The sequence below is a fragment of the Frigoribacterium sp. AC512 genome (genome assembly GCF_979258295.1).
Genome location: NZ_OZ409850.1, coordinates 1,599,275 through 1,829,960, shown reverse-complemented (window position 1 = coordinate 1,829,960; position 230,686 = coordinate 1,599,275). Strand labels below are relative to the sequence as shown.

At 71.4% G+C, this 230,686-nt stretch carries 191 protein-coding genes, 1 tRNA gene, 3 rRNA genes and 2 pseudogenes (2 of these 197 cut by a window edge); 129 read left to right on the top strand and 68 right to left on the bottom strand.

Annotated elements, in window-relative coordinates; translation table 11 throughout:
* The 25 genes and pseudogenes from tyrS to ACZZ97_RS08130 form a co-directional block, all read left to right on the top strand.
* Positions 1–54: the 3' portion of a tyrosine--tRNA ligase gene (gene tyrS, locus ACZZ97_RS08250; protein ID WP_463472844.1), read on the top strand. 1,257 nt of this gene lie to the left of the window's left edge; only the last 54 of its 1,311 coding nucleotides appear in the window; its start codon lies off the left edge, out of view; it ends in the stop codon at positions 52–54.
* A 716-nt stretch (positions 55–770) separates the two neighbouring features.
* Positions 771–2,292 (top strand): 16S ribosomal RNA (locus ACZZ97_RS08245).
* A gap of 473 nt (positions 2,293–2,765) precedes the next feature.
* Positions 2,766–5,889, top strand: a 23S ribosomal RNA gene (locus ACZZ97_RS08240).
* A gap of 224 nt (positions 5,890–6,113) precedes the next feature.
* Positions 6,114–6,230 (top strand): 5S ribosomal RNA (gene rrf / locus ACZZ97_RS08235).
* The 16S, 23S and 5S rRNA genes sit together here, the layout of an rRNA operon.
* 713 nt (positions 6,231–6,943) lie before the next feature.
* Positions 6,944–7,798, top strand: coding sequence for a hypothetical protein (locus ACZZ97_RS08230; protein ID WP_463472843.1), 855 nt, complete (start codon positions 6,944–6,946; stop codon positions 7,796–7,798).
* The gene (locus ACZZ97_RS08225; protein WP_463472842.1) at positions 7,791–8,795 is read left to right on the top strand and encodes an HAD-IIA family hydrolase; all 1,005 of its coding nucleotides are present in this window, start codon (positions 7,791–7,793) and stop codon (positions 8,793–8,795) included. The genes ACZZ97_RS08230 and ACZZ97_RS08225 overlap by 8 nt, the downstream gene beginning before the upstream one ends.
* A 1-nt stretch (position 8,796) precedes the next feature.
* Entirely contained in the window at positions 8,797–9,012 is a 216-nt protein-coding gene (locus ACZZ97_RS08220) for a hypothetical protein (protein ID WP_463472841.1), read from the top strand.
* Entirely contained in the window at positions 9,009–9,866 is an 858-nt protein-coding gene (locus tag ACZZ97_RS08215; protein WP_463472840.1) for a TlyA family RNA methyltransferase, read from the top strand. Before ACZZ97_RS08220 ends, ACZZ97_RS08215 begins: the two co-directional genes overlap by 4 nt.
* A gap of 5 nt (positions 9,867–9,871) precedes the next feature.
* Entirely contained in the window at positions 9,872–10,795 is a 924-nt protein-coding gene (locus ACZZ97_RS08210; RefSeq protein WP_463473781.1) for an NAD kinase, read from the top strand.
* Entirely contained in the window at positions 10,792–12,501 is a 1,710-nt protein-coding gene (gene recN, locus ACZZ97_RS08205) for a DNA repair protein RecN (protein WP_463472839.1), read from the top strand. The genes ACZZ97_RS08210 and recN overlap by 4 nt, the downstream gene beginning before the upstream one ends.
* A 140-nt stretch (positions 12,502–12,641) precedes the next feature.
* Positions 12,642–14,393, top strand: coding sequence for a CTP synthase (locus tag ACZZ97_RS08200; protein ID WP_463472838.1), 1,752 nt, complete (start codon positions 12,642–12,644; stop codon positions 14,391–14,393).
* 3 nt (positions 14,394–14,396) lie between these two features.
* Entirely contained in the window at positions 14,397–14,969 is a 573-nt protein-coding gene (locus tag ACZZ97_RS08195; protein WP_463472837.1) for an NUDIX domain-containing protein, read from the top strand.
* A gap of 30 nt (positions 14,970–14,999) precedes the next feature.
* Complete coding sequence (locus tag ACZZ97_RS08190) at positions 15,000–15,923, top strand: site-specific tyrosine recombinase XerD (RefSeq protein WP_192041474.1); 924 nt, start codon at positions 15,000–15,002, stop codon at positions 15,921–15,923.
* 94 nt (positions 15,924–16,017) lie between these two features.
* On the top strand, positions 16,018–16,917 hold the full coding sequence (locus tag ACZZ97_RS08185) for a ParA family protein (RefSeq protein WP_123545324.1): 900 nt from the start codon (positions 16,018–16,020) through the stop codon (positions 16,915–16,917).
* A complete protein-coding gene (locus tag ACZZ97_RS08180) occupies positions 16,901–17,758 on the top strand; it encodes a segregation and condensation protein A (RefSeq protein WP_463472836.1) in 858 nt (285 codons plus the stop codon). The genes ACZZ97_RS08185 and ACZZ97_RS08180 overlap by 17 nt, the downstream gene beginning before the upstream one ends.
* Positions 17,748–18,374, top strand: a complete 627-nt coding sequence (scpB, locus tag ACZZ97_RS08175; protein ID WP_463472835.1) for an SMC-Scp complex subunit ScpB — start codon at positions 17,748–17,750, stop codon at positions 18,372–18,374. Before ACZZ97_RS08180 ends, scpB begins: the two co-directional genes overlap by 11 nt.
* A pseudogene (locus tag ACZZ97_RS08170) lies at positions 18,364–19,146 on the top strand (pseudouridine synthase); the annotation flags it as partial. The gene scpB and the pseudogene ACZZ97_RS08170, both read left to right, overlap by 11 nt.
* Positions 19,147–20,618: 1,472 nt before the next feature.
* Positions 20,619–21,731 (top strand): prephenate dehydrogenase, encoded by a 1,113-nt coding sequence (locus ACZZ97_RS08165; RefSeq protein ID WP_314102985.1) that lies wholly within the window; start codon positions 20,619–20,621, stop codon positions 21,729–21,731.
* Positions 21,728–22,573: a (d)CMP kinase gene (gene cmk, locus ACZZ97_RS08160; RefSeq protein ID WP_463472834.1), complete on the top strand. Its 846-nt coding sequence runs from the start codon at positions 21,728–21,730 to the stop codon at positions 22,571–22,573. The genes ACZZ97_RS08165 and cmk overlap by 4 nt, the downstream gene beginning before the upstream one ends.
* Before the next feature lie 8 nt (positions 22,574–22,581).
* Complete coding sequence (der, locus tag ACZZ97_RS08155) at positions 22,582–24,090, top strand: ribosome biogenesis GTPase Der (RefSeq protein WP_314102977.1); 1,509 nt, start codon at positions 22,582–22,584, stop codon at positions 24,088–24,090.
* 145 nt (positions 24,091–24,235) lie between these two features.
* Positions 24,236–24,544, top strand: coding sequence for a hypothetical protein (locus ACZZ97_RS08150; protein WP_463472833.1), 309 nt, complete (start codon positions 24,236–24,238; stop codon positions 24,542–24,544).
* Positions 24,541–26,355, top strand: coding sequence for a hypothetical protein (locus tag ACZZ97_RS08145; protein ID WP_463472832.1), 1,815 nt, complete (start codon positions 24,541–24,543; stop codon positions 26,353–26,355). Before ACZZ97_RS08150 ends, ACZZ97_RS08145 begins: the two co-directional genes overlap by 4 nt.
* Before the next feature lie 38 nt (positions 26,356–26,393).
* A complete protein-coding gene (locus ACZZ97_RS08140; protein ID WP_463472831.1) occupies positions 26,394–26,885 on the top strand; it encodes a hypothetical protein in 492 nt (163 codons plus the stop codon).
* Between the two features lie 83 nt (positions 26,886–26,968).
* Positions 26,969–27,535, top strand: a complete 567-nt coding sequence (locus ACZZ97_RS08135; protein ID WP_463472830.1) for a hypothetical protein — start codon at positions 26,969–26,971, stop codon at positions 27,533–27,535.
* Positions 27,536–27,660: 125 nt separating this feature from the next.
* Complete coding sequence (locus tag ACZZ97_RS08130; RefSeq protein ID WP_463472829.1) at positions 27,661–28,863, top strand: MFS transporter; 1,203 nt, start codon at positions 27,661–27,663, stop codon at positions 28,861–28,863.
* 261 nt (positions 28,864–29,124) lie between these two features.
* Here ACZZ97_RS08130 and ACZZ97_RS08125 read toward each other — a convergent pair whose 3' ends face one another.
* From ACZZ97_RS08125 to ACZZ97_RS08110, 4 genes are all read right to left on the bottom strand, one after another.
* The gene (locus ACZZ97_RS08125; RefSeq protein WP_463473780.1) at positions 29,125–29,970 is read right to left on the bottom strand and encodes an ABC transporter permease; all 846 of its coding nucleotides are present in this window, start codon (positions 29,968–29,970) and stop codon (positions 29,125–29,127) included.
* Between the two features lie 53 nt (positions 29,971–30,023).
* Entirely contained in the window at positions 30,024–31,154 is a 1,131-nt protein-coding gene (locus ACZZ97_RS08120; protein WP_463472828.1) for an aliphatic sulfonate ABC transporter substrate-binding protein, read from the bottom strand.
* A 187-nt stretch (positions 31,155–31,341) separates the two neighbouring features.
* Positions 31,342–32,259 (bottom strand): ABC transporter ATP-binding protein, encoded by a 918-nt coding sequence (locus ACZZ97_RS08115; RefSeq protein WP_463472827.1) that lies wholly within the window; start codon positions 32,257–32,259, stop codon positions 31,342–31,344.
* A 67-nt stretch (positions 32,260–32,326) separates the two neighbouring features.
* Entirely contained in the window at positions 32,327–33,256 is a 930-nt protein-coding gene (locus ACZZ97_RS08110; protein ID WP_463472826.1) for an HNH endonuclease, read from the bottom strand.
* Between the two features lie 150 nt (positions 33,257–33,406).
* Between ACZZ97_RS08110 and ACZZ97_RS08105 the strand changes: the two genes are divergently transcribed.
* The 5 genes from ACZZ97_RS08105 to ACZZ97_RS08085 all read left to right on the top strand — a co-directional run bounded on the left by ACZZ97_RS08105 (position 33,407) and on the right by ACZZ97_RS08085 (position 39,152).
* A tRNA-Pro gene (locus tag ACZZ97_RS08105) sits at positions 33,407–33,483 on the top strand.
* A gap of 330 nt (positions 33,484–33,813) precedes the next feature.
* Positions 33,814–34,476, top strand: coding sequence for an N-6 DNA methylase (locus ACZZ97_RS08100; protein WP_463472825.1), 663 nt, complete (start codon positions 33,814–33,816; stop codon positions 34,474–34,476).
* The gene (locus tag ACZZ97_RS08095; RefSeq protein ID WP_463472824.1) at positions 34,469–36,067 is read left to right on the top strand and encodes an Eco57I restriction-modification methylase domain-containing protein; all 1,599 of its coding nucleotides are present in this window, start codon (positions 34,469–34,471) and stop codon (positions 36,065–36,067) included. The genes ACZZ97_RS08100 and ACZZ97_RS08095 overlap by 8 nt, the downstream gene beginning before the upstream one ends.
* Positions 36,057–38,630 carry a GIY-YIG nuclease family protein gene (locus ACZZ97_RS08090; RefSeq protein WP_463472823.1) on the top strand — a complete coding sequence of 858 codons (2,574 nt, stop codon included), beginning with the start codon at positions 36,057–36,059 and terminating at the stop codon, positions 38,628–38,630. Before ACZZ97_RS08095 ends, ACZZ97_RS08090 begins: the two co-directional genes overlap by 11 nt.
* A gap of 162 nt (positions 38,631–38,792) precedes the next feature.
* Positions 38,793–39,152 carry a hypothetical protein gene (locus tag ACZZ97_RS08085; RefSeq protein ID WP_463472822.1) on the top strand — a complete coding sequence of 120 codons (360 nt, stop codon included), beginning with the start codon at positions 38,793–38,795 and terminating at the stop codon, positions 39,150–39,152.
* Between the two features lie 268 nt (positions 39,153–39,420).
* On the opposite strand, the gene ACZZ97_RS08080 is transcribed toward ACZZ97_RS08085, so the two are convergent.
* The 3 genes from ACZZ97_RS08080 to ACZZ97_RS08070 all read right to left on the bottom strand — a co-directional run bounded on the left by ACZZ97_RS08080 (position 39,421) and on the right by ACZZ97_RS08070 (position 43,232).
* A complete protein-coding gene (locus ACZZ97_RS08080) occupies positions 39,421–39,597 on the bottom strand; it encodes a hypothetical protein (protein WP_463472821.1) in 177 nt (58 codons plus the stop codon).
* A 104-nt stretch (positions 39,598–39,701) separates the two neighbouring features.
* Positions 39,702–41,840 (bottom strand): nuclease-related domain-containing DEAD/DEAH box helicase, encoded by a 2,139-nt coding sequence (locus tag ACZZ97_RS08075; RefSeq protein WP_463472820.1) that lies wholly within the window; start codon positions 41,838–41,840, stop codon positions 39,702–39,704.
* 6 nt (positions 41,841–41,846) lie between these two features.
* A complete protein-coding gene (locus ACZZ97_RS08070; protein WP_463472819.1) occupies positions 41,847–43,232 on the bottom strand; it encodes an exonuclease domain-containing protein in 1,386 nt (461 codons plus the stop codon).
* Between the two features lie 191 nt (positions 43,233–43,423).
* Here ACZZ97_RS08070 and ACZZ97_RS08065 point away from each other — a divergent pair, with 191 nt between their 5' ends.
* The gene (locus ACZZ97_RS08065) at positions 43,424–44,299 is read left to right on the top strand and encodes a phospholipid scramblase-related protein (protein WP_463472818.1); all 876 of its coding nucleotides are present in this window, start codon (positions 43,424–43,426) and stop codon (positions 44,297–44,299) included.
* Positions 44,300–44,374: 75 nt separating this feature from the next.
* On the opposite strand, the gene ACZZ97_RS08060 is transcribed toward ACZZ97_RS08065, so the two are convergent.
* From ACZZ97_RS08060 to ACZZ97_RS08045, 4 genes are all read right to left on the bottom strand, one after another.
* Positions 44,375–45,835, bottom strand: coding sequence for a hypothetical protein (locus ACZZ97_RS08060; protein ID WP_463472817.1), 1,461 nt, complete (start codon positions 45,833–45,835; stop codon positions 44,375–44,377).
* Positions 45,828–46,832, bottom strand: coding sequence for a hypothetical protein (locus ACZZ97_RS08055; RefSeq protein ID WP_463472816.1), 1,005 nt, complete (start codon positions 46,830–46,832; stop codon positions 45,828–45,830). Before ACZZ97_RS08055 ends, ACZZ97_RS08060 begins: the two co-directional genes overlap by 8 nt.
* 113 nt (positions 46,833–46,945) lie before the next feature.
* Positions 46,946–48,115, bottom strand: a complete 1,170-nt coding sequence (locus tag ACZZ97_RS08050) for an McrC family protein (protein ID WP_463472815.1) — start codon at positions 48,113–48,115, stop codon at positions 46,946–46,948.
* The gene (locus tag ACZZ97_RS08045) at positions 48,112–50,769 is read right to left on the bottom strand and encodes an McrB family protein (RefSeq protein ID WP_463472814.1); all 2,658 of its coding nucleotides are present in this window, start codon (positions 50,767–50,769) and stop codon (positions 48,112–48,114) included. Before ACZZ97_RS08045 ends, ACZZ97_RS08050 begins: the two co-directional genes overlap by 4 nt.
* Before the next feature lie 108 nt (positions 50,770–50,877).
* Between ACZZ97_RS08045 and ACZZ97_RS08040 the strand changes: the two genes are divergently transcribed.
* From ACZZ97_RS08040 to ACZZ97_RS08025, 4 genes are all read left to right on the top strand, one after another.
* Positions 50,878–51,096, top strand: a complete 219-nt coding sequence (locus tag ACZZ97_RS08040; RefSeq protein WP_463473779.1) for an ABC transporter substrate-binding protein — start codon at positions 50,878–50,880, stop codon at positions 51,094–51,096.
* A complete protein-coding gene (locus ACZZ97_RS08035) occupies positions 51,093–51,275 on the top strand; it encodes a hypothetical protein (RefSeq protein WP_463472813.1) in 183 nt (60 codons plus the stop codon). Before ACZZ97_RS08040 ends, ACZZ97_RS08035 begins: the two co-directional genes overlap by 4 nt.
* Positions 51,272–51,538 (top strand): TetR/AcrR family transcriptional regulator, encoded by a 267-nt coding sequence (locus ACZZ97_RS08030; protein ID WP_463472812.1) that lies wholly within the window; start codon positions 51,272–51,274, stop codon positions 51,536–51,538. The genes ACZZ97_RS08035 and ACZZ97_RS08030 overlap by 4 nt, the downstream gene beginning before the upstream one ends.
* Before the next feature lie 164 nt (positions 51,539–51,702).
* The gene (locus ACZZ97_RS08025; RefSeq protein WP_463472811.1) at positions 51,703–51,840 is read left to right on the top strand and encodes a hypothetical protein; all 138 of its coding nucleotides are present in this window, start codon (positions 51,703–51,705) and stop codon (positions 51,838–51,840) included.
* Positions 51,841–51,890: 50 nt separating this feature from the next.
* Here ACZZ97_RS08025 and ACZZ97_RS08020 read toward each other — a convergent pair whose 3' ends face one another.
* Both ACZZ97_RS08020 and ACZZ97_RS08015 read right to left on the bottom strand, forming a co-directional pair.
* Positions 51,891–53,081, bottom strand: coding sequence for a hypothetical protein (locus ACZZ97_RS08020; protein ID WP_463472810.1), 1,191 nt, complete (start codon positions 53,079–53,081; stop codon positions 51,891–51,893).
* 417 nt (positions 53,082–53,498) lie between these two features.
* Entirely contained in the window at positions 53,499–56,003 is a 2,505-nt protein-coding gene (locus ACZZ97_RS08015) for a purple acid phosphatase family protein (protein WP_463472809.1), read from the bottom strand.
* Between the two features lie 302 nt (positions 56,004–56,305).
* On the opposite strand from ACZZ97_RS08015, the gene ACZZ97_RS08010 reads away from it, so the two are divergent.
* The 3 genes from ACZZ97_RS08010 to ACZZ97_RS08000 all read left to right on the top strand — a co-directional run bounded on the left by ACZZ97_RS08010 (position 56,306) and on the right by ACZZ97_RS08000 (position 58,743).
* Positions 56,306–57,190 (top strand): helix-turn-helix domain-containing protein, encoded by an 885-nt coding sequence (locus ACZZ97_RS08010; protein WP_463472808.1) that lies wholly within the window; start codon positions 56,306–56,308, stop codon positions 57,188–57,190.
* Positions 57,187–57,918 (top strand): GOLPH3/VPS74 family protein, encoded by a 732-nt coding sequence (locus ACZZ97_RS08005; RefSeq protein WP_463472807.1) that lies wholly within the window; start codon positions 57,187–57,189, stop codon positions 57,916–57,918. The genes ACZZ97_RS08010 and ACZZ97_RS08005 overlap by 4 nt, the downstream gene beginning before the upstream one ends.
* Before the next feature lie 90 nt (positions 57,919–58,008).
* A complete protein-coding gene (locus ACZZ97_RS08000; RefSeq protein WP_463472806.1) occupies positions 58,009–58,743 on the top strand; it encodes a small multidrug efflux protein in 735 nt (244 codons plus the stop codon).
* Between the two features lie 352 nt (positions 58,744–59,095).
* On the opposite strand, the gene ACZZ97_RS07995 is transcribed toward ACZZ97_RS08000, so the two are convergent.
* Genes ACZZ97_RS07995 through ACZZ97_RS07985 form a run of 3 tightly spaced genes read right to left on the bottom strand, consistent with a single transcriptional unit; the run spans position 59,096 to position 61,600 of the window.
* The gene (locus tag ACZZ97_RS07995; protein WP_463472805.1) at positions 59,096–60,064 is read right to left on the bottom strand and encodes a hydroxyacid dehydrogenase; all 969 of its coding nucleotides are present in this window, start codon (positions 60,062–60,064) and stop codon (positions 59,096–59,098) included.
* 13 nt (positions 60,065–60,077) lie between these two features.
* Positions 60,078–60,716 (bottom strand): RraA family protein, encoded by a 639-nt coding sequence (locus ACZZ97_RS07990; protein WP_463472804.1) that lies wholly within the window; start codon positions 60,714–60,716, stop codon positions 60,078–60,080.
* Positions 60,717–60,775: 59 nt separating this feature from the next.
* Positions 60,776–61,600, bottom strand: a complete 825-nt coding sequence (locus tag ACZZ97_RS07985) for an IclR family transcriptional regulator (protein ID WP_463472803.1) — start codon at positions 61,598–61,600, stop codon at positions 60,776–60,778.
* Between the two features lie 140 nt (positions 61,601–61,740).
* Here ACZZ97_RS07985 and ACZZ97_RS07980 point away from each other — a divergent pair, with 140 nt between their 5' ends.
* The 5 genes from ACZZ97_RS07980 to ACZZ97_RS07960 all read left to right on the top strand — a co-directional run bounded on the left by ACZZ97_RS07980 (position 61,741) and on the right by ACZZ97_RS07960 (position 67,160).
* Positions 61,741–62,742 (top strand): Bug family tripartite tricarboxylate transporter substrate binding protein, encoded by a 1,002-nt coding sequence (locus ACZZ97_RS07980; RefSeq protein ID WP_463472802.1) that lies wholly within the window; start codon positions 61,741–61,743, stop codon positions 62,740–62,742.
* Entirely contained in the window at positions 62,739–63,338 is a 600-nt protein-coding gene (locus ACZZ97_RS07975; protein ID WP_314102508.1) for a tripartite tricarboxylate transporter TctB family protein, read from the top strand. The genes ACZZ97_RS07980 and ACZZ97_RS07975 overlap by 4 nt, the downstream gene beginning before the upstream one ends.
* The gene (locus ACZZ97_RS07970; RefSeq protein ID WP_463472801.1) at positions 63,338–64,888 is read left to right on the top strand and encodes a tripartite tricarboxylate transporter permease; all 1,551 of its coding nucleotides are present in this window, start codon (positions 63,338–63,340) and stop codon (positions 64,886–64,888) included. The genes ACZZ97_RS07975 and ACZZ97_RS07970 overlap by 1 nt, the downstream gene beginning before the upstream one ends.
* A gap of 80 nt (positions 64,889–64,968) precedes the next feature.
* Entirely contained in the window at positions 64,969–66,183 is a 1,215-nt protein-coding gene (locus tag ACZZ97_RS07965) for a CaiB/BaiF CoA transferase family protein (protein WP_463473778.1), read from the top strand.
* Positions 66,180–67,160, top strand: a complete 981-nt coding sequence (locus ACZZ97_RS07960; protein WP_463472800.1) for a citryl-CoA lyase — start codon at positions 66,180–66,182, stop codon at positions 67,158–67,160. The genes ACZZ97_RS07965 and ACZZ97_RS07960 overlap by 4 nt, the downstream gene beginning before the upstream one ends.
* Before the next feature lie 45 nt (positions 67,161–67,205).
* On the opposite strand, the gene ACZZ97_RS07955 is transcribed toward ACZZ97_RS07960, so the two are convergent.
* The 11 genes from ACZZ97_RS07955 to ACZZ97_RS07905 all read right to left on the bottom strand — a co-directional run bounded on the left by ACZZ97_RS07955 (position 67,206) and on the right by ACZZ97_RS07905 (position 85,861).
* Entirely contained in the window at positions 67,206–69,089 is a 1,884-nt protein-coding gene (locus tag ACZZ97_RS07955) for a DUF6798 domain-containing protein (RefSeq protein ID WP_314102512.1), read from the bottom strand.
* Positions 69,086–69,850, bottom strand: a complete 765-nt coding sequence (locus ACZZ97_RS07950; RefSeq protein ID WP_314102514.1) for a glycosyltransferase family 2 protein — start codon at positions 69,848–69,850, stop codon at positions 69,086–69,088. The genes ACZZ97_RS07955 and ACZZ97_RS07950 overlap by 4 nt, the downstream gene beginning before the upstream one ends.
* Before the next feature lie 153 nt (positions 69,851–70,003).
* On the bottom strand, positions 70,004–73,648 hold the full coding sequence (locus tag ACZZ97_RS07945; RefSeq protein ID WP_463472799.1) for an ATP-binding protein: 3,645 nt from the start codon (positions 73,646–73,648) through the stop codon (positions 70,004–70,006).
* Positions 73,645–74,520, bottom strand: a complete 876-nt coding sequence (locus tag ACZZ97_RS07940; RefSeq protein ID WP_314104591.1) for a DUF4194 domain-containing protein — start codon at positions 74,518–74,520, stop codon at positions 73,645–73,647. Before ACZZ97_RS07940 ends, ACZZ97_RS07945 begins: the two co-directional genes overlap by 4 nt.
* Positions 74,517–76,151 (bottom strand): DUF3375 family protein, encoded by a 1,635-nt coding sequence (locus ACZZ97_RS07935; protein ID WP_463472798.1) that lies wholly within the window; start codon positions 76,149–76,151, stop codon positions 74,517–74,519. Before ACZZ97_RS07935 ends, ACZZ97_RS07940 begins: the two co-directional genes overlap by 4 nt.
* Positions 76,152–76,538: 387 nt before the next feature.
* Positions 76,539–77,501 carry an aldose epimerase family protein gene (locus ACZZ97_RS07930; protein WP_463472797.1) on the bottom strand — a complete coding sequence of 321 codons (963 nt, stop codon included), beginning with the start codon at positions 77,499–77,501 and terminating at the stop codon, positions 76,539–76,541.
* Positions 77,498–78,703: a zinc-dependent alcohol dehydrogenase family protein gene (locus tag ACZZ97_RS07925; RefSeq protein WP_463472796.1), complete on the bottom strand. Its 1,206-nt coding sequence runs from the start codon at positions 78,701–78,703 to the stop codon at positions 77,498–77,500. Before ACZZ97_RS07925 ends, ACZZ97_RS07930 begins: the two co-directional genes overlap by 4 nt.
* Positions 78,704–78,706: 3 nt before the next feature.
* Entirely contained in the window at positions 78,707–79,756 is a 1,050-nt protein-coding gene (locus ACZZ97_RS07920; protein ID WP_463472795.1) for an ABC transporter permease, read from the bottom strand.
* A gap of 14 nt (positions 79,757–79,770) precedes the next feature.
* Positions 79,771–81,315, bottom strand: coding sequence for a sugar ABC transporter ATP-binding protein (locus ACZZ97_RS07915; protein ID WP_463472794.1), 1,545 nt, complete (start codon positions 81,313–81,315; stop codon positions 79,771–79,773).
* Between the two features lie 82 nt (positions 81,316–81,397).
* On the bottom strand, positions 81,398–82,411 hold the full coding sequence (locus ACZZ97_RS07910; RefSeq protein ID WP_463472793.1) for a substrate-binding domain-containing protein: 1,014 nt from the start codon (positions 82,409–82,411) through the stop codon (positions 81,398–81,400).
* Positions 82,412–82,420: 9 nt separating this feature from the next.
* The gene (locus tag ACZZ97_RS07905) at positions 82,421–85,861 is read right to left on the bottom strand and encodes a DUF5107 domain-containing protein (RefSeq protein ID WP_463472792.1); all 3,441 of its coding nucleotides are present in this window, start codon (positions 85,859–85,861) and stop codon (positions 82,421–82,423) included.
* Positions 85,862–85,987: 126 nt separating this feature from the next.
* Here ACZZ97_RS07905 and ACZZ97_RS07900 point away from each other — a divergent pair, with 126 nt between their 5' ends.
* From ACZZ97_RS07900 to ACZZ97_RS07890, 3 genes are all read left to right on the top strand, one after another.
* Positions 85,988–86,854, top strand: a complete 867-nt coding sequence (locus ACZZ97_RS07900; protein ID WP_463472791.1) for a helix-turn-helix domain-containing protein — start codon at positions 85,988–85,990, stop codon at positions 86,852–86,854.
* 141 nt (positions 86,855–86,995) lie between these two features.
* Positions 86,996–90,439, top strand: a complete 3,444-nt coding sequence (locus tag ACZZ97_RS07895) for a TM0106 family RecB-like putative nuclease (RefSeq protein WP_463472790.1) — start codon at positions 86,996–86,998, stop codon at positions 90,437–90,439.
* A 114-nt stretch (positions 90,440–90,553) separates the two neighbouring features.
* Positions 90,554–91,408 carry a nuclease-related domain-containing protein gene (locus tag ACZZ97_RS07890; RefSeq protein WP_463472789.1) on the top strand — a complete coding sequence of 285 codons (855 nt, stop codon included), beginning with the start codon at positions 90,554–90,556 and terminating at the stop codon, positions 91,406–91,408.
* Positions 91,409–91,504: 96 nt separating this feature from the next.
* On the opposite strand, the gene ACZZ97_RS07885 is transcribed toward ACZZ97_RS07890, so the two are convergent.
* On the bottom strand, positions 91,505–91,981 hold the full coding sequence (locus ACZZ97_RS07885; protein ID WP_463472788.1) for a very short patch repair endonuclease: 477 nt from the start codon (positions 91,979–91,981) through the stop codon (positions 91,505–91,507).
* A gap of 171 nt (positions 91,982–92,152) precedes the next feature.
* On the opposite strand from ACZZ97_RS07885, the gene ACZZ97_RS07880 reads away from it, so the two are divergent.
* From ACZZ97_RS07880 to ACZZ97_RS07865, 4 genes are all read left to right on the top strand, one after another.
* Positions 92,153–92,719 carry a hypothetical protein gene (locus ACZZ97_RS07880; protein ID WP_463472787.1) on the top strand — a complete coding sequence of 189 codons (567 nt, stop codon included), beginning with the start codon at positions 92,153–92,155 and terminating at the stop codon, positions 92,717–92,719.
* A 124-nt stretch (positions 92,720–92,843) separates the two neighbouring features.
* Entirely contained in the window at positions 92,844–93,215 is a 372-nt protein-coding gene (locus ACZZ97_RS07875; RefSeq protein ID WP_463472786.1) for a hypothetical protein, read from the top strand.
* Positions 93,212–95,086 carry an AAA family ATPase gene (locus ACZZ97_RS07870; protein ID WP_463472785.1) on the top strand — a complete coding sequence of 625 codons (1,875 nt, stop codon included), beginning with the start codon at positions 93,212–93,214 and terminating at the stop codon, positions 95,084–95,086. The genes ACZZ97_RS07875 and ACZZ97_RS07870 overlap by 4 nt, the downstream gene beginning before the upstream one ends.
* Positions 95,087–95,199: 113 nt before the next feature.
* Positions 95,200–95,613, top strand: coding sequence for a hypothetical protein (locus ACZZ97_RS07865; RefSeq protein WP_463472784.1), 414 nt, complete (start codon positions 95,200–95,202; stop codon positions 95,611–95,613).
* A gap of 194 nt (positions 95,614–95,807) precedes the next feature.
* Here ACZZ97_RS07865 and ACZZ97_RS07860 read toward each other — a convergent pair whose 3' ends face one another.
* Positions 95,808–96,164 (bottom strand): hypothetical protein, encoded by a 357-nt coding sequence (locus ACZZ97_RS07860; protein ID WP_463472783.1) that lies wholly within the window; start codon positions 96,162–96,164, stop codon positions 95,808–95,810.
* A gap of 142 nt (positions 96,165–96,306) precedes the next feature.
* Positions 96,307–96,663: a hypothetical protein gene (locus ACZZ97_RS07855; RefSeq protein ID WP_314101579.1), complete on the bottom strand. Its 357-nt coding sequence runs from the start codon at positions 96,661–96,663 to the stop codon at positions 96,307–96,309.
* 193 nt (positions 96,664–96,856) lie between these two features.
* Here ACZZ97_RS07855 and ACZZ97_RS07850 point away from each other — a divergent pair, with 193 nt between their 5' ends.
* Positions 96,857–97,210 (top strand): hypothetical protein, encoded by a 354-nt coding sequence (locus ACZZ97_RS07850; RefSeq protein ID WP_463472782.1) that lies wholly within the window; start codon positions 96,857–96,859, stop codon positions 97,208–97,210.
* Between the two features lie 163 nt (positions 97,211–97,373).
* On the opposite strand, the gene ACZZ97_RS07845 is transcribed toward ACZZ97_RS07850, so the two are convergent.
* The 3 genes from ACZZ97_RS07845 to ACZZ97_RS07835 form a co-directional block, all read right to left on the bottom strand.
* Positions 97,374–99,170, bottom strand: coding sequence for a DEAD/DEAH box helicase (locus tag ACZZ97_RS07845; RefSeq protein WP_463472781.1), 1,797 nt, complete (start codon positions 99,168–99,170; stop codon positions 97,374–97,376).
* Between the two features lie 80 nt (positions 99,171–99,250).
* Positions 99,251–101,077, bottom strand: coding sequence for a threonine/serine exporter family protein (locus tag ACZZ97_RS07840; RefSeq protein ID WP_463472780.1), 1,827 nt, complete (start codon positions 101,075–101,077; stop codon positions 99,251–99,253).
* 10 nt (positions 101,078–101,087) lie between these two features.
* Entirely contained in the window at positions 101,088–101,795 is a 708-nt protein-coding gene (locus ACZZ97_RS07835; RefSeq protein WP_463472779.1) for a T6SS immunity protein Tdi1 domain-containing protein, read from the bottom strand.
* A 141-nt stretch (positions 101,796–101,936) separates the two neighbouring features.
* Between ACZZ97_RS07835 and ACZZ97_RS07830 the strand changes: the two genes are divergently transcribed.
* Positions 101,937–103,082, top strand: a complete 1,146-nt coding sequence (locus ACZZ97_RS07830) for an SDR family oxidoreductase (protein ID WP_463472778.1) — start codon at positions 101,937–101,939, stop codon at positions 103,080–103,082.
* 222 nt (positions 103,083–103,304) lie between these two features.
* On the opposite strand, the gene ACZZ97_RS07825 is transcribed toward ACZZ97_RS07830, so the two are convergent.
* The 3 genes from ACZZ97_RS07825 to ACZZ97_RS07815 all read right to left on the bottom strand — a co-directional run bounded on the left by ACZZ97_RS07825 (position 103,305) and on the right by ACZZ97_RS07815 (position 108,407).
* Positions 103,305–103,700: a hypothetical protein gene (locus ACZZ97_RS07825; RefSeq protein WP_463472777.1), complete on the bottom strand. Its 396-nt coding sequence runs from the start codon at positions 103,698–103,700 to the stop codon at positions 103,305–103,307.
* 297 nt (positions 103,701–103,997) lie between these two features.
* Positions 103,998–104,759, bottom strand: a complete 762-nt coding sequence (locus ACZZ97_RS07820; protein ID WP_463472776.1) for an MBL fold metallo-hydrolase — start codon at positions 104,757–104,759, stop codon at positions 103,998–104,000.
* A gap of 135 nt (positions 104,760–104,894) precedes the next feature.
* Complete coding sequence (locus ACZZ97_RS07815) at positions 104,895–108,407, bottom strand: DEAD/DEAH box helicase (RefSeq protein ID WP_463472775.1); 3,513 nt, start codon at positions 108,405–108,407, stop codon at positions 104,895–104,897.
* A 199-nt stretch (positions 108,408–108,606) separates the two neighbouring features.
* Here ACZZ97_RS07815 and ACZZ97_RS07810 point away from each other — a divergent pair, with 199 nt between their 5' ends.
* From ACZZ97_RS07810 to ACZZ97_RS07795, 4 genes are all read left to right on the top strand, one after another.
* Positions 108,607–109,752, top strand: a complete 1,146-nt coding sequence (locus tag ACZZ97_RS07810; protein ID WP_463472774.1) for a zinc-dependent alcohol dehydrogenase — start codon at positions 108,607–108,609, stop codon at positions 109,750–109,752.
* Positions 109,753–109,814: 62 nt separating this feature from the next.
* On the top strand, positions 109,815–110,411 hold the full coding sequence (locus tag ACZZ97_RS07805) for a hypothetical protein (RefSeq protein WP_314103361.1): 597 nt from the start codon (positions 109,815–109,817) through the stop codon (positions 110,409–110,411).
* A 154-nt stretch (positions 110,412–110,565) separates the two neighbouring features.
* Positions 110,566–111,414: an HAD family hydrolase gene (locus ACZZ97_RS07800; protein WP_463472773.1), complete on the top strand. Its 849-nt coding sequence runs from the start codon at positions 110,566–110,568 to the stop codon at positions 111,412–111,414.
* Positions 111,411–113,918 carry a glycoside hydrolase family 65 protein gene (locus ACZZ97_RS07795; RefSeq protein ID WP_314103357.1) on the top strand — a complete coding sequence of 836 codons (2,508 nt, stop codon included), beginning with the start codon at positions 111,411–111,413 and terminating at the stop codon, positions 113,916–113,918. Before ACZZ97_RS07800 ends, ACZZ97_RS07795 begins: the two co-directional genes overlap by 4 nt.
* Positions 113,919–114,002: 84 nt before the next feature.
* On the opposite strand, the gene ACZZ97_RS07790 is transcribed toward ACZZ97_RS07795, so the two are convergent.
* Positions 114,003–114,359: a hypothetical protein gene (locus ACZZ97_RS07790; RefSeq protein ID WP_314103355.1), complete on the bottom strand. Its 357-nt coding sequence runs from the start codon at positions 114,357–114,359 to the stop codon at positions 114,003–114,005.
* Between the two features lie 48 nt (positions 114,360–114,407).
* Here ACZZ97_RS07790 and ACZZ97_RS07785 point away from each other — a divergent pair, with 48 nt between their 5' ends.
* Both ACZZ97_RS07785 and ACZZ97_RS07780 read left to right on the top strand, forming a co-directional pair.
* On the top strand, positions 114,408–114,692 hold the full coding sequence (locus ACZZ97_RS07785; protein WP_463472772.1) for a hypothetical protein: 285 nt from the start codon (positions 114,408–114,410) through the stop codon (positions 114,690–114,692).
* 156 nt (positions 114,693–114,848) lie between these two features.
* Positions 114,849–116,468 carry a molybdopterin-dependent oxidoreductase gene (locus ACZZ97_RS07780; RefSeq protein ID WP_463472771.1) on the top strand — a complete coding sequence of 540 codons (1,620 nt, stop codon included), beginning with the start codon at positions 114,849–114,851 and terminating at the stop codon, positions 116,466–116,468.
* Between the two features lie 83 nt (positions 116,469–116,551).
* Here the strand turns inward: ACZZ97_RS07780 and ACZZ97_RS07775 are convergent, their stop codons facing one another.
* Both ACZZ97_RS07775 and ACZZ97_RS07770 read right to left on the bottom strand, forming a co-directional pair.
* Positions 116,552–118,729: a RecQ family ATP-dependent DNA helicase gene (locus ACZZ97_RS07775; RefSeq protein ID WP_463472770.1), complete on the bottom strand. Its 2,178-nt coding sequence runs from the start codon at positions 118,727–118,729 to the stop codon at positions 116,552–116,554.
* A 25-nt stretch (positions 118,730–118,754) separates the two neighbouring features.
* Positions 118,755–120,263 (bottom strand): helix-turn-helix domain-containing protein, encoded by a 1,509-nt coding sequence (locus ACZZ97_RS07770; RefSeq protein WP_463472769.1) that lies wholly within the window; start codon positions 120,261–120,263, stop codon positions 118,755–118,757.
* A gap of 121 nt (positions 120,264–120,384) precedes the next feature.
* Between ACZZ97_RS07770 and gabT the strand changes: the two genes are divergently transcribed.
* The 6 genes from gabT (at position 120,385) to ACZZ97_RS07740 (ending at position 128,820) form a co-directional block, all read left to right on the top strand.
* Positions 120,385–121,740, top strand: a complete 1,356-nt coding sequence (gene gabT, locus ACZZ97_RS07765; RefSeq protein ID WP_463472768.1) for a 4-aminobutyrate--2-oxoglutarate transaminase — start codon at positions 120,385–120,387, stop codon at positions 121,738–121,740.
* Complete coding sequence (locus ACZZ97_RS07760) at positions 121,740–123,266, top strand: NAD-dependent succinate-semialdehyde dehydrogenase (RefSeq protein ID WP_463472767.1); 1,527 nt, start codon at positions 121,740–121,742, stop codon at positions 123,264–123,266. Before gabT ends, ACZZ97_RS07760 begins: the two co-directional genes overlap by 1 nt.
* 92 nt (positions 123,267–123,358) lie before the next feature.
* Positions 123,359–124,801 (top strand): aminobutyraldehyde dehydrogenase, encoded by a 1,443-nt coding sequence (locus ACZZ97_RS07755; protein WP_463472766.1) that lies wholly within the window; start codon positions 123,359–123,361, stop codon positions 124,799–124,801.
* Between the two features lie 94 nt (positions 124,802–124,895).
* A complete protein-coding gene (locus ACZZ97_RS07750) occupies positions 124,896–126,329 on the top strand; it encodes a flavin monoamine oxidase family protein (RefSeq protein ID WP_463472765.1) in 1,434 nt (477 codons plus the stop codon).
* A 5-nt stretch (positions 126,330–126,334) separates the two neighbouring features.
* Entirely contained in the window at positions 126,335–127,270 is a 936-nt protein-coding gene (locus ACZZ97_RS07745) for a universal stress protein (RefSeq protein ID WP_463472764.1), read from the top strand.
* Positions 127,267–128,820 (top strand): APC family permease, encoded by a 1,554-nt coding sequence (locus ACZZ97_RS07740; protein WP_463472763.1) that lies wholly within the window; start codon positions 127,267–127,269, stop codon positions 128,818–128,820. The genes ACZZ97_RS07745 and ACZZ97_RS07740 overlap by 4 nt, the downstream gene beginning before the upstream one ends.
* Before the next feature lie 28 nt (positions 128,821–128,848).
* On the opposite strand, the gene ACZZ97_RS07735 is transcribed toward ACZZ97_RS07740, so the two are convergent.
* Positions 128,849–129,517, bottom strand: a complete 669-nt coding sequence (locus tag ACZZ97_RS07735; protein ID WP_463472762.1) for a TetR/AcrR family transcriptional regulator — start codon at positions 129,515–129,517, stop codon at positions 128,849–128,851.
* A 120-nt stretch (positions 129,518–129,637) separates the two neighbouring features.
* Here ACZZ97_RS07735 and ACZZ97_RS07730 point away from each other — a divergent pair, with 120 nt between their 5' ends.
* From ACZZ97_RS07730 to ACZZ97_RS07710, 5 genes are all read left to right on the top strand, one after another.
* On the top strand, positions 129,638–130,975 hold the full coding sequence (locus ACZZ97_RS07730; protein WP_463472761.1) for an ABC transporter substrate-binding protein: 1,338 nt from the start codon (positions 129,638–129,640) through the stop codon (positions 130,973–130,975).
* Complete coding sequence (locus tag ACZZ97_RS07725; protein ID WP_314102494.1) at positions 130,972–131,964, top strand: carbohydrate ABC transporter permease; 993 nt, start codon at positions 130,972–130,974, stop codon at positions 131,962–131,964. The genes ACZZ97_RS07730 and ACZZ97_RS07725 overlap by 4 nt, the downstream gene beginning before the upstream one ends.
* Positions 131,961–132,956, top strand: a complete 996-nt coding sequence (locus tag ACZZ97_RS07720) for a carbohydrate ABC transporter permease (RefSeq protein WP_463472760.1) — start codon at positions 131,961–131,963, stop codon at positions 132,954–132,956. The genes ACZZ97_RS07725 and ACZZ97_RS07720 overlap by 4 nt, the downstream gene beginning before the upstream one ends.
* 143 nt (positions 132,957–133,099) lie before the next feature.
* A complete protein-coding gene (locus ACZZ97_RS07715; RefSeq protein WP_463473777.1) occupies positions 133,100–136,219 on the top strand; it encodes a glycoside hydrolase family 2 TIM barrel-domain containing protein in 3,120 nt (1,039 codons plus the stop codon).
* A 127-nt stretch (positions 136,220–136,346) separates the two neighbouring features.
* Positions 136,347–136,796, top strand: a complete 450-nt coding sequence (locus ACZZ97_RS07710; RefSeq protein ID WP_463472759.1) for a DoxX family protein — start codon at positions 136,347–136,349, stop codon at positions 136,794–136,796.
* 24 nt (positions 136,797–136,820) lie between these two features.
* Here the strand turns inward: ACZZ97_RS07710 and ACZZ97_RS07705 are convergent, their stop codons facing one another.
* Entirely contained in the window at positions 136,821–137,513 is a 693-nt protein-coding gene (locus ACZZ97_RS07705) for a class I SAM-dependent methyltransferase (RefSeq protein ID WP_463472758.1), read from the bottom strand.
* The gene (locus tag ACZZ97_RS07700) at positions 137,510–138,733 is read right to left on the bottom strand and encodes an NAD(P)/FAD-dependent oxidoreductase (RefSeq protein ID WP_463472757.1); all 1,224 of its coding nucleotides are present in this window, start codon (positions 138,731–138,733) and stop codon (positions 137,510–137,512) included. Before ACZZ97_RS07700 ends, ACZZ97_RS07705 begins: the two co-directional genes overlap by 4 nt.
* A gap of 81 nt (positions 138,734–138,814) precedes the next feature.
* Here ACZZ97_RS07700 and ACZZ97_RS07695 point away from each other — a divergent pair, with 81 nt between their 5' ends.
* The 3 genes from ACZZ97_RS07695 (at position 138,815) to ACZZ97_RS07685 (ending at position 142,441) form a co-directional block, all read left to right on the top strand.
* Positions 138,815–139,486, top strand: a complete 672-nt coding sequence (locus ACZZ97_RS07695; protein ID WP_463472756.1) for a helix-turn-helix domain-containing protein — start codon at positions 138,815–138,817, stop codon at positions 139,484–139,486.
* A gap of 196 nt (positions 139,487–139,682) precedes the next feature.
* On the top strand, positions 139,683–140,885 hold the full coding sequence (locus ACZZ97_RS07690; protein ID WP_463472755.1) for an OmpA family protein: 1,203 nt from the start codon (positions 139,683–139,685) through the stop codon (positions 140,883–140,885).
* A complete protein-coding gene (locus ACZZ97_RS07685; protein WP_463472754.1) occupies positions 140,882–142,441 on the top strand; it encodes a hypothetical protein in 1,560 nt (519 codons plus the stop codon). Before ACZZ97_RS07690 ends, ACZZ97_RS07685 begins: the two co-directional genes overlap by 4 nt.
* A 470-nt stretch (positions 142,442–142,911) precedes the next feature.
* Here ACZZ97_RS07685 and ACZZ97_RS07680 read toward each other — a convergent pair whose 3' ends face one another.
* Positions 142,912–143,379, bottom strand: a complete 468-nt coding sequence (locus tag ACZZ97_RS07680) for a DIP1984 family protein (protein WP_314103652.1) — start codon at positions 143,377–143,379, stop codon at positions 142,912–142,914.
* A gap of 154 nt (positions 143,380–143,533) precedes the next feature.
* On the opposite strand from ACZZ97_RS07680, the gene ACZZ97_RS07675 reads away from it, so the two are divergent.
* The gene (locus ACZZ97_RS07675) at positions 143,534–144,028 is read left to right on the top strand and encodes a DUF427 domain-containing protein (RefSeq protein ID WP_314103651.1); all 495 of its coding nucleotides are present in this window, start codon (positions 143,534–143,536) and stop codon (positions 144,026–144,028) included.
* Between the two features lie 20 nt (positions 144,029–144,048).
* Here ACZZ97_RS07675 and ACZZ97_RS07670 read toward each other — a convergent pair whose 3' ends face one another.
* The 5 genes from ACZZ97_RS07670 to ACZZ97_RS07650 all read right to left on the bottom strand — a co-directional run bounded on the left by ACZZ97_RS07670 (position 144,049) and on the right by ACZZ97_RS07650 (position 148,803).
* Positions 144,049–144,645: a hypothetical protein gene (locus ACZZ97_RS07670; RefSeq protein WP_314103649.1), complete on the bottom strand. Its 597-nt coding sequence runs from the start codon at positions 144,643–144,645 to the stop codon at positions 144,049–144,051.
* A 103-nt stretch (positions 144,646–144,748) separates the two neighbouring features.
* Positions 144,749–146,281, bottom strand: coding sequence for an APC family permease (locus ACZZ97_RS07665; protein ID WP_463472753.1), 1,533 nt, complete (start codon positions 146,279–146,281; stop codon positions 144,749–144,751).
* A gap of 128 nt (positions 146,282–146,409) precedes the next feature.
* Positions 146,410–146,916 carry a hypothetical protein gene (locus ACZZ97_RS07660; protein WP_463472752.1) on the bottom strand — a complete coding sequence of 169 codons (507 nt, stop codon included), beginning with the start codon at positions 146,914–146,916 and terminating at the stop codon, positions 146,410–146,412.
* Between the two features lie 37 nt (positions 146,917–146,953).
* Entirely contained in the window at positions 146,954–147,433 is a 480-nt protein-coding gene (locus ACZZ97_RS07655) for a heme-degrading domain-containing protein (RefSeq protein WP_314103644.1), read from the bottom strand.
* Positions 147,434–147,531: 98 nt separating this feature from the next.
* A complete protein-coding gene (locus tag ACZZ97_RS07650; RefSeq protein WP_463472751.1) occupies positions 147,532–148,803 on the bottom strand; it encodes a glycosyltransferase in 1,272 nt (423 codons plus the stop codon).
* 172 nt (positions 148,804–148,975) lie between these two features.
* Between ACZZ97_RS07650 and ligD the strand changes: the two genes are divergently transcribed.
* Positions 148,976–149,986 (top strand): non-homologous end-joining DNA ligase, encoded by a 1,011-nt coding sequence (gene ligD, locus ACZZ97_RS07645; RefSeq protein WP_463472750.1) that lies wholly within the window; start codon positions 148,976–148,978, stop codon positions 149,984–149,986.
* Between the two features lie 14 nt (positions 149,987–150,000).
* Here ligD and ACZZ97_RS07640 read toward each other — a convergent pair whose 3' ends face one another.
* From ACZZ97_RS07640 to ACZZ97_RS07630, 3 genes are all read right to left on the bottom strand, one after another.
* Positions 150,001–151,113 carry an ATP-dependent DNA ligase gene (locus tag ACZZ97_RS07640; protein WP_463472749.1) on the bottom strand — a complete coding sequence of 371 codons (1,113 nt, stop codon included), beginning with the start codon at positions 151,111–151,113 and terminating at the stop codon, positions 150,001–150,003.
* Between the two features lie 161 nt (positions 151,114–151,274).
* Positions 151,275–152,345, bottom strand: coding sequence for an MBL fold metallo-hydrolase (locus ACZZ97_RS07635; protein WP_463472748.1), 1,071 nt, complete (start codon positions 152,343–152,345; stop codon positions 151,275–151,277).
* 180 nt (positions 152,346–152,525) lie between these two features.
* Positions 152,526–153,554 (bottom strand): NADPH:quinone reductase, encoded by a 1,029-nt coding sequence (locus ACZZ97_RS07630; RefSeq protein ID WP_463472747.1) that lies wholly within the window; start codon positions 153,552–153,554, stop codon positions 152,526–152,528.
* Between the two features lie 66 nt (positions 153,555–153,620).
* Between ACZZ97_RS07630 and ACZZ97_RS07625 the strand changes: the two genes are divergently transcribed.
* The 4 genes and pseudogenes from ACZZ97_RS07625 (at position 153,621) to ACZZ97_RS07610 (ending at position 156,692) form a co-directional block, all read left to right on the top strand.
* Positions 153,621–155,066 (top strand): sensor histidine kinase, encoded by a 1,446-nt coding sequence (locus ACZZ97_RS07625; protein ID WP_463472746.1) that lies wholly within the window; start codon positions 153,621–153,623, stop codon positions 155,064–155,066.
* Positions 154,994–155,341, top strand: a pseudogene (locus ACZZ97_RS07620) (response regulator); the annotation flags it as partial. The gene ACZZ97_RS07625 and the pseudogene ACZZ97_RS07620, both read left to right, overlap by 73 nt.
* Positions 155,342–155,535: 194 nt before the next feature.
* Positions 155,536–155,727, top strand: coding sequence for a response regulator transcription factor (locus tag ACZZ97_RS07615; protein WP_463472745.1), 192 nt, complete (start codon positions 155,536–155,538; stop codon positions 155,725–155,727).
* Between the two features lie 92 nt (positions 155,728–155,819).
* Positions 155,820–156,692 carry a hypothetical protein gene (locus ACZZ97_RS07610; RefSeq protein ID WP_463472744.1) on the top strand — a complete coding sequence of 291 codons (873 nt, stop codon included), beginning with the start codon at positions 155,820–155,822 and terminating at the stop codon, positions 156,690–156,692.
* Between the two features lie 186 nt (positions 156,693–156,878).
* Here ACZZ97_RS07610 and ACZZ97_RS07605 read toward each other — a convergent pair whose 3' ends face one another.
* Both ACZZ97_RS07605 and ACZZ97_RS07600 read right to left on the bottom strand, forming a co-directional pair.
* A complete protein-coding gene (locus ACZZ97_RS07605; protein ID WP_463472743.1) occupies positions 156,879–157,853 on the bottom strand; it encodes an acetylxylan esterase in 975 nt (324 codons plus the stop codon).
* 90 nt (positions 157,854–157,943) lie between these two features.
* Positions 157,944–158,996, bottom strand: a complete 1,053-nt coding sequence (locus tag ACZZ97_RS07600; protein ID WP_463472742.1) for an LLM class flavin-dependent oxidoreductase — start codon at positions 158,994–158,996, stop codon at positions 157,944–157,946.
* Between the two features lie 96 nt (positions 158,997–159,092).
* On the opposite strand from ACZZ97_RS07600, the gene ACZZ97_RS07595 reads away from it, so the two are divergent.
* The gene (locus tag ACZZ97_RS07595; RefSeq protein ID WP_463472741.1) at positions 159,093–159,494 is read left to right on the top strand and encodes a hypothetical protein; all 402 of its coding nucleotides are present in this window, start codon (positions 159,093–159,095) and stop codon (positions 159,492–159,494) included.
* 13 nt (positions 159,495–159,507) lie between these two features.
* On the opposite strand, the gene ACZZ97_RS07590 is transcribed toward ACZZ97_RS07595, so the two are convergent.
* Positions 159,508–160,866 (bottom strand): MFS transporter, encoded by a 1,359-nt coding sequence (locus ACZZ97_RS07590; protein ID WP_314103542.1) that lies wholly within the window; start codon positions 160,864–160,866, stop codon positions 159,508–159,510.
* A 188-nt stretch (positions 160,867–161,054) separates the two neighbouring features.
* Between ACZZ97_RS07590 and ACZZ97_RS07585 the strand changes: the two genes are divergently transcribed.
* From ACZZ97_RS07585 to ACZZ97_RS07555, 7 genes are all read left to right on the top strand, one after another.
* Complete coding sequence (locus ACZZ97_RS07585) at positions 161,055–161,912, top strand: LysR substrate-binding domain-containing protein (RefSeq protein ID WP_314103544.1); 858 nt, start codon at positions 161,055–161,057, stop codon at positions 161,910–161,912.
* Between the two features lie 57 nt (positions 161,913–161,969).
* Positions 161,970–162,377: a DoxX family protein gene (locus tag ACZZ97_RS07580; protein WP_314103546.1), complete on the top strand. Its 408-nt coding sequence runs from the start codon at positions 161,970–161,972 to the stop codon at positions 162,375–162,377.
* Positions 162,378–162,531: 154 nt separating this feature from the next.
* Positions 162,532–163,362 carry a LamB/YcsF family protein gene (locus ACZZ97_RS07575; protein ID WP_463472740.1) on the top strand — a complete coding sequence of 277 codons (831 nt, stop codon included), beginning with the start codon at positions 162,532–162,534 and terminating at the stop codon, positions 163,360–163,362.
* The gene (gene pxpB, locus ACZZ97_RS07570) at positions 163,359–165,134 is read left to right on the top strand and encodes a 5-oxoprolinase subunit PxpB (protein WP_463472739.1); all 1,776 of its coding nucleotides are present in this window, start codon (positions 163,359–163,361) and stop codon (positions 165,132–165,134) included. The genes ACZZ97_RS07575 and pxpB overlap by 4 nt, the downstream gene beginning before the upstream one ends.
* Complete coding sequence (locus tag ACZZ97_RS07565) at positions 165,131–166,747, top strand: ATP-binding protein (RefSeq protein ID WP_463472738.1); 1,617 nt, start codon at positions 165,131–165,133, stop codon at positions 166,745–166,747. The genes pxpB and ACZZ97_RS07565 overlap by 4 nt, the downstream gene beginning before the upstream one ends.
* A 59-nt stretch (positions 166,748–166,806) precedes the next feature.
* The gene (locus ACZZ97_RS07560) at positions 166,807–168,273 is read left to right on the top strand and encodes an NCS2 family permease (RefSeq protein ID WP_463472737.1); all 1,467 of its coding nucleotides are present in this window, start codon (positions 166,807–166,809) and stop codon (positions 168,271–168,273) included.
* An 85-nt stretch (positions 168,274–168,358) separates the two neighbouring features.
* Positions 168,359–168,841 (top strand): VOC family protein, encoded by a 483-nt coding sequence (locus ACZZ97_RS07555; RefSeq protein WP_463472736.1) that lies wholly within the window; start codon positions 168,359–168,361, stop codon positions 168,839–168,841.
* 128 nt (positions 168,842–168,969) lie between these two features.
* Here the strand turns inward: ACZZ97_RS07555 and manD are convergent, their stop codons facing one another.
* The 3 genes from manD to ACZZ97_RS07540 are packed head-to-tail and all read right to left on the bottom strand — an operon-like array spanning position 168,970 to position 171,890.
* On the bottom strand, positions 168,970–170,208 hold the full coding sequence (manD, locus tag ACZZ97_RS07550; RefSeq protein ID WP_463472735.1) for a D-mannonate dehydratase ManD: 1,239 nt from the start codon (positions 170,206–170,208) through the stop codon (positions 168,970–168,972).
* Positions 170,168–171,034, bottom strand: a complete 867-nt coding sequence (locus tag ACZZ97_RS07545) for an EI24 domain-containing protein (protein WP_463472734.1) — start codon at positions 171,032–171,034, stop codon at positions 170,168–170,170. The genes manD and ACZZ97_RS07545 overlap by 41 nt, the downstream gene beginning before the upstream one ends.
* Before the next feature lies 1 nt (position 171,035).
* Positions 171,036–171,890 (bottom strand): aldo/keto reductase, encoded by an 855-nt coding sequence (locus ACZZ97_RS07540; RefSeq protein ID WP_463472733.1) that lies wholly within the window; start codon positions 171,888–171,890, stop codon positions 171,036–171,038.
* Positions 171,891–172,042: 152 nt separating this feature from the next.
* Here ACZZ97_RS07540 and ACZZ97_RS07535 point away from each other — a divergent pair, with 152 nt between their 5' ends.
* A complete protein-coding gene (locus ACZZ97_RS07535) occupies positions 172,043–172,549 on the top strand; it encodes a hypothetical protein (protein ID WP_314102944.1) in 507 nt (168 codons plus the stop codon).
* Positions 172,550–172,600: 51 nt separating this feature from the next.
* Here ACZZ97_RS07535 and ACZZ97_RS07530 read toward each other — a convergent pair whose 3' ends face one another.
* Positions 172,601–173,476: an aldo/keto reductase gene (locus ACZZ97_RS07530; protein ID WP_463472732.1), complete on the bottom strand. Its 876-nt coding sequence runs from the start codon at positions 173,474–173,476 to the stop codon at positions 172,601–172,603.
* Positions 173,477–173,652: 176 nt separating this feature from the next.
* Here ACZZ97_RS07530 and ACZZ97_RS07525 point away from each other — a divergent pair, with 176 nt between their 5' ends.
* The gene (locus ACZZ97_RS07525; protein ID WP_463472731.1) at positions 173,653–174,060 is read left to right on the top strand and encodes a PGPGW domain-containing protein; all 408 of its coding nucleotides are present in this window, start codon (positions 173,653–173,655) and stop codon (positions 174,058–174,060) included.
* Between the two features lie 71 nt (positions 174,061–174,131).
* On the opposite strand, the gene ACZZ97_RS07520 is transcribed toward ACZZ97_RS07525, so the two are convergent.
* Entirely contained in the window at positions 174,132–175,277 is a 1,146-nt protein-coding gene (locus tag ACZZ97_RS07520) for a glycerol dehydrogenase (protein WP_133737427.1), read from the bottom strand.
* A 120-nt stretch (positions 175,278–175,397) separates the two neighbouring features.
* Here ACZZ97_RS07520 and ACZZ97_RS07515 point away from each other — a divergent pair, with 120 nt between their 5' ends.
* From ACZZ97_RS07515 to ACZZ97_RS07500, 4 genes are all read left to right on the top strand, one after another.
* Entirely contained in the window at positions 175,398–176,354 is a 957-nt protein-coding gene (locus ACZZ97_RS07515; protein WP_463472730.1) for a J domain-containing protein, read from the top strand.
* Positions 176,355–176,446: 92 nt separating this feature from the next.
* Positions 176,447–176,833: a VOC family protein gene (locus tag ACZZ97_RS07510; protein WP_463472729.1), complete on the top strand. Its 387-nt coding sequence runs from the start codon at positions 176,447–176,449 to the stop codon at positions 176,831–176,833.
* 171 nt (positions 176,834–177,004) lie between these two features.
* Complete coding sequence (locus ACZZ97_RS07505) at positions 177,005–177,292, top strand: hypothetical protein (RefSeq protein ID WP_463472728.1); 288 nt, start codon at positions 177,005–177,007, stop codon at positions 177,290–177,292.
* Entirely contained in the window at positions 177,289–178,185 is an 897-nt protein-coding gene (locus tag ACZZ97_RS07500) for an NUDIX domain-containing protein (protein WP_463472727.1), read from the top strand. The genes ACZZ97_RS07505 and ACZZ97_RS07500 overlap by 4 nt, the downstream gene beginning before the upstream one ends.
* A gap of 55 nt (positions 178,186–178,240) precedes the next feature.
* On the opposite strand, the gene ACZZ97_RS07495 is transcribed toward ACZZ97_RS07500, so the two are convergent.
* On the bottom strand, positions 178,241–179,698 hold the full coding sequence (locus ACZZ97_RS07495) for a S1C family serine protease (RefSeq protein WP_463472726.1): 1,458 nt from the start codon (positions 179,696–179,698) through the stop codon (positions 178,241–178,243).
* Between the two features lie 235 nt (positions 179,699–179,933).
* Here ACZZ97_RS07495 and ACZZ97_RS07490 point away from each other — a divergent pair, with 235 nt between their 5' ends.
* The 3 genes from ACZZ97_RS07490 (at position 179,934) to ACZZ97_RS07480 (ending at position 181,871) form a co-directional block, all read left to right on the top strand.
* Positions 179,934–180,470 (top strand): FHA domain-containing protein, encoded by a 537-nt coding sequence (locus tag ACZZ97_RS07490; RefSeq protein ID WP_314101254.1) that lies wholly within the window; start codon positions 179,934–179,936, stop codon positions 180,468–180,470.
* Positions 180,470–181,168: a transcriptional regulator FtsR gene (gene ftsR / locus ACZZ97_RS07485; RefSeq protein WP_133737429.1), complete on the top strand. Its 699-nt coding sequence runs from the start codon at positions 180,470–180,472 to the stop codon at positions 181,166–181,168. The genes ACZZ97_RS07490 and ftsR overlap by 1 nt, the downstream gene beginning before the upstream one ends.
* A gap of 154 nt (positions 181,169–181,322) precedes the next feature.
* The gene (locus ACZZ97_RS07480) at positions 181,323–181,871 is read left to right on the top strand and encodes a MerR family transcriptional regulator (RefSeq protein WP_123545541.1); all 549 of its coding nucleotides are present in this window, start codon (positions 181,323–181,325) and stop codon (positions 181,869–181,871) included.
* 234 nt (positions 181,872–182,105) lie between these two features.
* On the opposite strand, the gene ACZZ97_RS07475 is transcribed toward ACZZ97_RS07480, so the two are convergent.
* Complete coding sequence (locus ACZZ97_RS07475) at positions 182,106–182,918, bottom strand: ParA family protein (protein WP_123545543.1); 813 nt, start codon at positions 182,916–182,918, stop codon at positions 182,106–182,108.
* 131 nt (positions 182,919–183,049) lie between these two features.
* Here ACZZ97_RS07475 and def point away from each other — a divergent pair, with 131 nt between their 5' ends.
* Positions 183,050–183,547 carry a peptide deformylase gene (def, locus tag ACZZ97_RS07470; protein WP_133737430.1) on the top strand — a complete coding sequence of 166 codons (498 nt, stop codon included), beginning with the start codon at positions 183,050–183,052 and terminating at the stop codon, positions 183,545–183,547.
* A gap of 54 nt (positions 183,548–183,601) precedes the next feature.
* Here def and ACZZ97_RS07465 read toward each other — a convergent pair whose 3' ends face one another.
* Positions 183,602–185,455, bottom strand: a complete 1,854-nt coding sequence (locus ACZZ97_RS07465; protein WP_314101251.1) for an AMP-dependent synthetase/ligase — start codon at positions 185,453–185,455, stop codon at positions 183,602–183,604.
* Between the two features lie 121 nt (positions 185,456–185,576).
* Here ACZZ97_RS07465 and ACZZ97_RS07460 point away from each other — a divergent pair, with 121 nt between their 5' ends.
* From ACZZ97_RS07460 to ACZZ97_RS07450, 3 genes are all read left to right on the top strand, one after another.
* Positions 185,577–186,527: an ROK family glucokinase gene (locus tag ACZZ97_RS07460; protein ID WP_123545547.1), complete on the top strand. Its 951-nt coding sequence runs from the start codon at positions 185,577–185,579 to the stop codon at positions 186,525–186,527.
* A 30-nt stretch (positions 186,528–186,557) separates the two neighbouring features.
* A complete protein-coding gene (locus tag ACZZ97_RS07455; RefSeq protein ID WP_314101248.1) occupies positions 186,558–187,247 on the top strand; it encodes a lysophospholipid acyltransferase family protein in 690 nt (229 codons plus the stop codon).
* Between the two features lie 111 nt (positions 187,248–187,358).
* The gene (locus ACZZ97_RS07450) at positions 187,359–188,687 is read left to right on the top strand and encodes a class II 3-deoxy-7-phosphoheptulonate synthase (protein ID WP_192169469.1); all 1,329 of its coding nucleotides are present in this window, start codon (positions 187,359–187,361) and stop codon (positions 188,685–188,687) included.
* 103 nt (positions 188,688–188,790) lie between these two features.
* Here the strand turns inward: ACZZ97_RS07450 and pknB are convergent, their stop codons facing one another.
* Together pknB and ACZZ97_RS07440 are read right to left on the bottom strand one after the other, a co-directional pair.
* Complete coding sequence (pknB, locus tag ACZZ97_RS07445) at positions 188,791–190,749, bottom strand: Stk1 family PASTA domain-containing Ser/Thr kinase (protein WP_463472725.1); 1,959 nt, start codon at positions 190,747–190,749, stop codon at positions 188,791–188,793.
* Between the two features lie 102 nt (positions 190,750–190,851).
* Positions 190,852–192,249: a LysM peptidoglycan-binding domain-containing protein gene (locus tag ACZZ97_RS07440; protein ID WP_463472724.1), complete on the bottom strand. Its 1,398-nt coding sequence runs from the start codon at positions 192,247–192,249 to the stop codon at positions 190,852–190,854.
* Between the two features lie 226 nt (positions 192,250–192,475).
* Between ACZZ97_RS07440 and ACZZ97_RS07435 the strand changes: the two genes are divergently transcribed.
* Positions 192,476–192,832, top strand: coding sequence for an Rv2175c family DNA-binding protein (locus ACZZ97_RS07435; protein ID WP_463472723.1), 357 nt, complete (start codon positions 192,476–192,478; stop codon positions 192,830–192,832).
* 48 nt (positions 192,833–192,880) lie between these two features.
* Here the strand turns inward: ACZZ97_RS07435 and ACZZ97_RS07430 are convergent, their stop codons facing one another.
* Positions 192,881–194,002 (bottom strand): polyprenyl synthetase family protein, encoded by a 1,122-nt coding sequence (locus ACZZ97_RS07430; protein WP_133737433.1) that lies wholly within the window; start codon positions 194,000–194,002, stop codon positions 192,881–192,883.
* A 98-nt stretch (positions 194,003–194,100) separates the two neighbouring features.
* Here ACZZ97_RS07430 and ACZZ97_RS07425 point away from each other — a divergent pair, with 98 nt between their 5' ends.
* The 21 genes from ACZZ97_RS07425 (at position 194,101) to dnaE (ending at position 218,660) form a co-directional block, all read left to right on the top strand.
* Positions 194,101–194,514: a DUF3040 domain-containing protein gene (locus ACZZ97_RS07425; protein WP_314101242.1), complete on the top strand. Its 414-nt coding sequence runs from the start codon at positions 194,101–194,103 to the stop codon at positions 194,512–194,514.
* A 305-nt stretch (positions 194,515–194,819) separates the two neighbouring features.
* Positions 194,820–195,251: a division/cell wall cluster transcriptional repressor MraZ gene (gene mraZ / locus ACZZ97_RS07420; RefSeq protein ID WP_314101240.1), complete on the top strand. Its 432-nt coding sequence runs from the start codon at positions 194,820–194,822 to the stop codon at positions 195,249–195,251.
* Between the two features lie 102 nt (positions 195,252–195,353).
* Positions 195,354–196,304 carry a 16S rRNA (cytosine(1402)-N(4))-methyltransferase RsmH gene (gene rsmH, locus ACZZ97_RS07415; RefSeq protein ID WP_192169009.1) on the top strand — a complete coding sequence of 317 codons (951 nt, stop codon included), beginning with the start codon at positions 195,354–195,356 and terminating at the stop codon, positions 196,302–196,304.
* On the top strand, positions 196,301–196,936 hold the full coding sequence (ftsL, locus tag ACZZ97_RS07410) for a cell division protein FtsL (protein WP_463472722.1): 636 nt from the start codon (positions 196,301–196,303) through the stop codon (positions 196,934–196,936). Before rsmH ends, ftsL begins: the two co-directional genes overlap by 4 nt.
* Positions 196,937–197,011: 75 nt before the next feature.
* Positions 197,012–198,802, top strand: coding sequence for a peptidoglycan D,D-transpeptidase FtsI family protein (locus ACZZ97_RS07405; RefSeq protein WP_314101236.1), 1,791 nt, complete (start codon positions 197,012–197,014; stop codon positions 198,800–198,802).
* A gap of 13 nt (positions 198,803–198,815) precedes the next feature.
* Complete coding sequence (locus ACZZ97_RS07400) at positions 198,816–200,366, top strand: Mur ligase family protein (protein WP_463473776.1); 1,551 nt, start codon at positions 198,816–198,818, stop codon at positions 200,364–200,366.
* The gene (locus ACZZ97_RS07395) at positions 200,363–201,772 is read left to right on the top strand and encodes a UDP-N-acetylmuramoyl-tripeptide--D-alanyl-D-alanine ligase (RefSeq protein ID WP_463473775.1); all 1,410 of its coding nucleotides are present in this window, start codon (positions 200,363–200,365) and stop codon (positions 201,770–201,772) included. The genes ACZZ97_RS07400 and ACZZ97_RS07395 overlap by 4 nt, the downstream gene beginning before the upstream one ends.
* Positions 201,769–202,872, top strand: coding sequence for a phospho-N-acetylmuramoyl-pentapeptide-transferase (gene mraY, locus ACZZ97_RS07390; RefSeq protein ID WP_314101233.1), 1,104 nt, complete (start codon positions 201,769–201,771; stop codon positions 202,870–202,872). The genes ACZZ97_RS07395 and mraY overlap by 4 nt, the downstream gene beginning before the upstream one ends.
* Positions 202,869–204,437, top strand: coding sequence for a UDP-N-acetylmuramoyl-L-alanine--D-glutamate ligase (murD, locus tag ACZZ97_RS07385; protein ID WP_463472721.1), 1,569 nt, complete (start codon positions 202,869–202,871; stop codon positions 204,435–204,437). The genes mraY and murD overlap by 4 nt, the downstream gene beginning before the upstream one ends.
* Entirely contained in the window at positions 204,394–205,683 is a 1,290-nt protein-coding gene (gene ftsW, locus ACZZ97_RS07380) for a putative lipid II flippase FtsW (protein WP_463472720.1), read from the top strand. The genes murD and ftsW overlap by 44 nt, the downstream gene beginning before the upstream one ends.
* A complete protein-coding gene (locus ACZZ97_RS07375; RefSeq protein WP_463472719.1) occupies positions 205,680–206,888 on the top strand; it encodes a UDP-N-acetylglucosamine--N-acetylmuramyl-(pentapeptide) pyrophosphoryl-undecaprenol N-acetylglucosamine transferase in 1,209 nt (402 codons plus the stop codon). The genes ftsW and ACZZ97_RS07375 overlap by 4 nt, the downstream gene beginning before the upstream one ends.
* The gene (gene murC / locus ACZZ97_RS07370; RefSeq protein WP_314101225.1) at positions 206,885–208,315 is read left to right on the top strand and encodes a UDP-N-acetylmuramate--L-alanine ligase; all 1,431 of its coding nucleotides are present in this window, start codon (positions 206,885–206,887) and stop codon (positions 208,313–208,315) included. Before ACZZ97_RS07375 ends, murC begins: the two co-directional genes overlap by 4 nt.
* 361 nt (positions 208,316–208,676) lie before the next feature.
* Positions 208,677–209,510, top strand: coding sequence for a cell division protein FtsQ/DivIB (locus ACZZ97_RS07365; protein WP_463472718.1), 834 nt, complete (start codon positions 208,677–208,679; stop codon positions 209,508–209,510).
* A gap of 140 nt (positions 209,511–209,650) precedes the next feature.
* Positions 209,651–210,817, top strand: coding sequence for a cell division protein FtsZ (ftsZ, locus tag ACZZ97_RS07360; RefSeq protein WP_463472717.1), 1,167 nt, complete (start codon positions 209,651–209,653; stop codon positions 210,815–210,817).
* A 3-nt stretch (positions 210,818–210,820) separates the two neighbouring features.
* Positions 210,821–211,519, top strand: coding sequence for a YggS family pyridoxal phosphate-dependent enzyme (locus ACZZ97_RS07355; protein ID WP_314104215.1), 699 nt, complete (start codon positions 210,821–210,823; stop codon positions 211,517–211,519).
* 37 nt (positions 211,520–211,556) lie between these two features.
* Positions 211,557–212,111, top strand: coding sequence for a cell division protein SepF (locus ACZZ97_RS07350; protein WP_192041592.1), 555 nt, complete (start codon positions 211,557–211,559; stop codon positions 212,109–212,111).
* A 74-nt stretch (positions 212,112–212,185) separates the two neighbouring features.
* Positions 212,186–212,482 (top strand): YggT family protein, encoded by a 297-nt coding sequence (locus ACZZ97_RS07345; RefSeq protein ID WP_463472716.1) that lies wholly within the window; start codon positions 212,186–212,188, stop codon positions 212,480–212,482.
* A 159-nt stretch (positions 212,483–212,641) separates the two neighbouring features.
* Positions 212,642–213,475 carry a DivIVA domain-containing protein gene (locus tag ACZZ97_RS07340; protein WP_463472715.1) on the top strand — a complete coding sequence of 278 codons (834 nt, stop codon included), beginning with the start codon at positions 212,642–212,644 and terminating at the stop codon, positions 213,473–213,475.
* Positions 213,476–213,479: 4 nt separating this feature from the next.
* On the top strand, positions 213,480–214,121 hold the full coding sequence (gene lspA / locus ACZZ97_RS07335) for a signal peptidase II (protein WP_463472714.1): 642 nt from the start codon (positions 213,480–213,482) through the stop codon (positions 214,119–214,121).
* Positions 214,118–215,041 (top strand): RluA family pseudouridine synthase, encoded by a 924-nt coding sequence (locus ACZZ97_RS07330; RefSeq protein ID WP_463472713.1) that lies wholly within the window; start codon positions 214,118–214,120, stop codon positions 215,039–215,041. Before lspA ends, ACZZ97_RS07330 begins: the two co-directional genes overlap by 4 nt.
* Positions 215,042–215,144: 103 nt before the next feature.
* Positions 215,145–218,660, top strand: coding sequence for a DNA polymerase III subunit alpha (dnaE, locus tag ACZZ97_RS07325; protein ID WP_463472712.1), 3,516 nt, complete (start codon positions 215,145–215,147; stop codon positions 218,658–218,660).
* A 78-nt stretch (positions 218,661–218,738) separates the two neighbouring features.
* Here dnaE and ACZZ97_RS07320 read toward each other — a convergent pair whose 3' ends face one another.
* Complete coding sequence (locus ACZZ97_RS07320; protein WP_314102130.1) at positions 218,739–219,269, bottom strand: flavin reductase family protein; 531 nt, start codon at positions 219,267–219,269, stop codon at positions 218,739–218,741.
* 80 nt (positions 219,270–219,349) lie between these two features.
* On the opposite strand from ACZZ97_RS07320, the gene hisD reads away from it, so the two are divergent.
* The 3 genes from hisD (at position 219,350) to ACZZ97_RS07305 (ending at position 222,282) form a co-directional block, all read left to right on the top strand.
* Complete coding sequence (gene hisD, locus ACZZ97_RS07315; RefSeq protein WP_463472711.1) at positions 219,350–220,660, top strand: histidinol dehydrogenase; 1,311 nt, start codon at positions 219,350–219,352, stop codon at positions 220,658–220,660.
* A 99-nt stretch (positions 220,661–220,759) separates the two neighbouring features.
* Positions 220,760–221,242 carry a transcriptional regulator NrdR gene (gene nrdR / locus ACZZ97_RS07310; protein WP_314102128.1) on the top strand — a complete coding sequence of 161 codons (483 nt, stop codon included), beginning with the start codon at positions 220,760–220,762 and terminating at the stop codon, positions 221,240–221,242.
* Positions 221,239–222,282 (top strand): quinone-dependent dihydroorotate dehydrogenase, encoded by a 1,044-nt coding sequence (locus tag ACZZ97_RS07305; protein ID WP_463472710.1) that lies wholly within the window; start codon positions 221,239–221,241, stop codon positions 222,280–222,282. The genes nrdR and ACZZ97_RS07305 overlap by 4 nt, the downstream gene beginning before the upstream one ends.
* Before the next feature lie 81 nt (positions 222,283–222,363).
* On the opposite strand, the gene ACZZ97_RS07300 is transcribed toward ACZZ97_RS07305, so the two are convergent.
* A complete protein-coding gene (locus ACZZ97_RS07300; RefSeq protein WP_223269395.1) occupies positions 222,364–222,939 on the bottom strand; it encodes a DUF3043 domain-containing protein in 576 nt (191 codons plus the stop codon).
* Between the two features lie 42 nt (positions 222,940–222,981).
* Here ACZZ97_RS07300 and ACZZ97_RS07295 point away from each other — a divergent pair, with 42 nt between their 5' ends.
* The 5 genes from ACZZ97_RS07295 to ACZZ97_RS07275 all read left to right on the top strand — a co-directional run bounded on the left by ACZZ97_RS07295 (position 222,982) and on the right by ACZZ97_RS07275 (position 228,181).
* Positions 222,982–224,397, top strand: a complete 1,416-nt coding sequence (locus ACZZ97_RS07295) for a dipeptidase (RefSeq protein ID WP_133737447.1) — start codon at positions 222,982–222,984, stop codon at positions 224,395–224,397.
* A 131-nt stretch (positions 224,398–224,528) separates the two neighbouring features.
* Complete coding sequence (erpA, locus tag ACZZ97_RS07290; RefSeq protein ID WP_123545598.1) at positions 224,529–224,909, top strand: iron-sulfur cluster insertion protein ErpA; 381 nt, start codon at positions 224,529–224,531, stop codon at positions 224,907–224,909.
* A gap of 207 nt (positions 224,910–225,116) precedes the next feature.
* Positions 225,117–226,004, top strand: a complete 888-nt coding sequence (gene ctaC / locus ACZZ97_RS07285) for an aa3-type cytochrome oxidase subunit II (RefSeq protein ID WP_314102125.1) — start codon at positions 225,117–225,119, stop codon at positions 226,002–226,004.
* A gap of 13 nt (positions 226,005–226,017) precedes the next feature.
* Entirely contained in the window at positions 226,018–227,760 is a 1,743-nt protein-coding gene (gene ctaD, locus ACZZ97_RS07280) for an aa3-type cytochrome oxidase subunit I (RefSeq protein ID WP_146901127.1), read from the top strand.
* 4 nt (positions 227,761–227,764) lie between these two features.
* Entirely contained in the window at positions 227,765–228,181 is a 417-nt protein-coding gene (locus ACZZ97_RS07275; protein WP_192041597.1) for a cytochrome c oxidase subunit 4, read from the top strand.
* A gap of 1,172 nt (positions 228,182–229,353) precedes the next feature.
* On the opposite strand, the gene qcrB is transcribed toward ACZZ97_RS07275, so the two are convergent.
* A protein-coding gene (qcrB, locus tag ACZZ97_RS07270; protein ID WP_399540325.1) for a cytochrome bc1 complex cytochrome b subunit crosses the window boundary here: on the bottom strand, positions 229,354–230,686 show its 3' portion. The gene runs 335 nt beyond the window's last position; the window shows 1,333 of its 1,668 coding nt (coding positions 336–1,668); its start codon lies off the right edge, out of view — the gene reads right to left on this strand; the stop codon is at positions 229,354–229,356.

Here is a 230,686-nt window from a genome sequence, read left to right as displayed (position 1 = left end):
ACCGTGGTGCTCCGTCGGGGGAAGAAGACCCTGGCCGGCGTGACGGTCCGCTGACCTTCCCTGTTCCGTGACGACGAAGGCCCGCCCCTCTCAGGGGGCGGGCCTTCGTGCATGCGGTGATCGAGAGGCGCGTTTCGCGAGTCCAGTCGCGTCGCTGATCGTGCCCCTGGAGGCCGTGTGCGGCCCTCTGGCGGCCGAACGCGGTCTCGACCCTTGATTTTCCGGGGTTCGACGTTGCGACACGCCCGGGATGCGGCAGGGTTTGGACGATGTGGCTGGTGTGCCTGTAGTGTTTCCTCTTGTCACCACGGAGGTGCGGCGGAGCGAAGCTTCACCGGCCACCTGATGACATCGACCTCCAAGTCCTCGAGTTGCTGCTGGTTCTGCTAGCTGGCCTCGGACCAAGTGGGTTGCGAACACTGATCCAGATGGTGTAGCGTCATGGCTCGTCGTGAGAACGACACCGGCTCTCAGGAGTCGAAGAGCGATGGTCTTGCATCAGGAAGATCGGTGCTAAGGTTTCACAGCCGCTCCGGGCGATGGTCTCATATGAGATCGGGTCTCTGATGCGTTTGGTCCTTGAGAACTCAACAGCGTGCACATTGTCAAATGCCAAATTATACCCTGGCATTGTCGGTGGCTTCGGTCGCCGGTGGTGTTTAGGTTTCTTTGAGATTGACGGACAATCAACAATCGTCAGATTGTTTTGTTCTTTCAGTCAGCATCAAATTCAGCAGTTATCACCTTTTTCCGGTGGTTCTGTTTTTTCTTTTACGGAGAGTTTGATCCTGGCTCAGGACGAACGCTGGCGGCGTGCTTAACACATGCAAGTCGAACGATGAACTCCAGCTTGCTGGGGGGATTAGTGGCGAACGGGTGAGTAACACGTGAGTAACCTGCCCTTGACTCTGGGATAAGCGCTGGAAACGGCGTCTAATACCGGATACGAGCTTCAGCCGCATGGCTAGGAGTTGGAAAGAATTTTGGTCAAGGATGGACTCGCGGCCTATCAGCTAGTTGGTGAGGTAATGGCTCACCAAGGCGACGACGGGTAGCCGGCCTGAGAGGGTGACCGGCCACACTGGGACTGAGACACGGCCCAGACTCCTACGGGAGGCAGCAGTGGGGAATATTGCACAATGGGCGAAAGCCTGATGCAGCAACGCCGCGTGAGGGACGACGGCCTTCGGGTTGTAAACCTCTTTTAGTAGGGAAGAAGCGAAAGTGACGGTACCTGCAGAAAAAGCACCGGCTAACTACGTGCCAGCAGCCGCGGTAATACGTAGGGTGCAAGCGTTGTCCGGAATTATTGGGCGTAAAGAGCTCGTAGGCGGTTTGTCGCGTCTGCTGTGAAATCTGGGGGCTCAACCCCCAGCCTGCAGTGGGTACGGGCAGACTAGAGTGCGGTAGGGGAGATTGGAATTCCTGGTGTAGCGGTGGAATGCGCAGATATCAGGAGGAACACCGATGGCGAAGGCAGATCTCTGGGCCGTAACTGACGCTGAGGAGCGAAAGCATGGGGAGCGAACAGGATTAGATACCCTGGTAGTCCATGCCGTAAACGTTGGGAACTAGATGTGGGGACCATTCCACGGTCTCCGTGTCGCAGCTAACGCATTAAGTTCCCCGCCTGGGGAGTACGGCCGCAAGGCTAAAACTCAAAGGAATTGACGGGGGCCCGCACAAGCGGCGGAGCATGCGGATTAATTCGATGCAACGCGAAGAACCTTACCAAGGCTTGACATATACCGGAAACGGCCAGAGATGGTCGCCCCGCAAGGTCGGTATACAGGTGGTGCATGGTTGTCGTCAGCTCGTGTCGTGAGATGTTGGGTTAAGTCCCGCAACGAGCGCAACCCTCGTTCTATGTTGCCAGCACGTTATGGTGGGAACTCATAGGAGACTGCCGGGGTCAACTCGGAGGAAGGTGGGGATGACGTCAAATCATCATGCCCCTTATGTCTTGGGCTTCACGCATGCTACAATGGCCGGTACAAAGGGCTGCGATACCGTAAGGTGGAGCGAATCCCAAAAAGCCGGTCTCAGTTCGGATTGAGGTCTGCAACTCGACCTCATGAAGTCGGAGTCGCTAGTAATCGCAGATCAGCAACGCTGCGGTGAATACGTTCCCGGGCCTTGTACACACCGCCCGTCAAGTCATGAAAGTCGGTAACACCCGAAGCCAGTGGCCTAACCCCTTGTGGGATGGAGCTGTCGAAGGTGGGATCGGTGATTAGGACTAAGTCGTAACAAGGTAGCCGTGCCGGAAGGTGCGGCTGGATCACCTCCTTTCTAAGGAGCATGTACCAGCCCTGCGGTATACACAGGGATTCATCTGGTCAAGTCAGTTCCGAAGCGAATGTCTTCGGCTGGCGCTCATGGGTGGAACATTGACAATGACTTTCCGGTGAGCCGGTCAGCTTTAGTACGTCACCTTTTAGGTGTCTGGAACGGGAGGGCTGGGGAGCTGGGGGGTGTGCACGCTGTTGGGTCCTGAGGGACCAAACCGGTTGATCGAAAGGTCAACGGGTTGAGCTCCTCTGGGCCAGGAAAGTCCTGCATCAATCGCAGGGTGATTCTGGTGCCGCCCGTATTTTGAGAACTACACAGTGGACGCGAGCATCTTAGTCGCAAGCAGTTGCCGGCCTTCGGGTTGGTGAGTGGTTGTGATACTAAGTGCAATTTCTTAGACCAACCCGCCTTTTGGTGTGGTTGGCGAATGAGATAACACTGAGCTGCCAGTCTTTGGCTGGCGGCAACTTTGTGGTCAAGTTTCTAAGAGCAAACGGTGGATGCCTTGGCATCTGGAGCCGAAGAAGGACGTAGAAATCTGCGATAAGCCTCGGGGAGCTGATAATCGAGCCCTGATCCGAGGATGTCCGAATGGGGAAACCCCGCCAGGCGTTTTGACCTGGTGACTCCCGCCTGAATATATAGGGCGGGTAGAGGGAACGTGGGGAAGTGAAACATCTCAGTACCCACAGGAAGAGAAAACAACAGTGATTCCGTCAGTAGTGGCGAGCGAAATCGGAAGAGGCTAAACCGGTCATGTGTGATAGACGGCGGTCGTTGCATGGTCGGGGTTGTGGGACCCGTTGTCCTGTTCTGCCGGACAGGAGCAGTTACAGCGCAGTATAGGCGAACAGCTTTGAATGGCTGGTCATAGAGGGTGCGAACCCCGTAGCCGAAATGCTGGCGCTGGCTGAATGGGGATCCCAAGTAGCTCGGGGCCCGAGAAATCCCGTGTGAATCTGTCAGGACCACCTGATAAGCCTAAATACTCCCAGATGACCGATAGCGGACAAGTACCGTGAGGGAAAGGTGAAAAGTACCCCGGGAGGGGAGTGAAATAGTACCTGAAACCGTTTGCTTACAAACCGTTGGAGCCTCCTTGTAGGGGTGACAGCGTGCCTTTTGAAGAATGAGCCTGCGAGTTAGCGATATGTGGCGAGGTTAACCCGTGTGGGGTAGCCGTAGCGAAAGCGAGTCTTAAGAGGGCGATACAGTCGCATGTCCTAGACCCGAAGCGAAGTGATCTATCCATGGCCAGGTTGAAGCGACGGTAAGACGTCGTGGAGGACCGAACCCACTTCAGTTGAAAATGGAGGGGATGAGCTGTGGATAGGGGTGAAAGGCCAATCAAACTTCGTGATAGCTGGTTCTCTCCGAAATGCATTTAGGTGCAGCGTTGCGTGTTTCTTGCCGGAGGTAGAGCTACTGGATGGCCGATGGGGCCCAAAAGCTTACTGACGTCAGCCAAACTCCGAATGCCGGTAAGTGAGAGCGCAGCAGTGAGACAGTGGGGGATAAGCTTCATTGTCGAGAGGGAAACAACCCAGACTACCAGCTAAGGTCCCTAAGCGTGTGCTAAGTGGGAAAGGATGTGGAGTTGCAGAGACAACCAGGAGGTTGGCTTAGAAGCAGCCACCCTTGAAAGAGTGCGTAATAGCTCACTGGTCAAGTGATTCCGCGCCGACAATGTAACGGGGCTCAAGCACACCACCGAAGCTGTAGATTTCGTATTATAGACAAGCCTTCGTGGTTCAGTCGTACGGAGTGGTAGGAGAGCGTCGTGTGGCCAGTGAAGCGGCGGTGTAAACCAGCCGTGGAGGCCACACGAGTGAGAATGCAGGCATGAGTAGCGAAAGACGGGTGAGAAACCCGTCCTCCGAAAGACCAAGGGTTCCAGGGCCAGGTTAATCCGCCCTGGGTAAGTCGGGACCTAAGGCGAGGCCGACAGGCGTAGTCGATGGACAACGGGTTGATATTCCCGTACCGGCGAAGAACCGCCCAAGATAATCCAGTGGTGCTAAGAGTCCTAACCCGGCTGAGTGGATCCCTTCGGGGTGATGCCGGCCGGTCTAACGCTCGACCCCATGCTGGTGCGTTTAGCGTATTAACAGGTGTGACGCAGGAAGGTAGCTGAGCCAGGCGATGGTATCCGTAAGGTGAACCTGGTGTAAGGATGTAGGGCTGACGATAGGCAAATCCGTCGTCAATGCGCCTGAGATCCGATGCGTACCCCGATTGGGGGAAATCAGTGATCCTATGCTGCCGAGAAAAGCATCGACGCGAGGTTCAAGCCGCCCGTACCCCAAACCGACTCAGGTGGTCAGGTAGAGAATACCAAGGAGATCGAGAGAATCGTGGTTAAGGAACTCGGCAAAATGCCCCCGTAACTTCGGGAGAAGGGGGGCCGGAACCGTGATGGGATTTACTCCCGGAGCGGGAAAGGCCGCAGAGACCAGTGGGAAGCGACTGTTTACTAAAAACACAGGTCCGTGCCAAGTCGCAAGACGATGTATACGGACTGACGCCTGCCCGGTGCTGGAAGGTTAAGAGGAACGGTTAGCGCAAGCGAAGCTGAGAATTTAAGCCCCAGTAAACGGCGGTGGTAACTATAACCATCCTAAGGTAGCGAAATTCCTTGTCGGGTAAGTTCCGACCTGCACGAATGGCGTAACGACTTCCCAGCTGTCTCAACCGCGAACTCGGCGAAATTGCACTACGAGTAAAGATGCTCGTTACGCGCAGCAGGACGGAAAGACCCCGTGACCTTTACTACAGCTTGGTATTGGTGTTCGGAGTGGCTTGTGTAGGATAGGTGGGAGACTGTGAAGCTTGGACGCTAGTTCAGGTGGAGTCATTGTTGAAATACCACTCTGGTCACTTTGGATATCTAACTACGAACCGTGATCCGGTTCTGGGACAGTGCCTGGTGGGTAGTTTAACTGGGGCGGTTGCCTCCTAAAGAGTAACGGAGGCGCCCAAAGGTTCCCTCAACCTGGTTGGCAATCAGGTGTCGAGTGTAAGTGCACAAGGGAGCTTGACTGTAAGACTGACAAGTCGAGCAGGGACGAAAGTCGGGACTAGTGATCCGGCAGTGGCTTGTGGAAGCGCTGTCGCTCAACGGATAAAAGGTACCTCGGGGATAACAGGCTGATCTTGCCCAAGAGTCCATATCGACGGCATGGTTTGGCACCTCGATGTCGGCTCGTCGCATCCTGGGGCTGGAGTAGGTCCCAAGGGTTGGGCTGTTCGCCCATTAAAGCGGTACGCGAGCTGGGTTTAGAACGTCGTGAGACAGTTCGGTCCCTATCCGCTGCGCGCGTAGGAAATTTGAGAAGATCTATCCCTAGTACGAGAGGACCGGGATGGACGAACCTCTGGTGTGTCAGTTGTTCTGCCAAGAGCACCGCTGATTAGCTACGTTCGGAACGGATAACCGCTGAAAGCATCTAAGCGGGAAGCCGGCTTCGAGATGAGATTTCCATACCCTTCGGGGTGAGAGGCTCCCAGCTAGACTACTGGGTTGATAGGCCGGATGTGGAAGTGGGGACTAACGACCCATGGAGCTGACCGGTACTAATAAGCCGATAACTTGACAACACTCTTCCCCTGTAGAGGAGGAAGAAAGATTGCTTCGCGTCCACTATGTGGTTCCCGAAAGACGGTCGGCAACGACTGCTTTACGGAACACCCTGACACCACACGTCCTGTGGTGCGGGGACAACAGAACAGACAAGTCCCACCGACTGTAGTTGGTGGGCATGGTCTGAAACAGACTTCACCCTCACCCGGGGCTCATGCTTCGGGGGTTGTGTGGTAAATGTTTCGGCGGCCATAGCGAGAGGGAAACGCCCGGTCCCATTCCGAACCCGGAAGCTAAGACTCTCAGCGCCGATGGTACTGCAAGGGGGACCTTGTGGGAGAGTAGGACACCGCCGGACTCCTTTTACAGAAGAGCCCCTCCACTGGAGGGGCTCTTCTTGTTAACCCGACCGTCGGCACGGATAGGTGGCTCGCCGTGAGCCCATCCGTTGGTAGTCTCGTACCTCGGCCGCGGCGGGCACCTCTCGTCTTGGCCGATCGACTTCCGGGGCATGAGCCCCCACAACACAACAGCTGCCTGCACGACAGAACGAGGAGCATCTCCGTGAGCGACCGCGACGACGACCGACCCGACCGACCCCGACGAGATGCGTCCTCCGGACGTGACGGCGGTGCACGGGGGGAGCGGCCGTCGGGTCGTCCGTCGAACGGGGATCGCGGGGCCCGGAGCGATGGGCCCCAGCGCGGTGAGCGTCCTGCGTACGGGGACCGCGCCTCCTCGGGTCGGCCTCAGGACGGAGGAGACCGTCGAGGCGGTCCCACGTCTGGCGGTCGTGCTGGCTCGACCGGCGGTCGTCCCTCGACCGGTTCCGGTCGTCCCTCGAGTGGTGGGCGTCCGTCCAACGGTGGGGGCGGTCGATCGTCGGCGGGTGGTGGACGTCCCTCCACCGGTGGACGTCCTTCGAGCGGTTACCAGGGGAACCGTGAGACGCCTGAGGACCGCGATCCCTACGGCCTGAAGTCGGTCCGGCCGGCCCAGGAGGTCGCTCACGTCCCCGACGACGTCGAGCCCCGTGACCTGGACAAGGTCGCCCGCGGCGAGCTGAAGACGTTGAGCAAGGAGAACGCGGACTGGGTGGCCAAGCACCTCGTCATGGCGGGCCGCCTGATCGAGGAGGAGCCGGAGGAGGCGCACAAGCACGCGCTCTCGGCCGGTCGCCGTGCGGGTCGCATCGGCGTCGTCCGCGAGACGATCGCGATCACGGCGTACACGGTCGGGGACTACGCGCTGACGCTCCGCGAGCTGCGGACGTACCGGCGCATCACCGGTCGTGACGACCAGTTGCCGTTGATGGTGGACAGCGAGCGCGGGCTGGGCCGTCCCGAGCGCGCGCTCGAGCTGGGGCGCTCGGTCGACGTCTCCACCCTCGCGCCGGCCGTGCGGGTCTCGCTGGCCATCGCGATGAGCGGTGCTCGCCTCGACCTCGGGCAGCCCGACGCGGCGCTCGGCGAGCTCGAGATCCCGCAGCTCGACCGCCGGCGTGCGTTCGAGTACAGCCCGGCGTTGTTCGACGCCTACGCCACCGTCCTCGAGGACCTCGGTCGCGAACGCGACGCCGAGGAGTGGCGCACGCTGGCCGAGCGGGCCGACGCGGCGCTCGAGGCTCACCACGGCGACGACGACCGCGAGACCGTCGAGGTCGTCGAGGAGGAGCTCGAGCTCGACGAGTCGTGGGACGCCGAGGACGAGTCCGTGCCGCTCGAGGAGCCTGCGGCCGACGACGAGCCCGAGACAGGCGAGGCATCTGCTGCGGAGGAGGAGCCCGCGTCCGAGGAGGAGCCCGCGTCCGAGGAGGAGCCCGCGTCCGAGGAGGAGCCCGCTTCCGATGAGGAGCTTGCTCCCGGTGAGGAGCCCGCTTCCGACGACGCGCTCGACACGGACGCGGAGACCGAGCACCGTGGCTGACGGCCCCGCGCCCCTCGACGGCGTCGACACCGTCCTCGCTGACCTCGACGGGGTCGTGTACCGAGGGTCCGTCGCGATCGACCACGCCGTCGAGAGCCTCACCGCGGCCGCGGAGACGCACCGGGTCGGCTACATCACGAACAACGCCTCGCGCACCGCGGCCACGGTGGCCGCGCAGCTGAGCGGCTACGGGCTGCAGGTGACCGCGGACGACGTCGTGACCTCCCCGCAGGCGGCCGTGCGCCTCCTCGTCGACGCGGTGCCGGCCGGCTCGACCGTCCTCGTCGTCGGCGGCGACGGCCTCACCTCAGTGCTCGAGGGCGAGGGGTTCCGGGTCACGCGGTCGGCGGACGACCAGCCCGCTGCGGTCGTCCAGGGCTTCAGCCCCGAGGTGGGCTGGGCCGACCTGGCTGAGGCTTCGTTCGCCCTCGCGGCGGACATCCCGTGGATCGCCACGAACACCGACTGGACCATCCCGCAGGAGCGAGGCACGGCGCCCGGCAACGGCACGCTCGTGAGCGCCGTGCACACCGCGGTCGGGCGACTGCCCGTGACCGCGGGCAAGCCCGAGACGCCGATCTTCACCGCGGCCGTCGAGCGCTTCGGCGCCACGACCGCGATGTTCATCGGCGACCGGCTCGACACCGACATCCTCGGGGCGCGCCGGGCCGGGCTCGTCTCCGTCCTCGTGCTGACCGGCATCGACGGTGCGAAGCAGGTGCTCGCGGCCGAGAGGGGATCCCGGCCCGACTTCATCGTGGGCGACCTGCGCGAGCTGAGCCAGCCGTACCCGGAGATCGTCGAGCACGACGAGGACGACGTGCACGTGGTCACCGTGCGCGGCGCCCGCGTCGCCGTGCGGGCCGGAGTCGTCCGGGTCCTCTCGGCCGGTGACGACCCCGTCGACCTGCTGCGCGCGGGGGCGCACGCCGTCTGGGGCACCGGACGGGCGATCTACGGCCTCGACATCGACCCTGCCCTGCACCCCGGTGAGTAGGGTGGACGACACCATGCAGCAGGAGCCGGGAACCGTCGACACGACGTCCGACGAGGAGGCGACGGCCGATCTGGCAGGACGCCTCCGGACGATCGAGGCCCTCCCTCTCGACCAGCGTGCCGTCGCGTTCGCCGCCGTGCACGACGATCTGCGGGTCGCGCTCGAGGGCACGGACCAGGGCACCGGCGACGCCGACGACAGCCCGGGTGGTCGATGACCGTCCGCATCGAGGAGCCGGAGGAGAGCGGTTCGTCTGCCGAGCAGGCGGAGCGGTCCGGTCAGCGTCTCGACGCGGCGCTCGCGTCGCGGGGGCTGGCTCGCTCCCGCACGCACGCCGCCCGCCTCCTCGCCGACGGCCTCGTCACGGTGAACGGATCGGGCGTCGTCAAGGCGTCGACCCGCGTGGTCGAGTCGGACACCGTCGAGGTCGCCGGCCTCGACCACTACGTGAGCCGGGCTGCGCACAAGCTCCTCGCGGCGCTCGACGCCTTCGACGTCGACCCCCGCGGTCGCACCGCCCTCGACGTGGGCGCGTCCACCGGCGGCTTCACGCAGGTGCTGCTGGAGCGGGGCGCGGAGCACGTGATCGCGCTCGACGTCGGTCACGGCCAGCTGTCGCCGTCGGTCCGCAGCGACCAGCGCGTCACGGTGGTCGAGGGCGTGAACGCGCGCTACCTCGAGGCCGACCAGCTGGGGGGCCTCAGCGACCGCGCCTCCTCGATCGACCTCGTCGTCGCCGACCTGTCGTTCATCTCGCTCACGATGGTGCTGCCCGCGCTGGTCGCCAGCGTGCCTGTGGAGAGCGACTTCGTCCTGCTCGTGAAGCCGCAGTTCGAGGTGGGGCGGCAGGGCATCCGAGAGGGCGTCGTGCACGACGCCCGCCTGCGGAACGAGGCCGTCACCGGAGTCCTCTGGGCGGCCCACGACCTGGGCCTCGGCACGGCGGGGATCATCCCCTCACCGATCGTCGGGACGGCGGGCAACAAGGAGTACGTCGTGCGGTTCTCGGCTCGTCACGGGTCGAATCCGACAGAATGGCTCGGCAGGTCCGAGAGCACGACGGGAGCGTGAGACAGATCGACACGACGGCACGGCACATCCTCGTCGTCTCCCACACCGGGCGACGCGACTCGCTCGACGCGGCCCTCGAGGTCTGCGGCCTCCTCGTCGCCGCCGGGGTCGTGCCCGTCCTCTCGCGCGACGAGTGGGACGACATCAAGACGGCGGCCCCCGACATCGAGCCGGTCGACATCCTCGGTGAGGACGTCGCGCTCGACACGCTCGAGTGCGTCATCGTCCTGGGCGGCGACGGCACCATCCTCCGGGCCGCCGAGCTCGTCCGCGGCACGCGGGCGCCGATCGTCGGGGTGAACCTCGGCCACGTCGGGTTCCTGGCCGAGAGCGAGCGTGACGAGATGGCCTACGCCGTGTCGCGCGTCGTCGCGCGCGACTACGACGTCGAGGAGCGCTTCGCCCTCGACGTGCGTGTCGTCGAGGGCTCCGAGGTCGTCTGGCGCACCTGGGCGATGAACGAGGCGACCGTCGAGAAGGCGTCGCGCGAGCGGATGCTCGAGGTCGTCATCGAGGTGGACGGGCGCCCCCTCTCGTCGTTCGGCTGCGACGGGGTCGTCATGTCGACGCCCACCGGGTCGACCGCCTACTCGTTCTCCGCCGGCGGGCCCGTCGTCTGGCCCGAGGTGCAGGCGCTGCTCCTCGTGCCGCTGAGCGCGCACGCCCTCTTCGCCCGTCCGCTGGTCGTCGGCCCCGACTCGACGCTCGCCGTCGAGGTGATGAGCCGCACCGACGGCCGCGGCATCCTCTGGTGCGACGGACGTCGTGAGCACGACCTGCCGCCCGGCGCACGCGTCGAGTGCACCCGCTCGGACCAGCCCGTGCTGCTGGCGCGCCTGCGACAGGGGCCGTTCACCGACCGCCTCGTCGCCAAGTTCAAGCTCCCCGTGACCGGCTGGCGCGGCCCCGACCAGGGAGACGCGTCGTGATCGAGGAGATCGCGATCCGCGACCTCGGCGTCATCGGCCGCGCGACCCTGCCCCTCGGGCCGGGCTTCACCGCGGTCACCGGCGAGACCGGCGCCGGCAAGACCATGGTCGTCACCGCGCTCGGCCTGCTGCTCGGCCAGCGCGCCGAGAGCGGCATCGTCCGCTCGGGCAGCGCCCAGGCGGTCGTCGACGGCCGGTGGGTCGTCCCGGCCGACGGTGCCGTCGTCGAGCGCGCCCGCGACGCCGGGGGAGACGTCGACGACGGCGAGCTCTTCCTCAGCCGTGTCGTCTCGGCCGAGGGCCGCAGCCGGGCCGTCGTGGGCGGTCGATCCGCCCCGATAGGCGTGCTGGGCGACCTCGCCGACCACCTCGTGGTCGTGCACGGGCAGTCCGAGCAGATCCGCCTCAAGTCGGCGCAGGCGCAGCGGGCGGCGGTGGACGCCCACGGAGGTGCGCCCCTGGCCGCGGCCGCCGCCTCCTACCGGGCCGCCTTCGAGGCCTGGACGGCCGCCCGTGACGAGCTCGCCGAGATCACCCGCGACCGCGACGAGCGGCGTGCCGAGGCCGACGCGCTGCGCGCCGCCATCGACGAGATCGAGGCGGCGGCTCCCGTGGCCGGCGAGCTCGACGAGCTGGACGCGACGGCCGACCGGCTCAGCAACTCCGAAGACCTCCGGCTCGCCGCCGGCCTCGCCCACGAGATCCTCTCCACCGACGCCGTCGACGGCACCCGCGACGTCATCTCGCTCGTCGAGGAGGCGCGTCGGCAGGTCGAGCGCGTCGCACCGCACGACCCCGCGCTCGCGCCGATCGCCGACCTGCTGGCCGAGGTCAGCGTGCAGGTGTCCGAGTCCTCGTCACGGCTGTCGAGCTACCTCGGCGGCCTCGACGCGGACGCGGCGGGCGACCTCGAGGCGGTCCAGACCCGTCGCGCCGAGCTGTCGTCGCTGCTGCGCAAGCACGGTCCGGGCCTCGACGACGTGCTGCGGCTGCTCGACGAGGGCAGCAGGCGCCTGGTCGAGCTCGACGGCGACGACGACCGGCTCGCCTCTCTCGACGACGAGGTGGCGCAGTTCCGGGCCGAGGCCGAGACCAGGGCCGGGGCCCTCAGCGACCTGCGCCGCGCCTCCGGCGCCGACCTGTCCGAGCGCGTCAGCGCCGAGCTGTCCGCGCTCGCCATGGCCGGTGCCGAGATCGTCGTCGAGGTCACGCCGCGCGACGAGCTCGGCAGCACCGGTGCCGACGTCGTGTCGCTGCTGCTGCGCCCGCACCCGGGCAGCGAGCCCCGGCCTCTCGGCAAGGGCGCCTCGGGAGGCGAGCTCTCGCGCGTCATGCTCGCCCTCGAGGTCGTCATGGCCGGGTCGAGCGACGTGCCGACCTTCGTCTTCGACGAGGTCGACGCCGGCGTCGGCGGGTCGGCCGCGATCGAGATCGGTCGCCGGCTCGCCGCGCTGTCCGAGCGAGCCCAGGTCATCGTCGTGACCCACCTCGCCCAGGTCGCCGCGTTCGCGACGAACCACCTCCGCGTCGTGAAGGACGCGTCGGGTGAGGTCACCGCGAGCAGCGTGCAGCAGCTCGACGGCGACGAGCGGGTCGCCGAGATGGCCCGGCTGCTCTCGGGGCTGCCCGACAGCGCGAGCGGACTCGATCACGCCCGCGAGCTGCTCGAGCTCGCGGCGACCGGCCGCGCCGTCACACACTCGTAACAGGCAGCGGTGGCTGACCGGCCCCGCGTGACATAGGATGGAATCCCGTGGTGAACGTTGAGAACTCGGGCCTTGATTCCTCCTCGATCGACGGAGGTGGGTCTTCGGAGTCTCCTTCTGCGGGTCGCAGCAACTCCGACGTGACGAAGCACATCTTCGTCACCGGCGGCGTCGTCTCGTCGCTCGGCAAGGGCCTGACGGCCGCCAGCCTCGGCAACCTGCTCACGGCACGCGGTCTGCGCGTGGTCATGCAGAAGCTCGACCCCTACCTCAACGTCGACCCGGGCACGATGAACCCGTTCCAGCACGGCGAGGTGTTCGTCACCGACGACGGGGCCGAGACCGACCTCGACATCGGCCACTACGAGCGGTTCCTCGACATCGACCTCGATCAGGCCGCCAACGTGACGACGGGCCAGGTCTACTCGACCGTCATCGCGAAGGAGCGGCGCGGCGAGTACCTCGGCGACACCGTCCAGGTCATCCCGCACATCACCGACGAGATCAAGCGGCGCATGCGCCAGCAGGCCGAGGGCGACGTGGCCCCCGACGTGATCATCACCGAGGTCGGCGGCACCGTCGGCGACATCGAGAGCCAGCCGTTCATCGAGTCGGCTCGTCAGGTCCGCCACGAGCTCGGGCGGAACAACGTCTTCTTCGTGCACGTCTCGCTCGTGCCCTACATGGGTGCCTCGGGCGAGCAGAAGACGAAGCCGACCCAGCACTCGGTCGCGGCGCTCCGCTCGATCGGCATCCAGCCCGACGCCCTCGTGCTCCGCAGCGACCGCCCCGTGAGCGAGGCGAACAAGCGCAAGATCGCCCTGATGTGCGACGTCGACGAAGATGCGGTCGTCAACGCGAAGGACGTCGCGAGCATCTACGACATCCCCTCGATGCTCAACGAGCAGGGCCTCGACTCGTACATCATCCGCCACCTCGGCCTGGCCGAGAAGGCGGGCGAGGTCGACTGGTCCGGCTGGCAGACCGTGCTCGACGCGGTGCACCAGCCGAAGCACGAGGTCACCATCGGCCTCGTCGGCAAGTACATCGACCTGCCCGACGCCTACCTGTCGGTCACCGAGGCCCTCCGTGCCGGCGCCTTCGCGCACCAGGCCAAGGCGAAGCTCGTCTGGATCCCGTCGGACGACTGCGAGACGCCCGAGGGCGCCGCGGCCGCGTTGTCGCAGGTGGACGGCATCTGCGTCCCCGGGGGCTTCGGCATCCGCGGCATCGAGGGCAAGCTCGGGGCCCTGAAGTTCGCCCGCGAGAACGGCATCCCGACGCTCGGCCTCTGCCTCGGCCTGCAGTGCATGGTGATCGAGTACGCACGCGACAAGGCAGGCCTGGCCGGCGCCTCCTCGTCCGAGTTCGACCCCGATACCGAGTTCCCGGTCATCGCGACGATGGCCGAGCAGGTCGACATCATCGCCGACGGCGACCTGGGCGGCACCATGCGCCTCGGCCTGTACCCGGCAGCCCTGCAGCCCGGCTCGCTCGCGGCCGAGCTGTACGGCTCCGAGCTGGTCGACGAGCGCCACCGCCACCGCTACGAGGTCTCGAACCAGTACCGCCAGCAGATCGCCGACGCCGGCCTCGTGTTCTCGGGCACCTCGCCCGACGGCACCCTCGTCGAGTACGTCGAGCTCGACCGCGCTGAGCACCCGTTCTACATCGGCACCCAGGCGCACCCCGAGCTGCGGTCGCGCCCGAACCGCGCGCACCCGCTGTTCAGCGGCCTCGTCGGGGCCTCGCTCGAGCGTCAGAACTCGAGCCGCCTGTTCGCCGACGAGGACGCGAGCGACGACGCGGGCGAGACCCGTGCCGACGCGGTCGCCGCGGCCGTGGACCCGACCGACGGCGCGGCCGAGGCCGCAGCTCCCGGGCGGTCCTGAGCCGTGGCCGACTCCGAGCTGCTGCGGGACGAGCCCGCCGTCCCGACCGTCACCTCCTCCGAGACGGTGTTCGAGGGTGCCGTCTGGAACGTCGTCCGCGACGTCGTCGACTACAACGGCTCGCCGATGACGCGCGAGTACGTCGCGCACACCGGTGCCGTGGCGGTGCTCGCGGTCGACGAGCACGACCGCGTGCTGGTGATCAAGCAGTACCGGCACCCGATCCGCACCCGCGACTGGGAGCTGCCCGCCGGCCTGCTCGACGCCGAGGGCGAGTCGAAACTCGACGCGGCCAAGCGCGAGCTGGCCGAGGAGGCCGACCTCCAGGCGACCGACTGGGACGAGCTCGTCTCGTTCCACACGAGCCCCGGCGGCAACGACGAGCTCGTCACCGTCTACCGGGTGACCGGCGTCAGCGCGACCGACTCGGCGTTCGACCGCACCGACGAGGAGGCCGACATCGAGAAGCGCTGGGTCGCCCTCGACGAGATCGTCGACGGCGTGCTGGCGGGGCGCCTGCACAACTCCATCCTCAGCATCGCGGCCCTGGCCGCGACCGTCGCCGCCCGCCGCTGACGACGCGGCGGCGGTCGGGACGAGCGCAGGATGACCTCGATCGAGGAGGCGGTGGCCCGCTACCTGAGGCACGTCACGGTCGAGCGCGGCCTGTCCCCGAACACCACGGCCGCGTACCGACGCGACCTCGTGCTCTGGGCGGCGCACCTCGAGGAGGCGGGACGCGCCTCCGTCGAGGAAGTCGCGCCCGCGGACGTCGCGGCGTTCCCTGCCGCGCTGGCGACCCGTGCGGACGACCCGCTGCGCGCCTCCAGCGTGGCCCGGGTGCTCTCGTCGGTGCGGGGCCTCCACAGGTTCCTGCACGAGGAGGGACTGGTCGCGGTCGACGTCGCCGCCGGCGTCCGTCCGCCGAAGCTGCCGTCGCGCCTCCCGAAAGCCATCTCGGTCGCCCAGGTCGAGGCCCTGCTGGCCGCCACCGACGGCGACGAGCCCGCTCGCGTCCGCGACAAGGCCCTGCTCGAGCTGCTGTACGCGACGGGCGCACGCGTGAGCGAGGCCGTGGCGCTCAACGTCGACGACGTCATCGACGGGGGAGACGTCGTGCGGCTCTTCGGCAAGGGCGGCAAGCAGCGGATCGTGCCCGTGGGCAGCTTCGCGAGGCGCGCACTCGACGCGTGGCTCGTGCGGGGCCGGCCCGAGTTCTCGGCGCGCGGCGACGCGACGCCCGCGCTGTTCCTCGGGGCGAGGGGCGCCCGGCTCTCGCGCCAGAGCGCCTGGCTCGTCATCCAGGCCGCCGCCGAGCGCGCCGAGCTCGACGTCGACGTCTCGCCGCACACGCTGCGGCACTCGTTCGCGACCCACCTGCTCGAGGGCGGCGCCGACGTGCGGGTGGTGCAGGAGCTGCTCGGGCACTCGTCCGTCGCGACGACGCAGATCTACACGCTCGTGACGGCGGACGCCCTGCGGGACATGTACGTCACGGCCCACCCGCGGGCCCTCCGACCTGCCTCCTGACCAGGCACTACCTTCATCCGCCGCATGAGGCTTCCTGCCTGCGGGACGGGCGCGTCAGCCCGGCCGGGCAGGGGGCCGCCGGTACCATCGACGTGTGAGCACCAAGTCGACCTCGAGCACGCCCGCCCTCTTCGAGAGCGCTCCGGCGACCGTCCCCGCGAACGGTCCCACCGGTCGCCCGCGCACCGAGTTCGCCGTCCCCGAGCGGCTCGACGGCCACGGCCCCGCGCGCATCATCACCCTCTGCAACCAGAAGGGCGGCGTCGGCAAGACCACGACCACCATCAACCTCGGCGCCGCGTTCGCCGAGTACGGCCGTCGCGTGCTCGCCATCGACTTCGACCCTCAGGGCGCCCTCACCGCGGGTCTGGGCGTGCAGGCGCACGACCAGCCCACGATCTACGACCTCATGATCGGCTCCGTCAAAGATGCGCACGACGTGATCGTGCCGACCCGCGTGCACGACCTCGACGTCATGCCGGCGAACATCGACCTCTCCGCCGCCGAGGTGCACCTCGTCAACGAGGTGGCCCGCGAGCAGATCCTCGCCCGCATCATCCGCCAGGTGAGCGCCGAGTACGACGTCATCCTGATCGACTGCCAGCCCTCGCTCGGCCTCCTGACCGTCAACGCCCTCACCGCGGCGCACGGCGTGCTCATCCCGCTCGAGTGCGAGTTCTTCGCCCTGCGCGGCGTGGCCCTGCTCGTCGAGACGATCGAGAAGGTCCGCGACCGGCTGAACCCCGCCATCACCCTCGACGGCATCCTGCCGACGATGTTCGACTCGCGCACCCTGCACAGCCGCGAGGTTCTCGAGCGGGTAGTCGACGCGTTCGGCGACGAGGTGCTCGAGACCGTCATCGGCCGCACCGTGAAGTTCCCCGACGCGTCCGTCGCCGGCATCCCCATCACCCAGTTCGCCCCCGAGCACCCGGCGGCGCAGGCCTATCGCCAGCTGGCCCGAGAGCTGATCGCGCGTGGTGCCGCAGCCTGAGGCCCCCGTCGTCGTCGCCGACCCGAGCGGCGCTCCCGATCCCGCAGCCGGTGCGTCCGCGCGGGGGTTCGAGGTCGTGCTCGACAACTTCAGCGGCCCGTTCGACCTGCTGCTGACCCTCATCGGCAAGCGCGAGATGGACGTCACCGAGGTGGCGCTGAGCGCCGTGACCGACGAGTTCATCGCCTACCTGCGCACCGTCGACACCGACGAGGACCTCGACCAGGCCAGCCAGTTCATCGTCGTCGCCGCGACCCTGCTCGATCTCAAGGTCGCCGGCCTGCTGCCCCAGGGCGAGCTCGTCGACGCGGAGGACGTCGCGCTGCTCGAGGCGCGCGACCTGCTCTTCGCCCGGCTGCTGCAGTACCGCGCCTTCAAGCAGGCGGCCGAGTGGTTCGCCGAGCGCGGCGCGGTCGAGTCCCGTCGCCACCCCCGCACCGTGCGGCTGGAGGAGAAGTACCGCGTCACGACGCCCGAGCTGGTGTGGACGCTCTCGCCCGACGACTTCGCGGCGCTCGCCGCCTTCGCCCTCACGCCCCAGGCCGTGCCGACCGTGGGTCTCGACCACCTGCACGCCCCGCTCGTGAGCATCCGGGAGCAGGCCGCCTGGGTCGTCGCGGTGCTGCGCCGCGCCGGGGTCGCCACGTTCCGCGAGCTCGTGGCCGACGTCGACCAGAAAGGCGTCGTCGTCGCTCGGTTCCTCGCGCTCCTCGAGCTCTACCGGCACGGATCGCTGGCGTTCGAGCAGGTCGAGCCGCTCGGTGAGCTCAGCGTGCGCTGGGTGGCCGAGCACTGGACCGACGAGGCGCTGGACTCGCTGGGGGCCGACTATGACGGCTGACGCGACGACCGCCTCCTCGGCTCGCAGCGTCGTCAACGACGGGCCGCGCGACCGCACCCACGACGACCGTGCGACCGCACGGGCCCTCGAGGCCGTGCTGCTGGTCGCCGACGAGCCGCAGTCGCTCCTGTCGCTCGCCGCCGCCGTGGGCCGACCGACGGCGGAAGTGCGCCGTGCGGTGGCCGACCTGGTCGCCGACTTCGACGGCGTCGACGGCACGCCCCGACGCGGCTTCGAGCTGCGCGAGGTCGGCGGCGGCTGGCGTTTCTACGTCCGGGAGGAGCTGGACCCCGTCGTGCGCGATTTCGTGCTGACGGAGAACCCGTCCAGACTGTCGCAGGCGGCTCTCGAGACGCTGGCGGTCATCGCCTACAAGCAACCCATCACCCGGAGCAGCATCGCGCAGATCCGCGCGGTGAACGTCGACTCGGTCGTCCGTACACTGGTGGGTCGCGGCCTGGTCACGGAGTCGTCCACCGACCCCGAGACCGGCGCCCTCACCTACGAAACGACGGATCTCCTGTTGACCCACCTCGGCATCGCCTCGCTCGACGAGCTCCCGCTGATCTCCCCGCTCCTCCCTGACGGATCCGGAGGATTCGACGATGTCATCTGACCCCACCACCACCCCCGACGACGACCTGCCCACGGGCGAGCGCCTGCAGAAGGTCATGGCCGCCGCGGGCGTCGCCTCGCGCCGCGTCTCCGAAGACCTGATCGCTGCCGGTCGCGTCACCGTCAACGGCAAGGTCGTCACCGAGGCCGGTCGCCGCATCGACCCCGAGAGGGACAAGGTGGTCGTCGACGGCGCCGCGGTCCAGCTCGACACGACTCGCCGCTACGTGATGCTGAACAAGCCCGTCGGCGTCGTCAGCACCATGAGCGACGAGGCCGACCGCCCCGACCTGCGGCAGTTCACCTCGGACTTCGAGGAGCGCCTGTTCAACGTCGGCCGCCTCGACGTCGAGACCAGCGGCCTGCTGCTGCTGACGAACGACGGCGAGCTCGCCCACGTGCTCGCGCACCCCTCGTTCGGTGTCACCAAGACCTACATCGCCAAGGTGCGTGGCGTCGTCACGCCCGCCGTCCTGGCGCAGCTGCTCGCCGGCGTCGACCTCGAGGACGGCCCGATCGCCGCCGACCGCGCGACCGTCGTCGCAGGAGGCGCGGGCCTGTCGCGCTCCGCCGACTCGTCCCTGGTCGAGATCACCCTGCACTCGGGGCGCAACCGCATCGTCCGTCGAATGATGGAGGAGGTGGGCCACCCCGTCATCGACCTCGTGCGCCGCTCCTTCGGCCCGCTGCACCTCGGCACCCTCAAGGCGGGCCACGTGCGCTCGCTGAACAAGACCGAGCTCGGCGCCATCCTCACGATCGCGCGCGACGCCTCGCCGTCGCCGAAGGTCGACTCCGTCCCCACGATAGAGAGCGGCGACGCGCCGGTCGATGAGGCCGACGTGGTCGAGGTCGCCCTCGACGCGGACGAGGTCGAGAAGGAGTTCTACGACGAGGACGACGACGAGTACGACCCCGAGACCGACGCCCGCGACGCCCGTCGCCGCGTGCCCGGTGCCGGCCCGCGTGCCGGCGTCGGCAAGGGCGATGCCCCGGTGTCGCGACGCGCGGAGGTGCGGCGCGAGCAGGCAGGACGCCGCGAGCAGGGCAGCGACCGCGGCGGGCGCCCCGTGCGCGACGACCGTGGCGGACGCCCGGCGCGCGACGACCGTGCCGGACGCCCGGCGCGCGACGACCGTGCCGGCCGTCCTGAGCGTGGTGGCTACCAGGGTCGTGACGACCGCGGAGACCGTGGCGACCGTGGTGGCTACGTCGCTCGCGAGGACCGTGGCGGCTACGCGCCCCGCGCCGACCGCCCTGGCTCGGGTGCTCGAGGAGGCGCTGCTCGCGACGACCGTGGCGGTCGCCCCGAGCGCGGTGGCTACCAGGGCCGAGACGACCGTGGTGCGCGCCCGGAGCGTGGTGGGTACCAGGGTCGTGACGACCGGGGTGCTCGTCCCGAGCGCGGCGGCTTCGTGTCCCGCGACGACCGTGGCGGACGCCCGGACCGCGGCGGCTACGTGTCGCGCGACGACCGTGGCGGCGCTCCCCGTGGCGGGGACCGTCCGCTGAGCCCCGGCGAGGAGCGCGCCGCCGGCTACCCGAACCGCGACCTGCCGAAGGACCCGCGCACCGGCCGCCCCTCGGGCGTCCGTGCCGGCGGACCCGGATCCGGGCGCGGCGGCCGCGAGGACCGCAGTGCCCGTGACGGCGACGACCGCGGTGGTTACCAGGGCCGCGACGACCGTGGCGGACGCCCCGAGCGTGGTGGCTACCAGGGTCGCGACGACCGCGGCGGACGCCCGGCCGGTGGCGGCTACCAGGGTCGCGACGACCGCGGTGGGCGCGATGACCGTGGGGGACGCTCCGAGCGCGGCGGCTACCAGGGTCGCGATGACCGTGGTGGTCGTCCTGCTGGTGGTGGGTACCAGGGTCGCGATGACCGTGGTGGACGTCCCGCTGGTGGTGGGTACCAGGGTCGCGATGACCGTGGTGGACGTCCCGCTGGTGGCGGCTACCAGGGTCGCGATGACCGTGGCGGACGCCCGGCCGGTGGCGGCTACCAGGGTCGCGATGACCGCGGTGGTCGTCCTGCTGGTGGCGGCTACCAGGGTCGTGACGACCGTTCCGGTCGCGACGACCGCGGCGGACGCCCCGAGCGCGGCGGCGACCGTCCGTTCCGTGGCCGCCCCGACGACGGGGGACGTGGCCCCCGCGGGGGCGGGCGGTCGTGACCGACCCGACCCGCGCCTCCTCGACGGACCTCAGCGCCGCTGAGCCCAGCACGGGCTCAGCACGCCTCGGCGTGACCGTCGACGACCTCGTCGGCGGCACGCGTCGTCTCGACGGCCAGGTGCGGATCGTGGGCTCCGGCCTGCTCGGCACGAGCATCGGGCTGCGGCTGCGCGAGCACGGCGTCGACGTGATCCTCGACGACGCCTCGCCCGCGGCCCGCAGCCTCGCCGTCGACTACGGCGCAGGTCGCGTCGCCGCCGAGGGCGACGCCCCCGTGCTCGTCGTCGTGGCGGTGCCGCCCGACGTCACGGCCGAGATCGTCCACCGCGAGCTCGACGCGTTCCCGGAGGCGTTGGTCACCGACGTCGCTTCGGTCAAGGTCGCCCCGCTCGACGAGCTCCGTGCCCGTGGGGCCGACGTCTCGCGCTACATCGGCTCGCACCCCATGGCCGGTCGCGAGCGCGGCGGGGCCATCTCGGCCCGCGCCGACCTCTTCGCCGGCCGCCCGTGGGTCATCGCCGGACACGACGACATCAGCTACCGCCGCGCCGCGGCCGTCGAGGACCTCGCCCTCGACCTCGGCGCCACCCCGATCGAGATGACGCCCGAGGAGCACGACGCGGGCGTCGCCCTCGTCAGCCACGTGCCGCAGGTCGTGTCGAGCCTCATGGCGACTCGCCTGCGCGACGCGACCGACGCCTCCCTGGGGCTCGCAGGCGGGGGAGTGCGCGACGTCACGCGCATCGCCGCCAGCGACCCGGCCCTCTGGGTGCAGATCCTCGGCGCCAACGCGTCCCGCGTCGTGGAGGTGCTGCGCGACCTGCGCGACGACCTCGACGGCGTGATCGCGGCGCTCGCCGACCCCTCGGCCCCGGGCGCTCGCCGCACGGTCGCCGAGGCCATCGGCGCCGGCAACACCGGCGTCGCACGCCTGCCCGGCAAGCACGGGCAGTCGACGCGGTTCAGCTCGGTCGTCGTCATCGTCGACGACGCCCCGGGCCAGATCGCCCGCCTGCTCGCCGACATCGGCGACATCGGCGTCAACCTGGAAGACCTGCGGCTGGAGCACTCGCCCGGCGCGCAGGTGGGACTCGCGGAGGTCAGCATCGTGCCCGAACAAGAAGAACGACTCGTCGCCGAGCTCGAGGGGCGCGGCTGGACCGTGTCCGGGGCGTTCGCATGAGCGCCGAGGACACGTCGACCGGCTCAGCCGGCGCAGACGCGACGACCGACTCGGCCGCTTCGTCCGTCGAGCTCGACGTCGAGCGCGCCCCCGGCGAGCACGGCGTGGGCGGCCCCGCCGGCGAGGCGCACACGGCCGAGCTGCGCGAGCGGACCGCGGAGGCGGTGCACCGGCACGTCGTCGTGGCCGTCGACGGGCCGGCCGGCAGCGGCAAGTCCAGCGTGAGCCGCGCCTCCGCCGTGGCCCTCGGCTATGACTACCAGGACACGGGCGCGGCCTACCGCGCCTTCGCCCTGCACGCTCTCGACAGCGGCGTCGACCTCGACGACGCGGACGCCGTGATCGGGGCGCTGCCCTCGTTCGCGTACGCGATCGAGATCGACCCGGCCCGCGCCTCCTCGGTGACCGTGGGAGGCGCGGACGTGACGGACGAGATCCGCACGCCCCGCGTGACCGGCGCCGTCAGCCACGTGGCCAAGCTGCCGGAGGTGCGGCGCTTCATGGTCGACCTGTTCCGTCGCATCATCGCGTCGACCGGCCGGCCCGGCATCGTGACCGAGGGCCGCGACATCACCACGGTCGTCGCGCCGGACGCCCAGGTGCGCATCCTGTTGACGGCGAGCGAAGAGGCTAGGATGGCCAGGCGTTCCGCCGAGGTCACCGGGCAGTCCGCCGAGGAGACCGCTCGGCAGCTGTCGACCCGCGACCGGCTGGACAGCAAGGTCGTCGACTTCATGACCGCCGCCGAGGGCGTGTCGACCGTCGACTCCACCCATCTCGACTTCGACCAGACGGTGCAGGCCGTGGTCGAGCTCGTGCGAGCGAGCACCCCCACACGCTAGGAGCCTCCATGGCAGACGACGACAAGTACCCCGAGCTCGACGACCAGATGGTCGGCCGCATCCAGGCGATGCCCGACGAGGACGCGGAGCAGCGTGCCCGCGCCCTGCGTGCCGGTCTGGCCGACTACGAGCTGGACGACGAAGACGTCGACGTCCTCGAGGGCGGCGAGTGGGATCCTGACGCCCTCACCTACGCGCCGGCCCTGCCGGTGCTCGCCATCGTCGGCCGCCCCAACGTCGGCAAGAGCGCCATGGTCAACCGCATCCTCGGCCGCCGCGAGGCCGTCGTCGAGGACAAGCCGGGCGTCACCCGCGACCGCGTCTCGTACAAGGCCGAGTGGGGCGGGCGCCGGTTCACCCTCGTCGACACCGGCGGGTGGGAGCCCGACGCGATCGGCATCGACAAGTCCGTCGCGATGCAGGCCGAGATCGCCGTCGACCTGGCCGACGCCGTGCTGTTCGTCGTCGACGTCAACGTCGGGGCCACGGCCACCGACGAGCACGTCGTCCGCATGCTGCGCGCCTCGCACAAGCCGGTCATCCTGGTCGCGAACAAGAGCGACGACGCCCGCAAGGACCTGGAGGCGGCCTCGCTCTGGTCGCTGGGCCTCGGCGAGCCGTTCCCCGCGTCGGCCCTGCACGGCCGCAACGTCGCCGACCTGCTCGACATGATCATGACGAAGCTCCCCGCCGTCTCGACGGTCGCGAAGGAGGAGATCGGTGGACCCCGCCGCGTCGCCATCCTCGGCCGCCCGAACGTCGGCAAGAGCTCGCTGCTGAACAAGGCCGCGGGCGAGGAGCGCGTCGTCGTCAACGAGCTCGCGGGCACCACCCGCGACCCGGTCGACGAGCAGGTCGAGATCGCCGGTCGGATCTGGACCTTCGTCGACACGGCGGGCATCCGCAAGCGCGTCCACCTGCAGCAGGGCGCCGACTTCTACGCCTCGCTCCGCACTTCCGCAGCGCTCGAGAAGGCCGAGGTCGCCGTCGTCGTCATCGACGTCACCGAGCCCATCTCGACGCAGGACCTGCGCATCATCGACCTGGTGCTCGAGTCGGGCCGCGCGCTCGTGCTCGCCTTCAACAAGTGGGACCTGCTGGACGACGACCGTCGCCGCTACCTCGAGCGCGAGATCGAGCAAGATCTCGACCACGTCTCGTGGGCGCCGCGCGTCAACATCTCGGCCCGCACCGGTCGTCACCTCGAGAAGCTCGTGCCGGCCCTCGAGCTCGCCCTCGAGTCGTGGGACACTCGCATCCCCACCGGCAAGTTCAACGCCCTGCTGGCCGAGCTCGTCGCGGAGCACCCGCACCCGCTGCGCTCGGGCAAGCAGCCCCGCATCCTGTTCGGCACCCAGGCGGCGAACCGCCCGCCGACCTTCGTGCTCTTCACCACCGGGTTCCTCGACCCGCAGTACCGCCGCTTCATCACGCGCCGCCTGCGCGAGATCTTCGGTTTCGAGGGCACCCCGATCACGGTGAACATGCGCGTCCGCGAGAAGCGCAAGCGTCCGTAGCTCGTCTCTCCCTCTGCCCCCTGTGGGGTGAACGCCCGGTTGTGGATCCGTCCACGGCCGGGCGTTCGGCGTTGCTAGGGTGATGCCCACGTGAGCCGACATTGACATATCGGGCACGGGATCTTCCACTGACGAGAGGCGAGGCATGGCGGCGACGATCGACGTAGACCTGGAGGGGCTGGAGGGGATGGCTGCCGCCGTGCGGACGGCCGGCGAGGGGCTGGCGTTCCCGCACCTCCTCACCGGCGACTGCTCGGCGGCGCTGGGTTCCGGTGGCGTGGCTGGGGTTCTGAGCGAGGTGACCGTGCACCTGGCCCGCCGCGTCGACCTCGCGCTCGAGCTGCTGGGAAGGCTCGCGGCGCTGCCGACGGAGTTCGTCTCGGGCATGCGCGCCGTCGACGAGGGGCTCGCGGCGCAGGCCGGGGGCTGCGCCGCTGCGGGAGCAGCGAGGTGAGCGTCGACGAGCTCGACCCCGGCAAGGGCAACCCTGCCGAGATCTCCCGTCTCTCGAGGCGGAGACGAGAGAAGCACGACGACCTCAGCCTCGCGCGGCACCGTCTCGAGAGGTGCCTGGGCTGGGCTGCGACCGAGTGGCGGGCCGAGGCCGGCCTCGCGTTCGGCGACACGGGCGAGGTGCTCGTCGGCGAGCTGGCGACCCTGATGGACGCCGTCGAGCAGCACGGCGTGCTGCTCGAGGCGTACGGAGCCGAGGTCGGCGAAATCGCCGCGGTGCAGCGGCTGCTCGAGCTGCGCCGGGGCGAGGTCGACGTGGCCTTGCGACGCGGGGCCGAGTCGCTACTCCTGCTCGAGGCGGAGGAGGCGATGGTCCCCTCCGTGGGGCTCGGGCTCGGGCTCGGTCTCGGCCTGCGAGACGCCGAGAGGCAGGCTCTTCGTCGCGAGGAGCAGGCCGGCCACGACGAGCTGGCCCGGATAGGGCGGCAGTGGGCCGAGCTGGTCGAGCGACGCGATGCGGCGGACAGCGCCTGCATCGCGGGGCTCTACGACGGACCGGCGACGAGCGGCTTCTTGAGCGCCTCCGCCGACGTCCGCGAGGCGACGACGCCGGAGCAGGCGCTGCGCCTGCTCGACGGGCTCTCGATCGTCGACCTGGCCCTGCTGTTCGCCGATCTCCCGCTGCTCGCGACCCTGATCGCCGAGGCCTCGCCGGAGGTGGTGCGCGAGTGGTGGGACTCGCTCGCCCGGTTGCGCCCCGTCTCTGGCGACGGGCTGTCGGCCGCGCAGCAGGCGCTCGGGCTCGCCGTCCCGTGGCTGATCGGCAACCTGGACGGGGTGCCGCCTCGGGCACGGATCCGGGCGAACGCGGTGACGGCGGCCGGGCAGATGGTCGAGAACCAGCGGGTGATCGACGACATCGCCCGGCACCCCTTGGACGACTCTCGGGCCCGTGAGCTGATCGCCGAGCTCGAGCGGGAGAACGCGTACCTGCGCGGGGCCGCGGCCGTGCCGCCAACGGTGCAGCTGTACACGTATGACCGCGCGGCGGACAGGATCGTCGAGATGCTCGGGGAGTGGCCCGTCGCCGGTGCCCCGGAGCGGATCTACACGTACGTGCCGGGGACGTCGACACAGATGGCGGACTTCTGGGCGGACGGAACGGGTCTCCGGGCGTTCTCGCGTCGGCTGATGGCCGACGACGAGGTCGACAGCGTCGCGTTCATCTACAAGGACGGGCGGTTCCCCGGGGGCGGTGAAGGGGAGTTCCCGCTCGAGAAGAAGAACATCCTGGCTGCCCTCGCGCAGGCGAACTCCTCGGCGTTCGCCCGTGAGTCAGGTGAGCGCCTCGCGGCGTTCCGGGCCGGACTCGACGCCGGCGGGGCGGCGATCGATTCGCCGCCTCCTCGCTCGGTCGGGATCGGTCACAGCTGGGGCGCGGCCAACATCCTGGCGTCGGAGCTCGCGGGCGCGAAGTTCGACCACGTCGTCTCGCTCGCCGGGGCGGGCGCCGTGCAGGAGTGGGCCGGCTCGCCGGACACCGAGTACGACTCGTTCCGCTACGACGACGCACTCGGTGTGGTGCAGGCGACGGGCGTCGTCTACCGGCACCACAACCCCCAGTACCTCGCCGAGTTCGAGCGGCACGTGTACGAGAGCGACGCCGACCGCGCCACGAAGTGGAACTCGCCCCTCTTCCTCCGAGTCGCGACGTTGCTCGTCAACCACGGGCTGATCGCGAGTGACTCGCGGCAGAACCAACAGGTCATCCGCGACGTCCTCAAAGAGCTGCGCTCGGTGGACCCGCAGTGAGGGCGGCCTGGACTGCTGGAGGGGCGGCGATACTCGCCGTGGTCCTGACCGCGAGCCTGGGAGGATGCTCGTGGAGACAGGCGTCCAACGGCGCGGGGGCGAGAACGCAGATCGCGCAGCTGACCCTCGCCGAGATCAGGGTCGTCGTCAAGGAGATCGAGCGGGAGGTGGCCGCTTTCGTTCCGCCGGACCTCGTCACGGGCGAAGTCGAGTCGACCAGTGGTTCGCTCACCGGCTGCTCCCCAGGAGCGGCGAGCTGGGGGAGCCACACGGCGTTGCCGGTGAGCAGGCCTCCGGCATTCCGAGAGCTCGCGGACGACCTGCGGGAGCACTGGGCGCGCGCGGGTGACTTCGATGTCGAGCTGACGGAGGGCTCCACCGGTGAGCCGCGGCTCATCCTGAGGAGCCCCGTCCTCGGCAACTACTACGTCGAGATGATCGAGGAGTTCCTCCAGGTCGCCTCGTTCTCGACGTGCTTCGCCTACGACGCGGAACGCGACGGCTACGACTGGGAGATCGGAGCAGAGTGACGGGAACACACTGATGCATGGGGCACGATGGGGTGGTGCGAACGGTGCGAACGGTGCGAACGGTGCGGACGGTGCGAGGCGGGGTGGTCGGGCCCCGCGACGGTGTGGACGCGACCAGCGCCCTCAGCGACTCCGCCGACCGGGTGTGGAGGCACCTCCGGCTGGACAACATCGCTGGCGGTCGTCAGGCCGAGCACGTCATCCACGAGGACATGCGCGAGCACCCGCGCACAGTGCGGGCGTTCATGGGCATCCGGTGGCTGCTGCTCGGCGAGACCGTCGTCGGGCTCACGGCGATCTTCATCGCCGCCGTGCTGTGGAGCCGGGGCGAGCACGTGCCGTGGGCCGTGTGGTTCCGCTCGACGGTCGTGCTCTTCATCACGGCGTCGCTGTACGTCTTCGCCTGGCGAGCCCAGCTCGGCTACTGGTGGGCGTACTCGCGGCTGCGGCTCTTCAGCCAGATCTTCCCGATCGTGACGTTGATCGTCGCGACGATCCCCGGGCTCTACCCCGGCTGGATGGTCGTCGAGCAGATCGTGTTCTCGTTGCTGATGATCGGCATCGGCGACCTCCTGACGACGGACCACATGCGGGCGGCGTTCCCGCGACCGGCAGCGTCGACGGCGTCTGGCGCCGATCGCCTCTCCTGACCGGGCGAGTTCGTCGGCGGCGGGCGGTCGTGACGGCCCGTGTGCGACGAACTCGCCCGCCGGTGCGCCGGCAGCTGGCCCACGCGGGGCACGAGCCGGCGTGGAGGCGCGCTAGCGTCGCGCTCATGCCCCACGCTCCGCGCCTCGCGTTCTGGACCTGTGCCTCCGTCCTCGCCCTCGCCTTGTGGACGAGCGGCGCCGCGACGCCGGTCTACCCGCTCTACGCGACCGACTGGCAGCTGACGCCGTTCGTGACGACCGCGATCTTCGCCGTGTACCCGCTCGTGCTCGTCGTCGTGCTGCTCGTCTTCGGCAGCCTGAGCGACACCATCGGCCGCCGGGCGAGCATCCTGCTCGGCGTCAGCGCCTCCATCGTCGGGGTGCTGCTCTTCGCGCTGGCGCCGAACGTCGGCTGGGTCCTGGTCGGGCGGGCGTTCATGGGCCTCGGCGTCGGACTGTCGCTCAGCCCCGCCACCGCCGCCATGATCGACATCGCCGGGCCGGTCAACTCCGCCCGCACCGGAGCGATCAGCACCGCCTCCACCGCAGTCGGCCTCGTCTTCGCGACCCTGCTCGGCGGCGCGCTCGTCCAGTACGCGCCGGAGCCGCTGCACCTCACCTACTGGGTGCTGCTCGTCGTCGAGCTCGGAGTGCTCGCGCTCGTGTGGCGCCTGCCCCGCGACCGGGACGCGACGGCCGGGCGCTGGCGGCCACGGGGGCTGAGCGTGCCGCGGGGGCTCCTCGGGGTGGTGGGCGCCGCGGCCGTCTGCGTCAGCGCCTCCTACGCTCTGGGTGCGGTGGTGCTGTCGCTGGGGGCGGAGATCGGGACGACGCTGATCGGCAGCTCGAACGCGTTCGTGACCGGCGCCATCATCGCGTTGTCGATGGTCGTCATCGCGGTCGTGGCGCTCGCGTCGCGGCGGGTGCCGGTCGTGATCGCGGTCGTCGTGGCGGCGGTCGCGACCGCGGCGAGCTTCACCGCGCTGGTGCTGGCTGCGGCACAGCAGTCGCTCGCGCTGTTCCTGGTGTTCTGCGTGCTGTCCGGGGTCGGCTACAGCCTGTTCTTCGCGTCGGGGCTCGGGATCGTGTCGCGGTTCGCTCCCGAGCACCACCGCGCCGGGACGCTGTCGACCGTGTACCTCGTCGCCTACCTGGTGCAGGGGGCGACGGCGCTCTGGTTGGGCGCGCAGGCGACCCGCGGAGGGCTCGAGAGCGCGGTGGACGTCGGGGCTCCCGCGATCGTGGGGCTGGCGCTCGCCGCGATGGTGGCGGTGGTGGTCGTGATGGGCGGACGACGCCGGCGCGAGCGCGAGCGCCTGGCCGCGTAGGAGGCGCGGGCGTCGGGCCGAGCGCGTTCGCAGCGTCTCGCACCCCCGATTGGACGATGCACCCCGTCGTGTCGGGGTGCCTCGTCCACACCAGGGTGCAGGAGGCGCGGGCCGGGCCGCGATTCGCGGGCGCGTCCCGTCATGCCGCGTTCCGGACAAAGTGCCGCGTTGTGCGGCGCCATCTTGTCCGGAACGGTGCGTTGCAGCGCGAGGGGGTGCGGGCCGGGCAGCGCAGGAGGCGTAGGCCGGGCGCGGGGCGGGCTAGCGCCAGCGGCGGAGGAGCACGCGCTGGGCGGCGTTGAGGACGAAGTCCGTCAGCGTCCCGAGCAGCGCGAGCAGGATGATCGCGAGGAACATGCGGTCGACGCGTCCGTTGTACTGCGAGTCGGTGAGCAGGAAGCCGAGTCCCATCGACGACGCGATCAGCTCGGCCGCGACCAGGAACAGCCACGCCTGGGCGAGTGCGAGACGCAGGCCCGAGACGAGCGACGGGATCACCGCCGGCAGCTGCACCGTCGTGAAGAGCGAGACGGGGCCGAGTCCGTACGCGCGGCCCGCCTCGACGAGCTGAGGGTCGACGTGGCGGAGGCTGCCCGCCACGGTCGTGAAGACGGGGAAGGCGGCGCCGATCGCGATGAGGGTGATCTTCGAGTCCTCGCCGATGCCGAGGTAGAGGATCAGCAGCGGCACCCACGCCAGCGACGGCACGGCCCGCACCGCGGCGATCGACGGGGCGAGCAGCGCCTCGCCGACCCGTGAGAGGCCGACGACGGCTCCGAGCACGATGCCGATGCCGGCCCCGACCGCGAAGCCGATCAGCACGCGCTGCACCGAGATCGCGACGTACTGGCCGAGCAGCCCCGCCTGCGCCAGCTGCACGCCGGCCAGCCAGACGTCCGACGGCGAGGGGAGGTTGTAGCTCGGCACGTCGACGACCTCGGTCGCGAGCACCCACGCGAGCAGGACGGCCGCGGGCAGGATCGCCCCGAGCAGTGCCAGGCCGCGACGCGGACCGCGGGAGGTGGGGGTCGAGCCGACCCGCGCCTCCTGCGGGCTGCTGCTCGCGCCAGCACCGCGGCGCTCGGCCGCCTCGCGGGTGCGCTCCACGACCTGGCGGGCGTCCGCCTCCTTCTCGTTGCCGCTCAGCGGGTACGTGTCGGTCACGAGGCGTCGGCGTCCTTGGCGAAGGTGTCGTCGAAGAGGGTGTCGAGGGCGTCGTCGACGGCGTCCTGCGAGGCGACGTCGCCGGACTCGACGAGGATCGGCCCGACGGTCTTCAGCACGTCGGCCTGCGCGGCTCCGGGGACGGGGTCGACGTCGAAGTGGGTGCGGTCGAGCACGGTGCTGGCGACGGCCGGGTCGATGCCCGCGACCCCGGAGAGGATGGTCGCGGTCTCGTCGGGGTTCTCCTCGGCCCAGGCGCGGGCCTTCTCGTACGAGTCGACGACGACCTGGGCGACGTCGGGCGACTCGGTCAGGAACGACTCCGTCGCGTTGAGGAACCCGTAGGTGTTGAAGTCGACGTTGCGGTAGAGCAGCTTGGTGCCCGACTCGGCCTCGCTGGCGGCCATGATCGGGTCGAGGCCGGACCAGGCGTCGACGCTGCCGTTCTCGAGGGCGGCGCGGCCGTCGGCGTGCTGCAGGTTCTCGATGGTGACGTCGCTCGCGCTGAGGCCGGCCTCGTCGAGCGCCTGCAGCAGGAAGAAGTAGGGGTCGGTGCCCTTGGTCGCCGCGATCGTCTTGCCCTTGAGGTCCTCGACGTCGGCGATGTCGCTGTCGCCGGGGACGACGAGCGCCGACCACTCGGGCTGCGAGTAGATGTCGATCGTGTGGATGGGGGAGCCGTTCGAGCGGGCGAGCAGTGCGGCCGAGCCGGCGGTCGAGCCGACGTCGACGGCTCCGGCACGCAGCAGCTCGTTGGCCTTGTTCGAGCCGGCGGACTGGGTCCAGGTGACGGCCACGTCGTCGCCGAGGGCGTCCTCGATGAAGCCCTGGTCCTTGACGATCAGGCTGAGCGGGTTATAGGTCGCGAAGTCGATGTTGAGCGTGTCGGTGCTCCACTCGCCGCTGGACGCGCTCGCGTCGCCGCCCGCGGCCTCGGCGGGCTCGCCCTGGGCGTCCTCGCCGGCGACGCAGCCGGTGAGCGCGAGGGCTGCTGCTGCTCCCAGTGCCAAGGCGGCGAAGGAGGCGCGGCTGCGGCGGGCGGGGGAGGTGCGGGTGCTGGTGGTGCCGCTGCCGGTCGTCGTGCCGGTGGTGCCGGTGGTGCCGGTCGTGTCGGTGTCGTGCGTCATGGTGTCGTCTCCGGTGCTGTGTCGGGGATGGCGTGGTGCTCGAGGTGTGCGGTGCGGGGGAGGTGCGTCTGCTGTGGCTGTTCCGTCACGAGACGGATCAGGCCCCGGTGTGGCTGCTGTGGCTGATCCGTCAGGAGACGGATGAAGTCGTGGCGTGGTGGCTGTGGCTGTTCCGTCACGGGACGGATCAGGCCCTGGCGCGGCCGGTGAGGCCGGCGTGGCCGGTGGCGCTGGTATGACCCGCGGGGACGCGGTGGACGCCGAGGCCCTCGAGCAGCTCCTGGCGGAGGACGGCGAGCTCGGGGGCGTCGCGGTCTCGACGGCGGGCTCCGGGGACCGTGACGATGCGCTGGATGCTGGTGGCGCCTCCTGCGGTGTCGGCGTGCGTCGAGTCGGCGCTCGCCGGGTCGAGCTGGTCAGCCGGCTGCTGGCTCAGGTCGGCGAGCAGCACGATGCGGTCGGCGAGGTAGAGGGCCTCGTCGACGTCGTGGGTGACGAGGACGACCGTGGTGGGGAGGGCGTCGTGGACGTCGAGGAGCAGGTCCTGCATGCGGAGGCGGGTGAGGGCGTCGAGGGCGCCGAACGGCTCGTCGAGGAGGAGGACCGCGGGCTGGCGGGCGAGGGCCCGGGCGAGGCTGGCGCGCTGGGCCATGCCGCCGCTGACCTCGCGGGGGCGGCGGGCTCCGGCGGGCCCGAGGTGGACGAGGTCGAGCAGCTCGGTGAGGCGGGCATCGCGCTCGGGCTTCGTGAGCTTGGGGAAGGGGGTGGTCTGCTTGCTCGGCTTCGGGAGGCCGAGCTCGACGTTGTCGCGGAGGGTGCGCCAGGGGAGGAGGCGCGGCTCCTGGAAGGCGACGGCGCAGCGCTGGTCGGCGTGGCGGGCGGGCTCGTCGCCGATCTGGACGGTGCCGGTGTCGGGCTGGTCGAGTCCGCCGAGCTGTCGGAGCAGCGTCGACTTGCCGCACCCGCTCGGCCCGAGCACGGCGACGATCTCGCCGGCGGCCACGTCGAGGTCCACCCCGTGCAGCACCGGCCGGTCGAACCGCCGGCCCACACCGCGCAGGGTCAACGGCAGAGCGCGGGAGGCGGTCGTCGAGGAGGCGGGCATGTCCCGACGGTATGGCGGGGTGGCAGGTGCTGTCGCGGGGGTTGTAACCCGGCGCAACAGTGGTGGGTCAGGCCCAGGCTGCTCGGGCGGCCTTCGCGGCGGGTGACGCGTTGTACTGGCGGAGTGCTCGCTTGGACGGCGCAGCCCGGAGGTGGGTCAGGTCGTCGCGGATCACTTGGAGCGACTCCTTGGACACGCCGGGAGCGTAGGTGATGCCCGAGCCGTCGGTCTCGATGACGAGCAAGAAGGCGTCGAAGGCCGTGTGGTGGTTGAGGCAGAGGGGCAGCCCGTTCTGGGCGTGGTCCGCACCGCCGATGCTCTTGGGGATGAGGTGTGCGCCCTGGATGAGCCGTGGCACGTCGATGTCGCACAGGGCGCACTGGCTGCCGTAGCGGATGAGCACGTCGGTCTTGAAGCGACGCTGCTGGTTGCGTTGCTGGACGAGGCGGAGAGTCTGCTCGGGGAGACCGCCGAAGAGCTCGATGTCGTCCTCGGTCTCGGGTAGCTGCTCGGCGGCGGCGAGAGGCAGGACGGCGTCGACGAGGGTGATGAAGAAGGTCTCCGCCTCGTCGTCGTAGGTGTCCACGTAGCCGAGGCGCACGTCCTTCAAGGTCGCCTTGTAGGCGTTGTTGACCAGGACGAAGAGGGGAAGGCCGAGGGACTGTGCGCGCTTGACGGACTCGATCTCGTTCTTGTCGAACGCGGGGGGCCTGTTCGTGGAGGGGTAGTGGTACTCGAGGCGGTCATCCACGATCGAGTCGGCGTAGGTCTTGCCTGTGTTCAAGAGCGTGAGGGCTACGCGGCCAGGCGCTTCTCGGGCCCAGTCAGCCTGGCCATCGAAGAAGATGCCTGCCTGGCCGCGGTAGAGGCCGAGAGCGCGGACGGCGTCCGGCGCCAGGCCGCGCGCGTCACCTTCGGCAGACAGGCGGGACCACAGGTCGAGACGCCGCGCGTGCTCGCCCGTCGTCCAGTCGATGATCCCCACGAAGAAGATCATGACTCACGTATGCCAGATCTCCACTAATATTCGTGCCCCCAGCTCAGGGGCGCCTCGGGGTGCGCGAAGAGGGCCTCAGGATCGGCTATGCTGTTCGAGTTGCCTCGGTCGGGGCAACACCAAGAGGTTCACTCTTAGGAGCGAATTTCTCGGGCTGTGGCGCAGCTTGGTAGCGCACTTGACTGGGGGTCAAGGGGTCGCAGGTTCAAATCCTGTCAGCCCGACCATTTGGTAATCCGCCTGTAGAGGCTTCGCTCACATCACATACCGCTCCTGAATTTAGGCTCGCGTGACGTGGATACGCACATTTGCCTCATGTGCATCCTTTCTCAGATCGGTGCGCCTGGAGAACGTATGATTTTACGACGGTGGGAGAAACGAACCACGTCTGTGTGCACCGGCGAGACAGCTAGATTGAGCGGTCCAGAGTCGCGCCATTCGTCAAGCAGGTACTTGCACCCACGCAGTTAATTATCTGAGGGCTCCTTAGGGCTCGTTCATAGTCGGCGGCGCCGCATAGCTCAGTGCCTCGGGCTCCACGGATAGGATCGACTCTCATGCAGGAGGTCAAGTTGCAGGAAGAACTGCGCCCACTCGTTAAATCGCGTCAACGAGTCGCGGATCACGGTGAAGTCTTTACGCCGAATTGGCTTGTCGAAGACATGCTGAACATGGTCGAACACGAGACCGGCCGCATCGATTCGAGGTTTCTTGAGCCAGCTTGCGGCTCAGGAAACTTTCTAGTTCCGATCCTCGAACGCAAGCTGCACGCGGTTGACAAGAAGTACGGCAGGAGCCCATTCGAACGTCGGCATCACGCGCTGCTTGGTCTGATGTGTATCTACGGGATCGAACTGCTGCCAGACAATGCAGCCGAGTGTCGCGACAACTTGGTCAGTACTTTCACCCAAGCGCTCAAGCTACTCGTTGATGATGAATTGATTGCCGCGGCTCGGGTTGTGGTCGCCGCAAATATCGTCCAGGGCGACGCGCTTGCGTTGACTGACGGCGATGGTGCCGCCATCGTGTTCCCAGAATGGGCCTATCTAGGTCGGGGCAAATACCAACGTCGCGACTTTAGGTTTGATTCACTGACACAGCGATCCGCCGCAGCGGGAACCCTCTTCGAGAGATTCGAGGAGCACGAAATTTTCACGCCGGTGCGCAACTGGCCAGCTATGACGCTTGCCCAGATTGCCCAAGGACTGCAACGTGGCTAAACATGTTCTTGAGGACAAGGCTAGCTTCACGCTCCGCGTGCATAACCCCGATGTTTTGACGTGCATAGCGAACCTATCTAATGATGAGGTTTTCACACCTCCCGACCTGGCGAACCAGATGCTGGACGGTGTCGCAGAGGCGTGGGCTAGATCCCACGATGGCCAATCGCTATGGCAAAATCCCGACGTGACGTTTCTTGATCCGTTTACAAAATCTGGTGTCTTCCTTCGTGAGATTGTGTCACGTCTGACGGAGGGTCTTGCCAACCATATCTCGGACCTACACGATCGCGTTGATCACATTGTAACCAAACAGGTCTACGGTATCGGTATTACCGGGCTTACGGCCCTCCTAGCGAGGCGCAGCGTTTACTGCTCAAAGAATGCCACAGGGAAGGACTCCGTTGCAAGAAGTTTCGACCGTGACTGGGGCAACATCTGGTTCGAGCGCACAGAGCACGCGTGGGCTGGTGAGAACTGCGTTTACTGCGGTGCGTCGAAGGCTGAATATGGGCGCAGCGACGAGCTTGAAACTCACGCCTACGCCTTTATCCACAAGACCGACCCGCGCGCAGTCGTCGCGGAGATGTTTGGAGCTGACATGCAGTTCGATGTGATCATCGGAAATCCGCCTTATCAACTTGCGGACGGCGGCGGCACCGGCTCAAGTGCGCGCCCGATCTATCAGCTCTTCATCAAACAAGCGCAACTGCTTGAGCCGCGCCTGCTCTCAATGGTGGTGAAAGCGAATTGGTACACCGGCGGGAAAGGCCTGGATGGCTTCCGCGCCTCAATGCTCGGCGATCGCCGAGTGCGCCGGCTGACGGATTTCCCAGACTCACGTCAGGCATTCGACGGTGTCGATATTGCCGGGGGTGTCTGTTTCTTCCTTTGGGACCGCGATAACCCTGGGGACTGTGTTGTGGAGACACGGATCGGTGGTGACACTTTCACTGCTACGCGGCGACTCGACGAACATTCTGTCTTCGTTCGGGACAACCGGGCCCTCAAGATCATGGAGAAAGTGCGAGCTCAAGAGGCAGAGTCATTTTCACGCCGTGTGTCTCCTAGAAACCCGTTTACGATAGAGGCCCCGCATGAGCGAGACAAGGAGGGTGAACTTTATTTGTATGCGAGCGGGAGCGACGGGCGCGTAGATCGTTCATTCGTAACACGAGGCCACTCCCTGATAGACGCTTGGAAGGTATTGGTCTCCAAAACCTCGAGTGAGCATGCGGGACAAACGGATAAGCAGGGCCGACGGCGAGTGCTCTCACGGATCGAGGTCATGCCTCCCGGCACGGTTGCTACAGGCTCTTATCTGGTCGTGGGGCCGTTTGCGTCAAACGAGGAAGCCGCAAATGCCGCGAATTACTTGCGAACACGATTTGCGCGTTTCCTCATCTCCACCGTTTTGCTTACGCAGAATATGACTCGTTCATCGTATGACTTCGTCCCCGATCGTGACTTCAGGAGGGCGTGGACCGATGAAGACCTCTTTAATCATTATGAACTGACCGCGAGTGATATTGAACTAATCGAGTCGCAGATCAAACCCATCATGTTCGCCCCGGGGGAGAATGATGCCTAGAGGTGATGTTGAACTGTTTCCCACGAAACTGGAACCGAGACCTCAGCTCTACGCATGGTCATCCAATGAGGTGGCGGACCGTTGGCGCGGTTGCCTCAAGGTCGGTCAGACCACGCGTGACGTAAATGCCCGTATTCGTGAGTCTCAGGGCCAGGCGCGTGTTGAGTACACCCTCGAGGTAGTCGAGCATGCGGAGCGGGCGGACGGGTCACTTATAAGTGACCTTGAGGTGCGTAGGCGTTTGATGGCTAAGAACTTCGAGAACGTTGTTTTCGAGTCGAGTACTGAGTGGATGCGCTGCTCGGCTGACGACGTGAAGACGGCGATCGCCGAGCTACGAGCGGGTCAAAAGTATGAGGGCACGCACCACGCCACCTTCGCGATGCGCGCGGAACAAGCGCTCGCTGTTGAACGAACGCTCGAGTATTTCGATAGCCGTTGGGAGGAAGACGAAGACGCAGTACCTGAATTCCTCTGGAACGCCAAAATGCGCTTCGGTAAGACATTCACCACGTATCAGCTCGCCAAACGCATGCAGGCAAAGCGCGTTCTGATTATTACGTTCAAGCCCGCTGTCGAAGATGCGTGGGACACGGACCTATCAACGCACGTGGATTTCGATGGATGGCAATACTTATCCCGGAAGACGGGCGGCGATCCTGAACTTGTCGATCTGGACAGGCCCCTCGTGTATTTCGGATCCTTCCAAGATTTGCTGGGACGCGATTCTGTCGGGAATTTCAAGGGCAAGCACGCTTGGCTGACCAAGTCTGCATGGGATCTTGTCGTATTTGATGAGTACCATTTCGGTGCCTGGAAAGATGCTGCCCAGGAGCTCTTCGTAGGTGAGGATGATAGATCTCGAAAGATGGCGACCGAAAACGAGTTCAGCAAGGATTTGGAGACTTTTGCCGAAAACCTTGAGGAAACTGGTTTAGACGAAGACGCCTTTGTGCCGATCAAGGCACGCTCATACCTATACCTTTCCGGAACCCCATTTAAGGTCCTCAAGGAAGGGCGTTTCATTGAGGAACAGGTCTTTAACTGGACGTACTCTGATGAGCAGCGAGCTAAAGCGGCATTTGAAGCGGACAGCCTCAACCAGCAAAACCCCTACGCGGCGTTGCCGGAGATGCGGCTGCTGACGTACCAGGTGCCTGAGGAGTTGCTTGCCATTGCAAGCGAGGGAGAGTTCGACGAATTCGACCTCAACACCTTCTTCGAGGCAAGAGTAGTTGGTGAAGATGCGGAGTTCGTGCACAAGGATGAAGTACAGAAGTGGCTTAATTTAATCCGCGGCACTTACGCACCCACTCAAGTCGACCACCTCAAAACGGGAACCCGTCCACCTTTTCCTTACTCTGACACGCGGCTCCTGCCTTACCTCCAGCACTCACTCTGGATGCTTCCTCGGACCGTTTCGTGTAGTGCTATGGCGAATTTGCTAGGAGAACCGCAGAACGTATTCTGGCACGACTACAATGTTGTTAACGTCTCTGCGCCCGGCGTAGGAGTCGGCCTCGACGCATTACCGCCAGTTCGCGACGCAATTGGAAGCGGCTTCGATACAAAAACGATCACTCTCACCGTCGGCAAGCTGACAACGGGAGTGACAGTGCCGCAGTGGTCTTCCATATTGATGCTGCGAAACTTGCAGTCACCCGAAACTTACTTTCAAGCGGCATTCCGGGTTCAGTCACCATGGACGATCCGAAATCCAGACGGCGATGACCCGTCGCGCATCGACATCGTCAAGCCGGCATGCTTCGTTTTTGACTTTGCGCCTACGCGCGCCCTGCGACAGATTAGCGAGTATGGGACCGGACTCGCACCTGAGGAGCGCAATCCAGAAGCAGCTGTTGGTGAGCTTGTCAAATTTCTCCCCGTCCTGGCCTACGACGGTTCGCATATGACACAAATTGATGCAGCTGGAATTCTTGATATCGCGATGGCGGGCACCTCTGCAACACTTCTGGCGCGTAAGTGGGAATCGGCGATTCTTGTAAATGTAGATAATCTCACGCTCCGCAAGATCTTGTCGTCTGAAGCAGCACTGAATGCTGTCATGAACATCGAGGGTTTTCGAGCCCTGGGTGCGAGTGCTTTTGAAACGGTTATCAATAAAAGCGAAGCGGTCAAGAAGACCAAGAAGGAGAAGGGTGATAACTTGACTCCGGCCGACAAAAAAGAGCTATCGTCCGAGGAGAAAGAGTACAAGTCCAAGCGTAGACAGATACAGGAAAAGCTGGTGAAGTTCGCTACTCGGATTCCGGCATTTATGTACTTGACCGATTATCGCGAGAACACGCTCTACGACGTAATCACCAAAATCGAACCTGGGCTATTTAAGGAGGTAACAGGACTCACCGTTGAAGAATTTAATTTGCTGGTATCAATGGGTGTTTTTAATGCGGGCCACATGAACCAAGCAGTGTTTGCCTTCAGGCGGTATGAGGATGCGTCCTTATCGTACACAGGCATTGCAGTCAATGGCGGTCGTCGTCAGGTCGGCCTTTTTGACACGGTCGTTGCCGTCGAGCCCAAGGCCACCGTCGCGTCGTAAATGTCCGAAGCAGATTTGGCGGAGATGCGTGATTACCAGCTGTAACTTGAGCACAATTTAACTCGTCCTTGTCGGTGGTTCCACCTCGTTGGCCGGGTCGGGAATACATGAAACACCGCTCGAGGGGTTCTCGTTCTATTGATCAGACGCAAAATTCGCAGTATGCTCGTGTTCAAGAGCTTTACTCAGGTGCTCTTTGCAAAGACGACGTATCGAAAATTCCCGGAGGGTGACATGGCTAAACTCGTGTATGGCAAGAATGGACAAGTACAGTTCTTGAACGAGGCCGAAAAGCGGGAAGCCTTTGACTACCTCATCAATTCCTCGGACGTACGGTTCTACGAAGAGCAGAATCAGGAGCAGGGTGCATGGGCCGCGGAGAAGCGTATTCATTTTCGCAGCGAGGCAGGCGTGCCCGAGGGCCTCGTCCGAAATTGGACGGCGGGCAAGGGTGCTGGAGCCGTAGGTCGCATTAACTGTGCTGAACTTTACGACGAGGTATTGCCGCTCCGGAAGGTATAGATGTCATGGGCTAAATTTTTTTGAATGTGCGCACACTACGCCGGCTCTTGTTTTAGGGCCGTCCCTGAGCCCCGCGCCCATCTTGACGTACTCCCGGAATTCACTAAGCGGAATCAAGTGGCCAGGATGTGTCGCCGCGGACGGCGTTTTGCGCCCATCCGTTGCGGACCTCGCGCAGCTCGCCCGCGGGCCGGCTCCCCAATTGACCAAGGGTGGCCTCGATTGCGTCGCCGGAGAGCTCCTAGCGACTCCGTCAGCGTCCGCAGGATCACCTGCGGGTCGGTCTCGGAGTAGATGCAGCCACCTCGTCGCGCCGCTTCAAGAGGTTGGTCCAGGACATTCCCGAGACAAGGTGGGGTCGGAGGCGCTCAGCGATGATCGGCTCGAGGCCCCGCACCAGCTCGGTGACGGCGCGGCCGACGAGTTCTTGGTTGGTCGTGGTCACGTGCGCCTCCTGGTGCGGTGTGCGGAGACGCGCGAGTTCACATCGTCAGACGCGACCTCGACCCTTCCCGGGTGTTGATGTCATCGTGGCATGAGCAGCCGTCATCACGAAGCGGAGCCATGCGTTGACGCAGGCTGAACCGTGAGGGACCGGACGCCCACCCACAGCCCGTCGCGGGCACGGGTCATGGCCACGTAGAGCTCACGGCGGTCGAGGTCGCGGCGCTCGCGGTCCGTCTCCGAGGTCGGCTCGGGGCCCGAGGCGAGCAGGGCGGGCTCGACTCGGGCGAGCAGCACCTGCTTGAACTCGAGGCCCTTGGCGCGCTTGACCGTGCCCACCTTGACGGCATCGACGGGGCGGCCGTCGTAGCGGTCGAGGGCGATGACGGGGACGCCGGCCGCGACCAGCGCCTCCTTCGTCTTCGTCACCTGCCCGTGCGTGGTCGCCAGTACGCCGACGTCGCCCCAGGACGTGCCGACCAGGCGAGTGACCTCGCGGACACGCTCCACGAGCGCTGCGTCGTGGTCGGGCCACGAGCGGTGACGGCTCAGCACGGGGGCAGGGCCGTTCCGGGTCACGGTGTCGACACCGTCGCGGAGCTGCCCGCTGCCCTCGATGTCGGTGTACTCGTCGCCTGCTACGACGGTGTTGGCGAAGGCGAGGATCTCGGCCGTATTGCGGTGGTTGACATCCATGACGACCCCACGGCCGCTGAGTGAGATGCCGATCTCGGACAGCGTGTAGCCCCCGGGGTAGATCGTCTGCTGGCCGTCGCCGATGAGCGTCAGGCCGTCGGGTCGGTCACCGACGAGCGAGTGCAGGAGGGACACCATGGCGCAGGTGAGGTCCTGCGCCTCGTCGACGATGACGGCGCCGTAGCGTTCGAGGGGCGTCGCGCGGAGGCTGTCGCGGGCCAGGAGGATGACGTCCGCGAAGTCGTGCGCGTCGCGGCGGCGGAGGCCCTGCTCGTAGCGCTCGTAGAGCGACCAGACGTCGCGGCGCTGGTCGACGTTCAGGCGGTAGCGCCTGCCGACGCGGGCGAGGTCGGCGTACTGCTCGAAGGTACGGATGCCGCGGCCCTTGATGACGTGGTCGATCTCGTCGCGCCAGTAGCGGGAGGTGGTCCCGGACGAGTCGAGGGTGCCGCCTCGTGCGCGGCCGGCCCACGCCTCGTCAAATGCGGAGTCGGCCGCTTTCGTGTCGAGGCGAACAGCGCACCCGCGCTCGGACAGGACGTTCAGGGCGAACTTGTGGATGCCGCTGAAGTCGACCGTATCGACGGTGTCAGGGGCGAGTCGGGCGAGGAGGTTGGCGAGTACCTGGGGCAGCGTGCGCACGTAGGTCGCGAACAGGACTCGCGTGCCGCTGTTGCGGGCGAGGTAGGCGGCTCGGTGCAGGCCGACGACCGTCTTGCCCGTGCCGGCAGAGCCGCGGATGCGTGCAGGTCCGTTGAAGCTCCGCCTCACGAGCTTCGCCTGGGCCGGGTCGAGGAACGACATCCACTCCTCGATCGGCGCGGCGAGGATGCTCTCGAGCAGGGCCGCGTCCACCTCGGCCATCTCGTCCGACGAGGCGATGTCAGCAAGCGCTTCGGTCACGGACTCGACGGGGCGTGGCAGGACCGGCTCGGGCAGGGTGACGTCGATGTTCGTCGTCGCGTGCAGGACAGGGAAGTGGTCGAGCACCCGGCGGAGGACGGCATCGACCTGGCTCGGGGTGAGGCGGGCACCGGGGGAGGCGATGTGGCGGAGCGCGTCGCGCTCGCCGACGACGGTGACGGGACCGACCGCCTCCTTGATGCCCTTCCGGCCCGCGAGGACTGCGACGGCGTGGACCTCGGTCGGTGCGAGGCCGACCTCGACGAGAATTCCTTCCGTGTTGTAGGCGAGGTCGGCGAGCGAGGCGAGGTCCTCGGTGACGTCGGCCTGGCCGCGGAAGATGCGGCCCTCATGGATCGACACCTCCTTCCACGCCTTCGTGTCGACGATGTGCACACCCGACGGGCCGACGACGATCAGGTCGACCTGGGCGCTTCGACTGCCCGGCCACGCACGGTCGGGAAGGAGGTGGTAGCCGAGCGCGCTGAGCGGCGCCAGCTCGGTGGCAACCCGCTTCTCGGTGATGCCGGCGAGCCCGAACCGAGCCGCGGCATCACGGGCGAGAGCGGCCTCGTGTTCGTGAGCTTCGGCGCGGGCCATCTGGCGGCGGGCCTCGTCGGTGGCGGAGGCGCCTGCTGCTGCCACGGTCGCCTACGCCGTCTGGAGGAGGCCGCGGAGGGCGTCCTCGCCAACGATCGGGACGCCGTACTGGCGTGCTTTCTGTGCTTTGCCGGACAGGCTGTCCGGGTCGGCAGCGACGAGGAACGAGGTCTTCTTCGTGATGCCGGGCTTGACGATCACGCCGAGCGAGGTGAGGAGCTGCTCGATGGTGTCGCGGGGCTGCGACATCTCGCCGGTCAGGACGACGAGGTCGCCGGGGGCGAGGCGTGTGGCCTGCGGCGACGCGGATCCGATCGGCTGCGTGGACGCGGCGGAGTTCGCGGCCGCGGCGTACGCCTGCGTGTGCCGCGGCTCCCGGGGCGCGAGGGCCGCGGCACTCACGGAGGGCTCGATGTCGAGCATGACGGCGACCGACTCGACGTCCGATCGCTCGTCGGCGCTCAGGACGCCGTCCGACCATGCGGCGTCGACGAGCGTGTCGAAGTACTCGTGATGCAGCTCGGCGCGGCGGACCGGGCCGACGCCGATCGCCTCGCCGAGGCTGCGGAGCTCGTCGGTCTCGGACACGGACAGGAAGCCGTCGGAGAGCGCGCGGTCGAGCACGGCCAGGTAATCGAGCTCACGACCTGTGCCGGCGACCGGTCGGAGCCTGTCGGTGGTGCGTTCGAGGAAGGACGCCGGAGGTGCGGTGCGGCTGGTGGTGGCTGCCGATACGCCGGAAGCGACGGCCTGGCTCGTGCCGATCGCCCAGTCCCGGGCTCGCTCGTCACGTGCTGAGTCGAGGTTTCCGCCGCCGGCGCGTCGTCGCGGGACCCAGCCGGCTGCGCTGCGGCTGGCGGCTGCGCTGGGCCACGGAGCGCGGGCGGCGAAGTCGCCCCACTGGCCCCACCACTCGGCCTGGTCGCGGCCGAGTTCGAGGTAGGAGCCGAGGAGGTGCGCGGTCGCTCGTGCGTCGGCGAGGGCCTCGTGCGCGTCGTCGAGAGGGATGTCGAAGGCTGCGCAGCAGTCGGCGAGCTTGCGGCCGGAGCCGGGCAGGTAAGTGGTCGCGAGCTTCATGGTGCAGAGGGCACCGTCGTCGCTGACCGGGGACGTCACGCCGAGACGCGCGAGCTCGGCGCGGAGAAAGGTCGTCTCGAAGCGGGCGTTGTGTGCGACGAGGACGCGTCCGCGCAGGTGGTCGACGAACTGGTCAGCGATGTCAGCGAACGTGGGTGCGTCTTTGACGTCCGCGCCACGGAGCTGGTGGATGTGGGTGGGGCCGAGGTCGCGGCCGGGGTTCACGACCGTCTCGTAGGAGTCCTCGATGGTCCCGTCGGGGGCGACGTGGACGATCCCGATCTCGATGACCCGGTGGTGGTACTGCGGCGACAGCCCGGTGGTCTCGAAGTCGATGACGGCGTAGCCGTTGTGAGCCATGTGGTTCCCCCTGATCGAGACCTGCCTGACCGCGGGTCCTTGAACCATGCTCACATGTGTTCGACGTGCGGTGGTGCGAGAGGGGGACCCAGTTGTGGGGGATGGACGCTATGCCAGGGACTCTTTCAGAGCTCGGCAGTTGCCGATTAGTGTCCGCCGTGGTGCCTCAGTGGGGCTGTTAGCCTCGCGCCATGACCATGCAAGCATCTCCGGGGTGGTTCGCCGACCCCTTCGCGAGATTCGAACACCGTTACTGGGACGGATCTCGGTGGACTGAGCACGTGGGCTCGGGCGGGCAACAGGCTGTAGACGCACCCGTGAACCCGCCACCTGCGACTTCTGGACGTGGTCAGCACATCATCGCGCAAACCGTCTTGCCTTCGGCGACTGCGCCCGTCAACAAGCGTGTCCAGCGCCAGGTCGAGAACCTCGGCGTTGCTGACAGGACGCGGAGTGGCGGCGGCACTCTCCTGACAGAACCCGTTCTTGTCGTCAACCAGAAGGTCAAGCTCTTCGAGAAGAAGGCTGAATACGAGGTATTCGATCAGCTCGGTCGCAAGGTGGGCGGCGTGCGGCAGTTTGGCACGAGCATGTCGCGCGTTGCGGTCGGGCGGGACAACGCGACGAAGCGGCTCCAGATCGTCGATGCACAGGGGATGCCACTGTTCACCCTCACCCGGCCGGCGACGGTCCTCAAGTCGAAGGTCATTGTCATGCGTGGCGATGGCACGCACATTGGTCAGATAGTCCAAGAGAACACTGGCGTATTGGGTTCGGTACTGGGCGGAAGGTTCAACATCAGGTTCCGCCTCGAGGCGGAAGGAGTCAGCGTTGGCACCATCAACGCGGAGAGCTGGCAGGCATGGGACTTCAGTCTCCAAGACCCGCACGGTTTTGAGTTCGCCCGCATCACGAAGACATGGGCCGGACTGGGGCGACAGTCGTATACGAAGGCCGACAACTACGTCCTCGAGATCCATCGTCACCTCGAGGAGCCGCTCATCTCGCTCGTCGTCTGTGCGGCTCTGGCGATCGATACGGTCCTGCACCAGGGCAGCAACCGATGACGCAGCGCCGAGCTCACCGTCCGTGATCTTCCACCGGCGGACACCCTCCATGTTCTCGGCACGAGACGGCCGAGGCTAGTCGAGGAAGAAGCTCAGCACCTTGGCCTCAGTGTTCAGTACCTCGTCCTCACTCACCCCGATCTGGAGCGCCAGCTCGACCGACCCGACGGCGGCGACCAACAGATCAGGTGAGAAGGCTCGCTCAAGCACCGTGAAGTAGTCCGACATGCTCGCGTTGAGCTTCTCGACGAGCGCCGCGTACTCCGCGTCGAGCTCGTCGTCGAGGTCACTCTGAGCGGCCAGGTACTGCTCGACGAGTTCGGCTTCTCGTCGGGAGAGCGACGATCGAGCCGTCTGGTACATGACCATGCCAACGGTGTTCCCGATGACGGCGCCTAGGACGGGCACCGGGATGAGCGTCTGACCGATCAGCGACGACAGGGCGCTGACCGCAGTGTCGAGACACACGAGCTCGGCGTTCTCGATGAACTGCGCTTCGGAGATCTCCCCCCGGCGCAGCTTGCTCGCCTGTTCCGCCACGCCGAAGGCGCTGGTGACGACCGAACTGGCCACCGCTGCGGACGTCGCGGTGAAGTTCGTCAGGGAGTAGATCGTGAGTCCCCGGACGCCTCCCTTGACGAAGCCGAAGCCCGCAGTACCAGCGATCTCCGCCCAGTCGTCACTTGTGAAGTCAGCAAGCTTCTTGCCTGCGCGTCGCTTCTGGATGATGGCCATAAGGAGCGCAGCGCCACCCTCCACAGCTGCGCTCAGGAGCGTGGCCTGCACACCCTCTTGCAGCCCGGGTCGGCTGTCGTCATGCATGTCTTCGCGGATGGACTTGTCGGTGTTCTTGAGCTCTTCCTTCTCGGAATCGAGCGTCGTGGCGTAGGCGCCGCGCTGGACATCTCCGTACTCCAGGTGAGACGGCTCGACCGAGTCGATATCGATATCGCCAGCTGCGAAGAAGGACTGGACGCGCTTCCAGTCGGTCAGTGACGGACCGTCACCGCCTCGGGACAATACAGACCCGGCTTCCTCCGAGCTCATGTCGTGCAAGTCCCTGATCACATCGAAGTGATCTCTCGGTATTTGGTAACGGCCACCGTTCTTCACGTAGTCGGGGTACTTGGACAAATGATCGGCGATCGCGCCGAGCCCGAGACGGCCGCCGGCCGCAACGAACTTCTGCTGGATCTGGATGCCGTCCCTGACGAGGTCAACAGGGCCGTTGTCGTTCACCCACTCATAGACCGTGTCTTGACCGAGAAGCTGCCGTCGCGCGTTCCCGACACCGACCTCAGCCACCTCGGCGATGAAGCCGTGCATGCCCTTGACCCCGCCACGGTTCGTCGTGACGACCTCGAGATCTATCTTCCTGATCGCCGAGTCGATACTCGCCAAGGCGCTCTCGAGGTTCGTGCTCTGCTCCGCGAGGCTGCTCAGCAGCCTGTCGAGGCGTAGTTGGTTGAGGTGGCCGACCCAAGCAGCGACGGCCTGTTCCTGGTTGCTCGACGCGAGTTTGTCGGTGTCACTCATCGACGCTGCCTCTGTCCGGTTCTTCCTCGAGCCGAGTACTGAGCAGAGCGGCGCAAGCCCTGGTGTTGTTCACCAGCACCACGAGCTGTTGCTGTTGTTCAGCTGTCAAGGCGAGATAGTCGGTGCCGAAAGCAGGCAGGGCTTCGCCGTAGGTCCTGGCCAACATCTGGCGGATCGACGTCGTCTTCTGGAGGAGGTCGCTGATCTCAGCATCCATGCCCTTCACGATGGCGGTGTTCCGCTTTACGGCACTCAGGGCCTCCTGGTGCGCTTCCCTGTTCTCCAGCCTCTTCTTCGTCAACAAGGCGATCGACGCGAGGAGGCCCGCCCCCGCGATGGTCCAGCCCACCGGACCTGCAAGGGCGAGCAGAGCCCCACCTGCTGCAGCACCGCCACCTCCCGCTGCGAGAGTTCCTCCGCCGAGCCACGCGAGGGCAGCGTTCGTTGCAGCGACGCCGGACAGAGTCGAGATCGCCGTGCCGGTCGACGCGGTTCCGAAGGTCGTGGCGACCCACAGTGCCGCGGTTGGGGCGAGGCTCGCCACGGCCGCGCCGGTCGTCAACCCAGCGCCAGTTCCCAGCGCGGACCGGCGTGCAGCTTCGAGGTCGTTACGAGCAAATTCCTCCGCGTCGAGGAAGTCCGCCTTGTCCACGTGGATCTTCTCGAAGTCAGCCTCGAACGTCTTGGGTGTGTTCGCCACACTGTTGACGAGCAATTCGACGAAGGCGATCAGGTCCGTTGATCGATCGCGCTGTCCGAGGAGAGCGATGCCCTTGTCGTTCATCAAGGTGAAAGCATCGTTGTAGTCGGCGATCGCGTCCTCGTAGGGATCCGACTTCTTGCTCGTGAGCTTCTCAACTGTGTCGGCCGCGGCCTCTTTGAGGTCACCTGCCTGGTCGATGACCCTGGTTGACGTAGTGCGCGCGAAGCGACTGATGTCACCCAGTGCTTGCGCCAGGTTCTCCTTGGCCTTCTCCGGCACGCTTGATTCCGTCATGGATCCCCCTAGTTATCGCGGTGTTGAACGTTGTCATGAGAGTAACGAGAGCCGACGACATCTCGCGTGTCGGGTGGTCGTCGCGACGAGCAACAACTTCGCGCTGCGCGATCTCAGGCCGGAGCACTGGCGAAGCGGCCCGCCAAGTGGCCGAGCTGCACGAGCATCTGTTCGGGCTTCACTGCGACGTCCAGCCGCGCCGTGCGGATGGTGACGCCCGACCGACGGACGGTCGCAATTCTGTCGTGACCCGGCTCGTCGCCGGCGACATAGATGAGCGTGCCCTCCGTGAGACCGAGCACAGTGCAGTACGCGAGTATTTGGTAGAGGTCCTCGGGGCGAGGCGCGCCGGTCTTGTACTTGGCATCCATGACGACGGTGGGGACGCCTCCTACGGTGTGGACGAAGTCGGGACGGATCGGCTGTCGACGCTCATCGTCGAGATGAGTCGGATACTGGCCGACGCTGACTCCGGGCGAGACTTTGGCGAATGCCGCCTCAAGGGCTGCAGTGACAAAACCCTCGAAGGCCTCGGCCATGTTGACGACGAACGATGCGACGGGGACTCCGGCGTCCGTTTGCGTCGGGGCTAGCCGATCCAGGACCAATTCCGCGAAGTGCAGGGCGGGCTGATAGCGCTCGTTGAGTCGAGATGGTTGCCACGAGGGGCGTGCTCGGCCTGAAGGTAGGAAGGAGACGGATGTGAGCTGGCTGTCGAGATCGACTAGGCGACGGCGTGCGTCGATGGGGAGCCGGGAGAGCGACATCAGGACATGAGCCGCTCCCCGGAGAAGCTGATTCTCAGCGATGTCGGTCGTGTAGTCGTCGACGGTGAGTTCGACGGGCAGGAGCTGACCGCCGCGTCGGGACATCTGATCCGAGAATCGGATGCGGCCTCTCACCGTCACTGCACTCTCGTCGAGGCGTCGATAGCCCTGCAGCACGCCACGCCCCAGGGCACGCTCCATCAGGCGGGCGTACGTCTCCGCCACGGCAGGGACTAGGGAGTCGCCTGCACCGGATACCTCCTCTGGACGGAATCCAGGATCGGACGCGTACCCGAGCATGAACAAGACGGATGCGAAGGGCGCCTTGGGCTGCACGACGAATTCGTCCGTTCCGATCGCGACCGAGCCGACGTGGTTCAGCTGCGGCTTCACCTGTGCTCCCGTAGAAGTCAGCTTGGACTCGATGAGGCCCGTCATGCACGCCTGCTCGAGCACGCCCGCTGCGAAAGGCGCTTGCGTCCAACCGCCGTTCTCGGGCATCTCGAGGCGGGTCACGTCGTCTGCGCCTCGCCGAGCTCCGTCTCGTTGTCCTGCGCGTCGACGAGGATATCTTCGGCTGGTTCAAGCGCGTTGAGCCCGAACTTCTCCCGCACCTCGCTGCGGCTGAAGCGGCCGTAGTAGTGCTCGTCGAGCAACGGCAAGATGTCGTGCTCCCAGATCCGTGTCAACCCGGCTGTCGTTCGCGCGCTTCTGCCCATCAGGTACGACGGGCCGATCTGGAAGTCACGATCGACTTCGCCTATCCGGTGGTTCAGCTCTCGGAGGAGCGATCCACGAGTGACGGCATGTCCCTCGGCCACCGACCACCGGTCGATCAGGCCGCGCACCGGCTCCTCCGCGGGGTGAAGCTCGACGAAGGAGAAGCGGCGCCGAATGGCAGCGTCGACGAGAGAGATCGAGCGGTCTGCCGTGTTCATCGTCCCGATGACGAAAAGGTTCTCGGGCAGACGGAAGTCTTCCTCGGGGGAGTACTGCAGCGAGACCTTTGCGTCCCGGTACTCGAGGAGCAGGTAGAGCTCACCGAAGACCTTGGCGATGTTCGCTCGGTTGATCTCATCGATGATGAGCACGTGCGGCACCGTCGGGTTCGCCACCGCAGCCTCCGCCAGGAGCCGAACGGGACCGGGAGCCAGCCGGAAGGTCGCGGTGCCGTTCGCGTCCACGGTCGGACGGAAGCCCTCGAAGAAGTCCTCGTATGCGTAAGACGGGTGGAACTGGACGATGCGCATCGCGCCGGCAGGAGCGATGAAGTCGGCCAGAGCGCGTGCGAGATACGTCTTGCCGGTGCCGGGAGGCCCGAAGAAGATCAGCTGGCGACGCTCTTCAAGGAGGTCGACGACGTCGTCGAGCCAGGGGCGGTCGTAGTGGAGCCGGGCGGCTAGCTCGATGGTCGCCCGGGGCAGGCGAAGCTCCTTCTGCGACACGGCCTCTGCCTGTTCCTTGTCATCGGGCTCTGGCGTCAGGAACAGCACCTCGCTGATGATCGGTTTGCTCCTGAGCGCGTCAAGAACCGAACCGGGCACCTGGTCAAGCGGCAGGACGTCACCCCACGCGACGCTCCGCGATCGATCGAGGCTGAGAGGCCCGACCTGACCCGCTGCGATGCCGTCCTCAGTCTCAACAAAGACCTCGTCCTCCTGGTTCATCGTCGAGAGGAAGGCAACTGCGTCTGCAACCTGAGACAGAGTTTCGGAGATTGGGGTCGAGTCATCCCAGGATCTCAGAGCGACCGTCCGGATCTCCGATCGCTGCACCAGCCCCGTCGTATCGAAGTCCGTTGCGGGACACACAAGTGATTCGCCGGGTGCTGCGTCTGACATCACCCATCCCCGCCTCTTCTGCTCGGGCGGGCGCAGCCTCCACTCCGGTGACCATGGTTCCGAGTACCAGTCGATGTCGAGTTGGCCGGTGGGGTCAAAACGGTCGCGAAGGGCGAGGAGCGCACGGTCCGCATCCGCGAGATCGAACTCGTGGGGAAGTGCAGCCGCGAAGGCGTCGCGAATCCATTCCTTGTCCGCCGTCCGGATTATGCCCTCGAAGTAGGTGGGCCAGGTCATGGCCAGGAGCGCGCTTCGTACGGGAGCCGCATCGAGTTCTGTCTCGCCTGTGCGGGCCCGGAACACCCAAGGATCATCAAGGGCTGCAGCCCGATCGTCACTCGACAGAGCGTCCCAATGTTCGATGAAGTTGCACAGCCATCGGATGTGCTGCGGGACCTGCTGGTTGTAACCCTGGCCGCCCTTGAAGATGGGTCGAGTCTCCAGCGCGTCGACGACGACGTCTGGGACGGGCGGGGCGTCAGGCAGCACGTTGAGGATGTCCTGGATCATCCGCGTCTTCGTGTCGGAACGGACGCTCATCGTGGGCAGGCGCTGCACGAAGAAGAGCTCTGCCGCCAACAACACGACGGCTCTGGGCTGCTCGCTGAGCTGCCGAGTGAGTTGGACGAGGAAGGAGTCATCGCCACCTGGCTCGTCCATGACGCTTCTGAGCTGCAACGCAGTCTCTCGAGTCCACGTCACGGTCCGATCGTCGAAGACCGAGGCGGCACCTCGAAGCCCGCGGTCGAGGACGATGCTGGCTGCACGAGCTATCGCTTGACGCTCTGCCCGGCCGGCGGGCCCGTCGTCAAGGGCGGGCCCCTCATCGTCGATTCCTCGAATTGCGGAACAGTCCGAGCACCAGCCTGGGTCGGCCTGAGATCTGAGCTCTGTTCCACCCGGTGCTTCGGACCACGCCTCAAGAGCTTCCTCAGCTGTCCACGTTCGCGGAGATGTCGACACGCCATGGCGGCAGGAAGGCAGATGGAGCTTGCCCGAGGTCGCTTGCATGTAGCCGTCCTCAGACTCAGCCAGGCCCCACTGCACGCCGGCGAATTCGCGGGTGCTGCCACCGACTCGGACCCGAGAAGCCGGCGCGAGATCGCCGATGTCGAACCCGAGGTCTTGCAGTACGGATCGAGCGAGCTTGGACCCGAAATGCCCCCGCGGCATCCCACTCGCGGCTGCGAGAGCCTGCTTGACGGGGTACCGTCGGCCCTCGATGGCGACGAAATACTTCGTCAACTCCTCAGGCTCGACCCCACGGACCGCCCCAACTATCGTCTCGGGATCAAGCTCGATCTTGGCGCCTTGAATCTTGAACTGCATCGTTCCCCCTCGGTGCTGAGTCTCAGCACTGTGCTCTGGCCTCGCCTTTTGCCCAAATCGATGAAGATCAACCTGTGGCTGGTGTTTTGAGGTTAGTTCACGTCGGGCATCCGGGAGGCGGCGGACGCCGCCTCCCGGACAGGGCTAAATCCGCGCGCAGCTCCCGCAGAGCGGCCAGCCGTTCTTGCCGTTCCGGCGACTGCCACCCCCGACGGCGTCAGCTGGACCTTCCGCCTGCGCCAGGGCGTCACGTTCCATGGCGGACGGCGCTTCACCGCCGCCGACGCCATCTACTCGATCGAGCACATCCAGGGGATGGCGGCGTGAGCGGCGTCGGCGACCGGGCTCGCACCTCCTCGGCGGGTGCTGGTGCCGCGGGCGGCGGGCGGCAGAAGCCGGCCGTGCGGCGGGACCTGACCGTGGAGGCGGCGCGCGGCGTGATCCTGCGCGAGGGGCTCGGCGGCCCGCGGCTGCGCGACATCGCGGGGAGGCGGGCATCTCGGTGAGCACGGTGACCTACCACTTCGAGAGCGTCGCGGAGATCCTGCACGAGGTGGTCGTGCTCGAGACGGCGCGCTTCTCCTCGTCGATCATTGAGGCCGTCGACGCCGAGCCGGACACGGTTGCGGGCGTGCGGATGCTCGTCGAGTCGCTCTTCGCCGCGACGGACGCGAGCGAGGAGCATTGGCGGCTCTGGTTGGACTCCTGGACCGCGGTAGCGCGGAAGCCCGCGGTCGCCGCGGAGTACGTCGAGCGGATCCGCGTCTAGGAGGCGTGCCTCACGCGGACGCTGCGGCGCGGGGCGGAGTCGGGTGCGTTTCCGGCACTCGGAGCTGGGGCTGGGGCTGCGCGTCCGGACGGTGCCGGGGCCGCTGGTCTGGACGGTGTCGGGGCTGCTGGCCCGGACGAGGGGCCCCCGATCGTGCGTCGGAGGTGGCGCTCAAGCTCTTTGCCTACAGCGACGGGGTCGCGACGCAGCTCGCGCAGAAGGCTCCGGGGCTGACGTCGGGGCTGGCGCTGACGTGGATGTGGATGTTCCTCGGGCACGAGACGGGCGCCTGCTTCGCCTGAGGCACTGTCCGTCATCAGGGGCGGGCCGGGTCGTCGCGGAGACTTTTGCTCTAGTGCTGGACAAGGCATGTCGTCTTCAACTGCATCGCCCTCTTCCCGGCGGAGATGGCGACGACCTCTTGGTAAGCCGGGTGATTGGGCCGGCACCACGTGCAGCAGCGCCTCGCGGCGAGGACGTCGTAGTCCGCACGGTACGACTGGTTCTTTTGGCCCCCTGCACTAGTCATGACGAGGTCCGCCCGCGCCCTGGCGAGCGTCTGCCAGACCCGGTCATGTGCTGAGTTACCCGAAGCATGATGGGGTGCTGAAGTAGCTGACAGGGACTTCGCCAGTTGCGTCACCGCTGACGGTGCGAGATGGTCCAGCCAGTTGCCGTCGGTGTCGCTCCATATCAGGACGCCGTTGTCGGGGGTGTGTGGAGCCCTCCAGAGCAGCGAGCACAGCGCCCGGCGGTTCTGAACGGTGATCCGGGTGAGCGCGTATGTGCGAGGGAGGCCAGGGGGCATGCGGACAGCGAGGGCGTGTGGGGCCTCGAGGGCGTTCGCGAACGTCGCCACGCCGGGCTGCCCGGCAGTCATCCACGGGGTGCCGCCTCGCGCGAGCGCGCGGTCGATCGAGAAGAATTTTATGCGTAGGCCCTGCGCCAACGCCGCCGAGAAGATGGCGAGGAGGGGCTTGGCTCGCTTCCGGACCCGGTCGAGAATTTCGGCAAGATCCTTGGCGCCGTACCATTGCCGAAAAGAGCCCGACTCGTCGACAAGGCGGAAGCCGTCCCCTGCAGAGGATCCGGCCGTTGTCCACGCCGCAAGAGTGAGCTCAGCTGACGAGATTGTTGCTCTGAGCTGGCCCGCTGCGAATTCTTCTTCCTGTCGCAACTCCGACAGCCAACTCCCGAGTTCGGTCTCGACATCGCGGATATTTACGAGGCCGTCGTCCTGCGGGAGCATCGCGTCGGGACTGGAGTCGGCTAGTTGCTTCACCAGGATTGCCCACTCGGCGGGGACCCACAATTCTCGGAGCTGATCTCCAGCAGCAACGATCAGAGAGACAGCGCCCCTGATGTGGTCGTTGTCGTCGTGACTGAGGATCAGGATGTGCGGTCGGTGCTGGCCTGCGTGCCTGCCCACTGGCCCCGCGCCCCCGGCATCGACCGCGACGACATCTGTCCCGCTTTTCCAGATGAAGCACTCGCCGTGGCCCGAGCGCGGCGTCGGGCCGACGACGGCCCTCAGCTCGTCCACGTCGCCCCCGCCCGTCGCAGGACTGCGTCGCGTGGCTGCGATGTCGCTGTCGTGTGCATGTGTCATCCCCCTGAATGAATTTGAGCTATCTCAACGAATAATGCTCACATACGTTAAGGGATGAACTTATGCAGCCATGGCCCCAGAGAGGGGCGCGAGCCCAGCCGGGTCGGTCCGACAAAAACACGCTCTTGGCGGTGACGGAGGATCGTGCCTGTTGGCTTCGGCTGTGATGCCTCCTTCGCCCGAGGTGTTCTGCCTTGTAGTTCGATGCTGAACCGGCAGAAAGTGCTCTCTCGGAGCACCCGGAGGACCGTTGGCACCGTTCACCGCGGGGCGAACGGACGAGAGGCCCCGAATCGACGTTCCGAGGGGATCGGAGGTCGATTTGGGGCCTCTCGAGGGAGGGCGCCGACGCTACGCGCGGCGGCGGCGGGCCCTCACGACGAGCGCCAGGCCGGCGAGCAGCACCAGCAGGGCTCCCGCGGCGAGGGGGAGGGCGTCGCTGCCGGTGAAGGCGAGCGCGCCGTCGGCCCGCGCCGTGTCGGTCGAGCCTCCGGCCGACGTGCCTGCGCCTGCACCTGCGCCCGCACCGGTGCCAGCGCCAGGCGTGCCCGGCAGCGGGTCGGACGCGGCGGTCAGCTCGAAGGTGCCCCAGGTCTCGGCTCCCGTGGCGTCGGTCTGGCCGACGAGGGTGTGGGTGCCGGCTCCGAGGCCCTCGGGGAGGCGCAGCGTGAGCACCCCGTCGTCGTCGCTCGGGTCGTCACCGAGGTAGACGGGCTCCGAGTGGACGAACCAGTCGAGCGCCGCACCGGCCAGGCGACGCGGGACGGTCGCCGTGAGCGTGCCCTCCGCCTCGTCGACGGCGGTGACGACCAGCGTGTGCGTCGCCTCCGTCAGCTCGGAGAGCGGCACCGCCGTGGGCTCCCCGGTGCCCGGGTCGACGGGCGGTGTCGTCGGGTCCACCGGAGGCGTCGTCGGGTCGACCGGCGGCGTGGTCGGGTCGGTCGGGTCGACGGGAGGCTCCGTCGGGTCGGCCGGACGCGACAGCGTCACCTGGTCGACGACGGTCATGTCCGCCGTGCGGTACGTCGTCATCGCGATGGAGTCGGCCGTGACCTCGACGTTGGTGAAGTTCGGCGTGTACTCCTGGTTCTGCACGGCGCTGAAGGCGAAGTCCTGTGACTGGATGTCGTAGTACTTGCTGCCGCTCGACGAGTTCGCCGTGACGTAGAGCACCTCGTCGCCTTCGGGCGTGACCGTGCCGTCGACCGGCTCGTCGGTGTGCACCGGCGTCGTGCCGCTCATCAGGTAGCTGCGGACGTACACGTGGTCGTGGCCCATCAGCACCAGGTCGACGTCGAGCTCGCTCATCACCGGGGGCAGCTCGGCGCGGCGCGTGACGATGTCGCTGTCGGTCGCGTGCGACGCGACGCTGTAGACCGAGTGATGGAACGTGACGATGGTCCAGCGGGCCTCGTCGCCGTGCTCGGCGATGACCTTCCGCGCGAAGTCGGCGTGGCCGGCGTCGTCACGGTCGTTCGAGTTGAACGAGATGTAGAGCGTGTCCTGGTAGATGAACCAGTAGTCGCCACCGGCACGGTTCGCGTCGGGACGGCCCGCCGTCTCGCTGACGTTCGGCATCGCGAAGTGCTGCTCATATGCCTTGCTCGCGACGTCGTGGTTGCCGATGTTGGTCGCGAACGGCAGCGTCTTCGTCTGCGACGGCGCGAGGAACCCGTCGTACTGCAGCTCGTTCGACGCCGTGTTGACCTGGTCGCCCGCGCTCAGCACGAAGCTCGTGTCGGGGAACGCCCCCGACGCGGTGCCCATCGTCTCGACCCAACCGGCCGTGTCGCGTACCGTCTCGCCCGCACCGATCTGCGCGTCGCCGATGAACAGGAAGCCGTAGTCGCCGGTCGCCTGCGTCTCGAAGGTCCAGGTGTCCGACCAGCCGTCGGCCTCGCTGCCCACGCGGTAGCTGTACGAGGTGCTCGGCACGAGGCTGGTCAGCGTCGCGTGGTGCCAGTTCTGGCCGTCGGTCGCGGTTCCGCTGGTGGAGGGGAACGAGGAGGCGCGGGCCGGGAAGGCGCCGTCCGTCACGTCCTTCGTCAGCGCGAGCTGCGCCTCCTCGGCGCTCGTCGAGTCGGAGTACCACGACACGGCACGCTGCGACTCGTCGGCCCCGATGTTGAGGAACACGTCGCTGATGGTGGCCTCGGCGCTCGCCGAGACGGGGGTCAACGAGAGGAAGTCGAAGTAGATGTCCGAGCTGGTCGAGCGGTCCTGGTAGAGCGCGACCGAGACGGTGTTCTCGCCCGCGTGCAGCAAGGCCGGGTCGATCGTGAACGTCGAGCGGTCGGGGTCGCCGCCGCCGTCGCCCGCGTAGCCGACGTTGCCGTCGTGCTCGGCGACGCGGGAGTCCTCGTAGCCGACGACCTTCGTGCCGTTCACGTAGACGACGAGCGCATCGTCGTAGACGACGTCGGCGGTCAGCGACTTCCAGCCCGCGAGCTGGTCGGCGGTGAGGTCGAGGGAGCTGCGGAAGAAGTAGGTCGGCACGTCGACGGTGCCGCCCGGCAGGTACTGCTGCAGCAGGGTGTCGACGGCGTAGCCGCCGCCCATGCCGGTCGCCTTGCCGCTCTTGGCGCCGAAGCTGCCCTGGGCGGTCTTCCAGTCCGAGTCGTCGTAGTCGTCGCCGGTCCAGCTGAGCGGGTCGGCGCTGCCGGCGGACGGGTCGACCCCGGTCTCGAGGTAGCTCCACGCCGTCGACTCGGTGGTCAGCAGCGGGACGGCGTCGTCGGCGCGGGCCGACGTGGCGGTGCTCGTGGCTCCGACGGCGGTGGCCGTGACGAGCAGGAGCGCCGCGGCGACGCGGGCGCGGTGGCGCGGGCGTCGTGCGGCGGTGGGGGTGGTGGTCATCCTGGTCCTTCGTGATCGTGGAGGCGCCGCCCCTCGTTCAGGGGCGGGCCTCGGGCATCAGAGCAGGGGGATGTGGACGACAGGTGTAGCGGGGGTGACATGTGTCGCCGACGGGCGTCGTCGAGTGGTCAGGAGCGGTTCTCCTCCGGTCGGCGGAAGACCGTTCTCGACCACTCGGCTGAGGGCGGGCTCGACCGGTCGGCGACTTCTCCTCGGTCGCTTGACCTTGCCCCAGGGGCACGGTTTCTACTTGTGAGTAGTCGGCGGCGAGCGCCGGCGACTAGACCGCCGAGGAGGCGCCCGTGGCCTGGAGCACCCGCCAACTGGCCGAGATGGCCGGGACCACGGTCAAGAGCGTCCGCTACTACCACCAGCTCGGGCTGCTCGAAGAGCCGGAACGGCTCAGCAACGGCTGCAAGCAGTACGAGGTGCGGCACCTCGTCCGCCTGCTGCAGATCACCCGGCTCACCGACCTCGGCGTGCCGCTGGCCCAGATCCAGGCGGTCGGTGGTGCGGGTGACGAACCCGATGCGGCTCTGCGCGTGCTCGACTCCGAGCTGGAGGCCACCATCGAGCGGCTGCAGCGCATCCGCGGCGAGCTCGCGCTGATCCTGCAGCACCGTGCGCCTGTCGACCTGCCCGCCGGGTTCGGCGAGGTCGGCGGCCACCTCAGCGAGGCCGACCGGGCACTCGTCATGATCTGGTCGCGGGTCTTCGACGAGCCGGCGATGGACGACCTCCGGACGATCCTGCGGGACGAGCCCCGCACCTCCGACGACGACGCCTTCGACGCGCTGCCCGCCGACGCCGATCGGGCGACCCGACGTCGCCTCGGCGCGGCGCTGGCGCCGGGCATGGGCCGGCTCTTCGAGCAGTACCCGTGGCTGGCCGACCCGGACGGGCACGCCGAACACGGTTCCGCGACCTCGACGGCCACCGTCGGCGCCGCCGTCACCGAGCTCTACAACCAGGCCCAGCTCGAGGTGCTCTACCGCGCCTACCTCGTCTCGGCAGGCAAGTCCGACGACCTGGAGGCGCTCGAGGCCGCGCTGGACGCGGCGGAGCGCGCGGCGCCGGCGCCTGGACCTGGACCTGGACCCGGACCCGGACCTGCACCCTCGCCTGGACCCGCACCCGCACCCGCACCCGCACCCGCACCCGAACTCGACCCGAGGACACGACCATGACCGAGACCGACTCCACCCGCGCCTCCCTCGACACCTCGCCTTTGCTCGCCGAGGACGTGCTCGTGCTGCTCTTCGACCCGGACTCGGGCACGATCCGCGCGGAGGGCACGCCCCTGCTGCACACCCTGGCCGGCGCCGTCCTCACCGAGCTGGCCCTCGACGGGGCGGTCACCGTCGACGAGCACGGGTCGGGGCTCCGGGGGCGACTCGTCCACGCCGTCGAAGGGCATGAGCCGACCGACCCGCTGCTCGCGACCACCTGGCAGCGCCTCGCCGACAAGCCGACCGACTTGCGGTCCCTGCTGCTCGAGATCGGCCCGCGGCTGCGCGGGCCCGTGATCGACCGCGTCGTCGAGCGGGGCACGCTCCGCCGCGAGAGCCGCAAGACCCTCGGGTTCATCCCGACCACGGCGCTCGTCGACGGCGGCACCGGGCGACGCGACGAGTTGCTCGACCTCGTGCGGCCGGTGCTGCTCGACGACCAGGAGCCGTCACCGCGGTCAGGGGCGCTCGCCGCCCTGCTCTCGGCCAGCGGCGCGTTGCCGGCGCTGCATCGCGACCTGCCGTGGTCGGGTGCCCTCTACACGCGCGGGCAGCAGCTGCAGCGCGGGGAGTGGGGCGCCGCCGCCACCGGCGAGGCCGTGGCTGCGTCGGCTGCCGCGGTCGCCGCCGCCGTGCTCTCGAACTCGCTGTTCGTCAGCGTCGTGCTGCCGTCGCTGCGCGACTGAGCCGCCGCTCCTGCTTCCCGCTCCCGTCCCCCTTCCTCACCCCTCTTCCCCCTCTTCTCGTCCTGACGACCCCCACCTCTGGAGACCGCCATGTCCTTCTTCGTCCACACCGCCTCCTCGGCTGCCGGCACCTCGGCCGCCGCGAACTCCGGCGGACCGTTCGCCTGGTTCCAGGACCTCGTCGGCCAGGTGCCCGAGGTCGTTCAGCCGCTCGTCATCGTGCTCGCCGGAGCCGTCCCGTTCATCGAGGGCGAAGGGTCGGCCGCGCTCGGCATCATCGGCGGCGTGCACCCTGTCGTCGCGGCGCTCGCCGGGATCGTCGGCAACCTGCTGTGCGTCGTGATCGTGGTGCTGCTGGGGTCGCGGATCAGGGAGGCGCTCGTGCGGAGGCGTTCCGGTCGCGGTGCAGCGTCGGCCGGAGCCTCGGATGCGAGGCCGTCGGCCACGGGCGTCGGTGTCGGCACCGCTGCGACCGGTGGCGGTTCGGTCGCCTACGCCGCCGCTCCTGGGTCGGCCGGGGCGACCGTGTCGACTCCGGCTCCCGGCGCTGCTCCCGACCCGGTCGCGGCCGGGTCGGTCGAGCCGACGGAGGCGGTGCCGGAGAAGAAGGGCAAGGCGCGGCTGCGACGCTGGCTGGTGAAGTTCGGGGTGCCCGGGGCGAGCCTCCTGGCCCCGTTGGCACTGCCCACCATGTTCACGGCGGCGACGTTCGTCGGGTCGGGAGTGCCGAAGGGGTGGGTGATCCTGTGGCAGGCCGTCGCCATCGTCGTCTGGACCACGCTGATCACTCTGCTCGCCACGGGCCTGATCTCGGCCGTCGGCTAGTCGGCGTCGCTCGTCGCATGGGGTCGAGTGGTCAGGAACTGTCGTTCGGGGGGTCGTGGAGGACGGTTTCTGACCACTCGGTGGTGGGCCGGCAGGAAGCGCTCTGGGAGGGCTGCCGAAGGACCTGATCCGGACCACGCGCGGGGCGTGGTGGATCAGAGGCCCCAGATCGACCTCGGGAGGTGCGGGGAGGTCGATTCAGGGACTCTCGTCCAGCGCCGGTCACCCGCGCTGGGGTCGAGTGGTCAGAAAGTGCTCTTCATGGGGTCGAGGACAGCAGTATCTGACCAGTCGCGCGGTGAACCGGCAAGAAGTGCTCTTGAGGGGGTGGAGGGCAGCACTTACGGCCGGTTCAGCGCGGCGAGAGGAGGACCCGGCGCAGGTGGGCGGCGGCCTCGTGGCCGACGCGGGACATCGCCTCGCGGGTCTGGCCGCCGACGTGCGGCGTGAGCACGACGTCGGGGCGGTGCCGCAGGGGATGGTCGCCGGGCAGAGGCTCGACCGAGGTGACGTCGAGACCGACTCCCGCGAGGTGACCGGACTCCAGGGCTGCGACCAGCGCCTCCTCGTCGACGACGCCTCCGCGTGAGGTGTTGACCACGACCGCTCCCGCGGGGAGCAGCGCCAGCTCGCGGGCCGAGATGAGGCCTCGGGTCGCGTCGGTGAGGGGCACGTGGACGGTGAGGGCGTCGGAGGTGCGGAGCAGGTCGTCGAGACCAGCCGGCTCGGCTCCGGCCTCGCGGATCGCCTCGTCATCGAGATGCGGGTCGTGCGCGACGACGCGCATGCCGAGTCCGTCGCGGGCGATGCCGGCGACGAGCTGCGCGATGCGGCCGTAGCCGAGGAGGCCGAGGGTGGCTCCGGAGAGCTCACGACCGGTCATCGACGCGCGGTCGCCGGGTGCGGCCGCGCGGGGATCGGCTCCGGCTCCCGCATCGGCACTCGCGAGTGCCGGGCCGAGCCCTCGGCGCGTGATCATCAGCAGGGCGACGGCGAGCTCGGCGACCGACCGGCTGTTCGCCGCGGGCGTCGTCGTGACCTCGATGCCGAGCTCGGCGGCGGCGGCCACGTCGACGGTGTCGAGGCCGACCCCGTGACGGGCGACGATCCGCAGCTGCGGGGCCTCGCGCATCATCGCTCCGTCGACGCGGGCGGTGCGGAGCAGGACGCCCTGCACCTCCGGGGCGACGTCAGCCCAGGAGGCGGCCGTCACGCCCCAGCCGAGGCGCACGTCGGCCCACTCCGCCAGTGAGTCGACCACCGCGTCGTGGATCGGACGCGGCACCCAGACGACGGGCCGGGCGGCGCCGCCCGCGCTCACGTCAGCCCCGCCCTCAGCCACGCGGCACCAGCCGCCGGTTCGCCTCGCGTCGCTCGCCCTCGCCGCGCAGCAGCTCCTGCGTCGCCGCGACCACGTCGTCGACGCGACCCGCGGGCACGATCGCCACGCCGTCGTCGTCGCCGACGACCCAGTCGCCCGGAGCCACGGCGACCCCGCCGACGGCGACGGTCTCGCCCAGTCGGTACGGGCCGGTCTTCCACGGCCCGGCGGGAGTGACGGCTCGAGCGAACACGGGGACCCCGACGCGCTCCAGTTCGACGACGTCGCGGGCGGCCGCGTCGAGCACGATGCCGCCGACCCCCAGCGCGAGCGCCTTCTCCGCGACGAGCTCGCCGATCAGGGCCCGCGTCTCGTCGCCGCCGCCGGAGACGACGAGGATCTCGCCCCTCCTGATCTGCTCGAACGCGGCGTGCAGGCCGGCGTTGTCGCCGGGGCGGGTCCAGACGGTGAAGGCGCGCCCCGACAGGGCCGCCCCGCGCCAGAGCGGACGGATGCCGTCGGCGACGCCGAAGCGCTCCATCGCGTCCGAGATCGTCGCGACGGGCAGCTCGCCGGCGGCGGGCCAGGCAACGGGCCGGGGGTCGGGCCCGGGGGCGGGGGTCTCGGGCTGCTGCGGGTCGGGCTGGGGCATCGTCGCTCCTGTCGGTCGGGGTGGTGACCCGCGGCGACGTCGCCCGGGCCGGGGCCGGGTCAGTCGAGGGCGGGCGGCAGCCCGGTGCGGGCGATGTCCGAGGAGGCGGCCTGCAGCGCCCCGAGGAACCGCGCGGTCGCCTCGTCGCCGAACCGGCTGGTGGGGCCGCCGAGCGCCAGCGCCACGGGCTGGGCTCCGTCACGGCCGGGGACCCGCACCGCCATGCCGCTGTTGCCCGGCTCGCGGACGCCGTGCGACAGCGACCACCCGGCGGCTCGGGCCTGCTCGACGCGGGCGACCAGCGCCTCCTCGTCGACGACCTCGACGGCGGACCCGACAGCCGAGCCGGCCCCGGTTCCGGACGCGGCACCGGCACCCGACCCGGCGACCACGGAGGCCAGCGCCGCGACCTCGGCGCCGAGCGCCTCCGGCGCGACCGAGCTCAGCAGCACCATGCCGGCGGCGCCCTTCCAGAGCGGCAGCTCGTCGCCGACCTGGACGACGTGCCGCAGCGAGTGCGGGCTCGGCGACTGGGCGACGACGACGCGGGTCGTGCCGCTCCGCACGTAGAGGCTGACGGTCTCGCCCGTCTCGGCGGCCAGCTCGGCCATGCGTGCGGCGGTCGCCTCGGGCACGGTCCAGGCGGCGGCGGCGAAGGCGCCCCAGCGGATGAGGCGGGTGCCGACGGCGACGCGGCCGTCGGCGACGTGCTGCAGCATGCGCTCGGCGACGAGGGTCTCGACGAGGCGCAGCACGGTGGTGCGAGGGAGCCCCGAGGCCTTGACGAGCTCGCCGATCGAGAGGGAGGTGCGCTCGGGCGTGAACGCCTGCAGAACGTCCAGGGCGCGGCTCACGGCACGGACCCCGCTCGCTTCCGTGACCATCGCCGACCTCTCGTCCCGACCTGCGCCTCCGGATCGTCCTGTGCGGTCCGCCTTGCACGATGTCTCGACGCGAAGCTACCATCAGGCGGACACAGACATCCACCTAGTGGATGCCCGTCCGACGTCACAAGGGAGTGAACGTGGCCAGACCGAACGACAAGACGCGGCGCCGCCTGCTCGGGGGAGTCGGCGTCGCCGTCACCGCCGCGCTCGTCGGCTTCGCCGCCGTGGACGCCGGGGACGGCACCGCGGGAGCCGATCCGAGAGCCAAGCTGACGGTGATGGCCCCGGCCGCGCCCGGCGGGGGCTGGGACCTCGCGGCCCGGGAGGCGCAGCAGGCGCTGCGGGCCGCCTCCATCGTGAACAACGTCCAGGTGGTCAACGTGCCCGGCGCGGGCGGCACCATCGGCCTGACCCAGTTCGCCGACTTCGACCCCGACCCGACGAACCTGATGATGACCGGCACGGTCATGGAGGGCGCCATCACGGTGCAGGGGTCGAGCGTGAACCTCGAGGACACGACGCCGATCGCCAAGCTCGCCGAGGACTACGAGGTCTTCATCGTTCCCGAGGACTCGCCCTACGAGACCATCGACGACTTCGTCGAGGCCTGGCAGGAGGCGCCCTCCAGCCACGCGATCGGCGGCGGCGGGCTGGGCGGCACCGACCACCTCCTCGCGGGGTTGTTCGCCCGCGAGGTCGGCGTCGACCCCGGCGACATCAACTACGTCTCGTACCCGGGCGGCGGCGAGGTCCTCACCGCGCTGCTCTCGGGCACGGTCGAGATCGGCGTCAGCGGCTACAACGAGTTCAGCGACCAGATCGAGGCCGGCAACCTGCGCGCCCTCGCCCTCTCGGCCGAGGAGCCCGTCGACGGGATCGACGCCCCCACCTTCATCGAGCAGGGCATCGACGTGAACCTGCCCAACTGGCGCGGCATCGTCGCCCCGGCGGGCATCACGACCGCCGAGCGGGACGAGCTCGTCGCGATCATCGACGAGATGGTCGCCTCCGACGAGTGGCAGGACACCCTCCGCCGCAACTCGTGGGAGCCGGCGGTGGTGACCGGCGACGACTTCGTCGAGTTCATCGCCGAGGACCAAGCCCGTGTGGACGCGATCATCGAGGAGCTGGGCCTGTGAGCGGCGTCATCCGGACCGTCTCGGTCACTCGTCGCGCCGTGGTCGTCGCCGACGGCTTCTGGCGCCGCCGCACCGGGCTGATCGTCCCGGCGCTGATGCTCCTCATCGGGCTCGGCCTGGTGGTCGGCACGGTGACGATGGAGGTGCCCGCCAACACGGCCTCGCCCGGCCCGCAGGTCTTCCCCTCGCTGATCGCCGCCCTGGTGATCGTGCTCGCCGTGCTGCTCGCGGTCGACGTGCTGCGAAAGCCCGAGTCGGAGAGCGTCGAGGTCGCGCAGCCCGCGGCCCCCGGCCAGCCCGACGACGACCTCGTGCTCGACGAGGAGGGGGAACCGCAGGCCCTCCGCCCGACGAGCAACCACCGTGCGCTGCTCGGCGCCCTGCTGACCGTCGTCGTGTTCATCGCGGCGCTCACCCCGCTCGGCTGGCTGCTCTCGGGCGCCCTGCTGTTCTGGGGCGTCGCCCGGGCGCTAGGAAGCCAGCGGCCCCTGTTCGACATCCCCCTGTCGCTCGCGATCTCGTCGATCGTGCAGCTCGCCTTCTCGGCCGGTCTCGGCCTCAACCTGCCTCCGGGCGTCCTGGGAGGGATCCTCTGATGGAGTCGCTCGCGAACCTCGGCGACGGCTTCGCCACCGTCCTCACGCCGATCAACATGCTCTGGGTGCTCATCGGCGCCCTGCTCGGGACCGCGGTGGGCGTGCTGCCCGGCCTCGGCTCGGCGATGGCCGTCGCGCTCCTCCTGCCGGTCACCTTCTCGCTCGACCCGATCGGCGCCTTCATCATGTTCGCCGGGGTGCTCTTCGGCGGCCTGTTCGGCGACTCGATCTCAGGCATCCTGATGAACACTCCGGGCAACAGCACGGCGATCGCCGGCACGATCGAGGGCCACAAGATGGCCACGAGCGGCCGGGCCGCCCAGGCGCTCGCCACCTCGGCGATCGGAGCGTTCATCGGCGGCATCGTCGCGTCGATCCTCGTGGTCTTCTTCGCGCCGCGGCTCGCCGAGCTGGCCACCCTGTTCGGGCCGGCCGAGTACCTCGCGCTGGCCGTGTTCGCCTTCGTGGCGATCTCGGCGGTCGTGACCGAGTCGGTCGTCCGGGGCCTCGGCGCCCTCGCGATCGGCCTGGCGATCTCGGTGGTCGGCATCGACGGCATCTCGGGCGCCTCGCGCTTCACGGCCGGCGTGCCCGAGCTGTTCGACGGCATCGACATCGTCGTGATCACGGTCGGCCTCCTCGCCCTCGGCGAGGTGTTCAGCGTCGCCGCTCGCCGCGGCTCGCGCGACGAGACCCAGCTGCTGCGCTCGACCGGTCGCCTCTGGCTGTCGCGGCGCGAGCTGCGGCTCGCCGCGCCCGCCTGGCTGCGGGGCACCGCGATCGGCATCCCGTTCGGCATCATCCCGGTCGGCGGCGCCGAGGTGCCGACGTTCCTGGCCTACGGCACCGAGAAGCGGCTCGACGCTCGCCGGAAGTCGCCGATGTTCGGTCGCGGCGCCATCCAGGGCGTCGCCGGTCCGGAGGCGGCCGGCAACGCGACCGCCGGCACCGCGATGGGCGCGCTGTTGGCGCTCGGCCTCCCCACGTCGGCCACCGCGGCGATCCTGCTGGCCGCGTTCCGCCAGTACGGCCTGCAGCCCGGCCCGCTGCTGTTCGACCGCGCACCGGACCTCGTCTGGGCCCTGCTCGCGAGCTTCTTCGTCGGCATGGTGGTGCTGCTCATCCTCAACCTGCCGTTCGCGCCGCTCTGGGCCAAGCTGCTGAAGGTGCCGCGCCACTACCTCTACGCGGGCATCACCGTCTTCGCGATGCTCGGCGTCTACGCGACGAGCAGCAAGATCCTCGACCTGGCGCTCGTCACCGTGATCGGGCTGATCGGGTTCCTGATGCGCCGCTACGGGCTGCCGGTCGCGCCGATGCTGATCGCGATCATCCTCGGGCCGCTCGCCGAGACGGAGTTCCGCCGGGCGCTGCTCGTCAGCGAGGGCGACCCGTCGATCCTCGTGTCGAGCGGGATCACGGTGACGCTGTACGTCGTGCTGGTGATCGCCGTCGCGGGAGCCGCGTTCACGAAGATCCGCGCGAGGCGTCGGGCTGCGCGCGGCGGCGCCGCCGATGCGCTCGACGCCCGAGAGAAGGAGAACGCGTGATCGACGGACCCACGGGAGCTGGACCTGCCGAGGGGACTGCCGCCGGACCTGCTCCCGCGGCCGGGGCGCCCGGTGCCGCAGTGCCGGGACCCCGCCCGCTCGAGGGGATCCGCGTGCTCGACATGACGAACGTGCTCGCCGGGCCCTACGCGGCCTACCAGCTGGCGCTGCTCGGAGCGGACGTCATCAAGGTGGAGACGCCGAGGGGCGGCGACCTGGCCCGCCAGCTCGGTGCGTCTGCAGAGCTGAACGGGCGCCTCCTCGGCATCTCGTTCCTGGCGCAGAACGCCCAGAAGCGCTCGCTGACGGTCGACCTCAAGACCGAGGGAGGCGTAGAGGTGCTCCGCCGGGCGGTCGCGGAGTCGGACGTGCTGCTCGAGAACTTCCGGCCCGGGGTGCTCGAGCGGCTCGGCTTCGGCTGGGACGCGCTCCGCGTGATCAACCCACGGCTCGTCTACGCCGCGATCTCGGGCTTCGGACAGACCGGGCCGCTGCGCGCGAAGCCGGCCTACGACCAGATCATCCAGGGCAGCTCGGGGATGATGAGCGTCACCGGCACCCCCGACACCGCACCGCTGCGGGCCGGGTACCCGATCGCGGACACGCTCGGCGGGCTCGCGGCCGCCTTCGCCATCTCGTCGGCCCTGCTCGGGCGGGAACGGACCGGTGTCGGCTCGGTGATCGACGTCTCGATGCTCGAGACGGCCGCGACCGCGATGGGCTGGGTCGTCTCGAACCACCTCGTCGCGGGCACCGAGCCGCGTCCGCTCGGCAACGACAACGGCACGGCCGCCCCGTCGGGCACCTTTGCGACGGGCGACGGCGCCCTCAACATCGCGGCCAACAAGCAGGAGCAGTTCGAGCTGCTCTGCGGCGTCGTCGGTCGCCCCGACCTCGTCGCCGACCCGCGGTTCGCCGAGCGGGAGGCGCGCAAGACGCACCGAGCGGCGCTCACCGCCGAGCTCGAGGCGGCTCTCGCCTCGCGGTCCGCCCTCTCGTGGGAGGAAGCGCTGAGCGACGCGGGCGTTCCGGCCGCCGCCGTGCTCACCGTCGCCGAGATGCTCGACAGCCCGCAGGTGCGCGACCGCGAGCTGGTGCACTCGCTGCCGTTCCCCGGGGGAGTCGCCGGCGACGAGCCGTTGCGCGTCATGGGGCACGGGATCCGCATCGACGGGGTGCCGGGCAGGCCCACCGTGTCGCCGCCCCTGCTCGGGGAGCACACGGACGAGGTGCTGGCCGAGCTCGGGTACGACGCCGACGAGATCCGGGCGCTGCACGAGGGAGGTGCGGTGTGAGCGCGGTCGGGGCGGGTGCGGGTGCGGGTGCGGGTGCGGGTGCTGGTGCTGCTGCCGGTGCCGGTGCCGCCGCTGGTTCGCTCGAGGAGCAGCTGGCCGCCGCCCGGGCCGAGAACGCTCGGCTCGAGGCGCGTCTCGCGTCGACGACGGCGTGGTGGTCGACCGCGATCACGAAGATCGAGCCCGGTGTCATCGAGCTGCGCGGCTACCCGGTGCAGCAGCTGATCGGAACCGTCGACTTCATCAGCACGGTGTGGCTGATGACCCGCGGCGAGCTGCCCTCCCCGGAGCAGGCCGCCCTGCTCGAGGCCGCCCTCGTGGCGAGCGTCGACCACGGACCGCAGGCGCCCTCGATCGCGAGCGCGCGCATGGCGGCGACCTCGGGCGTCGGCCTGAACTCGGCCGTCGCGAACGGGGTCAACGTGCTGGGCGACACCCACGGAGGCGCGGGTCAGCAGTGCGTCGCACTGCTGAACGAGATGGTCGCGGCGCACGAGGGTTCCGACTCGGGCTCGGGCTCCGGTTCGGCTGGCGGGGCTGACGGGCTGGGTGCGGGGCGTCCCCTGGACGAGCTCGCCGCCTCCCTCGTCGCCTCGCACAAGGCGCGGGGCGCGTTCGTGCCGGGCTTCGGCCACCGGTGGCACCCGCGGGATCCTCGTCGGGACCCGTTGCTGACGCTCGTCGAGCGGGCACGCGACGACGGCGTCGTGGCGGGCAAGCACCTCGCGGCCGCCCTCGCGATCGAGGACGAGCTCGCGTCCAAGAACGTGCCGATGAACATCGACGGCGTCTCGGCCGTCGTCTACGGCGAGCTCGGCATCGAGCCGGAGCTCGCGCGCGGCCTCTTCGTGCTGTCCCGCTCGGTCGGCATCCTCGCGCACGCCTGGGAGGAGTCGCAGTCCGGCCGGCGCATCAAGGGCCCGCTGCCGAAGGGGTTCCTCGCGGACTACACGGGCCCGTCCACCCGCGACGTCTGACGGCGGTCACCGGTACCGGCACCGGCACCGGCGTCGATCAGCGGGTCAGCTGCCGCGCTCGTAGACGACGATGCCGTACACGTCGACGGGCTGGACGACGGGCTCCCAGCCGAGATCGACCAGGTCCGCAGCGGTGCCGGTGACGGCCGGGTCGAGGGCGATGAAGTCGGAGTCGTACTCGTCGGCGATGGCGATCACCTGCGGCGCCGTCAGGTCGTTGAAGAGCAACGGACCAGGAGCCACGCACTGGGCGATGCCGCCCATGTCGCCGATCCGCTCCTTCCACTCGCGCCAGGGCTCGCCGCCGTAGGGGACGTCCTTGCAGTCGGCGACCACCGCTCGCTGCGTGATGAGCTTCATCCAGTCGTTGCGGGGCGACGTCACGATGACGTCCCCCGCGGGGACGGCGGCCCTGACCTGGTCGCCCCACTGGCCGAGCAGGGGCTCCTTCTGGAACCGGAAGTCCGGCGCGCTGATGGCGAGCATCCCCGTGCCGGCGGAGACGAAGACGAAGAGCGACCCGACCAGGAACACCGAGAGGCCCGTCACGAACGGGCGGGTCAGGCGCGTGCCGAAGCGGCTCACGAGGTACGCGGACGCCGTCAGCACGACCAGGGCCGCGATGAACCAGGGGCTCGTGTTCGCGCCGCCGAGGTACCAGAACGGGCTCGAGAGCAACAACATGAACGACGCGGCCCAGACGACGAGGCGAGCGATCGCCCCCTTCGACCAGACAGGGTGCAGGAGGGGCAGGAGAGCACCCCAGATCGCGAACGGCAGCAGCACGGTCCCGAGGCGGTAGACGTTGACCCCCTGGGCGAGCTGCCCGAGCACCGGGATGCTCAGGGCGTCGGCCGCGAAGCCGAGCGCGTACCCCGTGATGGCCAGCCCGACGGTCACGAGCCAGCCGATCCGGGCACGACGGGTGAGCACGAAGGCGGACAGCACGGCGAGCCCGATGAGGCCGACGGTGCTGCGGATCTCGCCCGCCGACCAGAGGTGGGCCGCGCAGTGGTAGGGGATCACCGTGTCGCAGATCTCGACGAAGTCGTCGAGGTTGGAGGCGACCGGCCGCAGCACGAGGCCGAAGACGACGATCGCGACGGCGCCCACGATCGAGCCGGCGAGGACACGGTCGACGCGGCGGGTGCGGAGGACGTCCGTCAGGGTGAAGGCGACGAGGATGATGACCACCACGGCGCCCTGCTGCACGTGCACGACGGCGGTCAGCACCGCCACGGCCGCGGCGATGCGTCGATGGCCCGTGACGAGGGCGGCGAGGGTCAGGTAGACCAGGCTGCCGCTCGCCACGGCAGGGAGCGCCTGGGGGATGACCAGCGAGCCGGTGCCGCCGATCATCCAGGGTGTCTGCGACGTCAGGAGGGTGAAGCCGACGGCGACGGCCAGGGCGGCCTTCGGAGCGACCTTGACGGCCATCAGTGCGGTCGCGGCCCCGAAGGCGAGGAGGCCCACGCCCCAGAACACGGCGTAGAACGACGACAGGTGCCCCGTGACCTGGCCGAGGTACGTGACGGAGTCGAAGAACCAGTGCGGCTGCGGGGACGACTCCATGAACCAGTCGTTCTCGAAGGCCCCGGGGATGGCCCAGCTGAGGCCCTCCGGCGAGAGCACGAAGTGGTCGCCCCAGCCTGCGAGGTAGCCGTTCGCCTGCTTGCCCCAGACCTCCATCAGGCCGAGCAGCGCCGCGGAGAGCACGGCGATGCCGAGGTGGCTGCGGAGCCAGGTCAGGGCGAGCTGCGCGAGCCCGGGGGTGCCGGCAGGGGCGTCGGGGCGGGCGCGGCGACGTCCCGTGACGCCCGACTGGTGACGGGGCGTCGTCGCGGTGCCACGCCCCGCCTCGATCGCGTCGGCGTCAGCGGCGTCGGGCTCGGTGGTCGCGGGGGCGTCGTGGACGGTGGACCGCGTCACGCGGCGGCCTCGACGGCCGAGGGCTGCACGCTGAGCTCCGCACGACGGCGACGGAGCCGGAGGAGTCCGACGCCCATGTCCCAGGCGTCGGAGAAGCGCACGGACGAGGGCTTCGGTGAGTGGTCCACCGACAGGACGACGGGCACCTCGACGATGCGCGCCCCCTGAAGCTCGGCCGCGAAGATGAGCTGGGTCGTGAAGAGGAACCCCGGCTCGTCGAAGTGCGAGACGTTGCGTCGCAGCCACTCGCCGTCCGCGATGATCGTGCCCTGCGAGTCGCCGACCCTGGACCCGAGCACCGTGCGACGGAACATCCGGTAGCCGTAGGTGTACACGTGACGGTGCACGTGGCGGTTGACCTCGGAGGAGGGGTGCGCCTTCGAGCCGATCACGATGTCGGGCTGGGGGTCGAGCTGCTCGGCGGCGTCGACGTCGGCGAAGTCGAAGGGGAGGTCGTCGGCCGTGAGGAGGACGCGCTCGCCCTGGGACAGGTGGATCCCGGTGCGGAGCGCGTTGCCCATCCCCTTCTCCGACTGCGTCACCTGGAACGTCACGTGGGCGTTGTCCCGCGCGAGCTCCTGCGCGAGGGCCCAGGTGATGTCGGTCGAGCCGTTCTCGACCAGGATGATCTCGGTGTGGCCGCTGGTGAGGCGGTCGAGCCAGCGCTCCACCGTCCGGGCGAGGACCGTGGCGCTGTTGTGGACGGGGATCACGATCGACAGGCCGACGGCACGGCTGCGAGTGAGGTCGTTCAGGTGCAAGGAGGACTCCGCGGTACTGGCTACGTAGGGTCGGTAAAAGTGAGGATATGTGCGCGAGTAGCCGGGAAGAGCATACCGGACCCACAGGTTCGGGCCCGGCACGTGTCGCGCGACTGCTCGTTCTGCGCAGAGCTGGCGGGGGGCTGGCGGGGGCTAGCCGAGCGCGGCCGGGTCGAGGCCGTGGCGCTCGACCTCCATCGCCTCACGGATCGTGAGCGGCCAGATGCGCGAGAGCTCGGGGCGGGTCGGGTCGCTCGAGATGTACGCCACGCTCTCGACGTGCTGCTCGAAGGCGGCGACCTTGTCGCGGGGAGCCCCCACGACGAGCTGGAACCCGAGCGAGCGCAGGGCCGACAGGGCGCGGCCGGTGTACTCCGTGTCCGCCTTGACGAAGCCCTCGTCGAGCACGATCGGCGCGTAGGTCGGCACCCGGTCGGTGCCGTCGCCGAGCCGGAACCGCAGGGCGGCGCCGAGCACGAACGCGATCAGCTCCTGGCCCTCGCCGCCCGACTTGCCGGCGACGCCCTCGTGCACGATCTGCGTGCCGTCGGCCCGCGTCTCGATCGCCCGGAACTGGAAGTGCTCTCGCGCGTCGAGCACCCGCCGCCGCCACGCGTCGCCGACCTTCGAGCGCTCCTCGAGGTGGGCGAGGTCGCGCCGGAGGCGGAGGAACCGTCGCTCGACCTCGGCCGGTTCCCGAGACGGGACGGACGCGCCGGCCGGGCCAGCGCCTCCTGCGCTCGAGCCCGCGTCTGCGTCAGGCCCGGCACCGCGCACCGACCCGCGCGCGTCGCCCAGGTGCTCGCGCAGGGTGCGCCGGAAGTCGGCCAGGTCGCTGTTCGACACGGGACGCGGCTCGATGTCCAGCGTCGAGCCCTCACGGAACTCGATCGCGCGGAGCGCCTCCGAGATGGGGCGGACGCCGCGCCGGATGACGTGGCCGTCCTCCTCGATCTGGACGAGCAGCGCGCGGAGGCTGTCGCCCATGTCGCTGCCGGCCTTCTCGAGCCAGCTCTCCTTGGCGTGCGGCAGGTCGTCGTCGACGAGCCCGCGGTGGATCGCGAGCACGGCAGGCAGGCTGTCGATCGTCGCGTCGATCCCGGCGTTGCGGTCGAGCTCGAGGTAGCGCGCGAAGACGAGCTCGAGGGTCAGCTCGTGCTGGCCCCGCTCTCGGTCGTGGGCGTCGATCTGCGCCCGCAGCTGCGCCGCGGCGTCACGACGCGACCGCTCGACGTCGGCGGCCTCGCGCGGAGCGGTGAACGGGAGCGTGCTGAGCAGCGCGCGCTCGTGGTCGTCGAGCGGGTCGGCGCCGTGCAGGGCGTCGCTGAACGCGTCCTCGATGTCGACGAGGGTCGCGTGCGTCTGCTCGAGCTGGTCGAGGACCTGCTGCACCTCGGCCCCGCGGCGGACCGCCTCGAGCCGGGCCTCGTCGTGCTCGGCGGCGGCGGCCTGCAGCGTGGCGACCTCGGGACGCTCGAGGGCGACCCGCTCGAGCTGGCCGCGCAGGTCGTCGAGTCGGGCGCGAGCCGGGCCGGCGTCGACGTCCGACCAGTTCGTCTCCACGGCACGCTCGATCGTCTCGACCACGCGGCGTCGGGCACCGGCGACGGTCTCCGCCGCGTCCCATTCGGCACGCGCGGCGTCGAGCGAGCGGGTCAGTTCGTCGATCTCCTCGCTCAGCTCGGCGACGCGGGCGGCGTTGTCGAGGCCGATCCACGAGCGGATCCGACGGTCGTCCTTCGTGACGCGACGACCGCCTCCTGTGCGGAGGCCCGCCCGGGTCACGGCCCCGCGTGCGCCGTCGGGCAGCGGCGCGTCGAGGTCGTCGGCGCCCTCGACGCAGAGCACGCTCCGCTCGGCGACGAGCTCGTCGTGCAGCCAGCCGCGGAACGGGCTCGCCTCGTCGAGCACGAGCATCGACGGCACCGTGCGGGCGATCGCCGTCAGGCGCGGCGTGAGACCGGGGGTCGCGGGCACGAGGGTGACGCGGCCGCGCATGTCCTCGGCGTCGACGAAACGGCGCACCGCCCCGAAGTCGTCCGCGTCGACGAGGAGGTGCGTGGCCAGCTCGCCGAGGACCCGCTCGACCGCGGTGCTCCAGTCGCGGTGCTCGGGGGCGACCTCCATCAGCTCGCCCGCGTAGGGCAGACGCGAGACGGGGACGCCCGTGCCGTCCGCGATGCGGCGGCGACGCTCGACGGCCTCGTCGGGGACGTTGCTGCGGCGGCGCTCGAACGACTCCTTCTGGCGCTGGCGCTCGCCCACCGCGCGACGCGTCTCGGCGATCCGGGCGGCGAGCTCGCCGCGCAGCTCGTCGTGCTCGCGGCGGGCGGACTTCTCCTCGGCGGCGAGCGAGGACGCGCGACCGCGCAGGGCCTCGAGCTCGTCGGCCGAGGTCGGCACGGCCTCGCCGACGCCCTCCAGGGGCGCGGCGAAGCGCCGGTGCTGCGCCTCGACGCGGGTGAGCGCGTCCTCGGCCCAGCGCACCTGCTCGCGGAGCGAGTGCGAGGGGTCGCCGCCGAGGTCGGCGATCTGCGCGAGGGCCTGCTCACGGGCACGGAGCGCGACCTCCTCGTCGTCGGCCGCGCGCCTCCTCGTCTCGGTCGCCTCGCGCTTCGCGAGCTGGACACGGTCGACCTCGCCGCCCACCCAGTCGCCGACCTTGCCGGCCAGCCAGACGCGCAGGCGGCTCGGCTCGGCGCCGGGCTCGTCGCCCTCGGCCAGCAGCCGGCGCTTGGCCGTCGCGTCGTCGCCCGCGGCCTGCCACTGCTCGGCGAGGGCCGGCACGGGCTCGAGCACCTCGAGCTTCTTGCGGGTCGTCTCGAAGACGTCGTAGAGCTGCGAGGCCTCGCGGTAGGTCGCCAGCGTCGTCTCCCAGCGCGACAGCGCCTTCGGCTGCGTCAGCACGAACTGCGTGAACAGCTCGTCGATCGAGAAGACGCCCTTCGACGCCTGGGCGCGACGCAGCAGCGTCAGCGCCTTGAGCTGCGACTCGTCGCTGCCGCCGATGCCGAGCACGCCGCAGAGCCGGACGCGCAGCTCGGGCTGCGAGTAGGTCACGAGGTCGTGCGCCGGGTCGACGAGGCGGCTGAGCGAGCTCTTCGTCAACGGCGAGGTGCTGGTGGGGTCGCGGCGCGCCTCGGTCAGGCGGCTGAGGTCGAAGCGGCCGCGGACGAGCAGGTAGACGGTCGACTGGGTGACCTCGTCCTGGCTCGAGGTCTCGGGACCGATCCAGGCGAGACGCACGGCGGTGAGGGTCTCGCCGAGCTCGGTGCTCCAGGTGATGGCCGAGCCGCTCGCGAACGCCTCGCCGAGCGGGCGGAGGAACCGCGTCGTCGTCTGGTCGGAGGCAGCGTCGCGCACCTCGTCGGTCTTGCCGCGGGCGTAGCTGTAGACGGTGCGCTCGGAGCGCTGGCGGGAGTCGTCGCGGGCAGCGCGGTTGAACTCCTGCGGGTTCGGCATGATCACGGCGCTCATCGCGTCGAGCACGGTCGACTTGCCCCGCCCGGTCGGGCCGAGGATCGCGATGCCGCCGCGTCCGACGGGCATGCGGTGCAGGCCGGCGTAGCTGCCCCAGTTGAGCAGCTGCACGAGCTCGATGCGGTACTGGCCCGAGTGGAACATCCCGAGGTCGGGGGCGTCGTCGGGGGCGACGTCGACGTCGAGCGCGGGGGTCTCGGGAGCGGTGTCGGTCGTGACGCCGGAGGCGAGTGCGGGTGTGGTTGCGTTCGCGGCGGCCGGGGCAGCCGGGGCAGCCGAGGAGGCAGTGGTCGCGTCGGCGGGGGAGGCGGGGGTCATGCCGGGTCTGCTTCCGTGTCGCGGGGGAGGTCGAGCGGGAGGTCGAGGTCGAGCGCGACCGCCGTGGGGTCGGGGGCGTGCTGGTCGGCGTCGGGCTCGTCGGGGTCGGTGTCAGCCTCGTCAGCCTCGTCGGCATCTGCGTCGGACTCCGCCTCCGCAGCCGGCTCCGCCTCGTCGAGGTCCGGACCGACCTCGACGTCGGGACCCGCGCCTCCTGCGGCGTCGAGGTACACCTGCTCGAGGTGGGCCAGCTGCTCGGGCCTGACCAAGGGGACGATCGCGGGCGAGACGGTGAAGAGCTGCGGGTCGTCGGGCTCGGGCTCGAGCAGGTCGCGGGACACCATCGCGGCGATCGCGGCGTCGACGCGGCGGTCGGCCCGCACCTCGTCGCGACCGGTGTCGTCGTGGAACCGGCCGAGGAACTCGGCGACCTGGTCGCGCGAGACGACGACGGCCTCGTCGTCACCGTCGGTGTACGCGTGCTCGCGCCGCAGGAAGACGAGCAGGAACGACGCGTCGCGCGACAGCGGCTTCTCGCGGCGCAGCAGCACGGGGGCGTCGTCGCCGCCCGACTGGCGCTTGAACGCGACCTCGTGCCCGTGGTCGACCTCGAGGTCGAGGAACAGCTCGGACAGGCGGGCGCGGATGTCGGCCTCGTGCGCCAGGAGGCCGGCCCACGCCTCCTTCTGCCTCGCCCGCGAGACGAAGCGGTGGGTCAGCAGGGTGACGAGCGCACGACGGCCGGCGAGGGGGAGCGTGCCGGGGGCGGCGAGGACGTCGACGGCAGCGGCGTCACCGGTGGCATCGCCTGCGCCGGCGTCCGGTGCGGCGTCCTCGACCTCGGGCGTCGTGTCGACGGGGGCATCGGTCATGAGGGGTCTCCCTGGAGGTGCAGTGCGGAAGCAGCGTCGGCGTCGTCGGCCTCGGCATCAGCGGAGCGGGTGAAGACGAGGCGGGGCAGCACGACCTCGCGGCCCGTGCCTCCCTCGTCGGCGGTGAGCACGACGGACTCGCGGTCGTCGGTGACGAGGCCCCGGTCGACGGCGAGGTCGAGCATGCTCAGCACGAGGCCGAGGCGGCGGAACTCGGGCTCGGTGGCGAGCCACACGTCGGTGCTCGACACCTCGGCACGCTCGGCGAGGAGCCGGTCGAGCGTGCCCGCGACGGCGGCGGGGCTCGTGCCGGCGGTGAGGCGCAGGGCGACGCGGTCGGCCTCGGGCAGGGCCAGGTCGCCCTCGGTGACCTGCACGTCCACGGTGGGCCGGCCGCGCTCGCTCCAGAGCTGCAGCTGCGTGAGGTCGACGGCGTCGAGCGGGCCGAGGCCCAGCACGTCGGCCGGCAGCACGGCGGCTCCCGGCCGCTGCTCGGCCCAGGCAGCCCCGGCGTCGAGGGCGCGGTCGGCGAGGGCGAGCAGCCGCTGGTGCCGGTCGGCGCCCGACCGGCTGAGGAACCGGCGGAGCGACGACGTCCAGCGGCCGTAGGTCTCCTGCACAGCCTGCTCCTCGGCGAGCAGCGACGAGATGAGCTGCTCGAGCTGGGCGCGCTGGCGCTCGCCGATCTGGGAGGCCGCGTCCGGCTGGGCGAGGACCGTCTCGATGTCGGCACGCATCTGGTCGATCTCGCTCGACGACAGCATCTGCGCGAAGCCGCGGTAGGCCCGCCCCTCGGGCGTCTGCTCGAGCAGGTCGTTCTCGCGGAGGTACTGGTCGACGAGCGCTCCCTTGCCGAGGTCCTCGCTCGCGGCACGGCGGGCGACCTCGCGGTGCCGCTGCTCGACCATCGCGCTCAGCTGACGGAAGTCGGCGGGCAGGGAAGCCGTCAGCCGGACGACCTCGTGCAGCTGACGGCTCAGCGCGTCGAGGGGGACCGGCTCGGTGCCGTGCTGCTCGATCCGGTCGCGACGACGCTGCAGGTCGGCCAGCTGCGCGTCGATGCGGCCCAGCTGCGACTCGACGCTCGGGTCGGCGAGACCGGCCAGCTGCCGGACCGCGTTCGCGATGCTGCCGAGCCGTGCCTCGCTGACGGCGTTGTCCGCCTCGACGAGCTCGCGCACGATGCGCAGCGCCCGCAGCGCGTGCGGCGACAGACGGTACTCGGCACGGGCCGTGTCCGCCGAGGAGGCGCGGGTGCGGACCAGCCACCGGGCGTCGACCCAGCTGCGGCAGTAGTCCGCCGGGGTGGCGCGCATCTCGGCTGCGGGGCCGTCCGGGGCCGGCGCGGGCGGCGCCTCCTCGGCTCGGCCCTGTTCGGCGCCGCCGCTTCGTGCGTGCTCGGCCGCGTTCTGCTCGAGGGCGTCGGCGACGCGCTGGTGGAACCAATCGGCCGAGACCGGGCCCTCGGCCTGCTCGAGGTGCTCGGAGAAGAGGGGGACGACCCAGCGGCTGTTCGTGCTGCGGAGGAGAGCCCAGGTCGGGTCCGCCTCCCACACGTCGCGCACGTCGTCGCGGGTGAGGGGGCCACCGGGGGCTGCGGCCTCGGGGGCTGGGGCTGCTGTCTCGTCCACCGTTCGTCCCCTCCTGCGCCGTGCCGACCGTGCTCGATGTCGACGGACGACGATACCGTGCGCGGGCGGCGCGCCCGGCCCTGGCGGGTCCCCGTCGTCGCCGGCGGGTGAGCGCCCGTCCGCCGCCGGGCACGGGGACCCGCCGGCCGGCGCGGGAACCCGCCGCCGGGCACGGGGACCCGCCGAGCACCGCAGGAACCCGCCGCTGGGCACGGGGACCTTCGAGCCGAGCTGAGCGCGCGAGCTCCGCCTCGGCGGGTCCCCGTCACCGCCGGCGGGTCTGCGCCCGCCCGCCGAGGGATACGGGAACCCGCCGACTGAAACGGGAGCCCGCCGACTGGCACAGGGACCCGCCGACCGGCACAGGAACCCGCCGACTTGCGCAGGTCAGAGCCGCGCGGTGCTCCACTCGACGTCGAGGGTCGAGGTGGCGCCGGGCGCCAGGGTCGTCAGCGGACCGAGCACCTCGAGCTCGACGAGGTGGGCGGAGGGGTGCAGGCCCTCGAGTGACTCGATCGGGGCGTCGGTGGGCCGCTGCAGCCAGACCTCGACCTTCGAGCCTCCGTCGGGCCAGGTGCCCGCCTCGACTGGTGACGTCGCGAGGCCGATCTCGAGCCCATCGGGACCGTGCAGCTCGACCGACCCGGACGCACCCGGGTAGCCACGCTTGGCGACGCCCGTGCCGAGCGGCAGGACGACGTCGTGACCGCGGTGTGCGCTGACGAGCCCGCCCTCGTAGGTCCCGAGGTGGAGTTCCTCGGCCGGGGCGGCGTGGGGCACGACGACGACCGAGCCCTCGGCCGCGCGGCCGTCGGGCCCGCCGGTGTCGACCTGGCACACCTCCCAGATCGACCAGCGCCGCGTCGTCGCCGACGTGTTCGTGAAGGTGACCCGCTCGGTGAACGACGACGTGCCGTCGAGGAGGCGGAACTCGCGGACGACCCGGAGCCCGGTCCGCAGATCGTCGCCGCTGGTGAGCGTCACGGTCGCCTGGGCGTCGTCCGCCACCCACTCCGCGGTCCACGGCCCGGAGTCGAGCACGGGATCGGGCGGGCCTGCCCACTCGTCCGGCCCCGACCAGCCCTGCGGCGCCGGCCAGGTCTTGGAGCCGCCGAGGTTCGCCCAGGTGTCCATGCCGCCGTCGCTCGCGGGCCAGCCGGCCACGGGCACGACCGGCACGAGGTCCGCGTCGATCAGCTCGGGGTTCTGCCAGAGCAGCTCGCGGCCGCCCACGACGAGTGACAGGAGCCGCCCGCCTCGGGTCGGTGCGAAGACGAGGGCCAGCTCGTCGGTCGTGACGCGGAGGAGGGGCAGGTCGGCCCGCCCGGTCCGCTCGACGACGACCGTCACGAGGCGGCGTGCCCCGAGGCGGCCTGCCCCGCGGCGGCGTGCCCCACGGTCGTCGTCCGCGACGCGGGCTCTTCGCGCACGGGAGCGCCGTCCGGCACCAGCACGACCTTGCCGGTCGCCCCGGCCGCCGCGATCCGGTACGCCTCGTCGGCGTCGCCGAGCGGGAGGCGGTGCGACACCACGATCTCGGGGCTGAGGCCGCCCTCGGCGATCATGCGCGCGACGTCCTCCATGCCCTGCAGCGACGTCACCCACGAGGCCGTGAGTGTGAGCTGCTTGTGCAGAAGCGTGTCCGAGACCTCGGTCTCGAACCGGCCCCCTTCGCCGAGCAGGCCGACCCTGCCCCACTCGGCCGCCGCCTCCACCGCGGTCGACCGGCCGGGCGTGCTGCCCGAGCAGTCGACGGCGACCTGGCAGCCGACGCCGTCGGTGAGGGCGAGGACGTTCGACACCGCGTCGGCGTCGGCGAGCACGACGTCGTCGACGAGTCCCGTGGCGCGGACGAACTCGATGCGCTCGGGCGAGCGCTCGACGCCGATCACGCTACGGGCGCCGAGCATCCGACCGAGCATGGCGGCCGCGAGTCCGACGGGGCCGAGCCCGACGACGAGTAGGTCCTCGCCGCCGTGCACGCCCGTGCGGCGGAGGCCCTCGTACGCGGTGCCGAAGCCGCACGCGATCAGGGCGCCGTCGACGTACGAGAGACCGTCGGGCAGCGGCACGCAGGTGGACTCGTCGACGAGCACGTACTCGGCGTGCCCGCCGTCGCGCTGCCAGCCGTACGACGCCTTGTGCGGCTGGTCGGTGCAGCTGATGAAGTAGCCCGAGCGGCAGTTGCGGCACCGGCCGCAGCCCTGGATGTGGTAGACGATCACGTCGTCGCCGACGCCGAAGCGGGTCACTCCGGTGCCCGCCGAGACGATGCGCCCCGAGGGCTCGTGCCCGGCGACGACGCCCTTGTAGGCGGGCGCGCCGTCGAGGCCCTTGTGCGTCTTGTAGCCGCCGTAGATGAAGCCGATGTCGCTGCCGCAGATGCCGCTGGCGCCGACCTGCACGAGCACCTGGCCGGGGCCGGGCGTCGGCACGTCGTGGGTGCGCAGCTCGGCGGTGCGGTCACCGGGCAGGAACACGCCCTGCATGGTGTCGGGCAGCGACGAGGAGGTGCCGGTCGAGCCGGCGGGGGAGGGTGCGGTGGTGGTCATGGCCTAGCTCTCTTCGATCGACCCGCGCTTGCGGGACAGGGTGACGTTGAGGAGGACGGCGAGCACGATGATGACACCGCGCACGACGCTCTGGAGGAACGAGTCGACGCCGAGCAGGACGAGCCCGTTGCCGATCAGGGTGATGAAGATCACGCCGAGGAACGTGCCGACGAGGCTGCCGCGCCCGCCCGACATCGCCGTGCCGCCGATGACGACCGCGGCGATGACGTCGAACTCGAGGCCGTTCGCCGCTCCGGCGTTGCCGGAGCCGAGGCGGGCGGCGAGCAGGACGCCGCTGAGCGCGCCGAGCATGCCCATGATCGCGAACAGGACGACGCGCACCCGGGCGACCTTGATGCCGGCCAGGCGTGCGGCGGCCGCGTTGCCGCCGATGGCGAAGACCGAGCGGCCGAAGGCCGTCTTGCGGGCGACGAACGCGAAGACGAGGAACGCGACGATCATGATGACCGCCGGGGTCGGCACGCCGACGATCGTCCCGGTGAGGAACGGCATCACCGGCTCGTCGAGCGGCAGCGGCACGGGCAGGGCGTCGGTGCCGAACTGGCCGAGGCCGCGGAGCACGCTCCAGAGCCCCAGCGTCGCGATGAACGACGGCACGAGGAACCGGGCGCGCAGCACGCCGGCGAGGGCGCCCCAGCCGGCCCCGACCACGAGGGTGATGAGGATGGCGAGCAGGGCCGGCAGGCCCCACTGCGTCATCGCGACGGCGACGATCACCGACGACAGGGCGACGGCGGGGCCGGTGCTCACGTCGATCTCGCCGGCGATGATCACGAGGGTCATGCCGGTGGCGGCGATGCCGATCAGGGCGGCGTCGCGCAGCAGGCCGCTCTGGTTCGCGATCGTGAAGAAGCCGACCGCGTTGAACATAAGGTAGATGTACAGCAGCACGATCGCGACGAGCAGGCCGACGATGTTGACGAGGGTGGTGTTGCGGCGGAACGCGTCGCGGACGCGGCCGAGGGCGGAGTCGCGGGGCGCGCCTCCTCGTCCCGGGGCCGGGGTGGTCGTGGGGTCGAGCGTGGTGGTCATCGGGTCGTCCTTCTCTAGCTCGAGACCATGGAGGCCTGGAGCAGCACGGGCAGGGAGATGTCGGGGGCGCGGAACTCCTCGCGGAGCCCGCCGTCGCGGAGCACGAGGACGCGGTCGCAGGCGAGCGGCAGTTCTTCGATCTCGCTCGAGACGAAGACGACGAGCTTGCCGGTGTCGGCGACGGCGCGCATGATCTCGTAGATCTGCGCCTTCGCCTCGACGTCGACGCCGCGGGTGGGCTCGTCGAGCAGCAGCACCCGGCTGTCTGCGTGCAGCCAGCGGGCGATCACGGCCTTCTGCTGGTTGCCGCCGCTGAGGGTGCTGATCGGGCGCGACAGGTCGTGCGCCTTGATGCTGAGCTTCTCGGCGAGGGCCTTCGTGGCGGTGGCGATCGAGCCGGCCGACAGGGCGCCTCCTCGGCTCACCTTCGCGAAGTCGCTCATGACGATGTTCTCGTCGATGCCGAGGCCGGGAACGACGCCCCGGCCCTTGCGGTCCTCCGGGGTCATGCCGACGCCGAGCGCCAGCATGCGGGAGGCGGTCGGCCGGTCGACGACGGAGCCGGCGATCGAGATCGTGCCGGAGGCGGCGGGACGGAACCCCGCGATGGCCTGCAGCAGTTCGGTGCGGCCCGAGCCGAGCAGCCCGGCGATGCCGAGCACCTCGCCGGCACGGCCCTCGAAGCTCACGCCGCGGAGCTTCGGCGCCACGTCGAGGTCGGTCACGCTCAGCAGCACCTCGCCGCTGGTCGCCGGGCGGGTGGCGACCGCGCGCTCCTCGGGGTCGGCGCCGATCATCAGCTCGATGATGTGCGCGGTGTCGCTGCCGGCGATCGAGACGGTCTCGACGACCCTCCCGTTGCGCATCACCGTCGCGGTGTCGGCGATCTGCCGGATCTCGTCCATCCGGTGGCTGACGTAGAGCACCGCGACGCCCTGCGCGGCGAGCCGTCTGACGGTGTCGAGCACGAGGTCGACCTCGGCCGCGGCGAGGGCGCTGGTCGGCTCGTCGAGGATGAGGAGGCGCGGGTCGTCCTGCAGCGCCCGCCCGATCTCGACGATCTGCTGCTGGGCGAGCGTCAGCCCGGCCACCTCGGCGTGCACGTCGATGTCGGCACCCAGGCGCTCGAACGTGGCGCGGGCCCGCTCGACCATGGCGCGCGTGTCGATGCCGAACCGGCCGCGGGGCCAACGGCCCATGGCGAGGTTCTCAGCGACGGTGACGCCGGGGACGAGGCTGAGCTCCTGGTAGCAGGTGGCGACCCCCGCGGCGGAGGCGGCGGTCACCCCGCCGTCGCCGAGCGGCTGACCGCCGAGCAGCACCTCGCCGGTCGTCGGGGTCTCGACGCCGCTGAGCAGGCGGATCAGCGTGGACTTGCCGGCGCCGTTCTGGCCGAGCAGGGCGCGGACCTCGCCGGCGTGGACGGCGAAGTCGACCCCGTCGAGGGCGGTGACGCCGGGGTAGACCTGGCTGACGCCGCGGGCCTCGGCGATGGGCGCGCCGCGGTCGCGCTCGGGATCGAGCGGCGCGGCCGGGGTGGCGGCTGTCGACTCTGACAAGGGAATCCTCCGTGGATCGGGGAGTGGAGAGAAAGGAACGGACGAGGAGGAGCCCGGCAGGCAGCCGGGCTCCTCCTGCCGATCAGGGAAGGCCGTCGGGGTGGGTCTCGGACCAGCCGGCGGCGTCGGCGGGCAGGTACAGGTCGATCGGCGCGGCGACGACCTTCTCGTCGGGGGTCTTGCCGTCGATGGCGTCCTGGGCGGCGGCGAAGGCGAGCTTGCCTGCCTCGATGCCGCTGATGTCGACGACGGCCTTGAGGACGGAGCCGTCGGCCAGCTCGGCGGCGATGTCGCTCGTCATGTCCGAGCCGAAGACGGCGACCTGGCCGGTGAGGCCGCGGGTCTGGACCGCCTTGTACGCACCGACGGTCGCGCCTCCTGCCTCGCCGTAGAGCCCGTCGAGGTCGGGGTTCGCGCTGAGCATCTGCTCGGCGGTCGAGACGGCCGTGTCGACCTCGGCGCCCTCCTGGTTGGCGACGAAGACGGTACCGGGCAGCGCTGCGGTCAGAGCCTCGGAGAAGCCCTTGTAGCGCTGCTGGCACACCTCGTACTGCTCGCAGTTGATGACGCCCATCTTCGGGGCCGTGATGCCGGCCTCGGTGAAGTAGGCCGCGGCCTGCTTCCCCAGGTCGCCGCCGAACTTCAGCGGGTCGCCGAGCACCCAGGCCGTCACGTACTGGTCGACGGCGTCGTCGCTGACGCAGGTGTTGTAGCAGATGACCGGGATGCCGGCCTCGCTCGCCTGCCGGACGGCGGGGACGCTGCCGTCGGTCGAGACGGCAGACATGATGATGGCGCTGACGCCGGAGGAGGTCAGCGTGTTCATGAACGAGCTCTCCTTCGAGACGTCGCCCGCGGAGGTCGACTCGAGGAAGTCGACCTTCTTGGAGTCGGCGTCGGCCGCGTCCTGCACGCCCCTCTTCACGCCTCCGTAGAAGCCCTGCGAGTCGAGGTAGAGGGCGCCGATGCGCTCGGCCCCGCCCTCGCCGCCGTCGGCGGTCGGGATGGAGCAGCCGGCGAGGGCGGCGGCGGCCGCGAGCAGCGCGGCCGCGGAGAGGACGCGGCGTCGCGTCCTGGTGCGTGTCGTCATGGTCATGGTTCCTTCCTAGGGGCGACCGGCGTCGTCGCCGGTCGTGATCGCGGGGGCGGTCGGGTCGGGCGTGGAGGCGGGGGAGCTGGCGGAGACAGGGGAGGAGCGACGCGGCCGGTCGGTCGCGAGGTCGGTCCGCAGGTCGCGGACCACGTCCCGGAGCCGCCGGACCTCGGCGTCCCGCACGTCCTGCGGGTCGTCCTGGAACAGCAGCATCGTCGGCAGCGACGTCGCGAAGTAGTCGACCTCGGCCGGGGTCGAAGCGAGGTCGTCGACGAAGGCGTCGAACTGCCCGAGCAGGGCACGCGCTTCGTCGTGCGCGCCGAGGCGTGTCAGGGCGGTGACGGCGGCGGCGCTGCGCTCGGTGAAGGCCTGGGTCGCCATGCCGGTGAAGTCGCCGGTGGCGGCCGCGGCCTGCTGCCAGGCGTCGCGAGCTGCTCCGTCATCGCCGAGGGCGGCCAGGGCGTCGCCGAGGGCGAGGTACAGCTCCGCCGTCGTCTGGAGGGGGTGACGTGCCTCGCCCAGGGTCGCCGGGGGCTCGAGGGCCGACTCGACGCGGGCACGGGCCTCTGCCGCGTCGCCCGCGGTCAGCGCCTCGCGGGCGGCCGCCAGCTGGGCGGCCTCCCAGACGCCGAGCACCTGGCCCTCGCCTCCCTCCCAGGGCTGGAACCGGCGTGCCGCCACCGCGGAGATCGCGTCGTGGTGACGACCCACGAGGGTCAGCAGCCGGGCGCGGACGACGCTGAGGTCGTTCCGCTCGTCGACCAGGTCGGGTCGCAGCTCGAGGGCCCGGAGGCGGTCGGCCGGAGCCGTGCCGCTGCGCTCGGCGAGCTGGTCGGCCTCGAAGAGCAGCCGGGAGTCGTCGGGACGACGGCGCCGGGCGGCCTCGAAGTGCGTCGCGGCCAGCTCGGCGTCGTGCTCGACGTTGTAGGCGGCGATGCCCAGGTTGCGCTCGGCGACCGCGGCCTGCGCGTCGTCGACGTCGCCCTCGAGCGCCCGACGCCAGGCGTCGGCGGCGTCAGCACCGCGGCCGTGGGCGTAGAACCAGCTGCCGAGCAGCGACCAGGCGAGGCCGTCCGCGGGAACGACCTGAACGGCCTCGACGAGGGCGGCGACGTCGTCGAGCCGTGAGGGGAGGCAGCGGGTGGCGTCGACGGCGTGCAGCGCGACGAGCGCACGGCGGGCCTCGTCCGTGCGACCCACACGGGCCAGCAAGGAGGCGCGGTGGTAGCCGAGCAGCGGCCCCACGTTCACCTGCCCCTGCGCGGCCCGGGGGAGCTGCGCCTGGGCGAGGTCGAGCACCGAGAGGGCCTCGTCGAGCCAGCCGGCGGAGCCGTACTCGAGAGCCACGTCGAGCAGGGTGGGTGCGTCGTCCGAGAGCGCGCGGCCCGCCAGGTGCCGCGCCCACTGGTCGAGCGGGTCGAGCGCCAGCGTCTCGTCGAGGAGGGCATCGGCCTCGTTTCGCCGGCCGAGCGCGCGCAGGACGAGCACGAGCAGGTCACGCGCCTGCAGGTTGTCGGCGTCGCGTCGCAGCACGTCGCGGAGCAGCGGCTCGGCCGCTGCCGGGTCCGAGCGTCCGAGCAGCCGGGCCCGGGCCAGCGACGCGGGGGCCGCCCAGGCCGCGTTCCAGGCGGACTTGGCCAGCGCCTCCTTCGCCTCTGTGGTCCGGCCGAGCCTCGTCAGCGTCAGGCCGAGACGGTAGAGCGGCTCGCCGTCGGCGGGGTTGGGCGCCCAGGTGAGCTGGCGGGCGACGGCCGTGCGGAGCAGGGCGAGCGCCTCGTCGTAGCGGGCTGCGTCGTGCAGCCGCGTCGCCAGCGCGACGTTCACTCGCACGTCGCCGGGATCGCGACGGAGCGCCTCGAGCCAGTACGGCTCAGGCGAGCGTGTCGCGTGCCGGTACTGCTGCAGGTACTGGCCGACGAGGAACAGCTCCTCGACGGTCGCGACGTCGGCGGGCGCGGGCGGGGCGACGGCTGCGGCCGGGGCGGCGTCCGTCGTGTCCGCGCCGGGGGCGTCGTCCGCTCGCGCCTCGGCATCGAGCTGTGCGAGCACGTCGGCGCCGTCGACGGCCACGAGGAGACGGCCGTCGACACGGGCCTCGACGACGAGTTCGTCGAGCGTCGTGCCGGAGGGCAGGGCTCGGTCGAGCACCATGGGCTGACCGGGAGCGACGGAGGCGCGGTGCCGGTCGAGCAGGGACCCGTCACGCGACAGGACACGGAGCTCGACCTCGTCGTGGACGTGCGTCACGGCGAGCCCGACGCGGAGGACGGGGGCGCCGCGGCCGGCGTCGCTGTCGCGTGCGCCGCTGTCGCCGGCGTCGGCGAGGTCGACGCGCATCGCGGCGTCCCTCGTGGCCTGGTGCGCGGGCCCGATCTCGGTGATCGGGTACCAGAACTGGCTGAAGGTCTTGGTCTCGCCCGGGGCGAGGAAGGAGAAGTCGGGCTGGTTGTCGGTGTAGACGCCGGCCATCAGCTCGACGTAGGGGCCGTCCGAGTCGGTGAGGTTGTCGTCCCAGGCCCAGCCGAAGGGCGCGTCTCCCCAGGTCCACTGCTTCTTGCCGGGGGAGATCGCCCGGTCGGCCCAGTGCACGAAGCCGGCACGGCGGCCGTGGTCGTAGCCGCCGAAGAAGTCGTCGTCGGTCGCGGTGACCATGTACGAGGTGGGCACGGGGATGTTGCGGTACCAGTCGAGACGGTCGGCGTCGGGACGGTCGGCGTCGACGCGGGCGGGGTAGTCGACGCCGTAGTACTCGCCGGCGACCCGGGGGAAGTCGACGACGGCCCGCTTGGCGTGGTCGGCGACGTGTCGGACGTCGGTGGGGAAGAACGACTGGTAGTCGTCGCCCACGGCGGCGGCGACGTTCGCCCACCAGAGGAACGTCTGCGTCTCGTCGCTGCGGTTGAACAGCCGAACGCGGGCCTCGATCAGCGAGGAGTCGGGCCGGAGGCGGATGCCGTGCATGCCCTTCATGCGGGCGAACGGGTCGTGGTCGGAGCACCAGACGGTGACGGCCCCGTCGGCCTCGCGCTCGATCGACACGTCGGTCGGCAGGAACGTCGCGGGGCGGTGGTGCTGGGGCCAGTTGAACTCGACGCCCCCGGAGATCCACGGACCGGCCAGGCCCACGAGGGCGGGCTTCACGACGTTGTTCCGGTAGAAGATGTCGTAGTCGGCGGTCTTGTCGTAGGCGACGTGGATCCGCCCGCCCAGCTGGGGCAGGATCACGAGGCGCAGCCACTGGTTCTCCAGGTGGACCGCGTCCCAGGCGTGCGGCCGCTTCTCGGGCTCGATGCTCTCGTGGAACGGCAGGGGGAAGACCCGCCCGGACGATCCTTGGTAGACGCGGGAGTCGAGGAAGGCCGGGTACCGGTCGGGCTCGCCCGGCAGGTACGTGTCGACCACGAGGGGCTCCGACCAGGCGGCGACGCCTGCCGAGGCCTGGTCAGCGGGCACGGGGGAAGAGTCAACCTCGACTCGGCGGTGAGCATGAGGCCAGCGTAGGGAGGCGGCGTCGCCTCCGGAACGACCGATCCTGCGGCATGCCTGGACGAAACCACGACGCGCGTCCATGATGGCGGGATGACCATCGAGGACGGCTTCCCCGGGCAGCGCCTGCTCGTCATGCCTCGCCCCCGCGTCCACGCGGCGTTGGCGAGGCCCGGCACGTCTCACCTCGTCGTGACCGACGCCGGGTACTTCCCCGAGGCCAGGGCGCACGGCATGGCGCGGCCCGAGGGGGTGCCGCAGAGCGTCGTGCTCGTCTGCGTCCGCGGCGCCGGCTGGTGCGTCGTCGACGGGGTCCGCCACGAGGTGGCCGCCGGCCAGGTCGTGGTGGTCCCGCCGGACGCGCCGCACGAGTACGGCTCGGGCGACGCGTCGCCCTGGACGTTGTGGTGGCTGCACCTCGACGGCCGCGACCTCGCGGAGTTCCTCCGGGTGGCGGGCCTCTCGTCGTCGGCTCCCGTGCGGCAGCTCTCGGACGTCTACCGCGTGGTCGCGCTCATCGAGGAGGTGGTGCAGGCCATGGAACGCGACCAGACCTTCGCCAGCGTGCTCGCCGCCTCCGGCGCCGCCTGGCACCTGATGGCCCTGCTCTGCTCGGAGCGTCGCGTCGGCAGCCCCCGCGAGTCGGCCGTCGAGCAGGCCCAGGAGTACCTGCGCCAGCACGTCACGGACCGCGTCTCCGTCGACGAGCTCGCCGCCCTGGCGAGGCTGAGCCCCTCGCACTTCGCCGCGCGGTTCAAGGCGGAGACGGGGTCGACGCCGCTCCGGTACCAGACGCAGCTCCGCATGGCGCGGGCCCGCGAGCTGCTCGACACGACCGACCTGCCCGTCGGGCTCGTGGCCGACCGGGTGGGCTACGTCGACCCCTTCTACTTCTCGCGGCAGTTCCGGGCCGTGCACGGGCTGACGCCGATCGCGTACCGGGCCCAGCGCAAGGGCTGAGGCCCGGGGCGGGCCGCGGCGGGGCTGCTGCCTCATCGTGTCGGAGGGGGCCGCTACGGTGGCGAGCACGCCCCCGCGACGCTCGTCGTCCGGCCTGACCTGCACGAGGAGGCCCTCATCTACATCGCCGACGACACCGTGGTGACGAGCCCGACCGACCTCACGACCTGGGCCGCGTGCGAGTGGGCGTTCCTGCGACGGCTCGACGCGAAGCTGGGGCGGATCGACGCGGTGGTCGACGAGGCCGACGCGATGCTCGACCGCACGGCTCGGCTCGGCGACGACCACGAGGTGCGGTTCCTCGAACAGCTGCGCGCGACGCACGACGTCGTCGAGTTCGAGCGGCCGTCCCGCGACGAGTACCCCGCGGCGGCGCGGGCGGCCGCCGACGCGATGCGGGCCGGTGCCGACGTGCTCTACCAGGCGACCTTCTTCGACGGGTCGTTCATCGGCTTCAGCGATTTCCTGGTGCGGAACGACGCCGGCGAGTACGAGGTGTACGACACGAAGCTGGCGCGGCACGCCAAGATCCCTGCCCTGCTGCAGCTCGCCGCCTACGCCGAGCAGATCGAGGCGCTCGGCGTGCCGGTGGGCGCGCAGGTGCACCTCGTGCTCGGCGACGGGTCGCGGTCGACCCACGACCTGGCCGACATCTCACCCGTGTTCCGGGCCCAGCAGGCACAGCTCCGTTCGGTCGTCGCCGAGCGGGTGCGCGCGACCGAGCCCCTTGCCTGGGGCGCCCCGGGCGTCACCGCCTGCGGCCGCTGCTCGCAGTGCTCGACGCAGGTCGAGCGGCACCGCGACCTGGTGCTCGTCGCCGGGCTGACGCTCTCACAGCGCTCCCGACTGAACGACGCCGGCGTGCACAGCATCGACGAGCTCGCGGTCAGCACCGGTGCCGTGCCGGGAGTGGGCGGCGCGGCCCTCGCGCGCCTCCGGGGCCAGGCGCAGCTCCAGCTGGCGAGCGAGCACGGCCGCCCCGAGGTGCGGCTCGTCGACGCCGGGGCGCTCGCCGCGATCCCGGCGCCCGACCCCGGCGACGTGTTCTTCGACTTCGAGGGCGACCCGCTCTACACCGAGGGCGACAGCAGCGTGTGGGGCCTCGACTACCTCTTCGGCCTCGTCGACGACGAGGCGCGGTTCACCGCGTTCTGGGCGCACGACCTCCGAGAAGAGCGGCGTGCGCTCGTCGCGTTCCTCGCGTACGTGCGCGAGCGACGTGCCGCCCACCCGGGCATGCACGTCTACCACTACGCCTCCTACGAGCGGACGCACCTGCTGTCGCTCGCCGCCCGGCACGGCGTCGGCGAGGAGGAGGTCGACGACCTGCTGCGCGACGGCGTCCTCGTCGACCTCTACCCGATCGTGCGCAAGGCCCTGCTGGTCGGCTCGCGCAGCTACTCCATCAAGAAGCTCGAGCCGCTCTACATGGGGGCCGACCTGCGCGACGACGAGGGCGTCGTGAACGCCGCGGACAGCATCACGGCCTACGTCCAGGCGATCACCGCGCTCCGCACCGGCGACCCGTCCGGTCAGGCCCGGCTCGACCAGGTCGCCGACTACAACGAGTACGACTGCCGGTCGACCCTGCGGCTGCGCGACTGGCTGCTCGGCTTCGCCGCGACCAGCGACGTCGAGGCCTCGGACGACCTGCTGCCGCTCGTCGACGACGAACGGGTCAAGGCCGAGCCCGACCCCGTCTTCGTCGAGCTCTCGGCGTTGCTGGCCGACGTCGACCCGCTCGACCGCGACGCCGACCAGACGGCGCTGGCGCTCGCCGCGGCGGCGATCGACTACCACCGGCGCGAGGCCAAGACGTTCTGGCAAGAGCACTTCGACCGCCTGCGCGGGCCGGTCGACGAGTGGGGCGACACGCGCGACGTGTTCGTCGTCGAGCGGGCCGAGGTCGTGCGCGACTGGGAGAAGCTGCCGCGGGCCCGCACCCTGTCGCGCGACCTCCGCCTCGTCGGCTCGCTCGGGCCGGGCAGCCGTCTCAGCGCGGGCGGGCCGTCGCCGCACCTCGTGTACGACGCGCCGCTGCCGCCCACCGTCCGGGCGGCCGGTCCCGGTCTCCGCGGGGCGACGGCGCGCGCCACGGTGCTCGACGTCGACGCGCACGGCGACAGCGTCGTCCTGCTCGTCAAGGAGTCGCTGGCCAGCGGCGGAGAGCCGCACCGCCAGTTCCCGCTCGCACTCACGCCCCCTGCACCTCCGCGTGCGGCACCGCAGCCCGAGGCCATCTCCGAGTGGGGCCGCGCCCTGCTCGACGAGCTGCCGTCGATGCGGCCCGATGCAGCCCTGAACCTGCTGCGCCGCGTGCCGCCGCGCGGAGGAGTCGTGCCCGTCGTCGACGACGACACCGTGGCTGCCGTGACCCGCACGCTGCTCGGTCTCGACCGCTCGTACCTCGCCGTGCAGGGTCCTCCCGGCACGGGCAAGACCTACGTGGGCTCGACCGTCGTCGCCCGCCTCGTGAGCGAGCACGGCTGGCGCGTCGGCGTCGTCGGGCAGTCGCACGCGGTCGTCGAGAACTTCCTCGAGGCGGTCGTCGCCAAGGGCGTCGACTCCTCCCGCGTCGTCAAGGTGCCCAAGAAGGGCACCGACGCCGAGGCGCTGGAGGCGGCGGCCTGGACCCCGGTCAAGGACGGCGCGGCGGTGGGCGGCTTCCTCGCCGGGGCCGGCGAGACCGGCGGCGTCGTCGGCGGCACGGCGTGGACCTTCGCCAACGGCGACACGATCCCGCGACGCTCGCTCGACCTGCTGGTGGTCGACGAGGCCGGGCAGTTCTCGCTGGCGCCGACCATCGCCTCCTCGGTGGCCGCCCAGCGCCTCCTGCTGCTCGGCGATCCGCAACAGCTGCCCCAGGTCAGCCAGGGGTCGCACCCCGAGCCCGTCGACCAATCAGCGCTCGGCTGGGTGGCAGACGGACACGACGTGCTGCCGGCCGAGCTCGGGTACTTCCTGTCGCGCACGTACCGGATGCACCCCGCGGTGACGGCGCCGGTGTCGCGGCTCTCGTACGCGGGGCAGCTCGAGTCGCGCGCTCCGTCGCGGCTGCTCGAGGGCGTCGAGCCCGGGCTGCACGTCGCGCCGGTCGTGCACGCGGGCGACACGACGTCGTCGGTCGACGAGGCCGAGCGGGTCGTCGAGCTCGTGCGCGACGTCGTCGGCCGACGGTGGACCGACGAGCACGGCAGCCGCCCGCTGACCGACGACGACGTCATCGTCGTCGCGCCGTACAACGCGCAGGGCGCGGTCATCCGCGAGCTGCTCGACCGCGCGGGCTACGCGGGCACGACCGTGGGCACGGTCGACCTGTTCCAGGGTCGTGAGGCCGTCGTCGCGATCGTCTCGCTCGCCGCGTCGTCCGCGGCCGACATCCCGCGCGGGCTCGACTTCCTGCTGATGCCGAACCGCCTCAACGTGGCGATCTCGCGCGCGAAGTGGGCGGCGTGGCTCGTCCACTCGCCGGCGCTGGCGTCGTCGATGCCGACCTCGATCGCCGGGCTCGGGCTGCTGTCGCGGTTCATCGAGCTCGTCGAGGGCGCTCAGCCGCGCCCGCAGCCGGGCCCTCAGCCGGCCTAGGCGACGCGAGAGCGACAAGACGACGCGGAAGATCAGATCGTCTTGTCGCTCTCGCGTCGCCGCGGCCCGTTCGGGGGCTGGGCGGAGCGCGCGGCGCCTCCTAGCGTCGACCACATGGGGGAAGAACAGCTCGAGACCGTCGCGCGCGGAAGCGTCGCCCTGACCCTGCGGGCGCGGCGACCCGCCTACTCGGTGATGCAGGAGTGCCTGCGCCTCCAGGCCGCCGCCCCGCCCCGGACGTCGGCGGACCGGTTCTGGGGCAGGCACCCGCTCCGGCCCGACGCCCGCAGCTGGTACCAGGGCGCTCTCGGCGAGATCCGCGTCGCGCGCGTGCTCGACGAGCTCGGCCCCGAGTGGACGGTCCTCCACTCCGTGCCCGTCGGCAGCGGCGAGTCCGACATCGACCACGTCGTCGTCGGCCCGCCCGGCGTCTTCACCCTCAACACGAAGCACCACGACGACAAGAAAATCTGGGTCGGCGGCGGCACCCTCATGGTGAACGGCACGCGAACGTGGCACATCCGCAACTCCCTGTCGGAGGCGGCACGCGCGTCGCGCCTCCTCTCGGCCCGCGCGGGCGGTCCCGTCGACGTCACCCCGGCGCTCGTGATCGTCGGTGCACGCTCGATCCGCTTCGGCAAGAAGCAGCCGCCTGTCGTCGTGCTGCCCGAGGCCCACGTGGGCCGGTGGCTCCGGTCCCTGCCGGCCGTCCATTCGACCGAGGCCGTCACCTACCTCGCGATGCTCGCCGAGGAGCGCGCGACGTGGCACACCCAGGGGCTCGTCCTCGACGACACGCTCCGTCACGAGCAGCGGTTCCAGCGACTGCAGCGGGACATCGACCTCGCCGGGCGACGGCGCCGTCGATGGGCGCTCGGCGCCGCCGTCGGGACGGTCGCCGCCTCGGTCGGCGTGGGGATCGCGCTTCTCGGCGGTGCACTCGCCGTCCTGACGGCGTCGCTCGGCTGACCCGCGCCTCCTCGGCACGGCGCGACGACGCCAGAGCGACAAAGCGACGCGGAGGATCGCGTCGTCTTGTCGCTCTCACGTCGTCTCATGGGCTCGCTACCGTCGCGTCCGCGTCCGCGCCCGCGCCTCTCGAGCCGTGACGAGGACGGCCTCGACGGCCGCCAAGGCGACCCCTGCAGGGTCATGCTCCCAGACACGGACCACGCGCCAGCCCGCCCGCGTCAGCTCGGCGTCGTGCCGAGCATCGCGTTGTCGGTTCGCGAGCAGCTTCGCGTGCCAGTACGTCGCATTGGCCCGGGGCAGGTGGGTGTGCGGCGGGCAGAAGTGCCAGAAACAGCCGTCGACGAAGACCGCCACCTGGAGGCGCGGGAACAGCAGGTCGGGTCGGCACCGGCTCACGCCCCGCACCGGTCGGTCGACGAAGTAACGCCAGCCGCGGGCGTGGAGGGCTCGTCGCAGCAGCCACTCGGGCTTCGTGTCGCGACGGCGGATGCGGCTCATCCGAAGACGCGTCGCCGCGTCCGAGTCGAACTCGTCGGAGCTCGGCCGGACGGGGCGGGAGGAAGGGGGCACGTGGGGACGCTAGACGGGCTCGGCCGCCGACGAGACTCCAGGGACGTGTCCTGGGGGCCACCGGTCGAGGGACGGGGGCAGTGGAGGGAACACGCACGCGGATGACGTGAGGGGGATGCTCCCGGCCACGGACGGTCTCTCAAGAGCGGGGGCCTCGGACAGCGTGAGGTCATGGATGCCGACCGCGGCGTGGCCAGGCCCGTGCCTCGATCGCGCCTGACGAGGGGGCGCACGCTCACGATCAGCGGCATCGCGATCGCGCTGGCGGTGACGGTCACGGTCACGGTCACGGCCGGAGGCTGCGCCCGCGCGGGCGAGACAGAAGCGCGCTCAGACCTGAGGCTGACGGAGGCGAAGGCCGAGACCCAGGCACTGGAATCGTCGATCGCTGACGCGTTCCCGAGCGACCACGTGGCGTCGGTCGAGCAACGGCAGGAAGGCGTGCTGCTGAGCTGCAGCGAGGACCTGTACCAGTGGACGGGCGCCCTGGAGTTCACCCTGTCGGGCGCCCTGTCCGACAGGGACGTCGCCGAGCGGCTCGCGAACGCCCTGGACTCACGGGACGGTTGGTCGTCCGAGGTCCAGGCCTGGGAGACCGGCGGTCCCACCGCGGTCGTGTCGGGCCCGCAGGGACTGTCCTTCGTCGGCAACGTGGACGAGGATCGGCACGTGACCATCGCCTCCGCCTCGCGATGTGTCGCCTGGTCCGGGGACGAGAGCCCCTTCAGCACGTACTGAGGGACGAGCCACCGGACACCCGACTGCAGGTGGACCACGAGCGCTCTGCGTCCAGGTGATGAGACGCGGCGACGAATCCTCACGGAACGGTCGTTCGGGACTCGCCTTCCGCTAGCGTGGCGCCATGAGGTACTCGATCGACGTGGGGGGCATCTCCGACGTGACCCGGGCGGTCGCGCGGGAGATGGACGTCGCATCGGCGGCGATCGTGGCTGCCCTGGCAGCCGCGGACGTCGCCCTGTCGGCGGTGAGCAGCGAGGGGGGACTGGCGGGGGCCTTGTCCGCCGCAGTGGACCCGAGACGGTCGACGGGACCGAACGCGGTCGCGCGTGCCGGAGCCCTGACCGCCGTCGCGCAGGCCAACGCCCTCTCGTACGCGCAGGCCGACGAGGTGATGGCCGCGACGACGGAGGCGGCGTCCGGGCAGGCCTCGGCCGCTGAGCGAGCGGCCGTGGCCCGGTACACCGGCCGCTTCGGCGGAGGCGTCCCGCGATGACGGCCCTCATCACGTTGGCCTCCCTGCCCGAGATCACCATCGACGTCGCGTCCCTCTCCTCCGGGGCGAGCGACCTCGCGACGCAGGCCGCGCTCGTGCAGCCCGCCACCGACCAGGCGTCGACGTCGTGGCAGGGTCTGTCGACGAGCTACGACACCCCCGAGTCGCCCGCGCTCATCGGCAAGATGACCGTCGTCGCGACGGCTGGTGCCGACTTCACCGAGGCCCTGTCCTCCGTCGCGAGCACCCTGACGACGTGCGCGGACGCCCTGGCGGGTGCCGAAGCGAGGCTCGAGGCGCTGCGGGCGGACATCGCGTCGTTCCGATCGGCCGTCGCCACGTTCCGGGCCGACCAGGCCGAGCTGCTCGAGGTCGACTCCGACCAGACGGGAGACGTCTGGGGTCCGGGGCAGTTCGAGCACAACGCGGGACTCGTCGCCGAGAGAGAGGCTGTGCGGCAGCTCATCGAGTCGGCCATCGACGAGGCTCGGAGCGACCTCGCGTCCGTGGCCGAGCCCGTGGGCGTGTCGTCCCTCACCGGCGTGGCCGACGCCTCGGCGACGAGCACCTCGTGGTCGCAGGCACAGGAGCACTTCGACGCCGAGTTGTCGTCCGCCCTCCTCGCTCGGCTCGCGCAGGACGACCCGGACGCCGTCTCGCGACTGCTGGCCCAGCATCCCGAGTGGGTCGAGCAGCTGCGGGAGCACCCGCCCGAGCCGACGGACGTCCGCGCGTGGTGGGACGGTCTCGACGGTGGTGCCGGCGATGACACGGCGGGGTGGTCCGCGACCCAGTCGGCCCTGCTGCTCGGAGCGCCGGTCGTCATGGGCGCCCTGGGAGGCGTGCCTCCCCTTGCCCGCGTCGAGGCGAACCGGCACAACGCCGAGACCAGGCGGTCGGAGGCGAAGGAGGAGCTCGGTGCGCTGAAGGACCGGCTCGATCTCGTCGACGGCTCCGGCTACTCGACCTCCTACGGATACCAGGCCAGCGAAGCGGAGAGACAGCTCGCAGCGGACATCCGGACCCTCGAGAAGGAGATCGCCTATCTCGACAAGGCCGTCACGCCTCTCGACGACGGCACTTACGAGGTACAACTGATGCTCTACGACCGTGAACGGTCCCGCATCGTCGAGATGATCGGCACACCGGGTCCGGACACCAAGACCACGATCACGTACAGTCCGGGGACGGGCACCACGATGGAGTCCTTCTACGGGAACGGCGTGCAGCAGGTGAGCCGGTACCTCGTCGATCAAGACTCTTCGAGGGTCGCTTTCGTCTGGAAGGACGGCTACTTCCCCGGGGGCAGTCCGGGTGACGATCTCGCGGGCGGCATCCTCGAGGCCAACGACACCGACTATGCGCTGCGGTCCGGGCGCGACCTCGCCGAGTTCCAGGACCAGATCGAGTCTGACCCTGTGCTGGCTGAGAGCTACGAAGTCGCGATAGGGCACTCGTGGGGGCTGGCGGCGGTGACGGGCTCAGAGGCTGCGGACGCTCACTACGACCAGGTGGAGTCGCTCGCCGGTGCCTACATGCCTCCAGGCTGGGAGGCGTCATCCGACACCACGTACAGCCACCAGAGCTATCGAGACTTCCTCTCGGAGTTCCAGGACCTCGGCCTGGTCGGCGAGGGCCGCAACCCCGATGTGAGCCCTGACTTCGACTCGACCGTCTACTCCCGCGAGGGTGACTGGCAACTCGTGCTGCCGACAGGATCGCAGTACCCCGGGAGCCTGCCCACGCCTCCCGCGAGCCTCGACATGACGAACTACCCGGTGGCGAACCACAACCTCGTGGCGACGAGCCAGACGGACAACTTCGCCGTGTTGCGCCGCATCGAGGAACGCATCAAGGCGGGTGCCGAATGAGCTGTCTTGCACGTGGACGACACCGCTCGGTGCGGGGCGCGTCCTGGGCTGCCGTTGCGCTCGTGTTCGTCACCGTGGCCACGAGCGGGTGCAGTCGACAAGAGGAGGCACAGGTGAACGAGAGCATGACCCTGATGCAGGCGAAGGCCGAGACGCAGGAGCTGGAGCGGTCGATCGTCGACGCGTTCCCCAGCGATCAAGTCGCCGCCGTGGAACAACGGCAAGAAGGCGTGCTCCTGAGCTGCAGCGACGATCAGTACCAATGGACGGGCGGCGTGGAGTTCACCCTGGCCGGTGACCTGTCCGACCGTGACGTCGCAGAGCGAGTCGTCGGTGCCCTGGAGTCGAAGGACGGCTGGTCGTCAGAGGTGCAGGACTGGAAGGACGGCGGGCCCACCGCGATCGTGTCGGGCCCACAAGGGCTGTCCTTCATCGGCAATCTGGACGCTGACCGCCTCGTGACCATCGCCTCCGCGTCGCGGTGCTTCACTTTGTCCGAGGACCAGAGTCCCTTCAGCAAGTACTGAGCGTTCGTGTTCCCGGGGGCTGACATGAGCGAGCGACGGACATCTGTACGGTGAGCTCACGCTGATCGCCATGCCGAACCGTCCGCCGCACTCGCCCCGCGACGCTCGCTGTGGTCCTCGTGCCGGGGCTCCGGAGCGGCAGTCGGAGCCAGGCCCGAGTCCCCGCCGAGCGTGCGGCGCCCGCGCCTGACACGTCAGGGGCCGCCGAGCAGGACGCCGACCACCCAGACGCCCGGCAGCACCAGTAAGACGACGGCGACGTCGACCGCCAGCAGGGCGACGTCGACGGCCTCGTGCTCCGACGGCTCGCTCGACGGGAGCACCGTCGTCACCGCCGCGACGGCTCCGACCGCCCCTGCCGTCGGCACCGTCACCGCCAGCGCCGTCGCGGCGACGATCGGCCCCGGCTCGGCCCACGGCAGGCTGACGAGCAGGATCGCCGCGGTCACGCCGACGAGCCCGCCGAGTGCCGCGACGACGCGGGCGACGTGCGCACGGCGGCGCCTCGCCGGTGGAGGCGTCGAGGGAGACGAGAGCGACGGGAAGTCCATGCCGCGCAACGATACAGACCGGTCCGAACATGGTGCACGAGGTCGTGCAGGTCTCGACCCCGGGGATGAGCAGTCCGGCAAGAGCGCCGCCGAGGCGCCAGGCCGAGGCGCCAGGCCGAGTCGCCGGGCCGAAGCGGCGCCCTCAGTCCTGCTGCGCGGGTGCCACCAGGAAGAAGAGCACCCCGGAGACGACCACCGTCAGCACGGCGACCACCAGCAACGGCGACGACACCCCCGACGCGAACGAGGCGCCTCCCGACGCCGACGTCACGAGCCGGCCGATGACCAGGGCGGCCGTCGCGAGGCCGGATCCGAGCAGGGCGACGCGAGCCAGGTCGTGCAGGCGACGGGCGTCGTCCGCCGTGGCGCGCCTCCTCTGCCTGGGCACGAAGAGCACGACGGCCAGCACGGCCACGGCCAGCGGCACCACGGCTCCGAGCGTCAGGGCGAGCTGGACGATGCCGAACAGGGCGGGCACGCCCTCGGGCTGGGTGTTCACGGCGGTCCTCACGGGATCGGGACGGAGCGGGCAGGCACGACGAGCGTCGCGTGACCATCTTGCCTGGTCGTCGCCCGCACCTGGCGACCGGGACCCGAGGAGGCGCGGGTCGCGCTCCTGGGCTCGCTCACGGCTGGACGGCAGGCGTCGCCCAGACCACGTCGCTATGGTCGCTCCGACGAGAGGGGGTCGTGTGTTCGACGCCACCGGCCTCATGGGCCTGCTGCTGATGATCGTGGGAGTCCTGCTCCTCGCGGTCGCGCTGCCGCTCATCGGGTCGTTCCTGCTCGACGGGCTGATCCAGATCGTGCGCGGGGACGGCCTCCGCGTCTTCGGGCTCGCCGCCGTGCTCTCGCTGGTCACGGCCCTCGTCGGCGTCGCGATGCTCGTCGGAGCCCGGCAGGTCACCGACGACATGGTGTCGCTCGGCATGCTCGAGAACGGGCTCAGCGGGCTGCTGTCGGTGCTCGTGCCGGCGATGGTCGTGCTCGCCGTGATCCAGTTCGTGCGGCGCCAGGTGCGCGCGCGTCGACAGCGCGCCGCCTAGCTCCCCGCGCGCGCCGCGCTCTCTGCGCTCATCGGCGTCGGGAGAAGGAACACGCGAAAAGGGACAAGACACCCTCGGGCCCGAGAGTGTCTTGTCCCTTTTCACCTGTCCAGCGCTGGAGCCAGCTAGCCAGCCGAAGCCGCAGCCGCAGCCGCAGCAGCGCCTAGTGGCGGGGCTTGCGGTCGAACCTGTCGCCGCCGCGGTCGCCGTCACGGTCGCGACGGGGCGCGCCGCCGCTGCGACGGTCGGGCTTGATCTCGATCAGCGTGCCGCTGATGCGCGTGTCGACCAGGCGGTCGAGCATGTCGCGGCTGATGTCCGAGGCGAGCTCGACGATCGAGAAGTCGGGACGGATCTGGATCGCTCCGAAGTCGTCCCGGCTGAGGCCGCCCTCGTTGGCGAGCGCGCCGACGATCTGACGGGGCTCGACGCGCTGGCGACGGCCGACCTCGATGCGGTAGGCGGTCATCGGCTTCGAGGTGCGGGGGCCGCGCTCGGCACGGTCGCCGCGGTCGGCACGCCCGCCCCGGTCGTCGCGTGAGCCCGAGCCGCGGTCGTCGCGGACCGGACGGTCGTCCCGACGGGCGGGGCGCTCGTCGGCAGGGTCGAGCAGCAAGGGCGTCTCGCCCTGCGCCACGACGGCGAGCGCGGCGGCGACGTCGGCCTCGGGCACGTCGTGGTGCTCGACGTAGTGGCCGATGATGTCGCGGAACGCGCTGATGCGCGCCTCCTGGGCGAGCGCCTCCGTGATCTGGTCGTCGAAGCGCGCGAGGCGCGTGACGTTGACGTCCTCGAGGGTGGGCAGCTGCATCTGCGTGAGCGGCTGGCGCGTCGCCTTCTCGATGGCGCCGAGGAGGCGGCGCTCACGGGGGGTGACGAAGCTGATCGCTGCACCGCTGCGGCCGGCACGGCCCGTGCGGCCGATGCGGTGCACGTACGACTCGGTGTCAATCGGGAGGTCGTAGTTGACGACGTGCGTGATGCGGTCGACGTCGAGGCCGCGGGCGGCGACGTCGGTCGCGACGAGGATGTCGAGCTTGCCGCTCTTGAGCTGGCCGACCGTGCGCTCGCGCTGGGCCTGGGCCACGTCGCCGCTGATCGCGGCGGCGGTGTAGCCGCGGGCACGCAGCTTCTCGGCGAGGGTCTCGGTCTCGCTCTTCGTGCGGACGAAGATGATCATGCCCTCGAAGGCCTCGACCTCGAGGATGCGCGTGAGGGCGTCGACCTTCTGCGGGTACGACACCATCAGGTAGCGCTGGCTCGTGTTGACCGAGGTCGTGGTCTTGGCCTTGACCGTGATCTCTTCGGCGTCGTTGAGGTACTGCTTCGAGATGCGGCGGATCTGCGGCGGCATCGTCGCGGAGAAGAGCGCGACCTGCTTGTCGTCGGGAGTGTCGGCGAGGATCGTCTCGACGTCCTCGGCGAAGCCCATCTTGAGCATCTCGTCGGCCTCGTCGAGCACGAGGTACTTGAGCTCGCTCAGGTCGAGGGTGCCCTTGGCCAGGTGGTCCATGATGCGGCCGGGCGTGCCGACGACGACGTGGACGCCGCGGCGCAGCGCGCTCAGCTGGACGCCGTAGGCCTGGCCGCCGTAGACGGGCAGCACGTGGACGCCGCGCATGCCGCTGGCGAACTGCTCGAACGCCTCGCAGACCTGCAGGGCCAGCTCGCGCGTCGGGGAGAGGACGAGGGCCTGCGGCTTCTTGGCCGAGACGTCGAGCCGGGACAGGATCGGCAGCGCGAAGGCCGCCGTCTTGCCGGTGCCGGTCTGGGCCAGGCCGACGACGTCGCGTCCGCCGAGCAGGGTGGGGATGGTGGCCGCCTGGATGGCGGAGGGGGTCTCGTAGCCGATCTCCTTGATCGCCTTGAGCACCTGGTCGCTCAGACCCAGGTCCGAGAACGTCGGACCGATCTCGGGTGCATCGGCGTCGATCGTGTCGTTCTCGGTGGTGTCGCTCATCCTTCTAGGGTAGAGGACTGCGCGGGCTCCCACGGCCGCGCGGCGCGGGCGGGTCGCCGAGACGTGCCAGGCGAAGCGGGTCAGGCGCCGCCGGTCGGGCCTCCCGGACCGCCCGAGCCCGTCGTCCCCGGCGCCGGCGTCTGCGGGCCGACGATGCTGATCGGCGAGGTGTCGAGCCGCTCGGACTGCACGACGACGCGCTTCACCCGGCGCCGCAGCGAGCGCCGCGCGCCGGGGGTGGCCAGCAGGCTGCCGAGCACCAGGCCGGCGCCGATGGCGAGCGTCGTCGAGACGGAGCCGACCACGTCGAGCGCCGCGCCGCCCGTCCCTGCCATGACGTTGAGCAGGGCGGAGGCGACGGCCAGCGACGGCAGGAGCGAGCCGCAGAAGGCAGGCACGGCGATGGCGGTCGCCGAGACGCGCAGGCGCGCCGCGATGACGGTGCTGAGCGCCCCGAGCAGGGTGGCCACCAGGAACGTCGCGCCGAGCAGGGGCACCTCGAGCTGCTTCAGGCACCACAGGGTGACGGTGCCGACGAGCGCGACGCCGATCGCGACCGGCACGACGCGGGCGTTGGCCCCCTGCGTGACGGCGGTCGCCGACGCGGCGAAGAAGGTCGTGACGAGGAGGAGCCAGATCGGCAGGGTCCGGAGTGTGATGTCGGTCGGGTCGACCTCGATCGACAGGCCGGAGGTGAGTGCCAGCCCGCCGGGGATGCCCACGGCGATCCCCGCGACGATCAGGGCGATGATCAGCGCCCGGGACAGCGCCATCGCGCGGAAGCCCGAGATGGCGTCCTGGGCCCAGGTGACGATCGTCACGTGGGGCAGGATCAGCACCACCACGGCGGCCACCATCGCGGCGGCGCTGCCGGCGCCGACCGCGCCCGCCCAGATCGCGAGCGACCCCACGGCGGCGACGCTCGCCGACTGGAGGGCGACGATGAAGAAGTTCGGGATGCCCTTGCGGGTGAGCCAGCGACCGAGGACCATCGCGCCGACCATCAGGACGAAGGCGCCCGCCGCGCCGGCGAGCGAGCCTCCGGCCTGGAGGGAGACGGAGACTCCGAAGAGGCCCATGGCTGCGTCCGTGATCCAGGTCGGCCAGCGCGGGGGAGAGCGCAGCACCGTGACCAGCCCCTCGACGGCGCTCGTCATGTCGCGCTCGTCGTGCAGCAGCTCGTCGACGATCTGGTAGACGAGCGAGAGCCGGTGCAGGTCGCTGCCCTCGGCCGCGACGACGCGCATCTTCACGAGGGGAGGACCCTCGACGGGCGTGTACTGCACGGTGATCGCGGTGCCCGTGATGTCGAGCTCCAGCGGGGCGAGGTTCCACTTCGTGCCGACGGCCACGATCGCGACCTCGACGGTACGGACGTCCGCGCCCGAGGCGAGCATCACCTCGCCGAGGTCGAGGCAGAAGTCGACGATCTGACGCGGCGAGTAGAGGTCGCCGAGGTGGCCGTGGGCCGGCGTCGTGCCCTCGTAGATCGTGCCGCGCAGACGGGCGCGGACGTCGCGCATCTCCTGCGCGTCGACCCGACGCCGGCGGACGCGCGCCGGACGCGGCGCCGCGGGCGTCTTGGGAGCCCCCCGCCCGGACGCCTTGGCCGGCGCCTTCGGCGGCGTCCGGTAGGTGGGTATCCAGGGAGCCGCGGGGTCTCGGGTCGTCCCCGGCACCTCCTGGTGCGCGCCGGCGCCGGCGGCGCTGCCGCCTGTCCCGTCGGACGCGGCCCTCGGGGCGCCGCCGGCAGAAGCCCCGTCGGCCTCAGGTCCGGCCTCGGGAGCAGCAGCGCGCCTCGGCGGCGGGTCGTACGCCCGCGGGCCGTCGGCGAAGCCGGGCGTGCCCGCCCGGGTCGGCGTCCCGTCACGGTCGGCGGGTCGGTCGGAGGCGGGGCGTTCGGACATCGGGACGAGTCTAGGCAGGCGCGCCCGGCGAGTCGCTGCGACCGTCGCGGACCGGCGCGTCCCCTGCAGACTCGGCCTCCGCCTCCTGCGCCCGCTGCCGGGCGAACATCTGCGGGACGATCCTGAGGAACGTCCAGACGTCGCCGCGGTCGTAGCTGTCGGGCGACTCGTCGCCCCCGAGGAACGGGTAGGGCACGGGCACGTAGACCTGGTCGGGGCCGAGGGGGCCCGTGCGGCGGGCGACCTCGTCGAGGTGGGGGCGGCGGAGGACGAACTCGTCGAAGCCCTCGTCGGACAGGACCATCGCGTCGAAGTGCTCGAGGGAGTCGAAGCGGCCGTAGTCCTTGAAGGCGTCGCGGAAGGGGTGCAGCACCCCGAAGGTGCCCTCGCGCCGGTCGTGGAGGAACACGTGCCCGAGGTGCGAGTACCCGACGACGTCGGTGTACGAGCGGTGCAGCCCCTCCCAGCCGGGCAGGTCACCGACGGGACGGGGCGACGGGAGGAGGTGGTAGCCGGGCGAGCCGGACGCGGGCTCGGCCGCCAGCTCGGGTGCGGCGGCGGGCCCAGGCGCGGGGACGGGCTCGGGCGCGGCGGGCTCGGGCTCGGGCTCGGTGGCAGGCTCGGTGGCCAGCTCGGAAGGGACTCTGACGGGCGCGCTCTCGGGTGCGGCCGCGGTGTCCTGCGGGCTCGTCGTCGAGCGCCGGAACGGGTTCCTCATTCGCGTGAGCTTAGGGGGACCTCGCCTGCTCGTCGAGAGCTGACGAGAACTCATGAGGTGGTCCGGACGAGAGCGGGGCTGACGCGCGGGAACGCCCCCCCCCCCCGGGAATGCACGCTCGCCGCGTCGGTTGCACCACGGATGAGCTCTGCCGACAGCACCCGTCCGACCGACCCGACCGCCGACCCCTCCGCCGCCGCTCCCGGCACCCCGGACGCCGCGCCGCGCACCGCGCTCGTGGTCGGCGCCAGCGGCATCACCGGCACCGCGCTGGTCGAGCGCCTCACGGCGGACGGCTGGGACGTCCTCGCGCTGTCGCGCCGCGCCTCCTCGGCCCCCGGCGTCCGCGGCATCGCCGCGGACCTGCGCAGTGCCGACAGCCTGCAGGAGGCGCTGGCCGGCGAACGCCCCACCCACGTCTTCTTCACGGCCTGGTCGCGCCAGGAGACCGAGGCCGAGAACATCGCGGTCAACGCGGGCATGGTCCGCGACCTGCTCGCCGCGCTGGCACACGCGCCGGTGCAGCACGTCGCGCTGGTCACCGGCCTGAAGCACTACCTCGGACCGTTCGAGGCGTACGCCGCGGGCGAGATGCCCGACACGCCGTTCCACGAGGAGGAGCCCCGCCTCGACACCCCGAACTTCTACTACGCGCAGGAGGACGAGGTCTTCGCCGCCGCCGAGCGCCAGGGCTTCACCTGGTCGGTGCACCGCTCGCACACCGTGATCGGCTACGCCGTCGGCAACGCGATGAACATGGGCCTCACCATCGCCGCCGCCGCTGCTCTGAGCCGCGAGCACGGGCTGCCGTTCGTGTTCCCGGGCAGCGAGACGCAGTGGAACTCGCTCACCGACATGACCGACGCCGGCCTGCTCGCCGACCACATGGTCTGGGCGTCGACCGACCCCGCCGGTGCGGACGAGCCGTTCAACGTCGTGAACGGCGACGTGTTCCGCTGGCGCTGGATGTGGCCCCGCCTCGCCGCGCACCTCGAGGTCGACCCTGCCCTGGTCGCCGGGCCGTCGGGCGCGCCGCAGCCGTTCGAGGTGCAGATGGCCGGTCGCGAGGACGACTGGGCGGCGCTCGCCGCGAAGCACGATCTCGTCGAGCCCGACCTCGCGCGCGTCGCGTCGTGGTGGCACACCGACGCCGACCTCGGCCGCGAGATGGAGGTCGTCACCGACATGGGCAAGAGCCGCGAGGCCGGGTTCGTCGGGTTCCGCCGCACGGAGCGCGCGTTCACCGAGCTCTTCGACCGGTACCGCGCGGCACGCCTGGTGCCGTAGGGCGGCTGCGCGTCCTCGGGCGCTCTGTGTCCCGCAAATGCCGACCGCGGGTGCCGCAATACCTGCATCTCCCGCTGTTGTAGCGCCCGGCATCGGCTGACGGTCGGCATGTGCGTGAGTCGACACTGATCTCAGGAGGCGTGGGTCGACGGCCTGAACGAGGCGCGGGTCGCGAACCGAGGAGGCGTGGGTCGACGGCCTGAAGGAGGCGCGGGTCGCGAGCTACGGGAGGCGCTTGTCGTCAGCCGGGCCGTCGGACGCGTCGTCGACGCGCGGGGCGCCCTCCGCGAGGGGCACGTCGTCCGCGTGGGCGAGGATCGACTGCGCCGTGGCGCCGAGCACCACGGTGGCGTCGACCCCGCGGGCCTCGGCCAGGGCTGCGCTGAGACCGGCCGCGAGGCTGCCGCCGGCTGCTCCGAGGGTCGAGACGACCGCCTCCTGCTGCTCGGTCAGCGGCTCGTCGGCCTGCTCGGCGACGACCTCGCGCAGGTTGTCGTCGCTCGCGTCGAGTGCCTCGTCGTCGCCCTGCGTGATGGCAGCGGCCTGGGACACGATCGCGAGCGCGAGCTCCGCGGCGTCGCGCTCGGGTGTGCGGTCGGTCGGTGTCGTCTCGTCCATGCGGCGACCGTACGCCGCACTCGCGAGGGATCGTCAGCGAGCTCAGAGGCAGCGTCCGCGCGCCGAGCCCAACGCGCCCTCGGCCCCTTGTCCCACATGTGAGAGTGATCGGCGTCGCCGGCGTCCCAGGAGCGGGGATCCGGGGCCTCCTGGCGGCGGATCTGTCTCCCTTTGCGATGCCCGGCGTCCGGCGCCGCGCCGCTGAGTGAGCACTGCGCAATTCAATGCGGGCCACGCCGTTCAGTGCGGGCCACGCCGTTCAGTGCGGGCCACGCCGCTCAATGCGGGCCACGCCGCTCAGTGCGCGCCGCGACGTCGAGCGAGCTCGACGGCCCGCCCGATGCCGTCGCGCCACGGCGCCCCGTGGCCGGGGAGCACCACGCGGGCTCCCGTCGAGGCGAGGGCGTCGAGCGAGGCGAGGGCCACGTCGCTGTCGGCCGTCGCGGCTCCGGCCACGATCTGCGGGCCGCGACCGCCGGTGTAGGGGTCGAGCGTGACGAGCGCGTCCCCGACGATCACCGCGTCGCGGTCGGGCAGGTGGAGCGCGACGTGCCCGTCGGTGTGTCCCGGCGTCGGCACGATCACGGCGCCCTCGGGCAACGGCGTGCCGGCACCGATCGGCTCGGCGTCCCGGACGCCCCGCACCCCCAGCGCGCCCGCGAGGGCCATGCGGCCGAGCGCCGGCAGGGCGGCGAGGTGCTCGACCGGGTACCGCCAGCGGGGGCGCTCGTGGCGGTACGAGTACGGCCGGGCCGCGAGACGGGCGTCGGCCTCGTGGACCCACACCGGCAGCCCCCAGCGCCGCCGCACCTGACGTGCACAGCCGACGTGGTCGAAGTGGGCGTGGGTGAGGAAGACGCCGTCGACGTCGTCCCGGCCGTGGCCGAGCTCGAACAGGGCCTGCAGGAGGTGCGGCCACGCAGCAGGGAGACCCGCGTCGACGATCAGCACCCTCGTGCCGTGCTCGACCAGGTACAGGTTCGTGTCAGCGACCTCGAGGCGGTGCACGCCGGGGGCGACGTCGCGCTCGAGCAGGGCGGAGGGGCGGAGGAACGACATGTACCGACCGAACCACGGCGGGCTCGTCCGTGCAGACGGCTTGACACGAGCCCCGGTCGAGGGGCCACGGAGGCGCGCTCCGGGTCGACGGTGTCAGGCACCAGTCAGCAGGCGCCCGGGTTCGACCACCGTCGGTCAGGCGTCGAGCAGCCCGCGGATGTCGTCCGCGGTGAGCGAAGAGCTGAAGACGGCGTCGTCGTCGACGACCGCGTCGAAGAGGGCGGCCTTCTTGCGGCTGAGCGCGAGGACCTTCTCCTCGATCGTGTCGTTCGCGATCATCCGGTAGACCATCACCCGCTTCGTCTGGCCGATGCGGTGGGCGCGGTCGACCGCCTGCGACTCGGCGGCGGGGTTCCACCACGGGTCGAGCACGAAGACGTAGTCGGCCTCGGTCAGGTTCAGGCCGACGCCGCCGGCCTTGAGGCTGATGAGGAACACGGGCGAGGCACCCGAGCGGAACCGCTCGATCACCTCGGCCCGCCTCCTCGTCGACCCGTCGAGGTACTCGTGGGCGAGGCCACGCTCGGCGAGCCGGTCGGCGACGCGTGACAGGAACGACGTGAACTGGCTGAACACGAGCGCCCGGTGCCCGCCCGCGACCACGTCGTCGAGCTCGTCGAGCAGCTGGTCGAGCTTCGCCGAGGGCACGTCGTCGTAGGCCGGGTCGATGAGCACGGCGTCGAGCGCGAGCATCCGCAACAGGGTGAGCGAGCGGAACACGATGAACCGGTTGCGGTCGAGGTCGTCGATCAGGTCGAGCAGCTTCAGGCGCTCTCGCTGCAGGAACGCGTCGTAGAGCTCCCGGTGCGCCGGTGCCAGGTCGACGCGCAGAACCTGCTCCTGCTTCTCCGGCAGCTCGGGTGCCACCAGTTCTTTGGTGCGCCTGAGCATCAGCGGCCGGATCCGACGCCGCAGCGCCTGCAGCAGCTCAGGTCGTTCACCGGTCGCGATCGGCTTCAGCCAGTCGTCCGAGAAGCGGACGCTCGTCGACAGCAGCCCGGGCGCGACGATGCGGAACAGCGCCCAGAGGTCCATCAGGCCGTTCTCGAGCGGGGTGCCCGTGATGGCGATCGTCACCGGCACGTCGAGGTCGACGGCGAAGCGGTGCGCCTGCGACTGCGGGTTCTTCACGTACTGGGCCTCGTCGAGCACGAGAGCCGCCCACGAGTGCGCGGCGTACTCCGCGAAGTCGAGACGGAACAACGCGTAGGAGGTGACCACGACGTCGGCCTCGGCCGCCGCCTCCCGCAGGCCCCCGCGGCTCTTGGCCTCGGTCTCGGTGATCGTGTGCACGAGCAGCCCCGGCGTGAAGCGAGCGGCCTCGGACGCCCAGCCGGAGACGACCGAGGTGGGAGCGACGACGAGGAACGGGGTGCGCGAGGGCGTGGCATCGTCAGGCCCGGCACCGGGCGAGTCAGCGTCGCGGGCGCGGGCGCGGGCCACGGCCTCGGCTTCACGGACGTGCGCGAACAACGCAAGGGTCTGCAGCGTCTTGCCGAGCCCCATGTCGTCGGCGAGGACACCGCCGAGACCGTGCTCGTACAGGAACGCCAGCCACCGGAAGCCCTCGAGCTGGTACGGCCGCAACGTCGCCGTCACGGAGGCGGGCACCGCCGCCGAGGACGCCGCGGCTAGTGCAGCGGCGCCGGTGTCGCCGTCCGCCGCGTCGGCCAGCGCGAGCAGCCCGCCCACCGTCCGCCGCCAGCTGTCCGCCTGTACCGTCGCGTCGGCGAGGTCGTCGAACTCGGCCCAGAGGCCCGCCTGGTAACGGCTGATGCGGGGAGTCTCGACCTCCCACTCGTCGAGCGAGGTCGCCTCGTCGATGAGCCGCTTCAGCTCGTCGAAGGCCGGGTGCGTCAGCGACAGGTACGACTTGTCGACGAGCAGCATCTTGCGCTGCCGCTTCGCCAGCGCCGTCAGCAACGGGACGAACGGCACCGTCCGGCCCTCGATCGTGACGAGCACGCCGAGGTCGAACCAGTCGCGCTTGTCGGTCTCGATCGTCGTGACGGTCAGGTGCGGCGCCTCGGTGAGCTCGCGGTAGTCGGGGCGCTCGCCGACGACGTCGACGCGGACGTCTCGTCGCGCCTCGAGATCGGGCAGCCGTGCGTGGGCGAACTCCGCGGCCGCCACCCCGCGGAGCGTCGTGCCTCGGCCCGGGACGCCCCACGACTCGACGTCGGGCACGACGACCCCGGGGGCGGGTGCCGCCGAGCCGAAGGGCACGACGCGACCCGCGACGTCCCAGTGCCAGCCGAGCGAGAGGCTGTCGCCCCTGCCGAAGGTCGCCGTCAGCACCAGCTGCGGCGGGAGCACCTCGGGGAAGGCCACCGAGTCGTCGCTGCTGGTCACGGCGACCGTCTGCTGCAGCGCAGGGTAGAAGTCGCGGAGGAACTCGTCGGCGTCGCCTGCGGGCACGACGAGCTCGCGCGCAGACGTCAGCAGCCGTCGCTGCTCGTCGCCGATCGGCGACGCGGTCGGTGCGAGGACGATCGACAGCGCGGGGTCGGGTGACACGAGATAGACCCCGTGGTCGGCCACCGTGCCGCTCTCGTCGTCCGTGCGCAGCACGCCGTCGACCGTCACGCCCGCGGCGAGCACGAGGCCGCCGTCGTCTCCGCGACGCGCGTCGACCGCCACCCGAGCGCCCGTGGCCACGGTGACGTCGGTGCTGCGCTTGCCGGTGACGAGGGCGATCCCGAGCCGCTCGGCCTCCGCGAGCAGGGGCCAGAGCAGCGGACTGGAGAAGTCGTCGAGCATCAGCCAGTCGCTCTCGCCGGGCACGTATGCCGCGTGCACGGAGCGGTGCAGGGCCGCGAACTGGCCGAACCAGGCGTGCACGTCGGCCGCGATCTGCAGGCGGTTCATCTGGTACGGCAGGGACGTCCAGGTGAGGTCGCCCCGCACCCAGTTGCCCGTGCGGCTGAGGCTGACCGGCCGCACCCCGAGACGCCAGGAGGCGCCCGCCGCCCCGCCCAGGGAGGCTCCCGTCACCAGTCCGCCCCCGCCCAGCCCGCCCGTCGCGCGGTCCTGCGCGTCGACGAGCGGCGCGGGCGACGGCGCGTCCCAGCGGCTGCGCGACGGCCGCGCCCGCGGCCGACGCTCGAAGAGCAGTCCCATGCGGGTCGTGCGGGCGTCGACCCGGCGAGGCGGCTCGGTCAGCGGGGCCAGGCGTGAGCGCCAGTCGGCGGGGGAGCCGGTGCCGGCGGCAGCGCCTGCTACGACGGCAGGCGAGCTGACCGACTCGTCGTCGCCCGCGACGCCTGTGGCCCAGCCCGCGCCTCCGGCGCTCGAAGCCGTGCGCACGAGGCCCGCGCCCGGAGACAGGACCCGTGCGTTGTTGGCCAGCAGGGCGGCGGCCACGTGCTTGCAGTCGCCGCCGAGCGGGCAGCTGCACTCGCTGCTGGTGGGGCGGCCGTGCTCGCCGCGGCCCGGGGCGAGCACGACGCGGCAGCGGTAGGGAGCCGCCACGCTGCCGCGTACCTCGGCGGACAGGACCTGGCCCTCGACGTCCCACTCCGAGGAGACGACGTGGTCGTCACGGGCGTACTCCTTTGCACGGGAGAACGCGCGCGGTCCGACGAGCCGGATGACGTCGACGGCGTCGACCAGGGGCGCGGTCGCGCGCGTCGGCTCGGGGGAGGGCATGCGCCCATGATCCCAGCAGCCGCCGACACCGGCGGACCCCGCTTCCGCAAGGGCCGGGGGACCCGCTCGTGCGTCGATCGACCCGGAGGATACGGGCCCCCGCGTGCCGGGACAAGCCCCGGCGCCCCTGGCTCCGACCGGTGTTGGCTCGACCGCACGCACGACGAGAGGACCCGAGACGCATGAGGAGCCGGCACGCATGAGGGCGATGACCTACCGAGGGCCGTACAAGATCCGCGTCGACGAGAAGGACGTGCCGACGATCCAGCACCCGAACGACGCGATCGTGCGGGTGACCCTCGCGGCCATCTGCGGCTCCGACCTGCACCTCTACCACGGCATGATGCCCGACACGAGGATCGGCCACACCTTCGGCCACGAGTTCATCGGGGTCGTCGAGGAGGTCGGGTCGTCGGTCGAGAACCTGGCGAAGGGCGACCGTGTGATGGTGCCCTTCAACATCTACTGCGGCTCGTGCTGGTTCTGCGCCCGCGGCCTGTACTCGAACTGCCACAACGTCAACGCGAACGCGACGGCCGTCGGCGGCATCTACGGCTACTCGCACACCACCGGCGGCTACGACGGCGGGCAGGCCGAGTACGTGCGCGTGCCGTTCGCCGACGTGGGGCCGAGCATCATCCCCGACGACATCCGGGACGAGGACGCGTTGTTGATGACCGACGCCCTCAGCACGGGCTACTTCGGCGCCCAGCTCGGCGAGATCGCCCAGGGCGACACGGTGGTCGTGCTCGGCGCCGGACCGGTCGGCCTCTTCGCCGCGCGCTCCTCCTGGTTCATGGGCGCCGCGCGCGTGATCGTCGTCGACCACCTCGAGTACCGCCTCGAGAAGGCGCGCAGCTTCACCCACGCCGAGACCATCAACTTCGCGGAGCACGACGACATCGTCGTCGAGCTCAAGAAGCAGACCGACTACCTGGGCGCCGACGTCGTCATCGACGCGGTGGGCGCCGAGGCGGACGGCAACCTCGTCCAGCACGTCACGAGCGCGAAGTTCAAGCTCCAGGGCGGGTCGCCCATCGCGCTCAACTGGGCCATCGACGGCGTCCGCAAGGGCGGCACCGTCTCGGTGATGGGCGCCTACGGGCCGATCTTCAGTGCCGTCAAGTTCGGCGACGCCCTCAACAAGGGCCTCACCCTCCGCATGAACCAGGCGCCGGTCAAGCGGCAGTGGCCGCGCCTGTTCGAGCACATCAGGGCGGGTCACTTCACGCCGAGCGACATCGTCACGCACCGCGTGCCCCTCGAGCACATCGCGGAGGGGTACCACCTCTTCTCGGCGAAGCTCGACGGCAACATCAAGACCCTGGTCGTGCCGGGCGCCTGAGGCCGACCGGCACCCGCAGCAGCACCTGTCCCGCACCTGTCCCACGGACGAGGAGACATCCCATGAGCGACCACGACGACATCCCCCTGGCGTACCTGCCCTCGAAGCCCCGTGACGTCCCGACCGCCGAGCAGCTCCGCGAGCGAGTGCCCGGCTGGGGCGCCGACCTCGACCCGGCCGACCGCCCGTCGCACCCCAAGCTGCAGTTCGCGCCCGGCGCCTCCGGGGCCCGGTGGGAGTTCCCCGAGCGCCAGCCCGGTTCCGAGGGGCGCGAGCGCTCGATCGAGCACGCCTTCGTCACGCCCGTCTTCGGCACGGCCCAGCCGCTGCACGGCGTGTCGGGCGCGATCCGCCGGTTCGCCTACGACCGCTACAGCGAGGGGCGCCTCGCGCACTGGCTGCTGCTCGTCGCCGGAGACCGCGTCGACTCGACGGGGGCGCACCTCCGGTCACTCGTCAGCGGCCGCCCCGACGACCTGCTGAGCGAGACCGGCGTGACCGCCGAGGCCAGGAAGGAGGCGCGGGCCGCGTCCCGCGACTCGACCCGCGTCGACCGTCACCACCGCTGGCTCGACCCGCTGATCGTCGCCGGCCCGTGGGTCGTGACGGGCGTGGTCGCCGTCCGCGTCGTCGCGAAGGCGGTGCGCGCACTGCGCTGAGCCAGGGGGAGGGAAGGTACGTCGCCGGGAGGAAGGGCCCGGCGGTGTCGTGCGGGACGCCCGCGTGGTGCCAGAATTGGCGCGCACCACGGGCCGTCGTCGCTCCGGGGCGCTCCGAACGCCTCTGACCGACACCTCCTCGAAGGATCCGTGCATGGCCTCCACCCTCCCGCGCGACGCGTCCCGCCTCGGCGAGCTCGACGCGCTCCTCTTCGACCTCGATGGCGTCCTCACGCCGACGGCCGAGGTGCACATGCGCGCCTGGTCCCGTCTGTTCAACGACTGGTTCGACGCGCACGGGCTCGCCCCGTACACCGACGCCGACTACTTCGAGCACGTCGACGGCCGGCCCCGCTACGACGGCGTCCGCGCGATGCTCGCCGCGCGCGGCGTCGAGCTGCCCGAGGGCACGGACGACGACAGCCCGGACGCCGAGACCGTGCGCGGTCTCGGCAACCGGAAGAACGCGGTCTTCGCGGCCGAGCTGGACGAGAACGGCGTCGAGCCCTACCCGGGCAGCATCGAGTTCCTCGACCGCGCGATCGCCCTGGGCGTCGCCGTCGCCGTCGTCTCGAGCTCGCGCAACGCCGTGCCCGTGCTCGTGGCCGCTGGCCTGCGCGACCGCTTCGACGTCATCGTCGACGGTGCGGTCGCCGCGGCCGAGGGCATCGCGGGCAAGCCTGCCCCCGACACCTACCTCGAGGGCGCGCGCCGACTGGGCCTCACGGCCGCGGACTGCGTCGTCGTCGAGGACGCGACGAGCGGGGTCGAGGCCGGCCGTGCCGGCTCGTTCGGCCTCGTGCTCGGCGTCGACCGCGGCACCGGCCGCGACGCCCTGCTCCGCTCCGGCGCCGACGTGGTGGTCGACGACCTGCAGGAGGTGGTCGCCGCGCTCGGCTCGGCCCGCGCCTCCTCGTCGCCCGACCCGGCCAGCACGAGCACCAGCACCGAGACCGCCAGCACCGACACGACCAGCACCGAGACCGCAGAGGCCCAGCCGTGAACCACATCACCTCCGACCCGCTCGACCGCAGCCGGTTCCCCGTCGACGAGTGGGCCCTCGTCGAGGACGAGTACAACCAGGGCGACGAGGGCGTGACCGAGACGATCTTCGCCCTCGGCAACGGCTACCTCGGCCTGCGCGGCAACCCGGACGAGGGACGCGGCGGCCACTCGTTCGGCACCTACGTGAACGGGTTCCACGAGACGTGGCCGATCCGCCACGCAGAAGAGGCGTTCGGCTTCGCCCGCGTCGGCCAGACGATCGTCAACGTGCCCGATGCGAAGGTGATCCGGCTCTACGTCGACGACGAGCCCTTCGTGCTCTTCGAGGCCGACATCCTGAGGCACTGCCGCCGACTCGACTTCCAGGACGGCGTCCTCAGCCGTGAGGTCGAGTGGCGCACCCCGTCGGGCAAGCGAGTGCTCGTCACGAGCCGCCGCCTCGTGAGCCTCGAGGACCGCCACCTGGCGATCATCGAGTACGAGGTCACCGTGCTCGACGCCGACGCGTCGCTGCTCATCTCGAGCCAGATCCTCAACCGCCAGGACATGGGCGACGAGTACCACGCGGGCATGCGCGCCGCCGCCGACGCCTTCGACCCCCGCCGCGCCGAGTCCTTCGAGGACAGGGTGCTGCAGCCCGTGCTGGCCCGCAACGGCGGCGCCCGTGCCGTGCTCGGCTACCGGACGACCAACTCGGGCATGACCATCGCGGTCGGCGCCGACCACGTCATGGAGACCGAGAACGAGTGGGACGAGTCGTCGTCGATCGACGACGACCTGTCGAAGCACGTGTACCGCGTCCGCGCGAAGGCGGGCGTGGCCGTCAAGATGATCAAGACGGTGACCTACCACACGAGCCGCGGCGTGCCGCCGCGCGAGCTCGCCGACCGCTGCGACCGCACTCTCGACCGTGCCGCGGAGGAGCCGCCGCAGGCGATGTTCGACAAGCAGCGGGCCTGGCTCGACGACTACTGGGCGCGCACCGACGTCGTCGTGGGCGGCCAGCCGGAGATCCAGCAGGCGGTCCGCTGGAACCTCTTCCAGCTCGCCCAGGCGACGGCCCGCACCGACGGCCAGGGCATCGCCGCCAAGGGCGTCACCGGGTCCGGCTACGGCGGGCACTACTTCTGGGACACCGAGATCTACGTGCTCCCGTTCCTCACCTACACGGCGCCGAACGTCGCGCGGAACGCCCTGCGCTTCCGCCTCGGCATGCTCGACGCCGCCCGCGACCGCGCCGTCGAGCTGAACCAGCGCGGCGCCCTCTTCCCGTGGCGCACCATCAACGGCCTCGAGTCCTCCGCCTACTACGCGGCCGGCACGGCGCAGTACCACATCGACGCCGACATCAGCCACGCTCTCAGCCAGTACGTCCAGGCCACGGGCGACCTGGACTTCATGGAGCGCGGCGGCGTCGACATCCTCGTCGAGACGGCGCGACTCTGGGCCGACCTCGGCTTCTGGCGCTCGAACGGCGACCAGCGGTTCCACATCGACGGCGTCACGGGCCCCGACGAGTACACGACCGTCGTCGACGACAACCTGTACACGAACGTCATGGCCCGCGCGAACCTCCGGGCCGCCGTCCGCTACGTCGCCAAGCTCGCGGAGGAGTCTCCGGTCGCCTACGAGCGCATGGTGTCCCGGCTGGGGCTCGACGAGCAGGAGATCGCCGGTTGGCAGCGCGCCGCCGAGGCCATGGAGATCCCCTACGACGAGCACCGCGGCATCCACCCGCAGGATGCGCAGTTCCTCGACAAGGAGCTGTGGGACCTCGACGCCACGCCGGCCAACAAGCGCCCGCTGCTGCTGCACTACCACCCGCTGGTGATCTACCGGTTCCAGGTGCTGAAGCAGGCCGACGTCGTGCTCGCACTGTTCCTCCAGGGCGACGAGTTCACCGCCGAGCAGAAGCTGCGCGACTTCGAGTACTACGACGCGCTGACGACGGGAGACTCGACCCTCTCCGGGGTCGTGCAGTCGATCATCGCGGCCGAGGTGGGCCACCACCAGCTGTCGATGCAGTACTTCCTGTCGTCGCTCTACGTCGACCTCGCCGACCTGCACCGCAACACCGCGGACGGCGTGCACGTCGCGTCGACCGGCGGCATCTGGAGCGCGCTGGTCGCCGGCTACGGCGGCATGCGCGACTACCTCGGCGGCGTCAGCTTCGACCCGCGCCTGCCCGCCGACTGGGAGGAGCTCACGTTCCGTCTGACGGTCAAGGGCAGCCGCCTCCGCGTCGACCTTGCCGTCGACGAGATCGTCTTCACCATCGAGGACGGCGAGGGCCTCACGGTCAGCGTCCGCGGCGAGACGGTCGAGGTGCCGTCCGAGCGGCCGGTGCGCGTCGCCCTCGACGACCAGGGTCCCCGCATCACGACCAAGGTGCCGACGACGAGCGACCTGCGGGGGCTGGTGCGCGCCGACGGGTCCGTCATCACGGCGTCGATCCCGACGATCAGCATCGACCGGTACGAGGAGGACGAGGCGTCGGCCTAGCCGGCGCTCGACGTCGCGTCGGCGGCCAGTCCCTCCTCGAAGGGGCTGGCCGCCGTCGTGTTCCCGGGCCGACGAGGTCGAGGGCTAGAAGGGCCCGGCCGCCGAGGCGATCGCGTCGAACAACGCGATCGTGTCGGCGTCGCGCTTCTTGACGCTGACGCCGACGGTGCCGGCCGGCGCGTGCACCTCGCCGGAGATGCGGCTGCCCGCGCCCGCCTCCTCGAAGACGAGGTGGACCGTGTCGGCGTCGCTCGCCGTCGCCGAGCGGCGGATCAGCCGCGCGCCCTGCTCGTCGGCCGACGTGAACGAGAACGCGGGGGTCGACTGCACGGCGCGGCGCACGACGCCCGCCAGCAGCGACACCGGGAGCGACAGCTCCAAGGAGGCGCGGGTCACGTCTGCGTCGCCGGTCTCGACCTGGGGTGCTCGCTTCTCTGCCATGCGCCCGAGGCTACGGCACGCGCGCGCCGCGCCCGTAGGCTGGCGGGCATGAAGACGCTGTTCTACGCAGGCCAGGAACTGATCGTGACCGACGAGCTGGCCGAGGTGCTGCTCGCCGCCGCCATGGAGTTCAGCGACGACGACCGCACCTTCCGCGTGCCGGTCGCCGCGCGCCTCGGCGGCGTGGCCCACATGGCGCAGCTCGTGATCGGCCCCGGCATCCCCCTGCTCGTCGTCGACGCGGACGACGACGTCGAGCCAGTCGCCGGGTCCGAGTCGTCAGTCGCGTTCATCGTCGAGCTGATGGAGAGCCTCGTCGACGACGACGAGTGACCGACGACGGGTGACCGACGACGAGTGACCGACGACGGGGGACCGCGACGGGACGTGACCGCCGACCGCCGACGGCGGACAGCAGGCCGACGACCGACGCCCGGCCGCCTCGTCCGGCCCCAGCGGATCCCGAGCGCCGCCGCCTAGCCTGACTGCATGTCCGTGCGCCTCGAGTCACCTGCAACAGAGACCCGCGAGGGCATGTCGACCCGCGCCTCCTCGGGCTGGGCCGCGGTCGCCGGCGTCGTCTCGGCGGCGGCGTTCCTCGCCTCGGCCGAGCTCGCCGCCGTCGTGACCGGCCCCGGTGGCAGCCCGCTCTACGCGGTCGGCTCCGCGGTGATCGACCTGGCGCCTCCCGTCGCCAAGGACACGATGGTCGCCCTCTTCGGCACCGGCGACAAGATCGCGCTCTTCACCCTCATGGGCGTGCTGCTCGCCGTCATCACGGCGGGCGCGGGCATCGCCGAGTTCCGTCGGCCCCCGGCAGGCAAGGTGGTCTTCGGCCTCGGGGGAGTGCTCGCGATGATCGCCGTGCTCACGCGTGCCGACTCGTCGAGCATCGACGGGGTGCCCACGGCCGTCGGCATGCTCGTCGCCCTGCTGCTCATCACGGCTCTCGTCCGGAGACTCTCGCGCTGGCAGGCGACGACCCGCACCGGCTGGTCCGAGGCCTCGGTGCCCGCGCCGCCCCTCCGCGGCCCCGGCCTGGAGCGCCGCAGCTTCGTGCTGCTCGCGGGCGCGGCCGGTGCCGCCTCGGTCGTGCTCGGCACCGGCGCCCGTGCCTGGAACGCGACGCGGGCGAACGTGACGCAGCTGCGCGCGGCCCTGCGCCTGCCCGCCGCGGCGACCGCCGAGGAGGCAGTGCCCGCCGGCGCTTCGCTCGACGTCGACGGACTCACGTCGTACATCACGCCGAACGACGAGTTCTACCGCATCGACACCGCCCTGCGGGTGCCCGGCATCGACCCCGCGGACTGGTCGCTGCGCATCCACGGCCTGGTCGACGAGGAGGTGGTGCTCACGTTCGAGGACGTGCTCGCCCTGCCGCTCGTCGAGCACACCGCCACGCTCAGCTGCGTCTCGAACGAGGTCGGCGGCACGCTGATCGGCACGGCGCTGTGGCTCGGCTACCCGCTCCGGGAGCTGCTCGCGCGGGCCCGTCCGCAGGCGGGCGCCGACATGGTCCTCTCGCGCAGCATCGACGGCTTCACCGCGGGCACGCCGCTCGAGGTGCTGCAGGACGACGACACGGAGGCGCTGCTCGCGATCGGCATGAACGGCGAGCCCCTGCCCCAGGAGCACGGGTTCCCCGCCCGCCTCGTCGTTCCGGGCCTCTTCGGCTACGTCTCGGCGACCAAGTGGGTGACCGAGCTCGAGGTGACCCGCTTCGCCGACGCCGAGGGCTACTGGACCCCACGTGGCTGGGACGCCCTCGGCCCGGTGAAGCTCGAGTCGCGCATCGACGTGCCTGCCGCCGGGACGACCGTCGACGCCGGCACGGTCGCCGTCGCCGGGGTCGCCTGGCACCCGCACACGGGCGTCTCGCGCGTCGAGGTGCAGGTCGACGGAGGCGCGTGGGACGAGGCCGAGCTGGCGGAGTCGATCTCGCCCGACACCTGGGTGCAGTGGGTCTACCGCTGGTCGGCGTCGCCGGGCGGGCACACCCTGCGCGTCCGCGCGACGAGCGCCGACGGGACCGTCCAGTCGGAGGCCGAGCTGCCGCCCGCGCCCAACGGCGCGGAGGGCTGGGACGAGCACGCGGTGTCGGTGCGCTGAGCTCGCCGGCCGACAGCCCCCGACGGGCTCGGACGGCCCTCGCCGGTTCGCGACGACCTTCGACGATCCGCGACGAGCGAGCCTCAGCCCACGACGCCCAGCGAGAACGGCAGCACGGCCGACGCCCCCGCCCGGCGCAGCTCGCGCCCGGCGGTCGTCATCGTCCAGCGGCTGTCGACGAGGTCGTCGACGAGCAGCACGGGCCCCGAGACCTCGGCCAGCGCGGCCGCCAGCTCGGGACCGACCTCGACCGCCTGCCAGACGTCGGCGAGCCGGTAGACGCTGTTGCCGCCTCCTCCGCTGCCTCGACCGGCTGACGGTCGCGTCGGGCTGAGCGAGCCGAGCAGGGGAAGGCGCCCCACCGTGCTGATCGCCTCGGCGAGCGAGCCGACCAGCTGAGGGCGTGACGCCGACGGCATCGCCACGACGCCGACCGGACGTTCGGCCCACGGCCACTCCTTGAGCACGCGGACCACCCCGTCGAGCAGCGCCTTGGTGAGCGGTGCGTCCTCGGCGCCCGCCGCGAAGACCTGGCGCAGCGTCGTGCCCCAGCCGAGGTCGGTGAGGCGGGCCAGGGCGCGGCCGGTCTCGACGCGCTCGCCCTCGGCGATCTTGCCCTTGGCGGGCACGCCGGCCCGATCGGCGCCCGTCGGCCACTGGGCCCGCGGCTCGATCTCGACGCCGACCCGGTCGAGGGAGGTCGAGGCCGACGCCGCGGCCTCGCCGCCGATCTCGCTCGGGTACCAGGCGCCGGCGCAGACGTCGCACCGCCCGCAGGGCGCGGCGGCAGGGTCGTCGAGGTCGAGCTGGAGCATCTGCATGCGGCAGGTCGTGGCTCGCTCGTAGGCGATCATCGACTGCTGCTCGGCGACCCGCGCCTCGCCGATGCGCCCGTAGCGCTCAGCGTCGTAGACCCAGGGTCGACCCGTGCTGACCCAGCCGCCCTGCACGCGCGAGACGGCGCCGTCGACGTCGAGGACCTTGAGCATCAGCTCGAGCGGCGAGCGCTTGACGTCGACCCGGGCCTCGAGCGCCGGCGTCGACAGCGGCGTGTCGCCGAGCTCGGCGAGGACCGCCGAGGCGCGGGCCTCGGACGGCATGGAGGCGGTCCCGAAGTACTGCCAGATCTCGGCGTCCTCCGTGCCGGGCAGAAGCAGCACGTCGGCGTTGTCGGTCGCGCGCCCCGCGCGGCCGATCTGCTGGTAGTAGGCGACGGGCGACGACGGCGCCCCGAGGTGCACCACGAAGCCGAGGTCGGGCTTGTCGAAGCCCATGCCGAGGGCGCTGGTGGCGACGAGCGCCTTGAGCTCGTTGCGCTTCAGCTGGCCCTCGAGCGCCTCCCTCTCTTCGTTGTCGGTACGGCCCGAGTACGAGCGCACCGCGTGCCCTGCCTCGCGCAGCAGCCGGGCCGTGTCGTCGGCCGCCGAGACGGTGAGCGTGTAGATGATGCCGCTGCCCGGCAGGTCGTCGAGGTGGCTGAGCAGCCAGCCGAGCCGGTCGCGCGAGGTCGGCAGCGTCAGCACGCCGAGCCGCAGGGAGGCGCGGGCGAGCGAGCCGCGGATGGTCAGCACCTGGTCGTCCGGCCCCGCAGTCAGCTGCTCCTCGACGTCGGCGACGACCCGTTCGTTGGCGGTCGCCGTCGTCGCCAGCACGGGCACCGTCGTCGGCAGGGTGCGGATCAGGTCGGCGAGCCGACGGTAGTCGGGCCGGAAGTCGTGGCCCCAGTCGCTGATGCAGTGCGCCTCGTCGACGACGAGCATGCCGAGGCGGGCGACCAGCACCGGCAGCTGCTCGTCGCGGAACCGCGGGTTGTTGAGCCGCTCGGGCGAGACGAGCAGCACGTCGACCTCGTCGGCGGCGAGGGCCTGCTGCACGTCGGACCACTCGTGCGCGTTCGCGGAGTTGACCGCGACCGCGCGCACGCCGGCGCGGCTCGCCGCGGCCACCTGGTCGCGCATGAGGGCGAGGAGCGGCGAGACCAGGAGGGTCGGCCCGCCGCCCCGGCGGCGGAGCAGGAGGGTCGCGATGAAGTAGACGGCCGACTTGCCCCAGCCGGTGCGCTGCACGACGAGGGCGCGACGACGGTCGGCGACGAGCGCCCGGATCGCCTCGAGCTGGCCGTCGTGGAACACGGCGTCGTCACGGCCGGTCAGGGCCCGCAGCAGCTCGAGCGCCTCGGCGTCGATCTCGGTCGCCGTGTCACGGTCGGTCGGTGCGGGAGGGGCGGTCGAGGTGCTCGCCGCGCTGCTGTTCGTCGTCATCCGGCCATGCTGTCACGGGCCACCGTCAGCGAAGCCCGGTGCCGCCCCCTGCGCCCGCGGCCTGCAGCAGGGCCCACAGCTCGGCCCGCCCGGCGAAGCCGTCGAGCGGCAGCCCCAGGGCGGACTCGACCTTGGACACCCGCGCGCGGAGGCTGTGGCGGTGCAGGCCGAGGCTCCGGGCGGCGGGATCCCACGCGCCGTTGTGCTCGAGCCACGTGCGGCAGCAGGCGAGCAGCTCGTCTCCGTCGGGCAGTGCGGCCACGGGGGCGAGGCGGGACGACGCGAGCTCGGCGGCTCCGTCGGACCAGAGCGCGGCCACGAGGCCGCCGGCGGCGAGGCTCGCCCAGGTGACCACCGACTCCTCGGCCGACGAGGTCGCGACGGCGAGGGCGCGCCCGGCCTGTGCCGCGGCGCCGGCGAGGTGGTCGAGGTCGGTGACGTCCGAGACGCCGATCCGCAGGCGGTGGGCGGCGGCGAGCGCGGGCAGGTCGACGGCGCTCTCGGCGGCGAGCACGGCGATCCTCCCGTCGACGAGCGCGACGAAGACGTCGGGCCGACCGGCGGCGAGCCGCTCGACGGCCTCGGTCGCGCGGTCGGGCGAGTCACGAGGAGGCGCGGCGAGGGCCACGACGACCGGTCCCGCGGCGATCCCCACCCCGACCGACCGCGTGATGGACCGTGCCACCTCGACCTGCCCCGCCACCAGCAGCGACCAGACCTGCCGCCAGAGCTCGCGCTGCCCGCGCAGCCGGGCGACGTCGCGCTCGAGGGTGACCTCGGCGAGGGCGACCACGCTGGTGAGGACGGCGCGGGCGGCCGTGTCGAGCTCGGCGGGGGTGCGGACGGCGAGGACGCCGCGGAGGCCGTCCCGTCGGCCGAGGGTCTGCAGCGACACCACGGCCCCGGCGACGGTCACGGTGCTGCCGGCCCGGGCCCCGCGGCGCAGGAGCCGTGCGACCTCGGCTTCGACCTGCCCCTGGTCGACCTGCCCGTGGTCGGCCGCGGCATCCGTCCCGTGCAGCACCACCGACCCGCCGAGCTGCTCGCCGAGCACCCGCAGCACGGCGTCCAGCCCGCCGTCGCCGATGGCCGCGACGGAGACGGCGCGCTGGGCCCGCAGCGTCCAGCGGTCGCGGTCGCGCGCCTCCTCGGCCAGCTGGTCGGCCGCCCAGCGGGCGACGGCGATGAAGGGGGTGCGCCAGGGGACCTCGACGACGGGCACCCCGCGGGCCGAGGCGGCGAGCACGAGCTCGACGGGCGTGTCGGGCCGGTGCACGCCGGCACCGAACCCGAGGGCGACCACGCCCGCGCCGACGACCCGGCCGACCCAGGCGTCGTAGTCGTCCTGCGTCGCGTCGACGCCGAACTGGCTGCCGGTCGTCAGCAACATGGTCGAGGCGGCGACGAAGGGCGACGGGTCGACGAGGTCGGAGCTGTGCACCCACGAGAGCGGCTCGTCGGTGCGCGTGGTCGGGTCGAGGAGTCGCAGGTCGAGAGGAGCCTGTCGGACGAGGGCTCGGACGGTGGGGCGCACGCGCCGAACCTAGCACCGGCCTGCCGGTCTGGCAGACCGGAGGTGAACATGCGACGAACTGTCGGTCGAGGAGGTGCGCCCCGGCTCCCTAGAGTCGCCGCAACGTCGAAGGAGCGCCTGCATGTCGAGCAACACAGTCACCACCCCGCGCGGAGGCCCCGGCCTCGAGCAGCGCCGCCGTCTCGTCACCGAGGTGCCCGGCCCGCGCAGCCGCGAGCTGATGGAGCGCAAGCGCGGCGCGGTCGCCGCGGGCGTCGGCGTCTCGCTGCCCGTGTTCACGGAGGCGGCAGGCGGGGGAGTGCTCGTCGACGTCGACGGCAACACCCTGATCGACCTCGGCTCGGGCATCGCGGTGACCGGCGTCGGCAACTCGGCCCCCGGCGTCGTCGAGGCGGTCGTCGAGCAGGTGCAGCGCTTCACGCACTCCTGCTTCATGATCACGGCCTACGACGGCTACGTCGAGGTCTGCGAAGCCCTCAACCGGCTCACGCCCGGCGACCACGACAAGCGCTCGGCGCTGTTCAACACCGGCGCGGAGGCGGTCGAGAACGCCGTCAAGATCGCACGGTCGTACACGCGGAAGTCCGCCGTCGTGGCCTTCGACCACGCCTACCACGGCCGCACGAACCTGACGATGGCGCTCACCGCCAAGTCGATGCCCTACAAGAGCGGCTTCGGGCCCTTCGCCCCCGAGATCTACCGCGCCCCGCTGTCGTACCCGTACCGGGACGCGGGGCTCGACGGGCCGCAGGCCGCGGCTCGCGCGATCTCGCAGATCGAGAAACAGGTCGGCGCCGCGAACCTCGCCGCCGTCGTCATCGAGCCGATCCAGGGCGAGGGCGGCTTCATCGTGCCGGGGCCCGGGTTCCTCCCCGCGATCGTCGCCTGGTGCCGCGAGAACGACGTCGTGTTCATCGCCGACGAGGTGCAGACCGGCTTCGCCCGGACCGGCCGCATGTTCGCCAGCGAGCACGAGGGCGTCGTGCCCGACCTGGTCGTCACGGCGAAGGGCATCGCGGGCGGGCTGCCGCTCTCGGCCGTCACCGGCCGCGCCGAGATCATGGACGCGCCCCACGTCGGCGGCCTCGGCGGCACCTACGGCGGCAACCCGATCGCCTGCGCCGCCGCCCTCGCGGCCATCGAGTCGTTCGAGCACGACGGGCTGCTCGAGCGCGCGGCCGCCATCGGCGACCTGCTGCTCGGCCGCCTGCGCGACCTGCAGCAGGGCGACCCGCGCATCGGCGACGTCCGCGGCCGAGGCGCGATGATCGCGATCGAACTCGTCGACCCGCTCACCGGCGAGCCCGACGCCGCCCTCACCGGCCGGGTCGCCGCGGCCTGCCACGCCGAGGGCGTCATCGTCCTCACCTGCGGCACCTTCGGCAACGTGATCCGGTTCCTCCCGCCGCTCGCCATCGACGACGCGCTGCTGCACGACGGCCTCGACGTCGTCGCCGCCGCACTCGGGTCGGCCTGATGACCGACGTGTCGACGGCTGCGCGGACGACGCGGCCCGACGCGGCAGCCCTGCCGGAGTTCCCCGCACACGTGGTCGCGCTCGTGCGTGAGAGCGACGACGGTGCAGCCGCCGCAGCGGCCCCGGCCACCGAGCTCGGCCGCGTCCCCACCTTCCCCGTGCACGACCCGGCGACCGGCGAGATCCTCGCGAGGGTCGTCGACCAGGGGCCCGACGACGCGCTCCACGCCCTCGACCGGGCGGTGGCCGCCGCAGACGGGTGGGCCGCCACGCCGCCGCGCGTCCGCGGGGAGACCCTGCGCCGGGCCTTCGACCTCCTCGTCGAGCGGCGCGAGTCGTTCGCCCTGCTCATGTCGCTCGAGATGGGCAAGCCCCTGGCCGAGGCCCGCGGCGAGGTCGCCTACGGCGGCGAGTTCCTCCGCTGGTTCTCCGAGGAGGCGGTGCGCGTCCAGGGCCGGTACGGTCCCGTCCCCGAGGGCACCGGCACCATGACCGTCACGCACCGGCCCGTCGGGCCGAGCTACCTCGTGACCCCGTGGAACTTCCCGCTCGCCATGGCGACCCGCAAGATCGCGCCTGCCCTGGCTGCCGGCTGCACGGTCGTCGTGAAGCCGGCCGAGCTGACGCCGCTCACGACGATCGCCTTCGCCGAGCTGCTGCGCGAGGCCGGCGTCCCCGACGGCGTCGTCACCGTGCTGACCACGACGGACGCGGCCGGGGTGACCGGGCCCCTGCTCGCCGACCCGCGCCTCCGGAAGCTCTCGTTCACCGGCTCGACCGCAGTCGGCCGGGTGCTGATCGCGCAGGCGGCCGAGAACGTGCTCCGGACCTCGATGGAGCTCGGCGGCAACGCCCCCTTCGTCGTGATGGCCGACGCCGACCTCGACGCTGCCGTCGACGGGGCGATGCTCGCGAAGTTCCGCAACGGCGGGCAGGCCTGCACGGCGGCCAACCGCCTGCTCGTGCACGAACGGGTCGCCGACGAGTTCACGCGCCGCCTCGCCGAGCGCGTCGAGGCGATGGTCGTCGGGCCCGGCACGGCCGACGGGACGAGGCTCGGCCCGCTGATCGACGACCGCGCCGTCGCGACCTGCGAGCGGCTCGTCGCCGACGCCGTGGCCCGGGGCGCCCGCGTCGTCACGGGCGGCTCGGCGCCGGGCGGCCCCGGCTCGTTCTTCGCGCCGACCGTCCTGGCCGACGTGCCCCGCGACGCCGACCTGATGCACCAGGAGATCTTCGGCCCGGTCGCCGCCGTCACGACGTTCCGCGACGAGGACGACGCCGTCCGGCTCGCCAACGACACCCCATACGGCCTCGTCGCCTACCTCTTCACGACCGACCTGGCCTGTGGGCGACGCATGCTCGGTCGGCTCCGCACCGGCATGCTGGGCGTCAACACCGGCCTGGTCTCGAACGCCGCGGCCCCGTTCGGCGGGGTCGGCCACTCGGGCCTCGGGCGCGAGGGCGGCAGCGAGGGCATCCACGAGTACCTCGACACGACCTACGCGCTGCAGCCCGACGGCTGAGCCCGACGCGACCCGACCAGCACGGCCCCGAGCACCACGGCACCAGCACCGAGCACCACGGCACCAGCACCGAGCACCACCGAGAGGACACCATGGCGACCCTGCAGAACTTCGTCGACGGCCGGTACGTCGACGCCCACGGCACCGCGACGATCGACGTGGTCTCGCCCGTCACCGAGCAGGTCGTCGCCGTCTCGCCCGTGAGCGACGCGGCCGACGTCGACGCGGCGGTGCAGGCCGCGGCCCGGGCGTTCCCCGGCTGGAGCCGCAGCACGCCGTCGGTGCGCCAGGCCGCGCTGCTCGCGCTCGCCGACGCCCTCGACGCGCACAGCGACGAGCTCGTCGAGGCGCAGCACCGGGACACGGGGCAGCCGAAGGCGATCATCGCCGCGGAGGAGGTCGCGGTCGGCGCCGACCAGGTGCGCTTCTTCGCCGGCGCCGCCCGCCGGCTCGACGGCATCGCCTCGGGGGAGTACCTCGACGGGCTCACCTCGTCGGTGCGCCGCGAGCCGATCGGCGTCGTCGCCCAGGTCACGCCGTGGAACTACCCCCTCATGATGGCCATCTGGAAGATCGCACCCGCCCTCGCCGCGGGCAACACCGTGGTGCTGAAGCCGAGCGACACGACGCCCGAGTCGACGCTCGTGCTCGCCTCCCTGACGAAGGGGATCCTGCCGGACGGCGTGCTCAACGTCGTGCTCGGCGACGCGAGCACGGGCCAGGCCCTCGTCGAGCACCCCGTGCCCGGGCTGGTCGCCATCACGGGATCGGTGCGCGCCGGCGTGGCCGTCGCGACCTCCGCCGCCGACCGAGTGGCCCGGGTGCACCTCGAGCTCGGCGGCAAGGCTCCCGCCGTCGTGTTCCCCGACGTCGACGTCGACGTGGTCTCCCCCCAGATCGCGGAGGCGGCCTTCTTCAACGCCGGCCAGGACTGCACCGCGGTGACCCGCGTCATCGTGCACGAGTCGGTCCACGACGACCTCGTCGCCGCACTGGTGCGCGCCGCGGAGGCGACGACGACCGGTCCCGACGCCGGGGAGGGCGCCTCCTACGGCCCCCTCAACAACGGGCGGCACTTCGCCGCGGTCCAGGCCGTCGTCGAGGCGCTGCCCGCGCACGCGACCGTGGCGACGGGCGGGCACCGCGTCGGCGGGACGGGCTTCCACTTCGCGCCGACGATAGTCACGGGCGTGCGGCAGGACGACGACGTCGTGCAGGCCGAGGTGTTCGGCCCGGTGCTCACCGTGCAGTCGTTCGGCACGGCGGACGAGGCGCTGGCCCTGGCCAACGGCGTGCCCTACGCCCTGGCCTCGAGCGTCTGGACCGACAGCCACACCACGGCCGAGCGCTTCGCCCGCGACCTGGACTTCGGCTGCGTCTGGATCAACACGCACATCCCGCTCGCCGCCGAGATGCCGCACGGCGGGTTCAAGCGCTCCGGATACGGCAAGGACCTCAGCGCCTACGGCCTCGAGGACTACACCCGGGTCAAGCACGTGATGAGCGCGCACGCCTCGCCGCGCGCCTCGTCCTGACCGCCCCGGCCGGGCCGGGCCAGGCCCGGCCGAGCCCGACCCCCACACTCACCCGGCACCACCCGGTGCCCGCACCAGCGACGGAGACCACCCCATGACCGACACCACCACCTGCGACGTCGTCGTCATCGGCGCGGGGGCCAGCGGCCTGACCGCGGCCGCCGACCTGCGAGAGGCGGGCCTCGACGTGGTCGTGCTCGAGGCACGTGACCGCGTCGGCGGCCGGCTGCGCACCGAGACGATCGACGGGGCGATGCTCGAGCTCGGCGGCCAGTGGGTGTCGCCCGACCAGACGGCCCTGATCGCGACGCTCGGCGAGCTCGGCCTCGAGACGTACTCCCGGTGGCGCGAGGGGGAGAGCGTCTACGTCTCGGCCGACGGCACGGCGTCGCGCTTCACGGGCGACATCTTCCCTGCCTCCGAGCACACGCAGGCCGAGATCGAGCGGCTCATCGTCGTGATGGACGAGCTCGTCGCCGAGACCGACGTCGCGGCCCCCTGGGAGCACCCGCGGGCCGCCGAGCTCGACCACGTGTCGTTCTCGGCCTGGCTCGAGCAGCAGTCCGACGACGCGGAGGCGCGCGCCAACATCGCGCTCTTCATCGCCGACGCGATGCTCACGAAGCCCGCCCACTCGTTCTCGCTGCTCCAGGCGCTGCAGATGGCGTCGAGCGCCGGCAGCTTCAGCAACCTCGTCGACGCCGACTTCATCCTCGACAAGCGTGTCGTGGGCGGCCTGCAGCGGGTCCCGCTGACGCTCGCGGAGAAGCTCGGCGACGCCGTGCGCCTCGGCCAGCCGGTCGAGACGCTCGAGTGGTCGGCCGACGGGGTCGTCGCCTCGACTCCCGAGCTGCGCGTGGCGGCCCGCTGGGCCGTCGTCGCCGTGCCGCCCAACCTCTACTCGCGCATCGAGTACCTGCCGGCGCTGCCCGCCCTGCGCCAGCAGTGGCACCAGCACGTCTCCCTCGGCCTCGTCATCAAGGTGCACGCCGTCTACGAGACGCCGTTCTGGCGCGACGCCGGTCTCTCGGGCACGGCCTTCAGCCCGTACCAGGTGGTGCACGAGGCGTACGACAACTCGAACCACGGCGACCCGCGGGGCACCCTGGTCGGCTTCGTGAGCGACGAGAAGGCCGACCGCCTCCTCGCCCTGCCGGCCGACGAGCGGCGTACGGCGATCCTCGCGTCGCTGGCGTCGTACTACGGCGAGCAGGCGACCGAGCCGGTCGTCTACTTCGAGAGCGACTGGGCCAGCGACGAGTGGACCGGCGGCGCGTACGCGACGAGCTTCGACCTCGGCGGCCTCTCGCGCTGGGGCCACGACCAGCGCGTGCCCGTCGGGCCGATCCGGTTCTCGTCGAGCGACATCGCAGCGGAGGGGTTCCAGCACGTCGACGGCGCGATCCGCGTCGGGCGCGACGTCGCGGCCGAGATCCTCGCGGAGCGCGACGCGCACGCCGACGGCTCCGTGCAGGCCGCGTCCGCAGGCCAGCCCGAGCACGCCGACGCCGGAGCGGCCGCCTCGTGAGGAGCGTGGTCGTCGGGTACCTTGACACCCCCGCGGGGCACGACGCCCTGGCCCTCGGCACGGCCCTCGCGCACACGCTCGGCGTGCGCCTCGACCTCGTGATGGTCCTGCACGACCGGGGCCGCGCCTCCCTCGTCCCCACAGCCCCCAGCTACGAGCGGCACCTCGACGACCTCGCCGAGGGCTGGCTGCAGGAGGCGGCGGCCGAGGTCCCGGCCGGCGTCACGTCCACGACGCACCTCGTCAGGGCCGAGACCTTCGCCGAGGGCCTGGTCGCGGCCGCCGCCGACCTCGGGGCCGACGCGATCGTGATCGGCGCCGGCAAGGAGGGCACGTTCGGCCGGCTGCACCTCGGCAGCGTCGGGGGAGTCCTCGTGCACTCCGCGCCCGTGCCCGTGGCGATCGCCCCCGCCGGGTTCGCCGAGCGCGGCGTCCGGAGCTTCGGCAGCGTGACGGCTGCGGTCGGCACCCGGGCCGGCGCCCGCGCAGTCGTCGACACCGCGGTGGCCACGGCCGCGGCGGCGCGCGTCCCGCTGAGGCTCGTCTCGCTCGTGCCGCTCGACTCCGTCGGGGACGGCGAGCGCCGCGACCGAGACGACCGCGAGCGCGCCCTGCACGACGAGGCACGCGAGCACGCGGAGCGGATGCGCGACATCGCACTCGACAGCGTCCCCGCCGACCTCGACGTCACGGTCGAGATCGCTCCGGGCCCGAGGATCGCCGACGCGATCGACGCCCTCACCTGGAGCGACGACGAGCTCGCCCTCGTCGGCTCGAGTCGTCTGGCCCAGCCCCGCCGCCTGTTCCTCGGGAGCGTCGCCGCGAAGATCGTGCGCGGCGTCCCCGTCCCCCTCGTGGTGGTTCCTCGTGACCACGATGCCCGCACGACCTGGACCGGCGTCGCCCCGGGCGGCGCCCACCCCGAAGGGACCACCCCGTGAGCATCCTCAAGAAATCCGGCGTCGCCGCCGACCAGACCCTGTCGTCGAAGGGCCTGAGCGCCGGCAGCGTCGGCCTGATCGGCGCCGTCGTCATCGGCATCTCGTGCATCGCGCCCGCCTACACGCTGACCGGGGCGCTCGGCCCGACCATCGCGCAGGTCGGCACGCACCTGCCCGCGATCTTCCTCGTCGGGTTCATCCCGATGTTGCTCGTCGCGTTCGGCTACCGCGAGCTGAACAGCGCGATGCCCGACAGCGGCACCTCGTTCACCTGGGGCGTCCGTGCCTTCGGCCCGTGGGTCGGCTGGATGGCCGGCTGGGGCCTGGTGGTGGCGACGATCGTGGTGCTGAGCAACCTCGCGGGCATCGCCGTCGACTTCTTCTACCTGCTGCTCGGGCAGGTGTTCTCGGATCCGTCGATCGCCGACCTGGCGACGAACCCGCTCATCAACGTCGTCACCTGCCTGGCCTTCATGGCCGGGGCGACCGTCATCTCGTACCGCGACATGCAGACCACCCAGAAGGTGCAGTACTGGCTCGTCGGGTTCCAGCTGCTCGTGCTGGTCGGCTTCGCGATCGTCGCCTTCGTCCGGGTGGGCGGCGGCTCGGCGTTCGACGCCACGGCGATCTCGCTCGACTGGTTCAACCCGCTGACGGTGCCGACCTTCTCGGCCTTCGCCGCGGGGCTGTCGCTGTCGATCTTCATCTTCTGGGGCTGGGACGTCACGCTGACGATGTCCGAGGAGACGAGCGGCTCGCGGACGACGCCCGGCCGGGCCGCCACCCTCACCGTCGTCATCATCGTGCTGGTGTACCTGCTCGTCTCGCTCGCCTCCATGACCTTCGCGGGCCTCGGCGACGAGGGGGTCGGGCTCGGCAACCCCGGCATCCAGGGCAACGCGTTCTCGGCGCTCGCCGGGCCTGTGCTCGGGCCGCTCGCGATCCTCATGTCGCTGGCGGTGCTGAGCAGCTCCGCCGCCTCCCTGCAGTCGACCTTCGTGTCGCCGGCCCGCACGCTGCTCGCCATGGGGCACTACGGCGCGCTGTCGCCGAAGTTCGCCCGCGTCTCGCCGCGCTTCTTCACCCCCGGGTACGCGACCCTCGCCTCCGCCGTCGTCGCCAGCGTCTTCTACGCGGTGATGCGCTTCATCAGCGAGGACGTCCTCTGGGACACCATCACGACCCTCGGCATGATGATCTGCTTCTACTACGGGCTGACGGCCTTCGCGTGCGTCTGGTACTTCCGGCACCAGTGGCGCACCGGCGCTCGCAACCTGTTCTTCCAGATCGTCGCTCCCGGCGTCGGCGGGCTCATCCTCGCCGTGCTCTTCGTCACGACGCTGATCGACAGCATGGACCCGGACTACGGCAGCGGCTCGCAGATCGGCGGGGTCGGCCTCGTGTTCCTGCTCGGCGTGACCATCCTGGTGGGCGGCGTCGTGGTGATGCTGGTCAACGCCCGGCTGCGCCCCGCGTTCTTCCGCGGCGAGGGCCTCCGGGCCGGCGTCGCCGGAGACGAGCGCGAGGGGCAGGCCGCGCTCCCCGAGTGACCCCGACGCGTCGGGCCCGCCAGGCCGTTCAGGACGGAGGAGGCGCGGGCTCGGTCCCGTCGTCGGCTGCGGCCGGCAGGATCACGAGGTCGAGGTAGTCGCGCAGCAGCCGCGGCACGTCGACCTCGTCCGGGGCGAGCAGCCACTGCAGCTGCACGCCGTCCCACAGCCCGACGAGCCCGGCGGCCGCCCGGTCGGGGTCCACGCCCTCGCGCAGCCGGCCGACCTCGGCCAGCGCGCGGAAGTCCGCGGCGTAGTCCCGTCGCAGGCCGGCGAGCCGCTCCGTGACGTAGGTGCGGCCGGGGTTGCCCTCGGTCACCGCCTCGCCCGACAGGACCGCGTAGAGGCCGATCAGCCCGGGCACGCCCTCGTTGTACCGAGCCTGGCGCTCGACGTCGCCCGCGAGCTGCGCGCCGTCCCCCCGCACGAAGTCACCGCTCGACATCTGGTCGCGGCGACGGAGCACCTCGAGCAGCAGGTCGCTCTTCGACGGGAAGTAGTGCAGCAGGCTCGTCTGGCTCATGCCCACCCGGTCGGCGACGCGCTGCAGCGACCCGCCCTGGTAGCCGTGCGCCGTGAACACCTCGAACGCCGCCTCGACGATGGCGGACCGCCGCTCGGCGGACTTCGCGTACGGGCCGCGTCGGCCGCCGCGAGCGCCGCGGCCACGGGTCGTCACGGGAGCGCCTTCGGTCATGACCGGGAGCCTACGACGATCCGCGCCTCCTCGGTGTCGTTCTCGGCGTCAATTTCGAGCGACCACTCGAAAAGCCGTGTTACGGTCGGTCTCGTCCCGTCCACAACGAAGTGAGTCCTGATGAGTCCTCTCAGTCGTCGGCAGTTGCTGAGCCTCGGCCTCGGCGCGTCCGCCGCCGCCGTCCTCGCCGGCTGCGCCACGCCCGGCACGACCTCGGTCAACACCCTGCCGACCATCCCGCCGGCCGCCGGCAAAGTCCGCCTCGAGTACTGGGCCTGGCTCAAGGGCCTCGACCAGGTGACCGACCTCTACAACAAGAGCCAGGACCGCGTGCACGTCGAGACCGTGTTCATCCCCGGCGGCAACGCGGGCGGGTACCAGAAGCTGTACTCGGCGCTCGCGGCGGGGGCCGGGCCCGACATCGCCCAGGTCGAGCTGCGCTCGCTGCCCGAGTTCCTGCTCGCCAACGGCGTCGTCGACCTCAAGCGCTACGGCGCGGAGAAGTACGAGGAGCTCTACGACCCCACGCTCTGGAACCAGGTCAGCTACACGGGCGGCATCTACGCCGTGCCGCAGGACAGCGGCCCGATGGGCATGTTCTACCAGCCCGGCGTCCTCGACCAGGTCGGCGCGGCCGTGCCCGCCACCTGGGACGAGTGGGCGGCCGTCGGCGCCGAGCTCAAGGGCGCGGGCGTGCTGATGGACTCGTTCCCCCTCGCCGACGCCTCGCCGTTCGCCGCGTACGCGACGCAGGCCGGCGCCTCCTGGTTCACCGCGGAGGAGGACGGCTGGGTCATCGACATGACCGACGAGGCGACCCTCAAGGTCGCCGCCTTCTTCGACGAGGCGATCGACGACGGCATCGTCACCACCGCCTACGGCGCCTACACGCCGGCCTGGTTCTCGGCCGCGGCGGACGGGAAGATCGCCTCCGTCGCGACCGGCTCGTGGGGCGACGCCCTGATCGAGGGCGTCAGCGGCGCCGAGGGCAAGTGGAAGGTCGCGCCCCTGCCGACCTGGGACTCGGGCTACGCCTCGAGCTTCCTCGGCGGCTCGACCGCCGCGATCCTCGCGAACAGCCAGCACCCGCAGGAGGCGCTCGAGTTCGCCGTCTGGATGACGACCACGCCCGAGGGCGTCAACGCCCTGATCGAGTTCTGCGGCATCGGCTGGTCGCCGGCCGTGGACGTGGTCGGCACGCTCCGTGAGAAGCCGAGCGCCTTCTTCAGCGGCCAGAACTACAACCAGGAGGTGTTCGTGCCCGCCACGAAGGAATCCAGCCAGAACCAGGACTGGAGCTGGTGGCCCGTCACGCAGCAGTCGTTCAACATCCTCAGCGACGGCTTCCGCGGCAAGGCCTCGGGCGGCACGCTCGTCGACGCCGTCGCGCAGGCCGAGAAGGACATCATCTCGGTGATGCAGGCCAAGGGCCTCTCGATCCGCAAGGCGAGCGCATGAGCGCCGGGATGGAGACGCGTCCCGAGACCGCGGCGGCCACGCGCGCCACGGCACCCGGCCGGGGTCGCGACGGAGGCGGCGACGCCACCCGCAGGAAGAGCGCGTCGTCCGGCGCGGTCAAGCGCGCCCCCTGGGTGCTGCTCTTCCCGTTCCTCGCGCTGTTCCTGCTGACCTTCATCGTCCCGATCCTCATGGCGCTCGTGTCGAGCTTCACGAAGGTGACCCGCGGCGGTCTCTTCGGCGAGGCCGGGGTCGTCACCGAGTTCGCCGGCTTCGACAACTACGCCCAGGTGATCGGCGACCCGAACTTCGTCGCGTCCATCGGCCGGATGTTCCTGTTCGGCATCGTCCAGGTGCCGGTCATGCTGATCCTCTGCACGGTGCTCGCGCTGCTGCTCGAGTCGGCCTCGGCCAAGTGGCCGGGCGTCTTCCGTGCCGCGTACTTCCTGCCGTACGGCGTTCCCGGCGTCATCGCGACCATCCTCTGGTCGTTCCTCTACGTGCCGGGCCTCAGCCCGATCATCGACGTGGCCGAGGTCTTCGGCGTCTCGCCCGACTTCCTCGGCGCGAACACGGTGCTCTGGTCGATCGCCAACATCGTCACGTGGAGCTACACCGGCTACAACATGCTGATCATCATCGCGCAGCTGAAGTCGATCCCGGTCGAGCTGTACGAGGCCGCCAAGGTCGACGGGGCGTCGGCCCTGCGGGTCGCGACGAGCATCCAGCTGCCGCTGATCCGCCCGGCCCTGCTGCTCACCGCCGTGTTCTCGATCATCGGCACCCTGCAGCTCTTCGCCGAGGCCCAGGTGCTGCAGCGGGTCGCACCGGCCATCGACAGCCAGTACACGCCGAACCTCAGCGCCTACACGACGGCGTTCGCCTACAACGACTACAACGTCGCCGCGGCTCAGTCGGTGCTGATCGCGCTCGTCGCCTTCACGCTCTCGATCGTGTTCCTCACCATCACGAACAGGAAGTCCGCATGAGCCCCCGCACCTCGGGCGCTGCGACGAGCGCCTCGATCGCCGAGCAGCCCACCGACACCGAGTCCATCGTCACGGCCGGTCAGGGCCGGAGGCGCGGCGACGGTCGTTCCGCCGCCCGCCGCTCCCGAGAGTCCGGGCCGGACCGGTCCGCGGGCCGCAGTCGCGCCTCCACCATCATCGTCACGGCCGTGCTGGTCGTCGTCGCGCTGTACTTCCTCATCCCGGTCTACTGGGTCGTGGTCGCCGCGACGAAGACCACCGGCGACCTGTTCGGCACCTTCGGCTTCTGGTTCGCGCCGACCTTCGCGCTCTGGGACAACCTCGGCCAGGTGCTCACCTACGGCGACGGGATCTTCCTCCGCTGGCTCGGCAACTCGGTGCTCTACGCCGGGGTCGGCGCCCTGATCGCGACGTACTTCGCCGCGGCCGGCGGCTACGCCCTCGCCAAGTACGAGTTCCGTGGGCGCAACGCCGTCTTCGGCACGATCCTCGGCGGCGTGCTGGTGCCCGGCACCGCGACGGCGCTGCCGCTCTTCCTGCTGTTCAGCCAGATGGGCCTCGCGAACACCTACTGGAGCGTCCTGCTGCCGTCGCTGGTGTCGCCGTTCGGCCTGTTCCTCTGCCGCATCTACGCCCAGGCCACGGTCGACACGTCACTGATGGAGGCCGCCCGCCTCGACGGCGCGAGCGAGCTGCGCATCTTCCACACCCTGGGGCTGCGCATCCTCACGCCCGCGCTCGTCACGGTGTTCCTGTTCCAGCTCGTCGGCATCTGGAACAACTACTTCCTGCCGCTGGTGATGCTGAGCGACGTCGACAAGTTCCCCGTCACGCTCGGCCTCAACAACTGGCTCAGCCAGACCGACCGGCTGCCCGAGTTCTACCAGCTGACGACCGGCGGCGTGCTGCTGTCGATCATCCCGCTGGTCATCGCCATGGTCGTCCTCCAGCGCTTCTGGCGCGGCGGCCTCACGGAAGGATCCGTCAAGTGACGACCCCCGCCTCCTCGTCCACCGCCTCCTCTGTCACCAGCTCGGAGACCTCCGCGTCGCCGCGCTCGGCCGCACCGGCACCCGGCGACTACCTCGCCGACACCGGTCCCGGCACGGGCCGTCGCAGCCCCGCCCGGTCGTGGCTGCACACCGACGCGCCGACCCTGTCGCTCGACGGCCAGTGGGCGTTCCGCCTGCTGCCCGGCGCGCCCGCCACCCCCGGGGGCCGCGGCGTGCTGCCCGAGGGCGAGCCCGTCGACGGCGTGGGCGACCCCGACCTCGACGACTCGTCGTGGCAGTCGATCTCCGTGCCGTCGCACTGGGTGCTGACCGGCGACGGCGAGCGGGGCGCCCCGATCTACACGAACGTGCAGTTCCCGTTCCCGACCGAGCCGCCCTTCGTGCCCGACGCGAACCCGACCGGCGACCACCGCCGCCGCTTCGACCTGCCGGCCTCGTTCGACGGAGCCGAGCGTGTGCTGCTCCGCTTCGACGGCGTCGAGTCGCGCTACGCGGTCTGGGTCAACGGCGTGCACGTCGGAGTCGGCGTCGGCAGCCGCCTCGCGCAGGAGCTCGACGTCACCGACGCCGTGCGCCCCGGCGAGAACGTCATCGCGGTGCGCGTGCACCAGTGGTCCGCCTCGAGCTACGTCGAGGACCAGGACCAGTGGTGGCTGCCCGGCATCTTCCGCAGCGTCACGCTGCAGGCCCGCCCGGTCGGCGGCCTCGACGACGTCTGGCTGCGCACCTCCTGGCACGGCACGGCGGGCGAGACCGCAGGAGGCGCGACGGTCGTCCCCGAGGTCACGGCCGGCCCCGACGCGTTCCCCGTCACCCTCGCGGTGCCCGAGCTCGGCGTCGACGTGACCTGGGCCACGGCTGCCGACGTCGCGCCCGTCGAGCTGGCGGGGGGCGTCGAGCCCTGGTCGGCCGAGACGCCTCGGCTCTACGACGCCACCGTGTCGAGCGCGCTCGGCGCCGAGGTCGTCAGCCTCCGGCTCGGCTTCCGCACCGTGCGGATCGACGGCGACCGGTTCACCGTCAACGGCCGCCGCGTCGTGTTCCACGGCGTCAACCGGCACGAGACCCACCCCGATCGCGGCCGCGTCTTCGACGAGGAGTGGGCGAGACGCGACCTGCTGCAGATGAAGCGGTTCAACGTGAACGCGATCCGCACGTCGCACTACCCGCCGCACCCGCGCCTCCTCGACCTGGCGGACGAGCTCGGCTTCTGGGTCGTGCTCGAGTGCGATCTCGAGACGCACGGCTTCGAGCGCGACGCCTGGACCGAGAACCCCAGCGACGACGCCGCCTGGCACGACGCCTACGTCGACCGCATGGTCCGCACCGTCGAGCGCGACAAGAACCACCCGTCGATCGTGATGTGGTCGCTCGGCAACGAGGCCGGCACGGGCCGAAACCTCGCGGCGATGGCCGCGTGGACGCACGCCCGCGACACCGGTCGCCCCGTGCACTACGAGGGCGACTACACCGGCGCCTACACGGACGTGTACTCGCGGATGTACTCGTTCGTCGACGAGACGCGCGCGATCGGCAGCGGCGACGAGTCGGTGCGTCTGCTCGGCTGCACGCCCGCCGAGGCGGCGCGCCAGCGCTCGAAGCCCTTCCTGCTCTGCGAGTACGTGCACGCCATGGGCAACGGCCCGGGCGCGATCGACGAGTACGAGGCGCTGGTCGACGAGTTCCCGCGGCTGCACGGCGGCTTCGTCTGGGAGTGGCGCGACCACGGCCTGCGCCACCGCACCGCCGACGGCACCGAGTTCTTCGCCTACGGCGGCGACTTCGGCGAGGTCGTGCACGACTCGAACTTCGTGATGGACGGGATGGTCCTCAGCGACGACACCCCGTCGCCCGGCCTGTACGAGTGGGCGCAGGTCGTTTCCCCGATCCGCGTGACGCTGGCCGCGGGGGAGGTCGCCGGCCTGGTCGACGCCGAGGACTCCGACGACGGAGGCGACGGCGACGACGGCGCGGTCGCGCTCGTCACGGTGGCCAACCTGCGGCACTCGGCCGACGCCTCCGACGTGGTGATCCGGCTCACGGTCGAGCACGACGGCGAGGAGGCGATGGTCGCCGACCTCCCCGTCGCCGGCGTCGGCGACGACGCCCTCGCCGCGGGGGAGTCGGTCGTCCTGGCCGTCCCCGGCCTGCCGGTCGCGACCTCGGGCGAGACCTGGGCGACGGTGCGGGTCGTGACCGCGGCCGACGCCGAGTGGGCGCCCGCGGGACACGTGATCGCGATGGCCCAGCTCGACCTCACGCCTGCCGTGGCGGTCCGGCGTGCGCCGTCGACGCTGCGACCGGGCGTGCCCGGTGCGGCCGGCGACAGGCTCGCGGGCGCCTCCTCGGGTCGGCTCGACCTGGGGCCGGCGTCGTTCGTGGACGGCCGTCTCGTGTCGTTGGCCGGTCGTCCCGTCGACGGGCCGCGACTCGAGCTCTGGCGTGCGCCGACCGACAACGACCAGGGGCGCGGCTGGGTGCCGCGCGACCGCGACGTCGACGTGATGCGCGACCGGCACCGCGCCGACCAGTACCTGCTGGCAGAGCTGCCGAGCGCCGAGACGACCTGGCTGCGGCTCGGGCTCGACCGGATGACGCCCCGCGTCGAGCAGGTCACGGCGACGGACTCGCAGGTGCACGTCCGCACCCGCTGGGCCGCCGCCGACGCCCGCCAGGCCGTGACCGTCGACGAGCGCTGGTCGCTCGAGGACGGCGAGCTCTGGCTGGCCCTCGACCTCGTGCCGACGGCCGGCTGGGACACCTCCTGGCCGCGGGTCGGCGTGCGCCTCGACCTGCCGACCGACGTCGCCACCGCGTCGTGGTTCGGCACCGGGCCGCACGAGTCGTACCCGGACAGCCGCCACGCCGCGATCGTCGGCCGCTACACGGCGGCCGTCGACGACCTCGTCGTCGACTACGCGCGCCCGCAGGAGAGCGGCCACCGCAGCGACCTGCGGAGACTCGACCTGACCGGCGCCGACGGCCGCGACTGGCTGCGGGTCGACGCCGTCGGCGACGAGCTCGGCCGGCTGCCCGGCTTCACGCTGCGCCGCCACACCGCGCAGCAGGTCGACGCCGCCCGCCACCCGCACGAGCTGCCCGAGCCCGACCACACCTACCTGTGGCTCGACGCGGCGCAGAACGGGCTCGGCTCGCGGGCCTGCGGGCCCGACGTGTCGGCTCCGCACGTGCTGCGGCCGTCGGCGCGGTCGATGCGGCTGCGGCTCACCGCGCTCGGCTAGGGGCGGGCCCGGGCCCCGGGCCCCCGGCCCCCGACCTCGCCGCCGAGTGGTCGGTTCTGGTCATCCGTGCAGCACGGAACGACCGGAACCGACCACTCGGCGTCCGCGGCAGGAGGAGGATGGTCCGATGTCGAAGCGCACCCGAGTCCGTCCCACGTCCGTCCCGCGGACCGTCGCCCGCCTCCTGCTGGGAGCCGTCCTCGTCTTCGCCGGCGCCAGCCACCTCAGCTTCGCGCGGGACGACTTCCAGGCGCAGGTGCCCGAGTGGCTGCCGATCGACGACGACGCGGTCGTGCTCGCGTCGGGCGTGGTCGAGATCGCGCTCGGCAGCTCGCTCGTCGCGCTCGGCCGGTGGCGCGTGGCCGTCGGCCTCGTGGTGGCGGCGTTCTTCGTCGCGATCTTCCCGGGCAACATCTCGCAGCTCGTGACCCGGACGAGCGCCTTCGGCCTCGACACCGACGCCAAGCGCTGGCTGCGCCTCCCGTTCCAGCCGCTGCTCGTGTTCGTCGCGCTCTGGTCGACGGGCGCCTGGCGTGACCGCCGCGTCGTGCTCGACCGCCTGCGCCGCCGCCGCTGACCCCGGACGCCACGCGGACGCGGACTAGGAGGTGCGGGTCGCCTTGACGACCACGTCGCGCACCGTGGTGGTCCCGCCGTCCGTCGCGGGGACCTGCCGCGCACGCGACTCCGCCACCTCGACGGTCCAGCCGTCGTCGGGGACGGCCGCGAGCACGTCGTCGATCGTGAACATCAGCTCCTCCTTGCCGTGCCGCCCGGCCCCCGCAGCGAGGTCGGACAGGTCGTGGCCGACGACGAGCAGGGTCCCGCCGGGCGCCACCGCCGCCGCGAGCGACCGGAACAGCGCCGCGCGCACCGGGTCGGCGAGGTGCATGAACTGCGACGACACGAGGTCGACCGACCCCGGTGCGGGAGCCCAGTCGGCGAGGTCGTGCTGCTCCCAGGTGATCCGGGCCGCCGCCTCCTCGTCGACCTCGGCCGCACGGGCCGCCGCCTTGTCGAGCGCGGCCTGTGCGATGTCGACCGCGGTCACCTGCCAGCCGCGGCCGGCGAGCCAGATCGCGTCGCCGCCCTCGCCGCTGCCCACGTCGAGCACGCGACCCGGCTCGAGCCCGCTCGCCTCGTCGACGAGGACGGGGTTCGGGCGCCCGCTCCACTGCAGGCCGGGGGCCGAGTAGCGGTCCTCCCAGTAGTCGCGGCCCCACTCCTCCGAGGCGTGCTGCCCGTCGCCGTGCACGTGCTGCCCGTGTGCGTGCTGCCCGGTCGAGTCCGTCATCGTCGTGCTCCCTCTAGTGCGTGCTCGACTCCGTGCCGGCGGTCGCCGAGCACCCTGGTCGTGTTCTCCGCCTCGGCGCGGACCCCGAACGGACGGCGCCGCTCGGCCACGGCGAGATCGGTGTCCTCGGTGATGAGGCTCATGTTGACGGCGGCGGCGACCCCCACGCCGGAGGCGGCGGCCGTGACCACCTGCATCCGCGCGTCGGCGACGTTGCCAGCCAGGTGCAGCCCGGGCACGGTCGTCGCGCCGGTCAGCGGGTCGGACGCGATCACGGTCCCCAGCCCCATCGGGTGCGGCTCGTGCACGAGGCCGAGCGGCTCGAGCAGGTCGGCGTTCGGGCGCACCGCGGCGGCGACGGCGAGTGCGTCGACCGGCACGACCGGCGCCCCGTCGACGACGACGCCGGTCAGTGCATCGCCCTCGACCCGCAGCGACCGGACGCGACCCGTCACGACCTGCACGCCGCGGGCCGCCAGCCGCTCCCACTCGTCGTCGGACGGCTCGGGCGCCTCGTGCACGAAGAGCGTCACGCGGTCGCTCCACTGCCGGAACATCATCGCCTGGTGCACGGCGAACGGGGTCGTGCCGAGCACGCCGATCACCTGGTCGCGGATCTCCCAGCCGTGGCAGTACGGGCAGTGCACGACGTCGCGGCCCCAGCGCCCGGCGAGCCCGTCGACGTCGGGCAGCTCGTCCGTGAGGCCGGTCGTCACGACGACGCGTCGGGCCCGGACGACGCGCTCGTCGCCGCCCGGCGTCGTGAGCGAGACGGTGAACGAGGAGGCGCCTCCTGCGCTCGCCCTCGTGGCCGACGCACCGGCACGGGCCGAGGCGTCGGCGGGGTCGCCGTCGGTCCGCTCCAGTCGCGTCACGGTCCCGTCGACGACCTCGCCGCCGACCTGCTCGACCTCGGCACGGCCGAGCCGGGTGAGCTCGCGCGGGGCGACGCCGTCGCGGGTGAGGAAGCCGTGCACGCCGGCGGCGGGGGCGTTGCGCGGCTCGCCGGCGTCGACGACGAGCACGCGGCGCCGGGCGCGGGCGAGCGTGAGGCCGGCGCTGAGGCCGGCGGCGCCGCCTCCGACGACGACCACGTCGTAGGTGTCTGTCGTCGTGGTCGTGGTCGTGGTCGTGGCCGTGCTCGTGGTCGACGTTGCGGTCGTCGTCGCGAGAGCGGCTGCGGCGGGGGAATCGAGGGGGGACTGCGGGGCTTTCGTCATGGTGGGTGACCTCCTGGCACCATGCTCGACCGGCACCTCCTCGACCTGCAAGCTCTGTTGCCGATGTGGCAAGATCACGACATGGCTCACGATCGTCCCCGGCCCTCCGGCACGTCCCCGTCGTCCCTGTCCCGCTCCGGAGCCGGGACGGACGCCGACGCCGACGCCTCGACCGACGACGTGCTCGCGGCCGTCGGCCCCCGGCTGCGCGCGCTGCGGGCGACGAGCGGCCGCACCCTCGCCCAGCTGGCCGAGACGACCGGCATCTCGGTGAGCACCCTGTCGCGGCTCGAGTCCGGTCAGCGGCGTCCTGCGCTCGAGCTGTTGTTGCCGCTCGCCCGCGCCCACGGCGTTCCGCTCGACGAGCTCGTCGGGGCGCCCGAGACCGGCGATCCGCGGATCCACCTGCGGCCCGTCACGATGCACGGCCAGACGATCGTCCCGCTGTCGCGCGGCGGGGGAGGGCTGCAGGCCTTCAAGCACCTCATCGAGGCCGACGTGCCCCCGGGCGAGCCGGACCCCCGGGTGCACGAGGGCTACGAGTGGCTCTACGTGCTGCGCGGCCGGCTGCGGCTCGTGCTCGGCGAGCACGACCTCGTGCTGCCCGCGGGGGAGGCCGCGGAGTTCGACACGCGCACGCCGCACTGGTTCGGCCGGGTCGGGCCCGGAGCCGTCGAGTTCCTCAGCCTCTTCGGGCGCCAGGGCGAGCGCATGCACGTGCGGGCCGCCCCGCCCGGCCGCCTCGGCGCCTGACCCGTCCGCCTCGGCGCCTGACCCGTCCGCCGAGGAGGCGCCGGTCGCGACCTGAGGAGGAGCGCGGTTCATCCCGGAGGAGGGTCCCGGTCATCCCTGGGCAGGCTGCGGTGGGGAGTGGCCCGTTCCTACGCTCGAGGTCCGGACGTTCGTCGTCCCCGAGCGGGCCTGCCCCGCGCGATCCAGAGGACCCTCCATGACCCCACGACCCTCCGCGTCCCCGCGACCCGCGAGCCGCCCCCGCCGCGCCGCCGCGCGCGCCGTCGCGGCCGCGGCCGCAGCCGCCGTCGCCCTCACGGCCCTGGCCGGCTGCTCCCTCGAGTCGCCGGAGCCGCTCGTGCTCGGCTTCACCGCCACCTCCGCCGAGCCGCTGCCCTCGCTCGGCGCGGGAGCTGCCGACGCCGTCTCCGCCCACGCCCTCGCGGCGCACCAGCCTGCCGAGGGCAGCGTCGACGTCGTCGTCCAGGGCACGTCGTCCGCGTCGGCCCACGACCTCACGCCGATGCTCACGGCCGACCGTGTGCAGCAGGTCCCCGACAAGAGGGAGGCGGCCGTCGCCGATGCCCTGGTCGAGCTCGGCACCGACGTGGCCGGCCTCACCGCCGGCGACGAGGGCCTCGACCTGCTCTCGGTGCTCGCCTCCGCCGCGGCCCTGCACGACGGCGGCTCGATCGTCGTCGTGTCGAGCGGCGTGCAGACCGCCGACCCCCTCGACCTGCGGCAGCTCGGCTGGTCGTTCGATCCGGCCGCGGTCGCCTCGACGCTGGCCGACCAGGGTGCCCTGCCCGACCTCGGCGGACACGCCGTCACCTTCGTCGGGCTCGGCCGCACCGCGGGCTCGCAGCCCTCGCCGTCGATCTCGTCCACGAGTCGGCTGTCCGAGCTCTGGCTCGCCGTCTGCGACGCGGCCGGGGCGACGAGCTGCACCGACGGGGGAGCGGGCGCGTCCCAGGAGGCGCCCGTCGCCTCCTCGGCGGTGCCCGTCGTGCCCGTGACGAGCGACGCGACGCCGTGCACGGCTCCGCTCGTACTCTCGGCCGCCGTCCTCTTCGGCGGCGACTCGGCGGCCCTCGGCTCGACCGCCGACACGGCCCTGCAGGGCGTCGCCGACGAGCTCGGACGCTGCCCGTCAGGGATCGCCGCCGACGTCGTCGGCCACGCCGCCGACACCCGCGCCGGGGTCGTCGACGGCGAGCAGCTCAGCCTCGACCGGGCGCAGGCCGTCCACGACGCCCTCGTGCGCCTCGGCGCTCCCACCGGCACGCTCGGCGACGTCGTCGGCCGCGGCGACGCCGACCCCGTGGTCGACGACCTCCCCGGAGGCGTCTTCGACGACCAGCTCGCGGCGCAGAACCGTCGCGTCGAGATCACCTTCCGCAGTGAGGACACCGCGTCATGACCGACATCCGCCCCGAGTCCCGTCCCGACGACCGAGCGACCGATCGGCTCGACAGCTGGCCGGACGCGCAGGTGACCGAGCGCCTCGGCAGCTGGCCGGACGCGCAGGTGACCGAGCGCCTCGACGGCCGGCCGGACGCGCACGTCACCGAACGACTCGACGGCTGGCCCGACGGGCAGGTCACCGAGTCCCTGCCCCACGGGACGGGATCCCGGCCGACGGACCGGCTGGACGCCTGGCGGGAGGCCCGCGTGCGGGACCGCCTCACCGGTCGGCCCGACCACGACCCGACCTCGCCCGCGGCGACGGCGCCTGCCCCGCTCCCGGCGCCCCGCCCGGCCGGCACGCTCCCGCGGGCCCGCGCCGTCGAGGCGATCCCCGCCGGCGACCTCGTCCTCTCGCTCGTCGGCGTCGGTCCGATCCCGGCACGGCACGCGGCGACGGCCCCGCGCCTGCACGACGAGCGCCTGCGCGCCGACCTGCCCGAGGGCGTGGACGACCACACCCCGCTGGAGGCGGCGCTCCGGCTCCGCACTGAGGTCGCGGCCGAGAGGTGGCTGGCTCGTCGCACGCGGCAGGTGCTCGACCCGGCGGCGCGCCGCCTCACCGCGCTCAGCTCCCGGCACCGCGAGGTGCTCCGACGCCTCGACCGCTCGGGCGACGAGCCCCTCCTCGACACGACGGGCCGTACGGTGACCCGGGACGAGGCCCGCGCGACCGCCGACCGGCTGTCCGTGGCGATCGAGGCGTCGCTCGACTCGGGCTCGGAGAGGCACCGCACCGAGTCGCGGGCCCGCAAGCGCCTCCTGCTGTTCTTCGTGCTCGCCGACTTCGCGTTGTTCGCCTACTTCATGTCCCGCGTGCTCAACGTCGACGTGTTCATGCCGGCGACCGACCCGATCGCCTTCACGACGTCGATCGTGTTCGCGCTGCTCTTCACCCTCGGCGTCGCCTACGCGCTGCACCACTTCGGGCACGCTCACCGGGTGCACAAGGACGACTCCGGCGAGGTCGTCGTGCCCGACGGCGCGGTGCAGCTCCGGCTGCAGCTCGTCTACGTGCACGTCCTGACGGTGCTGCCCGGCGTGCTGATCGGCGTGCGGATCGTCGACGACGCCCTGGTCTCCGGAGCGCCCCTGCCCCTGGCGCTGCTGCTGGGCGTCGCGATCGGAGTGGTCATGGCCGGCATCGGGCACCTGATCTACCGCACCGAGCTGCGCGACGGCACGAGCGCGACCGACCGCCTCCTGCACCTCGGGCGGCACCTGCGCCGGGCCCACCGGCGCGACCGGAAGCTGCACCTCGAGCTCGACCGGCTCGAGCGACGCGTCGCGGTCCTCTCGGCCCGTGCGGAGCGCGCCGCCGCCCGGATCGAGCAGGCCGCAGACCGCCGGGCGAACCGCGGCCCGAGCACTCGCACCCTGCGGTACACGCGATCGCTCGCCGGCACGGTGCACGTCGGGGCGGCCCTGCCGGTCGTCCGGCCGGCCCGCGGCGGCCTCGACGAGGCCCTCGGCCAGATCCGGGCGCCGCGCGTCACCGACCTCGCCGACTGACCCGCGCCCACGCCCGCCCGCACTGCGCCCACCCGCCCGCCCGGCTCCGCTCCGCCCCGACCTGCGCCCGCCCGGCTCCGCCCCGCCCCGCCCGGCCCAGCCGGACCAAGCAGGCTCGGCGGCGTCGGGGGACGCGGCAGGGGAGGGCCCACGCCTGCGACGTCCCTTCTCGCCGACCGAAGCAGCCAGCCCACGCACCGCACCGAACCTGGAGTCCGCAGCCGCGCCTCTGCCCGGCCGCGTCTCGCGCAGCCGCGCGGAGAGGTCCCCGATCCCGCCCTCGACGTCGCCCGGCCAGCACACGGTGATGAGACGTCGTCGGTGAGACGTCACCTGTGCGGCGTGCAGGGCTGCATCATGCGGGGATGGCGCTGCCCTCGCGCCGACAGGGGCCGGGATGACCGCCGGCCACGGCTCGTGCTCGCTCCGGGAGGCGTCTACCGACTCTCCGCGCGCGGTGGTGCCTCGTCTCAGGTCGTGAGGTCCGCCTCCCAGTTGGTGCGCTGGATCTCGACGTCGAGCTCGCGCAGCTCGCGTGCCGTGTCGTCGGCACGTCGGCGCAGCTCGGCGACCGGCAGCGCCGCGAACTGGCGGAGCTCGCTGCGCAGCTGCCGGAACCCGCCGCCGCCTCCGCCCTGGGCCGCGTCGGCCGCGCTCGACAGCAGGCTGTGCCGCGCGCGGAGCGTCTCGCGGCGGGCCAGCGCGGCGGTCATGGTGCGACCGTCGGCGAGCAGCACGGAGGCGTTGGTCAGGTTGACCGCGACCACCAGCTCCTCGAGACGGTCGAGCGACCGCGACACCTCGTCGACGAGGGCCGCCGCGTCCTCGGCGGGCTCCTCGCCCTCCTGGTAACGGGCGTTCTGGCGGATCCGCTCCTGCGCCTGCGCGATTCGTCGCTGCAGGTCGGCTCGGGTCATGAGTGCCTCGGCGAGCTTCATGCCGCCATCCTGCCAGGCACCGCCGTCACCATGCCGCCTCCGCGCCTCCGCGCCTCTGCGCCTCCTCGCGCGCCTCGACCGATCGCCGAGACGAGCGGCGCGCAGGAGGCGGCGGCACGGCCGGTCGCCCAGCCTCCGGGAGCAGGATGGCGCGATGAGAGCGAAGCGCATCGAGCCCGGGCCCGGCCAGGAATCCGTCTGGGACTACCCGCGGCCGCCCCGCGTCGAGGCGCGCCCCGAGCGCGTCGTCGTCCGGCTCGGCGGCGAGGTCGTCGCCGACACCACGAACGCCTACCGCGTGCTCGAGACGAGCCACCCCCCGGTCTGGTACCTGCCCCGCGAGGCGTTCGTCGAAGGTTCCCTGTCGGCGGGCCAGGGCCGCAGCATGTGCGAGTTCAAGGGGACGGCCCGCTACCTGGACGTCCGGGGCGGCGGGACCACCGCCTCCTCGGCGGGCTGGACCTACCCGAGCCCCTGGCCCGGCTACGAGATGCTCGCCGACCACGTCGCCCTCTACCCGAGCCGGTTCGACTCGTGCGAGGTCGACGGCGAGGTCGTCGAGGCCCAGGACGGCGACTTCTACGGCGGCTGGATCACCTCGCGCGTCGTCGGGCCGTTCAAGGGAGCCCCCGGCACCCTCGGCTGGTGACGTCCGGGTGCGGCTCCGAGCTAGGGCGCCGGACTCGCCGTCAGGGCCGCGACGACCGTCTCGGCGTCGTCGAACCACTTCGTGTAGTGGTCGGGGTCGGCGTTGACCTGCACCGCGTGGGCGGCCTGGGTCGGCGTCAGCTCCTTCCAGCCGGGCATCCGCACCAGCTTGGTGAAGAAGCTCGTCGCGGCCGTGTACGGGTCCATGCGCTGCTCGTAGGTGCCCCACTGGCCGTTGTCCCGCTGCTGGAACAGCCCCCGGCTGTCGGGGCCCACCTCGTCGCCGTGGTCGATGTTGCGGAGGCTCGACTCGCCCATCGCGGTCATCACCCCGATCGCCTGGGTGTGGGTGCCGATTCCCTGGGCCTTCGCCGCCTCCATGATCCAGGCGGCGTTGATCAGCCTGTCCTGGCAGTAGCCCGCGATCGGCCCGGCGGGCACGCTGATCGTGCCGACCACGACGGGCTCGACGTCGGGGCAGGTCACGCCCACGGCGACCGGCTCGGACGGCTCGTCCGGCGTGCCGGCCAGCGACGCCACGACCATCACGAGCGCCACGACGAGTGCGACGACCCCGCCGCAGAACACGACGGAGGCGGCGATCACGAGACGGCGCACGGCAGGCTCCCGGGGCGGTGACGAGGGCGGACGGGGACGGACCCGACCGAATATAGGGCCCTGTCCTGGACGATCCCGACAGGCGCCCTGCACGTCACCTCGGTCAGCGGGCGGGCGGCACCGCCTCGGGGTCGCCCGCGTCGCCGGTCGACCCGACCCGCGCCTCCTCGGCTCGGACGCTGCCGCCGGCTCCGCGATCGACGCCTCCTCCGCCGCCGCGCCCACGCCGCGAGATCATGGTGACGCCCCAGAGGACGACCCCGATCGCCAGCAGGATGCCCGCGATCTGGTACTGCTCTCCGCCCCGGCCGGACGAGAACGGCAGCACGAGCCAGAGGCAGGCGACGACGCCGACGACCGGCAGCACGCGCCCGGCCCGGAAGTGGTGCCTGCCGACGTCGTCGCGGCGCAGCACGAGCACGGTGACGTTGACGATCGCGAACACGACGAGCAACAGCAGCGACGTCGTGCCGCCGAGCACGGCGACGACCGGCGACTCCGGGCTGAGCGACACGTAGCCGATCAGCGCCAGCGAGAGAGCGGTGGTGAAGACGATCGACGCCCACGGCGTCTGGCGGGTGCGGTGCACCCTCGACAGGAACCCGGGCAGCACGCCCTGCTTGCTCATGCCGTAGAGCAGGCGGCTCGCCATCATCATGTTGATCAGCGCGCTGTTGGCGACGGCGAACATCGAGATGAACGGCAGCAGCTGTCCGATCGGGAACCCGGGGGCCGCCGTGTTCACGACCGTGACGAGCGGCGTCTCGTTGTCGGCCAGCTCGCCGATCGGCACGACGGCGACTGCGCAGATCGAGACCAGCACGTAGACGACGGCGGTGATGCCGAGGCCCGTGAGCATGGTGCGGGGGAAGATCCGGCTCGGGTCCTTGGTCTCTTCTGCCATGTTGACGCTGTCCTCGAAGCCGACCATCGCGAAGAAGGCCAACGACGTCGCCGTGCTCACGCTGAGCAGCAGCGACTTGTCACCAGGCGTCTCGAAGATCGTGACCCGCGACAGGTCGGCGTCGCCGCCCGCGATGGCCCAGAAGCCGATCATGATGACCATCACGAGGCCGGACAGCTCGACCAGCGTCAGCACGACGTTCGCCTTGACGCTCTCGCTGACGCCGCGGAAGTTCACCAGCATCACCAGCAGCATGAAGCCCATCGCGATACCCATCACGGCGATGTTCGGCAGCTCGAGACCGACGCCGACCGCGAGGTTCGCCGCGAAGGCCCGGGAGGCGGTGGAGGCGCTGGTGATCCCTGAGCACATCACCACGAAACAGACGAGGAACGTCACGAAGTGCACACCGAACGCCTTGTGCACGTAGAGGGCGGCGCCGGCGGTCTGCGGGTACTTGGTGACGAGCTCGAGGTACGAGAACGCCGTCACGAGCGCGACGCCGAACGCGATGAGGAACGGCAGCCAGGCGGCCCCGCCGACCTCGGCGGCGACCTGGCCGGTCAGGGCGTAGACGCCCGTGCCGAGGATGTCGCCGACGATGAAGAGCAGCAGCAGCTTCGGCCCGATGACCCGCTTCAGCTCGGTCTTCTCCTGCCCGTCTGGGCCGGTGCCCGGGGCGGCCCCGGAGGCGGCGGTCGGCTGGTCGGGAGGGGTGGTGGTCGTCGACACGAGGGCCTCCTGGGCGCATCGGTGCTGCACGGGTCCGGTTGACGGCCCATCCTGCTCCGCCCCGCGGCTCGGGTCACGTGCAGTCATCGAAGTTGCAGCGTGTGCAACGAACGTGCCGAGGAGGCGGCCTAGACGAACTCGGACCGGTCGGCCAGGTAGGCCCGCAGCTCGCGCACCTCGTCGGGGCCGCGGCCCCAGCGCACCTGCACGACCCCGTCGCGCAGCACGAGCGGGTCGGACGCACCGCTCCGCAGCGAGTCGGCGTCGAGGGGCAGGGGGACGTGCTCGAAGTTGACGACCTCGCCCTCGGTGAACTTCTTCGAGGCGGCCCGGCGGGCGTCGCGGCGCTCCTCGACCGAGGCCGAGAGGCCCTGCTCCTTCTTGGGCTCGGTCGCGCGGGTGATCCGGCCGGTGGCCCAGACCTCGCCGCCGCGTCCGAGCAGCAGGACCCCGAGCCGCCAGGCCCGCCCGGCGGGCTGCATCGACGCCGAGGTGTGCACGAGCAGCAGCTTCCGCGAGGCCTTCACGGTGGCCAGCGCCTCGTCGCGGGCGTGCCGGGCGTCGAGCTCGGCGGCGGTCTCGCGGAGGAGGCGCGCGAGGGAGTCGGCAGCCGTGACGGCCTCGTCGTCGGTCACCGCGCCTCCTCGGGGGTGTGTCGGGTCGTGGGGAGGGTCAGCTGTCGTAGCCGTGGTCGAGGAAGTCCTCGACGAGCTCGACGACGAGCGCGTGGTCGTCGGCCTGGGGCAGGCCCGAGACGCCGACGGAGCCGACCATCCCGACCCCGCGGACGATCACGGGGAACACCCCGCCGTGCGCCGCGTAGAGCGCCGTGTCGAGCCTCGACTTCTCGTCGAACGTCGAGCCGTCGACGCGGAACTGCTCGCCGACGCGCCACGAGCTCTTGCCGTAGCGCTCGACGACGCGGGCCTTGCGGTCGAGCCACTCGTCGTTGTCGAGGGAGGTGCCGGGCAGCGCCGCGTGGAACACCCGCTGACGGCCCTTGAGCACGGCGATCGTGACGGGCAGGCTGCGCCGACGAGCTCCGGCGAGCACGTGGGCGCCGAGGTCGAGGGCCGTGTCCGTGGTGAACCTGCGGAAGGTGAGGCGCTCCTCCTGCTCGGCGAGGGTGCGCAGCAGCGTGTCGTCGGTCATGGTGCCTCCGGGATGTCAGGTCGAGCGGGCGTCGTCGCCCCGGCCGAGCCTAGACGCGGGCGCTGGGGACGAGATCGGCGCGGCCTCGGGTCCGATCGTCAGCGACGCCCGCCCGCGGCGGCGAGCGCCCGGCACGGGTCGCTGCCGACGAGCCGGCAGTACACGTCGGACAGCTCAGCTGCCGACAGCGACCACGGGTGCTCGAGAGCGCGCTCGCGGGAGGCGCGTGCCAGCCGCTGCCACAGCTCGCCGTCCCCGAGCAGGCGCGCCACCGTCTCGCCCCACGCGACGGGGTCGCGGGAGTCGAGCACGACGCCGGTCACGCCGTCGACGACGGACTCGCGGAGGCCCCCCGAGGAGGCGGCGACCACGGGGATCCCGCTGGCCGCGGCCTCGAGGGCGATGAGCCCGTACGTCTCGGAGTGCGACGGCACGAGCACGATCCGCGCTTGGCGGAGCAGGCTCGCGAGGCCGGGGCGGGTCTGCGGGCCGAGGAACCGGACGTCGAGCCCCGACCGGTCGGCGAGCGCGGCCAGGTCGCGCTCGTAGCCGGCGAACTCCGTGGAGGCGCCTCCCGCGATCACGAGCTCGGGTCGCAGCTCGGCGGGCACTGCGGCGACGGCCTCGATGGCGAGGTCCGGGCCCTTGAGCGGTTCCAGCCTGCCCGCGACGACGACGGTGGGGCGAGTCGCCGAGCGGGGGTCGCCGACCGCGTCGGAAGTCGTCGGGGACGCGACGCGCGCCTCCTCGTCCGGGGCGAGAGGGCGGAACAGCTCGGCGTCGACGCCCGGCAGCACGACCGCGACCCGGTCGGGGTCCCCGCCGAGACGGCTCGTGACGGTCTCGGCCTCGGCGTGGCTGATCGCGACGACGGAGTCGGACTCCCGGGCGAGCATCGCCTCGCCGGCGAGGCGGCCTGGCGACTCGGCGCGCTCGCCGTGCGAGAGGGGAGTGCTGTCCGCCGCGGCGATCGAGTGGAAGCTCTGCACGTGGGGGATCCCGCGCTCGCGCGCGATCGGCAGGGCGGCGACGCCGCTGAACCAGTGGTGTGAGTGGATCACGTCCCAGGGGCCGAGCTCGGCGAGACGGTCGCGGAACTCGTCGACGAACTCCTCGTGCCGGCCCTTCGCCACGGCCTCGACCGGCCCCGCGGTGAGGAACCGGAGCAGGACGCCGGGCGCCAGCTCGACGGCCTCGGGCTCGTCGGGGGAGGACCGTCGCGTCAGGATCTCGACCTCGTGGCCCGCGGCGCCGAGCGCCTCCGCCTGGTTGCGCACGACGACGTTCATGCCGCCGACGTCGCCCGATCCCGGCTCGGCCCCCGGCGAGGTGTGGAGCGAGACGAGCGCGATGCGGAGGGGTGAGGTCACTGCCCGAGCGTACTCGCCGTGGCCCGCAGGCTCCGCGCCCCTCCCGCCGCCCGTCTCTCCGTGAACCGCGTTCCGAACCATGAACCGCGATAAAACGCGGTTCATGGTTCGGAACGCGGTTCCTCGCGAGCGTGCCCCGGCCCGCCCGCCGCCCTCGGGCATACGGTGAGGCATGGCGAGCGAGGCGACGATGCTGCAGGTGGGCGACCGCGAGGTCAGGATCTCGAGCCCGGGGCGGGTGCTCTGGCCCGACCTGGGGATCACGAAGCTCGACCTCGCCCGGTACCTCGCGACCGTGGGCGACGCCTTCGTCCGCGCGAACGGCGGCCGACCCGTGTCGCTGCAGCGGTTCCCCGCCGGGGTCGACGGCGACGACTACTTCTCGAAGAACCCGCCGAAGGGCGCCCCCGACTACGTCCGCAGCGTCGAGGTGACCTACCCCAGCGGCCGTTCGCACCCCCAGCTCGTCATCGACGAGCCCGCCGCCGCCGTCTGGGCCGCGCAGATGAACACGGTGGTGTTCCACCCCTGGGCGTCCCGGGCCGACGCCAGCGACCTGCCCGACCAGCTCCGCATCGACCTCGACCCCCAGCCCGGCACCGACGTCGCCGACGCGGTGCCGGTCGCGCACGAGCTCCGCCGCGTGCTGGCCGACGCGGGCCTCACCGCTTTCGTCAAGACGAGCGGCAACCGCGGCCTGCACGTGTTCGCCCCCGTCGAGCCGACCCGCGAGTTCCTCGACGTGCGGCACGCCGTCATCGCGGCCGCTCGCGAACTCGAGCGACGCCTGCCCGAGACGGTCACCACGAACTGGTGGAAGGAGGAGCGCGGGCAGCGGATCTTCGTCGACTACAACCAGGCGAACCGCGACCGCACCATGGCGGGCGCCTGGTCTCCTCGGGCTCTCGCCACCGCCTCCGTGTCCACGCCCCTCGACTGGGGCGAGCTCGACGGCGTCGACCCGTCGGCGTTCACCGTCCTCACCGTGCCGGACCGCCTCGCCGCCACCGGCGACCCGTGGGAGCGGATGCACGACGAGCCCGGCACCGTGGACGAGCTGCTCTCGTGGTGGGAGCGCGACGTCGAGGCAGGACTCGGCGAGCTGCCTTTCCCGCCCGACTTCCCGAAGATGCCGGGGGAACCGCCCCGCGTCCAGCCCAGCAGGGCCAAGAAGCAGCCGTAGGAGGCGCGGCCGGGTCAGGGGCGGACCAGCACCTCGCCGAGGTCGTACGCCGCCGGCACCTCGAGCTGGTCGAAGCCGCACGAGACGGCCTCGCGGTCCTCGCGCCAGCGCTGCACCTGCACCGTGTGCCGGAACCGCTCGCCCTCCATCTGGTCGTAGCGCACCTCCACGACGCGCTCGGGGCGGAGCGGCACGTACGAGACGTCCTTGCCCGACGAGAACCGGCTGCGGTCCGTCTCGGCGTGCGCGACGCCTCCGTCGTCGTCGTGCCGTACCAGGTCGGCCAGCTCGTCGACGAGCTCGAGGCGACGGGCGTCCGAGAACGCGGAGGCGCCTCCCACGTTCCGCAGTTCGCCCTCGGAGTCGTACAGCCCCAGCAGCAACGACCCCACGCCCCGGCCGCTCTTGTGCACGCGGTAGCCGAGCACCACGCAGTCGGCCGTGCGGTGGTGCTTGACCTTGAGCATCGTCCGCTTGCCGGGCAGGTAGGAGGCGGCGAGCGGCTTGGCCACGACGCCGTCGAGCCCCGCGCCCTCGAACTCGACGAGCCACCGACGGGCGACGTCGGCGTCGGTCGTCGCCCGGCTGAGGTGCAGGGGAGCAGCCGCCCCGTCGAGCAGGCGCTCGAGCGCGGCACGGCGCTCGCCGAAGGGCCGGTCGAGCAGGCTCTCCTCGCCCTCCGCGAGCAGGTCGAAGGCCACGAAGGAGGCGGGGGTCTCGACCGAGAGCTTGGCCACACGCGAGGCCGCCGGGTGGATCCGCTGCGACAGAGCGTCCCAGTCGAGGCGTTCGCCGCCGTGGTCGCCGCGGCGCAGGACGATCTCGCCGTCGAGCACGCAGGGCCCGGGCAGGCGCTCGCCGAGGGCCTCGACGAGCTCGGGGAAGTACCGCGTCAGCGACTTCGAGCCGCGGCTGCCGAGCTCGAGCTGCTCGCCGTCCCAGTAGACGAGGCCGCGGAAGCCGTCCCACTTCGGCTCGTACGAGAGGCCGCCCTCGACGCTGTCCGCGTCGGGCACGGTCGCGACCGCCTTCGCGAGCATCGGCGCGACGGGGTGGGCGGCGGTGGGCACGGGGGCAGCGGCTGCCGCGTCGTCGACGGACGGGCTCGTGGTGCGTGGCGGCGTCATGGCCCGAGTCTGCTCGCCGAGCGGCGCGGAGGCACTGCACCGCGTTTCGTGCACTGCACCAGGTCTGGACGCGGTGCCGTGTACGAAACGCGGTGCAGTGTCGCGCACGCTCGCGGCGCGGTCGGGTGGGGCGGCGGCGGCGGCGGCTGCGCGGCCGCGGGTCAGCGAGCGAGATCGGCGGCGCGACCCGCCGCACGCAGGTGCCACTCGGTCTGCGCCAGGGCCGAGGCGAGCGGGAGGCCGGTCATCGACCGGAGCCCTCCGCGCCAGCCCGTCATGGCCTCGGCGACCTGCCACACCGACGGTGCCGAGCTCGAGCCGCGACGGCTCGCGTGACCGCTGTCGCCGGCGCCGGCGCCGAGCAGCCCGTCGAGGGCGGTCACCGCGTCGCGGGTGCGCTCCTCGCGGTGGGCGACGAGCGCCTCCGCCCGCTCGGTGAGCCCCACGAACCGGTACCCGTGGCCGGGGCAGACCTCGAGCGCGTCGGCCCCCGACCGGTCGAGCTCGACGACGCGAGCCAGCGACGCGAGCACGTCGTCGAGCGGGTTGGCGGCGGTGCGGCCCCCGAGGCCGATCCCCGGGTTGATCGTCGGCAGCACGTGGTCGCCCGTGAAGATCAGCCGCTGCTCGGGCTCGACCAGGCAGAGGTGACCCGAGGTGTGGCCGGGCGTGTGCACCGCGCGCAGGCGGCGCCCCGCGACCGGCAGCTCGTCGCCGTCGTCGAGCAGCAGGTCGGGGACGACGTCGACGAGGAGGCGGCCCGAGCCCCACGAGGCGACCAGCGCCTCCTGCGCCTCGGCCGGCACCTGCCAGCGCGCGATGTCCGCGTCCGCGGCGACCGCGTCGGCGGCACGGCCGGCGAGCGCACGCTGCTCGGCGGGGTGCATCGCGACGCGTGCACCCGTCGCGCGGCGGACGGCGTCGGCCGCCCCCAGGTGGTCGACGTGCAGGTGGGTGGCCACGACCAGGTCGACATCGTCCAGTTCGTGGTCGAGCTCGTGCAGGGCGGCCTCGAGCCGGTCGACGGCGTGGGGGGAGGGCCAGCCCGGGTCGATCAGCGTCAGCCGGCCGTCCGAGCCCTCGACGAGGTAGCCGTACGAGGCGTCCGCGACCGGGGAGGTGGCCGGCGAGGTCAGCGACCAGACGCCGTGCCGCAACTCCTCCAGCGGAGGAGCCGTGCCCACACGCAGGGCCTCGGCCTGGACGGGGCTGAGCGGAACGGGGTCAGGCATCCGGCGAGCCTAGCCCGCCCCCTCCGCCCTGCTCTGCCCCTCCCCGTTCAGGAACTTTCAGCCTGATCCGCGCAACGGGGAGACATCTGGTCCTGATCCGTGCACGATCCAGGAGGAGGCGGCGCAACGTTCCTGAATCGTGCGAGCGAGAGCCAGGGCCGAAACGAGCCAGAATCCGCCTCAGCCCTGCGCGACGTCGATCAGCACCTTGCCCGTGACCCCGCCCTCGACGGCGTCGTGGGCCTCGGCCGTCTGCTCGAGCGAGTACCGGTGCAGGGGCAGCCCCGCCTCCTCGCCGACCGGCAAGGCGCCGTCGCGGACGGCCGCGGTGACGTCCTCGGCAGCCGCCTGCAGCGCTTCCTCGCCCACCGTGTAGAGCAGCACGAACTGGTAGCGCGTGTTGGTGCCCATGTTCGCCCGGAGCGGCAGCTCGACCGTGTCGCCGCCGTCGTTGGCGTAGATCGCGACGGAGGCGCGAGTCGAGACGACGGCCGCGACCAGCTCCGCGTTCTGCCGGATGGACACCTCGACGACGATCTGCACGCCGTCGGGCGCGATGCGCCGGATCTCGGCGGCCGCGTCCTGCTCCTTGTAGTTGACGACGTGGTGCGCCCCGGCGGCTCGGGCGAGGGCGGCCTTCTCGTCGCCCGAGATGGTCGTGATCACCGTCGCGCCCGCCCAGGCGGCGAGCTGGATCGCGGCGTGCCCGACGGCCCCGGCGCCGCCCGAGACGAGCACGGTCATGCCGTCGAGGGCGCCGGGGGAGAGCCGAGAGGGCCCGTCCTCGTGCACGGTCAACGCGCGGTGCGCGGTCATGGCGGGCACTCCGAGGCTCGCGCCCAGGTCGAACGAGGCTCCCTCGGGCAGGGGAACGACGCGCGCTCGCGGCAGCACCGTGTGCTCCTGGGCGGTGCCGGTCGCGTGCCCGTTCGCCGAGATGAACGACCAGACCCGATCGCCGACCTCGAGGTCGTCCACGCCCTCGCCGACGGCGTCCACGACGCCCGCGCCGTCCTGGTTCGGCACGATCACGGGGAACGGCACGTCGCCCCCGCTCGTCTCGCCCGTGCGCGACTTCCAGTCGGTGGGGTTCACGCCCGACGCGACGACGCGCACGCGCACCTCGCCTGCCCCCGGCTCGGGCACCTCGCGCTCGACGAGGTGCAGGACGGACGACGGACCGGTCTCGGTGTAGGTGATCGACTTCATGCCCCCAGTCAACGACGCGGGCCCGGCGCGTGTTCCGCGGCGACCCAGATCGGCGAAGATGTGCAGATGAGCACACCTCGGGGGGAGGGCGGCAGCGGCGCCGTCCCGCGCTGGACGACCGTCGCCAGGCCCGCCGACCGCACGCCCGCCTCCGCCGCCGATCCCCGCCCCGCCGGCGTCGTCGTCTGGGTCGCCGTCGTCTCCGTGCTCGTCATCGTGGCGGTCGCGGTCGCGGCCGTCATCGCCGCCCGCAGCCTTGCCGAGGCCGAGTCGGTCCGCGACGCCGCCGACCGGGCCGACCGCATCGCCGACGCGATCGTCGAGCCGGCGCTCACCGACGCGCTGGTCGAGGGCGACGAGGAGGCGCGGCGTGCGATGGACGACGAGGTCCGCGACCACGTCCTCAGCTCGAGCATCGTCCGCGTCAAGATCTGGGACGACACGGGCCGCGTCGTCTGGTCGGACGAGCCCGCGCTGATCGACCGCCGGTTCGAGCTCGACGAGGACGACCTCGAGGCGCTCGCCGGAGCCGGGGACGAGAGCAGCGTCGAGGCCGAGGTCAGCGACCTGACCGCCCCCGAGAACGAGTACGAGCGCGACCGCGGCAAGCTGCTCGAGGCCTACCGAGCCGTCGAGACGCCGGGCGGGCAGACGCTGCTCTTCGAGGTGTACTTCCGCTACGACGAGGTGCTGCAGCGCAGCGGCCAGCTGTTCGCCGGGTTCGCGGGCATCACGATCGGCAGCATCGTGCTCGTCGTGCTGCTCTTGCTCCCGGTGCTGCGGCAGCTGCTGCGGGCGCTCGACCGGGCCAGGGTGCAGCGTGAGGCGCTGCTCGAGCGCGCCCTCGACGCGAGCGCCGACGAACGACGGCGCATCGCGGGGGCGCTGCACGACGGAGTGGTGCAAGATCTCGTGGGCGCCTCGCTCGCGGTCTCGGCCGAGTCCGGCTCGGCCCGGGCGCGCGGCGACGAGACCACGGCCGACGGGCTCGACCGGGTGGCGGGGGCACTGCGCGGCAGCGTCGGCGGCCTGCGCTCGCTGCTCGTCGACATCTACCCGCCGAACCTCGTGCGGGCGGGCATCGGGCCGGCGCTCGACGACCTCGCGGCGGGCGTGCGGTCGCGCGGCGTCGCCGTCGTGCTCGACGCCGACGCGGCCTCGGCGCTCGACGACGAGGGGCAGCGGCTGGTGTTCCGGGTGGTGCAGGAGTGCCTGGCCAACGTCGTGGCCCACGCCCGCGCCTCCGTCGTGTCGGTCACCGCGGACCGTGCTGCCGAGGGCGGTGTCGTCGTCACGGTGGCTGACGACGGCGCGGGCTTCGACCCCGAGCTGCTGACCCGCCCCGAGCCCGACCACTTCGGCCTGCGGGTGCTCGCCGACGTCGCCGGCGCAGGAGGCGCGGGCCTCGACCTGCAGACCGCGCCCGGCCGGGGCACGCGGTGGCGCCTCACCCTGCCGGCGTCGGCGTCGGCGGTGGCCACGGCCACGGGCGGCCGCGGAGCACCGTCGTGATCCGCGTCCTCGTCGTCGACGACCACCCGCTGGTGCGCCAGGGACTCCGCTCGCTCGTCGACCAGGCCGACGGTGTCGAGGTGGTCGAGGAGGCGGCGGACGGCGAACGAGGAGTGGCCGCGGCCGTCCTGCACCGGCCGGACGTCGTGCTCATGGACCTCTCCATGCCCGGCATCGGCGGCGTGGAGGCGACCCGCCGCGTCGTGGCGGCCGACCCGAGCGTGCACGTCGTGGTCCTGACGTCCGTGCCCGACGCTTCCTCGGTCAGGGAGGCGCTGGCCGCCGGGGCCGTCGGCTACCTGCTCAAGGACGCCGAGCCCGCGACCGTCGTGGCCGGCGTTCGGGCGGCGGCGGCGGGCGGCGTGCCCCTCGACCCGCGTGCGGCCAGGGCGCTGCTGCCGGACAGGTCGACGCCGGACGACCCGACGCGCACGCCGGCGACGCCCGCACCTTCCCCGATCCCGGGCCGGTGCCGCTCGTCTCCGGCCGGGAGGCCGACGTGCTCCGCCTGCTCGGCCGCGGCCTCGCGAACAAGCAGATCGGCACCGAGCTCGGCATCAGCGAGCGCACGGTCAAGGCGCACGTCGGCAGCGTCTTCCGTCGGATCGGCGTCGCCGACCGCACGAGCGCCGCCCTGTGGGCGAGGGACAACGGGTACTAGTACCAAGGTCCGATGGTGTCGTGCGGCGGCCCCGGCGAGAGTGGTCGCAGGCCCGGGGGACGGGTCGCCCACCCCTCCACGAGGAGCCCGCCATGACCACCACCACATCTCTCGGCCGCACGGCCCGTCAGCTCCGCTCGGCGGTGCTCGTCGCGGCGGTCGTCGCCGGGTCGCTGGCTCTCTCGGCCAGCCCGGCCAGCGCCTCCGGCAAGACCAGCGCGGGCGGCGACTACCGCGTCACGATCGGAAGCACGACCTACGACCCCGCGCCCGGCAAGAGCGTCAAGGTCGGCGGCATCGTCCCCACCGGCCGCATCGCCGTGCGGGGCGTCAACAACGGCTTCGACATCGACGTCGCCACCCTGGGCGTCTACGACTACACGCTGACCGGCGCGCCGGACACGCAGCGGATGGTGACGGGGCCGACCGTCGTGTTCGCCTCCAAGGTGCCGACCCTCACGCCGGCCCAGCTCGCGGGCGCGACGATCAAGAGCCTCGAGGTGAAGGACGACACCCTCGTCGTGCTCTTCAGCACCGCCGGCGGCAAGTTCAAGATCCAGGCGAAGGACGGCGCCCAGGGCGGCATCTTCCAGATGGAGTCGGAGTTCGGCGCGCCCGTCGAGTTCACGCACACCCTCGGCGCCGGTCTGTTCTACTTCGTCAACCAGTACACGGGCAAGGTCAACTTCGGCGACGGCGTCGACCCCGTCACCTCGGGTGCCGGAGCGCACCAGATGCTGCTCGGCAAGGACAGCCCCCAGGTCGCGACGAAGACCCTGCAGACCGGCACCGTCACGAAGTGGGTCGTCCAGTCGGGCGGCCGCCTCGGGGGAGTGCTGGGCGAGGACGCGATCGAGCTCAGCGCCGGCGCCACGAACTGTACGAGCCAGTGCCAGGCGCAGAACCAGATCCGCGGCTCGCTGCCGGTGCCGCCGCTGCCGCTCGACCCGACGCCGATCGGCTGACCCAGGTCCGTAGCACCCCTGGGGCCGAGCAGCCGCGTGCTGCTCGGCCCCTCCGTGGTGTCGCAGGCCGTGCTGGCGGGTTCCCGTCGTCCGCGGCGGGTCAGCGCCCACCCGCCGTCGGGCACGGGGACCCGCCACGCGCGACAAGGACCCGCCGCGAGCGACGGCGACCCGCCGGCTCCGGGACTACAGCCCGAACGCCCCGCGCAGCATCGCGAGCGCCTCGAGGTCGTCCTCGACCCCGCCGCCCTCGTGCCCGTTGTACGGCCACACGGTGATGTCCGCGTCGCCGCCGTAGGCGTGGAACGCGCCGAACACTGTCGACGGCGGGCAGGTCGCGTCCATCAGCGCCGTCGAGAACAGCGCGGGCGCCGTGGCCCGCTTCGCGAAGTTGACCCCGTCGAAGTACGACAGCACCTCGTGCACCTGCTCGGCGCGGTGGCGGTGCACGGCGAGGTAGCGGCCGATCTGCTTGTACGGGTCGCTGTCGGTGATGACGGAGGCGCGGCGGAAGTCGCAGAGGAACGGCACCCGCGGCACCGCGGCGACCAGCCCCTCGACGAGACCGGCGACGGCCAGCGTGATGCCGCCTCCCTGGCTGGTGCCCAGCACGGCGACGCGGTCGGCGTCGACGACGTCGAGCGACCGGGCGGCCTCGACGGCCCGGACGCCGTCGGTGTAGACGCGGCGGTAGTAGTAGCTCTCGGGGCTGTCGATCCCGCGGGTCATCACGCCGTCGGCGGCCGGGCCCGAGCCCCCGGAGTCGCCGGTGTCGCCGGTGCTCCAGAGCGAGCCCTGGCCGCGCGTGTCCATCTGCAGGTGCGCGAAGCTGGCCGAGGCCCAGAACAGGTTCTGCTGGGCGTGCCCGCGACCGCCGCCGTAGCCGACGAACTCGACGACCGTCGGCAGCAGCTCGCCCGAGGCGGCGGCGCCGGCCGGCACCCGCAGCCAGGCCCGCACGCGCTGGCCGTCGGCCCCGCGGAACGACACGTCGAGCACGTCGACCGTCGTGAGCCCGGTGTCGACCGGCTCGGCCTGGACGTCGAGGTCGTGCTCGCGTGCCTCGGCGAGGGTCCGGCGCCAGAAGTCGTCGAAGTCGTCGGGCTCGGTCTGGGTGCTGCGGTACGTGCGGAGGGCCGCCTCGTCGAGGTCCGTGTTCATGCAGACATGTCTACAGGCCGCGAGGCGGCGACGGGACGAGGAGGCGCGGCCCGCCTGCCAGACGGCAGGACGAGGAGGCGGTGGTCGCCCCTACGAGGCGCTGGTCGCGCGACCGAACGCCGGCGCCCACCCGATCGCCGGAGCGACGTGCTCGGCCACGGTCCGCAGCAGCCGGGCGTTGTAGTCGACGCCGAGCTGGTTCGGAACGGTCAGGTGCACGGTGTCGGCCGCCTGCACCGCCGCGTCGTCGGCCAGCTGGCGGGCGATGACGTCGGGCTCGCCGACGTAGCTCTTGCCGAAGCGCGACTGGACGCCGTCGAGCATGCCGACCTGGTCCCGCGAGTCGGCCTGGGCGCGGACGCCGAAGTACCGGACGTCCTCGTCGGTCGTGATCGGGATGACGCTGCGGCTGACGGCGACGCGCGGCTCGCGAGCGTGGCCCGCCGCGGCCCACGCCGCGCGGAACACCGCGATCTGCTCGGCCTGCAGCTCGTCGAACGGCACGCCGGTGTCCTCGGTGAGCAGGGTGCTGCTCATCAGGTTCATGCCCTGCTCGCCGGTCCACTGCGCGGTCGCCCGGGTGCCGGAGCCCCACCAGATGCGCTCGCCGAGACCGGGCGACCGCGGCTCGATCGCGAGCGGGCTCGACCAGCCGGTCATCCGCGGGTCGCTCTGGGCGACCGCGTCGCCGTCGATCGCGCGGCGGAACAGCTCGGTGTGGCGGCGGGCCATGTCGGCGTCGGACTCGCCGTCCTCCGGCACGTGGCCGAACGCCTCGTAGCCGCGGAGCGACGTCTCCGGTGATCCCCGGCTCACACCGAGTTGCAGTCGTCCCGCGCTGATCAGGTCGGCGGCCGCGGCCTGCTCGGCCATCGAGAGCGGGTTCTCGTAGCGCATGTCGATGATGCCGGTGCCGAGCTCGATGCGGCTCGTGCGTGCGGCCATGGCGGCCAGCAACGGGAACGGGCTGGCCAGCTGCTTCGCGAAGTGGTGGACGCGCACCGACGCGCTGTCGATGCCGATCTCCTCGGCGGCGACCGCCAGCTCGATCGACTGGACCAGCGCCTCCCGGGCGGTGGGCGTGCGGGAGCCGGGCACGTCCTGGTAGTGGCCGAACGAGAGGAACCCGATGCGCTTCGTCATGTTCGATGCCAACGCATGCACCGCCCCTTGCATTCCGCCCGAGATCGAGCGAGATCACAGGTGACGGGACGAGGAGGCGCCGCTAGCGTGGGACCCGTGGAGAACCGCTTCCGGATCGACGGCGACGACCTCGGGGTCGACCTGCGCGCATCCTCGGTGACGATGGGCTCGGACGGGGTGGTCGATGCGACCATCGTCGCGGCCCGGGTGGCCGAGGTGGCCGACTGGTCGGACGACGCCCCGCGGCTCGAGTTCCGTGACGTGCCCCTCAAGTTCGACGGCGCCAGCTTCGGCGTCACGGTCGACGACGACCTGCTCGACGAGCACGAGATCTCGTTCTGGCTCGGGGAGTCGCTCGACGTGCACGGGCAGCTCAGCCTCGCGGCGGGGGAGCGCCTGCGCTTCGTCGGCACCACCCACGTGGCCGGCGAGCCCAAGGCGTGGCGTGTGGACGTGTCGATCCGCTTCGGCTCGCCCGGTCGCAGCGCCGCCGTCTGAGCCGCGACTGCGCCTAGCGCGAGGCGATCTCGACCACGGGCAGGTGCCGCCGCACGCGCATCTGCAGCGTGAGCTGTCCCCGCCGCGCGAGCACGAGCGCCGTCACGCCCGCGACGACCGCGGGCACGCCGCCCGAGATCACCATGGCCGTCGGCGTGCCGAGCAGCTCGACGATCCCGCCCATCAGCGGTCCGCCGACGGCCTGGCCGCCGAGCAGCACGAGAACGTAGAGCGACATCACCCGCCCGCGGATGCCGATGTTGCTCGACAGCTGCACCAGCTGGTTCGCCGACGTGAGGAACAGCAGCGACGCCAGCCCGACCGAGACGAGCACCAGGGCGAACGGCACGACGCCGGCGGCACCGCCGACGACCCCGGCGCCCGCCTGCAGCAGGCCGGTGACGAGCAGGCCCACGACGAGCGTCCGCAGCCGGATCGTGGCCCGCCGGGTCGACAGCAGAGCCCCCGTGAGGGCGCCCACCGCGATCATCGAGTTGAAGAGCCCGTAGCCGCCGGCGCCCACGTCGAAGACCTCGTCGGCGTACGACGCGAGCAGCACGGGCATCGTCAGGCCGAAGACGGCGTAGGAGGCGACGAGCACGACCGGCACGAGGATGGTCGGCTTCGCCCGGGCGTACGCGAGGCCCTCACGCAGCTGGCCCCGCGAGCGGGGAGCAGGCGCGGTGCGGGTCATCTGGGAGGTGCGGAGCAGGCCGAGCATGCCGACCACGAGCAGGCAGGCGACCCCGTTCACGGCGAACGCCCACCCCGCGCCGACCGCGAGCAGCAGCACGCCGCTGACCGCGGGGCCGATCATGCCGCCGAGCTGGAACACGCTCGAGTTGACGCTGATCGCGTTGCGGAGGTGGCGCTGGCCGACGAGCTCGCTCACGATCACCTGGCGGGCCGGGTTGTCGACCACGGTCACCAGGCCGGTCGCGAAGGCGATGGCGAAGACGTGCCAGGCCTCGACGACGCCGGTCAGGGTCAGCACGGCGAGCCCGATGCTCAGCACCGCGAAGACGCTCTGGGTGACGACCATCAGCGCCCGCTTCGAGAACCGGTCGACGAGCACGCCGCCGAGCAGGCCGAAGAAGAGCATCGGCGCGAACTGCATCGCCACGGTCACGCCCACGGCGGTCGCGCTGCCGGTCAGCTCGAGCACGAGCCAGTCCTGGGCGATGCGCTGCATCCAGCCGGCGGTCATCGCCACGAAGTTGCCGACCGTCCAGAGCCGGAAGTTCGGCACGCTGAGCGCGATGAAGGTGTGCCGCCACGGCGGGCGCTGCGTCGCGACGGGCAACGGGGCGGTGGCGGGGAAGGAGACGGCGGGGTCGACGACGGGGGTGCTGGCGGTGGACGGAGAGGACATCGGCGTTCCTGCGCTGGTGGGCGGCCCGGGGCGGTCGCGGCCGCCGGGGGAGGGGGCGAGGGGCCTCGCGGTGGTGAGCCGCGCCTCCTCGTCCCTCGACGGTAAGGCCGCCGACGTCATTCGGACCCCCTATGGTGTGAATCACTGTCATGCGATCTTCGAATGACGCGACAGGAGGAGGCCTAGCCGTGTTCGACCCTGCCCTGCTGACGACGTTCCTCGCCGTCGCGGAGACGCGCAGCTTCACGGCCGCAGGCCTCCGTCTCGGCATCAGCCAGCCGACGGTGAGCCAGCACGTCGGCCGGCTCGAGAAGGCGGCGGGCCGCACCCTCGTGGTGCGGGACACCCGTGACGTGCGCCTCACCGACAACGGCGACGCGATGGCCGGCTTCGCCCGCACGATCCTCGCGGCGCACTCGGCGGCCGAGAGCTGGTTCAGCGGCTCGGCGATGCGCGGCCGCCTGCGCTTCGGGGCCGCGGACGACCTCGCCATCACGCAGCTGCCGCGCATCCTCCGGCACTTCCGGCAGCTGCACCCCGACGTCGACCTCGAGCTGACGGTGAACCAGAGCGGTCCTCTGCGACGACGGCTCGCCTCCGGCCACCTCGATCTCATCTTCGTGAAGCAGACGGCGGGCGAGTCCGACGAGGGCCGTCGGGTCGCCGGCGACACGATGGTCTGGATCGGCCAGGAGAAGCTGCAGGTCGAGCCGGGCCGGCCGGTGCCCCTGATCGCCTACCAGGCGCCGAGCCTCAGCCGCCAGCTCGCGATCGGCGCCCTCGAGGCGAGCGGGCGCACCTGGCGCATCACCTGCAACACCCGCGACGTGAACGGCGTGCTCGCGGCGGTGCGGGCGGGCATGGGCGTCGCCGTGTTCCCCTTCTCGCTCATCCCCACCGACCTCGTCAAGGTCAGCGACCGCTTCTCGCTGCCCGACCTCGGAGACGTCGACTACGTGCTGGTCGCGAACCCCGCCGCACCGCGCGAGCCGGTCGAGGCGCTCACCTCGGCGATCATGAGCCGGGGCGTCCGCCGCGCCGTCTGACCTCCCCTCGGCCGGGTCGGGCCCGTCGAGGAGGCGCGGGCGAGCAGGATGGACCACATGAGCACCCGACGCACCCGCCACGCCCGCACCGCCTCCGTCCGCCGCACGGCCCTCCTCCTCGCGGCCGCCTGCGGCGTCTCCGGCGTGCTCCACCTGGTGCGCCCGAGCGCCTACGACGCGGTCGTGCCCCGCAGCATGCCCGGCCCGGCCCGCCTGTGGACGACGAGCTCCGGGGTCGCCGAGGTCGTCGTGGCCGGCGCCCTGCTCTCGACGGCGACGCGACGGGCGGGCGGCGCCCTCGCGGCCGCGCTCTTCGTCGCCGTGTTCCCGGCGAACGTGTCGATGGCGCTGCGGTCGCTCCGGAGCAGCCGCGCCGGGACGGCCCGACGGGTCGTCACCGTCGTCCGCCTGCCGCTGCAGGTGCCGCTCGTGGCGAGCGCGCTCGCCGTGCGCCGCGCCTCCTAGCCGACCCGCCCGCACGGCGGCCGCGCGTCCTCGGGGGTGTCGCTGCGCCTCCTGCCCGGCGTCCTCCCCGCCCCGGCCCGGTACCGTGGACGATCGGCCCACGAGCCGACCACCGCACGACAGCCGCACGACGACCGCCGAGGGGAGGCGCCGCATGACCGCGATCGACCTCAACGCCGACCTCGGCGAGGGCTTCGGCCGGTGGACGCTCGGCGACGACGACGCCCTGCTCGACGTCGTGACGAGCGCGAACGTCGCCTGCGGGTTCCACGCGGGCGACCCGGCCGGCCTGCTGCGCGTCGTCGACGCGGCCCACCGTCGCGGGGTCGTCGTCGGGGCGCACGTCTCGTACCGCGACCTCGTCGGCTTCGGCCGCCGCTACGTCGAGGCGTCGCACGACGAGCTCGTCGCGGACGTCGTCTGGCAGATCGGTGGGCTGACGGGCCTGTCCCGGGCGGTCGGCGGGGCCGTCCGCTACGTCAAGCCGCACGGTGCCCTCTACTCCGTCGTCGCGGACGCCGACGGCCGCGGCGCCGTCCACGCGGGCGCCGTGGTCGAGGGCATCCTGCGGGTCGACCCGTCCCTGCCCGTCGTCGGGCTCGCCGGCTCCGCGTTCCTCCGCCGGGCTGAGGACGAGGGCCTCCACGTCGTCGCCGAGGCCTTCGCCGACCGCGCCTACGACGCGACCGGCGCGCTCGTGCCCCGCAGCCGACCCGGGGCCGTGCTGCACGACGCCGGCGAGGTCCGCGACCGCGTCCTCCAGCTGGTCGAGACCGGCACGGTGCGCTCCGTCGACGGCACCGTCGTCGAGCTGCGGGCCGACACGGTCTGCGTCCACGGCGACAGCCCGGACGCCGTCGCGATCGCCGTCGGGGTGCGCGGTGCCCTCGAGGAGGCAGGGGTCGTCCTCCGCCCGTTCGTCACCGTCCCGCAGGCGGTCGGCACCCCCGCGACGCCGCTCGACCCCGGGACGACCGCCCGGTGACCGGCCACGAGGTCGATCTCGGAGCCGCGCTCGCCCACCTCCGGGTGCTGCCTCTCGGCACGGACGGCGTGCTCATCGAGACCGACGGGCTCGACGAGTCGCTGGCCCTCTTCGGCGCCTTGCTCGCGCAGCCCGTCGCGGGCATCCTCGACGTCGTGCCGGCCGCGCGGAGCGTCGCGGTGCGGTTCCTCCCCACGCTGCTGCCCATCGCCTCCCTGATGAGCGTCCTGCGGTCGCTGCCGACGTCGCGCGACGCCGCCACGCAGGGCCGCCTCGTCGAGATCCCCGTCCGCTACGACGGCGAGGACCTGGCCGAGGTCGCCCGCCTCAGCGGCCTGAGCGTCGACGAGGTCGTCGACCGCCACGCCGGCGCGACCTACACCGTGGCCTTCACGGGCTTCGCGCCGGGCTTCGCCTACCTCACGGGCGGCGACCCGTCCCTCGCCGTCCCTCGCCGCGCGACGCCCCGCACCTCGGTGCCCGCGGGAGCGGTCGCCATGGCGGGGGAGTTCACCGGGGTGTACCCGCGCGAGAGCCCGGGCGGCTGGCAGCTGCTCGGGCGCACCGACGTCGCCCTCTGGGACCTCGCCGAGCGCGTCCCGGCGCTGCTGCAGCCGGGGATGCGCGTCCGTTTCGTCGACGTCACGGAGGGTCCCCCCGCAGTCGAGGAGGCGGCGACGCCGGAGTTCGAGGAGCCCGCGCCCGCGTCGTCCCGACCCGCGCCCTCGCCCTCGCCCGCCGAGCCGGTGTCCGCCGACCCCGCGCCCGTGGCGCCGCCGCCCGTCGACCGCCCGCGCCCCGACCGTGCGCTCGTCGTCTCGGCGCCTGGCCCCTTCAGCATCCTCGAGGACCTGGGGCGGCCCGGCCGCTCGGGCCTCGGCGTCTCGCGCTCGGGTGCCATGGACCACCGTGCGCTCCGCGAGGCCAACCGCCTGGTGGGCGCCGCGACGGGCTCGGCCGCGCTCGAGCTGGCCTACGGCGGGCTGGAGGCGACGGCTCGCGGCGACCTCGTGCTCGCCGTGGCGGGCGCGCCCGTCCCGTTGACCGTGCACGGCGCGAGCGGCGTCCGCCACGCCCTCCCGGGGGCCGCGTTCGCGCTCGACGACGGCGAGGTGCTCGTCGTGGGGGCGCCTCCTCGGGGTGTCTACTCGTACCTCGCCGTCCGCGGCGGCTGGGTGGCCGAGAGCGTGCTCGACAGCGCGTCCGGCGACGTCCTGGCGCGCATCGGCCCCGGCCGGCTGGCCGCCGGCGACGAGCTCGGCGTCGGACGAGCCTGGTCCGAGAGCGTCGCCGCGGCGGCCCACGACGCACAACGCTCGGTGTCCGCGCCCGACGAGGTCACCCTGCTCGACGTCGTGCTCGGCCCGCGGGACGACTGGTTCACCGCCGAGGCGCTCGAGCGCCTCACGGGCCAGCGGTTCACGGTCACGGCGCAGTCGAACCGGATCGGGCTCCGCCTGGCGGGTGAGCACCCCCTCGAACGTGCGGTCGAGCACGAGCTGCCGAGCGAGGCGACCGTCTCGGGCGCCCTGCAGGTGCCGCCCGACGGCCAGCCCGTCCTCTTCATGGCCGACCACCCCGTCACCGGCGGCTACCCCGTCGTCGCGTGCGTCGTCGGCGACCAGCTCGACCGTGCCGCACAGGTGCCCGTCGGGGCGAGCGTGCGGTTCCGCGTCGTGCCCGGGCCCGACCTCGGCGCGGGTCGACGCGGCGGCAGGCGCGACGCGCGGGTCGACGAGCGCGCCGCCGACGAGCGGGGCGTCGAGCAGTGAGGAAGCTCCTGATCGCCGAGCGCGGGCTCGTGGCGGTGCGCGTCGCGCGGGCCGCCGCTGACCTCGACCTGACCTCCGTCGCGGTGTTCGCCCCCGACGACGTCGATGCCCTGCACGTGCGGGCCGCCGACGAGGCCTGGGCGCTCGACGAGCTGCCCGGCACCGACGCCTACCGTGACATGCAGGCGCTACTCGACGTCGCCGAGCGCAGCGGGGCCAATGCCGTGCACCCCGGCTGCGGCCCCCTGAGCGAGAACGCCGAGTTCGCACGCCGCGTGCTCGCCGCGGGCCTCACCTGGGTCGGTCCCGACCCCGAGACGATGGAGCTGCTCGGCGACAAGGTGTCGGCGCGTGCCCTCGCGGACTCGGTCGGCGCGCCCCTCGTCGTCGGCACCTCCGAGCCGATCGCGTCGGCGGACGAGGCGGTCGCGTTCGCCCAGCGGCACGGGCTGCCGATCGCGCTCAAGGCGGCCCACGGAGGCGGTGGCCTCGGCCTCCGAGTCGCCCGCCGGCTCGACGAGGTCGCCGACCTGCTCGACTCCGCCGTGCGCGAGTCGGCCGCCGTCTTCGGCCGCGGAGAAGTCTTCGTCGAGCAGTACCTCGACCGGCCGCGCCACGTCGAGGCCCAGTTGCTGGGCGACGGCGAGGGGCGGGTCGTGGTGGTCGGCACCCGCGAGTGCTCGGTGCAGCGCCGACACCAGAAGCTCGTCGGCGAGGCGCCGGCGCCGCACCTGACCGACGAGCAGCTCGAGGTCGTCACCTCCACCTCCGTCGCCCTCGGCTCGGCGGTCTCGTACCGCGGCGCCGGCACCGTCGAGTTCCTCGTGTCACGGGCAGGCCAGGTCTCGTTCCTCGAGGTGGGCACCGCCCTGCCGCTCGAGCACGTCGCCACCGAGCAGGCCACGGGCGTCGACCTGGTGCGGCAGCAGCTGCTGGTGGCGGGAGGGCTCGGGCTCGACCTCGCGGACGTGCCCGAGAGCCGTGGCCACACGATCTCGTTCCGCGTCACGGCGGAGGACCCCGGTCGCGGGTTCCTGCCGGCACCAGCCCCGGTGGCCCGCCTCGAGCTGCCGGGCGGACCGGGCGTCCGGGTCGACTCGGGCGTGGTCGCGGGCTCGGCCGTCCCGGCGGGCCGTGACCCGCTCCTCCTGACGGTGGTCGTGACGGGCCGGGACCGCGCGGCGGCCCTGAGCCGCGCGCGGCGCGCCCTGGGCGGCCTCGTCGTCGACGGGCCCGCGACGACCGCGCGCTTCCACCGCCTCCTCGTCGACGACCCGGCCTTCACGGGCGTCGTCGCCGACGCCGAGACGGGGACGGACGGCGGGGGAGCGGACGGCGTCGAGCCGTCCGTGCACACCCGCTGGATCGAGACCGAGTGCGAGTGGCTCGACGAGCTGGCGACCGCGACGCCGGAGGCGGCGGCCGGCCCGGGGTCCCTCCGCACGTGGGTCGTCGTCGACGGGCGTCGCGTGCCCCTCGTGCTGCCGCTCACCGACGTCGTCGGCTCGGCCGACGGCGCGCTCGGGGCCGACGCGCTCGTCGCCGGCATCGCCGCCGCGACGATCGAGGTCGATGTGCCCGGACAGGCCGGGCGGGGCTCCTCGGCGTCGTAAGCTGAGAGAGCGCCCAGAGTCGCGCGCCCTCCTCGCCGCCCTACTCCTCGGGAGCCACCATGACCACCCCCGTGTCCACCGACGCCCGCCGCCCCGGCGTGGCCGGTGCCCTCGACCGCTACTTCGAGATCAGCGGTCGCGGCTCGAGCTGGGCCCGCGAGATCCGCGGCGGCGTCGTCACCTTCGTGACGATGGCCTACATCGTGATCCTCAACCCGTTGATCCTCGGAGGCTTCAGCGAGGACCAGGCCGCGAAGGACGTGCTCGGCGGCTGGCTGCAGAACAGCCAGGTCGGAGCGGTCACCGCTCTCACCGCCGGCGTCATGACCATCCTCTTCGGCACCGTCGCCCGCCTCCCGTTCGCCTTCGCCGCGGGCCTCGGCATCAACTCGTTCCTGGCGGTCACGGTCGTGCAGGACGTGACCTGGCCCGAGGCGATGGGCCTCGTCGTCATCAACGGCCTCGTCATCACCATCCTCGCCGTGACGGGCCTCCGCAGCATGATCTTCAGCGCGGTGCCCGCGGCCCTCAAGACCGCGATCACGGTCGGCATCGGCCTCTTCATCGCGTTCATCGGCCTCGTCGACTCGGGCTTCGTCCGGACGAGCGGGAACGCGTCGCCCCCGGTGCAGCTCGGCGACGGCGGGTCGATCAGCACCCTGCCGACCATCACCTTCGTCATCGGCCTCGTCGTCATCGGCGTCCTCATGGCCCGTCGCGTCCGCGGCGCGATCTTCATCGGCATCGTCGCCTCGACGGTCGTCGCGATCGTCCTGCAGGCGATCTTCCAGGTGCCCACCTCGAACGGCCAGAACCTCGACGACTGGAACCTCAACGCTCCGGTGCTGCCGACGCAGATCGTCGCGCTGCCCGACCTGTCGCTGATCGGCGACGTCAGCCTCGGCGCCTTCGCGCGCATCGGCTGGCTGTCGGCCGTCATGCTCGTCTTCACCCTCGTCTTCACGAACTTCTTCGACGCCATGGGGACGATGACCGGCCTCGCGAAGGCCGCCGACGTCGCCTCGCCCGACGGCACGTTCCCCCGCCTGAAGTCGGCGCTCGTCGTCGAGGGCATCGGCGCGGTCGCCGGCGGCGCGACGAGCTCGTCGTCGAACACCGTCTTCGTCGAGTCGGCCTCAGGCATCGGCGAGGGAGCCCGCACCGGCTTCGCCTCGGTCGTCACCGGGCTGCTCTTCATCCTCGCCATGTTCTTCACGCCGCTGACCCAGGTCGTGCCGCTCGAGGTCGCCGCCGCGGCGCTCGTCATCGTCGGCGCGCTGATGGTCTCGCAGATCAAGGACATCGACTGGACCGACTTCAGCGTCGCCCTGCCCGTGTTCCTGACGATCATCGTCATGCCGCTGACCTACTCGATCGCCAACGGCATCGGCGTCGGCTTCGTCACGTGGGTGATCGTCCGCGCGTTCTCGGGCAAGGCGCGCGAGATCAGCCCGTTGCTCTGGATCGTCGCCGTCGGCTTCCTGGTCTACTTCGTCCGCGGCCCGATCGAGACCCTGATCGGCTGACCCTCGCGGCCGGGGGCCGGGCGCGGTAGCGTCTGCCGAACGCGCCGACACCGTCGTCGGCCCGACCGAGCCGAGGAGGCGCCCCGTGCCCCGCATCACCCCAGTCCTGTGGTTCGACGGCGAGGCCGAGGCGGCCGCGACGTTCTACGTCTCGCTGTTCCCGGTCTCCCACATCTCGCACGTGTCCCGGTACCCGGACGACTTCCCCGACCCGGCCCTGGCCGGCCAGGCGCTCGTCGTCGAGTTCGACCTCGACGGCCAGGGCTTCCAGGGCCTGAACGGCGGCCCCGGCTTCGTCCCCAACGAGGCCGTCTCGCTCTCCGTCCCGGTCGACGACCAGGAGGAGCTGGACCGGATCTGGGACGCCCTCGCCTCGCACGGCGGCCAGGAGGGGCGGTGCGGCTGGGTCCGTGATCGCTGGGGCTTCTGGTGGCAGATCGTGCCGAGCGCCATGCAGCGGACCGTCGGCGGGTCCGACCCGGCCGGCGCCTCCCGCGCGATGGAGGCGATGATGGGCATGAGCCGCCTGGTCGTCGCCGACCTCGAGGCCGCCTACCGCGGCGACTGACCTGCCCGCCGCCTCCTCAGCTCAGCATCGAGGGACGAGTCCCCAGTCGTGCACCGCGGCGGCGACGAAGGAGCTGCCGCAGACGAGCGCTGCCCCAGGGCGGTGCGCGGCTGGTGACGAGGGACGAGTCACCAGTCGTGCACCGTCCCGTCGGCGAGCCGGTTGTAGGGCAGGTACGCCTGCTCGTACGGGTACTTGCCGGCCTCGTCGACGTCGAGCTCGACCCCGATGCCCGGATTCTCGCCGGGGTGCAGCATCCCGTCCGTGAAGGTGAAGCTCTGCTCGAACACCGAGTCGGTCTTCTCGCCGTGCTTCATGTACTCCTGGATGCCGAAGTTGTGGATCGCGAGGCCGAGGTGCATGGCGGCGGCCATGCCCACGGGCGAGATGTCGGTCGGCCCGTGCATGCCCGACTTGATCTGGTACTGCGCCGCGTAGTCGAGCACCTTGCGCAGGTGCGTGATGCCGCCGGTGTGGGTGACGGCGCTCCGCACGTAGTCGATCAGCTGCTCGCGGATGATCTGCTGGTAGTCCCACACCGTGTTGAAGATCTCGCCGATCGCCAGGGGCGTCGTCGTGTGCTGGCGGACGAGCCGCAGCGCCTCGGGGTTCTCGGCCGGCGTCACGTCCTCGAGCCAGAACAGGTCGTAGGGCTCGAGGCTCTTGCCGAGCGAGGCCGCCTGGATCGGCGTCATGCGGTGGTGTCCGTCGTGGAGCAGCGGGATCTCGGGCCCGAACTCGTTCCGCACGGCCTCGAAGACGGTCGGGACGTGCCGCAGGTACGAGCGGGTGTCCCAGTCCTCCTCGTTCGGCAGGGCGCCGCGCTGGGCGGGCTCGTGGTCGTAGCGCACGCCGGTGTTGGCGTCGAAGGTGGCGTTCGAGGCGATGCCGTAGATCGACTTCAGCCCGGGCACGCCGGTCTGCACGCGGATCGCCTTGTAGCCCTGCTCCTGGTGGTCGCGCACGCTGTCGAAGAGCTCGTCCAGGTCCTTGCCGGAGGCGTGGCCGTAGGTGAGCAGGCCGGTGCGGGAGGCACCGCCGAGCAGCTGGTAGAGCGGCATGCCGGCGACCTTCGCCTTGATGTCCCAGAGGGCGACGTCGACGGCGGCGATGGCGGCCATCGTGACGGGGCCGCGGCGCCAGTAGGCGCTGCGGTAGAGGAACTGCCAGGTGTCCTCGATGCGACCGGGGTCCCGGCCGATCAGGAGCGGCACGACGTGCTCGCTGAGGTAGGCGACGACCGCGAGCTCGCGGCCGTTCAGGGTGGCGTCGCCGAGACCGGTGACCCCCTCGTCGGTGGTCAGCTTCAGCGTGACGAAGTTGCGGTCAGGGCTGGTGACGATGACCTCGGCCTTGTCGATCTTCATTCGGTCTCCTTCGACTGGATGGTGGCGGCAGCGCCTCCTCACCACCCTGTCGCACCTGGGCGTCACGCGCCAGGGCGTCCTGCGCGTCCGCGGCGTCGCGCGCCAGCAGGGTCGCGCCGGCGACCGCGGCGGGCATCACGACGACGGCCCCGAGGGGGACGAAGAACGACAGCCAGGTGGCCGTGCCGAAGCCCAGGGTCCGCCAGCGGTTCGCCGCCAGGGCCGCCCGCCGCTGCCGCAGCGACCGCCCACGGGCGTCGAGGGCGAACCCGGTCAGCTCGACGGCCAGGAACCAGCCGCCGGTCAGCGCGCCGAGCACGGGCACGAGGGTCTGCCCGACGACCGGGACGAAGCCGCCGACGAACAGGCAGATGCCGAACGCCGCGGTGGCGAGCAGCAGGCGGACGGAGTCGCCGACGCTCCGCAGCACGCCGCGCCAGAACCCCTGGTCGACGTCGGCCGGTGCGTCCCCCTCGCGCTGTTCCACGTGCCGCCAGATGCGCTCGTAGAAGGGATCGCCGACGAGCAACGTCACGGCGGTGAAGGTCACCACGGCGAGCAGCACGGCCAGCAGGGCGACCGCCACGCCGACGCCTGCCCTGACGAGCACGCGGCCCCACTCCGGCCACCGGTCGGCGAACGGCGTCGCCAGGACGGCCAGGTCGTCCGCGTGCCCGTTCACCAGCACGAGCAGGGCGACGAAGACGGCGCCGACGATCAGGGCGGGCACGGCACCGAGCAGCATCAGCCGCGGCGACGTGCCCCAGAGCCGCAGCCCCCGGCCGAGGACCGCGACGCCCGAGCCGAACTCGCGGAGTGCCGACACCTCAGTGCACCTCGAGCGGCACGGGCCCGGTCGGGGCCGGGAACGCGCGCTCGAGCTGCGCGAAGGCCTGGTCGTCGAGGTCGACGGCGAGGGCTGCAGCGTCCTCGCGCACGTGGTCGACGCTGCCGGCCTTGACGGCGAGCAGCACGTCGGGCGCCAGCCGGAGCACCCAGGCGATCGCGAGCTGGGCGGGCGTCACGCCGAGGTCGGCAGCGACGGAGGTGACCACCGGATGGTCGAGGAGCTCACCGTGGTCGACGGGCGAGTACGCCATCAGCGGCGTCCCCGACTCGCGCAGGCGCGGCAGCAGGTCGTGCTCCGGCCCCCGGCGCGCGAGGTTGTAGAGCACCTGGTCGGTCTGGGGCGAGGACGAGCCGCCGGTGGCCCGGGCGAGGTCGTCGAGGTCGTCGACGTCGAAGTTGCTGACGCCCCAGCCGCCGATCGCGCCCTCGGCGACGAGCGCCTCCATCGCCTCCACCGTGTCCTCGAGCGGGTGGCCGCCGCGCCAGTGCAGCAGGTAGAGGTCGAGCCGGTCGGTGCCGAGGCGGGCGAGGCTGGCGTGGCACGCCCCGACCGTTCCCCGACGGCTCGCGTTCGAGGGGAGCACCTTGCTCACCAGGAACACCTCGTCGCGCCGACCCGTGATCGCCTGGGCGACGAGTCGCTCGGAGGCGCCGCGCCCGTACATCTCCGCCGTGTCGACCAGGGTCATGCCGAGGTCGAGTCCCTCGCGGAGGGCCGCCAGCTCGGCGTCGCGTCGTCGGGGGTCGTCGCCGAGCTCCCAGGTCCCGAGCCCGAGGGCGGGGGCGGTGCGTCCGTCGGGGAACGTGACACGGGGGTTCTCGTGAGCAGCCATGGCCCCAGTGTGCCCGGGCGACCGTTCCGACGGCCCGTCCTCCCCGAGCCTCAGGGGCATGTTCCCTCCCCAGGGACGACGGGTCGCGGCACCGTCCACAGTCGAGGAGGCGCGGGTCGAGCGGGGACGCCCGCTGCGGCACGGTGGTCCCCATGACCACCACAGACCGCACCGTCCCGCCCCTGCCCGTCAGCTCCTCCGAGTCCGCCCTCGCGCAGTGGGCGAGCGTCGTCTGCGACGAGCCCTGCGACGAAGACCTCGTCTACGTCGCGTTCTTCGACCGCGGCGAGTACCCCTGTGCGAACCTGATCCGGCTGAGGGGCCTGCCCCGGCTGCCCTACGGTCGCGACGTCGCCTCCCTCGAGCGCGTCGTCCGCGACCAGGCGAGCGACGTGCGGGCCCGCTCGGTCGTGCTCGTGTGGCAGCGCGAGGGCGAGACGCCCCTCGACGACCTGGCCGTGGCCACCTGGGCGAGGGGCCTCGACGAGAGGCTCCGACGCGGCCCGCTGAGCCTTCGCGGCCAGGTGCGCCGCACTCCGGGCGGGTTCGACCCGGCCCCGCGGCTGCCGGGACAGGTCACGGCGACCGACCTTCCCGAGGGGTTCGACGTGCCGGGCGAGGGCCCGCAGCTGATCCCGATGCGGAATCCGTACCACTGACCGTCGTCGTCGCCCGCTCGCCCGTGCCGTCGCCCGGAGGCGCCCGTCAGCTCATGCTGCGTCGGCGGCTGCGTCCAGCCTCTGCACCTCGTCGGCGGACAGCTTGATCGTCGCGGCGGTCGCCGAGTTCATGATCGTCTGCGGACGAGTCGACCCGGGGATGGGGATGACCAGCTCGGACGCGTGCAGCTCCCACGCGAGGGTCAGCACCTGGGGCGAGATCCGACGGGCGTTCGCGATCTCGGCGAAGACGGCGTGCTTCGTGCCGAGGTCGGCGGCGTTCGTGATGCCGCCCAGCGGGCTCCACGGCAGGAACGCGATGCCCATCTCGTCGCACAGCACGAGCTCCTCGGTGCTCGAGCGGAACGCGGGGGAGTACTGGTTCTGCACGGAGACCAGGCGCCCGTCGAGGACGTCGTTCGCCTCGCGGATCTGGTCGACGGTCGCGTTCGAGATGCCGGCCATGCGGATGACTCCCTCGTCCAGCAGCTCCGCCAGGGCGCCCACCGAGTCGGCGTACGGCACGGCCGGGTCGGGGCGGTGGAACTGGTAGAGGCCGATGGTCTCGACGCCGAGGCGCTGGGCGGACGCGCGCGCCGCCTCCTTGAGGTAGGCCGGGTCACCGTTCTGTGCCCAGGCTCCTGCCTCCGGTCGGAGGTGGCCGCCCTTCGTCGCGACGAGCACGTCCGACGTGTCGCCGTGGAAGCTCTCGAGCGCCCGGGCGATCAACGACTCGTTGTACCCGACCTCGTGGGTGCCGGGCTGGTGGTAGGCGTCGGCGGTGTCGATCAGGGTGATGCCCTGCTCGAGAGCGGCGTGGATCGTGGCGATCGCCTGCTTCTCGTCCGGCCGTCCCTCGATCGACAAGGGCATGCCGCCCAGGCCGATCGCACTCACGGTGACGTCTCCGATGGTCCTCGTCTTCATGGGTCCTCCTCGTGCCGCAGCGGTGCGGCGCTCATGGTCGTGACGGTCCCCGCAGGCGGGGCCCCTTCGTCCTGGGTACGCCCGCCCGGCCTCCTCGTTCCCAGGAACGAGCGGCGCCCAGGTGCCTGGCAGGCGCCACGGCGCGGTCTGCCAGGGGAGCCGCCTAGGTTCTCCGCATGACCTCCGAGACCGCCGTGGCCCCGTCCCGGCCCGCCGCCGGCCCGCACGACGACGGCGCTCCCCACGGTGCGACGACTCCGGGTGCCCCCGAGGAGGGTCTCGGCCGGACCGCCCGGGCGCGAGCTCGCTGGCGTGCCGGGCGGGCGAAGCTCGACGGCTACCCCCGCCTCCGCGTGGCCTACAAGGTGGGCGTGGCGCTGGCGGGCGTGGTCGTGATCGCCGTCGGCCTGGTGCTCGTCCCGCTGCCCGGTCCCGGCTGGTTGATCGTCTTCGTCGGGGTCGCCGTCCTCGGGACCGAATTCCCGGCCGCTCACCGCGTCACCCAGGCCGTCCGCCGGCTCGCCCACCGCCTCCGGCTGCGCTGGCGCGCCTGGCGAGCGAGCCGGGCCTCCGCGCGCGCCTGACCACCGACACCGCAGAGGGTCCGTCCACGATCGTGGACGGACCCTCTGCGGTGTCGGTGCCGGAGGTGCCGCTAGTGCGCGGCCTCGTACTTCACCGGCTCGGGCAGGCCCTTGTCGGCCCGGATCGACCGCGAGAGGCGCTCGATCGAGGTGAGGGCCGCGACCACGTCGGCGGCGGTCACCGGGAACGGCATCGAGTGGATGGTCTCCGACTCGACGGTGGCGGCCGCGGCCACCGCCTCGAGCTCCTCGGTGTCGTCCGTGCTGAGCCCGATCTCGGTGAGCGTGTTCGGCAGGCCCACCCGGGTCGTGAACTCGACGAAGTCCTCGATCTCGGCGCGGGGCGCCCCCTCGAGCACGAGCTGGGTCAGCGAGCCGATGTTGACCTTCTGGCCGTGGGTCAGGCCGTGCGTCTGCGGGGCGGCGGTCAGGCCGTTGTGGATCGCGTGCGCGGCGGCGAGGCCGCCCGACTCGAAGCCGAGGCCGGAGAGCAGCGTGTTCGCCTCGACGAGCGACTCGAGCGCCGGCGTGACGATCCCGTCGCGGACGGCGTCGAGGGCGGAGAAGGCGTTCTCGTGGATGATGCGCCACGACAGCTCGGCCAGGGCGGTGCCCGCCTGGGTCGCGAGTCCGCCGGCCATCGTGGTCGCGGCGGCCTTCGCCGACGCGCGGGCCTCGATCCAGGTGGCGAGCGCGTCGCCGATCCCCGCCACCAGGAACTGCACGGGGGCGTTCGCGACGAGCTGCGTGTCGATCAGCACGAGGTCGGGGTTCCGCGGGAAGAACCGGTACTCGATGAACTCGCCCTCGTCCGTGTAGACGACGGCCAGGGCCGAGGTCGGCGCATCGGTCGAGGCGACGGTCGGCACGCTGACCCAGCGGATGCCGGTGGCGTGGCCGGCGGCCTTGGCTGCGTCGATGGCGCTGCCGCCGCCGATCGCCACGACGACGTCCGCGTCCGACGACCGGATCGACTCGGCCAGCTCGTCGATCGCGGCCGGCGTCGCGAACCTGCCGAACGGGACGCGCTCGACCCGCAGCGACTCGGCGGCGAAGCTCGTGCCCACCGCCTCCTCGACGAGGCCCCAGACGACGTCGTCCGAGACGACGAGGGGTCGGCTCCCGATCGGCGCGACGAACTCGCCGAGGCGGGTGATCGCGTCCTTGCCCTGGACGTAGCGGGCGGGGCTCATGACGGTGCGGACGGGAACGGGCATGCGGTGCTTCCTCTCGTGGGGGACGTGTGCCGTGCACGGTAGGCGGGCCGCCTCCGTGTCCCGTGCACGCCGACGCCGATGCCGACGCGCCGCCCAGCCGCGGCCCGATATCGTTGCGGGGTGACGCCCAGTCCTGCCTCCGCCACCGCCTACGAGGTGCTCGGCGTCCCCTCCACGGCGTCCGACGACGACCTGCGACGTGCCTACCGCCGCCTCGCCCGCGAGACGCACCCCGACCTCGGCGGCAGCGCGTCGGCGTTCCGCGACCTGCAGCTCGCCTGGGAGCTCGTCGGCACGCCGGAGGCGCGGGCCGCCTACGACCGTCGGCGCCCGTCGTCGTCGGCGTCCGCGGGCGCGGGCTCTGCGTCCCCGCACGCAGGCACGCCCACGCCCGGCTGGGCCCCGCCGCCCCGCGATCCCCAGCGCACCGACTCCCGTCCGAGGGCCCGGGTGCACGGCCACCCCGGCGGCGCCAACCGTGAGCGCTACCTGTCGCTGATGCGCGAGTGGGTCGGCCGCGGCGTCCCCCTCGACGACCCCTACGACGAGGCTCTCGTGCGGAGCGCGCCCCCGGAGATCCGGCACGTGCTCGCCGACGCCCTGGCCGAGGAGGCGACGGTCGCGATCGTCACCGGGCTCGGCATCGGCTTCACCATCTGGAGCGACGTCGACGCCGGCCCCGACGGGAAGCTCGACCACATCGTGCTCGGCCCCTCCGGCCTCTTCGCCGTGCAGTCGTCCGACTGGGGGAGCGAGGTCACAGTCTCCAAGGGCGACCTCGTCGGCCCCGGCATCCCCCTCGACGAGCAGCCGGTCCGCGACGTGACGAGGCAGGCCCGCGCCGTCCGGCGCGAGACCCGGGTGTCGTTCACCCACCAGCTGATCGTCGTGCCCGACGACGACCTGCCCACGGCGCTCGAGCAGGTCGGCCGCGGGCGACGGGGGAGCACCTGGGTGCTCCGCCGGTCGCTCCTCGCGCAGGTGCTCCGGCACGGTCCGGAGCTCGGCGACCGGACGGCGCTCTCCGACGTGTTCGAGATCAGGGAGCGCCTCCAGCAGGCCGTCCGCTTCGTCTGAGCCGGATCGCCGGATCGCCGGAGGAGCTCGGCAGGCCCTTCCCTGCCGCACGCCTCGTGGAGCACACTGGTGTCCCGATCGAGGAGGCCCCCGTGTTCGAGCCCGTCAGCGCCTACAGCGGCTTCAGCGTCGACGACGTCCCGGCGGCGGCCGAGTTCTGGGGCGAGGTGCTCGGACTGTCGGTCACGCCCCTGATGGACGGCAGCATGCTGCAGCTCGAGCTGCCCGGCAGCGCCGCGACCGTCCTGGTCTACGGCAAGGACGACCACCGCCCGGCCGGCTTCACCGTCCTGAACCTCGTCGTCGACGACCTCGACGCCGCCCTGGCAGGACTGGCCGAGCGGGGACTCAGCCCCGACCCGGGCGGGCCCTGGGCGGGCGAGGACGAGGTCGTCCGCGGGCGCGCCTCGGGCCACGGCCCCGACATCGCCTGGTTCCACGACCCCGCAGGGAACGTCTTCTCCGTCCAGCAGCAGTGACGGCAGACGCGAGGCGAGTCGGCAGCAGCACGAGAGGAGGGCTGGCCCGACATCGGGTTCCGGGCCAGCCCCCTGTCCTCGTTCGGAGTCCCCGGCCCGCCGGTTGGGTGTCACGTCGTCCTCGGAGCGGCGGCCGGTAACCTTGGGGCACCGACCCGAGGAGCACCAGCGATGACGCGCGACGCCGAACCCCGCCCCGCCTCCGACCGCCCGATCGCGGCGTTCCTGTCCGTCGCGGCGGGCGTGCTGGCCTTCGCGGCGCCCATCCCGGCCCTCAACGTGGTCTTCTCCCTCGGCGCCCTCGTCTACGGCGTGCTCGGCCTCCGACGCAGCCGGGCGCTGCGCTCTCGCGGCCCGTTGCGCTCGGGGCTCGTCCTCGCGATCGTCGGCCTCGTGCTCGGGGCCCTGGCGGTGCTCGGCACGGTGGCGGGCCTCGTCGTCCTGTCCCAGCGCTCGTGACCGTCCACGGACCCGCCGACGGCTGGGTCGAGAGCCCCGACGGCCGACGGTTCTGGGGCCGTGCCGGGGCTGCCGGCCTGCTCGCCGTCGACGCCGAAGACCGGGTGCTCCTCCAGCACCGCGTCGAGTGGAGCCACTTCGGCGGCACCTGGGGCCTGCCGGGGGGCGCGCGCGACTTCGACGAGACCGCCGTGGCCGGAGCCCTCCGCGAGGCAGGCGAGGAGGCCGCCGTCCCCGCCGACGCGTTGCGACTGCGGTCCGAGTCGGTCCTCGACCTGGGCTTCTGGTCGTACACGACCGTCGTCGCGGCCGTCACGCGCGACTTCGACCCCGTCATCTCCGACGCCGAGAGCCTCGAGCTGCGCTGGGTCCCTCGAGCCGAGCTCGATGTCCTCCCGCTGCACCCGGGGCTCGCGGCGTCCTGGCCCGGCCTCCGCGCCCAGCTCGACGACGACGTGCACCTGGTCGTCGACGGGGCGAACGTCGTGGGGTCGCGGCCCGACGGCTGGTGGCGGGACCGCGCAGGAGGCGCCGCCCGCCTCCTCGGGTCCCTGGCCGACGCGCTCGCGGTCGGCCTCCCCGCCCGGCTCCTGTCGGACGCCCCGCCCGAGGGCCCCGGTGCCGCGACGTCCTGGTGGCCGACGACGACGGTCGTGCTCGAGGGCGAGGCCCGGCGAGCCCCCGACGTCGACGGGCTCACGGTGCGACGCGCCCCGGGCGAGGGCGACGACGCGATCGTCCTCGAGGTCGAGCAGCGCGTCGCTGCGGCCGCCGATGCCGGAGCGACGCCCCGGGTCGTCGTCGTGACGGCCGATCGTGGCCTGGCCGACCGTGTGCGGGCCGCGGGCGGCACCGTCGTCGGTCCCCGGCGCCTCCTCGACCTGCTCGGCTGACGGCACGGAGGCCCTCCCTCCGGACGGGGAGGAAGGGCCTCAGCACGGGTGAGGGTCAGGCTGCGGGGCCCTCGCCGAGCGTGACCGTCGCGGTGTGGCTCGTGCCGGTCACGTCGGTCCAGGTGAGCTGCACCTGGTCGCCGGCGTCGTGCGCCTGGACTGCCGCGGTCAGGGCCGAGGCGTCCGCCACGGGGGTGCCGTCGAGGGCGGTGACGGTGTCGCCCGCGACGAGGCCGGCCGACTCGGCGGCGCTGCCCTCGACGGTGCCGGCGATCGCGACGCCTGCCCCGGTGCCCGTCGCCGTGCTCGAGATCTGGGCGCCGAGGAACGCGGGGAGCCCGATCTGGATCGTCGAGCTGCCCTGACCCGCGACGATCTGCTTCGCGATCGACAGCGCGTGCGAGATCGGGATGGCGTAGCCGGTGATCGGAGCGGCGCCCGAGGAGGCGGCGGTCACGATCCCGACGACCTCGCCGTCGGCGTCGCGCAGCGGCCCGCCGGAGTCGCCCGAGACGACGTCCGACTGCAGCTCGATCAGGCCCGACAGCGACTCCGTGCCGCTGCCCGTCTCGCTGGCGACCGAGATCGCCTGGTCGGTCGCGAGCACCGTGCCCTCGGCCGTGACCAGGTCCCCGGTGCCGCCGGCGTTGCCCGTCGAGTGCACGGCGTCGCCGGTGGCCACGTCGCCCGAGGCGTCGAAGTCCACGGGCGTCAGCCCGCTCGCGTCCTCGAGCTGCAGCACGGCGACGTCGTTCGTGGCGTCGGTGCCGACGACCTTCGCGGTGTAGGCCTGCCCGGTCGTCTCGTCGGTGACCTCGATGCTCGTCGCGCCCTGCACCACGTGGTTGTTCGTGAGCACCAGCCCGTCCGCCGTCATGACCATCCCGGTGCCGGCCGACTCGTGCGACGAGTCGTAGTCCAGGGTGCTGACGATCGTCACGACGCCCTTCGTCTCGTCCGCGGTCGCTGCCGTGGCGGACGACTCGGAGGCGCCCGTGCCGCCGGTGCTGCCCGTGCCGCCCTGCGCCTGGCCGGGGAGCAGCTGGCCCCCCGAGGACGAGCCGTCCGAGCTGCCGAACGGCGAGCCCTGCGAGGGCAGCTGCGGGGGCGAGAGCTGGTAGGTCTGCTGGTGCGCCTCCGCGGCGGCGAGGCCGACGGAGTGGCCGAGCGACCAGGCGCCCACGCTCGCCCCGCCGACGCCGAGCACGAGGACGGCGGCAGCGCCGGTCACGAGGGCCCAGCGGGCGGGGCGGCGACGACGAGGAGGGCGGGGGCCGAAGGCCGAGGGGAGGGAGGGGCCGGACGCGGCCGTGCCGCCCTGCGTCGCGGCCGGGTCCTCCGCGGCGGCGGACACGAATCGTGCGTCCGAGGATCCCGTCACGTGGGGGAGCGTGCGGGCCTCTGCCGGAGCCCGGTCCGTCGAGCTCGGGCTCGGCGTCGCGTTCGGGGTCGGCGTCGTCGCGGGCGTCGGCTGGTCAGCGGTGTGGTCGGCGTCGCTCTCGCGGTCGTTCATGGGGTGCCTCCTGAGGCTGTGGTCGAGGTGATGAGGACCATGGAACGAGGTCCGCCAATCGATCCCCTATGAACTGCCGAGGAGGTGGTCGTGAGTTCTCGGAGGGGCCGCCGACAGCCGTGGGCCGTGTCCTCCCTTCGGTGGACGTCCGTCCGCCTCGGGGTGGTCCGTACGCAAAAGCGTTGCCGTCGGGCGCTGCCGATCCGATACGCTGGTCACCCGAAGGAGGTCCACGATGGCAGAGCCCGTTCACCACGTGCCCGACGAGCACCGCCCCGACCAGGGCAGCCCCGGCGCACACACGGCGCACACCCCTGCGCAGGGCGTCCCCGGGTCCTCTCGCGAGGTCGACACCACCCTCAGCTTCAACGAGGAGTACCAGGCGCAGCTCGCTGCGCTCCAGGGCGGTGCCACGTCCGACGAGGGCGAGGCGGTCGCCGCGCTCCCCTCCGGTTCCGCCCTCCTCGTCGTCCGACGGGGCCCGAACATCGGCGCCCGGTTCCTCCTCGACTCCGACGTCACGGTGGCCGGTCGGCACCCCGACGCGGGCATCTTCCTCGACGACGTCACGGTCAGCCGCAAGCACGCCGAGTTCCGGCGGTCGGGCACGACCTTCACGGTCAACGACCTCGGGTCGCTCAACGGCACGTACTTCGACGGCGTCCGCATCGACGAGGCCCTGCTCAGCGACGGCGCCGAGGTGCAGGTCGGCAAGTTCCGCCTCACCTTCTACGCCTCGCGCGTCGACCTGGCCAACCTGGCCCTCCAGTAGTGCCCGGCTCCGCCGCCGCCCGGTCGTCGCCGACCGGGTCGGCCGACCTGTTGACGATCGGGCAGGTCCTGGCGCGTCTCAAGCCCGAGTTCCCCGACCTGAGCAACAGCAAGCTGCGCTTCCTCGAAGAACGTCAGCTGGTCACTCCCGTGCGCACCGCGTCGGGCTACCGGAAGTTCTCGTCGGCCGACGTCGAGCGCCTGCGCTTCATCCTCGGCCTGCAGCGGGACCACTACCTGCCCCTCAAGGTCATCCGTCAGCACCTCGACGACCTCGACGCCGGACGACCGTCCACCCTCCCGACCGGTTCGGCTCCGGTGTCGATGCTCTCGACCGTGCGCCGGTTCTCCCGTGCCGACCTGCTCCGCGAGACGGGCGCCTCCTCGGCCCTGCTCGACGACGCGATCGCGTCGTCGCTGATCTCGCCGTCCGAGACCTACGGAGACGAGCCCTTGGCAGTCCTGGCCGCGCTGGTCGAGCTCGGCCGCTCGGGCATCGAGCCCCGTCATCTGCGCAGCTTCCGGGCGGCCGCCGAGCGCGAGCTCAGCCTCATCGAGAGCGCGCTCGCCTCGGTCGCGCGTCGTCGCGACCCGGCCGGTCGGGCGAGGGTCGCCGAGCTCTCGCGAGAGCTCGCCGGGCAGCTCGAGGTCGTCCGCACCTCCCTCATCCGCTCGGCCCTCGACCGCCTCGACACGTAGACGCCGGGGCCGGCGACGAATATCCTCGACACGCCGACTCCTCGACGCGGATGTCGCCTCGACGAGACCTCGATGTGGGTACCGTGGGACCAGGTCGAACCATCAACCCGGTGTTGAATGTTTCGGGTCAGATCACGACGTGGAAGGCAACTGCATGAACGAGTCAGGTTCCCCTGAGGGATCCCGCTACGAGCGGGGCCTGCTCTTCACGGACGGCATGCCCGAGCTCGACGCCGACAGCGGCTACCGAGGCACCGTCGCCGCCCGCGCCGCGGGCATCAGCTACCGCCAGCTCGACTACTGGGCCCGGACCGGCCTCGTCGAGCCCACCATCCGCAGCGCCGCCGGCTCGGGCTCGCAGCGGCTCTACGGCTTCCGCGACATCCTCGTGCTCAAGCTCGTCAAGCGGCTGCTCGACACCGGCATCTCGCTCCAGCAGATCCGCACCGCCGTGAACCAGCTGAGGGAGGCGGGGGTCAGCGACCTGGCGCAGACCACGCTCATGAGCGACGGCGCCAGCGTCTACCTCTGCACGTCTGACGACGAGGTCATCGACCTCGTGAGCCGCGGTCAGGGCGTCTTCGGCATCGCCGTCGGCAAGGTCCTGCGCGAGGTCGAGACGAGCCTCGTCGAGCTCGACAGCACTCCCGCGGCCGATCCTTCCGACGAGCTGGCCGCCCGTCGAGGCGACCGCGCCAGCTGACCCGACACGGTCAGCGTCCACCGGAGCGCGGCCCGCGCGACCCGGGCGGCGACCGCCGCGTGAGCGACGTGGCGCCCCGATGCAGCTGCATCCCCTGATCTGCCCACGGGTTCGTCACGACCTCAGGAGCGCTGCGGCTCGCTGCGGGTCCAGCAGGGGGAACGTCGAGGGCGAACGCCAGTCGGCGAACGCCAGCCGGCGTGCGTCAGTCGGCGTGAAGAGGGGCGACTGACCTCAGCGCGCGGCGGGTTCGGCGTAGTCGCCGATCTTCGCCGTGCGCATGATGCGCTCGAGCAGCTGGTCGAAGTTGCGGGCCATCTCCTGTGCGCTCTCGCCCGGCCAGACGTGCAGGGGCTTCGCGGCGCCCTGCGCCTGCTGCAGCGACGTGCGCTCGGGCAGCTGCGGGCTCAGCACGAGGGGCCCGAACATGTCGCGGAGCTCCTTGATGCGGAACTGGTGCTCGATCGACTGGACGCGGGCACGGTTGACGATGATGCCCAGCGGCTGCAGGCGAGGGGAGAGTCCGCGGCGGATCTCCTCGATCGCCCGCAGGGCACGGTCCGCCGCGGCGACGCTGAAGAGACCGGGCTCGGTGACCACGGTGACGCGGTCGGAGGCGGCCCAGGCGGTGCGCGTCAGGGCGTTCAGGGAGGGGGCGCAGTCGATGAGGACGAGGTCGTAGTCGGCCTCGACGTTGGCGAGCGCCTCCTCGAGCTTCCAGATGTCGCGGATCGACGGGTGCGGGCCGTCGAAGTTGATGGCCGAGGGGCTGCCGATCATGACGTCGATCTTGCCCGTGCGGCCCTTCGTCCAGCCGCTGGGGGCGATCGCGGCACGGACCGTCTTCTCCTTCGGTGAGGCCAGGACGTCGGCGACGTTGAGGTGCCCCGCGACGGTGATGTCGAGGCCGGTCGAGACGTCGGACTGCGGGTCGAGGTCGACCACCAGGGTCCGGAGGCCCTTGGCGAAGGCCGCCGACGTGAGTCCGAGCGTCACGGTCGTCTTGCCGACGCCGCCTTTGAGAGAACTGACGCTGAGTACATGCACGACGACGACGATACCGTCACTATTCTTGAAGCACCTGCACGCCACGTCGCCCGACGGGCGATCCCGGCAGGCTCCTTCGTCTCCGGTGGCTCCGAGCCCCGTCCCCGTTCCTTCCCCAGGAGGTGCTCGTCGTGAGCGTCCGCCCCATCCGACTCTTCGGCGACCCGGTGCTCCGGTCGCCCTCCGACCCCGTCCGCGTGGGCGACGCCCGACTGGCCTCGCTCGTCGACGATCTCCTCGACACCGTGCGCGAGCCCGGTCGCGCCGGCGTGGCCGCGCCCCAGATCGGAGTCGGCCTGCGGGCCTTCAGCTACAACGTCGACGGCGAGGTCGGCTACGTCCTGAACCCCGAGATCACCGAGCTCTCGGGCGAGAAGGAGCTGGTGGAGGAGGGCTGCCTCTCCGTGCCGGGCTTCTGGTTCCCGACCCCGCGCTGGTCCCGGGCCCGCGTCGAGGGCATCGACCTCGACGGCGAGCCGGTGGTGCTCGAGGGCGACGGGCTCATGGCGCAGGCGCTCCAGCACGAGACGGACCACCTCGCCGGCACCCTCTACGTCATGACCCTCGAGACCGAGACCCGGCGCGACGCCCTGCGGCAGATCCGGGCCAGCGACTGGTGGCGGGCCTGACCTGACCTCGACCGGCGGCGCCCTGGGCGCCGCCGGCACGGGTGCCGCGCACGGTCAGGCGGTCGGCTCTGGCTTGTCGGCGGACGAGACGGTCCTGACCGACTCCGTGTTGGGGTAGACGGAGTAGAGGTCCGCGATCTGGCCCGCGAAGTCCTCGACCACGACGGCGCGCTTGACGCTCATCTTCGGCGTCAGATGCCCGCTGGCCTCGGTCAGCTCGATCGGCAGCACGACGAACTTGCGGATCGACTCCGCTCGGGAGACCGTCTCGTTCGCGAGGTCGACCGCCCTCTGCACCTCGGCCAGCACGGCCGGGTGCTCGGCAGCCTCGGCGAGCGGCATGTCCGCGGCCTCGCCCGCGTTGTTGAGCCAGACCGGCAGCATCTCGGTGTCGAGGGTGACGAGCGCCGAGATGAACGGGCGCTGGTCGCCCACCACGACGACCTGGGCGACGAGGGGGTTCGCGCGGATCGGGTCCTCGAGCACAGCCGGGGCGACGTTCTTGCCCCCGGCGGTGACGATGATCTCCTTCTTGCGGCCCGTGATGGTGAGGTAGCCGTCGGCGTCGAGGCTGCCGAGGTCGCCGGTGCGGAACCAGCCGTCCTGCATGACCGCGGCCGTCTCCTCCTCGTTCCTCCAGTAGCCCGCGAAGACGTTCTCGCCCTTGACCAGGACCTCGCCGTCGTCGTCGATCCGCAGCGAGACGCCCGGCAGCGCCGGCCCGACGGTCCCGATCTTGAACCGCGACACGAGGTTGACCGAGGCCGGGGCCGTGGTCTCCGTCAGGCCGTAGCCCTCGAGGATGCGGATGTCGAGGCTGCGGAAGAAGTGCCCGAGGCGGGTGCCGAGCGGGGCCGAGCCCGAGACGGCGTAGCGGATGTTCCCGCCCATCGCCTTCTTCAGCTTGCGGTACACGAGCCGGTCGAAGAGGGCGAAGCGGAGGCGCAGGCCGACGGGCACCGTTCCCTCGTCGAGGGCCTTGGAGTGCGCGATGGCCACCGCGACGGCCTGGCGGAAGATGCCGCCCTTGCCCGAGGCCTCGGCCTTCTGCTCAGCGGAGTTGTAGACCTTCTCGAACACCCGCGGCACCGCGAGCAGGAACGAGGGGCGGAAGGAGGCGAGCGACGGCAGGAGCTGCTTGGTGTCGGCCTGGTGGCCCACCTTGACCCCGGCGTGCACCGACATCACCGCGATGAAGCGGGCGAAGACGTGGGCCGTCGTGATGAACAGCAGGGTCGACGAGCCCGGCGCCACGACGTCGCCCATGGCCACCGCGGCGTTGCGGCTGGTCTCGACGAAGTTGGCGTGCGTCAGCATGCAGCCCTTGGGGCGGCCCGTGGTGCCCGACGTGTAGATGATGGTCGCGAGGTCGTCCCCGTTCGCCAGCGTGCGGCGGCGCTCGAGCTCGTCGTCCGACACGCCCCGCCCGGAGCGCGCCAGCTTCTCGAGGTCGCCGAGGTCGATCTGCCAGACGTGGGCGACGTCCGGCAGCTCGGGGTGCACCTCGTCGAAGCGGGCGAAGTGGTCCGGCGTCTCGACGATCACGGCCACGGCGCCCGAGTCGCTGAGGTTCCAGTGCACCTGGCTCGGCGACGACGTCTCGTAGACGGGCACGAGCAGCGCTCCGGCGAACCAGACCGCGAAGTCGACGAGCGTCCACTCGTAGCGGGTGCGGCTCATCAGGCCCACCACGTCGCCGGGCTGGATGCCGGCGGCGATGAGGCCCTTGGCGACCTCGCGCACCCGGGCGGCGAACTCGGCGGCGGTGACGTCGGTCCAGCCTCCCGTGCCGTCGGGCACGGAGAACAACGGCTCGTTCGGCGTCGCCGCCGCCCGCTCCACGAGCAGGTCTGTCGCGTTGGCGGTCGGGTCGGCAGGGACCACGAGGGGGACGGTGTGTTCGTTCACGGCAGCTCCTTCGGCACCGGCAGGGTCCGACGATCTTAGCGGGGCCCCCTCCGTCCGTCCCGGGACGACCTGCGGGCGTCGTGGAACGACAGCAGACGGCCCGAGGATAGACTCGTCGCTCGTGCAGGCAATAGGCATTGACATCGGCGGGACGAAGATCGCGGGCGGCGTCGTCACCGAGCTGGGCGAGATCGTCGCCGAAGAGCGAGTCCCCACCCCCGCCGGCGACGCCGGTGCCATCGTCGACGCCGTCGTCGCGATGGTGAAGGGCCTCCAGGCGCGTCACCCCGACGTCGTGGCCGCAGGGGTCGCGGCCCCCGGCTTCATCGACGCCTCGCAGTCGGTCGTCTACTACACGCCGAACATCCCGTGGCGGAACGAGCCGCTCAGGGCCCGGCTGTCCGAGCAGCTCGACCTGCACATCACCATCGACAACGACGCGAACGCCGCGGGCTGGGCCGAGTTCCGGTTCGGCGCCGGCCGCCTCGCGAGCGACATGACCATGCTCACCATCGGCACGGGCGTCGGCGGCGCCGTCGTCGCCCAGGACCGCCTGCTCCGCGGCGGCTTCGGCACCGGCGGCGAGCTCGGCCACATGCGCATCGTCCCCGACGGTCTGCCCTGTGGCTGCGGCGCCCGCGGCTGCATCGAGCAGTACGGCTCCGGACGCGCCCTGCTGCGCATGGCGGGCGAGGTGGCCGACCTCGGCGGCGTCGGGTCGGCGCTGGCGGCGGTGCGTGCCGAGAAGGGCGAGCTCACGGGCCACGACGTGGCCGCGCTGATGCAGGCCGGCGACGCCGGTGCCCTCGAGGCGCTCCGCCAGCTGGGCACCTGGCTCGGCCAGGCCGCGGCCTCGCTCGCCGCCATCCTCGACCCGCAGGTCTTCGTCTTCGGCGGGGGAGTCGCGCAGTCGGGCGAGCTCCTCCTCGCCCCCGTCCGCAAGGCGTTCCACGAGCACCTGCCGGCCCGCGGGTTCCACCCGGAGCCCGACTTCGTCATCGCCGAGCTGGTCAACGACGCCGGCGTCGTCGGCGCCGCCGACCTCGCCCGGCTGCACGCGTCCACTCGCTAGACTCCGACCGCCGAAGAGGGAGGGGCCCCGATGCTCTACTGGTTCTTGAAGACGATGGTGGCGAGCCCCCTCGTGCTCACGGTGTTCCGTCCTTGGGTCCGCGGGCTCGAGAACGTCCCGGCGTCCGGGGCCGTCATCTTCGCCAGCAACCACCTGTCGTTCGTCGACTCGATCTTCCTGCCGCTCGCGCTCGAGCGCCGCATCTCGTTCCTGGCCAAGAGCGACTACTTCACCGGGTCGGGCCTCAAGGGCTGGGCCATGCGCCTCTTCTTCACCGCCACCGGCCAGCTGTCGATCGACCGCTCGGGCGGCAAGGCCTCGGAGGCGTCGCTCGCGACGGGCCTGTCGGTCCTGGGCCGCGGCGAACAGCTGGGCATCTACCCCGAGGGCACCCGCAGCCCCGACGGCAAGCTCTACCGCGGCCGCACGGGCGTCGCGCGCATGATCCTCGAGGGGCACGTCCCCGTCGTGCCCGTCGCCATGATCGACACCGAGAAGGTCATGAAGACCGGCACGAAGATCCCCAAGATCCGCCGGGTCGGCATCGTCTTCGGCGAGCCCCTCGACTTCAGCCGCTTCGAGGGCATGGAGGGCGACCGGTTCATCCTCCGGTCCATCACCGACGAGATCATGTACGAGCTCGGTGCCCTGAGCGGCCAGGAGTACGCCGACGTCTACGCCTCGTCGGTCAAGGAGAAGCGCGTCGCCTCCGCGCGGTAGGCTCGACCGCCGGGATCGATCGGTCCCTGGCCCGTCCTAGCTGCAAGGAAGACCGTGGTCCCCATCGCCGAACCGTCCGCGGGCGTCGTCACCGACGCCTCCACCACCGACGTGATCGACGGACTCGACTACTGGCGCACGCTCCCGATCAAGCAGCAGCCCGCCTGGCCCGACCCCTCCGCGGTCCAGGCCGCGTCCGCCGAGATCGCCGCGCTGCCGCCCCTCGTCTTCGCGGGCGAGGTCGACACCCTCCGCGACCGGCTGGCCGCGGCGGCCCGCGGCGACGCGTTCCTGCTGCAGGGCGGCGACTGCGCCGAGACGTTCGCCGGCGCCACCGCCGACCAGATCCGCGACCGCGTCAAGACCATCCTGCAGATGGCTGTGGTGCTCACGTACGGCGCCTCCGTCCCGGTCATCAAGATGGGCCGCATGGCGGGCCAGTTCGCGAAGCCCCGCTCGAGCGACTCCGAGACCCGTGACGGAGTGACCCTCCCCGCCTACCGGGGCGACATCGTCAACGGCTACGACTTCACGCCCGAGTCCCGACGGGCCGACCCGGCCCGGCTCGTGAAGGGGTACCACACCTCCGCGTCGACGATCAACCTGATCCGCGCGTTCACGCAGGGCGGCTTCGCCGACCTCCGCCAGGTGCACAGCTGGAACCGCGGCTTCGCGTCGAACCCCGCCAACGCCGCTTACGAGCACCTCGCGAAGGAGATCGACAAGGCCATCCGCTTCATGGAGGCGGCCGGTGCGGACTTCGACGAGCTCAAGCGCGTCGAGTTCTACACCAGCCACGAGGGCCTGCTGATGGACTACGAGCGGCCGATGACCCGGATCGACTCGCGCACGGGCGACCCCTACGTCCTGTCGTCGCACTTCGTCTGGATCGGCGAGCGCACCCGCGACCTCGACGGCGCCCACGTCGACTTCCTCTCGCGGGTCCGCAACCCCATCGGCGTCAAGCTCGGCCCGTCGACGACGCCGGACGACATGCTGCGCCTCATCGACGTGCTCGACCCCGACCGCGAGCCCGGCCGCCTGACGTTCATCACGCGCATGGGCGCCGGCAAGATCCGCGAGTCGCTGCCGCCGCTGCTCGAGGCGATCAAGGGCGCCGACGCGACGCCGCTCTGGGTCAGCGACCCGATGCACGGCAACGGCCTCACGACGCCGACGGGCTACAAGACCCGCCGCTTCGAGGAGATCATGGACGAGGTCAAGGGCTTCTTCGAGGCGCACCGCGCGGCGGGCACCCACCCCGGCGGCATCCACATCGAGCTGACCGGCGACGACGTGACCGAGTGCCTGGGCGGCTCCGAGCACATCGACGAGGCCACGCTCGCGACTCGGTACGAGTCGCTCTGCGACCCGCGGCTGAACCACATGCAGTCGCTCGAGCTCGCGTTCCTCGTCGCGGAGGAGCTGGCGGCCAACTAGGCCGCGCCTCCTCGGCCCACCGAACGGCCGTCACGAAGGGCCTGCCTCCCACAGGAGGCAGGCCCTTCGTGACGGCGCGCGGTCCAGGCCGGGCGCGCGGTGGTCACTCGACGCGGTAGGAGAGCCTGACCGTCGATCCCCGGGACGCGGTGGCTCCCGGGACGGGGTCCGTCGAGACGACGGTGAGGCTCGCCTCCCAGTCGAAGAACGCGCAGGTGAAGTTCGTGCACCGGTCGTAGCTGACCCGCAGGCCGAGGGCCTGCAGCTGGGCCGTGGCCTCGTCGATGGTCTTGCCGGTGACGTCGGGGACGGTGACGGGCGGAGGTCCCCCCGAGACGACGAGGTCGAGGGAGGCTCCGGGGCGGATCGGGCCGTCCTGCTGCTGGTCGGCACGGATCACGGCGCCCTCGTCGACGTCGTCGCTGAACTCCGTGCCGGCCTCGACGCCCGTGAGGCCCACCCCCTGGAGCGTCGCCTGGGCGTCCTCGACCGACTGGCCGACCACGTCCGGGACGGGGCCGAGCGAGACGGTCAGCGTGACGGGCTGCTGCTCGCCGTACTGGGCCGCGCCGGCGAGGTCGACGGCCGCGCCCGCGGAGTCGACCCCCGAGACGGCGAGCACCGTGCCGGGGTCGGCGGCGTCGAACTGGGTCGTGCTGTCCTGGACGGCGAAGGACGACAAGGAGGCGCGGGCCGAGTCCTCGGTCTGTCCCACCACGGCGGGCAGGTCGAGCGGCTGCGGGCCCTGCGAGACGACCAGCGTGACGGTCGAGCCCTTCTGGAGGCGCGAGGACGGACCGGGGTCCGTCCCGATCACCTGCCCGGTCGGGACCTCGACCGAGAAGTCGGCCGCGTTCTGCTCGGCGACGACGAACTCGGCCGCCTCGAGGACGGACGCGGCGGCGGCGGGGTCCTGGCCGGCCACGTCGGGGACGGCCACCTGGCTGCCCGGGCCCGCGCCGAACCACCAGCCCGCGCTGCCGCCGAGCACGGCGAGCACGAGGACGAGAGCGATCCACGCGAAGCCGCGTCGACGCCGTCTCCGGGCCACGTCGCCGAGCTCGGCGACCGTGTCGACGGCCGCCGGTCCCACCGGTCCGGTGCGGTGGCGTGCCTTGGGGAGCGCCTGCGTCTCGCCGGTGCCGCCGCGGGGCAGGACCATCGTCGCGGAGGCCGGGGGCAGCACCATGGTGCGGCCGAGGGGAGCGCCGGACGGGTCGGCGAGGACGCGCTGGACGTCGATCAGCTGGTCGAGCATCGCCCGGGCGTCGCGGGGGCGGTGCTCCGGGTCGCGTGCCGTGGCCCACAGGACGAGCTCGTCGAGCTCGGCAGGGACCGACGGGTTCGCCGAGCTGGGCGCGGGGACCGTGTCGTTCGCGTGCTGGTACGCGATCTGCATCGGCTGCTCGCCCTTGTAGGGCTGCTCGCCGGTGAGCATCTCGTAGAGCATGATGCCGAGCGCGTAGATGTCGCTGCGGGTGTCGGCCACGCCGCGGGTGACGAGCTCGGGGGAGAGGTAGGCGATCGTGCCGAGGAGGGCAGCGCCGGTCGCCGTGTTCGCGGTCGCGGCGCGGGCGAGGCCGAAGTCGCCGATCTTGATCCGGCCGTCGTCGGCGAGCAGGACGTTCTCGGGCTTGAGATCGCGGTGCACGATGCCGGCCCGGTGTGCGGCGGCGAGGCCGGCGAGCACCGCCTCCAGGATGTCCATGGCCTGCTCGCTCGTGAGGACCTTGTGGTCCTGCAGCAGCTCGCGCAGCGTGATGCCGGGCAGGTACTCCATGACGAGGTAGGCGCTGTCGTCGTCCTGGCCCTGGTCGAAGACGTTGACGACGTTGGGGTGGGCGAGCCTCGCTGCCGAGCGCGCCTCCTGGATGAAGCGCTCCTTGAAGGAGGCGTCGTCCGCCAGGTGGCCGTGCATGATCTTGATCGCGACCCGACGCTCGAGCCGGAGGTCGGTGGCCAGGTACACGGTGGCCATGCCGCCTCGGGCGATGCGCGAGCGGACCTGGTACCGGTCGTCGATGAGCCGGCCGATCATCGGGTCAGTCTGGTTCGCGCTCATCGAGGCGATCTTACGAGTCGACGCGCCGGTGGCCGACGAGGCTCACCGACGAGTGTCGAACGAGGGCGCCGCCGACGTCGCCGCGGTGGTGGCGCGGACGGCTCAGCCCAGGGTGCTGAGCCACGTGCGTGCCGGTGCCTCCCACTTGGCGTAGGCCGTGGGGTGGGCCGAGAGCTGGACCGCCTGGGCGGCGTCCGTCAGCGACATCGAGGACCAGCCCCGGACGTCGAGCAGGCCGCGGGTCTTGCCGACGTTCGGGTTCGTCCGTCCGCCGAAGAAGAGCTTCGTCGCGTGCGCGGCGTCCGTGAGCTGCGCGGGGGTGCCCCAGCCCGTGCTCGGACGCTGCTGGAACAGGCCGAGCGAGTCGCGGTCGCCGTGGTGGATGTTCTTGAGGCTCGACTCCTGCGCGGCCGCGGCCAGGGCGATGACGATGGCCTGGTCGCCCACGCCGAGCTCACGTCCGACGCGGATGATCACGCGGGCGTTCTGCTGCTGCTCGGCGGTGAGCGTGGTGCCCGTCGTCAGCGGGGCGACGGAGGTGGTGGCCGCGACCGTCGTGGGGGCCGCGGCAGGGGCAGACGACGAGGCGCCGGGGACGACGAGGGTGCGGCCCGCGTAGATCGTGCTCGTCATGCTCAGCCCGTTGGCCGCGAGGAGCGCCTGGACCGTCGTGCCGGTCTGCCTCGCGATGGACGCGATGGTCTCGCCGCTCCTGATGACGTGGCCGCCGGTCGCCGCGGGGGCGGGGGCGGGGGCGGAGGCCCTCTGGGCTGCCGGCGCCGAGGCCGTGGAGGCCCCGCCGGGCAGGGAGAGCACCTGGCCCGGGTAGATGATGCTCGACCAGCTGAGGCCGTTCGCCCCGAGCAGGGAGGCGGTGCTCACCCCGTGCGCGCCGGCGATGGAGCTGAGCGTGTCTCCGCGCGCGATGGTGTAGCTGCCGGCCGCGGCGGCCCGGGGCGCGCTGGTCGGCGCCGCCGGCGCGGGCGCGGGCGAGGACGCGACGAGGCTGAGCGTCTGGCCGGGGAAGATGGTCGACTTCCAGCTGAGCCCGTTGAGCGCGAGCACGGAGGCGGTGCTGAGCCCGAAGGACGCGGCGATGCTGGCGACCGTGTCGCCCGGGACGACGGTGTAGGTCGACGGCGCGAGGACCGTCCTGGACGCCGCGGCCACGTCGACCGTCGCGGCCGCCGTCTCCGGGGCCGGAGCGGCTGCCGTCGGCGGGAGCGCGATCGGGCGCGGGGCGGCGTGGGGCTTCTTCGTGGGCTGCTGGTCGTGGGCGACCGACGCGACGGGGCCGGTCATGCCGAGGCTGAGCGCCATGGAGCCGACGAGCATGATGGGCACCGTCTGGAGCATGGACCGAGCGGCCCGCGAACGAGCCCCCCGTCCGTCGGCGTCGAGTGCCCCGCGGCCGAAGGCGGCACCGGGCAGCCGTGTGGCGCGGGGTGCGTCGGGGGTCCCGTCGAGGTCGAGGGCGCGGTCCGAGCTGCTGTCGTTCATGGAGGTGATCCTCGGGTCGTGGCGTCCGACACGTCGACAACCTGATCCGCGACGGCGTGTCTCGTGGTGCCAAGTTGGCACAGGTGGAGACCCGTGTCAATCACAGTGGCCCGTGCTACCAGCGTGGTCGATGTGGCTGGTGTGACGGATGCGGCTGGTGTGGCCTGTGTGACGAGAGCGACGAGGCACGGCACAGGGCGGCGTCGGACCGTGGCAAGGTGGACCCGTGACCGATCTCTCTCAGCAGCCCTGGTTCGAGGACACCGAGTGGCTGACGGTGCCGGATCTCGTCGAGATGCTCGGCCTCAGCGTCAGCCGTGTCCACCGGCTCTTCGAGGACCACGTCCTGATCTCCACGCGGGTGGACGGCGTCGTCGTCACCCCGGCGGTGTTCCTGGTCGACGGCGAGCCCATGCACGAGCTCCGGGGCACCGCCACGGTCCTCGCGGACAACGGGTTCACGGACGACGAGGCGCTCGACTGGATGCTCTCGGTCGAGGACAGCCTCGGCGTCTCCCCGGTCCAGGCGCTGCGCGCGGGGCGCAAGGCCGAGGTCCGCCGGGTGGCGCAGAGCCTCCTCTGAGTCGTCTCCCGACAGCCCGGGGACGACAGGAGGCCGGAGGCCCCGGCGCTAGTACGTGCGCTTCGTCACCGTGTCGGCGAGCCGTGTGAGCTGCGCCCGAGCCGAGGGCGCCAGGTCCGCCCCGTCGAGCGCCGTCACGGCGCGCTCGACCTGGTCGGTGATCGACTGCTCCACAGCCTCCACGGCCCCCGACTCCCTCAGCGTCGCCTGCAGGACGCCGATCTGGTCGTCGTCGAGGTCGGGATCGCCCAGCAGCTCGTCGAGCAGGCGGACGGAGCTCGGCGGCAGGGCGCGGCGGGCCGTCGCCACGAGAACGGTGCGCTTGCCCTCGCGGAGGTCGTCGCCGGCGGGCTTGCCGGTCACCTCGGGGTCGCCGAAGACGCCCAGCAGGTCGTCCCGGAGCTGGTAGGCGATGCCGAGGGGGAGGCCGAACCGCCGCAGCGACTCGAGCTCCGACTCGGAGCCGCCGGCCATTGCTGCCCCGATGGTGAGCGGTGCCTCGACGCTGTACTTCGCGGACTTGTAGACGATGACCCTCTGGGCCCGGGGCAGCAGGTCGACGTCGGGCACGCTGCGCCAGGCGTTCTCCTCGAGGATGTCGAGGTACTGGCCCACGGTGACCTCGGTGCGCATGCGGTTGAACTCGCGCCGAGCCGAGAGGGCGGCGCCCCGGGACTCGAGGGCGTCGAGGGCCTCGCTGATCTGCTCGTCGCTCCACGCGAGGAGGAGGTCGCCCATGAGCAGGGCCGCCGACGTGCCGAAGCCGGACGCGGAGCCGAGCCACCCGCCCTCGCGGTGCAGGGCCTCGAACCGGCGGTGCGCTGCCGGGCGCCCTCGACGGGTGTCGGAGTTGTCCATGATGTCGTCGTGCACGAGCGCGGCCGCGTGGAAGAACTCGAGCCCGACGGAGGCGGTCATCACGGCGTCGAGGGACCGCTGGTCGACCGTCGTCCCGAGCGGGTCGAACCCGGCGTCACGGCCGGCGACGGACTGCCAGCCCCAGTAGCAGAACAGGGCCCGGAAGCGCTTGCCGCCGCGGAGCAGGTCGCTGGAGAAACCGGCGAAGGGGGAGAGGTCGTCGGCGATGCCCCGGAGGGCCGGTCGGCGGTCGTCGAGGAACCGATCGATGCGCTCTTGAACGACGTCCACTAACCGCGTACTCTCAGCCACGCTGCCTAGCCTAGCCACAGCGCCCGGGCATACACTCGCCCGTATCCACACGCGGTGATCCCGAGGCCGCGGGGCCTGTGCTCGAAGGGAACAAAGAGATGCCACTTTCCGAACAGGAGCAACGACTCCTCGAAGAGATGGAGCGGAGCCTCTACAGCAACGACTCCGACTTCGTGGCGACGGTCGGCGGGCGCCGTGGGCGCCCGAACTACACGATGGTCGTCATCGGCGTGCTCGCGGCTCTCGTCGGCATCGCGGTGATCGTCACCGGGGTCATCATCCGGACCCCTCCCGTGGGTCCCCTCGTCGGCGTGGCGGGCTTCGTGCTCCTCGTGGCCGGTGCCGTCTTCGCGATGGCGCCTCCTCGTCGTGGCTCGCAGGCCCGTCCCTCCGCGGCGTCGTCCGCTCCCGGTTCTGCTCGCCCGTCGACCTCGCGCCCCGCGCGCAGCGGCAGCATGATGGACCGCCTCAACGACCGCTGGGAGCGCCGCCAGGACGGCGACCGCTCCTAGTCCTCCACTTCGCACCACGACCTCAGGGGTCGGCCTCCGGGCCGGCCCCTTTCTCGTGCGCCCGGGCGTCCTCGCGCCTCCACCCGGGGTTCCTGCCGGTGTCTGCACGCGTCCCCGGCCCGTCTGGTGAAGTCCGGCTGCCTCGTCCCTCCCTTCTCCTCCACCGCCGTGACCCCCGAACTGGAGCGGATCCGGGAGGTGCGGGGACGCCTTCGCCCCCATGTCGCCTATCCGGGTGGGGGATTGTGGAGTAAAGTGGAGGCACGTGCCACGAACGGGGTGCGGGGCGAAGGGGGGCGAGGCGCATGTTCCTCGGCACCTACTCGCCCAAGCTCGACGAGAAGGGCCGCATCATCCTCCCCGCGAAGTTCCGTGACGAGCTGGCCTCCGGCCTCGTCATGACGCGCGGTCAGGAGCGCTGCGTCTACGTGTTCAGCCAGGCCGAGTTCGAGGACATGCACGCGCGCATCCGGCAGGCGCCGATCACGAGCAAGGAGGGGCGCGACTACATGCGCCTGTTCCTCTCCGGTGCCAGCGACGACGTCCCCGACAAGCAGAACCGCGTCACGATCCCGTCCCCGCTGCGGGACTACGCGGGCCTGGGCCGCGACCTCACGGTCATCGGCGCGGGCAACCGCGCCGAGATCTGGGCCACGGACGCGTGGAACACCTACTACGAGGCCCAGGAGGCCGCGTTCGCGAACACCACGGAGGAGGTGATCCCCGGGCTCTTCTAGCTCCTCGGCCCTGACTCCCAGCCGTCCGCCCTGGCGCACCTTCCCCGGTGCCAGGTCGAGATGGATGGGGATCAGGGCCCGGGATCCAGGCCCAGGTCAGCCATGGCAGATCAGATCCACACCCCCGTCCTCCTCGAGCGCACGCTCGAGCTCCTCGCCCCGGCGATCTCGCGCCCGGGCGCCGTCGCGGTCGACGCGACGCTCGGCATGGGCGGCCACGCGGCCGCGATGCTCGAACGGTTCCCCGACCTCACCGTCGTCGGCCTCGACCGCGACACCGAGGCGCTCGCGATCGCCGGTGAGCGCCTGCGACCGTTCGGCGAGCGCGCCCGACTGGTGCACACGCGCTACGACGGCGTGGCCGACGCCCTCGACGAGCTGGGCATCGACGAGGTGCAGGGCGTCCTGTTCGACCTGGGCGTCTCGTCCCTCCAGCTCGACCGGGTCGAGCGGGGCTTCTCGTACTCCAAGGACGCACCGCTCGACATGCGGATGGACCCGACCTCCCCGGTCACGGCCGAGACGATCCTCGCCGAGTACCCCGAGTCCGAGCTGCGACGCATCTTCTACCAGTACGGCGAGGAGAAGCTCAGCCCGCGGTACGCCCGCCGCATCGTGGAGCACCGCGCCGAGGCGCCGCTCCGTCGCAGCGGCGAGCTCGTCGACCTCCTCATCGCCGCCACGCCGATGGCCCTGCAGCGCGCGGGCCACCCCGCCAAGCGCGTCTTCCAGGCCCTGCGCATCGAGGTGAACGGCGAGCTGGCCTCGCTCGAGGCGGCCGTCCCCGCCGCCCTCGACCGCATCGCCGTCGAGGGTCGCGTGGTCGTGCTCGCGTACCAGTCGCTCGAGGACCGCTTCGTCAAGCGCGAGCTCGCGGCCCGGACCACCTCGACGGCGCCCCAGGGCCTCCCGGTCGAGCTGCCCGAGCACCGGCCCGGCTACCGCCTCCTCGTCCGCGGCGCCGAGCTCGCCTCCGCCGACGAGATCGACCTGAACCCCCGAGCCAAGCCCGTGCGACTGCGCGCAGCCGAACGAATCCGGAGAACAGCATGAGCAACGCCGCGATCGACCCGATCCCGCAGCGCCGCCCCTCGCACGAGCCTCGCCGGGCACCGGTCGAGATCGTCACGAGCCGGGCACAGCGTCGCGCGCGGCCGCGGATCGCGTACGCGCTCGTGGCCACCGCCTCCTTGTTCGTCCTGCTCCTGACGCAGCTGGCGATCAGCATCGCCCTCAGCGACGGCGCGTACACGATCTCCGACCTGCAGGCCGAGAAGACCGAGCTGACGCGCGACCAGCAGAAGTACTCCGAGCAGCTCGACGTGCTCTCGTCGCCGCAGAACCTCGCGAACAACGCCGAGCAGCTCGGCATGGTCCGCAACTCGAACCCGGTCTACCTCGACCCGACGACGGGCGCGGTGCACGGCGACCCTGCCCCGGCCGACGGCACGGCGGACGGCACGGACAACCTGATCCCGAACACCCTGCTCGACGGCGTGCCCCTCGCGACGGTCGCACCCGACACGGCGACCACCGACACGGCGGACCAGGCGGCGTCGAGCGACGCCACCGCGCAGGGCACGCTCCCGGCCGACTCCGCCACGACGGGCGCGGCGACCGCGGGAACCGGCACCCCGTCGGTAGCGTCTGACCCTGACCAGCTCGCGGCTCCCCGGACCCGCTAGCGGTGCGCCCTCCGCGGCGCACCTGACGACGACAGCGGCCGGTGCCACACGACCTGCCGCGGTGAGGACACCTTCGTGAACACAGCCCCTCGCAGCCGCCGGCTCCGCGCGACGCTGGCCATGGCCGTGGTGATCGCGCTGGTCGGCGTGTTCGTCGTCCGCCTGGCCGACATCCAGCTCGTCCAGGCCGCGGAGCTCAACGCGCAGTCGCAGAACAAGCGCGAGATCCAGCAGGTGACGTACGGCGACCGGGGTGACATCACCGCGAACGACGGCACAGTGCTCGCCGGCAGCGTCACGCGCTACAACATCACCGCCGCGCCCGCCTTCGCCTCCGACGTCACCGTGACGAAGACGGACGCGGACGGCGAGAAGACCAAGGTCGCCATGACCGTCGACCAGGTCCTCGACGAGGTGGCGACGATCACCGGCGGCTCCGCGGCGACGATGGAGGAGGCGCTCACCCGCGACCCCGAGGCCAACTTCGCGTTCCTCGTCAAGGGCGTCGACGTCGACGCGTTCCGCGCCGTCCGCGACCTCAAGAACAGCGGCGTGTCCTGGCTCTACTTCGAGCGTCAGTCCGCCCGCACCTACCCGAACGGCTCGGTGGCGGGCAACCTGACGGGCTTCGTCGGCACGGACGGGCCGCAGGCGGGGCTCGAGCGCACGGCCGACTCCTGCCTCGCCGGCACGAACGGCAGCGAGACCTACGAGCGCGGCGCCGACGGCGTGCAGCTCCCGGGCAGCACCGTGACCACGAAGGAGGCGGTGGCCGGCGGCACCCTGCAGCTCACCGTCGACAAGGACCTGCAGTACATGACGCAGCAGGCGATCGCCGAGCAGGGCCAGGCCATCGGGGCCGAGTCGGCCACCGCCGTGGTCCAGGAGGTGGCGACGGGCAAGCTGCTCGCCGTGGCCGACTGGCCCACGGTCGACCCCAACGACGTGAACCTGACGAAGGACGTCGGCGACCTGGGCTCGAAGGCCTTCACCGCCTCCTACGAGCCGGGCTCGACCTTCAAGGCGATGACCGCGGCCATGCTGCTCGACTCCGGCAAGGCCACGCCGACGAGCCAGGCGACCGTGCCCTACTCCCGCTCGTTCCCGTGGGGCGGCGAGATCCACGACGCGAGCTTCCACCCGACCGAGCGGCTCACGCTGACCGGGATCCTGCGCGACTCCTCCAACGTCGGCATCTCGCTGCTCGGCCAGAACCTCAGCGCTCAGGCGCGGTACGACTACATGGTCAAGTTCGGCCTGAACGAGCCCACGGCCGTCGGGTTCCTCGGCGAGCCGACGCAGGGCGTCCGCAGCGCGAGCTCGTGGGACCAGCAGACCAGCATCAACACGATGTTCGGCCAGGGCGTCTCGACGACGGCGCTGCACGTGGCCAGCATCTTCCAGACCCTCGGCAACCACGGCGTGCGGCTCCCGTCCCAGCTCGTCGAGGGCTGCACGGCCGCCGACGGGACGGTCACGCCGGCCCCCGCCGTCGAGGGCACGACCGTGGTGTCGCCGTACGCCGCCGACACGACGGTGAACATGCTCGAGAGCGTCGTCTCGGCCGGCGAGCAGAAGGACGCGCTGACCATCCCCGGCTACCGGGTCGCAGCCAAGACCGGCACCGCCGAGATGGCCCGCGCCGACGGCACGGGATACGGTTCCGACCGCGTCGTGTCCGTCGCGGGCATCGCACCGGCCGAGGACCCGAAGTACGTCGTCGTCGTGAGCTTCACCAAGCCCAGTACCATGAAGACGTCGGCCGCTGCGGCGCCGACCTTCAACAAGATCATGTCCCAGGTCCTCGAGATGTACCGCGTCCCTCCGTCGACGGAGCCCGCGCCGGCCATCCCCCAGACCTGGTGAGAGAAGAGGATTCATTGAGCGCCCGGATCCCCCGGTCCTTCGACCGGAACATCCGTCGGCGAGGTCACTCGCCCAGCTGGTCAGCGAGTTCGGTCTCGAGCACGAGGGTTCCCTCGACGGCGTCGAGGTCACCGGAGTCACGCTGAGCACGGCGGACCTCCACCCCGGCGACCTGTACGTGGGCGTCCCCGGCGAGCATCGGCACGGTGCCGAGTTCGCCGCGCAGGCGCGTGAGGGCGGCGCCGTCGCGCTGCTGACCGACGCCGCGGGCCTCGAGATCGCCCGCGAGAGCGGACTGCCCGTGGTGCTCGTCGACTCGCCCCGCGCGGCCCTCGGCGACGTCTCGGCGTGGATCTACCGCACCGGCGGCGACGACTCGCCCCTCCTGTTCGCCGTCACCGGCACGAACGGCAAGACCAGCACCTCCTACCTGCTCGAGGGCGTCCTCCGCCAGCTCGGGCTCGTGACCGGCCTCAGCAGCACGGCCGAGCGCCACATCGGCGACCTCACGGTCGTCAGCCGCTTGACCACGCCCGAAGCGAGCGAGATGCACGCCCTGCTGGCCCGCATGCGCGAGAGCGAGGTGCGTGCGGTGGCCGTCGAGGTCAGCGCGCAGGCGCTGAGCCGCAACCGCGTCGACGGCCTGGTCTTCGACGTCGCGGCGTTCACGAACCTCAGCCACGACCACCTCGACGACTACGCCGACATGGAGGAGTACTTCCAGGCGAAGCTGCCGCTCTTCCAGCCCGACCGGGCGAAGCGCGCCGTCATCTCGCTCGACTCGCCGTACGGGCACCGCGTCGTCGACAACGCGCGGGTGCCGCTGACGACGATCACGATCCTCCCCGACGTCGAGGCCGACTGGCGGGTCGAGATCCTCGACGAGCAGGCCGCCTGGACCGAGTTCCGGCTCACCGGCCCGGAGAACCGCGAGCTCGTCACCCGGGTGCCGCTCATCGGGTGGCACATGGTCGCGAACGCCGCCCTGGCGATCGTCATGCTGGTCGAGGCCGGCTTCGAGCTCGGCGCGATCTCGCAGGCCCTCGAGGCCGAGGGCGGCATCGTCGCCTACCTGCCGGGGCGCACCGAGCGCGTCTCGGGCGATCGCGGCCCGAGCGTCTACGTCGACTTCGGGCACAGCCCCGACGCCTTCCTCACCACCCTCGCGGCCGTCCGCCGGTTCACCCCCGGCAAGGTCATCATGTTGTTCGGCGCCGACGGCGACCGCGACAAGACCAAGCGCGGCGACATGGCCCGCGTCGCCGCCGAGGGCTCCGACATCCTCGTCGTCACCGACCACCACCCCCGCTTCGAGGACCCTGCCGAGATCCGCGCCACCCTCGTCGGCGCGGCCCGCGAGGCGTACCCCGAGCACGAGATCCACGAGGTCAGCCCGCCCGAGGCGGCCATCCGCACCGCCGTCGGCCTGGCCGGCGAGGGCGACTCCATCCTCTGGGCCGGCCCGGGCCACCAGGACTACCGCGACATCCGCGGCGAGCGGACCCCGTACTCCGCTCGCGACGAGGCGCGTGCCGCGCTCCGAGAGGCCGGGTGGGCCGAGTGATCGCGCTCACGTTGGCCGAGCTGGCCGAGATCGCCGGAGGTGCCCTGCACCTCCCCGAGGCCGGTCCCGACGCCGACCAGGTCGTCGGTGGGTCGGTCGAGACCGACTCCCGGCTCGTGACCTCCGGCTCCGTCTTCTTCGCCCTCCGCGGCGACGAGACCGACGGGCACCTCTTCGCCGACGCGGCCGTCGCCTCCGGTGCCGCGGTCGTCGTCGCCGAGCGTCCGCTCGACCTGGCCGTCCCCGTGGTCGTCGTCGACGACGGCGTCGACGCCCTGTCCCGCCTCGCCGCGGGGGTCGTCGAGCGCGTCCGTCGCGGCGGGCGGCTGCGCGTCGTGGGCGTGACCGGCTCGAACGGCAAGACGAGCACGAAGAACATGCTCCGGGCCGTGCTGTCCGACGTCGGACCGACCGTCGCGCCCGAGGGCTCGTTCAACAACCACGTCGGGGCACCGATCTCGATGCTGCGCGTCGATCTCGACACCGAGTTCCTCGTCGTCGAGATGGGCGCCTCCGGCCCGGGCGAGATCGCCCGCCTGGTCGCGATCGCCCGACCCGACACCGGCGTCGTCCTCAAGGTGGGCCTCGCGCACGCCGGCGGGTTCGGCGGCATCGAGGGCACCCGCGCGGCCAAGGCCGAGATGGTGACCGACCTGCCCCCTACGGCGACCGCCGTGCTCAACGTCGACGACGACCGCGTCGCCGGCATGGCGGCCGACACCGCCGCCCGCGTCGTCGGCTTCGGCCTGACCGACTCGGCCGCCTACCGGGCGTCCGACCTCGAGGTCACCCGTGAGGGCACCTCCTTCGTGCTCGAGCACGACGGGACCTCGCGCCCCGTCCGGCTGCGCATCCTGGGCGAGCACCACGTCATGAACGCCCTCGCCGCCCTGACGGTGGCGGGGGAGTGGGGCCTCGACCTCGACCGCGCCGTCACCGTGCTCGAGGGCGTCGCCCGCGCCGAGCGCTGGCGCATGGAGGTGCTCGACGGAGGCGACGGCGTCACCGTCGTCAACGACGCGTACAACGCGAGCCCCGACTCCGTCGCCGCGGCCCTCAAGACCCTGGTGCAGATCGTGCCCCCCGGCGGTCGTTCGATCGCCGTCCTCGGCGAGATGGCCGAGCTCGGCGACCTCGCCCGCGAGGAGCACGACCGCGTCGGGCGCCTCGTCGTCCGGCTCAACGTCGGACAGCTGGTGGTCGTCGGCCACGAGGCCCGGCACATCCACGTCGCCGCGGGCCTCGAGGGCTCGTGGGACGGCGAGTCCGTCCTCGTCGACACCGTCGACGAGGCCTACGACCTGCTCCGTCGGACGCTGCGCGACGGCGACGTCGTGCTCGTGAAGTCGTCGAAGTCGGCCGGTCTCCGCCACCTCGGCGACCGCCTCGCGGGGGTGTCCTCGTGATCGCGCTCCTCATCGCGGGCGCCGTCTCGCTCGTCTTCACGCTCCTGATGACGCCGCTCTTCATCCGGCTGTTCCACCGCCTCGGCTGGGGTCAGTTCATCCGCGACGACGGTCCGCAGTCGCACCACACCAAGCGCGGCACGGCGACCATGGGCGGCATCGTGCTGATCATCGGCACCGTCCTCGGCTACTTCGTCGGACACCTCGTCGCTCGTGACGAGCTCACCAACAGCGGCCTTCTCGTCCTCTTCATGATGGTCGGGCTCGGCGCCGTCGGGTTCCTCGACGACTTCCTCAAGGTGCGCAACCAGCGGAGCCTCGGCCTCGGCGGCTGGGCGAAGATCGCGGGGCAGGTGGTGGTCGGCGCGGTGTTCGCCGTCCTCGCGCTCTCGTTCCCCAACGAGAACGGCCTCACGCCCGCCTCGACGATGATCAGCGGCGTGCGCGACATCTCGTGGCTCGACTTCATGTTCTTCGGCACGATCGCGGGGGGCGGGCTCTTCCTGATCTGGGTCGTCCTCATCACGGTCAGCACGTCGAACGGCGTGAACGTGGCCGACGGACTGGACGGCCTCGCGACCGGGGCGTCGATCTTGGCCATCGCCTCCTACATCTTCATCGGGTTCTGGCAGTTCAACCAGTCCTGCTTCAGCACTCGGCTCGACGAGTCGACCCGGTCGGCCTGCTACACGGTCGCCAACCCGCTCGACCTGGCCGTGGTGGCCGCGGCCATCTGCGGCGGCCTGATCGGGTTCCTCTGGTGGAACACCTCGCCGGCGCAGATCTTCCTCGGCGACACGGGCTCGCTCGGCCTCGGCGGCGCACTCGCGGCTCTCGCGATCCTCAGCCGCACCGAGCTGCTCCTCGTGCTCATCGGCGGCCTGTTCATCGTCGTCACCGGCTCGGTCATCCTGCAACGGGCGTACTTCAAGATCACGCACGGCAAGCGGATCTTCCTGATGAGCCCCTTGCACCACCACTTCGAGCTGAAGGGCTGGGCCGAGGTCACCGTCGTCGTGCGCTTCTGGATCATCGCGGGGCTCTTCGTGGCTGCTGGCGTGGGCGTGTTCTACCTCGAGTGGATCTCGCGCACCTCATGACGAACTCCGCCTCCGACCCCGTCCTCGCGGCGCGGCTCGACGGCCTGACGAGCTGGCACGCCGACTGGTCGGGCCTCCGCGTGCTGGTCCTCGGCCTCGGCGTCACGGGGTTCTCCGTCGCCGACACCCTGACCGAGCTGGGCGCCCGGGTCGTCGTGCTCGCCCCGAGCGTCGACGACGACCGAGCCGAGCTGCTGGGCCTGATCGGCGCCGAGCTCGTCCTCGACCCCGCCATGGCCGACCTCCCGCCGAGCGTCGTCGAGTTCGATCCCGAGCTCGTCGTCCTGTCGCCGGGCTTCGCGCCCCACCACCCCCTCGCCGTGCGCGCGGTCGAGTCGACCGCCGCCGTCTGGGGGGACGTCGAGCTGGCCTGGCGCCTCCGCGACAAGACGGCGACGGTCGCCGAGTGGCTGCTCGTCACCGGCACGAACGGCAAGACGACGACGACGCAGCTCGCGACGGCCATGGCCCTGGCCGGCGGGCGGCGTGCCGCAGCCGTCGGCAACATCGGCGTGCCGGTCCTCGACGCCGTCCGCGATCCCGAGGGGCTGGACGTGCTCGTGGTCGAGCTCTCCAGCCACCAGCTGCACTGGCTGCCCGTCGAGGGCACCGGCGCCCTCCGGCCCCGGGCGTCCGTCTGCCTCAACCTGCAGTCCGACCACCTCGAGTGGCACGGCTCGGTCGAGGCCTACCGCGACGCCAAGGCCCGCGTGTACGAGAACACCGTCACCGCGTGCGTGTACAACAAGGCCGACGCGGCCACCCTCCACATGGTCGAGCAGGCCGACGTGGCCGAGGGCTGCCGGGCCGTCGGCTTCGGGCTCTCCGCGCCCGGCCCGAGCGACTTCGGGGTCGTGAGCGGCGAGGACGGCGGCGTGCTCGTCGACCGGGCCTTCCTCGCCGAGCGGCGCCACCGTGCCCTCGAGCTGGCGACGACGGCCGAGCTCGAGACGGCCGGCCTCGCGGCCGACCACCTCGTCGAGGACGTGCTGGCCGCCGCCGCGCTGGTCCGGGCCGTCGACGTCGACCCGGCCGCGGTCCGTGAGGCCCTCCTCGCGTTCCGGGTCGACCACCACCGCACGGAGGTGGTGGCCGAGTCGGGCGGCGTCGTCTGGGTCGACGACTCGAAGGCCACGAACCCCCACGCGGCACACGCGTCGCTCGGCTCGTTCCCCTCCGTCGTGTGGATCGTGGGCGGCACGTTCAAGGGCGTCGACCCCGAGCCCCTCGTCCGCGACGCGGCCGAGGGCCTCGCCGCCGCCGTGCTGATCGGCGTCGACCGGGAGGGCCTGCGGGAGGCCTTCCGGCGACACGCCCCCGAGCTGCCCGTCTTCGAGGTCGACGAGACCGACACTGAGCGGGTGATGCCGACGGCGGTCCGCCTGGCGGCGGCCGCGGCGAGGCCGGGCGACACCGTCCTCCTCGCCCCCGCGGCGGCGTCCTTCGACCAGTTCACCGACTACACCGCGCGCGGCAGGGCATTCGCCGCCGCGGTCGCACACCACCTGGGAGGTGACGCTGATGGCCACCAAGCCCACCAGCCTCCCGCGTCGCCGGCCGACTGAGTCGACCCGCCCGCGGGACGACGACGGCACCAGTGCCACGCCGCACGACGGCAGGCAGGCCGCGGCCGTGGTGGCGGTCAAGAAGCTCTTCGCCGCCGAGACAGGCTCGTTCTTCCTGATCCTCGGCACGACGCTGTTCATGGTCGTGCTGGGGCTCGTGATGGTCCTGTCGTCGTCGTCCGTCGAGCAGTACATCGCCTCGCGGCACACGTCCTTCTTCGGCGCCTTCGCGCGACAGGGCGTCTACGCGGCCATCGGCGTCCCGTTGATGCTCATCGCCTCCCGCGTGCCCGTCTCGTTCTGGAAGCGCTGGGCCTGGCAGATCCTGCTCGTCACGGTCGTGCTCCAGCTGCTGGTGTTCACCCCCCTCGGCTACGAGATCGGCGGCAACCGCAACTGGATCGACCTCGGGTCCTTCACCGCGCAGCCCTCCGAGGCGGTGAAGCTCGCCCTGGCGATCTGGCTGGGCATGATCCTCAGCGTCAAGCGCGACCTGCTCGACGACTGGAAGCACCTCGCCATCCCGCTCGTGCCCGTCGTCGGCGTCGCCGTTGGCCTCGTCGTGCTGGGCGGCGACCTGGGCACGACGATGGTCATGCTCCTCCTCGTCTTCGCGGCGGTCTGGTTCGCCGGCGTCCGCCTCCGGTACCTCGCCGTGCCCGTGCTCTTCCTCGCGGCGGCCATCCCGTTGATCGCCTCCGGCTCTGCTTCGCGCAACGAGCGCATCGCCGCCTGGATGTCCGGCTGCACGGACTCCAGCGACTACCAGGCCGCCTGTTGGCAGACGCTGCACGGCACCTGGGCGCTCGCCTCCGGCGGCCTCTTCGGGGTCGGCCTCGGCAACTCCAAGTCGAAGTGGTCCTGGCTGCCCGAGGCCGACAACGACTTCATCTTCGCGATCATCGGCGAGGAGCTCGGGCTGATCGGCGCGATCGTCGTGCTGGCGCTCTTCGTCGTGCTCGCCGTCGGCTTCGTCAAGATCATCCGACGCACGAACGACCCGTTCGTCCGGGTCGTCACCGGTGCCGTCACCGCCTGGATCATCGGTCAGGCGCTGATCAACGTCGCGGTCGTCCTCGGGCTGCTCCCGGTGCTCGGGGTGCCCCTGCCGCTGATCTCCGCGGGCGGCTCGGCGCTCATCGTGACCCTCGTGGCGATCGGCGTCGTGCTCTCGTTCGCCCGTCAGCCGGAGGAGCCCCTGGCCGGCCGAGGTGCTCCGCGTCAGCGGGTAGGGTCTCTCCGGTGACGACGTACCTCCTCGCCGGCGGCGGCACCGCCGGTCACGTGAACCCCCTGCTCGCGGTGGCCGACCGGATCCGCGACACCGAGCCCGACGCGACCGTCCTGGTCCTCGGCACAGCCGAGGGCCTCGAGGCCCGGCTCGTCCCGCTGCGCGGCTACGAGCTGCTCACCGTGCCCCGCCTGCCGTTCCCGCGCCGCCCCTCCCGCGCCGCGCTCCGGTTCCCCTCGGCACTCCGCGGAGCCGTCGCCGGCGTCCGCGAGCTGCTCGCCCGGCACGACGTCGACGTCGTCGTGGGCTTCGGCGGCTACGCGTCGGCACCTGCCTACGTCGCGGCCTGGCGCTCGCACGTCCCTCTGGTCGTGCACGAAGCGAACGCCAAGCCGGGCATCGCGAACGTGCTCGGGTCGTGGTTCACGCGGCACGTCGGCGTGGTCCACCGGTCGACGCGGCTCCGGCACGGCCGTCAGGTCGGCATGCCCCTCCGCCGAGAGATCGAGCAGCTCGACCGACGCGAGAGCCGGCAGGAGGCGCTGGTCGAGTTCGGCCTGGACCCCCGCAAGCCGACGTTGCTGGTCACCGGGGGATCGTCGGGCGCCCGCCGCCTCAACGAGACCATCGCCCGGTCCGCGACGAGCGTGCTCGGCGCCGGCTGGCAGATCCTGCACGTGACGGGCCAGAAGTCCGAGCTGCGCTCGACCGACCTGGCCGACCACCACCTCCTGCCCTACTGCGACCGGATGGACCTGGCGCTGTCCGCGGCCGACCTCGTCGTCTCCCGCGCCGGGTCGGCGACGGTCAGCGAGCTGACAGCCCTCGGCCTGCCCTCCGTGCTCGTGCCCTACCCCGTCGGCAACGGCGAGCAGCGGCACAACGCCACCGGCGTCGTGGCCGCCGGCGGGGCGCTGCTCGTCGCGGACGCCGACTTCACGCCCGACTGGGTGCGCTCCACGCTCGTGCGCCTCCTGCAGGACCGCGCGGCCATCGCCGAGATGGCCGTCCGGGCCGGAACCGTCGGCGTGCTGGACGGGACCGACCGCACGGTCGAGCTGGTCCGTGACGCCGTCCGCGAGGCTCCCTCCCGTGCTGACCGCGACGCGCCGGCCCGCACGCAGCGGCACGCCTCGTCCCGGACCGCGGGCACCCGCCGCACCGACCGCACCGACCGCACCGACGCCCAGACCGAGAAGGCGAGCCCCGAGCGCCCATGATCAAGCCCGACCTCCAGCAGCAGATCCCCGCCGAGCTCGGCCGGGTCCACTTCGTCGGCATCGGCGGCTCCGGGATGAGCGGCATCGCGCGCGTGTTCCTCGCCGCGGGCCACACCGTGTCGGGCTCCGACATCCGCGAGACGGCCGGGGTGGCCGCCCTCCGCGAGCTCGGCGCCGAGATCGCCATCGGCCACGACGCGGCGAACGTCGGCGACGCCGACACGCTCGTCGTCACGGGCGCCCTCTGGCAGGACAACCCCGAGTACCGGCTCGCCCTCGAGCAGGGCCTCCCCGTGCTGCACCGGTCGCAGGCGCTGGCCTGGCTGATCGGGCAGCACCGCCTCGTCTCGGTCGCCGGCGCCCACGGCAAGACGACCTCGACCGGCATGCTCGTCACGGCGCTGCTCGCGGCGGGCCACGACCCGAGCTTCGTCAACGGCGGCGTCATCCAGTCGCTCGGCGTGTCCGCGCAGGGCGGCTCCGACGACCTGTTCGTCGTCGAGGCGGACGAGTCGGACGGCTCGTTCCTGCTCTACGACACGTCGGTCGCGCTCATCACGAACGTCGACGCCGACCACCTCGACCACTACGGTTCGCACGAGGCCTTCGACGCCGCCTTCGTCGAGTTCGCCTCCGCGGCCCGCGAGCTCGTCGTCGTGTCGTCCGACGACGCCGGGGCGCGTCGCGTCACGGGTGCGCTCACGCACCCGCACGTGGTGACCTTCGGAGAGCACGAGTCCGCGGACGTCCGCCTGACCGACGTCGCCTCCTCGGGCCCCGTGGCCTTCACGCTGCACCACGACGGCTCGAGCTGGCCCGTCCAGCTCCGCGTCCCCGGGCACCACAACGCCGTCAACGCCGCGGGGGCGTTCGCCGTGCTCGTCGGACTGGGCGTGGAGCCCGAGGCGGCGATCGCCGGCCTCGAGACCTTCGGCGGCACGGAGCGCCGGTTCGAGCTGCACGGCACGGTCCGCGGCGTGAGCGTCTACGACGACTACGCCCACCACCCCACCGAGGTCGCGGCCGCCCTGCAGGCCGCCCGGTCCGTCGTCGGCGACGGACGCCTCATCGCGGTGCACCAGCCCCACCTCTACAGCCGGACCCGGATGATGGCGGGGGAGTTCGCCGAGACCTACGAGCGCCTCGCCGACCACACGATCGTGCTCGACGTCTACGGCGCCCGCGAGGACCCGGAGCCCGGGGTCACCGGCGCCCTCGTGTCCGAGCGCTTCTCCGACCCGTCGCGGGTCGAGTTCGTCGCGGACTGGCAGGCCGCCGCCGACCGTACGGCGGCCGTCGCGCGCGACGGAGACTTCGTGATCACCCTCGGCTGCGGTGACGTCTACCGCATCGTCCCCCAGCTGCTCGGCTCGCTCGACGCCGCGTCGGCGCCGGACGCGTCGACCGCGGAGGAGTCCGGAGAGTGACCACGCGTCGACCCGCGTCGACCGGCGGGCGGCGCCCGTGAGGCGGCCCGAGGGCTTCGACCCGTCCGCCCCTGGCTCCGACGGGGCTCCGGAGCCCGAGGAGGCGGCACGTCCGTCGTCCCTGCGCGACCGGTTGGCGGCGGCACGGCCTCGTCGTGTCCGGCCCGAGCCCGACGGAGCGGCCGGGACCCCGGACGACACGTCCACGGGACCGGTGTCGGTGCCGACGGGGCCGGGCACCGTGTCCGGTGTCGCCTCCCGCCTCGCATCGGGCCTGTCGGGCGTCGTGTCCCGTGGGGGAGCGTCGTCGACCGGTCGGCCCGAGGGGGCCGCGTCGGACGCCGGGGAGGCGCCGCGCACCGTGACCCCGCGCATCGAGCCCGAGGGGGGCGCGGACGAGGCTCGTCGTCGTGCTGCCGAGGCGCGCCGTGCCGCGCGCCGTGCGTCGGGGGAGCGGCGGCGCACGGAGCGGACCGAGGTCCGGCGGTTCACGAGGCGGTCACGCCACCGCCGAGCCGCGTGGGTGACCGCCGCGGCCGTCGCCCTGTCGCTCGCGGCCTCGGTCGGGATCGCCGTCTTCTCACCGCTCCTCTCGCTCGAGCAGATCGAGGTGGAGGGGACGGACCGGGTCGACGCCGCGTCGGTGCAGGCCGCCGTCTCGGGCCAGCTCGGCACCCCCCTGGCACGGATCGACTTCTCGCGGATCACGACCGAGCTCGAGCAGTTCCCCCTCATCGCGAGCTACGTCACGGAGACGGCTCCGCCGCACACCCTCGTCATCCGGGTGACCGAGCGTCAGCCGATCGCGACGGTGCCCTCCGGTGACGGCTTCGACCTCGTCGACCCCGCCGGCGTCGTCGTGCAGCACCTCGACGCTCGCCAGGAGGGCGTCCCGCTCGTCGACGTGGGCGGCGCCCCGTTGGACGACACGGCCTTCCGGTCGACCGCCGAGGTCCTGCTCGCCCTCCCTCAGGCGCTCAGGGCGACCGTGGACTCCGCGACCGCCTCGACCGCCGACGACGTCACGCTGTCCCTGACGACGGGGGAACGCGTGGTCTGGGGCAGCGCGGACGACTCGGCCGAGAAGGCGCAGGTGCTCTCGGGGCTCATCGCCGACCAGGCGAGGCGCGACCCGGCCGCGTCCGTCGAGTTCGACGTGTCCGCACCGGACAACGGCATCATCCGGACCCGGTGACACGCCGTTCGTTCGCGACACGCCTGCCCGGCTGGACCGTGCGTCTCGCGGCGGCACCTAACTTGTGACTGCAGCACTTACATACCATGTACAACCTTAACCTTCAACTTCCGAGTTAAGGTTTCAGCGGAGGCCCGGACGTGACAACGAACCATAACTACCTAGCCGTGATCAAGGTCGTCGGTGTCGGCGGCGGTGGCGTCAACGCCGTCAACCGCATGATCGAGCTCGGTCTCCGCGGAGTCGAGTTCATCGCCATCAACACCGACGCTCAGGCACTGCTCCTCAGCGACGCCGACGTCAAGCTCGACGTCGGCCGCGAGCTGACGCGCGGCCTCGGCGCCGGTGCCGATCCCGAGGTCGGCCGCCGCGCCGCCGAGGACCACGCAGAGGAGATCGAGGAGGCGCTGGCCGGCGCCGACATGGTCTTCGTCACCGCAGGCGAGGGCGGCGGCACGGGCACCGGCGGCGCGCCGGTCGTGGCCCGCATCGCGAAGTCGATCGGTGCGCTGACCATCGGCGTCGTCACGAAGCCCTTCGGCTTCGAGGGCAAGCGCCGCCAGGCCCAGGCCGAGGCGGGCGTGGCCCAGCTCAAGGACGAGGTCGACACCCTCATCGTGGTCCCCAACGACCGCCTCCTCGAGATCTCCGAGCGCGGCATCTCGATGGTAGAGGCCTTCGGCACCGCCGACCAGGTGCTCCTCGCCGGCGTCCAGGGCATCACGGACCTGATCACGACCCCCGGCCTCATCAACCTCGACTTCGCCGACGTCAAGTCGGTCATGCAGGGCGCAGGCTCGGCCCTGATGGGGATCGGCTCGTCGCGAGGGGCCGACCGGGCCATCAAGGCCGCGGAGCTCGCCGTAGCGTCGCCGCTGCTCGAGGCGAGCATCGACGGCGCCCACGGCGTCCTCCTGTCGATCCAGGGCGGCTCGAACCTCGGCATCTTCGAGATCAACGACGCCGCGCGCCTGGTGCAGGAGGCCGTCCACTCCGAGGCCAACATCATCTTCGGCGCGGTGATCGACGACACCCTCGGCGACGAGGTGCGGGTGACCGTCATCGCCGCCGGCTTCGACGGCGGCGAGCCCACGGCCAAGACCAAGGACCGACGCTCGAGCTTCGTCGAGTCCGACGCGGCCCCGGCCGCGGCGTCGACGGCGGGCGTCTCGGCCATCGCCGACAGCGGCGCGTCGCACGACACCCCGTCGTGGCGCCGACCCGACGACCACGCGGCCACGCAGGCCGTCGACCCTGCCTTCGACGGCGGCGACGACGACCTCGACGTGCCCGACTTCCTCAAGTAGCGCGTGACCGACGGTCTCGACCTCGGAGGCGACCTCGGCGAGCGTCTCGCCCGGGTCGCCTCCGGCGTCGACGACGCGGTCAGGGCCGCCGGACGCCAGGCCGACGAGGTGACGACCATCGTCGTCACGAAGTTCCACCCGGCGTCGCTGGTCCGTGAGCTGCACGCCCTGGGCGTGCGCGACGTCGCGGAGAACCGACACCAGGAGGCGCAGGCCAAGTCGGCCGACACCGCCGACCTCGAGGGCCTCCGGTGGCACTTCGTGGGCCAGCTCCAGTCGAAGAAGGCACGGCAGGCGCGGCGCTACGTCTCGGCCGTGCACTCGCTTGACCGGGACAGCGTCGTCGACGCCCTCGGGGTCGACGACGGCCACGTCGTGGACGGCTTCGTGCAGGTGTCCCTCGACGGCCAGGAGGGCCGGGGCGGCGTCCCCGTGTCCGAGGTCGAGCGCCTCGTCGAGCGGCTGCTGCACGTGCCCGGCGTCCGCCTCAGGGGAGTGATGGCCGTGGCGCCGCTCGGCGAGCCGGCGCGGCCGGCCTTCGCGCGCCTCCGTCGGGTCTCCGATGCGGTCCGTCGGACGGCTCCCGGCGCCGACGCGATCTCCGCCGGCATGTCGCACGACTTCGCCGACGCGATCGCCGAGGGAGCGACACACCTCCGCATCGGCACCGCAATCACGGGTTCGAGGCCCGAAGCTCGTTAACCTCGGACACAACGCCCCACGACCCGGAGGACACCCCATGGCCAACCCCCTGCGAAAGACGATGGTCTACCTGGGCCTCGCCGACGAAGAACTCGAGTACGACGAGCAGGAGCAGCGGCAGGAACAGCGCCAGCAGCCTGCCCAGGCCGCTCAGCCGGCCGCTCGCCAGTCCTCCGCGGCGGCACACGCCTCCCCGGTCGCCCCCGTCCCCGCGCCGGCACCTGCCCCCGCCGCGACACGCGCCCCCGTGACGCCCCTGCGTCGCAGCTCGACCTCCTCCACCTCGAAGAACACGGTGCCCCACGACATGAACGAGATCCTCACCGTCCACCCCCGCGAGTACAAGGACGCCCAGGCGATCGCCGAGAGCTTCCGGGACGGCATCCCCGTCATCATCAACCTGTCGCAGATGACGGAGGCCGACGCGCGTCGCCTCGTCGACTTCGCCAGCGGCCTGTCGCAGGGCCTCTTCGGCAAGATCGAGCGCGTCACGAACAAAGTCTTCCTCCTGTCCCCGGCCCACATCGCGGTGAGCGGCGAGCAGGCCGAGGTAGAGTCCGACATCGAGGCGTCCTTCTTCGCGCAGTCCTGAGCGGCGGCGTCCCGACGCCCCGACTCCTCTCCGTGGCTCGACCACGCCGACCAGTGTGAGCTGATGACACCCCGATGACGTTCCTGATCGCCTCGATCGCGTACTACGCGCTCCTCCTGTTCTTCCTGTTGATGTGGGGGCGATTCGTCCTCGACCTGGCACAGTCCTTCAGTCGGGGCTGGCGCCCGCGGGGGCCCGTCCTGGTGCTGGCCGAGATCGCCTACACGGTCACCGACCCGCCCATCAAGGCCGTCCGCCGTGTCCTCCCGCCCGTGCGGCTGGGGTCGGTGGCCCTCGATTTCGGGTGGAGCATCATCATGCTCGCCGTCGTCATCCTCATGGGCGTCGCCAGCGGGCTCCGCTTAGCATGACGTCCGGCCTGGCCTCTCTCCGCGCGGCGAGAGGGTAGGCTGCTGATAGGGCAACCGCGCCCCCGCTGCCCTCAGGGGCCAGTGTTCGCTACGGTGTAGTCGAACGACACAGACCACGATCACGATCACGTGATCCCACAGATGCACGAGGTGACGGCAATGGCTTTGACGCCTGAAGACGTAGTCAACAAGCGGTTCCAGCCGACGAAGTTCCGCGAGGGCTACGACCAGGACGAGGTCGACGACTTCCTCGACGAGGTCGTCGCAGAGCTGCGACGACTCGGCCAGGAGAACGACGAGCTGCGCCAGCGGCTGACCACCGCCGAGTCGGCGGGTGGCTCCGCCGTCCCCGCCCCGGTCGCCGCCAGCGCCCCGGCATCGGCCCAGGCCCCCGCCTCGGCGCAGGCCCCGGCCTCCGCCCCGGCGCCCGAGTCCGAGCCCGCCCCGGTCTCCGAGCCGGCGCCCGCGTCGGTCCCGGCTCCTGTCGAGGTCGCACCCGAGCCCGAGGCAGCACCCGAGCCGGTCGCCGCCGCGGCGGTCGCCCCGGTCCCGGCCTACGCCGGACCCAGCCAGGACGACACCGAGAGCACCAACAGCCTCCTGCAGCTCGCTCGTCGTCTGCACGAGGAGCACGTCCGTGAGGGCGTCGAGAAGCGCGACGCCCTGATCGCCGAGGGGCAGTCGACGTCGGCTCGTCTCGTGGCCGAGGCCGAGGCCAAGCAGCGCGACGTCGTCACCGAGGCCGAGGCTCGCTCCCGCGAGGTCGTGGCCGAGGCCGAGACCAAGCGCCGCGAGGTGCTCGAGCAGCTCGCGACCGAGCGCACCGGCCTGGAGCGTCGCATCGACGACCTCCGCACGTTCGAGCGCGACTACCGCCAGAAGCTCAAGGGCTACATCGAGGGCCAGCTCCGCGACCTCGAGGCCGAGTCCGGCGAGCAGCAGTCCGCGAGCGGCTTCGCTCCCGCCAGCGCTCAGGGCTTCGGCTCCAACTAAGGTCTTGACGCAGAGCACTCCTCCGACGAAGGTCAGCGTCCGCATCATCGCGGCGCTGGCCTTCGTCGCTGTCACGGCCTACGTGCTCGACCAGGTGTCGAAGCACCTCGTGACCACCCGCCTGGTCGAGGGCGAGAGCGTCGACGTCGTGGGCGAGTTCTTCCAGCTGCACTTCGTGCGGAACCCCGGTGCGGCCTTCTCCCTGGCCAGCGGCACGACCTGGATCTTCTCGATCGCGGCCTCGGCCGTCGTGGTCGCCATCGTCGTCTTCGCACGGCGCATCCGGTCCCGGGCCTGGGCGATCATGCTCGGCATGCTCCTGGGAGGCACGCTCGGCAACCTGACCGACCGTCTGACCCGCGAGCCCTCCTTCGGGCAGGGGCACGTGATCGACTTCCTGTACTTCCCGTCGCTGCTGCCGGCGATCTTCAACGTGGCGGACATCTTCATCGTGTCGAGCATGGGCCTCCTGTTGCTGCTGACCCTGCTCGGCGTCAACCTCGACGGCACCCGGACCACGAAGGCGAGCGCGGTGCGTGACGCGGCGAGCGACCAGGCCGCCGACGAGACGACCGCTGCGGGGCCCGTGACCGACGCCGGCGCCGACGGGGCGCCTCCTTCGACCCGACCGACGGAGCACCCGTGACCGAGTCCCGCAAACTGCCCGTGCCCGACGGACTCGCCGGCGAGCGGGTCGACGCCGCACTGGCCAAGCTGCTCGGCTTCAGCCGCACCTTCGCCGCCGAGGTGGCCACCACCGGGGGAGTGGCCGTCGACGGTCGCCCGGTGGGCAAGTCCGACCGGCTCGAGGCCGGCGCCTGGCTCGAGGTCACCTGGGCACCCCGCGAGGCACCGACCGTCGTGCCGCTCGACGTGCCCGGCCTGGGCATCGTGCACGACGACGACGAGATCGTCGTCGTCGACAAGCCCGTCGGCGTCGCCGCGCACCCCTCGGTCGGCTGGACCGGGCCCACGGTGCTCGGCGGCCTCGCGGCGGCCGGGTTCCAGGTCGCCACGTCGGGGGCTGCCGAGCGCGCGGGCATCGTGCACCGCCTCGACGTCGGCACCAGCGGCCTCATGGTCGTGGCGAAGTCCGAGCGCGCCTACGCACAGCTCAAGGACGCCTTCCGCGAGCGGACGGTGGAGAAGATCTACAACGCGGTCGTGCAGGGCCACCCCGACCCGCTCACCGGCACCATCGACGCCCCGATCGGTCGTCACCCGTCGTCGGACTGGAAGTTCGCCGTGGTCGTGGACGGCAAGCCCTCCGTGACGCACTACGAGACGGTCGAGGCGTTCCGCTCGGCCTCGCTGCTCGAGATCCACCTCGAGACCGGTCGCACGCACCAGATCCGCGTCCACATGGCCGCCCAGCGCCACCCCTGCGTGGGCGACGCGACCTACGGGGCCGACCCGACGCTGTCCGCTGCCCTCGGCCTCGGCCGGCAGTGGCTGCACGCCGTCCAACTCGGCTTCCGCCACCCCGGGACGGGCGAGCCGGTCGTCTACCGGTCGACGTACCCGGACGACCTGCAGCACGCGCTCGATGTCCTCCGTGCGGCCTAGGCTGTCCACCTGCCGCTGAACCGGCACACCACCACAGAACCGCAGATCCACCACAGAACCGCAGATCCACCACAGAACCGTCAAACCACAGACGAGGAGCCGCGTGGCCTCGAAAGATTCCTTCGTCCACCTGCACGTCCATAGCGAGTACTCGATGCTCGACGGTGCGGCCCGGGTCAAGCCGCTGATCGCGGAGGCCGCCGCCCAGGGCATGCCCGCCGTCGCGGTCACCGACCACGGCAACGTGTTCGGCGCCTACGACTTCTGGAAGACCGCGACCGACGCCGGGGTCAAGCCCATCATCGGCACCGAGGCCTACATCACGCCGGGCACGCACCGGGGCGACAAGACCCGCATCCGCTGGGGCGACGGCGGCCGCGACGACGTCTCCGGGGCCGGTGCGTACACGCACATGACGTTGCTCTCGCAGAGCACGGCGGGCATGCACAACCTCTTCCGGCTGTCGTCGCGCGCGTCCCTCGAGGGCTACTACTTCAAGCCGCGCATGGACCGCGAGCTGCTGTCGCAGTACTCGGACGGCCTCATCGCCACGACGGGCTGCCCGTCCGGCGAGGTGCAGACGCGCCTCCGACTCGGCCAGTACGACGAGGCGGTCAAGGCCGCGGCGGACTTCCGCGACATCTTCGGCGCCGAGAACTACTTCGCCGAGATCATGGACCACGGCCTCGGCATCGAGCGCCAGATCATGGGCGACCTCCTCCGCCTCGCGAAAGACCTGGGCCTGCCCCTCGTGGCCACCAACGACCTGCACTACACGCACGAGCACGACGCCACGAGCCACGCAGCGCTGCTCTGCGTCCAGTCGGGCTCGACCCTCAACGACCCGAACCGGTTCAAGTTCGACGCCGACGAGTTCTACCTGAAGTCCGCCCAGCAGATGCGGCACCTCTTCCGTGACCACCCCGAGGCCTGCGACAACACCCTGCTCATCGCCGAGCGCTGCGACGTCCAGTTCAACACCTCGGCCAACTACATGCCGCGCTACCCCGTGCCCGAGGGCGAGACGGAGGAGACGTGGTTCATCAAGGAGGTGGAGAAGGGCCTGGTCTACCGGTACCCGGAGGGCATCCCCTCCGACGTCCGCAAGCAGGCCGAGTACGAGATCGGCGTCATCACCGGCATGGGCTTCCCCGGCTACTTCCTCGTCGTCGCCGACTTCATCAACTGGTCGAAGGAGAACGGCATCCGCGTCGGTCCGGGACGCGGCTCCGGCGCCGGGTCCATGGCCGCCTACGCGATGCGCATCACCGACCTCGACCCGCTCCGCCACGGCCTCATCTTCGAGCGATTCCTCAACCCCGACCGTGTCTCGATGCCCGACTTCGACGTCGACTTCGACGACCGTCGCCGCGGCGAGGTCATCCAGTACGTGACGGAGAAGTACGGCGACGAGCGCGTCGCCCAGATCGTCACCTACGGCACCATCAAGGCCAAGCAGGCCCTGAAAGACAGCTCGCGCGTGCTCGGCTTCCCCTTCGGGATGGGCGAGAAGCTCACGAAGGCCATGCCGCCCGCGGTCATGGGCAAGGACATCCCGCTCACGGGCATCTTCGACAAGGCCCACGAGCGCTACAAGGAGGCGGGAGACATCCGGACGGTCGTCGAGACCGATCCCGAGGCGAGGACGGTCTTCGACACGGCTCTCGGCCTGGAGGGCCTCAAGCGCCAGTGGGGCGTGCACGCGGCCGGCGTCATCATGTCGAGCGACCCCCTGATCGACATCATCCCGATCATGAAGCGCGAGCAGGACGGCCAGATCGTCACGCAGTTCGACTACCCCGCCTGCGAGTCGCTCGGGCTGATCAAGATGGACTTCCTGGGTCTCCGCAACCTGACGATCATCAACGACGCCCTCGACAACATCCGCACCAACCGCGGTTTCGACCTCGTCCTCGAAGACCTCGAGCTCGACGACCGGGCGGCCTACGAGCTGCTCGGCCGCGGTGACACGCTGGGCGTCTTCCAGCTCGACGGCGGGCCCATGCGCGGCCTCCTGCGGCTGATGAAGCCCGACAACTTCGAGGACATCTCGGCCGTCATCGCGCTGTACCGCCCCGGGCCCATGGGGGCGAACTCCCACACGAACTACGCCCTGCGGAAGAACGGCATCCAGGAGATCACGCCGATCCACCCCGAGCTCGAGGAGCCCCTGAAGGAGATCCTGTCGACGAGCTACGGCCTGATCATCTACCAGGAGCAGGTGATGGCCATCGCGCAGAAGGTCGCCGGGTTCTCGCTCGGCCAGGCCGACATCCTCCGTCGTGCCATGGGCAAGAAGAAGAAGTCCGAGCTCGACAAGCAGTACGCGGGCTTCGAGCAGGGCATGTTCGACAACGGCTTCTCGCCGGACGCCGTCAAGATGCTCTGGGACATCCTCCTGCCCTTCTCGGACTACGCCTTCAACAAGGCGCACTCCGCCGCCTACGGCGTCGTGTCGTACTGGACCGCCTACCTCAAGGCCCACTACCCGGCCGAGTACATGGCCGCGTTGCTCACGAGCACCGGCGACTCGCGGGACAAGCTCGGGCTCTACCTCAACGAGTGCCGCCGCATGGGCATCACGGTCCTCCCGCCGGACGTCAACGAGTCGATCGGCTTCTTCGCGGCGGTCGGCGACGACATCCGCTTCGGCATGGGCGCGGTCCGGAACGTGGGGTTCAACGTCGTCGACCACGTGATCGCCGCCCGCCAGAAAGAAGGAGCCTTCGCCTCCTTCCACGACTTCCTGCGCAAGGTCCCGCTCCCCGTCGCCAACAAGCGCACGGTCGAGTCGCTGGTGAAGGCCGGGGCGTTCGACAGCCTGGGCTCGACCCGCCGGGCCCTGGTCGAGATCCACGAGTCGGCGGTCGAGGCCGCCGTCAACGAGAAGCGCGCCGAGGCCCACGGCCAGGTCGGCTTCGACTTCGACTCCCTCTGGGACGAGCCACAGGACGTCCAGCACGTGCCCGAGCGACCCGAGTGGTCGAAGCGGGACAAGCTGGCGTTCGAGCGCGACATGCTGGGCCTCTACGTGAGCGACCACCCGCTGGCCGGGCTCGAGCTGCCGCTCGCGAAGCACGCGAGCACGACGGTGACCGACATCCTGTCGAGCGAGCCGACCGCGATCGACGGCGAGACGGTCACGATCGCCGGCCTCATCACGAGCGTCCAGCACCGGGTCGCCCGCAACTCGGGCAATCCGTACGGCATCGTCACGGTCGAGGACTTCGGCGGCGAGATCTCGGCGATGTTCCTGGGCAAGACCTACCAGGAGTTCGGGCCGTCGCTCGTCGGCGACTCGATCATCGTGCTGAAGGGGCGCGTCAGCGTCCGCGACGACGGCATGAACATGCACGCGGCGAGCATGTTCATGCCCGACCTCGGCGTCGGTGCGTCGCAGGGCCCGTTGGTGCTGCAGATCCCCGAGCACCGCGCCACGACCGACACCGTCACGGAGCTCGCGGCGGTGCTCGGCAGGCACACCGGCGGCACCGAGGTGCGGCTCCGGCTCGTCAAGGGCGACGTCGCCCGCTCGTTCGAGATCCCCATGCCGGTCGACGTGACCGCCGACCTGTACGGCGAGCTCAAGAGCTTGCTCGGGCCGGGCTGCCTCGTCTGACGCGCAGGCGTCTCCGCACGCACGACGGCCCCACGGACTCGAGTCCGTGGGGCCGTCGTGCGTGGACGTCCTGCTCGTCTACGCCTCGAGGTGCACGGGCCGGAGCCAGCGGCGGTCGTGGTACAGCAACGCGTCGTCGTCTGCTCCTGTGCCGCCGTCCTCGACCTGCACGACGACGACGGCGTTGCCGTGCACGTGCACTCGCTCGACGATGCGGCCGGTCATCCAGGCGGTGACGTCGTGGAGCAACGGGAGGCCGTGCGGCCCCTCGCTCCAGTGGTCGCCCGCGAACCGCTCGGCGGCGGGGCCGGCCATGCGGCGCGCGAGGCCCTGGTTGCGGAGGCCGAGCAGGTGGATCACCACGTGTTCGGTCTCCTCGATCGCCCGCCACGAGCTGGCGGTGCGCGCCATGTTGAAGGTGGCGAGCGGCGGGACGGCCGCGAGCGAGGCCAGCGAGGTCGCGGTGAAGCCGACGGGCCGGCCGTCCGAGTCCCGGGCGGTGACGATGGCGACGCCCGCGGCATGGCGGCGGAAGCCGGCCTTGAACGCGGCGAGGTCGGCGGGGTCGGACTGTGCAGCCGTGGCGGCTGGTGCGGTGGTGTCGGGCATGACGGTGGGCGCCTCCTGTGCTCTGCTCCCGGGGGCGGGCGTGTCCGCGCCGTGACGGCTCGGGCTAGGCTCGACGGGCCATGATCCAGACCACAGACCTCCGGGGCCTCAAGCCTACCCACGCCGACCTGCTGGGCCTCGTGCCCCGGTCGCACGTCGACGTCGCCGCCGCCTCCGGCGCCGCGGCCCAGATCGTCCAGGCCGTGCGCGAGCGCGGTGCGGACGCCCTGCGCGACCAGGCGGAGCGCTTCGACGGCGTCCGCACCGACGTGTTCCGCGTCGAGGCGGCTGCGATCGCCCGTGCCGTCCACGAGCTCGACCCCCTGGTGAAGGCGGCGCTGGTCGAGTCGATCGCCCGCGTCACCGAGGCCAGCAGGGCCCAGGTGCCCGCGGGCTCCACGACCGTCCCGGCCCCCGGGGCGCTCATCGAGCAGCGCTGGCAGCCGGTCGCCCGGGCGGGCGTGTACGTCCCCGGCGGCAAGGCCGTCTACCCGTCGAGCGTCGTCATGAACGTCGTGCCGGCCCTGGTGGCCGGGGTCGGCTCGGTCGCGCTCGTCTCACCCGGGCAGCGCGACTTCGGCGGCGCCGTCCACCCCGTCATCCTGGGCGCGGCGGGCCTCCTCGGCATCGACGAGGTCTACGTCATGGGCGGTGCGGGCGCCATCGCGGCCCTCGCCTACGGAGTGCCCGAGATCGGGCTCGAGCCGGTCCAGGTCATCACCGGCCCCGGCAACAACTACGTGGCCGCCGCGAAGCAGCTCGTCCGCGGACGCGTCGGCATCGACGCCGTGGCGGGCGCCACCGAGATCCTCGTCATCGCCGACGACTCGGCCGACCCGACGCTCGTCGCCGTCGACCTGATCAGCCAGGCCGAGCACGACGAGGAGGCCGCCGCCGTCCTCGTGACCACCTCGGCGGAGCTCGCCGACCGGGTCCGCGACGAGCTCGTGCGGCTCGTCCCGCGGACGCTGAGCGCGACCCGCGTCCAGACCGCCCTCGACGGCCGCCAGTCGGCCCTCGTGCTCGTCGACGACCTGTCGGCCGCCGTCGACTTCAGCAACGCCTACGGGCCCGAGCACCTCGAGATCCAGACGCGCGACGACGAAGGGGTGCTCGCGGGCATCACGAGCGCCGGCGCGGTCTTCGTGGGCCCGAGCACCCCCGTGAGCCTGGGCGACTACCTCGCCGGCTCGAACCACGTCCTGCCCACGGGCGGCCAGTCGCGGTTCTCGTCGGGACTCGGCGCGTACACGTTCCTGCGGCCGCAGCAGATCGTGCGCTACGAGCACGACGCCCTGGCCGAGGTCGCCGACAGGTTGGTCGCCCTGTCGCGGGCCGAGCTGCTGCCCGCCCACGGCGAGGCCGTCGCGGCGCGTCTCCACAAGCCCTGATCGGTCGTCCCGACGGCGTCCGTGCGAGGCGTGTGCGAGCGTGTCCCGCCCGGGGCGTCGAGGGGGCGGGGTGCGGAGCCCCAGTACGCTGAGGGCACCATGTTCTGTCCTTTCTGTCGCCACCCCGATTCCCGCGTCGTCGACTCCCGCACGAGCGACGACGGCACCTCGATCCGTCGGCGGCGCCAGTGCCCGAACTGCGGTCGTCGCTTCAGCACGACCGAGACGGCAAGCCTCAACGTCGTCAAGCGCAACGGCGTGCTCGAGCCCTTCAGCCGGGAGAAGATCATCTCCGGCGTCCGCAAGGCCTGCCAGGGCCGTCCCGTCACCGACGGCGACCTGGCCGTCCTGGCGCAGAAGGTCGAGGAGGCGGTGCGTGCGTCGGGCACGTCGCAGATCGAGGCGAACGACATCGGCCTCGCGATCCTGCCGCCCCTGCGCGAGCTCGACGAGGTCGCCTACCTGCGCTTCGCGAGCGTCTACCAGGCCTTCGACTCCCTCGAGGACTTCGAGTCGTCGATCACGCAGCTCCGCGACGAGCACCGTGACCGCGTGCGTGCACCGCGATCGGTCGACGAGTGAGGACCGCCTACCGGGTCCTGTTCGACCTGGTGCTCTCCAAGATGGACCCCGAGGACGCGCACCACCTCGCGTCCCGGGTCATCCGTGCCGTCCCGCGGGTCGGCCTGGCGCCGCTCGTGCGCCGGCTCACGGCGCCCCACCCGTCGCTCGCCGTCGAGGCGCTGGGCCTCCGTTTCGACTCGCCGTTCGGCGTCGCCGCAGGCTTCGACAAGGACGCGACAGGCATCGCCGGTCTCGGGGCGCTCGGCTTCGGCCACGTCGAGGTCGGCACCGTCACGGCCAGGGCCCAGCCGGGCAACGAGCGACCTCGGCTCTTCCGTCTGGTGCCCGACCTGGCGGTCGTCAACCGCATGGGCTTCAACAACGGAGGCGCGGCGCAGGCGGCCGGCGAGCTGACCGCTGCGCGCCGTGCGGCCGTCCGGCCCGTGATCGGCGTCAACATCGGCAAGAGCCGTGTCGTCGAGGTGGACGACGCGGTCGCCGACTACCTCGTGAGCACGCGCCTGCTCGCCCCGCTGGCCGACTACCTGGCCGTCAACGTCAGCTCGCCCAACACGCCCGGCCTCCGCGGCCTGCAGGAGCTCGACAAGCTGTCGCCGCTGCTGCGCGCCGTCCACGCCGCCGCGGGCGACACCCCCGTGCTCGTCAAGATCGCTCCTGACCTCGACGACGACGGCATCCGCCACATCGCCGAGCTCGTCACCGAGATCGGCCTCGGGGGAGTGATCGCGACGAACACGACCCTGTCCCGTTCGGGGCTGCGGACGTCGCCCGCGGTCGTGGAGGCCGCGGGGGCCGGCGGTCTCTCCGGGGCCCCGCTCGCGGCCCGGTCGCTCGAGGTGCTCCGGGTGCTGCGCTCGGTGCTTCCCGACGAGACGTGCGTCGTGTCCGTCGGGGGCGTGACGAGCGCCGCCGACGTGCAGTCGCGCCTCGACGCCGGGGCGACCCTCGTGCAGGGCTACACGGCGTTCCTCTACGAGGGGCCGCTCTGGGCCCGGAAGGTCAACCGGGGGCTGCGCGCCCTCCGCCGAGCGGCGTGACCGGTCTCGGCAGCCCGAGAGGCGCGTCCGACACGAAGGAGCCCCCGACCACGTGGTCGGGGGCTCCGTCGTGCGGCCTGGCTACAGCGTGGGGAACTCGCGCCGCTTGACCTGCGGCTTCGGCAGCCGCATCGGCTTCATCTGCATGGCGCGCATCGCGGTGTACCAGCGGTTGCCCTTCTGGAGGCCGTCGTCGCCGAACTTCGCGCGCAGCTGCGACGAGACGCGCTGGCCGGCGAGCAGGCAGTCGGCGACGGCGAGGATGAAGAAGCCCCACAGGACGAACAGCGTCGTCGTCTGGACCGCGACGTTCTGGACGATGCTCATGACGATGACGAGCACCATGACCGGGATCATCGCCTCGCCGACGCTGTAGCGAGCGTCGACGTAGTCGCGGATGAACTTGCGCTGCACGCCCTTGTCGCGCTCGGGGAGGAACTTCTCCTCGCCGTTGGCGAGCCCGACGCGCTGGCGCTCCCGCTGCTCGGCGAGACGGGCGCGCTGGGCCTTCTGCGCCTCCTTGCCGGTGGCCACGAGCGGGCGCTGGTTGGCGGCCTCGCGTTCGCGACGGGTCGGCGTCGGCCGTCCCTTGCCGGTCGTCGGCGACTCGGTCTCGTCGACGGTCGTCGTGATGGTCTTGTCAGGTGCCTTGGCCACGGAGAGTCCTCGGGGGTTGAACGAGTTCCTAAGATTACCTGCATGACCGACTCGCAGCACCCCGTGACCCCGACCGATCCTCGTACTGTCAGCGAACTCGCGGAGGCGGTGCAGGGCGGCTTCCCCGCCGCAGTCGCCGACCTCGGCGGCCTGGTCCGCATCCCGTCCGTCTCGTGGGACGCCTTCGACCCCGCGCACGTCGCCGCCAGCGCCGAGGCCGTCGCCGAGCTCGTGCGGGGCACGGGCCTCTTCGAGACCGTGCAGGTGAGTCGTGCGCCGATCGGCGACACCGGCGCCCTCGGCCAGCCGGCCGTGCTCGCCCGGCGCCCCGCGCGCGACGGCAAGCCGACGGTCCTCCTCTACGCCCACCACGACGTGCAGCCCCAGGGCGACGACGCCGACTGGGACTCGCCTCCGTTCGAGCCCACCGTCAAGGGCGATCGCCTCTACGGGCGGGGCGCCTCCGACGACAAGGCCGGCGTGATGACCCACGTGGCGGCGCTGCGGGCCGTCCGCGAGGTGCTCGGCGACGACCTGGGCGTCGGCGTCGCGGTGTTCATCGAGGGTGAAGAGGAGTTCGGCTCCCGCTCGTTCGCCGACTTCCTCCGCCAGCACCGGGACGACCTCGCGGCCGACGTCATCGTCGTCGCCGACTCGGGCAACTGGAGCACGACCGTCCCCGCCATCACCGTGGGGCTCCGCGGCAACGTGACGTTCCGGCTCACCGTCCGCACCCTGGCGCACGCGTCCCACTCGGGGATGGTCGGCGGCGCGGTCCCGGACGCGATGCTCGCGATGGTGAAGCTGCTCGCCACGCTGCACGACGATGCGGGCAGCGTCGCCGTCGCCGGGCTGCACAGCCGCGAGGCCGAGCACCCCGAGCAGAGCGAGCAGCAGCTGCGCGAGGAGGCCGGGCTGCTCGAGGGCGTGACGCCGATCGGCACCGGTCCGCTGCTCAGCCGCGTCTGGTCGCAGCCGTCGATCACGGTGACGGGCATCGACGCGCCGAGCGTCGCGAACGCGTCGAACACCCTGTCGCCCGAGGTGTCCGTCCGGATCAGCGCGCGCATCGCTCCGGGGCAGGCCGCGTCCGAGGCCTACGCAGCCATCGAGGCGCACCTCCGAGAGCACGCCCCCTTCGGCGCGCACGTCGAGATCGACGACGTCGACCAGGGCGACCCGTTCCTCGTCGACACCAGCGGCTGGGCCCTCGCCGAGGCCACGGCGGCCATGACCGAGGCCTGGGGGGAGGCGCCCCTGCAGATCGGCATCGGCGGATCGATCCCGTTCATCGCGGACCTCGTCCGGACGTTCCCCGAGGCCCAGATCCTCGTCACGGGCGTGGAGGACCCCGACACGCGCGCGCACAGCCCGAACGAGTCGCAGCACCTCGGCGTGCTGCACCGTGCCGTGCTCAGCGAGGCCGTGCTGATCGCCCGCCTCGACGCACGGAGCTGAGGCACGACGGGGTCGACGGCGCCCGTGCGCCGTCGGCCTCGTCGGCCCTGGTCGCCGGGAACAAATCCCGGCACGGGCTGCTTACACTGGTCAACGACGAGTGCCCCTGCGCACCGACCCGAGGAGGCTCCATGACCGACACCGCGACCCCCGCCGTCGAGACGGCCGCCGGCGACACGACGACCGCCCACGGCGTCACGATCACCGCGACCGCCGCCGACAAGGTGAAGAGCCTCCTGACTCAGGAGGGGCGTGACGACCTCCGCCTCCGCGTGGCCGTCCAGCCCGGTGGCTGCTCCGGCCTCATCTACCAGCTCTACTTCGACGAGCGCCTCCTCGAGAACGACGCCACGGTCGACTTCGACGGTGTCGAAGTCGTCGTCGACAAGATGAGCGTGCCCTATCTCGACGGCGCGGCCATCGACTTCGAGGACACGATCCAGAAGCAGGGCTTCACCATCGACAACCCGAACGCCCAGGGCAGCTGCGCCTGCGGCGACAGCTTCCACTGACGCAGGAGGCGCCTCCCGGGCGCTCCTGACCGGTCACCACACGAGAGGGACCGCCGAGAGGCGGTCCCTCTCGTGCGTCCAGGTGGCTCGTGCTCGAACGACTCGGCGGGGCCGCGTGCAGAGGCCCGGTCAACCTGCGAGTAGGCTAGGGAAGTCCCGTCCTAGACTGGGAAGACCCCAAGCTGTCGTGTCATCCGAGAGGTAACAGTGCGTTCTAACCGCCGTCTTCGTTGGGCCGCCATCCCCGTGGCCGCCGTCATGGCCCTCGTCCTCGCGGGATGTACGCCCGAGCAGCTCCAGGGCTGGCTCCCCACCACCGCGGGCACCACCAACCACGTCGACAGCATCATCGGCCTGTGGGTCACGTCGTGGATCGTCCTGCTGATCGTCGGCCTCATCGTCTGGGGCCTCATCATCTGGACCTGCATCGCCTACCGGCGTCGCAAGGGCCAGACCGGCCTCCCCGTGCAGCTGCGCTACAACATGCCGATCGAGATCTTCTACACGGTCGTGCCGCTCATCCTCGTGCTGGGCTTCTTCGCCTTCACCGCCCGCGACCAGGCCGCCATCGAGGAGCCGACCGCGAACCCCGACGTGAAGATCGACGTCTACGCGAAGCGCTGGGCCTGGGACTTCAACTACATCGACCAGCAGCAGGAAGACGACAGCGTCTACTACCAGGGCATCCAGGCCCAGGAGCTGCCCGACGGCGAGGTCGACCAGGACCAGCTCCCCGTTCTGTACCTCCCCGTGGGCAAGACCGTGCAGATCGACCTCAAGTCGCGCGACGTCGCCCACTCCTTCTGGATCGTCGACTTCCTCTACAAGAAGGACACGATCCCCGGCAAGACCAACTACATGTACTTCACGCCCGAGAAAGAGGGCACGTTCACGGGCAAGTGCGCCGAGCTCTGCGGCGAGTACCACTCCCTGATGCTGTTCAACGTCAAGGTCGTCTCCGAGGGCGAGTACGAGGACTACCTCGACACGCTCGCCGACGAGGGCAACACCGGCCTCCTGGGCGACCAGTACAACACCAACACCAACCAGCCGAACAACGAGGCGCCCGTCGCCGCCGGTTCGGACGAGAAGTAAAGGCACGGGTTCGATGACAGCCACCGCCACCCGCCCCACCACAGGCGGCACCTCCTCCGGTCAGAACTTCGGCGCCTCGAAGGTCGGCCGCAAGGGCAACGTCGTCGTCACGTGGTTGACGTCGACCGACCACAAGACCATCGGGTACATGTACCTGATCGCGTCGTTCCTCTTCTTCTGCCTCGGCGGCGTCATGGCGCTGCTGATCCGCGCGCAGCTCTTCGCCCCCGGGCTCGAGATCGTGCAGACGAAAGAGCAGTACAACCAGCTGTTCACCATGCACGGCACGATCATGCTGCTCATGTTCGCGACGCCGCTGTTCTCGGGCTTCGCCAACGCGCTCATGCCCCTCCAGATCGGTGCGCCCGACGTCGCCTTCCCGCGGCTGAACGGCTTCGCCTTCTGGCTGTACCTCTTCGGCTCGCTGATCGCGGTCGCCGGCTTCCTCACCCCCCAGGGTGCCGCCTCCTTCGGCTGGTTCGCCTACGCGCCGCTGTCGGACACGACGTTCTCACCAGGGCTCGGCGGGAACTTGTGGGTCTTCGGGCTCGGCATGACCGGCTTCAGCACGATCCTGGGCTCGGTCAACTTCATCACCACGATCGTGACCATGCGCGCCCCCGGCATGACGATGTGGCGCATGCCGATCTTCACCTGGAACACGCTGATCACCTCGATCCTCGTGATCATGGCGTTCCCCGTCCTGGCCGCCGCGCTGTTCGGGCTCGGGTTCGACCGGGTGTTCGACGCACAGGTCTTCAACCCCGCCAACGGAGGCGCCATCCTGTGGCAGCACCTCTTCTGGTTCTTCGGTCACCCTGAGGTGTACATCATCGCGCTGCCGTTCTTCGGCATCGTCTCCGAGGTCTTCCCGGTCTTCAGCCGCAAGCCGATCTTCGGGTACAAGACGCTCGTGTACGCGACGATCTCGATCGCGGCCCTGTCCGTCACGGTGTGGGCGCACCACATGTACGTCACCGGCTCGGTCCTCCTGCCGTTCTTCTCGCTGATGACGATGCTCATCGCGGTCCCGACGGGCGTGAAGATCTTCAACTGGATCGGCACGATGTGGCGCGGCTCGGTCACGTTCGAGACCCCGATGCTCTGGGCGATCGGCTTCCTGGTGACCTTCACCTTCGGTGGGCTCACCGGCGTCATCCTGGCGTCGCCGCCGCTCGACTTCCACGTCTCCGACACTTACTTCGTCGTGGCTCACTTCCACTACGTGGTGTTCGGCACGGTCGTCTTCGCGATGTTCTCCGGCTTCTACTTCTGGTGGCCGAAGTGGACGGGCAAGATGCTCAACGAGCGTCTCGGCAAGATCCACTTCTGGATGCTGTTCATCGGCTTCCACACGACGTTCCTCATCCAGCACTGGCTCGGCGTCATGGGCATGCCCCGTCGCTACGCCACGTACCAGGCCGAGGACCACTTCACGTGGATGAACCAGCTGTCGACGATCGGCGCCATGCTGCTCGGCGTCTCGATCCTGCCGTTCCTCTACAACGTCTACATCACCGCGCGTCGGGCGCCCAAGGTCGAGGTCAACGACCCGTGGGGCTACTCCCGCTCGCTCGAGTGGGCCACCTCGTGCCCGCCGCCCCGCCACAACTTCACGTCCATCCCGCGCATCCGCTCGGAGTCGCCGGCGTTCGACCTCAACCACCCGGAGGCCGGCATCCCGGTCGGCATCGGTCCGGTCAAGGACGCACCCGAGGCCCCCACGTACGACGCATCCAGCAACGAGGTGAAGTAGTCCGATGAGAACCAACGCGACCCTGTTCTGGATCCTCGCGATCTTCTTCTTCCTGATGGACGCCGTGTACGTCATCTGGAGCCTCATCGACACGGGCAAGGTGGAATGGGCCGGCACCATGGGCATCGGCCTGGCCGGCGCCCTGGGCGTGTTCCTCGCCTTCTACATGGGACGCTCGCACGCGGCCCAGGGCGGCGAGCTCGCCGAGGATCGTCCTGACGCGAACATCGACGACGGCGACCCCGAGCTCGGGCACTTCAGCCCCTGGTCGTGGTGGCCCATCCTGCTCGCCTTCTCGTGCGGCCTGATCTTCCTGGCCCTCGCTGTCGGCATGTGGATCATCTACATCGGTGGCGCCCTCGTGGCCGTCGCCCTCGTCGGCTGGGTCTACGAGTACTACCGGGGCAACTTCGCCCACTGACCTCTCGGTCCGTTCGGATGCCGCTCACCCTCAGGGGTGGGCGGCATCTGTCGTTGCGGGCCTGAAGCGGGTGGTGCGACCTCGGTCTCAGCGGCGGCCGAGCCGCACCGACGAGCCCCTTCGTGCTCTCCCTGACGCGATAGGGACGCATTGACCCGGGGCCCGCCGCTGACTTGTCCCATTCCGCCCTCTTCACGGGCTCCGACGTGCGTCGGTCAGCTTCTGGCCGCAGCTGGATCAGCTGGCTCATGCGCGTGGAGTCGGCGGGTTGCTGTGTAGCCGCCGGCGGGTCCGTGCGGACCCGCCGTGGCCTCCGGGAGCCCGCTGCACCGGAGTAGGCACGCCGGGCCGGAGTGGCACGCCGGACCAGAGTGGCACGCCGGACCAGAGTGGCACGCCGGACCAGAGTGGCACGCCGGACCAGAGTGGCACGCCGGACCAGAGTGGCACGCCGGACCAGAGTGGCACGCCGGACCAGAGTGGCACGCCGGACCAGAGTGGCACGCCGGACCAGAGTGGCACCGCGGCGAAGCAGTCGTAGACGCTTGCTGCCTCCCGTCCGTCCATCGTGGAATGCGCGAGCGCGTTGCACGTCTTGGAGCAGAGTAGGCGGGTGGCTGTCACTGGTGGCGGGTCAGCTCCGGCCCGCCGAGGGCTCCGGGACCCCGCACCGAGGCACGAGACCCCGCTTAAGGGCACGGAGAGCCCCGCCCAGGGGCACTGCGAACTCGCCTGGGCTTCTGGAGCCCGTCCACGGGCACGGAAACCCGGAGGAGGGGGAGGTGCGCGCTGTCAGGCTTGCGTGTGGCCGCGGGGGAGTGGATGAGTCCGGAGGCGTGGGGAGAGGGTGGGGCGGGTTGCTGTCGCTGCCGTCGGGTCCACGGTGGCCCGCCGAGGGCTACGGGAACCCGCCGAGGGCTACGGGAACCCGCCGAGGGCTACGGGAACCCGCCGAGGGCTACGGGAACCCGCCGAGGGCTACGGGAACCCGCCGAGGGCTACGGGAACTCGCCAAGGGCCTCGGGAACGCCTTGCACCCGCGCTCGGCCGGGCGACGGGCAGCCGACATCTCCGGCAGATGAGGCACGAGGTGCAGGGAGACGGGGGAGCGGAGTGAACGGCGGAGGGCCCGACCGCTGCTGCGGTCGGGCCCTCCGGGTGGTGCAGGTGGGTCAGTGCTCGTCGTGGTGCGAGGCCTCGATCTCCGAGCGCTTGACCGGTGCGATCCGGTCCTCGAAGAAGAAGGTCGACACCGACGCGCGGACGCGCTGCAGGGGAGTGATCTGCCCGTTCGCGTTCGGACGGATCATGAGCGGCTCGTACTCGTTGAAGTTGAGCAGACGCCAGCGCTCGTACTCGTCGAGCTGCTCGTGGACCTCGACGTACTCGCCACCGGGGAGGCGGACGATCCGACCCGACTCGTAGCCGTGGAGGGCGATCTCGCGGTCCTTCTTCTGGAGAGCCAGGCAGACGCGCTTGGTGATCCAGAAGGCGAGGAACGGTCCGATGATCAACACGGCCTGGACCGAGTGGATCACGAAGTTCAGCGAGAGCCTGAAGTGCGTCGCCATGATGTCCGAGCTCGCCGCAGCCCAGAGAGCTGCGTAGACGACGATGCCGGCGGCACCGATCGCCGTACGGGTCGGAGCGTTCCGCGGACGGTCGAGGATGTGGTGCTCGCGCTTGTCGCCGGTCACCCACGCCTCGAGGAACGGGTACAGCAGCACCGCGAGGATGAAGATCACTAGGACGGCGATCGGCGCCAGGATGTTCATCGAGACCGTGTATCCGAAGAAGAGGAACTCCCAGCCCGGCGGGACGAGTCGCAGAGCACCGTCGGCGAAGCCGATGTACCAGTCCGGCTGCGTTCCCGCGGACACCGGCGACGGGTCGTAGGGCCCGTAGTTCCAGATCGGGTTGATCGTGAAGAGCGACGCGATGAGCACCAGGACGCCGAAGACGATGAAGAAGAACCCACCGGCCTTGGCGGCGAAGACCGGCATGACGGGGACGCCGACGACGTTCTCGTTGGTCTTGCCGGGGCCTGCCCACTGCGTGTGCTTGTTGATGATCAGCAGCAGGAGGTGGACGCCGAGGAGGGCGATCAGCAGGGCCGGCAGCAGCATGATGTGCAGGGAGTAGAAGCGACCCACCATGTCGGTGCCGGGGAACTCTCCGCCGAACAGCAGGTACGAGATCCAGACGCCGATCACGGGGATGCCCTTGACCATGCCGTCGATGATCCGCGCACCGTTGCCGGAGAGGAGGTCGTCGGGGAGCGAGTAGCCGGTGAAGCCCTCGGCCATGGCGAGGACCCAGAGGGTGAAGCCGACGACCCAGTTGATCTCGCGGGGCTTGCGGAACGCGCCGGTGAAGTACACGCGCAGCATGTGCAGCATGATCGACGCCACGAAGAGCAGCGCGGCCCAGTGGTGGATCTGGCGGAACAGGAGACCGCCGCGGATGTCGAACGAGATGTCGAGCGTCGACGCCATGGCGGCCGAC

Excerpts from the sequence above, each read along its gene's own strand:
- ACZZ97_RS07705 (WP_463472758.1), bottom strand. The coding sequence starts at position 137,513 with ATGACGGACTCGACCGGGCAGCACGCACACGGGCAGCACGTGCACGGC.
- ACZZ97_RS07640 (WP_463472749.1), bottom strand. The coding sequence starts at position 151,113 with ATGACGCCGCCACGCACCACGAGCCCGTCCGTCGACGACGCGGCAGCC.
- manD (WP_463472735.1), bottom strand. The coding sequence starts at position 170,208 with ATGAAGATCGACAAGGCCGAGGTCATCGTCACCAGCCCTGACCGCAAC.
- ACZZ97_RS07785 (WP_463472772.1), top strand. The coding sequence starts at position 114,408 with ATGAAGACGCTGTTCTACGCAGGCCAGGAACTGATCGTGACCGACGAG.
- ACZZ97_RS08110 (WP_463472826.1), bottom strand. The coding sequence starts at position 33,256 with ATGATCTTCTTCGTGGGGATCATCGACTGGACGACGGGCGAGCACGCG.
- ACZZ97_RS07880 (WP_463472787.1), top strand. The coding sequence starts at position 92,153 with ATGGATGCCGACCGCGGCGTGGCCAGGCCCGTGCCTCGATCGCGCCTG.
- ACZZ97_RS07480 (WP_123545541.1), top strand. The coding sequence starts at position 181,323 with ATGAACGAGTCAGGTTCCCCTGAGGGATCCCGCTACGAGCGGGGCCTG.
- ACZZ97_RS07525 (WP_463472731.1), top strand. The coding sequence starts at position 173,653 with ATGACCTCCGAGACCGCCGTGGCCCCGTCCCGGCCCGCCGCCGGCCCG.
- ACZZ97_RS07710 (WP_463472759.1), top strand. The coding sequence starts at position 136,347 with ATGTCGAAGCGCACCCGAGTCCGTCCCACGTCCGTCCCGCGGACCGTC.
- ACZZ97_RS08100 (WP_463472825.1), top strand. The coding sequence starts at position 33,814 with ATGCAGGAGGTCAAGTTGCAGGAAGAACTGCGCCCACTCGTTAAATCG.
- murC (WP_314101225.1), top strand. The coding sequence starts at position 206,885 with ATGATCAAGCCCGACCTCCAGCAGCAGATCCCCGCCGAGCTCGGCCGG.
- ACZZ97_RS07780 (WP_463472771.1), top strand. The coding sequence starts at position 114,849 with ATGTCCGTGCGCCTCGAGTCACCTGCAACAGAGACCCGCGAGGGCATG.
- ACZZ97_RS08045 (WP_463472814.1), bottom strand. The coding sequence starts at position 50,769 with ATGCAGTTCAAGATTCAAGGCGCCAAGATCGAGCTTGATCCCGAGACG.
- erpA (WP_123545598.1), top strand. The coding sequence starts at position 224,529 with ATGACCGACACCGCGACCCCCGCCGTCGAGACGGCCGCCGGCGACACG.
- ACZZ97_RS07805 (WP_314103361.1), top strand. The coding sequence starts at position 109,815 with ATGAGCGACCACGACGACATCCCCCTGGCGTACCTGCCCTCGAAGCCC.
- ACZZ97_RS08015 (WP_463472809.1), bottom strand. The coding sequence starts at position 56,003 with ATGACCACCACCCCCACCGCCGCACGACGCCCGCGCCACCGCGCCCGC.
- ACZZ97_RS07630 (WP_463472747.1), bottom strand. The coding sequence starts at position 153,554 with ATGAAGTCGATCACCTACACCGAGACCGGTCCGTCGTCCGTCCTGCAC.
- ACZZ97_RS07700 (WP_463472757.1), bottom strand. The coding sequence starts at position 138,733 with ATGACGAAAGCCCCGCAGTCCCCCCTCGATTCCCCCGCCGCAGCCGCT.
- cmk (WP_463472834.1), top strand. The coding sequence starts at position 21,728 with ATGAGCGCCGAGGACACGTCGACCGGCTCAGCCGGCGCAGACGCGACG.
- ACZZ97_RS07990 (WP_463472804.1), bottom strand. The coding sequence starts at position 60,716 with ATGCCCCAGCCCGACCCGCAGCAGCCCGAGACCCCCGCCCCCGGGCCC.
- ACZZ97_RS07725 (WP_314102494.1), top strand. The coding sequence starts at position 130,972 with ATGAGCGCCGGGATGGAGACGCGTCCCGAGACCGCGGCGGCCACGCGC.
- ACZZ97_RS07815 (WP_463472775.1), bottom strand. The coding sequence starts at position 108,407 with ATGCCCTCCCCCGAGCCGACGCGCGCGACCGCGCCCCTGGTCGACGCC.
- ACZZ97_RS07840 (WP_463472780.1), bottom strand. The coding sequence starts at position 101,077 with ATGTCCGAACGCCCCGCCTCCGACCGACCCGCCGACCGTGACGGGACG.
- ACZZ97_RS07350 (WP_192041592.1), top strand. The coding sequence starts at position 211,557 with ATGGCCAACCCCCTGCGAAAGACGATGGTCTACCTGGGCCTCGCCGAC.
- gabT (WP_463472768.1), top strand. The coding sequence starts at position 120,385 with ATGTCGAGCAACACAGTCACCACCCCGCGCGGAGGCCCCGGCCTCGAG.
- ACZZ97_RS07845 (WP_463472781.1), bottom strand. The coding sequence starts at position 99,170 with ATGAGCGACACCACCGAGAACGACACGATCGACGCCGATGCACCCGAG.
- ACZZ97_RS07830 (WP_463472778.1), top strand. The coding sequence starts at position 101,937 with ATGAGCTCTGCCGACAGCACCCGTCCGACCGACCCGACCGCCGACCCC.
- ACZZ97_RS07940 (WP_314104591.1), bottom strand. The coding sequence starts at position 74,520 with ATGACCGATGCCCCCGTCGACACGACGCCCGAGGTCGAGGACGCCGCA.
- ACZZ97_RS08085 (WP_463472822.1), top strand. The coding sequence starts at position 38,793 with ATGCTCGTGTTCAAGAGCTTTACTCAGGTGCTCTTTGCAAAGACGACG.
- ACZZ97_RS07695 (WP_463472756.1), top strand. The coding sequence starts at position 138,815 with ATGGCTCACGATCGTCCCCGGCCCTCCGGCACGTCCCCGTCGTCCCTG.
- ACZZ97_RS07735 (WP_463472762.1), bottom strand. The coding sequence starts at position 129,517 with ATGACCGAAGGCGCTCCCGTGACGACCCGTGGCCGCGGCGCTCGCGGC.
- pknB (WP_463472725.1), bottom strand. The coding sequence starts at position 190,749 with ATGAGCGCGAACCAGACTGACCCGATGATCGGCCGGCTCATCGACGAC.
- ACZZ97_RS08120 (WP_463472828.1), bottom strand. The coding sequence starts at position 31,154 with ATGACGCACGACACCGACACGACCGGCACCACCGGCACCACCGGCACG.
- ACZZ97_RS07425 (WP_314101242.1), top strand. The coding sequence starts at position 194,101 with ATGCCACTTTCCGAACAGGAGCAACGACTCCTCGAAGAGATGGAGCGG.
- ACZZ97_RS08070 (WP_463472819.1), bottom strand. The coding sequence starts at position 43,232 with ATGGCTCACAACGGCTACGCCGTCATCGACTTCGAGACCACCGGGCTG.
- ACZZ97_RS07890 (WP_463472789.1), top strand. The coding sequence starts at position 90,554 with ATGGGGGAAGAACAGCTCGAGACCGTCGCGCGCGGAAGCGTCGCCCTG.
- ACZZ97_RS07600 (WP_463472742.1), bottom strand. The coding sequence starts at position 158,996 with ATGACGAAGCGCATCGGGTTCCTCTCGTTCGGCCACTACCAGGACGTG.
- ACZZ97_RS07870 (WP_463472785.1), top strand. The coding sequence starts at position 93,212 with ATGACGGCCCTCATCACGTTGGCCTCCCTGCCCGAGATCACCATCGAC.
- ACZZ97_RS07775 (WP_463472770.1), bottom strand. The coding sequence starts at position 118,729 with ATGACGACGAACAGCAGCGCGGCGAGCACCTCGACCGCCCCTCCCGCA.
- ACZZ97_RS08115 (WP_463472827.1), bottom strand. The coding sequence starts at position 32,259 with ATGCCCGCCTCCTCGACGACCGCCTCCCGCGCTCTGCCGTTGACCCTG.
- ACZZ97_RS07755 (WP_463472766.1), top strand. The coding sequence starts at position 123,359 with ATGGCGACCCTGCAGAACTTCGTCGACGGCCGGTACGTCGACGCCCAC.
- ACZZ97_RS07820 (WP_463472776.1), bottom strand. The coding sequence starts at position 104,759 with ATGTCGTTCCTCCGCCCCTCCGCCCTGCTCGAGCGCGACGTCGCCCCC.
- ACZZ97_RS07690 (WP_463472755.1), top strand. The coding sequence starts at position 139,683 with ATGACCCCACGACCCTCCGCGTCCCCGCGACCCGCGAGCCGCCCCCGC.
- rsmH (WP_192169009.1), top strand. The coding sequence starts at position 195,354 with ATGGCAGATCAGATCCACACCCCCGTCCTCCTCGAGCGCACGCTCGAG.
- ACZZ97_RS07680 (WP_314103652.1), bottom strand. The coding sequence starts at position 143,379 with ATGAAGCTCGCCGAGGCACTCATGACCCGAGCCGACCTGCAGCGACGA.
- ACZZ97_RS07530 (WP_463472732.1), bottom strand. The coding sequence starts at position 173,476 with ATGAAGACGAGGACCATCGGAGACGTCACCGTGAGTGCGATCGGCCTG.
- ACZZ97_RS07610 (WP_463472744.1), top strand. The coding sequence starts at position 155,820 with ATGACCACCACCACATCTCTCGGCCGCACGGCCCGTCAGCTCCGCTCG.
- ftsW (WP_463472720.1), top strand. The coding sequence starts at position 204,394 with ATGGCCACCAAGCCCACCAGCCTCCCGCGTCGCCGGCCGACTGAGTCG.
- ACZZ97_RS07520 (WP_133737427.1), bottom strand. The coding sequence starts at position 175,277 with ATGCCCGTTCCCGTCCGCACCGTCATGAGCCCCGCCCGCTACGTCCAG.
- ctaD (WP_146901127.1), top strand. The coding sequence starts at position 226,018 with ATGACAGCCACCGCCACCCGCCCCACCACAGGCGGCACCTCCTCCGGT.
- ACZZ97_RS07635 (WP_463472748.1), bottom strand. The coding sequence starts at position 152,345 with ATGCCTGACCCCGTTCCGCTCAGCCCCGTCCAGGCCGAGGCCCTGCGT.
- ACZZ97_RS07655 (WP_314103644.1), bottom strand. The coding sequence starts at position 147,433 with ATGACCGACGACACGCTGCTGCGCACCCTCGCCGAGCAGGAGGAGCGC.
- ACZZ97_RS07505 (WP_463472728.1), top strand. The coding sequence starts at position 177,005 with ATGACGCGCGACGCCGAACCCCGCCCCGCCTCCGACCGCCCGATCGCG.
- ACZZ97_RS07900 (WP_463472791.1), top strand. The coding sequence starts at position 85,988 with ATGACCATCGAGGACGGCTTCCCCGGGCAGCGCCTGCTCGTCATGCCT.
- ACZZ97_RS08055 (WP_463472816.1), bottom strand. The coding sequence starts at position 46,832 with ATGACGGAATCAAGCGTGCCGGAGAAGGCCAAGGAGAACCTGGCGCAA.
- ACZZ97_RS07320 (WP_314102130.1), bottom strand. The coding sequence starts at position 219,269 with ATGCCCGACACCACCGCACCAGCCGCCACGGCTGCACAGTCCGACCCC.
- ACZZ97_RS07730 (WP_463472761.1), top strand. The coding sequence starts at position 129,638 with ATGAGTCCTCTCAGTCGTCGGCAGTTGCTGAGCCTCGGCCTCGGCGCG.
- ACZZ97_RS08130 (WP_463472829.1), top strand. The coding sequence starts at position 27,661 with ATGCCCCACGCTCCGCGCCTCGCGTTCTGGACCTGTGCCTCCGTCCTC.
- nrdR (WP_314102128.1), top strand. The coding sequence starts at position 220,760 with ATGTTCTGTCCTTTCTGTCGCCACCCCGATTCCCGCGTCGTCGACTCC.
- ACZZ97_RS07440 (WP_463472724.1), bottom strand. The coding sequence starts at position 192,249 with ATGAACGACAGCAGCTCGGACCGCGCCCTCGACCTCGACGGGACCCCC.
- ACZZ97_RS07625 (WP_463472746.1), top strand. The coding sequence starts at position 153,621 with ATGAGCACACCTCGGGGGGAGGGCGGCAGCGGCGCCGTCCCGCGCTGG.
- ACZZ97_RS08150 (WP_463472833.1), top strand. The coding sequence starts at position 24,236 with ATGGCGGCGACGATCGACGTAGACCTGGAGGGGCTGGAGGGGATGGCT.
- ACZZ97_RS07910 (WP_463472793.1), bottom strand. The coding sequence starts at position 82,411 with ATGACCATGACGACACGCACCAGGACGCGACGCCGCGTCCTCTCCGCG.
- ACZZ97_RS07985 (WP_463472803.1), bottom strand. The coding sequence starts at position 61,600 with ATGGTCACGGAAGCGAGCGGGGTCCGTGCCGTGAGCCGCGCCCTGGAC.
- ACZZ97_RS07825 (WP_463472777.1), bottom strand. The coding sequence starts at position 103,700 with ATGGACGAGACGACACCGACCGACCGCACACCCGAGCGCGACGCCGCG.
- ACZZ97_RS07560 (WP_463472737.1), top strand. The coding sequence starts at position 166,807 with ATGACCACCCCCGTGTCCACCGACGCCCGCCGCCCCGGCGTGGCCGGT.
- ACZZ97_RS07495 (WP_463472726.1), bottom strand. The coding sequence starts at position 179,698 with ATGAACGACCGCGAGAGCGACGCCGACCACACCGCTGACCAGCCGACG.
- ACZZ97_RS08090 (WP_463472823.1), top strand. The coding sequence starts at position 36,057 with ATGATGCCTAGAGGTGATGTTGAACTGTTTCCCACGAAACTGGAACCG.
- ACZZ97_RS07810 (WP_463472774.1), top strand. The coding sequence starts at position 108,607 with ATGAGGGCGATGACCTACCGAGGGCCGTACAAGATCCGCGTCGACGAG.
- ACZZ97_RS07685 (WP_463472754.1), top strand. The coding sequence starts at position 140,882 with ATGACCGACATCCGCCCCGAGTCCCGTCCCGACGACCGAGCGACCGAT.
- ftsL (WP_463472722.1), top strand. The coding sequence starts at position 196,301 with ATGAGCAACGCCGCGATCGACCCGATCCCGCAGCGCCGCCCCTCGCAC.
- ACZZ97_RS07575 (WP_463472740.1), top strand. The coding sequence starts at position 162,532 with ATGACCGCGATCGACCTCAACGCCGACCTCGGCGAGGGCTTCGGCCGG.
- ACZZ97_RS07345 (WP_463472716.1), top strand. The coding sequence starts at position 212,186 with ATGACGTTCCTGATCGCCTCGATCGCGTACTACGCGCTCCTCCTGTTC.
- scpB (WP_463472835.1), top strand. The coding sequence starts at position 17,748 with ATGACGGCTGACGCGACGACCGCCTCCTCGGCTCGCAGCGTCGTCAAC.
- ligD (WP_463472750.1), top strand. The coding sequence starts at position 148,976 with ATGGCGAGCGAGGCGACGATGCTGCAGGTGGGCGACCGCGAGGTCAGG.
- ACZZ97_RS07790 (WP_314103355.1), bottom strand. The coding sequence starts at position 114,359 with ATGGCAGAGAAGCGAGCACCCCAGGTCGAGACCGGCGACGCAGACGTG.
- ACZZ97_RS07925 (WP_463472796.1), bottom strand. The coding sequence starts at position 78,703 with ATGACCACCACCGCACCCTCCCCCGCCGGCTCGACCGGCACCTCCTCG.
- ACZZ97_RS07800 (WP_463472773.1), top strand. The coding sequence starts at position 110,566 with ATGGCCTCCACCCTCCCGCGCGACGCGTCCCGCCTCGGCGAGCTCGAC.
- ACZZ97_RS08060 (WP_463472817.1), bottom strand. The coding sequence starts at position 45,835 with ATGAGTGACACCGACAAACTCGCGTCGAGCAACCAGGAACAGGCCGTC.
- ACZZ97_RS08000 (WP_463472806.1), top strand. The coding sequence starts at position 58,009 with ATGTCCTTCTTCGTCCACACCGCCTCCTCGGCTGCCGGCACCTCGGCC.
- ACZZ97_RS08005 (WP_463472807.1), top strand. The coding sequence starts at position 57,187 with ATGACCGAGACCGACTCCACCCGCGCCTCCCTCGACACCTCGCCTTTG.
- ACZZ97_RS07760 (WP_463472767.1), top strand. The coding sequence starts at position 121,740 with ATGACCGACGTGTCGACGGCTGCGCGGACGACGCGGCCCGACGCGGCA.
- ACZZ97_RS07275 (WP_192041597.1), top strand. The coding sequence starts at position 227,765 with ATGAGAACCAACGCGACCCTGTTCTGGATCCTCGCGATCTTCTTCTTC.
- hisD (WP_463472711.1), top strand. The coding sequence starts at position 219,350 with ATGATCCAGACCACAGACCTCCGGGGCCTCAAGCCTACCCACGCCGAC.
- ACZZ97_RS07920 (WP_463472795.1), bottom strand. The coding sequence starts at position 79,756 with ATGACCACCACGCTCGACCCCACGACCACCCCGGCCCCGGGACGAGGA.
- ACZZ97_RS07295 (WP_133737447.1), top strand. The coding sequence starts at position 222,982 with ATGACCGACTCGCAGCACCCCGTGACCCCGACCGATCCTCGTACTGTC.
- ACZZ97_RS08190 (WP_192041474.1), top strand. The coding sequence starts at position 15,000 with ATGACCTCGATCGAGGAGGCGGTGGCCCGCTACCTGAGGCACGTCACG.
- ACZZ97_RS07945 (WP_463472799.1), bottom strand. The coding sequence starts at position 73,648 with ATGACCCCCGCCTCCCCCGCCGACGCGACCACTGCCTCCTCGGCTGCC.
- ACZZ97_RS08065 (WP_463472818.1), top strand. The coding sequence starts at position 43,424 with ATGACCATGCAAGCATCTCCGGGGTGGTTCGCCGACCCCTTCGCGAGA.
- ACZZ97_RS07720 (WP_463472760.1), top strand. The coding sequence starts at position 131,961 with ATGAGCCCCCGCACCTCGGGCGCTGCGACGAGCGCCTCGATCGCCGAG.
- murD (WP_463472721.1), top strand. The coding sequence starts at position 202,869 with ATGACGAACTCCGCCTCCGACCCCGTCCTCGCGGCGCGGCTCGACGGC.
- ACZZ97_RS07675 (WP_314103651.1), top strand. The coding sequence starts at position 143,534 with ATGAGAGCGAAGCGCATCGAGCCCGGGCCCGGCCAGGAATCCGTCTGG.
- ACZZ97_RS07535 (WP_314102944.1), top strand. The coding sequence starts at position 172,043 with ATGACCACCACAGACCGCACCGTCCCGCCCCTGCCCGTCAGCTCCTCC.
- ACZZ97_RS07590 (WP_314103542.1), bottom strand. The coding sequence starts at position 160,866 with ATGTCCTCTCCGTCCACCGCCAGCACCCCCGTCGTCGACCCCGCCGTC.
- der (WP_314102977.1), top strand. The coding sequence starts at position 22,582 with ATGGCAGACGACGACAAGTACCCCGAGCTCGACGACCAGATGGTCGGC.
- ACZZ97_RS07750 (WP_463472765.1), top strand. The coding sequence starts at position 124,896 with ATGACCGACACCACCACCTGCGACGTCGTCGTCATCGGCGCGGGGGCC.
- ACZZ97_RS07860 (WP_463472783.1), bottom strand. The coding sequence starts at position 96,164 with ATGGACTTCCCGTCGCTCTCGTCTCCCTCGACGCCTCCACCGGCGAGG.
- ACZZ97_RS07835 (WP_463472779.1), bottom strand. The coding sequence starts at position 101,795 with ATGAGGAACCCGTTCCGGCGCTCGACGACGAGCCCGCAGGACACCGCG.
- ACZZ97_RS07875 (WP_463472786.1), top strand. The coding sequence starts at position 92,844 with ATGAGGTACTCGATCGACGTGGGGGGCATCTCCGACGTGACCCGGGCG.
- mraZ (WP_314101240.1), top strand. The coding sequence starts at position 194,820 with ATGTTCCTCGGCACCTACTCGCCCAAGCTCGACGAGAAGGGCCGCATC.
- ACZZ97_RS07455 (WP_314101248.1), top strand. The coding sequence starts at position 186,558 with ATGCTCTACTGGTTCTTGAAGACGATGGTGGCGAGCCCCCTCGTGCTC.
- ACZZ97_RS07540 (WP_463472733.1), bottom strand. The coding sequence starts at position 171,890 with ATGGCTGCTCACGAGAACCCCCGTGTCACGTTCCCCGACGGACGCACC.
- ACZZ97_RS07605 (WP_463472743.1), bottom strand. The coding sequence starts at position 157,853 with ATGAACACGGACCTCGACGAGGCGGCCCTCCGCACGTACCGCAGCACC.
- ACZZ97_RS07970 (WP_463472801.1), top strand. The coding sequence starts at position 63,338 with ATGGAGTCGCTCGCGAACCTCGGCGACGGCTTCGCCACCGTCCTCACG.
- ACZZ97_RS07340 (WP_463472715.1), top strand. The coding sequence starts at position 212,642 with ATGGCTTTGACGCCTGAAGACGTAGTCAACAAGCGGTTCCAGCCGACG.
- ACZZ97_RS08215 (WP_463472840.1), top strand. The coding sequence starts at position 9,009 with ATGACCGTCCGCATCGAGGAGCCGGAGGAGAGCGGTTCGTCTGCCGAG.
- ACZZ97_RS07580 (WP_314103546.1), top strand. The coding sequence starts at position 161,970 with ATGAGCACCCGACGCACCCGCCACGCCCGCACCGCCTCCGTCCGCCGC.
- ACZZ97_RS07490 (WP_314101254.1), top strand. The coding sequence starts at position 179,934 with ATGGCAGAGCCCGTTCACCACGTGCCCGACGAGCACCGCCCCGACCAG.